Source organism: Cryobacterium sp. Y82 (assembly GCF_002929495.1).
Classification (GTDB): domain Bacteria; phylum Actinomycetota; class Actinomycetes; order Actinomycetales; family Microbacteriaceae; genus Cryobacterium; species Cryobacterium serini.
Genome location: NZ_PJJJ01000029.1, coordinates 1 through 174,740 on the forward strand (window position 1 = coordinate 1; position 174,740 = coordinate 174,740).

Here is a 174,740-nt window from a genome sequence, read left to right on the forward strand (position 1 = left end):
TGATGATTCCTGATTCTCGCCCTACGTCAAACGGCGGACTTGCTGTTAGCTACTGGCCTCACCCAACCCTGGCACGTAGGGTCCTCGCAAGTACAGACTGACAATCGAGGATGCTCGAGTCGCCGCTCGCATCGCGAGGCTGCATCTTGCGGTGTCGCTTGATCCTCGCCCTTCCGTGATTGAAGAAAAGGATCAGCAACGGTTTTTAGAATAAATGGCGGTAGTGGTGCACTGCGCCTCTCGGACACTTGGCTGTTGCTGTGTCGGGGCGGCGTGCCAGGCGATCCGCCCCGAATGCTGCGACGCGAGATCTAGGCTGTTTTCGACGTAGCCGAGGTGTTGGGCCGCGTCGTGAATGGCATTGGCCGCCCGGTCTGCGTGAGCAGATCCGGCGACACTATCGCCCGAGTCAGTGAAGGCCCGATCTTGATGCTCCAGATGAGCTGAGGCGACCTGGTCGAGCACCTGCTGTAGAGAACGGACAGCAGCGAGCAGGTTGCCGATCACGTCATACGTTTGCGCTGGGTCGTTGAACCTACGTGTCGCATGTGCCAAGGTGCGCAGAGCCTCGCAGGCTTCGTCGGCATCGGTGATGGGATCCTGGAATGTGGACACGCTTCCTCCTTGACGGATAGCTCTTCAAGGAGGTGCGCTGCGTCGATCCGTTTGGCTCCGGTTACCGCACCTAGTCGGGAGTGCCGCAACCGGTGTCTGGAACTTGGTCGGGGTCGGCCTGTCAGCCGTGGAATAGTTGCAGGAAGTCCAGAGGGGAAACTGCGTGAACCAACAACGGTGGATCTACGAGCGGGCAGCTGATGGTTCAGCACGATATGCGTTGGGAACGGTCGGGCGAAATCCACTGGTGTGCTTCGGGATCAATCCGAGCACCGCAGTGCCGAACGCGCTGGACCGAACGGTGTCGCGGGTGAACAATTTCGCTCTCGACAACGGGTTCGACAGCTGGATAATGCTGAACGTCTATCCTCAGATCGCGACGGACCCGAGGGACCTCGACCGTGTGTACCGCCCAGACCTAAAAGATGAGAACGAGCGCCAGATCGCCAAGATAATGGACGGCCGCCCGCTGACCATTCTGGCAGCCTGGGGAGGTCTCATCACGTCCAGGCCTTATTTGCCAGCGCTGCTTGAGGACATCCTTCAGCTGACGTCGGCCTCGGGTTGCAGCTGGATATCTCTGGGTGACCCAATCAAGTCCGGCCATCCACGCCACCCCCTGTACGCGCGGGGAGACGTGCCGCTCCAGGCATTCAGCATGGACAACTACCTGAGAGAGGCCTGTTGAGAAGACCACGATGAGGGCGTCGCCGACACGCGCGCCACTTGCGGCTCGACATCGGTCTGTTTCTGGAATCATGATGGATGTTCTCGGAATGCTTCAGTCTGGATCTCACTTTCGACATGGGCTGACAAAACGCTTCGAGTCAGGTTGGGTGTGGGGCCAGATTATGGTCAAGAACCTCCTCAAATATTGACGTGACCAGAAACTCGCCATAAACCCCATAATCTGACCAGAATCAGGCCGTATCTCGCCGTACTACGCGTACTCTAAACCCCATGAGAACCGCGGAATTCCGCGGAAGTCTGCCCCATTTGCAGGTGCGCACCACCACCCCGACGCCTATCATTTGTTCTTGGTTCGAGTCCAGGTACCCCAGCACTAACAGGCGCAGGATTCTGCGGCGAAATCACTTATCGCCCACCCTGACCGACAGGCCTGAAACAGGCTCTGTGACCAGAAACAGACCAAAAACCCCCTTCTGTAGTGGGTTATGCGCTCGGGTGCCCGGGCGAATACGCGCTCGTCGCGGCATAGGCGGGCTGTTCACGGCATTAGCCGCGCACCTGTTGCGTATGGACGCGACGACGCAAATCACTCAGACGTTTCTCACCCAGCGCGAGCTTTCCGAGCTGCTGCGAATGCCGGAGCGCACGCTCGAGGACTGGCGCCTGATGCAGACTGGGCCGCCCTATATCAAGCTCGGTCGGCTCGTGCGGTACGACGTGCAGGACGTGCTCACGTGGGTGCGTGAGCACCGACATGGTTAGACCCCAGATCCTCGCCGGCGAGCTCGTCAGCATCGTCATCGACGTGCTGCCGAGCGGGAGATACCGAGCTCGCGCATCCACTCGCGACGACAGCGGTCGCCTTCATCGCATCGGGGTCACAGCCAAAACCGAAGACCAGGCTCGCACCGAAGTCCACCGACAGGCTCGAGCGATGGCAACTGGTGGCGCCGGAGCGCTCTCGCCGTCGAGCACGATCGCCGATGCGGTGAAGCTTTGGCTATCGCAGGTGCTCGCCCGCGCCAAGGCCGGCAGCCTGTCGTACTCGACCTACGAATCGTATGAGACGACAGCTCGTGTGATCATCGTGCCGCGGTGCGGGGGAGTGCGGCTTGAGCACCTGACCGTCGGGCGCTGCGATCGCATCCTGCAGCGGATTTTGGAGGAGGAGACCATCTCGAAAGCGCGGCGAGCTCGCGCGGTGTTGAGCCTGCTCTGCGGCTACGCTGTGCGGGACGACGCGATGCCGCAGAATCCCGTGCGCGACGTTCAACGCCTGCCGATGTCACCGCGAAAGGAATCCGCTCTCACGCCCGCGCAGTTCACGAACATTCGCGGGCGCATGCAAGTATGGCGGCTCACCCGCGACGACGGGCCACGGCCCAACTATCGTGCCTTGATCGACGGCATGGACATCATGATCGGAACCTCGCTGCGGGTCGGTGAGTGCCTCGGCCTGCGCCGCTGCGACGTGGACATGACGACGTTGCCACCGACCCTCATCGTGAGCGGCACGATTGTGAGCACCAAGGCGCAGGGGACGCACCGCAAGAACTCTCCCAAGCGCTCTCGGCAACGGCGGAGCATTGCGCTGCCGTCGATGGCCGCGGCGGCGGTGCGCCGCCGGCTGGCGCTTACCGAGCAGGATCCGGAGGCATTCCTGTTCCCCACGAAGACCGGTCGCTCGCTGAGCGTCAGCAACTACGAGCGACTGCTGCGCGCATTCGTGAAGGATGAACGCGCTGAGCTAGTCAAGTCGGGGGTCGACGTCGACGAGTACACGACGCATATCTATCGGCGCACGGCCGCCACGCTGATCGAGCGGGCGGGCGGTATCACGCTGGCCTCGCGACTTCTCGGTCACGCAAACGAGCAGACCACCAGCAACAGCTACGTGGTCACGGCCGACATGGTCGACCCAGTGACGGCGGAGATCCTCGATGAGGTGCTCGGCGGTTGACTGCGGTCGAGTGCCTCGTCGAGAGGCGCATACGCGGGTTGCTGCATGGTGCCGGCCAGCCTTAGCCAGGACCTCAAACGGTTGACCGCCCACGCTCTACGAGATTCACCGGCCCGCTCGCATGACGCGGTCCCGGAACGCACTGACCCAGGGAGCCTTTGATTTGGCTGGCGAGATTGGAACCGTGTCAGTCGGGTAGCGGCACGTTGTAACCGTGCAACGCGGGCGCGGCTCCGAGCGTGATTGTGGTTAGCGCCACATTCAGCACACTCGGAAACGCGGAGCGGTAGCGGTCGAGGTTCATATCAAGCACGCGGCACAGGACGAGTCGCATCAGGGTGGAATGCATCACGACCAGCACGGGGCCGTCGTGCCCGTCGGCGATTTGCTCAAGTGCCGGCCACGCTCGGTCGACGGCGGCAACGCCCGATTCGCCCCCGGGCAGCGGACAATGGCCGGGACGTCGTTGAAAATTCTTGGCGGCCTCGGGAAACGCTTCGCGCATTTCGGCGCTCGTGAGGCCCTCGCCCTGGCCGAAATCCACCTCCCGTATGCGGGGGTCGATTCGAACGGTGAGTCCGAGCGCGTCTGCCGACGGAGTTGCTGTGATCACCGCTCGTGACAAGTCGGAGGAATAGACTGCCGAGAGCGGCTGCCCCGCCGCCCAGCGCCCGAGGGCAAACGACTGGGCGCGGCCCTGGTAGGTGAGGCCGACATCCGTTGACCCGGCATAGCGGTTTTCCGCGTGCCAGAGCGTCTCGCCGTGGCGGGCCAAGATGACTGTGCTCACGCGGTCAGCCAACCTTTCGCAACCAGGTTGGCACGGAATACTCCGTAGCAGTCGTCGAGTTGTGAGCGTCGAACCGAGTCTGGCTCGAAAACGCTGCCGACGAGCGACATACGCGCAGCGACGGCAGGGAGAGGGATTTCGGAGTCATGCCCCGCCGCCCAAGCGGCCAGGATCGCCATGCCGATCGAGCCCTCGGCTGAGACAGGCACGGTGATAGAGCGCCCGAGTAGGTCGGCGCGCAGCTGGGTCCACCAAGCATTCTTCGTTCCGCCCCCCGAGGAGCTAAAGGTCCCCGTCACGGGAACCCCGGCGCCTTCCATCGTGTCTACGGCGAGGCGCTCCACGCAGGCCACGCCCAGCAGAACTGACGCGAAGAGCGTGTCGGGGTCGACGCCGCCGGCGATCGCCTCGGCTAGCGGATGATCGACCTTTGCGCTGCGCACAAATCCGAGGGCGTCCGGGCGAATCACCGGAAACCGTTCGCCCGTCGTGACGAGCGGGTAGCTCGTCGGGATGGCATCGAGGCGATTGGCATACGTGTCAGCGATGCGGGCGGTTCTCGCTGCCAGATCCTCGCCGGCAAACAGGGCGCTCACGGCACCGGCGCCGACGCTGGAGGCGCCGCCGGGAAACCACAGGCCGTCGTGCGGTGCGCGGTGGGAGTACACGGCCCCGGTATCGTCGACGACGATGCGGTCGCTGACTCCCTTCACCACGAGGGTCGTGCCGATCACAGTGTGCCAGTCGCCGAGGGCGAGCGTTCCGGCGCCGAGCTGCGCGGCGCATCCGTCGGTCATTCCGGCGAAAATGGGGGTTCCGGCGGGGAGCCCGGTGGCCGTTTCCCAAGCCGCCGATGATTCCCCGAGCACGCTACCCGGCGCCACGACCGGCGGCAGGCGTTCCGGGTCGATGCCGAGCGTGTCGAGAACTGTGGTCGGCCATCGGAGCTCGAGCAGGTCGTAGCCAGATTTGAGGGAGTGGCTCCAATCGGATGCCACCGCCCGGCCGACCAGAGCCGCCGCGACGATGTCTGCCTGGGTCGCCACGTGGGTGCCCGAGGGAAGGAGGTCGTTGCGGGCGAGCCAGACGATCTTCGGCAGCGCCCACGTGGGCTGGATGCGATAACCCAGTCGGTTCCAGAGCGCGGGATCGGTGGCAGCGACCTCCTCGCTCAGAGAGCCGGCGCGCGCATCGTCGTACATGAGTCCGGGAGAGAGCGGGTGGCCCGCGGCATCCACCGTGGTGATGGTGCCGGAAGTTGCGCATACGGCGACCCCGCTGATGCGTGCCCTAGCGGCCTCCGACAGGGCGCCAATGGCCTCGGCCATGGCGGCTCGGGTTTGCTGAATCCACTGCGCGGGGATTTGTTCGTGGCGACCGTTCGCGCGGTCACTCGTGAGCGGTGCGTAGGCCGCGGCGTGCACGAGCCCGGGCCCGTCGGCGAGCGAGACCTTGACGCCCTGCGTGCCGACGTCAACGCCGAGCCAAAGCACTGATGCACTCATCGCGCCCCTTGGATGCGGGCGCTCACGGGAATGAGGCGACACTCGGCATAGGACCGCTCATAAAACGCGGAGCGTTGGACGTCGGGGTCGATGTGGCGATGCTTGAAGCGGCAAATGACCTCGTCGACCGGGGCGCCGAGACCAGCCCAGGCCACCATGGTGGCACTGCGGGAGCCGGCCGCGGAGTCGAGCGGAAGGTAGAGCGAACGGCCGAGGACGTTGGCAAAAATAGATGCGCAGGTATCGCACTTGAGCCTTATGAACGGGCCGCGCACCGTTGGGTCGACAAAGGGAGGGCGCTCGCCGGAAAGTGAAAGGAACGAGAGTGCACCGACGCCAGTACCAGCGGGCGGGCTCTGTTTGTACAGAGCGCAGCGGTGGATCAGCACCAGGCCGAACACGGAGAGCAGCCAACTAATGCTCAAGGTTACGACCATTAACGGCATCACGCGGAGAAAGAGGTTTGGCTCTTGCGTGCAGAGCCACATGCCGGCCCGGCGACGATGTAGCGTCACGTGCGGGGTGTGTAACGCTGCAGCGTCACAGACCGTGTGATGACGGCTCGCATAGCCTCGAGGCTGCCTGAGATGATTCGCCCGGTGCGCGCCTGCACGAGCACGTTGCCGAAGGCAGTTGCGCCGTCGCAGGACCAGGACGCTGCTCGCCGAGGGCGTTGAGCCTCTCGGTGAGCGGATGCTCGCAGGCTGACAACCGGGCTCGACTTGCCCTAGAATATGATTCAGCAGTCATATTGGAAAGTGAGGCTCTCATGGCAGTTTCATCCACTCTCGTGCGGGCCGCTCGTCGGAGTAAACATCTCACACAGGCGAGGCTGGCAGAGCTCACTGGCATCGATCAGGCCAGCGTCTCCCATCACGAGCGCGGACGAGACGCGGCATACAGCACGGTTGATCGGCTGCTCTCCGGCGCCGGGCACCGCCTCTATGCCGCTCCCACACGTCGAGACGACGCGGCCAGCGCGGCAGAAGCCATTCGTGAATACCTTCGGGTCGGCGACGCCGACCGAGCGCTCCGGGCTCTCCTCCAGCTCAACGATAACCTCACCGCCGAACACGGACTCGTTCGAGGAGTTCTTGGGCTGACGGAGCCCGAACCGACCGGTGATCGTGTGTGGGATGCCGCCATCGCGGCTCTCGTGGCGTGGCGGCTCAATGAGGAGCATGTTCCTCTCCCTGGATGGGTGCACAACCCCGATCGCACACTGGCCAAACCCGTCGTCTTCCGCGTCGACCCGGCCGACCCCGCGCCCGAGCGTGACCAAGTACCAAACGAATTCGCCGAACGCGGGGTCTTGGCGTGGGCGGACACCTTCGCGAGCGTCTGATGACAGCCTCTGCGCTGAATCGCAGCGATATCATCATCGGTCTTGGTGATCTTGTCGCCGAACTTCGTGCTGCGGGCGAGGTGGCTGGGATTCGGCTCGTGGGTGGGGCAGCACTCGCCCTGCGATACTTCGACCGGGGCACCACGCAGGACTTAGATGTCCTTCATGTTCATCCCGGCTCGGACGAGTCCGTCGCAGCCGCGGCTGGGCGGGTCGCCCGTCGAAACGGGTGGGATGCGCACTGGCTGAACTTCGAGGTCACGAACGCCGACGCCATCCCGACTCTCGGCCCGCCGTCGAATGGGAGACGATTTACGATCAGGATGGCATCGTCATCGAGGTGGCATCGAAAGAGGCGATGCTGGCCATGAAACTCCGAGCAAACCGGCCCGGGCGCGATACCCGAGACATCCGCCTCCTGCTCGCTCTGTGTAATATTCCCACGCTCGAGCGCGCGGAGCAGTTCTACGAAGAGTTCTATCCGGGCGACCTTCTCGTGCCCCGGGCAGAAATGATCGTGACGGCTATCCTCAGCGGCGAACCAACACCGGTTCCCCCGTCTCCTGGTCCGGTCGAAATCTGACCCAGGAGTCAATACTTATTGGCCACCGCTCGTGAAGGTTCTTGCATTCTCGTCTGGCCCCACCGCCCGACCTGACATGAACCGCATTTCTCGTCAGCGATGGCAAGAGTGGGCGCGTTGGAAAATGTCGTGGAGCCAGGAGCCAGGAGCCAGGAGCCAGGAGCCAGGAGCCAGGAGCCAGGAGCCAGGAGCCAGGAGCCAGGAGCCAGGAGCCCGAGAACGGACGAGCGCCGTCGCACGACGCGAGCGCGACTCGCTGACGGCGGGGGAGCCTTGACTGGCCGGTGCTCGCGACAAGTCGACACTGACAGCCCGTCACGGTCCGCGCACCTCCTGTTAGCGGCATGATTGGCTCACCCACGACCGCCCACAGGAGGCTTCACCATGACGATCCCGCAGGAGCAGTTCGACTACCTGCTCAGCCGCACCGCGCTGGCCGCGCTGTTCTACTATCCGGAGACCGCCGTCGACGATGACGGCCCGAACCTGCAGAACGACATTGCGTATTGCTTGGAGCCCGTGGCCGGGATCGCAAACGAGGATGCCGAACGGCTGCGTCTCGTGATCGGGCGTGTGATCACAAACCCGACGGCCCATCGCTCTGAACTGCTGTCCTTGGTCATTGAGCTGGCTCCGCCGCCTGCCGAGTAGCCGCGATCATGAACGACCCATCTGAGGAACGTGCCGCGGCGCGGAAGTCGCTGGCGGAGCATCCGTCTGCTGGTGATGCGGCGGAGCGGCGGCGTCAGTATGTGGCGGCGAATCGCGATCGGATCCGCGAGCTGAATCGGCTCTGGCGGTCGGAACACCTGGACCGTGCCCGGGAGCTCAATCGTGATTCGATGCGTCGGGCTGCGGCCCGTCGGCATCGTGAGGCGGAGGTGCGGGCGCGGGGGAGGGAGCGGGCGAAGCGCTGGCGGCTGGAGCATCCGGAGCGGCGGCGTGAGTATCAGCAGCGATGGGTGGCGGAGAATCGTGAGAAAGTGCGAGAGTACTACAACCGATATTACGAGGCCCACCGCAGCGAGGTGAATGCGCGGGCTGCGGCCAGGCGGGATGCGGACCCGGAGCGCACGAAGCAGATCACCCGGCAGTGGGCCGAGCGCAACAAGGAGCGCCGGGCTGAGTCGCAGCGTAACCGGCGCAGCGACCCGGAGATCTACCAGTCCGAGCTGGAGGCCAACGCTGCCGCGCGACGTCTCAAGCGCAGCCTCAGTCGGGCTGGCCTCCCGCCGAAGCGTATTCACGCTGCGACTGCGGCTGAGCGTCGGGCCAACGAGCGCGACGCCGACGACTATTTCAATGATCCGTCGCGCCCCGAGCATCTGCGGCAGTTCACGGTGTTCGCTGAGTCGCTGACCGAGCACATGCTCAAGAACGGCGCCCGCATGCGCGAGTTCGCCGAGGCATACGTATCGTCACGGACGCGTGTCGGGCTTCCGTCGGTATCGGTGGAGGACATCGCCTACGCCCGGGCCGTCGAGATAGTCTCAGATCGGATGCGCCGCGTCGACCTGCTGACCGGCCGCGACGTCGCTGCGGCCGTGCGTTCCACCAAAGCCGAGGTCGGCCGCGAAGAGCGTCAGCGGCAGTTCGACGGACTCGTGAACGCCGTCCTGATTTAGATGCACCGCAATAGTGCGAGGTACCGTGTCGACGCAGATAAGAGCCCCTCGGCTAATTGGTCAACGAGGCGCAGCCGAGGCACGGCTCAGGTCCGGAGGAGCGGGATGAAAAGCTTGGTGGCTGGACCGACATCGCCATGACCTCATCCCAGGGATGTGAAGCCGAACTGTCGGCCTAACCGCTGGATTGGACACCGCAGTCACGTGATGCCTGTGTCGTCGCGATAGTGGAGCGGCCGCAAGCCAGACTCTGACAAACAGCTTCGGGCGAGGACTCTAGTCGACAAGGGCCGAAATAGAGCAGCTCTTGCAGAGGCTTTGCGCAAACTGGAGGACCGTGAAATGGTGGACCGCACAGTGTTCACCGTCGTGTCCGTGCCTGCTTAGGGAAAAACGCGAACAAAGCGCTCGTTTATGTCTGTGGTTGGCCAAGGCAAGACCGGTCGGTTCACAGCAGCTGGTACATTGACCAATCTTGAGGAGTCCACCATGAACGCAGCCATGCCGGTGATAGTTTTTGATGTCAATGAAACCCTCTCGGACATGTCTCCGATGGAGAATCGTTTCGTAGAGGTCGGTGCCCCGGGCTACCTGGCTCGCATCTGGTTCGCAGCCTTGCTGCGGGATGGGTTCGCCCTCGCGGCGTCTGGGGGCAGCGAGAGATTCTCCGTGGTGGGCGCGGAAATCCTGCGTGCTTTGTTCCGCGACGTTACCTTGACCAGCACTGTCGACGAGGCGATAAGCCACGTCTTGGACGGCCTCGGGGCATTGAAGCTGCACCCGGACGTTGCAGACGGGGTGCGGGCGCTCAAGGATGCGGGATGTCGCCTCGCCACCCTCTCCAACGGGTCCGCGCAGCTGGCCCAGAACATGCTGACCGCGGCGGCGATCCGGACTGACTTTGACGCCCTCCTCACTGTCGAGGATGCGCCGCAATGGAAACCAGTCGGTTCCGCCTACCGCTTCGCGGCGGAAGCTCTCGGAGTTCGACCAGCCGACATGCTCCTGGTCGCCGTGCACCCGTGGGACATCCACGGGGCAGCTCAGGCGGGCCTGCGGACTGCCTGGCTGAACCGAAACGATGCACTCTACCCGAGCTATTTTGCGACACCGGATTACACCGTTCCGAAGCTCAGCGAGCTCGCCGAGCGCCTTTTGGCTTAGGAAGTCGTCGTCGTACGCGCCCTCGACGCAGTCATCGCACTCGTCTGAGGATAGTGAATCGGGTAATACACAGCACGGAATGCAGGCACAATGAACTATGGACTCAAAGCAGGAAAAGAATGCTGTCGACGATATGGTTCGACGGCTTGAGATCAGATACGCCGATTTGCCTGCGGATCGGGTGAAAGCGGTCGTGACGGCGTGTCACGCTTCCCTCTCTGACAAACCCATCCGGGACTTCATACCGGTACTGGTTGAACACGCAGCGCGGTCCCAGTTGCGCGCGGAGCGGAACGCACCTCCCCGCGCGGCCTAGCGTCGATTCGCTTCAGCGAAACGTCCTACTCGGGCTGTGAGCCGGGCTTGACCTTGGCCAAGGAGCGAACGTGTTTCCAGAGCTCGGCAAATACCCGCGCCGGCTCAGTGCTCGGTGCGTACGTTCCTACAGGGGCGCGTTCGGCCCCCATCCGTTCGATCACGACGGTCGCGGGAACGACGAGGTCGATCACTTCGGGGTGCTCGCGCGGCAGCGCCTCTGCGGCAGCTCGGTGCACAAGCTTGCGGCGATCCACCATCGAAAGGAATGCGAACACTTTGGGCGGCCGGTTTGATGTCGCGATGATCTCGTTGACCTGAGCCAGTGAACGGAGCGAAAGCGGCGACGGTACCAGGGGGACGAGGGCAAGGTCGGCTGCGTGGAGTGCGTTTTCAGCCACGAGGGACGCCCCGGGAGGGCAATCGAGGATCGCGACATCGTATTGGTTCGAGACCGACTCCAGTACCCTGGCGATTCGCTGCGTCGACTTCTTGGCTGAGTCAAGGAGCAGGTCGAGATTTCGGTAAGTGTCATCCGCCGGCAGCACATCGAGGTTTTTGTACGCGGTCGGCCGGATGACAGCATCCGCGTGGCTTTTGCCCCGAATGAGGGAATCCACGCCGCCCTTGACTTTCGCTTTGACGTTGAGGAGATACGTCGCGGCGCCCTGCGGATCCAAGTCCCACAGCAGCACCCGGCACTCGTGAGATGCCTCCCAGGCGAGATTGACCGCCGTCGTTGTTTTGCCGACCCCACCCTTGGTGCTGTACACCGCGACCGTCTTCATGAAAACATCATAGGAGTCAACCTTGTGGCGCCGGAGACAGTGTCAACTCAAGACCGTGTCGTGCTGGAGGCGCCCTCAGTGGCCACGTGCGGTGGGTTCCAGCAGGGTACGCGTCCAGGACTCTCCGCATTCTCCGTCTGGAGCTTTGAAGGAGCCGGTGAGAGGCGACTTCGGTGTGCAATAGGCTGCTAATTGCCATTAATTTCTCATCGAATACACAGGTGATGTTCACCCTGTGTTGGCACAAACCAATCTTGGGGAGATCACGACATTTATGTCGCTTGAAAACACGCCGTCGACCACGCCGCCAAATCCATTTCAGGCCGGATCGATACCGCCGACTCCGACTACGCCGAACCAACCCGTAGTGAATTCAGCGCCTGCTCAGCCCGTGCTTACGCAGGCCAACCCGTATTCTGGTGCGGCCGGGCAGCCGCTCGCTCAGGGGCCGAGCGGGCCGAACGCGTTTTCCGTGATCGCGCCGCGCGCGTGGCGGGGAGCCCTCGCATCCGCTGGAATCGGGTACGGGGCAGCGTTTGTTGTCGCGCTCCTGACCGTTGCCCTGACCGGGCTTCTTACCGGCTGGGAGATGTTCTCGGCTGGCTGGCTTGTCTCCGGTCCTGTGCAGTTGGTCGCAATGGCAACATTTGGCCAGCTTGGCGCCTCGGCAGAAGTCGAGTACATCATCTCCTTCGCCGGAAGTGTCACTGTGGGAGTGCTTCCGCTGCTGGTACTAGCCGCTCTGCTGGCTGGCAGCTATCTTTCCAGTCGTTTCGTGGGACGCGGCGTCTGGCAGGGCTCATCGGCCCTCATCCTGTCGGCCGTGTCCGGGCTCACACTCGCAGTCGGGGCGACAGTGCTGGCCGCGGTGCTCCCTGTGCAGTTCCCCGATCTGCAGTTGGGCATTCCTGTCGGCTCAACCTCCGCGGCATCAGTCGGTTCGTTCCTTGGCGCGCTCGTCATCGGATTCGTGGTCTCCTACGTGGCCCGGCTGCAAGCCACGGACGGATGGTCGCGTCTTCTCGTCCGCGCAACCTGGCTACCGTGGGGCACCGTGCGTATTGCTGGCCTGCACCTCGGCGCATTTATCGCCGTGCTGGCGGTCGTGCTCGCTATTATGACCCCGCTGTCTGCGGCCGACGAATATGTCGGAGTGCTTCCCGTGTTCTTGCTTACCTTCGCCATCAACGCCGTCGTGATCGGCATGTTGGGCGCGTTTTCCGCCGATCTGAGTGATTTGGACCGCGTGCTGGCCACTCTGGGCGGGGCGTCCAACGAGCAGACGCAGCAAAACCTCTCCGTTTTCAGTGACGGAGTCTCCGGCTATATCTGGCTTATCGTGCTGCTCGCCTTGATTCTGGCAGTCGTCGCCTCGCTGCTGCTCGCCGTTCGTCGCAATCGAGTGCGCCCGGCACTCCAGTCGTGGCTGGCCACCATCGCCACGTACATGGTCTTCGGTTTGGTGTTGCAGCTTCTTGGCAGCGCTCTAGTCACGGCATCGATGACCGCACCCGAGAATGCCTCGGCGTCGGGAACAATGGGGCCCGCTGCGTGGACCTTTCTGATCTTCGCCATCTGGGGTGCTGGTATCGAGGCCCTGACGCGCTTCGTCGCACCGGTTATCTTGGCCTATGCGACGCCAAGAGCAATCGGTGCCCTTGTCAAGTTATCTGGCCAGGAACGCTTGTTGCCCGTTGCGCCGACGGCACCGCTCGTGCCGGTTGGAACCGTTGCAGCTGGCGCGGCCTTGCCTGCGGCAGGGGCGGGGTACGGCATCGATCCCGCCACTGGCTATCCCGTCACTGTGGTCACCGCGGCCGGCCAGCCGGGTGCGGTACCGCTCGCGTTCGCGACCAGCACCATGTCTCCGGCAACGGCCAAACGAGTGAAGATCGGCGCCATCATCGTCGGTGCTGCTGCACTGCTCATCATCGCGGCAAGTGTGGCTGGTGGAATTGTGCGTTCGTCGGTCTTTGGCCCGCAGAATGTTGCGACCGCTTACCTCGACGCGTTAGAAAAGGGCAACGCATCGACGGCTCTGAAACTGCTCGAGTCTTCAGCGGATGCCGGCGACGGTATGCTCTCCAACGACATTTTCGGGCTGGCGACAGATCGCATCGAAGACGCCGCCATTTCGGAGGTCACCATCACCGAAGATGTAGCCCAGATCGAAGTGCATTTTAAACAGGGCGGAGTTTCTGACTCTGCCGTGCTGAAGCTCACCCGCACGAGCACCGACTGGCTGATTGCCGATAACTGGTCCGTTCTGAACGCCGAGCCTGGTCGGATCGACGTTTACATACCGACCAGACGGGGCGACGTGGAGCTCGAGGTGAACGGTATGTCGGTCGGTACAACGAAGGACGACGGGCTGACCCTGCCGGCTTTTCCCGGCACCTATGAAGTGGCCATTCCAGCCACGGACTACTTCGAAGAATCATCGGTGACCTATGTCGTGAGCGGGCTGCTCGGGGGGTACGGGGAGTTCGAATCGAGCGACGACGGGTTCACGGCCACCCCAACGGCCGAGTATGAAGCCGCCGCCTTGGACGCCGTTAACGCGCTGATCACGACCTGCCTCGCTGCGGGAGATGCCGCATCTGACGACTGCCCGAACATGGGGTACATCTCGTCCTACTACTCCAACGTCGCGTACACCCTCGTTACAGCGCCCGACCTTACCGTGGATCTGTCGTACGAGGACGGCGGCTTGACGGTCTCCACCGACACCTACGGTGTCGTGAGTATGGAGTACGACGTCAACTATGGTTTCTCTTCCGAGATCCGTCATGAGACCACTGAGAACTACCTCACGATTAGGGCTGAGGTCAACGTCGTCGACGGCGAGGTCGTGGTGACCTCAATCTACTAACCGAGCGGCAGGGCATTTGAGGTTCGGGTTCGGCTTGCGCCGAACCCGAACTTCTTGAACCCATGTGGGTATTCCTACCACCCCCAATCAGGGGGCATCCGAGGATGTTTCATGATATAGATTAAGGCGAGGGAAATTCTCCGGTCGACTCGCGGCAATCAAGCCCGTCGAACCTGCCAACCGCGTGTCTCTCGACCTAACTGCAAAACGTTCCACATCATTAATCGCCGTTAGCGTAGTGATAGGTCACGGAGGGCGTGATGGACATGACACAACCCCGACGTGAGGACGACGCCCGGTTGTCAAGCCAGGACGGAATGAGTGCTGAAGAGCCGACTCTGAGCAACGACAGTTATTCGAATGCGCAGAAGTATGTCGCTGACAAGAACATGTTGGAACAGACGGTGAGCCTGCAGCATGCCATCTTCAATAGTGCCAACTTTGCGTGCGTCGCTACCGATGCCAAGGGTGTCATACAAATCTTCAACGTCGGCGCGCAGCGCATGCTCGGCTACAAGTCCGAGGATGTCGTGAATACGGGCGTGCCAGGGGATATGCACGACCCGGACGAAATCATCGCCCGAGCGGCGCGGTTGAGCGCCGAGTTTGGTAGCACAATTCAACCCGGCTTTGAAGCCCTGGCTTACAAGGCGAGCCGGGGAATCGAGGATATCTACGAACTGACGACGATTCGAAAGGACGGGAGTCGCTTTCCGACAACGGTGTCGGTCACGGCCCTACGTGACGTCGATACGGAGATAATCGGTTATCTGTTGATCAGCACCGACGACACGGCGCGCAATCAAGCATCGATCGCCCAATCTCTACTCGATCAGCGGCTGCGCGACCAGCAGTTTTACACCCGGTCGCTGATTGAATCGAATATTGATGCGCTGATGATGACCGACACCAGGGGGGTTATCTCCGACGTGAACCAGCAGATGATTAAACTCACTGGGCGCACCAGGGACGAGCTCATCGGCGCCCCGTGCCGCAATTTCTTCACCGATCCGGCAAGGGCGGACACGGCCATCAAGCGTGCTCTGACCGAGAGTAAGGTAAGCGACTACGAACTGACGGTGTGCTCCATAGATGGCGTCGAGACCGATGTGTCGTACAACGCTGCGACCTTCTACGATCGAGATCGGGTTGTGCAGGGTGTATTTGCATCGGCCCGTGATGTGACAGAACGCAAGCGGTTCGAACAAGCACTCCAGAAGACGAACATCGAGTTGGAACACGCCAGCCGCATGAAGACGGAGTTTCTGGCAACAATGTCCCACGAACTACGCACTCCCTTGAACGCCATCATCGGCTTTTCAGAGGCTCTCAAGGATGGACTCATCGGGGAACTTACGGCGACGCAGCGCGAGTATATCGGGGACATTTATTCCAGTGGCCACCACCTTTTATCGCTGATCAATGACATTCTCGATTTGTCCAAAGTCGAGGCGGGGATGATGGACATTGAGCTGGAATCGGTCGATGTGCGGCGGTTGTTGGATCAAAGTTTGTTGATCGTGCGAGAAGACGCTCTGATCCGTGGGCTGCACCTCGTATTCGACGGAGCGGACGATCTGGGGACGCCGATGCTTGACCGACGCAAAACCAAACAAATCGTTTACAACCTCCTGTCAAATGCCGTCAAGTTCACACCAGACCTCGGTGCGGTCACACTCACGGCCAGAAGGGTTCCCCGCAGCGCGGTGGGCAAGATCGCCGGCTCCCGTCCGGTGCATGATTTTCCGTTGTCCAAGAGCGACGTCGATCATTTTCTGGAAATTCGCGTCGATGACACGGGAATGGGCATCTCGCGTGAAAATATGTCGAAGCTTTTTCTCGCTTTCAGCCAGATCGACAGCACCTTGGCGCGCAAGTTCGAAGGCACCGGACTCGGTCTCGCCACGGTCAAGCAGATGGTGGAGTTGCAGGGAGGCACCGTTGCTGTTGCCAGCGAGACCGGCGAAGGATCCAGCTTTGCCATCTGGCTTCCACTGGGTGCAACCGACGACCAGGCGCCAGCTTGGCCGGTTGAAACAAAAGCGTCGAGCTCCGACGGACTGCCAGAAGCATCGAAAACGTTGGAACCGGCTTCCGGCCCGGTCGGCCAGCCCAAAGCTTCGGCGCACCGCGACCCCGTTGGCGCGGCCAGTGTAGTGGGAACCGGAAGACTGCCCACTGTCGGCAACTTGGCGGAAGCGGCGGCGGAAGTGGCGAAGGAACGGGCCCTCACTGGCGGAGACGAAAGCAACGCGGTTGCTTCCGCGAATCAGATCAAAACTGACTCTGGGATCGAATCATTGGACACGGCGACAGAGACTCTTTCCGATGTAACCGAGAGTATTCAGCAAGCGCCCGCAGGTGAGGGGGAAACCGACAAGCACGTTGTTCTTGTAATTGAGGACGACGCCAAAGGGGCCGAGGTTCTTCGGCTTTTGCTGGAGGCTGAAGAGTTTCAGGTCATCATCGCGCGCAGCGGTGAGGAGGGTTTGGACCTTGCCCCGAAACAGCGTCTCAGCCTCATAACTCTCGACATCCGTCTGCCGGGATTGGACGGTTGGGGTTTTCTGATTCGCCTGCACGAGTTTTCAGATCTTGCAGCCGTTCCGATTGTGATCATTGCAGGGGAGACCGATGTGAGCCTGGCCTTGACGCACGGTGCGGCCGCCGTACTGGAGAAGCCGATCAGTCGACAGGCGCTGCAGCAGTCCTTGAAAGCGCTCGGCCTCAGCCCTGACGCCCGGCGCACCCGACGCGTTCTGGTCGCCGACGATGACCCCGAAACTGTTGACGTGATCGCACGCTTTCTGACTCGTCCGGAGTATGCGGTCGAGCGCGCTTTCACAAAAGACGAGGCCATCGAGATGGCGCAACGTTTGCATCCGGATCTGGTGTTGCTCAATCTCATGATGGAAGGGTTCAGCGGCTACGAGGTTGTGTTGGCGTTGCAGAGCGATGAAACCACCGAACATATCCCAGTGTTGATCGTATCTGGCAAGCCACTCACGAAGCAAGAATCAGCGGCGGTTGACAGTGACCCAACCCAGCCGGTGCGCGTACTCGGTACAGAAAAGTTTAACCGAGCGTCCTTTATCGCCGAGGTCAAGCGCGCTTTGAAGTCTGGCGAACTTCGCGACGACCTGAAAGGTGGGTAGCGATGTGGCCAGAATTCTTATCATTGAAGACAATCCCATCAATATGAAGCTCGCCACGCTGCTCGTGAACCGGGCGGGCCACACCACGTCGGAGGCCGTCGATGCTGAGAGCGGTCTATTGCTCGCTCGAGTTGAACTGCCAGATTTGATTCTGATGGATATCCAACTGCCGGGAATGGACGGGTACGCCGCCACGGCCTTGCTGAAGAGCGACCCCGCCACCGCCGAGATTCCGGTGATCGCCCTGACAGCGATGGCCATGTCTCGGGATCAGGACCGGGCGCGCCAGGCTGCTTGTGACGCGTACATCACTAAGCCGCTGCATTATCAGGAGCTTCAAGACGCAATCAACTGGCTTCTGCCGCGGGCTGACGATGAGGAAGCGTCGGAAGAAACGTCTTCAGTAATAAGCAACGGTTCGAGCCCGATGGAGTCGTCTTCTGGTTTCTCGGTGCGAGACCGGTTAACGGTCGAGGATTTCCCCGCAGGAAAAAGGCCGACGACACTTCGCGCCCCGGATGCCACTCGTATTCTCGTAGCCGGCGGTAATCCGACCAAACAAAAACTCATTTTATGGCAGCTGAACCTGCTCGGCTACGAGGCCGACCTGGCAGACAACGGTGCTCTAGCCCTCGAGTTGTGGACAACGGGCGACTACCATCTGTTGATCACTGACCTCCAAATGCCTCAGATGAACGCCTTCGAATTGGCTACGGCCATTCGAGCGGCGGAGGGGCCAGGTGTACATATGCCGATCCTGGCCATGACGGTTAGCGCGGTGCACGGCGATGCCGACTATGCCCGCAGGGTCGGTATGAACGATTACCTCATACGTCCCCTGCATCTGGCCAAGCTGCGCGCAGCTTTACTAAAGTGGTTGCCTCTGGAATCCGACCACCCGCATTGACGCCGTGCATCGATCACGTCTATGGGCCTGGGAAGATCAGGGTGCGGCGAAGCAGCTCGATCGTTCGGTTTAGCGACTCGGCCAAGGTGGCATCCGATTGTTGGTCAGTCGCATTCGGGCCGGCGTCGGCGTCGGCGTCGGACTCAGCCTCCGCGCCGGCGACAGACTTGGTCGGGCAGGCACGAGCGGGCATCCATTGCATGGCCATAAAACGTGCGACGCCCATCATGGCGTGGGTGAGCAATTCGGCCTGCCCGTGTCGAAAAGCCCGGGCAGCATCATTCTCGGTGTCGATGGCGGCACCGCGACCGAGGCGCAGGTAAACCAGCTCGGTGACCTCGGAGGTGACCCGGGCCATCCGCTCCATCTGCTCCTGCATGAGCTCTGGGTGTAGCCCGAAGATTCGCAGCCGGTCGGTGAAAAGACCGTCGTCGATGCCATCACGCGGGCCGATCGCGCTCATCAGGATCAGCACATCGGGCAGCAGATCATCTCCGGGGGCTGCGATAAATTCCCGGGCCCGACTTTCATCGACGGTGGGCGGTGCGGCGCCGATGATGGCTGCGTTCTTGGTTTTGAAATAGTTGAAGAAGGTGCGCTGGGAAATGCCGCTCCGGCTGCAGATCATACCCACGGTGACGTTGTCGAAACCGTATTCCAGAACGAGGCTGACGGCACTTCTTTCCACGCGCAGCCTCGTCTCATGATGCTTGTCTTCACGACTTTGCGGGCGTACGGGTATCTGGGTGCGTGGCGTCGGGGTGTCGGTCATGCCTCGTCCTATCAATCGGTACAGAGCTACTCGTACCGCAGCGACTCGATCGGGTTCTGCTTGGCCGCGCGCTGAGCCGGCAGGGTGCCGGAAAGGAACGCGATCAGCATGACCAGCAGAATGACGAAGGCCACAGATGCCGGCTCAAACAAGAGGATGTTTAATCCCGGTAGCCCAGAGAGCAACCCCTGCGACAGGACGGCGCTCAACGCGGAGCCGAGCCCGATCGCCACACCAGCACCGATGGCGCTGCCGAGGAATCCGATGACGATGGCTTCGAGGCTGAACAGGGTGTACACCTTGCCGCCGCTCATGCCCATGGCCTTCATCAGGCCGATCTCGCGGGTGCGTTCCTGCACGCTCATCAGCAGGGTGTTGATAATGCCGAATGCAGCCGCGATCAGGGCAATGACGGCGAAGGCGTTGAGTACCCCCACGATGCCGTTGATCACCGTCTGCACGGCGCCCAGCTGGTCTTCGATGGTGCTCGCGGTGTAGTTCTGCGTGGCGAGGTCAGCCTTGAGCGCGGTCACGGCATCCGCTGACAGCGTTGGGTCGAAGTGAGCCACGGCCACACCGTAACTTGTGACGGCGGTGTCGATGCCGCCCGACTGCGCGTCGGCCAGCTCGGCTATCAGCGCGTCGTTGGCCCCGGCGCCCGCAGCAAGCAGGCTCTCGAGCGAGACGCCGACGACGGTGGCGTTCACGGTGTGCTTCGCGCCGAGAATGTCGGTGATGCCGATCGACACGGATGCCCCCACCGCGTCGTCCGCCGACGCGAACCCAAGCGGGGTCACGAAGGTGTCGGGCAGCACGAGTTGCGCTTCACTGGCGCTGCCGTCGAGTTGCGCACCCGCGGTGAGGTTGGCCGTGGTGACGGCGGAGGTGGCGTTGATGCTGAACTCGTACTGCGAACCGGCGTACTCGATGTAGTCGGGCTGAACAGCGCGAATCGGATCGACCGACGTGATACCTGCAATCTCGCCAATCGTGGTGAGGTCGGAATCTGTCAGTGCTTTGGTTGTGGTGCCGGGCGGACCCTGTTGGCTGGAGACAGACGCTGAACTATTCGGGTCGTACCTGACCGGGCCGTCGCCGGCTGTCGTGGCGTCACTCGCCTGCGTGACGATAAACACGTCGGGGGAGCCGAGGGCGCCTACCTGAGCGTCGACGTACTGGCTGACGCCGGCGCCGACGGCGTTGGTGAGTGTGAGAGTGAAGGCGCCGACGAAGATGGCCAGAACGGTCAGCGTGGTGCGAAGCTTGCTGCGAAAAGTGTTGGAGATAGCGGTGGCGACGAGGTCTTTGGCTTTCATGCTGCGCCTCCGGCGGTGGTCGGTGCTGCTGCAGTCACCAGCGCGTGCGCCCCGGTATGCGTCGAACCGGCGTGCGCCACGATTAGTCCGTCGCGAATGTAGATCTGGCGGTCACAGCGGGCGGCGAGTTCCTCGTCGTGGGTGACGATGACGAGCGTGATGCCTTGGTTGTGATTGAGCTCGAACAGGATGTCTTCCACCACGGCACCGGTGGCGGTGTCGAGGTTTCCGGTCGGTTCGTCGGCGAAGATTACCCGCGGCGCATTCACCAGGGCGCGACCGATCACGACGCGCTGCTTCTGCCCGCCCGAGAGGGTCGTGGCCTTGTTGCCGGCTTTGTCGGCCAGTTCGAGCTGTTCGAGAACTTCCATGCCGCGGCGGCGACGCTCCTTGGAGCCCATTCCGGCGATCTTCAGCGGCAGGATGACGTTGTCGAGCACGCTCACGTTGGGGGTGAGAAAGAACTGCTGAAAGACGAAGCCGAACTCCTTATTGCGCAGTTCGTTGACCGCGCGCTTGGACAGCGACTTGGCCTCCCTGCCGGCAACCTGAAGACTGCCTTGGTCGGGCTCGTCGAGCAACGCAAGCAGGTGCATGAGGGTCGATTTGCCCGACCCACTCTTTCCGACGATCGCCACGGTCTCTCCGAACGCGACCTGAACGGATACTCCCTTTAGGGCGTCGAACCGGCTCGCACCCGACCCATAGGATTTCTCCAGGTCCTGTGCATCAATTACCCACTCGGAGTCCATCGCGCTTCCCTCGCTTCTGGTGACCTCACAGGCCACATTTGCAGTAACTGCACTCTAAGTTGCAGTGGCTGCACGTTGACTGAGGGTGGGTCGTTTCCGCATGGATACCTCGGCCTGAGTCGGTCTACAGGTCGAGGCTGTCACCCGGTTCGAGGGGAAAGAACTCACCACCATTGAGCCGGGTGACATTCTGGAATCTCGCGTTGGACAGGTCTTTCCCGGCGCGAGACAGGAGCATCTCATGGGTCGGAAAGCTGCGCTTGGGCTTGATCGCCAGGATGTAGTCCATCGCCTCGCTGATTTTCATCCAGGGTGCTGCGGCCGGGACGGCGAGCGTGCCGACCTCGACCCCTTCGGGGATGGTGAAGGCATCGCCAGCGTAGTAGAGCTCGTCATTCACGAAAACTCCGACGTTGTCGATCACTGGGATCGATTCATGGATGACCGCGTGGGTAGCGCCAAAGAAGCGCAGGGTGAACGGGGCGACTTCCATTACGTCACCGGCCTGCACCGTCGTCACGTCGAGATCAGCGTCGACGGCGGCAATGGCCCGTGCAACGCCGGCCGGCGCGAAGATGCGTAGGTCGGAGTTCATTTCGACGATGCGTCCCAGCTGTTCCGGAGTCCAATGATCGGCGTGTTCGTGGGTGATGACTACGGCCACGGTGCCCGCCGTGCCCGTGAGCACCGTGGTGAACGAACCCGGGTCGATATAGAGCTTCTTGCCGGAGAGTTCGACGATCAGGGCAGCATGCTCCAGCTTGGTCAGTTTCATGCCCTGAGCTAACCCCGATTCGAGTCGTGGCGCAACAGCATCCACTTTCTTGAATGATGTCAACAGCCGCTCCGGCGCGCCGCAGGCGCTCAGTTTGGAAGAGCGCTCCGGTGTGTGGCATACTCGGTAAGTTGCAAAAACGGCCCCATCGTTTAGCGGCCTAGGACATCGCCCTCTCACGGCGGTAACGCGGGTTCGAATCCCGCTGGGGTCACAATTGCCCGGCCGCCTACTCTCTTGAAGGCGCCGGGCCTTCTTGGTTCACGGTGTCGGTGCGCCTGTATAGGCTCGTAGGCATGGCCACAGTCATTCTTGTGCGGCACGGTCGCACCACAGCCAACGCCACCGGCGTGTTAGCCGGGCGAACCCCCGGCGTCGGGCTCGACCAAGTGGGTCGTGACCAAGCTGCACGCACCGGGGAGCGGCTTGCTGGGGTTCCACTGGTTGGTCTGGTCTCGAGCCCGCTGGAGCGGTGTCAGCAGACCTCGGCCCTGATTCTGCAGCACCAGGCCGGTTCCCCGGTGACCTCCGAGAATGTGGACATCACGGAGTGTGATTACGGAGATTGGCAGGGCCGATCGCTCAGTGAGCTGGCCCTGGAGAAACTGTGGCCGGTCGTGCAAACGCAGCCGTCATTCGTTGTCTTTCCCGGCGGAGAGTCGATGGCGACCATGCAGGCCCGGTCGGTTGCCGCCATCCGGGGCCAGGACGCGCTCTTTGAGGCGCAATTTGGGCCGGACGCCGTGTGGGTGGCAGTCAGTCACGGTGACATCATCAAGTCGATCCTGGCCGACGCGCTCGGTATGCACCTTGACCTGTTCCAGCGCATCTCCGTCGGTCCAGCCTCGGTGTCGATCGTGCGTTATGGGCCCAGCCGTCCGAACGTCATTGCCATCAACACCGATGCGGGGGACTTGTCTTGGCTGCGCTCGAGTGCCGGCGGGGCCGACGCGCCGGTCGGCGGCGGGGCCGGTCACGCTGCGCCGCAGACTGTGCGCTCATAAAATATATCCATGCCCACAATCGCCGGGGCCGGTCGACCCGCTTTGCAGGTGGTAGTGCAGAGCGCACTGCAATCGCAGTCCAGAGTGTTGAGCGCGGGAGTCAGCTGGCGCAGAGGCGCCAAAGCGAGGTGACCTCGCTCTGGCGCACCGCGTGCAGTGGGTCATTCGTGTCGGTCGCGCGAGTGTGCACGGCGGGCGCCTCGAGAACACCGATCACCCGCAGGCCGGCCGCATCGATGACCTTCAGAAGGTCGTTGCGGGAGCGCAGCCCCACCAATTCGGCGAAATCGGAGAGCACGAGCCACACCTCACCCCCGGGCATCAGATGGCCCAGCACACCGGCCAGAAATCCCTTGAGCATCCGAGAGCCAGGGTCATAGACGGCCGCGTCGAGCAGTGAGTGCGCGGTCGCCGGAATCCACGGCGGGTTGCAGACAATGAGATCGGCGCGCCCCTCGGGAAACAGGTCGCCCAGCTGCACCTCTATGCGCCCGGAGAGCCCGAGTTGCGACACCGTTTCTCGAGCGGATGCGACAGCTCGCGGCTCGATGTCCGTTGCGATGACTCGCGGCACGCCCCGGGTCGCCAGCACTGCCGCGAGCACCCCGGTGCCGGTGCCAATGTCGAAGGCTACCTCTGGTGCGGCCAGCGGCGCGTTCGCCACGAGGTCGACGTATTCACTGCGCACCGGAAAGAACGTGCCGTAATGGGGATAGATCGACGCAGTCAGCGCGGCGACGGGAATGCCCTTGGTGCGCCACTGGTGCGCTCCGATCGTGCCGAGTACCTCGTGCAGTGACACGACGGATGCCTCCGCGATGCTCCCATAGGCGTCGACGGTGGCCGCGACAACGTCGGGAGCCCGGCGCAATCCGATGATGTTGCCGGCCTGCAGGGGAACGAGCAGCAGACCAAGGATCCGGGCCCGATGCGAACGATTCTGCCGATACCGATAGAACAACTCGCCGGTCGTACGATCGGTTTTGTCGGGACGTGGCCGCGTGCGGTGTTCCAGGGCCGTCAGAATCTGGCGGGCGTTTTGAAAGTCCCCGTTCCAGAGCATAGCGACGCCCTGCGAGGCCAGCCTGTAGGCGGCATCCGCTGTGATGGTGTCATCAACGGGCACGACGTTCCGGGGGGCCGGCGCGCCATTGGCTGAACGCCAGAGTGCTGAGGCCGTACTGCCTTCCTGGGCCCAGCGAACGTATGCGCGGTCGTTGGCTGCGGAAGTCATCGAACCCGGTGCATAGTCATAGCCTTCAACTATAGATCGCCGCCGAGGGGTGCCCGCTGAATTCCGTACTACCGGGCGCCGCCGGCGGGGACGCACCCAGGGCTGACTTGTATATGTGATGAGTCACCCATCTGCGGAGTAGACGGACGTTTTTTCCTCTTAGTGGGTGATTTCGATTTTGGAGTAATGCCCATTGCATGCGCCAGTCTGGGAGTTCGGTAGTTCGACGACTCGAGGCTCTCCGTGAAACTCCATTGGGGGAATGGCGTACCTTGACGAAAGCACGCTCCATGCCATTTCGCACTTCACCGACCGGCAGGCCACCAGTTCGTCGTGCCAGACACTCCGCCCCAACGCGACGGACGACGATTGCGTTCCGATGGACCGGCGCTGTCGGGGTGGCCGTCCTGATCGGTTCAATGCTGGTCGGCGGCGTTGCTGCCGCCACTACCGCGCTGGGGACGTGGCCTGGGCCGTGACGGCGGGACAATTACCGCCTGGGATCACGCTGGATCCCGTTACCGGAACGGTGGCGGGCACGCGAACCGACTCGGCCAGCTACTCCTGGTCGATCACTGCCACGATCGTTGGCAATATGCGTATTACAAAGTTGTTTTCGACCGAGGACGTGAGCGTCCCGACCGTGATGATCGCCGGCGGGGCCACGCTCCTCACTAACGACCGGACACCGACGATCTCCGGTACGACCGACGCGGTGCTCGTGGCCGACCTTGGTGCCGATGGTGTCTACCCGGTCGTTGTCACCATTGCTGTCGGCGGCGTTGATGGACCAGGGAGTCAGAGTCTGACGTTGGATACGACGGATGCGGGCGATGGCACGATGGTCACTGTGCTCGTTGCTGACCAGCGTGTGGCCACGGTTGTTGCGGGTGGTACCTGGTCGGTGACGGCCGCGGCACTGGGCGAGGGCGAGCACACCGTCACCGTCTCGATTACGGACGTGGCGGGCAATATCGGAATGGCCACCCAGTCGTACCGCGTGGCCGTGGCTCCTCGGGTCACGATCACCGGGGGCGCCATGCGCCTGACCAACGACGCGGCACCGACGATCTCCGGCACGACCGACGCGGCTAATGGCAGCGTCGTTTCCGTGCTGATCGACGGCCGTACCGTCGCATCGATCGTCACGGACGGCGCATTCTCGGTGCCCGTGGCTGACCTTGGTTCCGATGGTGTCTACCCGGTCGTCGTCACCATCACCGCCGGCGGCGTTGCCGGAACGGGGAGCCAGACCATCACCCTGGACACCACCAGACCCTCGCTGGCCATAAACGCGGGTTCCACGCTGCAGTCACTCGCTGTGACCGGCGCCGATTTCGATCCAGGGGAGTCCGTTCAGGTTTGGATTCACTCCACACCCGTGCTGCTGTCAACCGTCACAGCTAATGCAAACGGCGCCATTGTAACCAGCGTTATCGTCCCCGCGGCGACAGCGGCTGGCGGCCCTGCAATCCTTCTGTTTCTGGCAGGTGTCCTCATGCTGATCCTGCGGCTCCGAAACCGGAACCGGACTATTCCCCGTCACATCAGTCACTGAGCAGACTGCGCACGCGTGCTTTTCCGACCGGTGCGCGTGGGGCGGCCACACTGATAGGATTTTTCAAGCGAAGGGGAGTATCCCTCTGGGCCCGATCGGGTTCTATGTCGCGATCGTCAATACGGGCCGCGCTGGCGGGGCCCCGGTCGCGGTGGTATCGATTGGTTCCGTTTGGACGCTATCGGTGCGGGAGAGACTTTCGGGTTCTGCTATACCCGACCCCCTCATCCTTTTGAAAGGCCCCTGTGGAACTCGCCCTGCCTCTCTGGTTCGAAGCTGGATCATTGGTCGTTTTGACCCTTATTCTGGTCGCCGACCTGCTCATCGTCTACAAGCGCCCGCACGTTCCAAGTATGCGCGAGGCCGGGCTCTGGGTGGCGTTCTACGTCGGTCTTGCGCTCATTTTTGCGCTCTTGATGCTGGTTCTCGGTGACGCCGAACATGCTGGTCAATTTCTCGCCGGCTGGCTAACCGAGTACAGCCTGTCGATCGATAACCTGTTTGTCTTTGTCATCATCATGGCCCGGTTCTCCGTACCGCGAAAATACCAGCAGGAAGTCCTGATGGTGGGTATCATCATTGCTCTCGTGCTGCGCGGGATCTTCATTCTGCTCGGCGCCCAGCTGATCGAAAGCTATGCCTGGATCTTCTATATCTTTGGCGCGTTCCTGTTTTACACGGCAGTGAAGCAAGCGTTCTCCTCTGAGGCAGAGACAGAAGAAAAAGAGAACGGCGTCATCCGCCTGCTTCGCCGCCGCATTCGCATCTCGTCAGAATTTGACGGCTCTAAGGTTCGCACGCTGGTCGATGGCAAGAAGATCTTTACGCCGATGCTCATCGTGTTCATCGCGATCGGCACCACCGACCTCATCTTCGCCCTCGATTCCATTCCCGCGATCTTTGGCATCACGACGAGCCCGTTCATCGTGTTCACCGCCAATATCTTCGCTCTCATGGGCCTGCGCCAGCTGTACTTCCTCCTCGGCGGACTGCTTGAACGTCTTGAATACCTCAAGTACGGCATCGCGGTTATTCTCGGCTTTATCGGCGTCAAGCTCGTGCTGCACGCGATGCACACCAACGAAGTCCCCTTCATCAACGGTGGTGATCCCATGTTGTGGGCGCCCGAGATCGGCACCTGGACCTCGCTCGGCGTGATTATCGGCAGCATGGCCGTTGCCACCGTGGCGAGCCTGATCAAGGCTGGTCACGATGCCAAAGAGCGTGGCCACACGCTGGCCGAAGAGATTTCGGTAAACGCCAACGAATGACAGGTCGAGGCCGGGCGTCGGCGAACGGGGGGCTCTCATGACTCTGCAGCAGCAGAGCAGGATTGAACTTTCCACCGCTGTCGCCCGTCTCTCTTACAGCGTGCGCACCGATGTCGGCAGCGTGCGCAAGGTCAATGAGGACAGCGTTCTCGCGCAGTCCCCAGTGTTCCTCGTGGCCGATGGCATGGGCGGGCACGCCCAGGGTGAGGTCGCCAGCCAGACGGTACTTCGGGTGTTTGACGAGCACATCGCGCGCGACCTGCCCTCGACGCCGGAGCGTATCCTCGACGCCATCCACTCTTCAAACGACGCCGTACGCGATTTGAGCGCAGCCGATGACTACGGCACCGCAGTGTCGGGCACCACCCTCGCCGGCATCGCCTTCGTCGATGCCGGCGATTCCGGCGGCTACCACTGGATGGCCTTCAACGTCGGCGATTCACGCGTATACACCTGGACCGACGGTGTTTTGGCCCAGTTGTCCGTTGACCATTCCGCAGTGCAGGAGATGGTCGACGCTGGCCTGATTTCAGTCGACGACGCCGAGAAACACCCCGAGCGCAACGTCATTACCCGGGCGATCGGCGCCGATGAGTTTGTCGATGCCGACGTCTGGCTGCTGCCAGCCCTGGCGCACCAGTCCTTTTTGATCTGCTCCGACGGACTGACCAAAGAACTCGACGACGCGGCGATCGCGCGAGTCTTGGCCATGGACATCCGTCTGGATGCCGCAGGGCGCAGCGTCGCTGACATTCTCGTTGATGAAGCCCTCGAGCAGGGCGGACGCGACAATGTGAGCGTCGTTTACGTGGAGTCTGCGTTCGACTGACCGTTCCAGCCCGCGTTTGCGAGCCGAGTGGCTGGGCGAGGTGTTACCCTGAAGCCGTGGTGCTGAGCCGACTTCTTCTGTGCCGCGACGAGTCCCTGTACTGAGGCCTCCCTCGTCGCGGAGTTCGGTGTGGCTGCCATCGATTCGTGAGGAAGACGCTCAAAATGACTAACGTAATATCCACTTCGCAAAGAGACTCCGGCACTGGCCTTCGTACCCTGGCCGAAAAGGTCTGGGACAAGCACCTCGTCACCAAGGGTGAGGACGGTACGCCTGACCTGATCTTTATCGATCTGCACCTGCTGCACGAGGTCACCAGCCCGCAAGCCTTCGACGGCCTGAGACTGGCTAATCGCATGCTGCGTCGGCCCGACCTGACCATCGCGACCGAGGACCACAACACTCCAACGCTCGCCATCGACAAGCCCATCGCCGACCTCACCAGCCGTACCCAGATCGAGACCCTGCGCCGTAACTGCGCCGAATACGGGGTGCGCCTGCACTCGCTCGGTGACATCGAACAGGGCATCGTGCACGTCGTCGGCCCGCAGCTTGGCCTGACCCAGCCCGGAATTACCGTGGTGTGTGGAGACTCGCACACGTCCACCCACGGTGCGTTCGGCGCAATGGCGCTCGGTGTCGGCACGAGCGAGGTCGAGCACGTCATGGCCACGCAGACTCTGCCGCTAAACCCGTTCAAAACCATGGCCATCACGGTCAACGGTACGTTGCGCGCCGGGGTAACCGCGAAAGACATCATTCTCGCCGTGATTGCCAAAATCGGAACCGGTGGGGGGGCCGGTTACGTGCTCGAATACCGTGGTGAGGCCATCAGGGCACTCTCCATGGAGGGGCGCATGACCATCTGCAACATGTCGATCGAAGCCGGCGCCCGTGCCGGCATGGTCGCCCCCGACCAGGTCACCTATGACTACCTTGAAGGCCGGGCCCACGCGCCCCGCGGCGTTGACTGGGACGCTGCCGTCTCTTACTGGGAGACGCTGGCCACCGACGAAGGCGCGACCTACGACGCCGAGATCATCATCGACGCCAACGAGCTCGAACCGTTTGTGACCTGGGGTACCAACCCCGGACAGGGCGTATCCCTGAGCGGATCTGTTCCGAACCCCGCCGAGATCGTCGACGCCAACGAGCGCTCGGCGGCCGAGCGGGCCCTGGAATATATGGACCTCGCGGCCGGCACCCCGATGAAGGACATTCGGGTCGATACCGTTTTTCTCGGCTCCTGCACCAACAGCCGGGTCGAAGATCTGCGCGCCGCCGCCGAAATCATCAAGGGCAAAACCAAAGCCGCGGGCTTGCGCATGATGGTTGTTCCCGGCTCTGCCCGGGTGCGCATCGAGGCCGAAGCCGAGGGGCTCGACCAGATCTTCCTCGACTTCGGAGCCGAATGGCGCTTCGCCGGCTGTTCGATGTGCCTCGGCATGAACCCCGACCAGCTGGAACCCGGCGAACGCTGCGCGTCGACCAGTAACCGCAACTTTGAAGGACGTCAGGGAAAGGGCGGGCGCACCCACCTGGTGTCGCCGCTCGTCGCTGCCGCCACGGCCATTCGCGGCACGCTCAGTAGTCCGTGGGATCTCGATCAGGCTGGAGACCAGTAACCATGCAGAAATTCACCACCGTCACCGGCATCGCGGTACCGCTGCGCCGTTCCAATGTCGATACCGACCAGATCATTCCCGCCGTGCATCTCAAGCGCGTTACGCGCACCGGCTTTGAGGACGCGTTGTTCGCGGCCTGGCGCCTCGACCCCGACTTCGTCATCAATAAGAAGGAGTATCAGGGCGGTCGCGTGCTCATCGCCGGGACCGACTTCGGAATTGGATCATCGCGCGAACACGCCGTCTGGGCGCTGCGCGATTACGGCTTCGACGTGGTGCTCAGCCCCCGGTTCGGCGATATCTTTCGCGGAAACTCCGGCAAACAGGGCTTGCTCGCCGGCCAAATCAGCGAAGCGGATGCCGAAACCCTGTGGAACCTCATCGAGTGCGCCCCCGGGGTGGAGTTGACCGTGGATCTGGTGAGTAAAACAGTGCGTGTCGGGGATCTGACCGTGAGATTCGAAATCGACGATTACACTAGATGGCGGCTGCTCGAAGGTCTCGATGACATCGGGTTGACTCTGCGTGACGAAGCGCGGATAAAGGAATTCGAAGGGACGCGCGAGTCGTGGTTGCCCCGCACCCTTCCGGCGCTCTCCGCAGATCCGGCCCGCGTCAATTTGCAGTAATTTGTATTGCACCAATTTGCACCAGGACAGGTATTTTGTGAGCACTCTCAGCGAAGCCCGGCGTGATCAAGAAGCGAAGAATTTGAACGGTGCCAGTCAGCACGACGACGCGAACGAGCGGGGCAGTGCTCAGAACCACGGGGCATCCGTCGGTCTCACCGCCGACAAAATCACCATCCGCGGCGGTATTCCGCTGGTGGGTCGCATCGAGGTGAAGGGGGCGAAGAACCTCGTCACCAAGGCCATGGTCGCAGCCCTGCTCGGTGAAACCCCGAGCGTCCTCAAGGACGTTCCGAACATCAGCGATGTTCGGATCGTTCGCGGTCTGCTCGAGGTGCACGGCGTCAAGGTAACCGAGGGTGACGAGCCCGGAACCCTCGTGCTTGACCCGGTCGACGTGGAAAGCGCGCACTTCGCCGCGATCGACGCCCACGCGGGTTCCTCGCGCATCCCCATTTTGTTCTGTGGTCCGCTGCTGCACCGGCTTGGCGAAGCCTTCATTCCCGACCTCGGTGGCTGCCGCATCGGCGACCGGCCGATCGACTTTCACCTTGAGGTGCTGCGCAAGTTTGGCGCCGTCGTCGAAAAGCAGCCCAACGGCATCCGTATGTCGGCACCGAACGGTCTGAAGGGCGCCAAACTCGAGCTGCCGTACCCGAGCGTGGGCGCCACCGAGCAGGTGCTGCTCACCGCAGTGAGGGCCGAGGGTCTCACCGAGCTCAAGGGCGCGGCGATCGAGCCAGAGATCATGGATCTCATTAATATTCTGCAGAAGATGGGTGCCATCATCACGGTCGATACTGACCGGGTGATCCGCATCGAGGGCGTCGAGCGCTTGGTCGGATACAATCATCGTGCCCTGTTTGACCGCAACGAGGCCGCGAGCTGGGCCGCCGCAGCACTCGCTACCGACGGCGACATCTTCGTCGGTGGCGCCCGGCAGGCTGAGATGATCACGTTCCTCAATGTCTTCCGCAAGGTCGGTGGCGCCTTTGACATTTGCGACGATGGTATCCGCTTCTACCACCCCGGCGGTGACCTCAAGCCCGTCATTATCGAAACAGGCGTTCACCCCGGCTTCATGACGGACTGGCAGCAACCGCTTGTCATCGCATTGACCAAGGCACACGGAACGTCGATCGTGCACGAAACGGTGTACGAGCAGCGGTTCGGCTTCGTCGACGCGCTCGTTGAGATGGGCGCGACCATTCAAATTCATAGGGAATGCCTCGGTGGGCACACGTGCCGGTTTGGCCAGCGCAATTTCAATCACTCGGCCGTCATTACCGGTCCGACGAAGCTGCGCGGCGCCGACATCATCGTGCCCGACCTGCGCGGTGGCTTCAGCCACTTGATCGCGGCACTTTCGGCCGAGGGCACCTCGACGGTCAGTAACGTGGGAATCATTAGCCGCGGGTACGAGAACTTCATCGGTAAACTGCGGCTTTTGGGGGCGGACTTCGATCTCGAAGGATAATAGGCGCGTGCCTGAAAATAACGACGTGCCCGTAACTGCCCAGTCATCCGCACCGCCGACTCGTATTCGTTCGGAGAAGAGCAGGCCAAGCGCGTTCTGGATTCTCGCCGGCCTGATCCTGCCGATCATGAATCTGGCCGCACGGTACGACATCATCGACGCGCACAAGTTTCCGCGCAGCGGCGCGTTCGTGTTCTCACCCAACCACTACAGCGAGATTGACCCCGTGGTCATGGGAGTCGTTGCCTGGAAGCTGGGGCGGTTGCCACGATTTCTGGCGAAAGCATCCGTTTTCGAGATTCCCGTCATCGGCGCTGTCCTGCGCAAATCGGGCCAGATCCCGGTGCAGCGCGGCGGATCGGTGCGCGGGAGCGAGCCGGTCAAAGCCGCCCAGCGTTTGGCCGAAAAGGGTCAGATCGTCGTGGTGTATCCGGAAGGTTCCCTCACCCGTGATCCTGACCTGTGGCCGATGCGCGGCAAGACCGGGGCCGTTCGCATCGCGCTTGAGCAGGGGATTCCCATCGTGCCGGCCGCCCACTGGGGCAGCCAGCACCTGATGGAACGGTATTCCAAGAAGGTCAGCCTGTTTCCGCGCAAAACCATCACCGTGAAGATCGGCGACCCGATCGACCTCTCCCAGTTTCGCGGGCGTAGCCTCGACACGGCAACGCTCAACGAGGCGACCGCCGTCGTGATGCTGGCCATCACCGCGCTGCTTGAAGACCTGCGCGGCGAGAAAGCCCCGGCCAAACGGTGGAATCCGTCGGAGCACAATCAGAGAGAGACCGGTCGTTTTGAAGCCTAGAACCCCCCAGCTGCCGAAGGTTCAACCAGGCACTCGGGTGGCCGTTCTTGGTGCGGGCAGTTGGGGAACGACCTTCGCCAAAATTCTGACGGATGGCGGAGCGGACGTCGTTCTGTGGGCTCGCCGACCCGAGTTGGCCCGCGAAATCTCCGAAGCGCGCCGCAACAGCGATTACCTGCCCGGCGTGAACCTACCCGTTGGCCTGCGCGCCACGAGCCGCCTCGACCTGGCTCTGGCCGGCGCCGAAATGGTCTTCGTCTCGGTTCCGAGCCAGTCCCTGCGCGAAAACCTGAATCAGGTCGAGCCGTACCTGGCTGAGAATGCGATCATCGTCTCGCTCATGAAGGGCGTCGAACGGTCGACCGGCATGCGCATGAGCACGGTGATCGAAGAGGTGCTGCGCATCGACCCCGCTCGCATCGCGGCGATCAGCGGGCCCAACCTTGCGCTCGAAATAGCCAAGGAACAGCCCACCGGGGCCGTCGTCTCGTCCTCGAGCCTCGAAACCGCGCAGGCCGTGGCCAAACTGGCCACCAACCGCTACTTTCGCTCCTACGTGAACACGGATGTCATCGGTACCGAGTTCGGCGGCGTGCTGAAAAACCTCATCGCGGTTGCCATCGGCATCGTTGACGGCGTCGGTTACGGCGAGAACACCAAGGCCTCGATCATCACCCGGGGCCTCGTCGAAATGACCGACTTCGCCGTCGCCTACGGCGCTCAGCCCGAGACTCTGGCCGGCCTGGCCGGCCTCGGCGACCTCATCGCCACCTGCCAGTCGCCGCTGTCGCGGAACAACACGGCCGGGCGGTTGCTCGGCCAGGGCTACAGCATCAACGACGTCGTCAAACAGATGCAGCAGACCACCGAAGGCCTCGCCTCTGTCAAACCCGTTCTCGAACTGGCCCGCGCCAAGGGCGTCGAGATGCCGATCGTGGAACAGGTCCGCCAGGTGCTCGAGGGCACACTCAACCCCCGCGACATTGCGCCGCACCTCACAACTGACTCCGGCGAACCGCAGGGCGAAAGGACACTTGACGATGGACAAGCTCACGGTGGTGCTTCTCTTTGGAGGGCGTTCCAGCGAACACTCGATCAGCTGCGCCACGGCGGGCGGAGTGCTGGCAGCCCTCGACCCTGAGTGTTATACCGTCATCCCGGTTGGAATCACCCGCGACGGCGCGTACGTCCTCGAAGACAACGACCCGGCCAAGTTTGCCCTCAACGCGCAGGCGTTGCCCGTTGTCGCCGACAATGGCACCCGGGTGCGCTGGCCGCAGAGCGCATCGAGCCGGGAACTGACCGTTGTCGACGCGTTTGGCGAGCGTTCGCTCGGTTCCGTCGATCTCATCTTCCCGATTTTGCATGGACCGTTTGGCGAGGACGGTACCATTCAGGGCATGCTCGACCTGCTCGGTCTGCCGTATATCGGATCGGGAGTTCTCGCATCCGCTCTGGGGATGGACAAGCACTTTGCCAAGACCGTCTTTCAGCAGGCCGCCCTGCCAGTGGCGCCGTGGCGCACCCTGACAGCGGATGACTGGGCGCGGGACCCTGGCATGGGTTACGCCGCCCTCGAGCAGCTCGGCCTGCCCGCCTTCGTGAAGCCGGCGCGCGCCGGGTCGAGCGTCGGCGTCAGCCGGGTGGCGACACCGGACCAGCTGGCCGAGGCCATGGCTGTCAGTCTCGCCGAAGACAACAAGGTACTCATTGAATCCGGCCTCGTCGGACGGGAACTCGAGATTGCGGTGCTGCAGGGACGCCCGGGGGAACCGACCCGTGCCTCCCTAGCCGGCGAGGTCGTCGTGACCGGCCGTGACTTCTACGACTTCGCCGCAAAGTACCTGGATGCTCCGGGAGTGGAGCTGGTCTGCCCCGCACCGCTATCAGCGGCAGAATTGGCTGAGGTGCAACGTTTGGCCATAGCCGCTTTCGAGGCGATCGGCGGGGCTGGCCTGGCCCGGGTCGACTTCTTCCTGACGGCAACCGGCTGGGTGATCAACGAAATCAACACCATGCCAGGGTTCACCAGCATCTCGATGTTTCCGACCTGCTGGCTGGCCAGCGGCTATACCTACCCGGAGCTGATCGACGAACTTATCTCTGTGGCCATCGCCCATGCCCGTCACGGCTCCTGACCCTTCGGGGACGCCGCCTGCGAGTTTTCGCTCGAGCTGCGCTGGACATGCGCCAGTGCACGGAAGTTGGCGTCTGGCCAGAACTCCAGCGCCACGCGCGACGCTGGACCTGCGCCAGTCCGTGGGAGTTTCGCCTCCCGCGTAGCGGCGCAACTCCCGCGTGGCCGCACCGGTCGCCACAGAGCGCGCGGGGGGCCGAGGTTCTACGGGGCGGTCGTGGCCCCGTCAGTGGGCAGCTGCACGTCCTCGGCGCCGACGCAGAAACCGGTGGCCGGCACATACGCGACCGCGTTGGCGACGTCGATGAGCGCCGTCGAGCCGCTCACCGCTTCGGAGTCGATCACGATTTCGATGGCCGGGTCGCGCCCATAGGTCGTGTAGCGGTAGGTCGGGGCGTCGGCGTCGTCTTCGATCCAGTCGATGCCGTTAATATTCAGGCATGGCAGCGTCGTGGGAGCCGGAACCGGAACACCACAGTGCAGCAACACGGCGGCCGGGTCACCCCAGGCGCCTGTCGCCTGAGCGTTCGTTTCCCGGGACGCCTGATCGGCGACGGTGGACGGCAGATGCACGATCACGTCGGCGCAGGCCACATTGTTCGCGTCGGCGGCCGGGGTCAGAGGTACGGCCGTGGCGCAGCCGGCCAGCAACAGCGAGGTCGCCAGCACAGAGGCGACGGCGACGGAACGAAACGGAACAGTGGAAAGGAGCAGGAATGGGTGAGACATCGTATTCAGGCTACCGTTTCTAACATGACCACTGCTGCGGATGCCCCGCTTTCACTTCCGCACTCCGGCACCACCGAAACTCTCGCCGACCTCAGCGAGGGGGCGGTGCTGGCACGGATCTTTCCTCGTCTACCGACAGCGTCGGCCCAACTTCTCGGCCCGGGCGACGATGCGGCGGTCATCTCGGCGCCGGACGGCCGGTTCGTCGTGACGACCGACATGATGATTCAGGGACCCGATTTTCGCCTCGCGTGGTCGTCGCCGCACGATCTCGGCTGGAAGGCCGCCGCCACCAATCTGTCCGACGTGGCCGCGATGGGCGCTCGCCCGACAGCTTTGGTCGTGGCGATCGCTGCACCGCCGTCGACGCCCATTTCGGTGCTCGAGGGCCTCGTCGACGGGCTGCGCGACTGCTGTGAGGCGCTCGCCCCCGGCTGCGGGGTGGTCGGCGGCGATCTGTCGGCTTCAGATGCCCTCACCTTGGCTGTGACGGCCTTCGGCGACCTCGAGGGGCGCGCTCCCGTGCTGCGATCGGGGGCGCGCGCGGGGGACATAGTGGCGCTTTCCGGCCGGCTTGGCGACGCTGGAATCGGCCTCGAACTGCTGTTTCGTCTGGGCGTCGATCGCCACGGAGTACCCGACCGTGCCAGAGCCAACGCACTCAAACTCACGCATCCCACCGAGGTGGCCGCCCAGCTCACGCCCGTGCCGCCAATTGCAAGCGGCCCGATTGCAGCGCTCGCCGGAGCCACGGCCATGCTTGACGTCTCCGACGGACTGGCCATCGATGCCGGACGCATTGCGCGGGCCAGCGGTGTGGGTATCGACTTCGACTCTCGCTGTCTGGGGGAGCGGATCGAGGTCGCCCTCGGTGGCGGGGAAGACCACGGGCTTCTCGCCACCTTCGCGCCCGACATTGTTTTGCCGCCCGACTTTCGCCGCCTCGGCACGGTCGTCGCGGTATCCGCTTCGAGTTGGGGCGCCATCACCGTCGATGGTGCCCCACACGACCAGGGTGGCTGGGATCCGTACCGCGGCTGGGACGGTGCAGCCGGCTAGATGAGCCGGATGCGGCACGAGCAGTGTGCCGCCGACAGTGCTACGGCGCCGGCTGTTCGGTAGGGGCAGCATACCAAACGGTCGTGTCGCCGTAGTCCTTGCGACGTTCGAGTTCGAGCCCCTGGCCCCACTCCGGCTCGGGCGAGCGGGAGCTGCGCTCAAGCACCACGAGCGCATCAATGGCCAGCAGGGGAGCCAGTGCGCTCAAATTGTGCCCGAGTTCAATCTCGCTGAGGTCGTACGGTGGGTCGATGAACACCACGTCGAAGCCCTCTTTGGTAGCGGCCAAGAACGACTGAACCGCCTGCGAGGACACGGCAATCTTCAGGTCAGTGCCCTTCGGCGCTGACCGTTGCACGGCCTCGGCGTTCCGGCGACACATGGCCGCTGCACCGAAATTGTTCTCGACGAGCGTTACTATCCGTGCACCGCGACTGGCGGCCTCAAGCCCCAAAGCTCCTGATCCCGCATATAGATCCAACACCCGCATACCGTGCAGAGCATCCCGTGAGTCGAGCGCCGAAAAGATGGCCTCGCGCACCCGATCACTGGTTGGCCGTGTACCCGACTTTGGAACAGCCAGGGAGAGGGAGCCGGCAAACCCGGTAATAATTCGCGTCATAACCCTTTCGAGCCTAGCCGCCCCACGAAGAACGCTCCGCGCAGAAAAAGCGGCGCCGGCGTTGGGTGTGGTGGCTCGGTCACAACACCATGTCAGTGGCCCGGTTTACGATGGAAACATGACCGGTTCGAGCGCTGCCAGTAGCCCCGGATTCGATGGCGTTGTCCTTCCGGCACTCCAACATGAGCCGCTGACGCTCGACACCCCTTTGAAAAAAGCACTGAGCGCATCCCAGGCGACGGCGCTCGGGAAAGCCTTTGGGTTTCAGACCGTCAACGATCTGCTCAGCCATTACCCGCGCGACTACGCCGACCGCGAAGTACTCCGGCCCCTGAACCAACTCACGCCCGGCGCCAACATCACGGTCATCGCCGACATCATCTCTGCGCACGAAAAGCGCATGTCATCCCGGCATGGAACGATCGTGGAGGTCGTCATCTCCGACGGGGGAGGTCAGTTCACCCTCACGTTTTTCGGCAAAAACAGCCAGCAGTGGCGTCTTGACCAGCTGCGACCCGGCCTGCGCGGCAGTTTCTCCGGCAAGGTGCGCATGTACCAGGGTCAGAGTCAACTGGCGAACCCGTCCTACAAGACTTTTGAAAGCGAAGAAGAAGAAGCGCGCGACGACCCGGCTCTGCGGTTGAAGCACAAGCCGCTCATCCCAATTTATGCCGCTACGGCCGCCGAAACCAGCTGGAACCTGCAGACCATGATCGACCAGGTACTCCGGCGCCTCGGCACCCTGCCCGACCCTGTTCCCGAGGATCTGCGGGTCGAACACAGCCTGCTCGACCACACCCAGGCCATCCGCTGGATTCACAGCCCCGACGATCCAGAACAGTGGATGGCCGCCCAAGACACACTGCGGTTCACCGAGGCCTGGGTGCTGCAGTGCGCCCTTATGCAGCGGCACAGTCTCGCGCGGGAACGCCGTACCCAGCCCCGCGTGCCAACGCCCGGCGGCTACCTCGAACGCTTTGACGCAGCGCTGCCCTTCGTACTGACGGTCGATCAAGAAATTTGCGCGGTCGAAATCGCCGCCGACATGGCCCGGTCCGGCCCGATGAATCGGCTGTTGCAGGGCGAGGTTGGCTCGGGCAAGACCGTGGTTGCCCTGCGGGCCATGCTCGCCGTGGCCGACACCGGCGGCCAGACCGCGTTGCTGGCACCGACCGAGGTGCTCGCCGGGCAACACCTGCGGTCGATCACGACCCTGCTCGGCCCGGATCTCGCGGCCGAACTGATGCCGACCTTGTTGACCGGAAAACTGCCGGTGGCGCAGAAACGCAAGGCCCTGCTGCGCACGGTCTCTGGCCAGTCGCGTATTGTGATCGGCACGCACGCCCTGCTCAGCGATACCGTGACCTTTTTCGACCTCGGTCTGATCGTGATCGATGAGCAGCACCGGTTCGGCGTCGACCAGCGCGAAACACTGCGGCTCAAGGGGGCCGAGCCTCCACACGTTCTCGTCATGACGGCAACGCCGATTCCACGCACCATCGCCATGACCGTGTTCGGCGACCTTGATGTGAGCACCATTCGCGTACTGCCGGCCGGGCGCCAGGGAATTCGCAGTGTCGTTGTTCCCATGGGTGAGAACGGGGCCTTATTCGGGCGAGTTTGGGCGAGTTTGGCGCAGGAACTCGCCTTGGGGCGTCAAGGCTTTGTCGTGTGTCCGGCGATTTCTCCGGCAGAAATCGAAGACGAAGCCGACATTGCGCCGCCGCCGGGAGACGATCCGCGTCCGCTGTTCAACGTGGAAGAAGTCCTTGAGGGAATGCGCGGAGTCGCGTCCCTGGGGCCGTATCGTCTCGAGGCACTACACGGGCGCATGACGAGCGACGAGAAAGACCGCATCATGCGCTCCTTTGCCGCCGGTGAGATCGATGTTCTCGTCGCCACCACCGTCATTGAGGTCGGTGTCGACGTTCCTAACGCCTCAGCCATGGTCGTTCTCGACGCAGACCGATTCGGTGTCTCGCAGCTGCACCAGTTGCGCGGTCGGGTCGGGCGCGGTGGAGTGCCAGGGCTGTGCCTGCTGGTTACTAATTCCCGCGCCGGGTCCCCGGCCCGTCAGCGCATCGGTGATGTCGCCGCGACGCTCGATGGCTTCGTGCTCGCTGAACTCGACCTCGCCCTGCGCCGGGAGGGCAACGTGCTCGGTGACGTGCAATCCGGTGATGGCTCGAAACTGCGCTTTCTGCGGGTGGCGGTCGACGGCGACATGATCGCCGAAGCTCGACAAGCGGCCTACCGTCTGGTCACGGGGGATCCGGGCATCCGCACCAACCCGGCGCTGCGCAATGCGATCGCGCGCCGCCTGAATGATTCCGAACGCACCTGGCTCAACAAAGGCTGACAATGTCGACGCAAAGCGGATGCATCGGGCAGCGTTCCGTCAGCGTGTGGCAGTAGGGTGTGATCATGCGCAGGATCGCCGTTGTCCCTGGATCATTTGACCCCGTTACCCTGGGCCACCTGGACGTGATCGATCGCGCGGCCGGCCTGTTTGACGAGCTTCATGTTCTCGTGGTGCACAACCCCGACAAATCGGCCCTCTTACCCATCAGTCAGCGCGTCTCGCTGCTGGAACAGGCCATTACAGAGGCCGGGCTGCCGACCAATATCGTGGTCGCCAGCTGGAGCATGGGATTGCTCGTGGACTACTGTATGGACGTCGGTGCGAGCGTGCTGGTCAAGGGCATCCGCTCGCAGGTCGATGTCGCCTATGAGACGCCGATGGCGATCGTTAATCGCAATCTGGCCGCGGTCGAGACAGTCTTTTTGCTGCCCGATCCGGCCAACGCCCATGTCTCCAGCTCTCTGGTGCGCCAGGTCGCCGGCCTGGGCGGCGACGTCTCGCCGTACGTGCCGCGAGCCGTTGCGCAGTATCTGGAGCGGTCGCGGGTATGAACCTCGAACCGACTCGCTCCTCCCCGCCGGCACAGGAAGTTTCGGCCGGCAACCTGCGCGAGTTGCAAGATGCGGGGCGCGCGATCATGCAAAACGTCGAGACGGTCATTGATGGCAAGCACGAGGCCGTGCAGATCGCGCTGACTGTTCTGCTGGCCGAGGGTCACCTGCTCATCGAGGACGTTCCCGGTGTCGGCAAGACCATGCTGGCCAAGGCGCTCGCCCGCTCCGTAAACTGCACGGTCGGGCGAATTCAATTCACCCCCGACCTGCTGCCATCCGACGTGACCGGGGTGTCCGTGTTCAATCAGGCCGAACGCCGCTTCGAGTTTAAACCGGGCCCGGTCTTCGCCAACATCGTCATCGGTGATGAGATCAACCGGGCGAGCCCGAAAACCCAGTCGGCGCTTCTGGAATCGATGGAGGAGCGCCAGGTCACCGTTGACGGCACCACCTACCCACTGGCCCTGCCATTCACGGTTATCGCTACTCAAAACCCGATCGAGATGGAGGGAACCTACGCCCTCCCTGAGGCGCAACGGGACCGGTTTATGGCGCGCATCTCCATGGGCTACCCCGACTCCGACTCGGAGCTTGCGATGCTCGATTCGCGCGACACCAACAGCCCTCTCGCACTGATCTCGGCCGTGGTATCGGAGGAGACCCTGCGTGACATGATGCACACAGCACGAGCAGTTTTCGCCTCCGGGGCGGTCAAGGAGTACGCAGTCAACTTGGTGCGCGCCACCCGAGACGATCGTGACCTGCGTCTCGGTGCCAGCCCGAGAGCGACGCTGCAACTCATCCGTGCTGCGAAAGCCCAGGCGGCATTGAACGGTCGGGACTACGTGCTGCCCGACGATATCGACTCGCTCGCCGTGGCCGTTCTCGGCCATCGGCTGGTCCCCACCAGCAGGGCGTTGGGTCACCACCACCAGGACAGCGGCCCGGTGATTGACGACATCGTGCGTCGAATTCTCGCTGAAACGCCAGTACCGGTCGGCGTCGCGGCATCCGATCGGTTTCCATCGAAGCCGTTCGAATCGGCGGCGTCCCCACCGGCGCCGTCCGTGCACGCCGTTTCGACGCGGCCCGTTGGTTCTACCGGGGCGTCGTAGTCATGGCCTCTGGGGTGAGAGAACCTGGGCCGGTGAATGCCGACTGGTTTACGCGGCTGGCGGCCCGATTCGCCACGCGTCTCACCCTGCGCGGCTGGGTTATTCTGGCGGCCGGAGTTGTGCTGTTCGCCAACGCTGTGCTGGTCAACAGCCGTGACCTGATGTTCGTGGCCAGCCTCTTGATCATGGCGCCGCTCATAGCGGCCGGTTACGTTTTGCTCCGCCCCGCCCGAGTCGAAGTGAGCAGGGTCTTTCGGCCGCCGATCGTGTCGGTCGGCGGTGAGAGTGTGATCTCCCTGCAATTGCGCAACCTCGCGGCGACACCGCTCAGCGGTGCCTGGTGGGCCGACACCCCGTCACCGGGCGTTGAGACGCCGGCCGCGGCCACCCTTCCCCTGGTTAGCCGGAACGGCGCGACCGGCGACACAGTGCGCCTGGAATACTCCGTGGTGCCGCGAAACCGTGGCGTCTACGATGTCGGCCCGCTCCGTGTGTCACGTCAAGACCCGTTCGGCCTCGCGCACAGCGACCGACATGCTGGTTCGCCCCACGACTTGATAGTGACACCGCGCGTGACGCCGCTGCCGGGCAGCGGCGTCGCCCGGTCCAGCAACGACGGCTCGATTCGAGAGCTGTTGCGCCAGGCCACTCCTACCTCCGACGAACTTATCGCCCGCGAATACCGCCCGGGCGACGCCCTGCGCCGAGTGAACTGGCCGGCGACCGCCCGGCAAGGGGAAATCATGGTGCGGCAGGAAGAGCAGCGCAGCAATCCGGAGGCCCGCATCGTACTCGACACGACCTTGACCGGCGCGGCGGGGCTCGGCGCCGGGCATGTTCCACCGCATCTTGTGGCCGGTTTTGAACTCGCGATCGAGCTGGCGGCATCCGTTGGTGTGCATCTGCTCGACGCTGGGTACCGCCTCGAGGTGATCGAGTTGGGCGCCAGCCAACTGCTGCCGGGCGACCAACAGACCCTGGGTGGGATGCACGGCGACGTGCCCGCCACTTTTCGTGCCCCCGGCGGTGATCGCGCCCTGCTGGAGGCCCTCGCCAGTGTGGTTCCGGTGCCGTGGCCTGCCCGCGGCGCGCGACTGTCCGCCAAGCGCCGAGCCCCGGTGCGTGCCGCCTTGCGAAACGCGCAGCTATCACTTCCGACATTCGCGATGCTCGTGACCGTGTCCGATGCAGATGTCGACGACCTCGTCGCCCTCGTGCGTCACTGTGAGCCCGCCATAGCGTTCGTGCAACGCACCGTCAGCGGTGTGGCCCGCGAACGTCTGCGGGACGCCGGCTGGCGCTGTCTGGAGCTTGCCGCGGCCGATGACCTGGAAGACGTGTGGAACGACGTGAGCGGTGAGCGAGGAGCCGACCATGACTAGTTTGGTCACCAAACCGACTCCGACTACAGTTTTGCTCGCGAAGGCGCGCGCGGTGCGCCCGCCTCGGAGGCCCCGCGGTCGCCGCGGCGGGCTCAAGGTCGCGGCCTGGCCGCTCGCACTCAGCCTGCTGTTTCTGCTGCTCGTTTGCTGTGCGGCGCTCGGACCTCTGCTGCGCGGCAACGCCTGGTGGTGGGTCTGTGCGGCGGTCGGGTGCGCGGTATTGCTGGGCGCGGCTGCGTTTCGCCGTCTCGGCTTTCCGCGCCCGATTGTTCCGGTGGCGAACATTGCGGTGCTCGTCGGCATGATGACATTGCTGTTCGGCGGCGGGACCGGCCTGTTCTGGCTCATTCCGACCCCGCAAACCGTCGGCATTTTCACCGGGCTGATCGAGGCCGGAGGGGCCTCGATCGTGCAGCAGAGCACGCCGGCCGAGGTGACGTTAGGCATCCTCTTTCTGCTGGCCGGCGGCACTGGACTGATCGCGATTCTCATGGATTTGCTGGCAGTGACTCTGCGCTGGCCCGCCATCGGTGCAGCGGGCGCACTCGTGCCGCTCCTCGTACCGGGATTCATCATCGACGACGGGGCTAATATTGCCGCGCTCTTGGCGGCGGCAGTTGCCTTTCTGTTGCTGTTACGCGTCGATGTTTCTGGTCGTCGCGCCCAGGCGACAACGCATCTTGCGACCGGGTCGCGCGTGCCTCGGACGTACCGATCGGAGCGGCCGCGCGACCGTGGGCCGATCGGCGGCGCACTCCTGGTGGGATCCGTGACTATCGTGGGCGCCCTGATTCTGAGTACGGTTGCCCCGGCCTTTTCTGCCGGGGGGCTCGTGACGGCCCGGCCCGATGGACTGTTGTTCGGCAGTGGGGTGAGCCCCATGATCGATCTCGGACAAGACCTGCGTCGGCCCAAGGCCGGGCCGGCGTTCCACTACACCTCGACCGCCACAGAGCAGCCCTATTTCACTCTGCTCACCCTGGACGAGGTCATCGAGTTGACCTGGACGGCACGTGTCGTTGGGGCAGACGTGCGCAATACCGTCGACGCTATTCCGAAGCCATTCGGACTTGGGGCCAATGTGGAAACAGTGGAAGCGTCGACGTCGGTCGTCATCGACGGCGTCAACAGCCAATGGTTACCCGCGCCGGCGCGGGCAAGCAGCATCGAGGGTCTGACCGGTCGCTGGTATTGGGATAGCCGTACCCGGGCGATCACGAGTGTCTCGGACAACACCCTCGGCCAGGAATACACGGTGTCGTCATTGGAACTGAAGCCCACCGCCGAGCAACTGCGACAGTCGAGCACCGACTATTCCGCGAGCGTCAGGGGCAATCTGCAACTCCCGGAGGGGCTGCCGCAGATCATCGGGGAGACAGCCCGAGAGGTGACGGCGGACACGACGTCGAACTATGACGCTGCGGTAGCAATCCAGAACTATTTACGAAGCAGCGCCTTCACCTACGACACTGAGGCGCCCGTTGAAGACGGTTACGACGGTGGCGGAGTGGGGGTTATCGGGATGTTCCTCCAAGAAAAACGCGGTTATTGCGTGCATTTCGCCTCCACCATGGCCGCGATGGCACGCACCCTCGGTATCCCTTCACGGGTGTCCCTCGGCTACCTGCCCGGGGTTAAATCGCAGGATCGCGAGCAGGGATTGGGGCAGTACATCGTGGACTCCCATGACCTGCACGCCTGGCCGGAGTTGTACTTCGTCGGCATCGGCTGGGTGAAATTCGAGCCGACGCCCGGCCGTGGCACTGTACCCAACTACGAGCGGGCAGTTGTGGCCGACACGCCGACCACAACTCCAGGGGAGGCCGGCGCCACGAGTGCTCCCGCCCTCAGCGCGGACCGGTTAGCGGACGATTCCGCCCTGGAACGCGGGGCCGCAACGCAAAGCGTTGAGTCTAGCAACCTGCTCGGAATTCTCGGACTCAGCACACTGGGACTGCTCGTATTACTCCTGCCGGCGGCCCTCAGACGGATGTTGCGTGGTTCGCGGGTGCGTCGCATCCGCTCCGGAAGAGCCGGGGCAGGGCTAGCCTGGACCGAGCTGCAATACACCAGCCTCGATCACGGCATACCGGTGCCTGTCACAGAAACTCCCCGGGCCTTCGCGGGCCGCCTCGAACGCCTCCGAGCCGTCGACCCCGCGGTGACGGAAGCACTCGAACGGGTGCTTCTGGCTCTCGAACGCTCGCGGTTCGATCGGTCGCAGGCGTCGTCAGGAACCCTCGCCGACGACCTGACCTTGGCCCTCCGCGGGGTGTACGGCGGTGCGAGTGCCGGCATCCGGTTGCGGGCAATTTTCGCTCCTGCCTCACTGTTCGCCACTCTGGCTGCGGTGCTGCGCGGAGAGCGACGGGCCCGTACGATCGCCCCCTGAACGGAGCACTCACCCAGAACGCGTACAATTTATGACCGTGACTAAGTTCAAGAAGACTCCGTATACGGTCGACGTGCGTGACCTCATCAACCGCCCGGGTACCATGCACGAACGCCACCTCGACATTGTGGTTCCCGACGATCTCGGTGCTGGCCTCGTAGCGGTGAAAGCCGGTTCGATTCTGTCGACCGAGCTGCGGCTCGAGGCAATGCACGAAGGAATCCTGGTCAGCATCGAGGTGTATGGGCGTGCACTCGGCGAGTGCGGCCGGTGCCTGAAAGACATCGACCTGCCGGTTCGAGTTCAGTTTGCCGAGCTTTTCGGTTATCCTCAGGAGGAAGCCTTCGAGTTTGAGATTCTAGACGACAATGTCGATTTGGAATCTTTGATCCGGGACGCGGTAGTGTTAGCACTTCCGTTCCAGCCGGTATGTCGGCGGGATTGCCCAGGTCTTGACAGTGAGACCGGACAACCGCTTGCCGAACTGCCCGAACTCGTTTCCGACGAGAGCTACGATCCCCGGTGGTCAGCGCTTGCGGGGTTTACGGCTTCCACAGACAAAGACATGGGTGCGGACATCCATGTTTCAGACAGCAGAGAAGAGAAGTAGTCATGGCAGTTCCGAAGCGCAAGATGTCGCGTTCCAACACCCACTCGCGTCGCGCGCAGTGGAAGGCCACGCCTCCCACCCTCGTGAAGACCATGGAGGGCGGCAAGGTTGTTTACAGCCTGCCGCACCGCGCCAAGGTCGTCACCGACTCCGCCGGCACCCCGTTGTTCATGGAATACAAGGGCCGTAAAGTCGCCGACATCTAAGTCACCCCTTCTGAAGAGACCGGAACGCGGTCGATGAAGACAGACAGATGAAGAGTGTGAGTGCCGAGCGGTCGCCCCTGTTGGCGACCCTCGGAGTGCAGATTGAACCGGTGATTCTGGAGCTCGCTCTGACCCACCGGTCTTTTGCGTACGAAAACGGTGGTATTCCTACGAATGAGCGTCTCGAATTTCTGGGCGACTCGATTCTGGGCCAGGCCGTCACGGTGATGCTCTACCGCACCTACCCCGACCTCGACGAAGGTCATCTGGCCAAACGCCGGGCCAGCCTGGTCTCCACGGCCGCCCTCGCGCAGATCGCCCGCGGTCTCGGGCTGGGCGATTACATTCGCCTTGGTCGCGGTGAGATTCTCACCGGCGGGCGCGATAAGGCGTCGATTCTGGCAGATACCGTTGAGGCGCTCATCGGGGCAACTTTTCTGGATGCCGGTGGCGAAGTCGCCACCGCGTTCGTGCTACGCCTGATCGAGCCCCTGTTGGCTGAACCCGGCCACTTTGGTGTGTCGATGGACCCGAAAACGAGCCTGCAAGAGCTCGCTGCGAACATTGGCGTGGAGGTTCCCGTTTACACGCTTGAATCGAGCGGCCCTGATCACTCGAAGATTTTCGTCGCGACCGTAGCGATCGGTTCCGCCGTGACTGCCCAGGGCGTCGGACCGAGCAAGAAGTTCGCTGAAATGGCCGCGGCACGCGAGGCCATCGACCAGCTCAGCGCGCTCTAAAGTCGCACGAAATGCCCGAACTGCCCGAGGTTGAAGTCGTGCGTTCCGGTCTCCAACCGGCCGTCACCGATGCTGTAGTCACCGGGGTCGAGGTCTTCGACGAACGTTCCCTGCGCCGACACGCTCCTGCGGGCGGGGCGTTCGCTGAGCAGCTCGTTGGGCGGCGAATTCTTGCAGCGGTGCGCCGCGGCAAGTTTCTATGGCTGCCGCTTGACAGCGGCCAGGCACTCGTCATTCACCTCGGTATGAGCGGCCAGGTGCTGCTGCGGGCTCCGGGGGCGGCCGACGATCGCATGTTGCGCATCCGCTTGACGCTGGAACAGCCGACCCACGGCGAACTGTGGGTCAATTTCGTCGACCAGCGCATTTTTGGAAGCATGGCCGTGGACACCATGATCGCCACCAGCGACGGGCTGCCGGGCGGCTATTCCGGCATGGCCACAGCGGATGCCGTCTGGCAGGACCGCATTCCCGGACAGGTTGCGCACATTGCCCGCGACCCGATCGACCCGTCGTTCTCGCCCCGCGCCTTCTTCACCGCACTCGCACGGAAGAACACCGGCATTAAGCGGGCGCTGCTCGATCAAAACCTGATTAGCGGCATCGGCAATATCTACGCGGACGAAGCGCTGTTCGCCGCGCGGATCCACTATGAGCAGCCCGCCGCGTCGCTGTCGCGCGCCAAGACGACAACGCTGCTCGCGGCCATGCGCACCATTTTGCACCGCGCTCTGGCCGAGGGCGGCACCAGCTTCGACGCGCAGTATGTGAACGTGAACGGGCAGTCCGGCTACTTTGCCCACAGCCTCGAAGCCTACGGACGGCAGGGAAACCCGTGCTCCCGCTGCGGCACCCTGATCGTTCGCGAACAGTTCATGAACCGCGGCTCGCACTTCTGCCCACGCTGCCAGCGCCTGCGTTAGCGGCTGGACGGTGTGGCGGGGGCATCAGGCCAGGGCCGCCTGCATACGCCGCCGCAGTGCCCAGCGCACGACCAGGCCAAGAACCATCACGACGACTGCGGGGATCAGGAGCGAGGCCGATCCGCCCTTCACACCCAGCGCGCTGACGAATACCTGCGCACCATAGTCGAGCATCTCGGCCGGGTAGGCGGCAAGGACACGAGTTCCCGCGGCTGCGCTCACGGCTGTGAACAGCGTCGGTCCGATCCAGAGGGCAAGAAAACTGACGATCGCCCCGGTCACCCGACCAATCGTTGCCAAGCCACACCAGGCCACGGCGAGCCCCACTATCACGGCCGAAACCCACCGGGCTGCGCCCAGCAGAGTCCTGGTCGTTTCGGTTGTCTCAAAGCTGAGCGGATGCGCGATGAGTCCGTTGACCCAGGCGCTCAAGGCCACGGCGGCCAGGCTCACGGCCACCACCGCGCCAGCGGCAGGCGCTCGGGCGATGAGCACAAGAATGAGTAGTCCGATCAGGCTGGCCGCCAGTGTTCCGGCGGTCAGAACGAACAGGTACACCTTCGCGGCCGGACTCTCCACGAGTCCGGTGGCGACGGTGACGGCGGTCTGCGTGATGGCAATGACCTGCACGAGCAGCACTCCGACAATGATCGCGGCGAGAGCGAATCGGGGGTGCTGCGCGCGCGTCACCCGGGCGAGGCCGCCGGCGAGCGCTGACCCGGTCACGACCACAGCGACGATGAGGATGATCGTGTACTGGCTGAATGGCAGCAGGACGATCGGCATGTCTTCTGCCCGGGAGGTCACCGCCCACAGATTCTGCAGCGGAAGGCGCATCCCGGTGACCAGCCAAGGCAATAGCCCGACGATCGCCGCGAGCATCCCCGCGACCAGATACAACAATGGACCAATCACTTTCATCTGGGTAAGTGCAACCACCAGAACCCCCTCAGTCTGAAACCGCAAGGCTAGCAGTACCTCGAAGAGGGGCCTCGATGATTTCGACCCGCTAATCAGAACAGAGCGAGAATTCATGACTCATGATTAGACAGCAGGTGGCACGAAGCGTTTCCAGGCACCCTCGGAGCCCATCGGCACGAAGCCGAGCGCCTCGTTGACCTCGAGCATGTGGCGGTTCTCCTCGGCGTTGAGGGTCGTGACCGGCGGATGCCCCGGGCTGTCCTGCGCGAGGAACTCCAGATTTGCGGTCTTCAGCAACATGCCCAGGCGGTGCCCACGGTGCTCCCGCAGCACGAGCGTATCTTCCTGACCAACTGACCTCTCGCGTTCTGCCAGCACCGACAGCTGGGTAAAGGCCACGAGATGAGCGCTCGGCTCGTGCAGTGCGGTCGCAGTGAGCATGCGCCGCGGACTGGCAGCTCCGGAGGCCTCTTCAGCCGCTCGGCGGTCCAGACGTCTTCCGGCTCCTCGAGGCCGACCGTTGGGGCATCGGTGCTCATGCGGGTAAAGAAGAGTGCGACGTCGGCGGGCAGCGAAAGTCAGCTACCGCGCTCCAGCTGCTCGAGGCGGTAGCCGTGGGCGAGCAGAAACCGCACCTCGGGCTTGTCGCGCGGAACCGAACCAAAACCGGTCGGGGCGGCCAAACGATTGCCAGCGGCTTCCGCCGACACCGTGTAGACAATGAGTTCCTGCCGGTTTTCGGTCGTCCCAGGAGGGCCAGCCGGGCGCACGTGCGGTCGCGGGAATGACGAGTTCGTCGATCGAGAAGTCGCTCATGCTTCGGAGAATACTCCGTGGGGCTGGTCCCGTGCATGTTGGCGGACACTTTCACTCACGCCTGTGCGGCAGCCAGTAATCGACCCGGCGGCGGTTACGTTCAGGAGGAGACGGTGACGGGGATTCACTACGGGAGGCGTCGCGTAGCGCCACGACCTATTCCGTGGGATCGATTTGCTCACCGGTAGGGGGAGGCGCGTCGAATCGTGCCCCGCCGACGAGCACAATTGTGGCACCCACTGCCACTCCCGTTTCGGCGAGCACGGCACCAACACCCAGCCCGGCCACCGCCACGCCCAGCGCTGCCACAGCGAGCATCACTGTAAAGGAAAGCGGCAAGGCAAGAACGCAGCAGATGTCCGGCGCCCGCGAGTGCATCGGCCAGGAGGATGCCCCAGATGGACGTGGAGAAGAGCAGAAAACAGGTGGCCGAGAACATGATGGTGAGCGAGCCCAAGGTCATCAATCGTTTCTCGCCCAGCCGGACTAAATAGGTGAAGATGTGAACAGTCAGCGAGTGAACGAGAACACCGATCGTAGAACGTCGGCCGATCCCGCTTGTCACCCCTGAAGGGTTCGGCCGGAGATTACCTTTAACGCGGCGTCGCGTGCCATGATCACGTGGGCGAACGCCAAGTCCCGTGACTGTTGAATATTTCCGGAGGCCACCATTTCACAGATGGCCCGGTGGTCTGCCAAGGCAGCCTCGCGGCGTTCTTGGGTCTGGTTGGTGAAACGTCGGTAACGTTCCATGTGACTGGCGATCTGGTTATGCAGCTTAAAGGCCCAAGAATTGTCGGCAATGTCCATGATGGCGTGATGCAGGCTGCTTCCCAAAATGATCGCTTCGTCTTCGAAATTCACCATCGCCGCATTTCGTGCAACGATTCCGCGCATCTTTTGGATGTCGACTTCCGTGACCTTGGAAGCGGCCTCCTGAGCCGTGAGCCCTTCCAGGGCAGCTCTCACGTCATACAGTTCGGCGATGGTCTTCGCATCCATCATCGGTACGACAACTCCGCCGGTCGGTTGCTGTTCCAGCAAACTTTCACTGATTAGCCGCTTAATGGCTTCTCGGAGCGGGGTTCGACTCACTTCGAATTTATTGCTGAGCGTGGGTTCGTAGAGGCGTTCGCCCGGAGCTAACTCCAGATTGAGGATTTGACGCTTTAGCTCGGTATAGACGTAAGGGCTGCCTGACGGGCGCACCCCTGGTTCGCTCATGTGATCTTCCGGAAAATATTCTCTTGTAAAAATACTTGTATACAAGTCGACAAATTTATCTGGTTTTCGATCACAGCCCACTATCAAGCGAATGACCGTCAATAATGCGGCATGCGACGTGGAAGCAAACAAGTGGAGATCGATGACGATGTCACCCCAATTTGGAATTCGACGGGGCTCCCGTTGGGATCGGACTCACGCTCGGTCCGATCGGTCTGGAGTCGCAGAGCAGAGCCTCGCGTTTCGACTTTGGAATTCCGCGACTTCTCCACGGAATCGATACGGTCATCATCATCGTTGCCCTTTTCGCTTTGGGCGAGGTCATCTATCTTGCCGCCAAGATGCGCCAGGGCAAGCCGGCAGTTATCCCGGTGAGCCTCTGCGTCAAGCTGGACCTGAGCCAGTGCCGCCGTGAGCGACAGGCCCAACGTTAGAAAACTAGGTGCGGTCCGGCACCGTGCCGCCGAAGTCGTCGCCGATCAGTCTCGCAGCCTGCTGCAGCAGCGGAACGACCGTCGTCTCCACCATGTGCGGCGAGGCCCGGTAGGTCTGTAGCGACACGTTGACCGCGGCCACCACCCGGCCAGCGCTCCAGACCGGCACCGCGACCCCGCGTAGGCCGGCTTCGAGCTCTTCCGACACAATAGCCCACCCGTTCTGCGCCACTCGGGCGATCTCCGCGCGCAGCTCGTCCATCGTCGCGATCGATCGCTCGGTGAAGTGCTGCAGCGTTATCGAGTCGAAGTACGCCTCCTGCTCCATCGGTGCCAGCCCGGCGATGAGCACGCGTCCCATCGACGTGATCCACGCCGGAAACCGCGTACCCACATTGATCGACACGGCCAGCAGCCTCGGCGACGACACCCGCGCCACATACACAATGTCCGTCCCGTCGAGAATGCACAGCGATGTCGTCTCGCTCAGCTGCGTCGAGAGTGACTTCAGGTGCGGCTCGGCGATCTGCGGAAGGCTCAGCGCCGACAAAAAGGATGCGCCCAGATCAAGGCAGCGCGGGGTCAGTTCAAACTGCCCGCCGTCGGCCCGCAGATAGCCCAAGTCGGTCAGCGTCAGCAGGAAGCGGCGAGCGGATGCCCGACTCACGTCAACTTTGGTCGCCACCTGCGTCATCGTCAGCCGGGGCTGCTCGGTCGAAAAGGCCAGCAGCACGGCGAACGCCTTTTCGACCGACTTTACAAAATAGTCGGGATGATCGGTCATCATGGCCTCTCAGTGCCGGGTGCCGCGCAGATGCTGCGCTGCCAACCGCACCGGGGCATTCGGCGCTCCGTAACCGTCGTAGTCGCCGAGTCGCTGCACGACCTCGAAGAACAGGCTGCCGACCGTTTCGGTGTAGAAGTGCAGAAAGTGTCCGCGGTCGTCGCGATCAAACAACAGATCGAGTTCCTGCAGGGTGGCGAGAAACTCGGGATCGAGTTCGAACCGGGCATCGATGTCTTCGTAGTAGTTCGGCGGAACCGGCATGGAGTTTAGGCCGCGCTGCCGCGCCTGGCGCGCCACGGCCACCAGGTCGGTGCAGGCAAAGGCGATGTGCTGCGGGTAGGCCGCGGCCTGTTCTTCGGCCAGTGGTGCAATGTTCAGCGCCAGCCTCACCCGGCCATCCTCGGTGCGCACCACCTGGCTGCGCACAAGCCCGCTCGGTCCGGGAACGTCCATCGACGCCTGCGCGGCGAGCGACAGAGTGCTCTCATAGAACAAGACCGCTTCGTCAAAATGCTGCCAGGCCTGGGCGAGGTTCACGTGGTCGATGTGGGTGATGGTCTGAACCGTCGGTGCGGTTGGCTTTTCCCGGGCCACTGTGAATTCCTGCGTCCACGCGGCCGAGCCGTCCACGAGAAAGACCTCGGTGCCGTCGGGCGCGTAGAAGCCCTGGAGTACTTCTTCGCCGGCCTGATTGGGGCGCGGCACGGCGGTCGCCTTGAGAGCGAGCGCGCGCGCGGCGGCGGCGACGGCATCCGTCACGGTGAAACCGAGCGCAGCGATGCCGGGCTGCAGGTGCCGGGCCTGCTGCTCGCTGATGATGATGCGGGCCTCGCCCTGGCTCCACAGCTGCACCGGCTTGGTGCGGTGATGGCCGTCGAAGCTAAACCCGAGCTGAAACGCGAGGTTCTCGACGGCGCGGGTGTTCTCGGCTTTCACCTCGGCGAAGTCGAACCCGGTCGGGTCGTCGACGCGCGGAATGGTGGTGAGCTGCATGGGATAGCTCTCGACGCCCTGCTCGGCGAGCAGCAGGGAGGTGCGTTCCTCCAGCCAGATCAGCGAGCGCATCGCGTCGACGGCGGTGCGACGCTCGTCGCCCTGCCGAAACACGTCGTTGAACACTTCGAGTGATACCGGCCCGCGATACCCCGAACGCACGACGTGCGCGAGAAATGCTGGCAGGTCGAAGTCGCCCTCGCCCGGGAACACTCGGTGGTGTCTGCTCCAGCTGAGCACGTCCAAGCTCAGCAGCGGAGCATCCGCCAGCTGCACGAAGAAGATCTTCTCGGCGGCGATCGTCTCGATTGCGGCCGGGCTCCAGGCGCGCGACAGAATGTGAAAGCTGTCGAGGCAGGTGCCGATGGCTGCGTGGTCGGCGAGGTCCACGATGCGTTGCGCGCGCTCGAAATCGTTGACGTATTTGCCCCAGGCCAGTGCCTCGTAGGCCACCCTCACGCCGTGGTCGGCGGCGACGGCGCCGAGAAGCTGCAGCTGCGAAGCGGAGACCTCGTCGTTGTCGATGGTGGCGGTGCCCACGTTGCTGCACAGCAGCATGGTGTCGATGCCGAGCCGGTTCATGATCGTGAACTTCGACGCGGCCCGGCGCAGGTTGGCCGCGAGCAACGGTTCGCTCACCCCGTCAAAGTCGCGAAACGGCTGATATAGGTCGAGCGTGAGTCCCAAATCTGCGGCCAGCGAGCGGATGTCCTCCGGGCTCGACGGCGAGACCACCAGATCGGGCTCGAAGATCTCGACCCCGTCGAAACCGGCGAACGCACAGGCGCGCAGCTTGTCTTCGAGGGTGCCGCTCAGGCATACCGTGGCAATGGATGTCTTCATGTTTGTTCTCCTAAGAGGCAGCGAGCCGAACGGTGTCACCGGTGCGCGACGATTCGTAGATAGCCAGAATGATTTCGAGGGACTTGCGGGCTTCCCGCCCGGTGACGAGCGGTTCGCGGTCATCCAGCACCGCGCGTACAAAGTCCTCGATCTGCAGGCGGTGAAACGGCACCAGATTGGTGTGAATTTCGGCCAGCTCGGGGTCGGAGTTGATCTCAGGCGAGTACACCTGCCGATACTTATCCTCACCGGAAAGCGTCCAGATATCGTTCTGACCAGCAGTTCCCTCGGGAAATTCGGCCACACTCGCGGTGTGACCGGCGCGGTCGCTCACCAGAATCTGGGCACCGAGACCCGGAGCGAACGTGGTGCTCACCTGCAGGCTGGCCAGTGCGCCCGACGCGAATTCGATCGTTGCCACCGCGGTGTCTTCCACCTCGATGAACTCGCCGAGCTTGAGCGTGGCGATGCGGCCGTGCACCGCCACCGCCGGCCCCATATAGGAAGAGAGCAGGTCCACGTGGTGAATGGCCTGCGTCATCAAAGCCCCGCCCGCCTCGGTGTCCCAACGGCCCCGCCACGGTTCGGCGTAGTAGTCGGCGTCGCGGCCGAGCCGAACGATAACACTGCCGACGATCGGCTGGCCGAGCCGGCCGTCGGCCAGCGCCTGCGTGATGCGCTGGGCGGCGGGCCAGAATCGGCGCTGAAACAGCACCCCAAACTTCACTCCGGCCGCGTCGGTCGCGGCGATCATGCGGTCGGCCTCGTCGAGCGTCACGGCGATCGGCTTCTCGCACAGCACGTGCAGGCCCTGCCGAGCGGCAGCGAGCACGACGGATTCGTGTGCTGGGTGCGGAGTGCAGACCGTGACGGCGTCGAGACCGCTGCCGAGGAGCTCGTCGAGATCGGTGTAGCTGTGCGGCACACCAAATTTGCGGGCGAACTCGGCGGCACGCTCCGCGTCGCAATCGCACGCCCCGACGACCTCTACCTCGGGCAGATCGTTCAGGGCGGTGACGTGGTTGATGGCAATCTTTCCGCAGCCCACAATGCCGACGCGCAGCTTCATGGCAGTGCCCTGTCAGCGGATGCCGCGGCATCCGCTCGCCGCTGCGCCAGAATTTCGATACCGAACCCGTACCCGACGATTCCGGCGCCGGCTATGACAGCAACCGCAACGCCGGATATATAGGAGTGATTACGAAACTCGTCGCGGGCGTGCACGTTGCTCACGTGCACCTCGACCGTGGGCAGCTCCGATGCGGTGATGGCATCGCGCAGCGCGACCGAGGTGTGGGTGAGCCCGCCCGGGTTGATGACCAGGCCCACATTGTAGCCGCGGGCCGCGTGCAGCCGGTCGATCAGCACCCCCTCATGGTTGGACTGCAGGGTGTCGACCGCATAGCCCAGGCGCGCGGCGGTGGCTTCCACGAGCACGTTGGCGTCGGCGAGGGTCGCATAGCCGTAGTGGGCCGGCTCGCGGGTGCCGAGCATGTTGAGGTTCGGCCCGTTCAGAACCAGAATGCGGGGGAGAGTCATGAGTCACTTCCTTGTCGACGTTTAAGCGGATGCGGCTACTCGCCGGCAGCGTCGCGGATGCTCGTGTAGATTTCGAGCTGCTCGCCTTCGAGGTTGGCGGTGAAGTAGGCCTCGGCCTTCTCGATGAAGGCGTCGCGGTCAACGTCCTCGATGACCTCGGGGGTGCCGGCTTCCTTCCACTCGGCCACGATGGCTTCTTCCAAGTCGAGGGCGCAGGTGAGGTCGGTCGCGCGGGCATCAGCCACGGCAGTTTCGAGCGCGGTCTGCTGGTCGGCGCTCAGGCTGTCCCAGGCGTTGCCGCTCATCACGACAAGCTGGGATCCCACGGAGTGCTCGCTCAGGCTCACGTATTCCTGCACCTCGTTGAAGCTCATCTGGTCGATGCTCGCGATCGGGTTCTCCTGGCCGTCGACGATGCCCTGCTGCAGCGCGAGGTAGATCTCTTCGAAGGCCACGGCTACCGGGTCGGCGCCCATCGCGGCGGCGTTGGCTAGGTGCACGGGGCTGTCGGGAAAGCGCATGCGCAGGCCTTCGAGGTCGTCGGGAGTGCGGATGGGCACGTTGGCCGAGAAGGTGCGGTTGCCGAAGTACCAGACGTCGAGCAGGTGGGCGCCGGTGGCTTCGGTGAAGCCGGTCTTCACCGCGTCAGCCGCCGGGCTGTCGAACCAGTTGAACAGGTGATCGACGTCGTTGAAGACGTAGGCCATGTCCATCACGCCGATGGCGGGGTAGGTGGCGGCGATGCCTGATGATCCCTGCAGGTCGATGTCGATGTCGCCGCTGAGCACCGAGGTGAATCGGGCTGCGTCAGCACCGAGCTGGCTGGAGGGGAACAATTCAATGGTGATGCCGGCATCCGCTACCGATTCGGCGACGATATCGGCGCCGCACAGGTTGTGCGGGTGGTCAAGACCGTAGCTGTTTGCGAACGAGAGGGTGACCTTGTCGCCCGAGGCGCCAGCGCCAGCGTCGGTGCCGCTGCAGGCCGCGAGCAGGCCGATGGCGAGTGGGCCGGCGACGATGCCGGTGAGCAGGCGACGGGTGGTCGTTTTGCGAGTGGATGTCTTACGCATGCGTTTCTCCGATGGTAGATGCTGGTTAGAGCCCGAGCAGGGTGGGAACGATCGTGACGATCTGGGGAAAAAAAGTAAGCAGGCCAAGCACGGCGAGCAGCGGAACGAGAAAGGGGAGCACGCCGCGAAAGACCTCGTCGACGGGTCGGTTGGTGACCGAACTCATCACGTAGAGCACGCTGCCGACCGGGGGCGTCAGCAGGCCGATCATGAGGTTGACGATCATGACCACGCCGAAGTGAATCGGGTCGATGCCGTATTGCACGGCCACCGGCAGCAGCACCGGAACGGTGATGAGCAGCACGGCGGTGGCGTCGATGGCCATGCCGAGAATGATCAGAATCAAATTCACGAGCAGCAGAAACACGATGGGATTGTCGGTGAGCGAGGTGAGGCCATCGGCGACGGCCTGCGGGGCACGTTCGCGGGCGAGGATCCAGCCGAGCAGGGCGGCCGCGGCGAGAATCAGGGCGATGGCGCCGGTGACGGCGGCGGTCTCCTTGAGCGCGTCGATGATGGCTTTAAGGTTGAGCGTGCGATAGACCAGCCCGAGCACGATCATGTACGCTACACCGACCGCGGCGGCTTCGGTGGGGGTGAAGAACCCACCGAGAATACCGCCCAGAATGATGATGGGGGCGCCGATCGGGCCTATCACGCGCACGCTGGCCCGGCCGAGAACCGACCAGCTGAACCGGATGGTGGTGAGGTTGGGGTTTTTGCGCACCAAGATGAAGACCGTGACGACCAGCCCGAGGGCGATCAGCATGGCGGGCAGTACCGAACCCGCGAAGAGTGCTCCGGTTGAGACGGTGGCAACAGAGGCGTAGATGACGGCCGGAATGCTCGGCGGCATCACCGGTGCAATCAGCGAGGAGGCACTGGTGAGGCCGGCCGCGAATCGAAAGCTGTAGCCGCTGCGCACCATACCGGGCACCTGGAGTTTTCCGAGGGCGGCGGCGTCGGCGAGGGCCGATCCGCTCATCCAGGCGAATCCGACGCTCGTGCCGATGTTGACGTAGGCGAGGTTGCCCTTGATTCGGCCGAGTACGGCGAGGGCGAAGTCGAAGATGCGGTCGGCGATGCCGGCCCGGTTGGCGATACTGCCGAGCAGAATGAACAGGGGCACGGCGAGTAGCGGAAAGCTTGAGACGCCGTCGGCGGCGACGCGCAGGGCGAGGCCGGTGGAGTTTCCCTCGATGATCATGTAGGCGAGTGACGGGCCGAGAAAGGCGAACCCCACGGGTACCCGCAGCGCCAGCAGTATGGCGATGAGGGCAATTAGAATCCACAGGCTCATGCGAGTTCTCCTTCGAGGTCGGCTTCGGTGCTGTCGGCTTCGGATTCGGGCACGATGATGGCCCAGGCAGCGCGCAGCCCGGCCAGCGCGAATCCGACCAGGGGAAAGGCATAGAGGTAGGTCATCGGCATTTGCATGGCGGCCGATACCTGGCCGCTGGTTTCAGTGACGAGAGCCCAGCCTTCACGGATGAAGGCGAGGCAGATCAGCAGGACGACCACATTCGCGAAGCGCTTGACCCAGCGGCGGGCGCGCCGGTAAACGAAGCGGTCGATCACCTCGATGGTGATGTGTTGGCCCTGGCCCATGAGGTAGCCGCACATGATGAAAGTCACGGCGACCATGGAGTAGCGGGCGAGTTCACCCGACCACACCCATCCGCTCACTGGCAGGTAGCGCTGAAGGGCCTGCGCAAAGACGAGCAGCGCAATGACGGAGATGAGTATGGCGCCGATGGAGTGTTCGACGGCGGAGATCCACCGCAGCACGCGGGGTTGCCGCACGGCTTCTTGAGGGGTGTCTTCAGACATGTCGTTCCTTCTAAAGTTAGAAACCGGCGGCGATCATCGTGAGAAAGTGCGCGCGCATGCGTGGGGCATCCGCTGTCTGGCCGGTGATGAGTTCGAAGGCGTCGACGGCTTGGCCGACCGCCATGTGACCGCCGTCAAGAACGCGGCAGCCGACCGCCCGGGCGGCGATGATGAGGGCGGTGTCGATCGGGCGGTAGATGACGTCGGCGACCCAGAGTCGGGCGTCGAGCAGGTTCGCGTCGAGCGGCAGGCCGGGGTGCATGTGCATGCCGATCGGAGTCGCGTTCACGAGGCCGTCGGCGTTGTTAAGGGCTGAGGGCAGGTCGTTGGCAGTGATGGCCTCGATGGTGCGATCGGGGAACAGGGCGCGCAGGGCTCTAACGCGCTCACCGGCTCGTTCGTGGTCGACGTCGCTGATGCGCAGGGTACTGACGCCGCGGTGCAGCAGTGCGTACGCCACGGCGGAACCGGCACCGCCGGCGCCGAGCTGCACGACCGAGTCGAGGGTTGCGTCGGGCAGCCCTTCGGCCAGGCCGGAACTGAACCCCGAAAAGTCGGTGTTGAAGCCGAAGAAGCGGCCGTCGCGAATGAGTACGGTGTTGACCGCTCCGAGTTGGCGGGCATCGTCACTGATCTCGTCGAGGTGTTCGAGCACGAGCTGCTTGCACGGATGCGTGATGTTGAAGGCGTTGAAGCCGAGTTCGCGGGCATTGCGCAGCAGCTCGCCCACAGCTTCTGCCGGGCGATCGATGACGTCGAGATCGATCGGACGGTAGATGTAGCGCAGGCCCTGGTGATCGGCTTCAGTTTCGTGCATTCCCGCGGAGAGCGTGGGCGTGACGCCGGAGCCGATCAGCCCGACCATAAATGATTCTGCGGTGGAGCTCACAGAAATTTCCTCCCATCGACGTTGACAGATGTGTTTGGCGTACCCGGGGTGGTGGGCTTGCTGGTGGGCGGGGATGCCGCGCTGCTGTCGACCCTAGCCCATTGTGCTTATTACGCACAAGTGTGCGCAATGCGTACAGACTTATGGCGGATCGGGTGCGCAAGCCGGGCCTACGCTACGAACTGTGGGGCCGACGCGGCCGCGCAGATAGGACCGATGATGTCTCCAGCTCCCACCCTGACCCTCAACAACGGCGTGCAGATTCCCGCAATCGGCCTCGGCACCTGGCCCATGAACAATTCAGACACAGCGGATGCCGTCACTTCGGCCGCCGACGCCGGCTACCGGTTGTTCGACACCGCTGAGAACTACGAGAACGAGGTCGGAGTGGGGGAGGGCCTCCGTCGTACCGGATTGCCGCGCGAAGAAATCTTCGTGACCTCGAAGTTCAACAAGAAGTGGCACAGCTATGACGGCGTGCACCGGGCGTTTGAGGCGAGCACTGGGCGGCTCGGCCTGGAGGTCATCGACCTCTACTTAATTCACTGGCCGAACCCGGAGCAGAACGGCTATCTGGATGCGTTTCGAGGCCTTCGCGCGCTGCAGGAGTCGGGGCAGGTGCGGGCGATTGGTGTGTCGAACTTCTTGCCCGAGCATCTGCAGGAGCTCTTTGATGAGGGGCTCACGCCACAGGTCAACCAGACCCAGCTTGACCCAACGCACAACCGGGCTGACCTGCGTTCGTTGCACCGTTCGCGGGGCATCCTCACCGAGGCGTGGAGTCCGCTCGGTCGTGACGGCGGGCTGCTCGCCGAACCGGTGATCACGGCGATTGCTCTGGCGCACGCACGCAGGGCGTCGCAGGTCGTGCTGCGCTGGCACACCCAGAATGGGATCGTGCCCACGCCCAAGTCGGGCAATCCCCGGCGCCAGCTCGAGAACATCAGCATCTTCGACTTCGACCTGTCTTCGGCCGAGCTCGTGGCACTATCCGCCCTCGACGTCGGGGCCTCCCTGCGCTATGACGCCGTTGCCTTCGGGCACTAGGTCACGCCTGCTCGAGGCGATAACCGCGGGCGAGCGGAAATCGCACCTCGGGGTTGTCGCTCGGAACCGAACCGGGAATGACGAGTTCGTCGATCGAGAAGTCGCTCATGCTGCGCCAGAGTAGTCCGAGCGACCGAAGTGTGCACGCCACACTTCGCGATCAGCGGATGTCCCGGCCAGTGTCGGTGGGTCACGGTACCGTTGAATTAGCGTGGAGACGAGTACTGGTGGCCGACAACCGAAAGGGTTTCTGTTGTATTTGAAGAGCCTCACCCTCAAGGGCTTCAAATCGTTCGCGCAGCCGACGACGTTCGCTTTTGAGCCCGGCGTCACCTGCGTTGTGGGCCCGAACGGCTCGGGCAAGTCCAACGTCGTCGACGCCCTGGCCTGGGTAATGGGCGAGCAGGGCGTGAAAACCCTGCGCGGCGGCAAAATGGAAGACGTCATCTTCGCCGGCACGTCCACCCGTGGTCCGCTCGGCCGGGCCGAGGTTATTCTCACCATTGACAACACCGACGGCGCCCTGCCGATCGAGTACTCCGAAGTCACCATTTCGCGCACCCTGTTTCGCAATGGCGCGAGCGAGTACGCCATCAACGGGCGCACGTGCCGGCTGCTCGACGTGCAGGAACTGCTCAGCGACTCCGGCCTTGGCCGGGAGATGCACGTCATCGTTGGGCAGGGACAGCTCGACGCTGTGCTGCGCGCGAGCCCCGAGGAACGTCGAGGCTTCATCGAAGAGGCCGCCGGCATTCTCAAACACCGGCGCCGCAAAGAGAAGACTCTGCGCAAACTTGATGCGATGCAGACCAACCTCACGCGGCTGAGCGACCTTGCCGGGGAGATTCGGCGCCAACTCAAGCCGCTCGGACACCAGGCCGAAATCGCCCGGGAAGCGCAGACCATCGCTGCCGTCGTCCGCGACGCGCGCGCCCGCCTCCTCGCCGACGACGTCGTGGCGCTGCGTACCGCCCTCGACGCCTGTGACCGCACCGAGAGTGAACGGCACACCGAGCGGGTCGTGCTCCAGGAACAGCTCTCGCAGAAGCAGGGGCGAGTGCAGCGGCTTGAGCTCACCCAGGTCGGCGATGCCGTCGACCTGGCTCGCCGCACCAGCCACGAACTGGAGTCGGTGCAAGAACGCCTGCGTGGACTGTTCACCCTCGCCAATCAGCGACTTGCCCTGCTGGGTTCGCAGGCGGAGTCGACCGGACTCGTGTCGAGTGTCACCCCGACCGTGCTGGCCGAGGCCGCCGCCGAGGTTGAGCAGTTGCGTGCAGGCCTCGGGACGGCCCAAATCGCCTCAGACATCGGCCGGGAGCAGAGTGCGGCGGCCCGATCGCGGCTTGACGCGGTCGACGAAGACATTGCGGCTCAGGCAGCACTCGTCTCTCGGCACGACCTCGAAATATCGCACCTGACCGGGCAATCCGAGACAGCGACGTCGCGGCTTACTGCCGTGCACGGTGAGCAGTTGCGGCAGCAGAATGCTCGGGGTGACGCCGTGGACCGCAGTCGAAAAGCGCAGGAACAGCTCAACGAACTGCCAGCCGACGTGCCCGCTGGCGAACCCGACTCGGGCGAGCTCTCCGAGGCATTCGAACTCGCCCAGACCGCGGTGCAGCGCGTTGAGGCCGAGGTGGAGCACCTTCGTGATGACCTGCACCGGCTCGAGCGGGAACGCGACGCCCAGGCAGCCCGACAGGGCGCGTTTTCCCTCGCGCTCGATCAGAAGGACGGCTCGTCGGCGGTGCTCGCGGCGCAGCTAGCCGGCATTCGCGGCCTCGTGGCCGACCATGTGCGGGTGCAGCCGGGGTTCGAGACGGCGATCGCTGCCGCACTCGGTTCCCTCGCTGACGCCGTGCTTGCCGACAACCGCGAAGCCGCACTAGCCGCGATCACGCAGGCCGAACGCGACGATTATGGAAGGGTTGAACTGATCGTGGCTGATGCTGATGCTGATGCCGATAACCCTGCAGCGCCAGTTGATGAACTGGGCGCGCAGCCGGGCATCCGCTGGGCGAACTCGGTCATCGACGGCCCGGCCGGAGTACGTGGTCTGCTCGCCCAGACCGTCGTGGCCGACGATCTTGCCGTGGCCAGCACCATACAGCTGCCGAACGGCCTCACCGTTATTACCCTCGCCGGAGAGGTGCTGAGCCCGTGGGTCGTCCGCGGAGGGTCCGGCGCCAGGCAGAGCAGGCTCGAACTCGTCGCCGAACGCGATACCGCCGCCGAGAAACTGGCGGCCGTGACCGCGCAGATCGAACGTGTGCGGTTTGACTTCACCGAGCAGCGCACACTGTTGCAGGCGCACAAAGAGCAGTCCGTCCGTGCGCGGGCGGCCTTGCGCGCCTGTGAAACGCGGCTCGGCACCCTGACCGAACGGCGTGGGCGACTCTCGGTGCAGGCAGACGCGGCTACCGCCGACGTCGACCGAGTCTCCGCCGCGCTGCAGCTCGCAAGCAGCGCCGTCACCGAAGCGGAAGCCGTCGACGCACGGGCCGCAGCCACCCTCGCCACCGCCCGGTCACGGCCACGCCCCATGCTTGACGCGACCCTGCGCGACGCGCTCTACACCGAACTCGAGGCCGCCCGCGAGACCGAGGTCGAGACTCGGCTGCAGGTGGAAACCGCCCGCGAGCGGGTGCGCGCTGGCGAAGTGCACGTCACGAGCCTCACCCATCAGCTCGAGGCCGACCGCACGGCCGCCACCGCCGCAGCCCGTCGCGCCGTCGTTCGTCGTCGCCAAGTGGATGCCGCTTCCCGGGTCGCCACGGCACTGCCGGCCGTGCTCGCCGCGGCGGATCGCTCCGTCGCCGACGCGAGGCTTCAGCTGGCGAGCGCCGAAACCGAACGGGCCAGCCAGAACACCGAACTACAGCAGCTGCGTCGTGACGAGAACGCCCTGCGCGAGCGGCTCGCCTCGATCACTGAGAACGTACACGGCCTCGAACTCGAGATCTACGAGAAGAAACTGCACCTCTCGGCCCTGCTCGAACGCGCCGCAAGCGAACTAGGGCTGACAGAAGACGTGCTCGTTACCGAATATGGGCCCGATCAGGTCATTCCACCCGACGGCACAGGTATCGTCTCAAGCGCCCTGGACAGTGTTATGGGCGACAAAGGCGACGGTATCCGCTTCGATCGGGCCGAACAGCAGAAACGGTTCGCGGCGGCTGAACGCAAGCTCGGTCAGCTCGGCCGGGTGAACCCGCTCGCGCTCGAAGAATTCGCGGCACTCGAGCAACGGCACCGGTTTCTCACGGAGCAACTCACCGACCTCACGGAGACGCGCAGCGACCTGCTCACCATCATCGCCAACATCGACGAAAAGATGCAGACCATCTTCTCGTCTGCATTCGATGACACCCAGGCGGCCTTCGCCGAGGTATTTCCGGTGCTGTTTCCTGGCGGCAGCGGCAGCATCTGGCTCACCCACCCCGATGACTTGCTCACGACCGGCATCGAGGTGTCGGTGAAGCCGGCCGGTAAAAAGATCGAACGGCTGTCGTTGCTCTCCGGCGGCGAACGCTCGCTCGCCGCCGTGGCGCTCCTGATCGCCATTTTCAAGGCCCGCCCGAGCCCGTTCTACATCATGGACGAGGTTGAAGCTGCCCTTGATGATGCCAACCTCGGCCGACTACTGACCATCTTCGAAGACCTGCGCGAAACCAGCCAGCTCATTGTGATCACGCATCAAAAACGCACCATGGAAATAGCGGATGCCCTCTACGGTGTCAGCATGCGGCAAGACGGGGTGTCTGCGGTTATCGGCCAGCGCCTGGGGGACCGCTTGCGTGATCAAGCCGGTGAGCAGTCGGCAGGCCGGGTCGAAGTCAGGGTCCAGCAGACGGGCTGACATTTTGATCGGCGTCATGTTCAAGAATGCTGTAAGCCGGCAGAAAACAAGAGCGCCGTGACCCACTGTGCCACGGTACTCCGCAGTCGTCGAACGCCGCGGCGGCTATTTGGTGGCGCCCTCGGTGAGGCCGCCACGCCAGAATCGCTGCATGATCACCATGGCGATCATGAGCGGGATGATCGACAACAGCGACCCCGTTACCGTGAGAGCGAACAACCCGGCATCGCGATCCTGGCCCGCCTGCCATGTGGTCATGCCGAGTGTGAGCGGGTACAGCCGCTCATCCGCGAGCATCACGAGCGGCAGGAGATAGTTGTTCCAGACGCCAACCACCTGAAACAGGAACACCGTGACGAGGGCCGGTGTCATCAGGCGCAGGCCGATGGTGAAGAAGATCTTGATCTCCCCGGCACCGTCGAGCCGTGCCGCTTCTAGCAGCGAATCCGGAACAGCCGTTTCGGCATAGATACGCGACAAGTAGAACCCGAACGGCGACACCAGCGTCGGCACCAGCACCGACCAGTAGGTATTGCCGAGTCCGGCCCAGCTAAACAGTAAGTAGAGGGGGATCGCCGTCGCAGTCGCTGGGATCAGCACCCCCGCGAGAACGGTTCCGAAGACCAGTTCTTTGCCCTTGAATTTGTACTTTGCCACGGCGTATCCGCCCATGGCCGCAAATAGTGTCGCGCCTACCGCACCAACGCCGGAGTACAGCAGGCTGTTGCCGAGCCAGCGCACGAAAATACCGTTGTTGTAGGCAAGGGTGTCTGCGATGTTGGTCCACAGCTGCGGGTTGGCGAAGAGAAAGCCGTTGCTGCCGAACAGGTCGGGGGTGGACTTGGTCGACGCGATGATCACCCAGTAGATCGGAAGTAGAAAATATACCGCCGCGACCAGCAGAATCGCGGTGATCAGGATTTTTTTGGCTCGCGCAGCGGGGGTCGGCTGGCGCTTGCTCGAATCCCGCGGCGGGGCAGCGGCTGTCGGCGCTACCGTGACGAGTGTCGTCTGCTGTTCATCGGTAGTCGTCATCGATCCGACTCCTTTCCGTTGGTCAGGCGCAGGAACGTGAACGACAGCACGGCCGCGGTGAGCGCGATCAAGACCGCCTGGGCTGCCGCCACGTTGAAGTCGTTATTGGTGAACGCCGACGTGTACGACGCCATGTTGGGCGTGTACTGCGTGTCGATGGAACTGGACACCTTGCGCAGCACCTGCGGTTCAGCGAAGAGTTGCAGAGTTCCAATGATGGAGAACACGACGGTGAGCGTGATCGCGGGGCGAATCAGGGGGAGCTGAATGTTGAAGAAGGTGCGGAATGCCCCCGCTCCGTCGATTCGGGAGGCCTCGTAGATCTCGGTCGGGATTGCCTTCAGTTGGGCGATGATGATGAGCATGTTATATCCGGTGTATGACCAGGTCACGATGTTGGCGATTGACCAGAGCACGGTCGTCTCGCCCAGGAAGTCGGGTGCGAATCCGAGCGCGGTGAGCAGATCCACAATGGGGGAGAGGCCGGGCACGTAGAGGAAACTCCACAGAATCGACGCGATCACGCCGGGTACGCCGTAGGGCAGAAAGAACATGGTGCGAAACAAGCCCGGCCAGCGTACCGAGGCCGATTCGAGGATCACGGCCAGCACCACGGCCAGCGCAATCATCAGGGGCACCTGCACGACACCAAAGAGCAGCATCCGCCAAATCGACGCGATGAAAGCGCTATTGCCAAGGGCCTGCACGTAGTTGTCCAGGCCGGCAAATTGCACCGTTCGGCCGTTCTCGCCAAACAAACCGAGGCGCTGAACCCGCGTGAAGCTTTGCACGATGGCGTAGACGATGGGGCCGATGAAGGTGATCAGGAAGATCACCAGGAATGGTGTCAGGAGCAGCCACGGTGCGCGTTTCTCCGCCTTGTTGTGTGTTATCCGGCGTGGGCTTAGTTCCTGGACGGGCGGGGTGTCGGACTTGATGGTCATGTCGCACTCCGCACGTTGAGACCCTTGTTTCTCAGGTCGGCGACCGTGCGCAGTTGCACTTCGCGCAGTGCAGCGACGAAACCGTCGCCGGTTTTCGGGGCAGCGGCGAGGGTATCCGCGAAATGGTTGCGGCTCGTGAGCACGGTGGGCCACCAAGTCCAATCGTTGGGTACCAGGGCGCTCGACGCGGCATACTCGGCTACGACGTGCTCGTTCGAGAAGTAGGCGGACCGTTCGGTGAGCTGGGTGTCGTAGTGTCCCTGTGCGCTCGACCAGCCGATTCCGCAGAACTTGGTCATGGCGTCGATTGCCTCCGGATCGGTGGCGAGCCAGGTGGCGAAGGCGAGGGACTCGACGGGGTGCTGTGAACCACGCAGTACGACCGACGATGACCCGCCCTGCGTCGCGGTGCGTGCCGACGCGCTATTCAAGGCTGGCCACTGCGGCATGGGCGCGACGGCCCAGGCATCCGCTTTGTCTGGATCGTTGCCCTGGATGATCGGGCCGGCCCAAGAGGCCGCCGTCCAGCCGAGCACGGTTCCGTCTTGCAGCCCGGAAAACCAGCTCGTCGCCCACGGCGGCCGCCGGGTGTCCAGCAGACCCTCGCCGACGAGGCCTCCCCAGAAGCGCGCGACCTCAGTGGATGCCTCGCTGGCGATGTCGACGACCCAGGTGTCGTCCTCGACGGATACCCACTTGCCGCCCGCCTGCGACATGAGCGACAGCAGGATTTCGGGGTCGTTAAGTGGGAATGCTTCGATGTACGACTTGGGGTCGGCGGCTCGCACCGCCCGGGCGGTTTCGGCGTATTCGGCCCAGGTTGTGGGCACTGTGAGGCCGAGTTCTTCGTACCGGTCGCGGCGATAGTAGCTGACCAGGGGGCCGCCATCTACGGGCACACCGTAGATGCCGCCGGCAAATTGCACGGCATCCGCTTGCCAAGGAACGAGCTTATCGACGATGGCCGTGCCGCCATGCGGCGACAGATCGACGAGCCCGTCTTCGATGAGGAATGCCGGAATCTGGTAGTTCTCGAGCTGCGCGAGATCGGGTGCCGCCCCCGCGTTAAGCGCGGAGAATACCTTCTGGTAGCCGCCGGATGTGCCGCCGGGGATAGTGGTTGCGGTGACCTGCACACCGGGATTGTGGGCATTCCAGATGTCGACGACGTTCGAGAACCCGCCCCACCAGGACCAGTAGTCCAGGTGCACGACCCCGCCGGGCAGCGTGGCAGCCGGGCTCGTGCAGGCAGCCATCGTTCCGCCGACCGCGATCATGCCGGAGGCGGCTGCCGCGAAGCGCAGTAGCGTGCGCCGGTCGATCGGCGGCATCACGGGGCAATCTCGACAGCCACGGAAACCGGAAGGTCGCGGCTGTGCGTGCCGGCGTGCAGTCGGTATCGGCCGGAAGGCGTCATCCACTCGTGGCGCGAAACGTCCCAAACCTGAAATGCGCGATCGCGAATCGGCACGGCAATCTTCACCGTCTCGCCGGGTTCAGCGTGCGCGGTCGCAAACCCGGCCAGGCTGCGTACCGGGCGAACGAGAGCGCCTAGCGGTGGCTCCAGATAGACCTGGGCCACGGCCGTTCCGGCCCGCGCGCCACTGTTGCGCACCGTGACCATAACGGTGCGGTCAACGGATGTCCCAGCGTCGTCGGACACCTGCACATCGGTCACCTGCCAGTCGGTCCAGCCGAGCCCGAAGCCGAAGGGGCGGGCAGGTTCCCGCTTGAGGGTATCCCAGGCGCGGTGGCCAACGATCACGCCCTCGGAGTAGTACAGGTGACCATCCGTCGGCTTGCTGGCCCGCTCGGGGATATCGATCTCGCGCGCCGGGAGCGTCCATGGCAACCGGCCAGCCGGTTCGACGAGCCCGGTCAGTACGTCGGCCAGGGCATGGCCACATTCCTGGCCGGGAAAGAAGGTCCAGAGCACGGTAGCGACGTCGTCAACCCAGGGCAGCAAGACGGGCGCTCCCGCATTGACGACGACGATGGTCGGGGTGCCGGTCGCAGCGACGGCGCGCACAAGATCGTCCTGGCCGCCGGTCAGGGCGAGACTGACGCGGTCGAAGCCCTCGCTTTCGACCTCGTCGTTGGTTCCCACGACGACGATCGCGACGTCCGAGCGTTGCGCATTGGCCACGGCCTGCTGCAGCCGTTCGGCGTCGCTCGGTCCGGGAGCTCCGTGTCGGATCACGACGACCGACCAACGCCCGAAATCATCGAGGTTGGGTATTTCAAGGTCGATGCACACGGCGACGGCGCGCGGGATCGTCACGTCAAGGTTCGTCGTGGCTCCGGGCGGGTTGTTGTTTGAGCTGGTCAGCACATCTTCGCCGGTCGCCGTCTCGGTCTCCATGTGCAGGGTTGCCCCATCGAGGGTGCTGGTGTGACGCCCGAGGGCGAAGACGCCGAGATCGTGGATGCCGGCCTCCGGCAACTGCACGATCCCGCGAATCACGACTCGGGTCACCGCAGCGCTGGCCGGTGTGATGCGGAGCTGGCCACCGGCGGGTTGCGTGGTCGTGGCGATCAGGCCGTTGTGAGCGTCAAAGTGCTCGAGGGTCCATTCCTCCGTGCGCGCGGCGTCGACGACGGGCTGGGTAAGCCGGGAGGAACATCCACTGTCGACGGTCAGGGTGACATCCGAGCCGAACGCGGCCCGCAGACCCTGCTCGGGGCTCACGACGTAGGCCGGGTTGACGTGTGCACTGCCGCCGCCCTGGGTGAAGGCTTCGACCGCATTCGGGCCGATCAAGGCGACCCGGCGCGGTGCGACGAGCGGGAAAATATCGTCCGAGCGGCGTAGTACGACGGTCGACCGGGCCGCGAGGCGCCGCAACACTGCCGGCACGTCGACGGATGGAGCCGGTCGGGTGACCGCGCCGTCGAGCGCCCCGACACGATGGGCCAGGCGCAGGATGCGCAGCACCTTGTCATCAAGCACCGATTCGGCCACGGTGCCCGTGCGGATGGCGGAGAGCAGGGCGGCGCCCCACGGCCCGAGCGGGCCCGGCATGGCAAGGTCGAGGCCGCCCAGCGCCGTTTCGACCGTGCGGCGGGCGGCCATCCAGTCGCTCATCATCACTCCGTCAAAGCCGAACTCACCCTTGAGTACATCGTTGACGAGGTGACCGTGTTCGCTCATCGGTGCCGCTTCGACGCCGTCATCTACTCCGTTATAGGCCGACATCATCGCCCAGGCCCCGGCGTCGACCGCGTCATTGAAGGGGGCCAGATAGACCTCCCGCAGGGTGCGCTCGTCAATGTGCGCCAGGTAGGTCGTGCGCTCGGTTTCGGTTTCGTTGCCGATAAAGTGTTTCGGTGTAGCCGCAATACCGTGCGACTGGATGGCCCTGACGACGGCCGCCCCGATGGCGCCGACCAGCAGCGGGTCTTCAGAGAAGTTTTCGAAATGGCGCCCACCAAAGGGCGTGCGTTGCAGGTTGATGACGGGAGCGAGCACGACGTCGACGCCCTGACCGTGCGCTTCGGCTGCGAAAGCGTCGCCGATCTCGCTGGCCGCAGCGAGGTCCCACGTCGCTGCGAGGGCGGTGGGGCTCGGAAAGCTGGCCGACGGTGTCGGGTCGATGTCGGAGACACCGCGCACTCCGGCTGGCCCGTCCGAGAGGGCGACGGCGCGCAGTCCGATCTGCGGTACAGCGGTGAGGAGCCATGACGTAGCCCCGGTAACCATTGACACCTTGGTCTGCAGATCGAGGCGCAGCAGCCGGTCGCGGAGGTCCTTCTCGACAATCGAAGTTGTTTCCTGGGGAGAACTCACGGTGCTAGTCATCATTGTCCTGTCCGTACGCGTCATCGTCATAGCTGACTGACCATATAGTAAGTTACGCGTTGGACGGAGCGCAAGTTCGCGCAGAACCGGCTAAGAACCGAGTCAGGGCCGAGTAAGCGAGCCGGGCGCCAAGCGCAGAAGCGCCTCGATGCCGTCGGCGGCATCCGTTGCCATGCTGATCGACCCGGGGGCGTGCAGCCACTGCACCTGCAGTCCGTCGAGCAGGGCGATGATGCAGGCAGCGGCGATGTCGGGTGTGACCGCGGGCTCGACGAGACCCGAGGCGGTCATTGCCACGATTTCGGCGCTCACCTGCTCTCGCAGGGTGGCGTAACGCTGGCGGAAGTAGTCCGATCCAGGGTGCCCGGGGATGACACTTTCCGCCGCGAGCACGGTGAAACCCTGCACGATCCCTGGGCGAGACTGGTTGGTCACGACCGTGTCGACGAGGTGCTGCATGAGGGCCAGCCCGTGAGCCGGTAGGGCAGTATCACGCTGGCTCAGCACCTCGATGAAGAGGTTGTCTTTCGACTGGAAATGGTGCAGCACACCGGCCTGGGTCACGCCGGCACGTGCCGCGATCGCGGCGAGCGGCACCTGCAGATAGCCCTGATCACGGAACAATTCCTCGGCTGCGCTGAGGATGTGATCGCGGCGGTTGGTGCGCCGCACCGGCGAAGAATTTGAAGGCAACACTGTGTCAGCTTAGCGCTGGGCCGCTTCACCAGAATATGGCCGCGCACCGGCGGCGCCCCGCCGCCGCCGGTGCGAGTCAGGCTGGCTCGGTGACCTGCGGGGGCAGTGCGGAGATGACGGGGTGGTCCTTGGCGAGCACGCCAATCTTGGCGGCGCCTCCCGGGGAGCCGATGTCATCGAAGAATTCAACGTTGGCTTTGTAGTAGTCGGCCCACTGTTCGGGCAGGTCATCTTCGTAGTAGATGGCCTCGACCGGGCAGACCGGTTCGCAGGCCCCGCAGTCGACGCACTCGTCAGGATGGATATAGAGCGAGCGTTCGCCCTCATAAATGCAGTCCACCGGGCATTCATCGATGCAAGCACGATCTTTCACATCGACGCACGGCAGAGCGATCACATACGTCACAGGGTCAACAACGCTTCCGTGCGCGAGATCCCAACCTGTTCCGCGCGGGAGATGACCTTCACCCGTTCGCGACCCGGAGTGACCTCGTCGAGGCTGCCGAGCATCAGTTCGTGGGCATCGAGGGCCTGCCAGCCGGCCCAGGTAGTGAACTCCACCCCGCGTTCGTCCAACAGGGCCAGAATTGCATCCACCTTGCCCACGACAGTGCCCCCGGCGACCAGCACCGGCAGGTCGGCCACGAGCCGCGTCACGGTTTCCAGCGCGTCTCCCTTGGTGTGGCCAATCAGCCCGATCGGGCCGCGCTTGATCCATCCGGTGGCGTACAATCCGGCGATCGGCTCGCCGGCCGCATCGAGCACCCGCCCGCCATCGTTTGGAATGACACCGCGCACGGCGTCGAACGGCACCTCCGTGAGGGCGCTGCCGCGGTAGCCGACCGCTCGATAGATGGCCTGCACCGGGTAGTCGATAATCTGACCGGTCGATCGCACTCCGCCGTCTCCGGTGTGTTCGGTGCGTTCAAAACGGATGCCTTCCACCCGTCCGTCTCCGTACACCTCGACCGGGGCGTGCAAAAAGTGTAGGTGCAAACGACGCGAGGCGCCGCTCGGAGCCTTGGTGAGCCATCCGTTCAGTGTGCGGGTCATGATCTTGACCTGGTTATTGCTGGCGACGAGCTGTTCACTGTACGAATCGGGGGTGAAGTCCTCGGCATAGACCACGAGGTCGACGTCGGGAATGTCGGCGAGTTCGCGCAGTTCGATCGGGGTGAATTTCACCTGGGAGGGCCCGCGACGACCGAATATGTGTACGTCGGTGACCGGAGAACCGGCGAGGCCGGCATAGACCGAGGCGGGAATGTCGGTGGTGAGCAGGTCGTCGGCGTGCTTGGCGAGAATGCGGGCCACGTCGAGGGCGACGTTGCCGTTGCCGATCACGGCCACGTCGGTTGCGTCGAGCGGCCATTCCAGGGGGACGTCGGGGTGCCCGTCATACCAGGACACGAAGTCGGCGGCGCCGAATGAGCCGGGCAGGTCGATGCCGTCAATGACGAGCGGGGCGTCGAGAATGGCGCCGGTCGCGAAGATAACCGCGTGGTACTGCTCGCGCAGGTCGGCGAGGGTCAGGTCGGTGCCGTACGTGACGTTGCCGATGAAGCGAATCGTACCTGCGTCGAGCATCTCCTGCAAGGACTTGACGATGCCCTTGATTCGCGGATGGTCGGGGGCGACGCCGTAGCGAATGAGTCCGTATGGTGCTGGCAGCGAATCGAACAGGTCGATGGCTACCTGGTGACCAGCCTCCTGCACGAGCCGGCCCAGAATATTGCCGGCGTAGATGCCGGCCGGGCCGGCGCCGATAATGGCAACGCGCAGGGCAGAAGAAACGGGAATCATGAAAAACCTTTCAACAGCAACGGACAAAAAAATGGATGCGCCGGTCAGCGCAGGCCAGCGGCCATCAGTCCGCGGCGGCGCAGCAGGCGACGCTCGATCGGAGCGAAGATGACGAGCTCGACCAGAATCCCGACGAACAGAATCACCAGGATGGTCGCGAGCACGCCCGCCAGATCGGCCAGTTCTCGGCTCTGGTTCAGCATGGTACCGAGGCCGAACCCGATCGTGCCGCCGGTCGTGATGATTTCCGCGGCCATCAACGAACGCCACGCGAAAGCCCAGCCCTGCTTGAGGCCGGAGAAATAGCCGGGCAGCGCGGCCGGCAGCACCACGAGGGTCGCCATTTCGAAGCGCGAGGCGCCCAGTACCGTGCCGACGCGGCGAAGCTGCGGCGGAATCTGGTCGACTCCGGAGACGAGTCCGTTGGCGATCGAGGGGACGGCGCCCATCAGGATGACGAAGTACACCGTTGCGTCGGTGAGGCCGAACCAGATGATCGCGGCTGGCACCCAAGCGACCGATGGCAGCACCTGCAGACCAGACAGCAGTGGGCCGACGGCCCGTCGTACCGGGCGGCATTCAGCGAGCAACAGCCCGATCGGGGTGCCGATGGCGACGGCGATCAGAAAGCCGAGGCCGCCGCGCTCGAGGCTCGTCGCAACCGCGAGCTGGAGGCGCTCGCTCGACCACGCGCTGGCCAGGGCGCCGAATACGTCGAACGGCCCGGGAATCAGGTCGGGGCGGGGTTTGGCGATCACAATGTAGATCTGCCAGGCTGCGACGAGAGCGATGAGCAGCAGAATCGGTGGCAGGACACCGTCGACGGTGCGGCGAAAGGCTCCGCGGGCCGTTTCGGGGACGGCCTGCAGGGAGTCCAGGCCAGCTTCGAGGCGGCGCAACTCGTCGTGGTCGGGGTCGTGCACCCTCGCGGTGGCAGTCTGTGATTCAAGCGGCATTGCGGCGAATCTCCTTTCGCAACTGGTCGGTGATCTCGTCGCCCAGACGAGCTACTTCGGGGGATTCGATTCGGCGGGAGCCGGTATCGGTGATGGTCCACTCGTTGACGATGCGGCCGGGGCGCGACGACATCAGGAGGATGCGCTGCCCGAGCCGGGCCGCTTCCCGCACGTTGTGCGTGACGAAGACAATGGTACGGCCCGTCTGGCGCCACACCCGTTCGAGCTCTTCGTGCAGCAGGTCGCGGGTGATGGCGTCAAGCGCCGCGAACGGTTCGTCCATGAGCAGTACTTTGCGGTCCTGCGCCAATGATCGGGCCAGGGCTACCCGCTGTCGCATACCGCCAGACAGCTCGTGCGGGCGTTTCTCGGCCGCATCGGCCAGATTGACCAGATCGAGCAGTTCGAGGGCTTCCCTCCGGCGTTCCTTGCGCGGCACACCGCGCAGCTTCAGGGCGAGCTCCACATTGCGGCCGGCGGTCAGCCACGGAAACAGGGCAGCGTCCTGGAACATGACCGCTGCCTTGCCGCTCGCCACGGTCACGGCGCCCTCGGTCGGCTTCTCCAGGCCGGCGATGATGTTGAGCAGTGTGGACTTGCCGCATCCGCTCGCTCCGAGCAGACAAACGAACTGGCCGGCTTCGATCGAGAGGTTGATGTCCTCGAGCACGAGCGGACCGGTGCCGTAGCGCTTGCCGAGACCGTCAATGGTGATCGCGACCGGCCCGGAGTCCGTCGCAGCGGCTTCCTCACCGGCCACGGGCGTTTCAGAAGTCTGCACCGGCGCGGTCACCACTGACGTGCGTGCGGGCGAGGTCACGGCGACACGTCCGATCCGGCGCCCGAGCCGTCGCCAGCCCGGGTGGGCTCGCCCGGCGCAGTGACGATGCCGGCGGCGAGGGTTGCGCCGTCCTGCGGGTGAATCACCAGGAAGGCGCCCGAGCGGCGGTTCTCTACGTAACGTTCCACGGGCAGATCGCGCGATAAGCGGATGCTCGCCTGCCCGATGTCGTTCACGGCGAGCGAAGTGGCCGGTTCAACGCCGAGGGTCGTCAGGTCGAGCCGGCCGGTAACCTCGCTGACCAGAGCCTGCACCACGGTCGTGCCGAACTTCACGAGAATTCGGGCGCCCGGAGCGAGCGGCCGCGGGTCGAGCCAGAACAGGTCGGCTTGGAGGGTGCGGGTGACCGGCGGCAGGGTGCCCCGCGCTGCAATGACGGCACCGCGGGCAATGTCGAGGTCGTCGGCCAGCCGCAGGGCGACCGACTGCGGCGCGAAGGCCTCGTCGAGGGCGACTCCGGCAAAGTCAATGCCGGTGACGGTGCTGGTGCCGCCGCCGGGTTCAACGCTGACGGTGTCACCCACCTTGATGCTGCCGCTCGCGACCTGGCCGGCGTAGGCCCGGTAGTCGCGAAAGGTTTCGGCTAAGTCCGGCGTAACGACGACCGCACCCTGCGGACGAAGCACAAGTTGGACCGGCAGGCGAAACGCCTCGGTGGCCTGGCCTCGTTCGTCGAGGTCGTCGATCACGGTGAGGGTTTCGAGCAGTTCGAGCAGGCTCGGCCCGGCATACCAGGGGGTGCGCTCAGAGCGGTCTACGACGTTGTCGCCGACCAATGCCGACACCGGAATCACGAGAACTTCAGCGATGCCCAGTTCGGCGGTGATGAGACGAACGGATGCCTCCACCTCCCGGTAGGCGGCCTCGTTGTAGTCCAGCAGGTCGATCTTGTTGACCGCGACGATGACGTGGGGTACTCGCAGCAGTGCGACGACGCTGAGGTGCCGGCGCGTCTGTTCGAGCACCCCTTTGCGGGCGTCGATGAGCATGATGACGGCATCCGCTGTGGTGGCACCGGTGACCATGTTGCGGGTGTACTGCACGTGGCCGGGGCAGTCCGCCAGAATGAACGAGCGGGCGGGTGTTGCGAAGTAGCGGTAAGCCACGTCGATGGTAATGCCCTGTTCACGTTCGGCGCGCAGGCCGTCGGTCAGCAGGGCGAAGTCGATGCCGCCGCTCTCGCCGCCGAAGCCGCGCTCGGTCGACGTGCGGGTGACCGCTTCGAGCTGGTCGGCCAAGATGGCCTTCGAGTCGTGCAGCAGGCGGCCCACCAGGGTGGACTTGCCGTCGTCGACCGAGCCTGCCGTCGCGAAGCGAAAAAGGGTGCCCTCGGGAGCGGCGACGGCGGCTTCGGTGGCGAGGTCCTGGGTATCAATGATGAGGGTCATGCGATTACTCCGTTCCGAGTCCGGCGGCCGAAATGGGCGCGCCTGATGCTGCGGCGAGAATGCCATTGAGCTGGGTCAGGTCAAACAAGCCAGTGAGGTCGCCGTCTTTCGCGGTGCCGGAAGCGACCGCCTTCTGCAGCGAGATCGAAAAAGTGTCGGCCAGGGGGTCATTGGTGAAGTGCAGGCCGCCCAGGGCACGTTCGATGACCGCGTCAGCGAGGGGCTTACCGGTGTCGGCGGCAAGTTTCTTGTTGATCACGGCGGCCGCTTCGGTGGGATGTTCGTTCAGCCAGGCAATGGATGCCGTATGGCCTGCCAAGAGGGCCCGCACCGTTTCAGGGTGGTCGCGGTTGAAATCGGCGCCGACGAGCAGCACGGTCGTGGGAAACTCGCCGTTCGGCCACAGGTTGGCCTCCTCGACGAGCACGTGGGCATCCGCTTCGAGCACCAGGCGAGACACCCAGGGTTCCGGCAGCCAGGCGCCGTCGATCTGCCCGCTCTGAAGCAGGGTGAGCGCGCGGGCGTTGTCGGTCGGCGCGACCGTCACATCGCCGCCACCGGTCGTACTGGTTTCATAGCCCTCGCTTTTGAGCCAGGAACGCAGGGCGACGTCCTGCGTATTACCGAGCTGCGGTGAGGCGAGAGTCGTGCCCGCAAGATCGGCGGGCGAGTCGATACCGTCGCGCACGACGAGGGCGGCGCCGCCGATAGTTGCGCCCGCCACGATGACCGCGCTCTGCCCGGCGCTCTGCACGAAGGTGTTGACGGCCGGGCTCGGGCCCACATAGGCGGCGTCGATCGCGCCGGCGCTGAGTGCCTCGATTGCGGCCGGACCCGCTCCGAAAGCCTGGGCGTTCAGGGTCGTCTCGCCGAGGGCATCGGCGAAGAATCCCTGCTCGAGGCCGACCAGGGCCGGGGCGTGGGTGAGATTGTCGAAATAGCCGAGGCGCAGTTCCTCGGCGGGTCCGGTGGCGCTTCCGGCGGAGGCCGCGCCGGAGCATCCGCTCAGCAGCAGCAGCAGCGTCGCCGCTAGGGCTGCGCCGATGGCGGCGATCGGCGTGCGCATCAGAAGTAGCCTTCCTTTTTGCGGTCTTCCATGGCGGCCTCTGAGATGCGGTCGTCGGCGCGGGTCGCGCCGCGTTCGGTGATGGTGGATACCCCCACCTCGCGTACGACGTCGGAAACGGATACCGCCGCCGAGTCGACTGCGCCGGTGCAGCTCATATCACCCACCGTGCGATACCGCACGGTGCGAAGTTCGATGGTCTCGTCGGCCCGTGCTGGGCTGACCGGGCCAACGGCACGCCACATATTGTCGCGGCGGTACACCTCACGCTTGTGGGCGTAGTAGAGCGAGGGCAGTTCGATGTTCTCGCGTTCGATGTAACGCCAGACGTTGAGTTCAGTCCAGTTGCTGATCGGGAAGGCGCGAACGTGCTGGCCGACGGTGTGGCGGCCGTTGTAGAGGTTCCACAGCTCCGGGCGTTGGTTGCGCGGGTCCCACTGCCCGAATTCATCGCGCAGCGAGAGGATGCGCTCCTTGGCACGCGCTTTATCTTCGTCCCGACGGGCACCGCCGAAGACCGCGTCGTGCCGACCGGCTGCGATGGCGTCGAGCAGCGGGAGGGTCTGCAGGGGGTTGCGGGTGCCGTCGGCGCGTTCCGCCAGGCGGCCGTCCGCGATGTACTCCTCGACCTTGGCCACGGTCAGGCGTACGCCGTGCGCGGCGACGGTCTTGTCGCGAAACTCGAGCACTTCGGGAAAGTTGTGGCCGGTGTCCACGTGCAGCAGCGAGAAGGGAATCCTGCCCGGCCAGAAGGCTTTCGCGGCAAGGTGCAGCACGACGACGGAGTCCTTGCCACCGGAAAACATCAGCACGGGGCGTTCGAACTCGGCGACGACCTCACGAATGATGTGGATCGCTTCACTTTCGAGCACGTCGAGTTCGGAAAGGCGGTGAGCTATTGCCGGTGTAGTGGTCATAGGTGGAGCCCGCATTCTGTCTTCTCGAGGGTGGCCCAGCGGCCGGAACGGGGATCGGCATCCGCCGCGACGGGCTGGGTGCAGGGGGCGCAGCCAATGGAGGGGTAGCCCTGGGAGAGCAGTACGTTCACGGGAACGTGGTGTTCGGTGGCGTAGTCCATGAGTTCGTCGTAGCTCCAGGCGGCAACCGGGTTAACTTTCACCAGGCCGTTGCGTTCATCCCAGGTGATGAGCGGGGTGTTGGCGCGGGTGGGTGCTTCGTCGCGGCGCACGCCGGTGAACCACAGCTCGTAGCCGCCGAGCGACCGCTGTAGTGGTTCGACCTTGCGCATCGCGCAGCAGGCGTTCGCGTCGCGGGCAAAGAGTTCGGCGCCGTGCAGGGCATTCTGCTCCGGCACCGTCGTCAGCGGCAACACGTCGACAACCGTCACCGGCAGGGCGGCAGCCACCGCGTCGCGGGTCGCATAGGTCTCATCGAAGTGGTACCCGGTGTCGAGAAAGAGTACGTCGACGCCGGGCAGCTGCTGCGAGACGATCTCGGGCAGCACCGCGTCGGCCATGGAGCAGGCGACGGCGACAGAGTCAGCGCCGAAATTGCGGGCGACCCAGGCAACGACCTCGGCGGCGGTGGCCTCACGATTGTTGGCGGCAGCGGCCGCGGCGAGCTCGGCCGAGCCAGCTTCGGCGAGGGCCTGCAGCTCGGCGCTCGGTCGACGCGGCGGCAGGTCGCGGGCAGTGGATGCCGCAGCGCGGGCGTTCAGGTTGACAGCGCTCATTTGAGGTCCTCCTCATCGGCGCGGTGTGCCCACTGCGCAAAAGTCTCGTCGCTGCTGCGGGCGGCCAGAAAGCGGAGCACGAGGCGTTCGACGTAGTCGGTGAGGTTCTCAGCGGTCACCTTGAGGCCGCGCACGGTGCGGCCGAGGCCGGCTTCTTCGCGATCGACCGAGGCGAGACCGCCGCCCAGGTGTACCTGGAAACCGGGGGTGGAACCGCCGTTGCCGTCTGGCAGCAGTTGGCCCTTCAGCCCGATATCCGCCGCCTGAATACGGGCGCAGGAGTTGGGGCATCCGTTCACGTGCAGGGTGATGGGGTGCGGGGCATCGATGGTGGCGAGGCGTTTTTCAAGCTCGAGGATTGCATCCGTTGCCGTCTGCTTGGTTTCGACGATGGCGAGCTTGCAGAATTCGATGCCGGTGCAGGCGACGGTGGAACGGCGGAACAGGCTCGGTCGGGCCGAAAGCCCGATCTCGTCGAGCGCCGCGATGAGGGGCTCCACGTGCTCCTCCGCCACGTCGAGCACCACGATTTTCTGATGTGGGGTCGTGCGCAGCCGCGTCGAGCCGTAGGCCTCGAGCAGGTCGGCAAGGCGGATGAGGGTCTGGCCGGAGACTCGGCCGACGAAGGGGGCCACGCCGATGTAGAAGCGGCCGTCCTTCTGCTTGTGCACACCAATGTGGTCGCCCTGCGTCTTCGGGCGCGGCGCGGCGGGGCCGTCTGGCAGGGGGTAGCCGAGGTACTCATCTTCGAGAATGCGACGGAATTTCTCGGTACCCCATTCGGCGAGTAGAAACTTCAGGCGTGCTTTGCCGCGGAGGCGACGGTAGCCATAGTCCCGAAAGATCGAGGTGACGCCGCGCCAGACCTCGGACACTCGGTCTTCGGCCACGAAGGCACCAAGCCGTTCGGCGAAGCGCGGGGTGGTGCTGAGGGCGCCGCCCACCCACAGGTCATAGCCGATGCCGAGTTCGGGGTGGTCGACGGCGACGAGGCCGATGTCATTGATTTCGTGCACAACGTCCTGGCTGGGGTGGCCCGTGATAGCGGTCTTGAATTTGCGCGGAAGGTTGGCGAATTCGTCGGTGCCGAGATACTTGCGCGCGATCTCCTGGATGACCTTGGTCGGGTCGATCAGTTCGTCTGCGGCAATGCCGGCCACGGGGGAGCCGAGGAAGACGCGGGGTACGTCACCGCAGGCCTGGGTGGTTTCAAGGCCGACGGCTTCGAGGCGGCGCCAGATTTCGGGCATGTCCTCGATCTGGATCCAGTGCAGCTGCACGTTCTGGCGGTCGGTAATGTCGGCGGTGTCGCGGCCGAAGTCGCGGGAGACCTCACCGATCACACGCGTCTGTTCGGTGGTGAGCTGGCCGCCGTCGATGCGTACCCGCAGCATGAAATAGCGGTCTTCGAGTTCTTCCGGCTCGAGGGTCGCGGTCCTGCCGCCGTCGATGCCGGGCTTGCGCTGCGTGTAGAGGCCCCACCAGCGAAAACGGCCGTGCAGGTCGGTTCCGTCAATGGAATCAAACCCCTGCTTGGAATAGATTTCTTCGATGCGGCCACGGACTGCGATGCCGTTGTCGACCTGCTTCCAGACCTCGTTGCCGTTGAGCGGTTCGGTGCCGTCTATCTTCCACTGGCCGTTCGGGCGGGTGGACGGCCGCGGCGGGCGGGCTGCGGGCAGTTTGGTCGCGACCGGTGCGTTTGCAGTCACGGCCGTTTCGCTGTGCACCGTCTCGGTTTCGTTAGGCACGTCTGCTCCCTCGGTTTGCGGCGCCGCCCCGGGGTTCACAAACCGAAGCAACGACACTCACGCTACTGCGGCGCACGAACAGAGGGCGGCGAGGGGGGTCACGTGCTGTCACACACTGTCACGCGACGTCACACAGATTGCGCGGAACCGGTCGAGTGTTTGGTCGGCCGTTGGCGTGCTGCGACCGGCCCGTGGTGCTCGCCGCGCCGAAGGCGGCGGCGTCCCCGTAGGCTAGGCACATGGCTGAACGAACCCCCTGGTCCCTCTCCGGCGCACTGCGCGGAATGTTCGCGAAGAAGACCATCGACGCTGACACCTGGGACGACCTCGAGGACGCCCTGCTGCAGGCCGACTTTGGTCCGAGTGTCACCGATGCGGTCATCACCGATCTGCGTACCAAGGTCGCCAAATACAACACGACCGACCCGACCGACCTGCAGCGGATGCTGCGCGAAGGCATCGAAGAGCGGCTCTCGGTTCTCGACTCCACCCTCACACTGTCCGAGCGCCCCGCCGTCGTGCTGGTCGTCGGCGTCAACGGCGTCGGCAAGACGACGACAATCGGCAAGTTCGCGAAGTTCTTGAACACCTACGGCCGCAGCGTCGTGATCGGCGCGGCCGACACCTTCCGGGCCGGGGCTGTCGAACAACTGTCGACCTGGGCCGAACGCGCCGGCGCGCAGATCGTGAAGCCACAGATGACCGGCCAGGATCCGGCATCCGTCGCTTTCCAGACCGTCGAGAAGGCGAAGAGCGAGGGCATCGAAATCGTGCTCATCGACACCGCCGGGCGGCTACAGACCAAGGGCGGCCTGATGGACGAGCTCACCAAGATTCGGCGGGTGGTTGAGAAGCAGGGTCCGATCGCCGAGGTGCTGCTCGTGCTCGACGCGACGACCGGTCAGAACGGGCTCGCCCAGGCCGAAGCGTTCATCGAACACGCCGGGGTCACCGGCCTCGTATTGACCAAGCTCGACGGCTCAGCGCGGGGCGGCTTCGTGCTGGCCGTGCAGGAGAAGACGGGCATTCCAATCAAACTGGTCGGGCAGGGTGAAGGCATCAACGACCTCACCGGTTTCACCCCGCACGTGTTCGCCCAGAAACTCGTCGGCTGATGAAGAACTTTAGAGGAGCACTATGAGCATTGAACACGATTTCTTCGGAATTCTCGGCGACGAAGACGAAGGAGAGGTGTACTGGTCGGACTCCGCCGAGCTCGGCGACCAGAGCGTCGAAATCGATCTCAATTCGCCCGATGAAGACTCGGTGACCGCCGAAGCGCTCGACATCGCTGCAGCGATGATCGGCTCGATGGAGGACCTCGACTCCCAGGTGCGCGAGTCCCTCGTGGCCGACCTGTCGGCTGAGGTGTCGGTGACGAGCCAGTACATCGCTGAGCAGCTCGACGAGATGGACCAGGAGGCGATCGAAAACGCCATCATCTGGGATTCCGGCGACCAGCAGATCGACTTTCTGCGCTCGCTGCGCCTACAGCGCATCGGTTTTCACCCGCATCACGCCAGCAACGAGGCGCACTTCGCGGTGCTCGAGTACGCCATCAGTCCCGACGACACCGACGGCCTGCTCGTCGTGACGATCGACGTGCACGGCGACACGGTCCTGGTGGCCCTCGACAGCTAACTCGACCGGGCCCGGGCCCGGAAAGCGGGCCCATGATCTATCATGGGCCCGCTTCCATAAGGTGAGCCGGGAGCGTGCGCGGGCTACGTGCCCGGCTACCCGAGGTGCACCGCGGCTCCCGCGCCGAGCAGCTCTTCCTCACGCGGGCGTACCAGAAAGAATGCAATGGGCGCCGCCGCGAAGATGATGATGGCCGCCCACAGAAAGACGGACTGGTAGCCGCTCACGAGCGCACCGAACTGTGCGGCCTGAGAGGGGACCTGGCCAACCGGATACGAACTCACGGCGGCCGTATAGAGCGCGGTGAACAGCGCGGTTCCAAGCGATCCGCCGACCTGCTGCATGGCCGTCACGGCTGCGCTCGCCGCGCCGGCGTCGTGTTCGGCAATTCCCGACAGGGCCACGTTTTGAAGCGGCACGAAGATCAGGGCGAGGCCCGCTCCGAGCAGAATGAGCCCCGGCAATACTTCCAATGCATAGTTGCCGTCCACAGTGATCTTAGTCAGCCAAAGTAGGCCAGCTGCGCCGACGACCGGTCCGACGGTCATCGGAATGCGCACGCCGGTGCGAGGCAGAAACTTTGACAGTAAACCTGCACCGATCATGATCGTCGCGGTCATCGGCAGGGAAGCGAGGCCAGACTGAATTGGCGAGTAGCCCAACACAATCTGAAAATAGAGCGTGAGAAAGAGCAGCCCGCCGAGCAGCGCAGCGCCGGAGAGCAAAGCGGTCAGAAAGGCCCCGCCGCGCACCCTGTTGACGATAATGCGCAACGGCAACAGCGGATGATTGGACCTACTCTCCACAAACACGAACAGCGCCAGCAGCACCAGTCCGAGCGGGAGGCAGACGAGCACCGGCCAGCTGCCCCAGCCATTTTCAGCCTGTGCGAAGCCGAAGACCAGGGATCCGAGACCGAACGCCACGAGAATAGCCCCCGGCACGTCGTAGCGCGTGTTGCCGTGTGCCTTACTCTCGCGGATCACTGGAAGGGCGGCCGCAATCGCGACGACGGCGATCGGCACGTTCACGTAGAGGCACCAGCGCCAGCTCGCGTATTCGGTCAGCACCCCGCCGAGAATGAGGCCGACGGCCGCGCCGCCACCGGCGATTGCTCCGTACACAGCGAAAGCCTTGATCCGGTCCTTGCCGCCGGGAAAGTTCACGGTGAGCAGGGCGAGCGAGGCCGGAGCGAGCAATGCCGCGAACAGCCCCTGCAGACCACGGGCAGCGAGAAGTTCCCACGTGCTCTGCGCGGCGCCACCAAGGGCCGACGCGATGGCGAACCCGGCCATCCCCACGATGAAGGAGCGCTTACGCCCCCAGAAGTCAGCGATGCGCCCGCCGAGCAGCAGGAGCGCGCCGAACACGAGTGAGTAGAGAGTAACGACCCAGGTGCGGTCGCCGTCGCTCATGCCGAGCGCGATCTGCGCCTGCGGAAGCGCGATATTCACAATGGTCCCGTCGAGCACGACGGTGAGCTGGGCGAGCGCGACAATGGCGAGCAGCCACCAGCGGCGCGGGTTGGCCTCGGCCCTCAGCGAGGCGTATGCGGCGCCCGCCGACGAGGGCGGCGTGGCCGGGGATTTAATCGTGTTGGCTGATTCGGGCGGAACGGTACTGCGTGGTGGGGTCGACATAGCTGCAACCTTATCGGCAAAACCGAACGAACTAGTTCGTTTTATGTGAATTGTTGGCTATAGTTGGGGGTATGGCACGCAATGGAGCAGACCCCCAGACCCGCATTCTTGAGGCTGCGCGCGCAGAATTCGCCGCTTACGGCCTCGCCGGGGCGCGCATCGACCGCATCGCCAAGAATGCGTCGGCCAGCAAGGAACGCCTCTACGCCTACTACTCCGATAAGAAACACCTCTTTCTCGAGGTTTTGGAGCTCAATCTGCGCGAGTTTACGAGCGACGCCGTACTGACCGACCACGACGTACCGGCCTTCGCCGGGGCCTTGTTCGACCACACCGTGCAGCACGGCGACCATCTGCGCATGATCGACTGGGCGCGTCTCGAAACCGACGGTACCTGGCTGCCGGCCCTTGAAGTCATGCTGGGCTATCGAGACGAACAGGTGCGCCGCATCCGGTTGGCCCAGGCCGCCGGCCGGGTCGACGCATCGTGGGAGCCGGCCGAGCTCATGACCCTCGTCTTTGGCATCGCCTCCGCCTGGGTGCACGAGCCCGGCGTGGCACTGACAAACGCCGGCGGTTCCGACTCGGTGGCGATAGCAGCCCGACGTGCCAACGTCATCCGTGCGGTCGAACGGCTGGTCGCCCCGAGTGCAACTCCTGCGATCAGCTGACGCCCGCCCGAATCGACACAACGTGCGCCGCAGCATCCGTTTAGAAGTAGCGGCGGCCACCGGTTAAACTAAACGCATCATGGCAACTTTTGGAAACCTCTCAGATCGTCTTGCCGAGACGTTCAAAAACCTCCGCACCAAGGGCAAGCTCAGCGCAGCGGATGTCGACGGCACCGTTCGTGAGATTCGCCGCGCGCTGCTCGACGCCGACGTCGCCCTCGAGGTCGTCAAGGATTTCACCGGCAAGGTGCGGGAGCGCGCCCTCGGCGACGAGGTCAGCAAGGCTCTGAACCCCGCCCAGCAGGTCGTGCAGATTGTCAATGACGAGCTCATCACCATTCTCGGCGGCCAGCAGCGCCGGCTGGAGTTCGCCAAGAAGCCGCCGACCATCATCATGCTCGCCGGACTGCAGGGAGCCGGTAAGACCACCCTCGCCGGCAAGCTCGCCAAGTGGCTTGCCAAAGACGGCCACACCCCGCTGCTCGTCGCCGCTGACCTGCAGCGCCCCAACGCGGTCACCCAGCTCGAGGTCGTGGCCAGGCAGGCCGGCGTCGCCGTCTATGCACCTGAGCCCGGTAACGGCGTCGGCGACCCGGTCAAGGTCGCCCGCGATGGTGTGAAGTATGCCCTGCAGAAGGTGCACGACGTCGTCATCGTCGACACCGCGGGCCGGCTCGGCGTCGACGCCGAGCTCATGAAGCAGGCCGCCAACATTCGCAAGGCGATCGATCCCGACGAGGTGCTCTTCGTCATCGACGCCATGATCGGCCAGGACGCTGTCGCCACGGCCAAGGCCTTCCAGGACGGCGTCGACTTCACCGGCGTCGTGCTCACCAAGCTCGACGGCGACGCCCGCGGTGGCGCGGCTCTCTCGGTCGCTTCGCTCACCGGGCGGCCGATCATGTTCGCCTCCACCGGTGAAGGGCTCGACGACTTCGAGCCGTTCCACCCCGACCGCATGGCCGGCCGCATCCTCGACCTCGGTGACATCCTCACCCTGATCGAGCAGGCGCAGGGCGCGTTCGATGAGGACGAGGCCCGCAAGGTCGCCGAGAAGTTTGCGACCGACACCTTCACCCTCGACGACTTCCTCGGCCAGATGCAGCAACTGCGCAACATGGGTTCGATCAAGAAGATGATGAGCATGTTGCCCGGGGCCGGCGCTATGAAGGCGCAGCTCGAGAACTTCGACGAGCGCGAGATCGTGCGCACCGAGGCCATCATCCAGTCGATGACCAAGCTCGAGCGCACCACTCCTAAACTGCTCAACGGCTCGCGCCGCCTGCGCATCGCCAAGGGCTCAGGCTCGAGTGTCACCGAGGTCAACCAGCTCGTGCAGCGCTTCGAGCAGGCCGCCAAGATGATGAAGACGGTCGCCAAGGGCGGAATGCCCAACATTCCCGGCATGGGACCGATCCCCGGCGCCGGCTACGGCGGCAAGCCCAAGGTGGCACAGAAGAAGAAGGGCTCCAAGTCGGGAAACCCCGCCAAGCGCGCCGCCGAGAACGCCGCGATCGCCTCGGGAGTCAAACCCGCCGGTGAGACCGCTTCAGCGGATGCGCCAGGCTCGGGTTTCGGTCTCGGCTCCGGCGCCCAGCCCGGCAAGGGCAAGGCCGGCGGCCCCACCGAAGAAGAAATGGCCGCGCTGCAAAAAATGCTCGGCCGGTAGCATCCGATCCCCGACCCCCGCACTTATTCCTGGACCGGGCCCTGGCCCGGAACGTGTATCCAATCTGCTAACTGAGCGCGCGCACCGCGCATAACTCCTGCAAATCGTGACCGTTAGAATGCCGGGCCCAGCAAATTACTGGGACCCGCGATGATCGGCGAAGAAATTGCAGGAGTTATGGGCGTGCAGCGGTCTTCGTTCGGCGCGGGCGGTCGCGGCACGAATCGGTGGCGGTCCTAGGCTGGGTACATGAGTTCAACGAGGAATCGGAAGGTGCGCATCGGCGTGCAGATCGCCCCGCAGCACGCCGAGTATGTCAAGATTCGGGACACGCTCACCGATGTCGAGGCGCGAGGCTTCGACGTCGCTTTCAACTGGGACCACTTCTTTCCGCTCACTGGCGCGCCCGACGGCCTGCACTTCGAATCGTGGACCATCCTCGCGGCCTGGGCCGAGCAGACGACGACAATCGAATTCGGCGCCCTGGTCAACTGCAACAGCTACCGCAACGCCGATCTGCAGGCCGACATGGCCCGCACGATCGACCACATCAGCGGCGCACGCTTCATCTTCGGAACCGGCGCCGGCTGGTTCGAGCGCGACTACCAGGAGTACGGCTACGAGTTCGGCACGCCTGGCACCCGCTTGAACGCCCTCGACGACAGTCTGAAGCGCATCGAGGCCCGCTGGGCCAAGATCAACCCGCCGCCGACCCGCGACATCCCGGTACTCATCGGCGGCGGCGGCGAGAAGAAAACGCTGCGCATCGTCGCCCAGCACGCCGACATCTGGCACTCGTTCTCCAACCCCGAGGTACTCGAACATAAGCTTGGTGTGCTGGGAGCGTGGTGCGACGAGGTCGGCCGGGATATCGCCGAGATCGAAATCTCTACCGAGCTGCGCGGGCGTACCATCACTGACGCGGACGCACTCTACGACCTCGGTACCCGCTTGTTCACCGTCGGAATCACCGGGCCGGACTACGACCTGGCCAAAGCCATCGACTGGCTGGCGTGGCGCGACAGCAAAAATGCCTGATTAATATTCGGCCCCGAAGCCAGATGCCGAGGATGACGAAGACCGCTCGTTACCGTAGCCGATTGCGTAGTAGGTTCGCCAGAGTTAGACCGCTCAGGGCGTGAGAGTCGAACGTTACCCGTGTAGGTCATCCATTGAAAGGAACATACCCATGAGCAAAACCTGGTTCATTACTGGCGCGTCCAAGGGCTTTGGCCGCGAGTGGACGGAAGCTGCGCTTGAGCGTGGCGACAGTGTCGCAGGCACCGCGCGAAAGCTGGAAACTCTCGCTGCTCTGGTTCAGAAGTACCCGGATACTTTTTTTCCGATTCGGCTCGACGTTACGGACCGGGATGCGGATTTCGCGGCCGTGCAGAAGGCGGCCGAGCACTTCGGCCAGCTCGATATCGTCATCAATAACGCTGGGTACGGTCATTTCGGCATGGTCGAGGAGTTGACCGAAGACGAGGCTCGAGCGCAAATCGAGACGAACCTGTTCGGCGCGCTCTGGATCACACAGGCGGCGGTGCCCGTCATGCGAAAGCAGGGTTCGGGTCACATTATCCAGGTATCGAGTATCGGCGGTATCAGCGCCTTTCCCACCGTCGGTATCTACCATGCGTCGAAGTGGGCACTCGAGGGCTTTTCACAGTCACTCTCCCAGGAGGTTGCGGGCTTTGGTATCAACGTGACGCTGGTGGAACCCGGCGGATTCTCGACCGATTGGTCGGGTCCCTCCGCTTCGCGGAGCGAGGAGATGGCGGAGTACGCCGATGTGCGACAGGCGGCGGCGAGCCGTCCCTCTGCAAACGATCCCGGTGACCCCAAGGCCACCCGGGGCGCGATCCTCAAGGTCGTCGATGCAGAGAAGCCGCCACTGCGCATCTTTTTCGGCAAGGCACCCCTGGGCATTGCGACGAAGGACTACGAGTCGCGACTGGCGACGTGGAACGAATGGCAGCCGGTTTCGATCGAGGCACACGGCAACTGAGTCTTTCGACGAGGTAGCCGACCGGAAGCGGGATTGTCAGGTGGAAGCCAGGTCGGCTGAGGTCTGTGCGGGATTCCAAACCGCTCGCTCGCGGTGGGCGAATTCGGCAAAGCGAATGGGTTTGCGGCCGAGCACCGCGCGCACCGTGTCGGTGAGCTCGGCCGCCATACCGAGGCGGGCCGTGGTGTAGGTCGCGGAAATGACTAAAACCATTCCCCATGGCATGCCGAAGGTGCGACGTGCGTGGCGGAGATAGCGCACGATGCCGGGCCGGGCATACCGAATGGAGCGGCCGAGTTCGGCCGTCAAGATCTGGGCGACCTGCTGGTAGATGAGTGCCTCACTCCCCGTTACGGTGTAGGCGGTGTCGGCGTGGGACGTTGGGTCGAGCAGGGCGACCGCGGCGATCGCACCGATGTCTTCCGCGTCGACAAATGCTGTCGCGCCCCGCCCGGCCGGAACGACGATCTCGTCACGATCACGAATGTCGGTCAGGTGAGTGGTGGAGAGGTTCTGGTGGAAAAACGAGGCGCGAACGAACGTCCAGGTGACCCCCGAGGCGCGAAGCGAGGCACGACGCGACCGACGTTGCCGTTCGCGCCGGTCACCAGGATGTGATCGTTCGACATTCGAAAACCTCTCGTGCTGCTTCCCTGCCCAAATGTTATCTGGCCTGGTCGCTCGCGCCGCCCGACTGAACAGCCCCTTAGCGCGCCCGCCGCAGGCGAATCGGACCCTTCGCGGTCGATGGATCGACCACGGCGCCGCCCTGGGTGATCTGCAGTTCACCGCGGGCGACCATGCGGCGGGCGGCTCGTCTGGCCGGTTCCATAAGATCGCGCCATTCCTCGTCGCCGACTGCCCTCGCCGCATCGGACGGACAGATCGTGGCGGTCTGCGCCCGGGCAGCGAGCAGCGTGGTGATCGATTCTTCCAACCGGAGATCGGTTGCGGTGACCCCACGGTTACGGCACGAGTCCGAGCAGTACTTCACCGAATCCCAGTCGCGCGCCCACTTCGCGCGCCACTCGATCCGGCGCCCACACGACGCGCAAGTCTTCTCCGGACCGCCATCCACAGGGGCCGAGTCGGCCCGTTGCCGGTGCGCCATGCTAGCTCCCGAGCCCCTGCGCGAGTTCGTGGCTGAGCGCCGCAACGACCGCGGGCAGGCTGCCGCCCGAGGCAGCGGCCACGGCGAGCTGTCGCTGGTAGCTGCCGCCGTCGTCGATTATGCGGTGGAGACCCTGCAGCTCCGGCAGGCAGCCGAGCCGCTCGGCCACGGGGGAGAGGATCTCGATGAGGCGACGCACGTCATCCGTTACGAGGCACTCGTTGCCGGCCGCATCGAGGATGATCTCGGCGCCCAGCCCGTAGCGGGCCGCCCGCCATTTGTTCTCGCGCACGAACCACGGTTGCATGCGCGGTACGTCGTCTCCCGCATCGAGGCGGGTGGACATCCACTCGACCAGGCACTGGATGAACGCGGCGATTGCGCCGAGCTCCACGGTGGTCGAGACGCCGTCGCAGACCCGAATTTCGATTGTGCCCCAGCGCGGTGACGGGCGAATGTCCCAACGCACCTCTGTCACGTCGTCGATGATGCCGGTCACCGCCATGTCGTCGACGTAACGCTCCCAGGCGTCCCAGTCGGGCAGGTCCCAGGGCAGGCCGGCCGTCGGCAGTTGCTGGAACATGAGCGAGCGGTTGCTGGCGTAGCCGGTATCGACACCGGCCCAGAACGGGCTCGAGGCACTCAGTGCCTGCAGGTGAGGAACATAGGTCAGCAGGCCGTTCATAATGGGAATGACCTTGGCCTTGTCCTCGATGCCCACATGCACGTGGATGCCCCAGATCATCATGTTGCGACCCCACCACTGCGTTCGGTCAATGAGCCTGTGATAGCGCGCCTTGTCGGTGACGGTCTGGTCGAACCACTGCGCAAACGGATGCGAGCCGCTGCAGATCACGTCAACGCCGCGTCCTTCCAGGGCGCGGCGTACCTCGCTGAGCTGGCCGGCAACATCCGCTACGGCATGCCCGACGGTGTCGTGTACGCCGGAGACGAGCTCCACCGTATTGAGCAGCAGCTCACCGGTGATGGTGGGATGGGCCGCGCCGTCGGGGCAGCGCAGGGCGTCGAGCACCTCGTCGGCGATATTGACCAGGTCGCCGCTCGCGCGGTCGACGAGGGCGACCTCCCACTCGATGCCCACGGTGGAGCGGGCGGATCGGGCGAATTCGAGTGACACGGGGTACTCCTTGGGTGGGCCGATGAAAGCGTAGACGGTCGATTATCACAATGCGGGCAATCTCTGACAGAATGATTAGTCGCGATCCGTTGTGCCCGACCCTCTATCTCGGTGCAACGTGATCCTATAGAGCTTATGCCGAGTGTGCCCCCACGCTCACGGCCCAAGGTTCGCCAAACACCGAATCAACACTGGAGAATTGTGGCTGTCAAAATCCGTCTGAAGCGCATGGGCAAGATCCGTGCACCGTACTACCGCATCGTCGTTGCCGACGCGCGCACCAAGCGCGACGGTCGAGTCATCGAAGAAATCGGCATCTACCACCCCACGGAGGAGCCCTCGGTCATCGAGGTCAAGTCTGAGCGTGCACAGTACTGGCTCAGCGTCGGCGCTCAGCCGACCGAGCAGGTAGCTGCACTCCTCAAGCTCACCGGCGACTGGGGAATCTTCAAGGGCGACAAGAACGCCAAGAGCACCGTCAAGGTGAAGGAACCGAAGGCTGCTTTCGTCGCTGACGAGAAGAAGAAGCCGGTTCTCAAGCCCAAGGCCGAGAAGCCGGCCGCCAAGGCCCCCGAGGTTGCTGCCGAAGCAACCGAAGAGGCGTAACTGTTGCTTGCTCCCGCGCTCGAACACCTCGTCAAGGGGATCGTTGATCACCCGGACGATGTGCACGTTGCAGAAAAGAACTCTGCAAGAGGCGAGGTGCTCGAGGTTCGTGTGAACCCCGAGGATCTCGGCCGGGTCATTGGTCGTGCTGGTCGCACCGCCAAGGCCCTGCGCACCCTCGTTGCAGCTCTGGCCGATGGTCGACGCGTTCGCGTCGACGTCGTCGACACCGATTTCTAGTTTAATGAACTACAAACAGTGAACGACAGCGAGAAGGACCGCACCCAGCAGTTACGGGTGGGGCGCCTGACCAAGGCTCACGGTCTCAAGGGAGCAATCAAGCTCGAACTGTTCACGGATGACCCGGGACGACGTTTCGTCCCGGGCGCCGTGTTCACCCTGCAAGTTCCGACCGGTTCGGCCTGGCACGGCAAGACGATCGAACTCGTCGAACTGCGCTGGTACAACCAGCACGCGGTCGGTTTTTTCAAGGATGTTCCCGACCGTTCCACGGCAGAAACGCTCGCCAAGGCGATCCTCTGGATCGACGCAGACGTCGCCGAGCAGTCGGATGAAGAAGACGCCTGGTACGACCACCAGCTCATCGGCCTCGCCGTTATGCGTGACGGCGTGCGTATCGGCACCATCGGTCGCCTCGAGCACATGCCCGCGCAAGATTTGTTGATCGTGAAGACGCCCACGGGCGACGTCATGATCCCGTTCGTGAAGGCCATCGTGCCGAGCGTCGACGTGAAAAACGGCCTGGTCACGATTACGCCGCCGCCCGGACTGCTCGAAGAGCTGCCAGAGGATGCGGCCGACGCCGCGGAAGCTGAAGCTGAAGCTGACGCTAAAACGGATGCTGCGCCCGCCTCCGAAACGGATGCCGCGGCATCCGCTCCCTCGACCGACCGCCCCTAACCACGGGATTCACGGCGCGCGGGAGTTGCGCCGCTGCGCGGGAGGCGAAACTCCCGCGTACTGGCGCAGCTCCCGCGCCGCTGGCTTCGCGGGACTTGTGGCCACGCCGGAACTCCCGCGTACTGGCGTACCTCCCGCGCAACGCGAGCAGCGGGGAAGCGTCGACACCCAAAGGGGCTACACGTTGAGCCGGTAGCCGCGCTTGACCACGGTCGCGACCAGCCCGGGAACTCCCAGCGTCTGCCGCAGCCGGCTGAGCGAAACCTCCATGGCGTGATCGTCGGAGTCGGCGGCCAGTGACAGGGTGAGGTCGTCGCGGGAAACGACCGCGCCGCGGGCCCTAACCAGCGCCCGCATAATCGCGAGCGCTGTCGGCGGCAGCTGCACGCGCTCCTCGCCAACCTGCACGATCGAACCGCGCAGCTGCACGAGCCCGTTCTGCGTTTCGACCCGTTCGATCATGTTCTGTTCCAGGTATTCGCAGACCAGCCGAATCAGCGCGCCCATGCGAAACCGGGTCGGCTGAATCGGGGCGATCCCGGCCGCAATGAGCGGGGCGCTGGTCACCGGGCCGACGGCGGCGGCGCACACCTGGGTCTGCAGCGCCGCGATGAGTTCCGGATAGACCTCCATGCCTTCCGCCGCAGTGAACAGGGCGTGCACGGCCGGGGCGCTCGTGAAGGTCACGCAGTCGAGCTGGCGGGAGCAGATAGCCTCGACGAGCTTGTACACGCGTTCGTCGCTGTCATCGACAGCGATCCAGCGATACGGCGCAACGACCAGCACGCGCTCGTGCACCGCGCGCAGCCGGTCGAGTTGCACCTCGTCGGTGGCGCCATGAACCTGAATGCCGACGATAAGTCCCGGCGGATACTCGGCCAATACCTTATCGACCAGCGAGGCGGTGGTCTCTGAATGACTCATGCCAGAGTCGTTCAGTCCGGTGGCGCGAATGCCGCCGCGTGCTTTCGGCCCGCGGACCAGAATCGTGGTGTCGGCGAGTGCGTCGGTCAGCTCTGAGCCAAGGCCGTCGGCCTCGGCTACTTCGAACCAGCGTCGCACGCCGTAGCCGGTCGTCGCGAGCAGAATATCGGGTCGCGCGGCGATGAGGGTTCTGGTGTCATCGAGCAGCGGACCGTCCTGCTGAGAGTGGTCGATGCGCAGCGTTGGCGCGTGGACAACCCGGGCACCGCGCCGTTCAAAGGCGTCGATCAAATCGCTCGAGCGGCGGTCGCTGGTCACGCCGATTCGAAACCCGTCCAGCTGGTTCGGCTGTAGAAAGGGAGCTGCCACCTCGATCGGCTCGGTCGCCGGCTTTGGCACGCGGTGCGTGGGCAGCTTCGCAGCGCATGCTCCCGGCTTCCTGTCCGAAACCGGTTCGGCCCCGCTGGCCATCAGGCGGTCACCGCGAAATCAGCGGCCCGGGCCACGAGGTCGTTCGCGGCAGTGTCGCCGCTGAAAGCGAGGCGCACGACCTCACCGATGACCAGCACAGCCGGGCTGCGCACGCCGGCCGCTGCGGCATCCGCCAGCACGGTAGCCAGCGTGCTCACGGTGGTGCGCTGGGTGGCACTGAACCCGCGTTCGATAATGGCTACGGGCATCCGCGCGGGCATGCCGTGGCGCAGCAGGCCCTGGCTCAGGGTGGGCAGCGTACCAACGCCCATCAACACGACGATGGTACTTCCGAGCAGCGTGAGGCCCTCGAGTTCGTTGTCGGTGAGTGGCGCGTGGCCGCTGATCACGGTGAACGCGTGGCTGATACCGCGGTGCGTCAGCGGAATTCCCGCCGCCGCCGGCACCGCGATCGCACTCGTGACACCGGAAATGACCGTGACGGCAATACCGTTGCGGTGGCAGGCAAGCACTTCTTCGCTTCCGCGCCCAAACACATAGGGGTCGCCGCCCTTGAGTCGCACCACGCGCTTGCCCGCGAGGGCATGCTCGAGCATCAGCTCTTCGATCCCGGCCTGCGAGACCGGATGGCTGCCGGCGCGCTTGCCGACGTCGACGAGGGTTGCGCCGGGGGCGAGCGAGCCGAGGTCGTCGCTGGGCGAGAGACGGTCGAACAGCACGACATCCGCTCGTTGCAAAGCGGTGACGGCGGCGACGGTCAGCAGCTCAGCAGCGCCGGGGCCACCGCCGACCAGAGTGACCGACCCGGCGCTGACTGACCCAGTCGCACGAGAATTCTGGGTTGTCATTTTCTTACTCTTTTCGAACGGGAATGCGGCTTCCACTTAGTAGAACAGTACTCGACGAGGCCCGTTCGGCCGGGGTCGCGGGCCGGATTTGGTCACGCTCCGTAACGAGTGCGATGCTCGGGTCGGGTTCGGTCGGCGCGTTCACGAAAGACCGGAAGCGGCGCAGACGCTCCGGGTCGGCGAGCGTGGCCGCCCACTCGTCTTGATAGTTGTCGACGTGGGCGAGCATGGCCTGCTCGAGCTCCTCGGCCAATTCGAGCGAGTCGTTGATGACGACCTCGCGCACATGCTCGAGGCCGCCCTCCAGATCTTCCATCCAGCGCGCCGTGCGCTGCATCCGATCGGCCGTACGAATGTAATACATCATGTAGCGGTCGATGTACTTGATCAGGGTTTCCTCGTCGAGGTCGGTCGCCAGCAGCTGCCCGTGCGCGGGCTGAAAACCACCGTTGCCGCCAACGTACATGTTCCAACCATTGTCGCTGGCGATGATGCCCACGTCTTTGGCGCGTGCTTCGGCGCACTCCCTGGCGCAGCCCGACACCCCGAACTTGAACTTGTGCGGCGCGCGCAGGCCGCGATAGCGAAGTTCCAGCCGAATGGCGAGGCCCACGGCATCCTGCACCCCGAAGCGGCACCAGGTCGAGCCGACGCAGGACTTCACGTTGCGCAGCGCCTTGCCGTAGGCCTGGCCGGATTCAAAGCCGGCGTCGACCAGGATGCGCCAGATGTCGGGCAGCTGCTCCAGCCGGGCGCCGAACAGGTCGATCCGCTGCCCACCGGTGATCTTGGTATAGAGGTCAAAGTCGAGCGCGACCTGCGCGATGACGGCGAGTTTAATCGGCGTGATCTCACCGCCCGGAATGCGCGGAACCACCGAGTAGGTGCCGTCCTTCTGCATATTGGCCATGGCACGGTCGTTGGTGTCCTGCAGGGTACCGCGGCCGGCATCCAAAATATAAGAGGAGTTCTGGCTGGCCAGGATCGAGCCGACGGCGGGCTTGCAGATATCGCAGCCGCGGCCGGTGCCGAAGCGGGAGAAGATCTCATCGCTCGACACGAGCCCGAGCACTCGTACAGAGTCGAACAGCTCCTGGCGACTCAGCTCGAAGTGCTCGCACAGCGCGCGCGAGATTGTTTGACCGGATGCCGTCAGCTCGGCCTCAAGAATCTTCTTGACCAACGGCACACACGAACCGCACTGGGTGCCGGCCCGCGTGCAGGCCTTGAGCGCCCCGAGTTCGGTGCAGGCATCGGTGTGCTGGTCGCCGAGCACGGCGCTTCGCACGGCGCCGGCCGATACCATGTTGCAGGAGCAGACCAGGGCGTCGTCGGGCAGCTCGTCTCCGCCCGGGGCTTCGGCACCGGCCGCGGAGAGGTAGGCGGCCGGCTCACTGCTGAGTTCGCGGCCGACCATCGGCCGCAGAGCCGAGTAGGGGGTGGCGTCGCCGACAAAGATGCCGCCGAGCAGGGTTTTGGCGTCGTCGGTCATGACAAGTTTCTGATAGAGCCCGCGCGCCGGGTCGGCGTAGACGATTTCAAGTGAGCCCGGCGTGCGGGCGAGGGCGTCACCGAAGCTGGCGACGTCGACACCGGAGAGTTTGAGCTTGGTGGCATCGTCCACGGTCGTGAACTCGGCGCTGCCGCCGAGGAGACGGTCGGCGACGACCTCGGCCATGGCGTTGGCCGGTGCGACGAGACCGACACAGCGGTCGTTCCAGCTGGCGACCTCGCCGATCGCCCAGATGCGGGGGTCGCTCGTTCGGCAGTCGTTGCCGATCGTGACGCCGCCGCGCGCGCCAACGGTCAGTCCGGCGGCGCGCGCCAGCTCGTCGCGCGGCGAGATGCCGATCGCGTAGACGACCATGTCGGCGGCAATGTCGCGGCCGTTGCCAAGCTGCAGGCCGGTGACCGCGTTGTCGTCGTCGCAGAGGATGGTTCGGGCCCTGGTGCCGAGGTGTAGTTCGATGCCCTGGGCGACGATGAGCCGACCGAGGGCCTGCCCGCCGCCCTCGTCGAGCTGGGCCGACATGAGCCAGCCGCCGGAATGCACGATGGCGGATTCCGCGCCGAGCTTGTGCAGTCCGCCGGCCGCTTCGAGGCCGAGCAGACCGCCGCCGGCTACGACGACTCGGGGGGTGCGGCCGAGGGAGACGGTGAGGGCGGCGAGCTCGTCGACGAGGGCGTCGACGTCGTCCACGGTGCGGTAGACCCGAATGTGTTCGCGACCCGGCATCTCGGGTACAGGAGCACTGGATCCGGTGGCGAGCACGAGGTCGTCGTAGTCGAGCACGGCCCCGGTTGACGTCGTGACGGTGTGTGCGAACCGATCAATGCTGGTGGCTCGCTCGTTCATGCGCAGTGCGACGCGCTCACTGTCCCACGGCGCCGTGGGCTCGAGGGTGAGGTCGATCATTCCCTCCAGACGCTGGCTCAGCGCCACCCGATCGTAGGGCCGTTGGTTCTCCTCGGCTAGCACGACGATCGAGAGGGCGTGCTCGGTATCGCGGGAGTGCAGGGCATCGGTGAGGCGGTGCGCGGCGGGGCCGCCACCGATCACGATGACGCGGCGCGGTGTGTCTGGATCGGTCATGGCGGCATCCCCTGGACTCACTGTTGTGACGGCGTGCGTCGCGTCCATAGCGGATGCTGTGGCGACTGGGGCAGAATACGCGGAGGCGGTTTCACGAGAAGCTGGCATCAGCATCCTTTCAAAGCGGGGCGATTGTGAGCGTAGTTCGGGGTAGTTTCCCCCTCGTGTCGCCCGTGTGTCCCGCACTGGTCGAAAGCCCCACAGCGGAGCGCACCCGCTGTGAGGCGGGTTTCACTCGGGGGAAACATGGTAGGCGCCTGGCCGAAATGTGGCCCGCCTACCGTGGGACCAGCGCACAAACGCGTCAACGCTTAAACCGAACCCCCTGGGAGCGCACGATGACGATGACACTGGCCGACACCCGCTTGACCGCTGCAGCGACCCGCCCCGCCCTGATCTGGGAGCGCGCCTGTGCCGTGGCCGATCTGGAACCCAGCTGGGGTGAAGCCGCCCTCATTCGCATGAAGCAGATCGCGTTGTTCCTGCTGTCGCCGACCGAAATCTACGCCGTCGATCACCGCGACCCACACACCGAGGCCAACGTCATGGCCCGAGGCATTGTCGGCTCCAAGGGCGACCGACCCACCATCGCCTCGCCGTTGCACAAAGAGGTCTACGACCTCGGCACCGGGGAATGCTTCACCAACCCGACGCTCGTGCTCAACACCTACGAAACCCGCGTTGTCGGCGGGTACATCGAGGTCGCGGTCGAGTCTGGACTGCTCGAGGCAGCATGACCCTCATTGGCGAACGGCCTCGCGCAACAGAGCACAGCATCGATTGGCACCGCACCTCCGGGCGCAGTGCCGAGCGGCGCAGTGCCGAGCGGAGCGGTGCTGAGCGTAGAACGCCGGCACCCGCCGCGCTCGTCGCCATCTCGCACGGCACCAACTCGGCTGACGGCCAGGCCGCCATCGCTGCCCTCGTCGAAGCCGTAGCCCTCGCTCATCCCGAACTGGCCGTGATCAGCGGTTTCGTCGATGTGCAACAGCCGAATGTCGCCGCGAGCCTCGGCGCGGTACCGCCGGAATCCGCCGCGGTCGTGGTTCCCCTGTTGCTCTCCGCCGGCTACCACGTGCACGTCGACCTCCAACGGGAAACCAGCGAGCACGACCGCGTGACAGCCGTGTCGCGGGCGCTCGGCCCGGACGAGCGACTCATCGACGTACTCGAACATCGTCTGCGTGCCGACGGCTTCGACAAACGGGTCCGCGGGCAGGAGATCGTGCTCGCCGCCGCCGGATCGAGCGACGCGCGCGCGGTGCACGACTGCCGCACGGTCGGCGCCCTGCTGGAACAGCGCCTCGGTGTTCGCGTCACCGTCGGCTTTCTCTCAGCGGCCACGCCCCGGCTGGCCTGTGCCGTCACCGGCGCCAGGCTGCGCAGCGAACACGTGACCGTGAGTACCTATCTCATGGCGCCCGGATTCTTCTTCGACTTGACGCGCGCCCAGAGCGTGGGCGCTGAGCTGGTCTCCGCTCCGCTGCTGCTGCCGGGTGAAACGGCCCCCGCTCCTCTGGTTGACGTGGTCATCGACCGGTACCTCGAGGCGAAAGAGCAAGCCCAGATCTTCTAGAATTTGACCATGCGCATCGATATCGTCACCATATTTCCCGAATTCTTCGATGTGCTCGATCTGTCGCTGCTCGGTAAGGCCCGCCAGGGCGGCTTGATCGAGTTGGGCGTGCACAACCTGCGCGACCACACCCACGACCGGCACCATTCGGTCGACGACACCCCGTATGGTGGCGGCGCTGGCATGGTCATGAAGCCGGAGCCCTGGGGTGACGCCCTGGATGCCATACTCGGCGCTGACCCTGAATCGGTCGACGACGGACCCATCGTCATCTTTCCTTCACCGGCGGGGGACCAGTTCACCCAGCGAATGGCCCGCGAGCTATCGCTCGAGCAGCACCTCGTCTTCGGGTGCGGTCGCTATGAGGGCATCGACCAGCGTGTCGTCGATCACTACGCGCAGCGCGGCCGGGTACGGCTCGTGAGCCTCGGCGACTATGTGCTCAACGGGGGAGAGGTCGCCGTCATGGCCATGATCGAAGCGATCGGCCGGCTTATTCCCGGCGTCGTCGGCAACCCGGAAAGCCTCGTCGAAGAATCTCACGAAGACGGCCTGCTCGAATACCCCAGCTATACCAAGCCCGCCAGCTGGCGCGGCCTTGATGTTCCGTCGGTGTTGCGAAGCGGCAACCATGGCGCCATCAGTACCTGGCGCCACCAGCAGCAAATTGAACGCACCGAACGGGTGCGGCCCGACCTTCTGCCGCCCGCGATTTCGTGACTTCAGCCTCCAGCGAACGCCAAGGTTAGTGTCAGCCCGCGTCGATAAACTGAGCCGATGATCATCCGCCGCGCCTTCTACCACTGGCAATTCATTGCAGCCGGAACCCTGCCGCTCTGGTTACTCGTCGGGTCCGCGATCTTCGGATCGGGCGCATGGGCGGTCCTGGGTATCTTCTTTGGAGCCGTTCTGATCGGCCTCGGGCTGTTGCTCGTTGCCCTCGTCGTTTACGCACGCAAAGAAGTGCGCGAAACCCGGGCGCTCTCCTACGCCGACGTCGGCGTGCTCGCTCTCTGGCACGCGCTCATCATCGCCATTCCATTTTCAACGGATGCCGCAGGCTGGCTCAGCGTACTCGTCATCATCGCAGGCTTCGCCGTATTCTGGTTCGCTGTCTGGGAGCTGTTTGACGCCGCCCGGCGCCGAGTTTTGGCGATGGTCGACTTAGTGGAGCAGCAGGCGCACGGACAGTCTGCCCCGGCCGGGGCCCAGCATCCACTGCCGAACCAGCCACGCCCCCACCAGGCCAGGCCGGCAGCGACCTTTGGCCGAAGTGCCAAGCCAGAGGTCATCGTCATCGAAGAAAAGCGCGATCGGCTCTGACCGACCGGCACCCGCTTTGCAACGGGTGCGAGTTCATGGCAGAATAGGCGCTTGTGCCGCTGCAGGATTCTGCCACAGGGGAACCTGCTCGTTGCGGCGCACATCCTCATACTGATTGCTTCGGATGAAGCACCTAGCGTAGTCGACCTGTGGCGGGTACAGAGAGCGAAACAACATGCATATTCTCGACGCGGTAGACGCCCCATCGCTGAAGAAGGATCTTCCTGACTTCCGTGCCGGCGACACCGTCAAGGTTCACGTCAACATCATTGAGGGAACCCGCTCTCGTATCCAGGTCTTCCAGGGAGTCGTCATCGGCCGCTCCGGCGAAGGCGTGCGCGAAACGTTTTGCGTTCGCAAGGTCAGCTTTCAGATCGGCGTCGAGCGTACCTTCCCGGTGCACTCCCCGGTCATCGACCACATCGAGATCGTGACCCGCGGCGATGTTCGTCGCGCAAAACTGTACTACCTGCGCGACCTGCGTGGCAAGAAGGCCAAGATCAAGGAAAAGCGCTAACTTTCGCGCTTCCCAAAGATCCAATCGGATTCTTCCCAGAGCTCCCCATCACCTAAACTGATGGGGAGCTCAGGCGGTTAAATGACAGATGAAGTGCTCGCCTCCAGGTCCGATCGTCGGGTATCAGAGTCGAAGAGGTTGCCCAGAAAGATGGCCCGAAGCAAGAAAGCGCCCAGCAAGCAGCGCAGCGTCTTGCTGTTCATCCGCGACCTCCTCATTATTTTCGTGGTAGCACTGCTCATCTCGTTTTTGATCAAGACCTTCCTGATCAGGTCGTTCTACATCCCCTCCGGGTCGATGGAAAACACGCTGCAGATCGACGACCGCATCATCGTGAATCAGCTCGAACCCGAGTTCATCCCGATCTCCCGTGGAGACGTCATCGTCTTCAAAGACCCGGGTGGATGGCTGCTGCCGCAGGCTGAGATCGTGCAAAATCCGATCGTAGCGGGGGCGGACTGGCTGCTCTCGGTCGTTGGCCTGTCCGCGCCCGACAGCAACGACCACCTGATCAAACGAGTGATCGGACTGCCCGGCGACCATGTCGTGTGCTGCAACGCCCTCGGCCAGATGAGCGTCAACGAAGTTCCACTTGACGAATCCGCTTACGTGCTGCTGCCGGCCGGCGATACCAAGGTCTCCAAGGACGACTTCGACGTCACAATCCCGGCGGGCTCACTCTGGATGATGGGCGACAACCGTTACAACTCCAAGGACTCCCGCTACAACGGCGACACAGCTGGCAAAGGATACGTCCCGATCGACAACGTCGTCGGTCGCGCGCTCGTGGTGAGCTGGCCGCTGGCGCACTGGGCGTGGCTCGATGACTACCCCGACGTATTCCGTGAAGTTGAGCAGGCCGACAAGGGCTCCGAGTAGTGGCGGTGTCCGACCCCACCCTTGAGGTGGAGTTCGATCTCCTGCGCACCGGCGCACGGTTTGTGATCGGCTGTGACGAAGTGGGTCGCGGTGCCCTTGCCGGGCCGCTGGCTGTCGGGTTTGCCGCGGTAGATGCATCCGTTCTGAGCATGCCCGCGGGACTTCGTGACTCGAAGATGCTCAGCGAACCGCGCCGGAAACTGCTCGCACCGCTCGCCGTTGCCTGGGCGACGTACTCGGCCGTGGGGCTCGCCTCGGCGGCCGAGGTCGATGAACTCGGCATCATCGCCTGCCTCGGGCTGGCCGGCAAGCGGGCGTTGGCCGAGCTCTACAGGCAGGGTGTCGATGTGGCCGGCAGCATCGTCTTGCTCGACGGCAGCGACGACTGGCTGAACAAGGCGCTGGCCACCCCGCTCAACGTCGTGACGCGCATCAAAGCCGACCGGGATTGCGGGTCGGTGGCGGCGGCATCCGTTATCGCCAAGGTGCACCGCGACCGCCTCATGATCGCTGCGCACGACGACGCGCCAGGGTACGGCTGGGCGTCGAACAAGGGCTACGGCAGCGCCGCCCATCTGAGCGCGATCAACGTGCTCGGGCCGACCCCCTTACACCGCAAATCGTGGCTCAAAATCTCAGCGTAAGATGAGATCACCATGGAAGAAGACGAATTCGAGGACTACGACCGCGAGGTCGAGTTGGCCCTGTACCGGGAATATCGAGACGTGGTTGGCCAGTTCCAGTATGTCGTCGAAACCGAACGCCGCTTCTATCTCGCCAACGAGGTCGACCTGGTGCGCCGGGACACGGAACACGATTTCTACTTCGAACTGACCATGAAGGACGTCTGGGTCTGGGACGTCTACCGCTCGGACCGCTTCGTGAAATCGGTGCGCGTGCTGACCTTCAAAGACGTCAACGTGGAAGAACTCGCTTCAAAAGACTTCGAACTTCCCAAGGAACTTGCGCTCGACGAATAAGCAATGACTCCGGGGCCTTGGGTGGCCGGACCAACCAACCAACCAACGAAGGTTAAGGAAGGCAACCCTGTGATCCAGGACGCTGATCGTGCCCGTGCAACGTGGAGTAATCGTGAGGCTCTCGCTGAGGCGATGATTCCCCTGATCGGGCGCCTGTACCGGGACAGCAACGTCGTGACAAGCGTCTACGGCCGCGGCCTGGTCAACAAGTCGGTCGTCGGCCTGCTCAAGGCACACCGCTTCGCACGCCATATAGCGGATGTCGAGCTTCCGCTCGAAGAGACCCTCCCGATTCTGCAGACCATCGATGGCCTCAATCTTGGAGCAGCCTCGATCGACCTCGCTCGCCTGGCCCTCGGCTTTCGCGAGCAGAACGACCGCGTCACCCTCGAGGAGTACTTGCGCGCCGAACTCGCCGACGTCGTTGGGCAGCACGGACTCGACGAGCGCACCAGCACCGACGTCGTGCTCTACGGTTTCGGTCGCATTGGCCGGCTGCTCGCCCGCATCCTGATCGAACACGCCGGCGGCGGCCAGGGCTTGCGACTGCGCGCGATCGTCGTGCGCCGCGGTTCCGCCAACGACCTGATGAAACGGGCCAGCCTGCTGCGTCGCGACTCGGTGCATGGCCCGTTCGAAGGCACGATCACCATCGACGAGGAGAACGACACCATCCTCGCCAACGGCACACTCATCCAGGTGATCTACTCCGGTGACCCGGCCAGCGTCGATTACACGCGGTACGGCATCCACGACGCCATCGTCGTCGACAACACCGGCAAGTGGCGCGACGAAGAAGGCCTGTCGCAGCACCTCAAGTGCCCCGGTATCGCCCGCGTTCTATTGACCGCGCCGGGCAAGGGCGCGCTGAAGAACATCGTGCACGGCATCAACCACACGGACATTCTGGCGAGCGACCGCATTATCACCGCGGCGTCCTGCACCACGAACGCGATCACTCCGGTGCTCAAAGCCATCAACGACCGCTATGGCATCGTCGACGGTCACGTCGAAACGGTGCACTCGTTCACCAACGACCAGAACCTCATCGATAACTTCCATTCCGGCGACCGCCGCGGCCGCTCCGCCGCGCTCAACATGGTCATCACCGAGACCGGAGCGGCCAAGGCCGTTGCCAAGGCTCTGCCCGAACTCGCCGGCAAACTCACCGGCAACGCTATCCGCGTTCCCACCCCCGACGTGTCGATGGCCATTCTCAACCTCAACCTTGCCCTCGCGACCGATAAGGACGAGCTCAACACCTATCTCCGCACCATGTCGCTGCACTCCTCGCTGCACCGGCAGATTGACTACATCGACTCGCCCGAAGTGGTGTCGAGTGATTTCCTCGGCTCGCGACGGGCCGGGATCGTCGACGGGCTGGCGACCATCGTCACCGACCAGAAGGCCGTGCTGTACGTCTGGTACGACAACGAATATGGCTACAGCTGCCAGGTCATCCGGGTGCTCGAAGAGATGTCCGGCGTGCACGCGCCCATCTTCCCGGCCATCCTCGCCGCCGAGCCCCTCGAGCCGGTCGCCTGACTCGTGGGACCGGACGGGGCCTCGGCCCCGTCCACGATTAGACGCGCGGCTCGCAGATGACCACAGGGATGTCGCGCTCGGTCTTGCCCTGGTAGGCGCCATAGCCGGGGTAGGCGGCGACGATGCGCGGCCACAGCTCGGCTTTCTCAGCGGATGACGCGGTGCGCGCCCGAAACGGCAGTGTCACGTTTCGTATAGTCAGGTCCACATCCGGCTGCGCGACGAGGTTGAGGTACCAGAACGGATGCCGGTCGTCGCCGCCCTTGGACGCCACGAGCACATACCTTCCGCCCTCGTGCACGGGCGCCGTCAACATCGTCGACCGGCGTTTCCCGCTACTGCGGCCCGTCGTGTGCAGTTCGACCGTCTGCATGGTGCCGATGGTCCAGCCGAGGCGTCCGCGCGAAAGAGCCAGCAGCATCCGGTGCATGCCGTTCATGGCGTGCATGCCGAAGTCAGTCACCCGGTTGCGCAGCGTCTTCATACGCCAAGCGTACGTGGCCCTGACGATAGGTTGGAGGAATGATTCCAGCAACGATGCTCAGCATGATTCTTCGCGGCGCCGGCTCGGCGCGTCCCTACGCCGACAGCCGCCCGCTGACGCTCGAGCAGATTCCGGTACCGAGCCCACGTACCGGCGAGGTGCTCGTACGCATCGAACGCGCCAGTCTGTGTCACTCGGATCTGTCGGTGATCGATGGCTCCCGCATTCGCCCCCTGCCGATGGCGCTCGGTCACGAGGCCTCCGGCACCGTTGCCGCCATCGGTGAGGGCATCGATGATGTTGCCGTCGGTGACCGGGTCGTGCTGGTGTTCGTGCCAAGCTGCGGCGAGTGCCGGGCTTGCCTCGCCGGGCGCCCCGCGCTCTGCCACCGCGGCGCCGCGGCGAACGGAACCGGCGACCTGCTGCACGGACCGGCGGTGCTGGAAAGCGACGTTGGGGAGCGTATCAACCACCACTTGGGCGTCTCGGCGTTCTCGCAGTACGCGGTCGTCGCCCGCGAATCGGTCGTCGTGATCGACCGGGACGTTCCCTTCGATGTTGCCGCCATGTTTGGCTGCGCGGCCCTTACCGGCATCGGCGCCGTGTTCAACACCGGCGCCCTCGCGCCCGGCCAGTCGGTAATCGTGTTCGGACTCGGCGCGGTCGGACTGATGGCCGTCATGGCCGCGGCACAAATAGTCGGCACGACCGTGATCGCGATCGATCCGTTGCCGCAGAAGCAGGCGTTGGCCCTTCGATTAGGTGCCCAGTATGCCGGACCGCCCGACCAGGCGGCCGAGCTCGTGCAAACGCACACCGGAGGGGGCGTCGACCTCGCCATCGAAGCCGTCGGCAGTGCCCGCGTGATGGAGGCAAGCCTCGCCCTGCTCACCCGGGGTGGTGCCCTGGTCTCGGTCGGCCTGCCGCATCCAGAGCAGACCATCACCACGCCGGCGCTGCAGTTTGCCGGGCTCGGCCATCGGCTGCTCGGATCGTACATGGGAGATTCGGTGCCGAGCCGGGACATCCCTCGTTACCTACAGCTGTGGCGAGACGGCCTCTTGCCGGTCGAACTGCTGCACACCGATACCCGCCCACTCGCCGACCTCAACGAGAGCCTGGATGCGCTCGTCGCCGGCGAGGTCGTGCGCCGCCTGTTCGTGATGCACGACGAGTAGCACCTCCTCCACAGGCACCCAGGTTGCGCCCTCCTCCACCAATTTTGCGACGGCCGGTGCCACACGGGCCCGGAGACGTCACTCTGGTCTTCGGAGGCACTCGTGGCGCGCAAAGACGAACTCGGCAAACTCGGCGAAGATCAGGCCGCGCGCTTTCTTCAGGGAGCCGGCTACACGATCCTGACCCGCAATTGGCGCTGCTCAGAGGGGGAGATCGACCTCGTCGTGCAACAGGGCGCTGCCGTTGTGTTTGTCGAGGTGAAGACGCGCAGCAGCGTGAGTTTCGGGCATCCGTTTGAAGCCATCACGGTGAAAAAGCTGGCCCGGATGCGCCGCCTGGCCGCCGCCTGGTGTGTCGAGGCTGAGCGCTGGCCACGCCAAATCCGGCTCGACGTCATCGCGGTGATCGGCCCGGTCGGCCGCGAACCGGTCATCGAACACCTTGAGGGCGTGTTCTGATGGGCATCGCCCGCACTCACGCCGTAGCAATGCTCGGACTGACCGGAGCGCTCGTCGAGGTCGAGGCCGATATCTCGGCGCAACTGCCCGGCATGATTTTGATCGGGCTGCCCGATGCGGCACTCGCGCAGGCCACCCAGCGCGTGCGTGCTGCGGCAGCCAACAGCGGATGCCCGCTCACCGTTCACCGCCTCACCATCAATCTGTCCCCGGCCGCGCTGCCCAAGCACGGTGCCGGATTTGACCTCGCGATTGCGCTGGCTTGCCTCGCCGCCGACAGTACCGTTTCGGGAAAATCGGTCGGTCAGGTCGTGCACTTTGGCGAACTCGCCCTCGACGGCAGACTACGGCCGACGCCGGGCATTCTTCCGGGTGTGATGGCCGCGGCTCGCCTCGGGAATCCAACGGTGATGGTGCCGATCGGCAACGAGGCTGAAGCACGACTCGTGCCTAATATTCGCGTCATCGGTGTCGCATCGTTGCGTGATGCGGCGATCTTCCACGGCGCCACACTCCCGCCGAGACCGGTCGAGCCCATTCTGGCGGCGACCGGGCCGGCCAGCCTGGCCGCCGAACCCGACCTGGCAGACGTGATCGGCAATGACGACGCCATTCTGGCCCTGCAGATCGCTGCCGCGGGCGGGCACCACGTGTTTTTGCTCGGCCCGCCAGGCGCCGGAAAGACTATGCTCGCGGCCCGTCTGCCCGGCCTGCTGCCAGACCTCGACCCGGCGAGCTCTCTGGAGGTCAGTTCCCTCCGATCGCTCAGCGGGCTCGGATTGGGCGGAGCCCTGATCACCCGGCCGCCCTGGGAAGCGCCACACCATACGGCGACCGCTGCGGCCATGGTCGGCGGTGGTAACGGACAAATTCGGCCGGGGGCGGCGTCGCAGGCCTCGCACGGAGTTCTCTTTCTCGACGAGGCCCCCGAATTCGCTACTCCGGTGCTTGACGCCCTGCGCCAGCCCCTGGAATCTGGCTGGATCAGCATTCACCGCGCCAACGCCGTCGCGCATTTTCCGGCTCGGTTTCAACTGGTGATGGCAGCTAATCCCTGCCCGTGCGGGCAGTACGGTGCGGGCGACCTCAGTTGCACGTGCCCGCCCAACGCACGCCGCCGTTACCTGGCTCGTATCTCGGGGCCGCTGCTCGACCGCATCGACATCCAGCTCAACGTCAAGCGCATCACCGCCGCCCAGCTGCGCCTTGCCACCGATACGCAGCGGATGACGAGCGTCACCGCCCGAAAGCGGGTGGTAGCTGCCCGCGCGGCGGCGGCCGAGCGGCTCAGCAGCACCCCCTGGACCCTGAACTCCCAGGTTCCGGGCCCGTGGCTGCGCGGCGCATCGACCCGATTGGCACCCAGCACCACCGCGGGCCTTGACCGGGCGCTCGAACGCGGCGGAATCACTATGCGCGGCTACGACCGGGTTCTGCGCATCGCCTGGACCCTGGCCGACTACGACGGTCTCAGCAGTCCCGGCCCCGACCAAATCGGTCACGCCCTCTACCTACGCAAAGGAATGACTTCATGACGCTGTTCGGCCTCGACGAGACCCGGGTAAGCGAGCTCAGCGCAGGCGTGCGCGGTGGAATGCGGGGCGAGCCCCCCGAGGGGGCCGGCGAGGTATTCGCCCGCGCGGCCTGGTCGGGCATCGCCGAACCCGGCGACGGTACGGCCGGCCTGCTTGTGGCGAGCCTCGGCGCGAGTGTGGCGCTGACGGCCATCCTCGAAGCATGGAGCCCGGTGCGCATCGGGGCCCTCGTGCGGGACGTTCTCGCTGATGAGCCGGGAGCCCCGGACGTCGTCTTTGCCACCAATCCCAGCTCCGATCACACCGAAGCGGATGCCGACACCAGCGCCGAGCTGGAACAGGCCCTCGACGCGGGACTCCAACGCTGGCGGCCGCGGCTCAATTCGGGTGACGTCATCCGCGCGCTGCAACAAGCAGCTCGCGTCGACGCCCGGTTACTGCTGGCCACGGACCCCCTCTGGCCCGCGACGATCGATGACCTTGAGCAGCATGCGCCACTGGCGCTGTGGTGGCGGGGTGTGCCCGGCGCCCTGGCCGCGCTGCCCAACTCGATTGCTTTGGTCGGGGCCAGGGCTGCCACCGGCTACGGCGAGCACATCGCTATGGAGGCGTCGGCCGGGCTGGTCGACCGTGGTTTTGCCGTGGTGTCCGGTGCCGCCTATGGCATCGACGGGATGGCCCATCGTGCAGCCCTGGCCAGTGACGGCATGACCGTGGCCTTTCTCGCCGGGGGAGTCGACCGGTTCTATCCGAGTGGCCACGACTCCCTGCTCACCCGCATCGTGGCCGCTGGCGCCGTTATCTCCGAGCTGCCCTGCGGTGCTGCCCCCACGAAATGGCGCTTTTTGCAAAGAAACAGATTAATCGCCGCAGCGAGCGCGGCAACGATCGTGTTGGAAGCGGGCTGGCGGTCGGGCTCGCTCAACACCGCCGGGCACGCGTCGGCGCTGGGCCGCCCGCTCGGCGCCGTGCCCGGGCCGATCACGAGCCCCACCTCGGCCGGCTGTCATCGCCTCATTCGCGAATTCGCCGCGGTCTGTGTGACCAACCCGACCGAAATGGCCGAACTGGTTGGCGAGCGGTCGATCCAGGTGCCCCTGGACTTTTCCGACACGGATACCGGCCCGGGCCCGATACCCCGCACGAGCGACCAGGTGCGCGTGTTCGACGCCCTGAGCGCTCGCTCGCCGCGCACGATCGCCGATCTGTCACGCCGCGCCGGGCTCTCAACTTCGGCCGTGCGCGGCGCCCTCGGCGGTCTCGATCTCGATGGGGCCGCCCAGGAGCGGGAGGCCGGCTGGGTGCGCCGGCTATAAATCACGGAGGTTAGGTCAGTCTCGATCGTGGGTCGCGCGTTCAAGGAGTCGGGGTGTGGGCGCACGGCGACGGGGGTAACGGGCCGGCCGAGAGTGCGGCGAGGGTGTCGGCGTCGACACGGGGGCCGATCGGGCGAGACGGTAGTGACGCAAGCCAGGCATGGGTGTGCAGCAGTGCACGGTCAAGGGCCTCGGTATAGGCGTCCGGCTGGGCAGACATGGCGCCATGATAGCCCGCCGGTCTGCCCTTGTCGCCGGTGAGCGATGGGGCTACTGTGACCCGCAGTATCGGCGACTGCCCTACCCCTTCGATTAATCTAATTTCCGGAGAAGTGGATGCCATGAGCGCACCAGTATCAGGCCAACGCAGAAGCCTCGGCTTCGCACTCTCCGTTCTCACCGGCGGAGCGTTTGTCCTGACCGCAGCGCCAGCGGCGCTCGCGGCCCCCGAGACGAGTGCGCTGGGCGCTGCGAACGTGAGTCAGCCTGCAGCGATTGAACGAAATGCGGTTCAGTCCACCGCGCGCACATTCACCGCAACCCCGGTTCCGACTATTACAGGCGTGCCACAGGCGGGCCGGCGACTGACGGCAGTGCCGGGTACCTGGAAACCGGTGCCGGTGGTGCTGTCCTACCGCTGGGCGGTGAATGGTGTGTCGGTATACGGTATCCGGTGCCACGTTCGCCACTTTCACACCCTCGAACACCCAAGTGGGAAAGCGCGTGACCGTGACAGTGACCGGCACGAAAGCCGGGTATAAAACGGTTTCGAAGACGAGCGCGCCGACCGGGCTGGTAAAGCCCGCCACCATTGCTGTCGGTACCAATCCCCGTGACCTGGTCGTGACCGCCGATGGTCGCTGGGCGTACGTCGCCAATTCCGGTTCGCGAACTGTGTCCGTGATCGCCGTCACGACCGGAAAAGTCGTCGCGACCATTCCGCTGGGCGGCACCCCACTCGCGCTGGCGGTGTCGGCCAACCAGAAACAGGTGTTCGTGAGCACCTGCAGCGATAAAAAGATCTATGCGCTGAACATCGCCTCCAACACGGTCGCCTACTCCTTCAGTGCTGGCGCTTGCGGTGATCTCGTAGCCACTCCTGACGGCAAGTCCCTTTACATCGGTGGTTCACCCACCCTGTTCGACATCACAGTGGCCACGATTGTGACGCGTTCCCTCGCCGAACCGATCTTCACCGGTGCCCCGGTGGGTGCACTCACTCCCAGCACCGACCGCAAGAAGGTCTATCTGAGCAATGGCGACGACTATGGTGTGCTCATTATCGACACTGCGGCTCCTCAGGGGCCAATTAATCGGTTCAACACCTCGCACCCGCCGATTGCATCGGTACCGTCGCCCGATGGCACTACGGTCTCCGCCAGCCTCGGACGAGACCTGATCACCGGGCCGTCCAACGCCGTCGAGGTCATCGACACTGCAACGAACCGGGTACGGGCCAGTATCGCCATCAATGCACCTGGTGCCCTGGCGGTCAACCCTGACGGGTCGAAGCTCTACGTAGTGTCCACGGAGAATAACACCGTCGTGACGGTCAGTACGGTTACCAACCGGGTACTCAGTCGAATAACGGTCGGGTTGCCCCGTCGAGTCTCGCCGTCACGCCGGACGGCAGCAAAGTGGGTATTACCAATTCCAACGACGGCACGGTGTCGGTGCTCTCGGTGTTCTGAGCCGGTTTGCGATGGCCTTAGCCCGGCCGTTCCCCTCGTCGAGTCAATCGTCGGGGGGAACGGCCCAATCACGGGTGGGGTCAGAGCGGTCCGTCTTCTGGCGCCTACACGAAACGGGTGTCAGCGGGTGCCCGTAGTCTGGAAACCCGACGAGAGGTGATCCATGGCAGCCGTGCAGCTGGGCCAGTACGCGCCCGCCGAGCAGATTTTGGTGCACCTGAGTGACACCCATTTTCTAGCGGATGGCGCGGCGCTCTACGGTTCCATCGACACCGACTACACCGTGCATCGCGCCTTCGAGCAGCTGCACCGCTCGGGTATCCGTCCCGACGCCCTCATTCTCACCGGCGATGTGGCCGATCGGGGCGAAGCGGATGCCTATCGCCGCATTCGCGGCATCGTCGAAACCGCCGCCGCCCGCTGGGAGGCCAAGATCATCTGGGTAATGGGCAACCACGACCAGCGCGAACCGTTCCGGACCGAGCTGCTCCGCGAAGCCGCTGCTCACGACCCCGCGCACCAGCACCCCGTCGACCATGTGTATGACCTCGACGGACTGCGCATCATCGCCCTCGACTCGAGCGTTCCCGGCTATCACCACGGTGAAGTCACCGACGAGCAACTGAGCTGGCTGGCCGAGCTGCTCACTCACCCGGGCCGCCGCGGGTCCATTCTGGCACTGCACCACCCACCGATTCCCACACCGTTGCCGCTGATGAGTGTGCTCGAGCTGCAGAACCAGCCGCGACTGGCGGCCGTTCTGGCCGGCAGTGATGTGCGGGCAATTCTCGCCGGGCACCTGCACTATTCCACTCAGGGCGTATTTGCCGGTATCCCCGTGTCGGTGGCAGCGGCTACCTGTTACTCAATGGATTTAAGCGCCCCCGACCGTGAGCTGACCGGGGTGAAGGGCGGTCAGACGCTGAACCTTGTGCACGTCTACGCCGATCAGATCACGCATTCGCAACTGCCGATCGGCGATTACGCCGCGGTGACGCAGTTTTCCGCCGACTACGTCGATGAGCTGGCCGCCCTCTCGCCCGAAGACCGCCAGCAGTCCTTTTCGCGGCAGTCATGACGGCGGCAGCGCGAACTCATGAGATCGAGCAACTAAACCCATGCGCGTGATCGACGACATCGACGAGTTTCTGCGCTACCTCAGCGCCGAGCGTGGCTACTCAGCGCATACGGTACGTGCCTATCGCACCGACCTGAACCAACTGGCTGCGTTTGCTGGCGACCGGGGCGTGACGGCATCCGCTGAATTGAGCCTTGAGCTCCTGCGGGAATGGCTCTGGGTCGCAACTCAGGCTGGCCTGGCCCGGGCCACGCTGGCCCGCCGGTCGGCGTCGGCTCGCAGCTTCACTGCCTGGCTCGCGCGCAGTCACGACGACAGCACAGACCCGGCGGCCCGCCTGCGCTCGCCGAAACCCGGTCGAACGTTGCCACGCGTGATCGCCCAGACCCAGATGAGCGAACTGCTCGAACTGCTGGCGGCCCGCGCCGCCGGAGGAGAGGCACTCGCCCTGCGTGATCTCAGCATCGTCGAGCTGCTCTACGCTTCGGCGCTGCGAGTCTCGGAGCTCGTCGGCCTCGATCTCGCCGACGTGGACCTGGAACGGTTGACCGTGCGGGTCACCGGCAAGGGGGCGAAGGAACGCGTGGTTCCGTTCGGCGTTCCGGCGAAGCGCGCCCTCGTCGGCTACCTGCGTCAGGGGCGGAACGTACTCGCCGCGGTGTCGGCAGACGTCGTGCAGACCGGGCCAACGACAAAAGCTCGATCAAACGCCGGGGCGCCCGCCGCCGCACCCATCAGCAACGCGTTAAATGCCACAGCGCTGTTCCTCGGCCGCCGAGGCCAGCGCCTCGGCGTGCGCGGCGTCTATCGCCTCGTAGCCGCGCTGCTGGCCGCGGTCCCCGGCACCGGTCCGGCCGGACCGCACGCCCTGCGCCACACTGCTGCCACCCATTTGCTCGACGGGGGAGCCGACCTGCGCGCCGTGCAGGAACTTCTTGGGCATGTCAGTCTCGGTACTACCCAGATCTATACCCATGTATCGGCGGAACGCCTCAAAGCCAGCTATGGACTCGCCCACCCTCGCGCCTAACCCGGCCGAGGAAGAAATCGTTTCGTGCAGACGTCACGGCCCCATCACGGCACGGACGGCAACAAAATCGCGCGCGGCACGGTTCCGAGAAAGAGGAGGGGCGACACGTACAGTCCGTGCAGTCGCACACCGAAGTGCAGACAGCCGGGAGGGCAATGACCGCCGCTCGCCACTGTCCCGATCACCTGTCCGGCGCGCACGCGGTCTCCCGCCGCGACAGTGGCGATCACGGGCTCGACCGTCGAAATTAGATCTCCCGGCTGGGTGATCGACAGCACAGGCCGGTCAACGACACGACCTGCAAACGATACGACGCCGTCGTGCGGCGCAAACACCGCGTCATTCGCCAGCGCGGCCAGGTCGATGCCGCGATGACCGCCCGTATATTGCGACTCCGGCGCTTCGAACGCCCGGGTCACCCGGTGCGGCGATGCGACCGGCCATACCCAGGCAGCTGCCCCGGTACGGGCTGAAACCGCCCTCCGTTCCAACGCGGCACCCGACGACTGTCCAGCGCCCACACCCACGATCACAATGATGAGAGCGGATGCAGCGAGTGCGCGTAGGGTCTGCATGCCCCTACCCTGCCGCTCGGCACCGACCTTGCCCGGGCATAGGGCGCATCCGTGCAGGTATCCATCGATACCGGACCTGTGCAGGAGGCGGTCGCAGTAGTGCGCCCGCGGTGATACGCTATCCCCAGCAGCGCTTTGTGCGCTGACTACGCGTGCCCATTTGGCCGCCATGTCCAATCGGTCCCGTCTCCCGCGAAACTTGCGTGAACAGGTCGGACGTGTGCCGGGCACCAGGAGTAGCGATCGACCGATCGTTACACAAACCGATTGGTGTGGCTTTCGAGCCCGCATCAGAACAGGAGTACGGCACATGGCCGTCGTAACCATCCGCCAGCTGCTCGACAGCGGCGTGCACTTCGGGCACCAGACCCGCCGTTGGAACCCGAAGATGAAGCGCTTCATCTTCACCGAGCGTTCCGGCATCTACATCATCGACCTGCAGCAGTCGCTCGGGTTTGTTGACAAGGCTTATGACTTCGTCAAGGAGACGGTCGCCCACGGCGGCACCATCCTCTTCGTCGGCACCAAGAAGCAGGCCCAGGAATCCATCTCAGAGCAGGCGCAGCGCGTCGGCCAGCCCTACGTCAACCAGCGCTGGCTCGGTGGACTTCTCACCAACTTCCAGACCGTCTCCAAGCGCCTGGCCCGCATGAAAGAGCTCGAAGAGCTCGACTTCGACGACACCGCCAAGAGCGGTTTCACGAAGAAGGAAATGCTCATCAAGAAGCGCGAGCTCGTCAAGCTGCACAAGAGCCTTGGCGGAATCCGCAACCTCACGAAGACCCCGTCTGCGCTGTGGGTCGTTGACACCAACAAGGAGCACCTCGCCATTGACGAGGCGCGCAAGCTCGGAATCCCCGTCATCGCCATCCTCGATACCAACTGCGACCCCGACGACGTGCAGTACCCGATCCCGGGCAACGACGACGCCATCCGCTCCGTTGGCCTGTTGACCCGCATCATCGCGGACGCCGCAGCCGAGGGCCTCATCCAGCGCCACGCCAAGCCGGAGGCTGAAGTTGAGCCCCTCGCCGCGTGGGAAGCTGAATTGCTCCAGGCCTCCGACGCCGAGACCACCCCAGCGCAGTCTTCCGCCGAAACCGAGAAGGTTGCCGACGCTACCGTCGCAGCTGACGAGGCCGTCGTTGCAGAGCCCACCATCGCCGACGCTGTCGCCGACAGCGACGTAGCAGCCGTACTGGCTGCCGTCGCTGACGAGCCCACCATTGTCGCCGAAGAGACCAAGTAAGGAACCCGGTATGGCAAACTTCACACTCGAAAACGTCAAGGCTCTTCGCGAGAACCTCGGCACGGGAATGGTCGACACCAAGAATGCCCTCGTTGAAGCCGACGGCGACATGGACAAGGCCATCGAGATCCTGCGTCTCAAGGGTGCCAAGGGCAACGCCAAGCGCGCTGACCGTTCCACCTCTGAGGGACTCGTCGCTGCCAAGGAAATCGGCACGACCGCGTACATGATCGAACTGGCCTGCGAGACCGACTTCGTTGCCAAGGGCGACAAGTTCGTCGTTCTAGCCGATAAGGTTCTCGACGCAATCGCCGCCGCTGGCGCGACCACGGTTGAGGCCGGTCTGGCCGCCACGGCTGGTAGCCAGACCGTCGCCGAGCTCATTGATGGCGAAGCGGCAATCATCGGCGAGAAGTTCGAACTTCGCCGTGTTGCCGCCGTCACCGGCGAGTTGTTCTCGATCTACCTGCACAAGACCAGCAAAGACCTACCCCCGCAGGTCGGCGTTGTTCTCGGCTTCTCCGGTTCCGACGTTGAAACCGCGCGCAGCGTGGCCCAGCACATTTCGTTCGCTAACCCCGAGTACCTCGCGGCGAGCGATGTTCCGGCTGACCTCGTGGAGACCGAGCGCAAGATCGTCACGGAGATCTCCAAGAACGAGGGCAAGCCGGAAGCGGCACTGCCCAAGATCGTTGAGGGACGCGTCAAGGCGTACCTCAAGCAGGTCGCCCTGCTCGAACAGGACTACGCCAAGGACAACAAGTTGTCCGTCGCCAAGGTTTTGGATGATGCAAAACTGACCGTGTCGGGCTTCGCCCGGTTCAAGGTCGGCGCCTAACACAAAATGACGGAGGCCGGATTGCGAAAGCGATCCGGCCTCCGTTTTGTGTGCTCCGTGTGGGTACACGCCCGCACTTGGTAGTTTGGTTTCACCCCCTCTCGGAAGGCCCCGCACGACATGACTGACACGGCCAGCACGCCCACGCCCCACACCAGCCCACTAAATCCCAGCGCGGTCGTCAAGAAGCGACGGGTGCTCCTTAAACTGTCCGGTGAAGCCTTCGGTGGCGGCGCCGTAGGTGTGAATCCCGATGTCGTCAGCTCGCTGGCCCGGGAGATCGCCGAGGGCGCCAAGCAGGTCGAAGTGGCCATCGTCGTCGGCGGTGGCAACTTCTTTCGAGGCGCCGAGCTTTCCCAGCGCGGCATGGACCGCGGACGCGCCGACTACATGGGCATGCTCGGCACAGTCATGAACGCCCTCGCCCTGCAGGACTTTCTGGAACAGGCTGGGGCAGAAACCCGCGTGCAGTCTGCCATCTCAATGACCCAGGTTGCCGAGCTGTACATTCCGCGGCGTGCCGAACGTCACTTGGAGAAGGGTCGCGTCGTCATTTTCGGCGCCGGCGCCGGACTGCCCTACTTTTCCACCGACACCGTTGCCGCGCAGCGCGCCCTCGAAATCGACGCCGACGTTGTGCTCGTGGCCAAGAACGGCGTGGACGGCGTCTATTCCGACGACCCCCGAACGAATCCCGACGCCCAGAAAATCCACCACATCACTTATCTGGAGGCCCTGCAGCGCGGCCTCAAAGTGGTCGACTCCACCGCGTTCAGCCTGTGCATGGACAACCACATGCCCATGCAGGTCTTCGGTATGGCACCAGAAGGCAACGTCACCGCAGCTATCCTGGGCACCGATCTGGGCACTCGCGTCTCCAACTAGAATTGTTCCACCACCAATAAAGGAGTCACCGTGATCGCGGATGTTCTTTCCGACGCCACTGCGCGCATGAACCGGGCCCTCGAGGCCGCCAAAGACGATTTTGGCACCGTGCGGACCGGGCGCGCCAACCCGCAAATGTTCGCGAAAATTCTGGTGAGCTACTACGGCACACTGACCCCGCTGGAACAACTCGCATCCCTGCAAAACCAGGAAGCGCGCACAATGTTGATCGGTCCCTACGATAAGCAAGCGCTGCGCGACATTGAGATCGCCATCCGCGACACTCCGAATCTGGGCGCCAACGTCGGCAACGACGGCACCACTATCCGGGCCACGCTGCCCGAACTCACCACGGAACGCCGCAAGGAATTTGTGAAGATCGTCAAGGCCAAGGCGGAGGATGCCCGCATTTCAGTGCGCAACATTCGCCGCAAGGCCAAGGACGAGCTCGATGCGCTCAAGAGCGAGGTCGGCGACGACGAGGTCGGTCGCGCCGAGAAAGAGCTCGAGCTGATCACCAAAAACCACGTGGACGGCATCGACGACGCGTTCAAGCGCAAGGAAGCCGAACTCCTCGAGATCTAGGAAGCGTTTAGATGACCGAGAAACCGGAAAACGGCCAGCCGCACAAACGCGGTCGCGGTGTCAGTCGCGCCGAGTTTCGGGCGCAGGTGAAAACGACACGCGCAGATTTCGAGCGTCAGGTGCAGACCACTAAGGCCGATTTTGAACGCCAGGTGCAGGCCACCCGGGCTCAACTCGATGCAACGAACGAACGCATCGCAGCGCGCACCGGGCGCAACCTCATTCTGGCCATCCTGATCGGACTTGTGCTCGGCGGCTCAATGCTGCTCAGCCTCATCATCATCAAACAGCTCTTCATGATCTTCGCGGTCGTGATCGTCGGATTCTGTGCGTTCGAACTGGCACAGGCCCTGCGACGCGCCGGACGCAACGTGCCGCGCATCCCCGTGATCATTTCGGCGGTCGCCATCGTTCCGGCTGCGTTCTACGGCGGGGCAACCGGCCAATGGCTCGTCATGCTCGGCGGCATCGCACTAATCGCACTGTGGCGTTTGGCCCTGACCGTGATTCCGTCGCACCGCGCCAGTGCCCGTTCCCTCGTCGGCGACGTCGGCGGTGGCATTCTAATTCAGGTCTACGTCGTCTTTCTCGCGAGTTTCGCCGTGTTGCTTGTCGCCCAGGACCACGGGCAGTGGTGGACGCTCGCCTTCTTGATCCTGGTCATTTCTGCCGACACCGGTGCGTACGTCAGCGGTCTGAACTTCGGTAAGCATCCGCTGGCGCCCTCGATCAGCCCGAAGAAGACGTGGGAGGGTTTTGTTGGCGCCGGACTGATCTGCATGATCGCCGGCGTGCTCCTCTCAATTTTTATGCTCGACCAGCCCTGGTGGTTTGGTCTGGTCTTCGGGGCGGTCATTCTGCTCACCGCGACCTTTGGCGACCTGGCCGAATCGCTTATTAAACGCGACCTAGGTATCAAGGACATGAGTTCGTGGTTGCCCGGGCACGGCGGTTTTCTGGACCGGCTCGACTCGATTCTGCCATCGGCCGCTGCCGCCTACGCCCTCTATCTGGTCTTTGCGTGAGCGCAACCGATTCTTCCCCCGCGAACCTGGTACGAGACAATGAGGGTATGAGCACCATATTTTCGCGAGTGGGCAAGAAGTCCCTCGGCTACAACGTCACCCAGGTCGATGCGTTTTTGGCTGCGGCCCGGCGCGCCTACGACCAGCCTGACCTCCACGACGACGAACTCGATGCTGATACCGATGCTGTGGAATCCGTAAACGAGATCGCCGCCGGTACCGAGACTGAAACCACGCTGCCGCCGACCACGGGCGACGAGTCGGGCGCCGCAAACGGAGCCGAGGCCATCCACACGCTGGTCGCAAAGCAGGCCGAGGCGGAAGACACCGGCACCGATGCGAGCTTGACGGCCGAGGGGATCCGTCACACCGCTTTCTCAATGCACAAGGGCGGATACTCACCCGACCAGGTTGATGCGGCACTGGAACGGCTTGAAGACGCATTTGCCGCTCGAGAACGCGATCAAGCGACCCGAGCTGGGGGAGAGCAGGCGTGGATGGTTGACGCTGAGGGCACCGCCGAGGTGATCGTCGCTCGGCTGAGCCGCCCCCCAGGTTACCGCTTCACGCGCACGAGCGTTCTGGCCGTCGGCTATAAACGAGTGGACGTCGACCGTCTCGCCAATAAATTGGTGAAGTATTTCCACGACGGTCGTGATTTCACGGTCGATGAGGTACGGACGGCCGTTTTTCGGCCTGAACGGGGAGGATACCGGGAAGCGCAGGTGGACCTCGTGCTGGACAGCGTTGTGGACGTCATGCTCGCGGTCCGCTGATTTTGGTTGTCGCTACTTGGCTGTCATCAAATATGTCGGCTAAGGTCGAGTAGTAATGGGTAGGCATCTGAAGCTAATCGACACTGTCCCGGCCGCGGTACGGCCGACTGTTCGTCGAACTCGTTCCCGGGTCAAGCCGGCTCACTTTCTTTTTGGGTTCACCGCCGCCTGCGCGTTCGTTCTCGTCACCGTCGTTGACCCCTACTCGGGCGCTACGGCGTCTCCATACTTTCAAATAGCTGGCAGCTCGACCGACGACGGGCCCGCTCAGGCCGTTCTCGTTGCCGGCGGCTACACGAATACCATCAGTCGTGACGGCTATGCCGTCACCGAAAAGCCCAAACCGGTGCCCATCGTGGTTGCGGTTGAAAAGAAGACCCAGAGCTTCAGCGCTCCATCGGCTGCCGTGCCGGATCCCGGCTCGGCCCAGGCGTACGCCTACGACGCTGTTGCCGGTCGTGGCTGGGGCGAAGACCAATACAACTGCCTGGTTTCGCTCTGGCAGAAAGAGTCACGCTGGAATGTGAGCGCTCAGAACGGTTCGAGTGGTGCCTATGGTATTCCGCAGGCCCTGCCCGGCTCCAAGATGGCTAGCGCCGGCGACGACTGGGCCACGAACGCTGGTACCCAAATTGAGTGGGGTCTTGGGTATATCACGGGCCGTTACGGCACGCCGTGTGGCGCTTGGGAGAAGTCCCAGGCTTCGGGCTGGTACTAGGCGCGCTCCGGCGTACCGAGCCTTTGGTGTTCGGCATCAGGCCCGCACTTTAGACTGGAAGCATGGCGCGCAGCAATCGACCCCGAGGCCGCAAGGCCCAGCCATCGGGCGACGACGAGGCAGACATTGGCCTGAATCATCTGCTCGCGGGGTGGCGTCGCAGCGAAGTTCGGCGTGACGGTCTCTGGCATGTTCAACCGGTTCCCGCCAAACAGGCAATCAAGTCCTACCTGTGTCCCGGATGCACCCAAGGCATTGTCCCTGGAATCGCGCACATCGTCACCTGGCGCGGCGATGGGGTGCTCGGTGACGATGCCGACCTCGCCAATCGGCGGCACTGGCACACCCACTGTTGGAAGATTAAGTGACCAACGATTCCGAGAGGTCAGGAGAACCAGCGACCGTGTCGGTTGACATTCGTGGCGGCATCGAACTGCCAGCCACCGTCGAACGCGTCGAGTTGCACACGAGCGACGGCCTCACCCTGGTGGGCGAACTGGCCACCCCGGTCGGTAGGGCACCGGTCGCGACGCTCGTTACGCTGCATCCGCTGCCCACCGCGGGCGGTTTCATGGACTCGCACATTCTTCGGAAGGCGGCGAACCGGCTGCCCGCCATGGCCGATTTGGCCGTGCTGCGGTTCAACACCCGGGGTACGGCATCGCCGCGCGGTACGAGCGACGGAATCTTCGGTCACGGACTGACCGAACGAGCCGATGTCGCCGCGGCGATGGCGCTCGTCGCAGCGCGTCACCTGCCCAACCCGTGGCTGGTCGGCTGGTCATTCGGCACCGAACTGGCCCTGAAATACGGCCTGGAGCATCCCATTCGTGGCGCCATCCTGTTGTCACCCCCACTGCACCGCACGACCAACGAAGAGCTGGCGGCGTGGGCGGAGAACGAACGTGAATTGGTAGCTGTGATCCCCGAATTCGACGATTACCTCAGGCCGGATGCCGCCCGCTTGCGGTTTGCCAGCGTGCCCGATCTTCGCTTTGTCGCCGTTGAGGGCGGTAAACACTTGTGGGTTGGCGAGACCTTGACCCGCCGAGTCCTCAGCGAGATTGTTGCTACCGTCAACCCGGGCGCGCTGCCCCTGCCGACGGAGTGGACCACCGGTCTGCGCAACGCTTCTTGAACGTGTCGAGGTACGGCTTCAGAGTTCGTTCTGGCGGGGGATGACGACCTGTTTGACGATCAGGATGATTGAAGCTGCGACCGGGATGGCGATCAGCGCGCCGAGGATGCCGAGCAGGTTACCCCCGGCCAAAGCAGCGATCACGACAACAACGCCCGGGATCGACACGGCCCGGTTCATGATCTTCGGACTGAGCACATACGCCTCTACCTGCATATAAATAAGGTAATAGATCGCTGCGGCCAGCGCTGTCTGCGGCGAGCTGCCGATTTCGGGAATCAGGCAGGTCAGCACGATGATGACCGAACCCGAAATCGTACCAATGAGCGGAATCAGCGACAGCAGGAAGGCGATGAAGGCGAGCAGCGCCGGAAACGGAGCTCCGATGATCGAGAGAAAAATGAAGCTCAGCACGCCATTGACCGAGGCCAGCGCGGCCTGCCCCACGATGTAGCGACCGACGGCCGTGGTGATCTGCTCACTGATATCGGTAAAGCGCTCCCGCTTGGATGCGGGAACCAGCTGATAGGTGGCGCGTTTCATGCCGTTCAGCGAGGCCGTGAAGTACAGCGTGAGAATGAGGATGATGAGGCCGCCGAAAAGACCGTTGACAATGGCGAGGCCAGACTGAACGACCGTCGTCGTAATGTTGGTGAGGTTGCCGCCGAGAAAATCGGTGATGGTCTTCGTGATTTCGTCGACGTTGAGACCGGGGAACTGTTTTTTCAGATCGTCCAGAAAGGTCGAGGTGTTCACCCCCCGCACCAGTTCCGGAACGAGCTTGGACAGCTTGGATACCTGGCCAACGATGATCGGCACGATCGCGAATATAACGCCGGTCAGAACACTGAGCACCGCTGCGACCACGGTCAGAATCGCCGCCCAACGCGGAAACTTCTTCTTCTCCAGCCAGGACACGGCCGGGTCGAGGCCGAGCGCGATGAAGAGCGCGGCCCCGACGTAGATGATGATCGTCTGCAGGGTGATTACCGAGGTGATGATCAGTAAGCCCAGCCCAACACCCAATGTTCCGACGAGTCCAAACCGGAAGGCATTTAGTATTTTCACGTGACGGCTCCAGGAGGGGGAATTACTCGGCTGCGACCCGTTCTGCCTGGGTCAAAACGCTGCGCAAACTTTCAAAGTACCCGGCCACGGCGTCGCGCTCAATTCTAATCTGGGACAGCCGGTCTTCGGCATCTGCCACGAGGCTGCGTGAGCGTGTTGTGGCGTCGGTCACCAGAGCAGTAGCGGTGGTGTGCGCGTCCCTGAGAATGCCTGCGGCGTTCTCTTCGGCAAGTTCCTTGTTTGCCTTGGCCTCCTCGCGGGCGCCGGCATCGAGTTGCTCGTTGAGGGTGCGCAGCTCGGTCGTGCGCTCGCTCGTCTCCGTAAGCTGCCTGGCGGCATCCAGTTGAAACTTCTGAGTCTGCGCCACGGCCTCCTGGTGCCGGGTGAGGTGCCCCTGCTCGGCCTCATCACGACGGGCTTTTAGCTCGACGTCGAAGTCGGCTCGCGCCTGATCGATCTCCCTGGCCAGGCGGCTCGCCTCGTGCTCACCCTTCTTGCGCGTGGCGGTGAGGTGGTTCTCCAGATCGATGCGAGCCTGCTCGGCCTCGGCTTCGGCGTCGATGCGGCCCTGCTGGTTCTCCCGAGCCAGGTCAGCGGCGGCCTGCTCAACTTCGGCGGCGAGGGCAGCGCGGCCTTGCTCGATCTCGCGGGCCAGAGCAGCGCGTTTGCGATCGAGCTCGCGAGCAAGATCGGTCTGGGCCTGCTCTCGTTCCACCTCTGTCACCGCGTGTGCCTGTTCGATCTCGCGGGCCAGATCGATTCGCCCTTGCTCGACCTCGGCGGCGAGCAAGGTGCGCGCCTGGTCTGCCTCGTGAGCGCCGGCCAGCCGCCCCTGCTCGGATTCCCGGGAAAGATCGACCCTGGCCTGCTCCGTCTCGGCGGCCAGATCGACGCGGGCCTGTTCCGTTTCGCGCTGCAGGTCAGCGCGCTGCTGATCGAGTTCCAAGGCCACTTCGGCGCGGGTGAGTTCGGTTTCGTGGGTGAGCCCCGCCGCGATCTCACGAGCCTCGGTAGCTTCCCGTTGGGCCACCACACGCACTTCTGCTGCCTCACGATCGGCTTCAGAGCGGATGGCCGACACCTCACGCTTGACCGTTGCCCGCGCTTCGGCAGCCTCGGTGGCGACAGCGCCCCGAATCAGCGAGGCATCGCGCACTGCATCCTGGACGACCTGTGCCTGGTCGTCCTGGGCGCGGGCGCGCACGTCATCAGCTTCTACTCGTACGTCATCGAGTACCCGACGTGCTTTGACGGCGGCATCGGACAGGGTGCGTTCGGCCTGCTCGAGGGCATTGTGGCGAAGCAGCTGCACCTCGTCGGTTGTTGCAGCGCGCAGCTTTTCGGCGTCGATATCGGCCTGGGCGATGACTCGGGTGGACTGCTCTTCTGCGACGCGAAGGGTATTCTCCAGTTTGGTCCCGAGGCCGGAGAAGGTGGGGCTGCCAACTTCTTCGATCTCAGCGTTGAGATCGTCAATGCGCACCGTCAGCCGTTTGACCTCGCGGCCGGCCTCGGCGTTTTGAGTGTTGGCCTGAATCAGTTCGCGACGCAGGGACTGGATGGCCTTGGCGACTTCATCCTTGTCGTAGCCGCGAAATACCTGGGTGAAATCAGCTTCGTCGTCAGACACGTATTACTCCTCACAAATGGGGCCCCGGCCCTCGATGGATCATGCATGACGGGGAACACCCCCAATTTTAGTGTGCTGGCACCACCGCGAGTCCCCTCCCATTCGACGGTGTGGTCTCTGGCGCTATTAGGCACCTCTCAGGAGAAGGCAGTAACGTAAAAGGTCTGTGTCTGAGCGCTTTCAGGCATAGGAGTCAGCCAAAGTGACTGAACAGTACCAAACCAGCCGCAAGCTGAAGGGTGATACGTGCGTTTTGTTCTTGCCATTGTGGCCTTCGTGCTTGCTGCGGTGATGATCGTTCTCGGCATTGCACAGCGAACCGTTCTCCTTGATCCTGCATTTACGTCCCTGACCTCTTCCGCCACCGGCGACACGAAATACACCGTGATAGATCCGAGCGCGCTGGCAGCGTCGACGGGCAGCCAGACAATCAACGTGCGCGGAGATGGCCCGATCTTCCTCGCCTACGGGCGTTCGGAAGACGTCGCGGCCTGGATAGCGGACGACGCGTATGCCACTGTCGGCCTCAGCGAGAAAACGGGCGAGCTCACCTCCACCGTCACCGACGCCGTAGCCGCCGATGATGGCAAGGGAACCGCGGGTGATGCCCCCACAGCGGATACCACCGCCGCGATCGTGAATCCGGCCGGCTCAGACCTGTGGCTCGAGGAGTACATCGGCACGAAGTCTGTGACGACCACGCTGACCCTGCCAGAGGGTATTTCGGTGCTCGTCGCGTCGGACGGGATCGAACCGGCACCGGCCAGCATCCGTTTGTCGTGGGCGTCCGACAATTCCACTCCGTGGGCGGGCCCGTTGCTTGCTGGTGGTGCCTTGCTTTTGTTGGCCGGCCTGGTGTTGTACGTACTGGCCCTGCTGCATCTGCGTCGCTCTCGCAGGCCGCGTCGCAATGTCCCCCGCGGTCCTCGCATGCCGCGTTTGCCGCGCGCACCACGTCCAAAGGCCATTAAGGCCAGTCAGATCACGACTTCGCGGCGGGGGATCGCCCGCCGGGTGGCCATTCTTCCCATGATCGTGGTGTCCGGCCTCGCGCTGAGCGGCTGTTCGGCCGACCTGTGGCCCGATTTCAGCACGGTTAGCACGACCACCGCGACGTCAACACCGACGCCTCAGCCCACCGATTCCGTCGAGGCTGCCGCCGAGCTGCCGCCGCCAGCCGTCACAGTCTCCCAGCTGGAAACGATCATGACCGAGATCTCGTTGCTCAGCGCGGACGCCGATACGAGCCTGAACGCTGAGACTATTGCGACAAGGTTCACCGGCCCGGCCCTGGAACAACGACTGGCCAACTACAAGATTCGTGCCGTCGATCCGGCAGTAGCCCCGCTGATTGCTCTGGCTGGTGCACCACTCACGTTTACACTGCCGCAGCAGACGAATTCCTGGCCTCGTGTTGTCATGACGGTCATTCAAGACGAAAACGATCCCAGCATCCCGACCATGGCGGTCATCCTCAAGCAGGAATCGCCCCGCACAAATTATCAAGTGGAGTATCTGTTCGCGCTAGAGCAGTCGGCGCATGTTCCCAAGGTGGCGCCGGCCATCGTCGGTGCCCCCGCCATCGCTCCCGACAACAAGTTGTTGTTGCTGCCGCCGGACGAATTGGCCGCAGCGTATGCCGACATCCTGTTGCAGGGCGAGGCGAGCCCCTCATTTGGACTGTTCGAGAGCGAGGGGGATAATTTTCGCGTTCAGGTTGCTGACCTGAACGCGGCGAAGATCGCCGCTTTGCCGTCGACCGCTTCGATCGAATTCGCGGCGGCTGCCGGCACCGACGAGGCCGTAGCTTTGGCGACCAACGACTCTGGCAGCATCGTAGCGGTGAGTATGACAGAGACGGAAACGGTCAAACCGGTCGATGCCGGGGCCACGGTGGGCCCGGCCGCCGATGCCCTTGCCACGAAGGCGCTCTCCGGCATCACCACCACGGCCAAGGGCTTTCAAAACACCTACCGCGACCAACTGCTGTTCTACGTACCCACGGCCGGTTCTAGCGACAAAATCGTGCTTCTGGGCTTTGCCCAGGGCCTCATCACATCAGCGGAGCTCCCATGACGAATATGCCCCCTCTCGGATCGAACCTGCGCGGAGCGGTCGACCTTTCCTCGCTCGTGAACCGTGCCCCGGCGGGTACGACCCCGGCGGCCAGCAGTGGCGCGCCCGTGGCCGGCGCGGCTGCTGCACCCTCCGGCGCAGTCACCCTTCCGAGCCTTGTTCTCGACGGTACCGACGCCAACTTTGGTGAACTGCTCGAGTTGTCTTCCCGCGTTCCCGTGATCGTGGGGCTATGGGCATCCTGGAGTGAACCCTCCACGCAGCTCATGGTCGTATTGGAAAAAATCGTTCTGGGTTTCGCCGGCAAGTTCGTGTTGGCCCGCGTCGACATCGAGGCGAATCCGCAGCTCACCCAGGCATTCCAGGCCCAGTCCGTGCCGACGGTCGCCGCCGTCATCACCGGTCAGCCAGTGCAGCTTTTCAACGGTCCGCTCGGTGAAGAGCAGATCAGCGAGGTGCTCGGTCGTGTTCTGGAGCTCGCAGCGCAGCAGGGTGTGACGGGTGTGGCCGAGGCCGCAGACGCGGACGTCGAACCCGTCGCCGCGGTCCCCGAGCCCCTGCCGCCGCACCACCTGGAGGCCTACACGGCGATCGAAGCCGGCGACTATGCCACCGCTCAGAGTGAGTACCGCACCGCACTGGCGCAAAACCCGAACGACACGATGGCCGTTGCCGGCCTGGCTCAGGTCAGTCTGCTGGCCAGGCTGCAGGGCAAGACCATCGACCAGATTCGCAACGGCGCGGCATCCGCCCCCGACGATCTCGACGCACAATTGCTGGTCGCCGACCTCGACTTATCCGGGGGTCACATCGAGGATGCCTTTGATCGCCTGCTGGGACTCTTCCCGGCCCAGCCCGCCGCAGGCCGCAACACGATCCGCGAGCGCCTTCTTGAGCTGTTTGAGGTCGTCGGTCAGGACGACCCACGGGTTCCCCCCACCCGTTCGCGGCTCACTGCTCTTCTGTACTGATTTCCACCGTGTGCGCCCGAGCGGGATGCGCCTAGCGGCGAAGGCGCAACCAGAGGCCGGCGAGGGGGGGCAGGGTCAGGGTGGCCGATGCCGGGCGACCGGCCCACGGCTCGTTGTAGGCCTCGACTGCGCCCTGGTTTCCCACGCCCGACCCACCGAAGTCGCCGGCATCCGTGTTGAGAATCTCCTCCCACTCCCCGGCGAACGGCAGGCCGACTCGGTAGTCGGTGTGTGGTTGTCCGGCGAAGTTGAAGAAGCAGGCGACGGGAACGCCGTGGTTGTCCCAGCGCAGAAATGACACGACATTTTGGCCTGCAGCACCGCCGTCGAGGAGCTCGAAGCCGCCCGGGTCATTGTCGCGGCTCCACAGGCTCGCATTGTCGCGGTAGACCCGGTTGAGCTGGGCCACCAGGTTGAACAGGCCGCGGTGCGCCGGCTGGTCGAGCATCCACCAGTCCAGTCCGCGCTCTTCGCTCCACTCCGAGCGCTGACCGAACTCGCTTCCCATGAACAAGAGTTGCTTGCCCGGGTGCGCCCACATGAAGGAGAGGTACGCGCGCACGTTGGCGAGCTGCTGCCAGGAATCACCGGGCATCTTCGATACCAGGGCACCCTTCCCGTGCACGACCTCGTCGTGACTGATTGGCAGCAGAAAGTTCTCGCTGAAGGCGTAGATGAACGAGAAGGTGATGTCGTTGTGGTGGTAAGACCGGTACATCGGGTCGACCTGCATGTACTCCAGGGAGTCGTGCATCCAGCCCATGTTCCACTTGAAGCCGAAGCCGAGCCCGCCGCCACTGGTCGGCGCCGTCACCCCGCCCCAGTTCGTGGATTCCTCGGCGATCATGATGGTGCCCGGATTGCGTTTGTAGGCGGTCGCGGTGATCTCCTGCAGCAGGCTGATCGCCTCAAGGTTCTCGTTGCCGCCGTATTTATTCGGCTCCCACTGGCCGGCCTCACGCGAATAGTCGAGATAGAGCATCGAGGCGACGGCGTCGACGCGCAGTGCGTCGATGTGAAATTCTTCGAGCCAGTACAGCGCGTTGGCGACCAGGAAATTGCGCACCTGCATCTGGCCGAAATCGAAGATGTAGGTGCCCCAGTCCAGCTGCTCTCCGCGGCGCGGGTCCGCGTGTTCGTAGAGGGCCTGGCCATCGAAGCGGGCCAGGGCAAAATCGTCTTTGGGAAAGTGGCCGGGTACCCAGTCCATGATCACGCCGATGCCGGCCTGGTGTAGCCGGTCAATCAGGTAGCGCAGGTCGTCGGGAGAACCGAACCGGCTGGTCGGAGCGTAGTAGCCGCTCACCTGGTAACCCCAGGAACCGCCAAACGGATGCTCGGCCAGGGGCATGAATTCCACGTGTGTGAAACTCAGTTCCAGCAGATACCCGACCAGCTCATCGGCCAGGGCACGGTAGCCAAGGCCGGGGCGCCAGGAACCGACGTGCATCTCGTAGACGCTCATAGCCTGGTTGTGAGGATCGTTGGCCTTGCGATTAGCGAGCCAGGCGGCATCCGACCACGCATAGTGCGATTCGGTGACAATCGACGCGGTCTGCGGCGGTACCTCGGCAAGCCGGGCCATCGGGTCGGCTTTTTCAACCCAGTCGCCGGACTGCGCGAGCAGCTGGAACTTGTAGTTGGCGCCGAGTTCGAGGCCCGGAATGAACAGCTCCCATACTCCGGTGCTTCCCATATTGCGCATTGCATGAGTGACGCCGTTCCAGCCGTTGAAGTCGCCGATCACCCGCGCGGCGCGGGCGTGCGGCGCCCACACAGCGAAGGAGGTGCCGGTGGATGACGCCGTGACACCCTGATGCTGACGGTGGTGGGCTCCGAGCACGTCCCAGAGCCGTTCGTGGCGACCCTCACCGATCAGGTGCAGGTCCAGCTCGCCGAGCGTCGGGATGAACCGGTACGGGTCATCACAGGTCCAGGCCGGGGCCTTCTCATAGCGGGCCTCGATCGTGTAATCGCTGAGTCCAACGATGTCCTCACCCTGCCAGATGCCGTGCGCGAGGTGGGTCAGCTCGACTCGCGATCCATTGGCGAGAATGGCGAACACCTCGGTGGCAAGTGGACGTAGTGCCCGGATGATGACGACCGGGTCTGACACACCGTCGTGGTTCGCGAGGTGCTGGCCCAGAACTTCGTGCGGGTTGTAATACCGGCCGGCGGCGACGGCCTCGAGCACGTGATCGGGCACCGGTGCGATCGGGGCGGCGTGCTTCTGGATCTTCTTGGGCCCGGATTTCGGGGACTGTGCCTTCTTGCCGTCGATGTTCTTTCCCTGACCCTTCGCTCTCGTAAGTTCGTGTTTCTTGTGTTTTTTGTCTTTGTTCTTGCCGCCGCTCATGGGCGGACCCGGGCCGGATCGTGTGGCGTGACGTGCAGAATATGCACCGGTTCGGTGAAAGCGTCCAGGCGCACGAAGTTATCGGACGACCAGGTCCAGGTAATGCCTGAGACGAGATCGTGCACGTCGAAGTTGTCGCCGCGGGCAATGCCGAACCGGGTCACGTCGAGGTGCACCACCGTTTGGCGCACCGAATGCGGGTCGACGTTGGCGACGATGATGAGGGCATCCGCTTGACCTGTGCCGGTGAAGTCAGCGGCGAGAAATTTACTGTAGACGAGGATCGCGTCATCGTCGCTCGAGTGGATGTCGAGGTTGCGCAGCTGGCCCAGCGCGGGGTGCTCGGAGCGGATGCGGTTGAGCAGCGTGAGATACGGCGCGAGAGACTTTCCGAGCTCCTCGGCCCTGTTCCAGTCACGCGGCCGGTACTCGTACTTTTCGCTGTCGATGCTCTCTTCAGCACCGGGCCTGGCGACGTTCTCGAACAGGTCGAAACCGGCGTATACCCCCCAGCTCGGCGCGGCCGTGGCAGCGAGCGCCGCCCGAATCTTGAACGCCGCCGGGCCGCCGAATTGCAGGTACTCGGTAAGAATATCGGGAGTGTTCACGAACAGGTTTGGGCGCAGAAAATCGGGAGTGTCGGTGGCGAGACCGTCGAAAAACTCCTCGAGCTCGCTCTTTGTGTTGCGCCAGGTGAAGTAGGTGTACGACTGCTGAAAGCCAACCTTGCCGAGGGCCTGCATGAGGGCCGGACGGGTGAATGCCTCGGCCAGAAACACCACGTCGGGGTCCGTTGCATTGACCTCCGCGATAAGCCACTCCCAGAAGTCGAGCGGCTTGGTGTGCGGGTTGTCCACGCGAAAGATGCGCACGCCGAGGTTAATCCAGTAGCGCAGCAGTCGCAGCGCCTCGGCGCGGATACCGGCGGGATCATTGTCGAAATTGATCGGGTAGATGTCCTGGTATTTTTTCGGCGGGTTTTCCGCGAAGGCGATCGTGCCGTCGGGCAGGGTCGTGAACCACTCCGGGTGCTCCGCCACCCAGGGATGATCGGGGGAGGCCTGCAAGGCGAAGTCGAGAGCAAGTTCGATGCCGAGGGAGGCGGCTTTTTTCAGAAAAAAGCTGAAATCGGCGACGGTTCCGAGGTCTGGGTGGATGGCGTCGTGGCCGCCGTCAGGCGAGCCGATCGCCCAGGGCGATCCTGGGTCGCCGGGGGCGACGGTGAGCGAATTGTTCGGGCCCTTGCGGAAGGCTTGCCCGATGGGGTGGATCGGTGGCAGATAGAGCACGTCGAATCCCATGGCGGCCACGGCGGGCAGGCGTTTGGCTGCAGTGCGAAAGGTTCCGCTCTTCCAGCTGCCGTCGGCGCGGCGAGCTGCGCCCTCAGAGCGCGGGAAGAACTCATACCAGGCACCGACACCGGCCTTTGCACGTTCGACGATGATCGTGCGTTCGGCCGAGAGTGAATCCAGGCCAGCGAGCGGGCGGGCAGCGATGACCTGCCGCAGCGCGGCATCCGCTACCGTGAGAAAACGCTCGGTAGTCGATTTTTCGGTGTCGGCGAGCGACTTGGCAGCGGCCTGGAACAAGCGACGAGCGGCGATTGGGCGGCCCGTATCGAGGCCGGCCTGTGTCAGGAGGGCCCCGCCGATGGTGAACATGAGCTCGACGTCGATGCCCGCCGGTATCTTGATCGCCGCGTTGTGTTCCCAGGTCGCGAAGTCGTCGGCGTAGGCGCGCACCCGATATTGCCAGTGGCCCGGGACATCGAGCTGCGCCTCGATACCGTAGCGGTCGGTGCCGTCGGCCTGCAGCACCATCGGGTGCCGCGTCGTGCTCCCATCCGGCGCCGTGAGTTGCAGGTCGACACCGATGAGGTCGTGCCCCTCGCGAAAAGCGGTCGCGCCAAACGGTACGACTTCGCCGACGAAGGCGCGGACCGGCCAGCGATTGTCGCCCAGCTGCGGAGACAGGTCCAGAACCGGGATGCGACCAATGGCGGCAGGGAAACGGCGCCCCGCCGCGGCATCCGTGGACACGGTCGTGCGAGCACTGCTCGATGCTGCCGGCGGGATCGTCTTTTTCGCTGCTGTCTTGGCCACACCATGACCGTAGCGTGAACGGCGGCCATGGCGCTCCCCTTCGGTCGGGCGTGCCCGCACGCGTCGATCGAGGTGTTACGTATTGGCCACCCAGCACCCCTAAGGTTGACCTCGTGAAGGCCATCCGAAAATTTACCGTCCGCGCCGTTCTCCCCGAGCCCCTCGCGGCTCTCGAGGAGCTTGCCGGCAATCTCCGTTGGTCGTGGCATGAACCGACTCGGCAGTTGTTCGAGCGCATCGCCCCTGAGCTGTGGCGCGAGATCGGTGCCGACCCGGTCGCTCTGCTCGGCGCCGTCGACCCGCGTCGCCTCGACGAGCTGGCGCAGGACCACGACTACGTGGCCCAGGTTGATTCCACCAGAGACGGCTTGCGCGATTATCTCGAACAGTCACGCTGGTACCAGGAGCTCGAGGGAGAAAAGCCCGCTGCGATAGCGTATTTCTCACCGGAGTTCGGCATTGCTGCCGCCCTGCCTCAGTATTCAGGGGGCCTGGGCATTCTGGCCGGCGACCATCTCAAGAGCGCGTCCGACCTCGGCCTGCCGCTGGTGGGCGTGGGGCTGTTCTATCGCGCCGGTTACTTTAGCCAGGCCATCTCGCCTGACGGCTGGCAGATGGAGAGCTACCCGCTGCTCGACCCCGACGGGCTCCCGCTGGCCGTACTGCGTCGGGCCGACGGTTCGGCCGTGCAGATTACCCTCGCTCTGCCCGATGACCGCACGCTGCATGCCCGCGTCTGGCAGGCCAAGGTGGGTCGGGTTCGACTACTGCTGCTCGACGCCGACATTCCCGAGAACGCTGACGACCTGCGGCTGGTCACCGATCGACTGTATGGCGGCGGCGGCGAACACCGATTGCTTCAAGAACTCCTGCTGGGTATCGGCGGTGCCCGCGCCGTGAAGTTGTGGAGCTCGCTGCACGGCCTGCCAGAGCCGGAAGTATTTCACACCAATGAGGGCCACGCCGGGTTTCTCGGCCTCGAGCGCATCTCCAGCCTGATCGGCGAAGGACTGAGCTTTCAGGAAGCCCTGCAGGTGGCCCGCGCCGGAACCGTCTTCACCACCCACACCCCGGTCGCCGCTGGCATCGACCGCTTCGACCGATCCCTCGTGCGGCGGTACTTCGGTACCGATCTGCTGCCCGGTGTTGACGTGGAGGACCTGCTCGCGCTGGGAGCGGAGAGTTACTCCGGCGGCTCCTCCGAGGTGTTTAACATGGCCATCATGGGATTACGCCTCGGCCAGCACGCCAACGGCGTTTCGACCCTGCACGGCGAGGTCAGTCGAAGAATGTTCAACGGGCTGTGGCCTGGTTTTGATTCCGCCGATGTGCCGATCACGTCGATCACGAACGGTGTCCACGCGCAGAGCTGGACCGACCCGGCGCTGAAGAGCCTCGCCAGCACGAAGCTCGGCACGAGCGACACCTCGACGGCAAATTGGGCCTCCCCTGATGTGTCCGATCAAGACCTGTGGTCGGTGCGGGGGCGGATGCGCCTGCAATTCGTCGAGGATGCCCGCCGCCGTCTGCTGGGTGCCTGGCGCGACCAGAATCCGGGTGGTATCCCTCCGGCCTGGATTGGGCGGGTGTTCGACCCGAACGTGCTGACCATCGGATTTGCCCGCCGCGTTCCCACGTACAAGCGCTTGACCCTGATGCTGCATGACCCTGAACGCCTGCGCGCCCTGCTGCTGCACCCGGAGCATCCGATTCAGATCGTCATCGCCGGCAAGTCACACCCCGCCGATGAAGAGGGCAAACGACTGATCCAGAAGATCGTGCAGTTCGCGGCGGATCCTGCCCTGCGCACGCGTATCGCTTTTCTACCCGACTACAACATCGCCATGGCCCAGCTCATGTATCCGGGAACGGATGTCTGGCTCAACAATCCATTACGCCCGCTGGAGGCCTGTGGCACGAGCGGCATGAAAGCGGCCTTGAACGGCGCCCTCAACCTCTCGATCCTTGACGGCTGGTGGCCTGAATATTACGACGGCAAGAACGGCTGGGCAATTCCGTCGGCCGATTCGGCCGGCGACTCCGCCGAACGCGACCGGCTTGAAGCCGAGGCGCTGTACGACCTGATCGAACACCAGGTCGCGCCGATGTTCTATGAACGCAACGGTGAGGATGTACCCGAACGATGGGTCTCAAATATCCGGCACACTCTCAGTACCCTGTCGCCGGCACTTTCCGCTGACCGCATGGTCAGCGAGTATGTGCAGCGTCTGTATCGCCCGGCCGGGCACTACGAAGGGCTCATGTCGGCGAACAACTACCGCGCGGCCCGCGAACTGGCGGCGTGGAAAGGCAGGATCATCTCGGCCTGGCCGCAGGTTGCGGTGACCCACGTCGAATCGGGCGGCGTTTCGTCGGTGCCCGAAGTGGGTGATGACCTGCACCTGCGCGCGCACGTGCAGCTCGGCGGACTCGTCGCTGAGGACGTGACCGTCGAGGTTGTCTACGGCAAGAGCCTCGGTACCGACGAACTGCGCGATGTGGCGACTCAGGCGCTCGAACCGGCACTCGTGAAGGAAACGCCGGCCGGCGGTGCCACGCTGTTCACGGGAACGGTCGAACTCGACCGGGCCGGAGCCTTCGGTTACACCGTGCGTGTCGTTCCGAGGAATGATCTGCTCATCAGCCCAGCCGAAATGGGCCTGGTCGCCATCGCAAGTTAGCGTGGTCAGGGCCTTCGATTCCGAAGGCCCTGAACGGCTTAGGCCAGGGGCGTGGGGCGCGGCACGCGCGGGCCATGAGCGCGCATGAGCTGCATCGAGGCACCCGGAACGAACAGGGGAGTGCCCGGTGAGTGCTCGAGACACAAGTCGCGCAGGTCGTCGTGGCTGGAATCCCAGAGCAACGTATATGCATCCACTTCCTCATGCGCGGGCAGTGTGACGATCTCGTCCTGCTCCCGCGCGTTGATCACAAGCAGGATGCGGTTAGAGTCTTCATGCTCGGGGGTCGACGCCGCCATGTACTGCAGGGTGCGCTCGGTCGGTGAGTTCCAGGCGTCGCCGGTGAGCGTCTCGCCGGCGATGTTGTACCAGTCGAGCTGGCTGGCATTCGGCGTGGTCTCGCCGAACCGCCCGAAGTGCACCGGACGCAACGCCGGGTTCTCCCGGCGCAACTGCAGCAGACGGCGGGTGACCTGGTGCAGGTCCTGTTGCCAGTCGTCAAAATTCCAGTTCAGCCAGGTCAGCTCGCTGTCCTGGCAGTAGGCGTTGTTATTGCCCCGCTGGCTGCGCCCGAACTCGTCGCCGGCGGTGAGCATGGGGATGCCGGCCGACAGGAGCAGGGTGCCGAGCAGGTTGCGCATGGCCTTGCGGCGAGTGGCCAGTATGGTCACGTCGCGAGTAGGCCCCTCCACGCCGTGGTTGTACGAGCTGTTGTTGTCGGTGCCGTCACGGTTCGACTCACCGTTGCCGAGGTTGTGTTTCACGTCGTACGCGGTCAGGTCTGCGAGGGTGAACCCGTCGTGCGCGGTGATGAAGTTGAGCGAGGCGAGTGGGCCGCGCTGCTTCGAAAAAGTGTTCGAGGAACCGGCGACCCGGGTCGCGAACCGCCCGATCCCACTGCCGGCCGAGCCGCTCAAACGCAGGCTCTTCATGTCGGTGAGCCAGAAGTCCCGCATGCGGTCGCGGTAGCGGTCGTTCCACTCAGTCCAGCCGGGCGGAAAATTGCCGGTCTGCCAGCCGCCCTGGCCGACATCCCACGGCTCCGCGATGAGCTTCACGCCGGCCAGCTCCGGGTCGTCGCGAATCTCGGTGAGCAGCGGATGCTCCCGGTCGTAGACGACGCCGCCGTCACGGCCGAGTGTCGCGGCCAGATCGAAACGGAACCCGTCGATCTGCAGGTCGTTGGCAAAGTAGCGAAGCGAATCGAGCACGAGCCGTTTGGGCACGTCGTGGCTGAAGTTGACCGTGTTGCCGCACCCTGTCACGTCGATGTAGGCGCCGGACTCGTCCTGCCGGTAGTAGGCCGCGTTGTCGATGCCGCGCAGGCTCGTGACCGGGCCGTTGCGACCCTCCTCAGCGGTGTGGTTGTACACCACGTCGAGGATGACCTCGAGCCCCGCCTCGTGCAGCAGTTTGACCATGCCCTTGAACTCGCGCAGCACCGCAGCCGGCCCCGCAGACTGGGCCGCCTGGGTGGCGTAGTCCGCGTGCGGGGAAAAGAAGTTGAGGGTGTTGTAGCCCCAGTAGTTGATCAGGCCCTGTTTGATCAGACGCTGTTCCGACACGAAGGCCTGCACCGGCAACAGTTCGACCGCAGTCACGCCGAGGTCCTTCAGATAGCCGATGGTGGATTCATGGGCGAGGCCGGCGTAGGTACCGCGCAGCGCGGCCGGAACCAGCGGATTGAGCCGGCTGAGGCCGCGCACGTGTGCCTCGTAGACCACGGTGTGGTCGAGGGCGGTGGCTGGTTTTGCTGTGCCGTTCCAGTCGAAATAATCATCGACCACCGAGGACTGCCACAGTCCGGCGCCCACCCGCACCAGACCGCGGGAATACGGCTCGATCAGGATTTTTTCTGGGTGAAACGAATTCTGTGGGCTGGCCGGACCCGACACCCGGATGCCGTATCGGCGCCCCGGTGACAGCGTGCGCGATTTGCCGGACCACACGCCGTGCACGTCCTGTGCCATCGGCACGCTCTTGATGATCCAGTTCGGATCGGTGTCGTCGAACAGGCACAACTCCATGGCATCGGCGTGTTCGGCCCAGACGCGGAGTTCACCGCCCGCGCTGGTCAATCGCACACCGAGGTTGCGCAGGGGGTCGGTGGAACTCATGGATTCAAGAGTAATCAGTGTGGGGGAAGCGTGACGACCACCGGCATCCGCTCGACTGTAAAATGAGAGGCATGGTTGTCTATCTGGATCACGCGGCGACCACGCCCATGCTTCCCGCCGCTATTGCCGCCTACGCCGAAGCGATGAGCGTCGTCGGCAACCCCGCCTCGGTGCACAGCCAGGGCCAGAATGCGAAGCGGATGCTCGAAGAGTCGCGGGAAATCGTGGCCACGAGTCTCGCCTGCGACCCGATCGAGGTGGTCTTCACCGGCAGCGGCACCGAGGCGATCAACCTGGGCATCAAGGGCCTGTACTGGGCCCGCGCGCCGCGCCGACGCATTCTGGTGCCCGGCGGCGAACACCACGCGACCCTCGATACGGTGGAGTGGCTGGCCCAGCACGACGGGGCCGTCATCGAGTGGATTCCGCTTGACCATGACGGACGCATCGACCTCGACGCGCTGGCGGATGCCATTGCGCGTGACCCCCTGGACGTTGCGCTGGTGAGTGTGATCATGGCCAACAATGAAGTCGGCACCATCGAGCCCGTTGCCGAGGCGGCAGCGCTCGCCGCGGTCCACGGCATTCCGGTGCACGTCGATGCCGTCGCCGCGTACGGCTACCTTCCGGTCGACTTTCGCACCCTCGCCGCCACCGGTGTGTCAGCGCTGAGCGTATCGGCGCACAAGGTCGGCGGCCCGGTCGGTATCGGCGCGCTCGTGCTCGGCCGGGCGACGACCGTCGAGCCGCTCATCCACGGCGGCGGGCAGCAGCGCAAGGTGCGCAGTGGTACCCAGGATGTCGCGGCAGCGGTCTCGTTCGCGGTGGCGGCATCGGCCATCACCGTTGAACAGCGGGCGGACTCGTTGTCGCCGGCTGCGCGCGGCGTCGAAGCTGCGCGCCTGGCCGCGCTGCGCGACCGGGTGATCGTCGGTGTGGCGCGGGTCGCTCCCGATGCTGTACTCAACGGCGACCCGATCACCCGGCTGCCCGGCAACGCCCACTTCAGCTTTCCCGGCTGCGAGGGCGACTCGTTGTTGTTCCTGCTTGACGCCGCCGGAGTGTCGGTGTCGACCGGGTCAGCCTGTCAGGCCGGGGTGCCGGAACCCTCGCACGTGCTGCGGGCGATGGGACGCAGCGAGAGCGAATCCCGCGGGGCCTTGCGCATCACCCTCGGCCACTCGTCGACCGACGCCGACGTCGACGCACTGCTCGCCGCTCTGCCGGCCGCGCACGCCCAGGCGCTCGCCGCCGGCATGGCCGATCGGGTGCCCGGGCGATGACGTTGGCTCAAACAGGCACTCCGCGTACACTCGTTGGGTGAAGGTTTTAGCAGCAATGAGTGGCGGTGTTGATTCCGCCGTCGCAGCCGCGCGTGCGGTCGAAGCTGGACACGAGGTGGTCGGCGTACATCTGGCGCTGAGCCGAATGCCGGGCACACTGCGCACCGGCAGTCGCGGCTGCTGCACCGTGGAAGATTCGATGGATGCCCAGCGCGCCGCCAACATCATGGGCATTCCCTACTATGTCTGGGACTTCTCGGAACGCTTTAAACTCGACGTCGTCGACGACTTCATCGCCGAGTACGCCGCCGGCCGCACACCGAACCCGTGCATGCGCTGCAACGAGAAGATCAAGTTTGCCGCCCTGCTCGAAAAGGCCATGGCCCTCGGCTTCGACGCCGTCTGCACCGGCCACTACGCGAGCATTCTGACGGATGCCGATGGCAACAAGCAACTGCACCGCGCAGCCGCCTGGGCGAAAGACCAGTCCTACGTGCTCGGTGTGCTCACCGCCGATCAGATCAATCACTCCATGTTTCCGCTTGGCGCCACGCCGACCAAGGCCGAGGTGCGAGCGGAAGCGGCCGAGCGCGGCTTCTCGGTGGCAAACAAGCCCGATTCCTACGACATCTGCTTCATCCCTGACGGTGACACCAAGGGCTGGCTCGGCGAACGCGTCGCCCCAGTGACCGGCGACATCCTCGACCGGGAAGGCAACACGCTCGGCCAGCACGACGGTGCCGTCGCGTTCACCGTCGGCCAGCGGAAGGGGCTGTCGATCGGCACTCCGGCCGCCGACGGCAAGCCGCGCTTCGTGCTCGAGGTGCGTCCGGTCACCAACACGGTCGTCGTCGGTCCGAAGGAGGCGCTCGCCATCAAGGAGATCGCCGGCAACAGATACACCTGGGCGGGGCTTGCCCCCGAACATCCAGAAGTCGCGTTCCCCTGCCACGTGCAGATTCGCGCCCACGCCGACCCGGTACCCGCGGTGGCCCAGGTCGTCTCGACCACCGCAGTGACCGGAGTCCGCGGCTCGGTTGAGCTGCGCATCATTCCTAACGAGCCACTCGCCGGTGTCGCCCCCGGGCAGACCGCCGTCGTCTACGTCGGCACCCGGGTGCTCGGCCAGTGCACCATCGACCGCACCGTCAGTGCCGTCCCCGTTTCTGTCACGTCTGCAAGCACCGCTTCGGCCAGCCCCGTCCCGGTCAATGCCTGAGTCCGTCGCCGACACCACCAACGACGCGCTGAGCGTCGCAGCCGCCGAGGCTGCCGAGATCACCACCCGCGTGCTCGCCGCCCGGGACGCCTACTTCGGGCAGGACACCGTCGTCATCTCCGACGCCGACTACGACCGGCTGGTGCAGCGCCTCGGCGAGCTCGAGCGCCTGCATCCCGAGCTGCAAAGTCAGGACAGCCCCACCCAAACTGTGGGCGGCCGGGCCGAAGTCACCCTGTTCGATCCGGTCACGCACGCCGAACGCATGCTCAGCCTCGACAACGTTTTCTCCCTCGAAGAATTTGAAGGCTGGGCGGGCAAAGCTGCGGAGAACTCCGGCCGCGCGGTGCACTACCTGTGCGAACTCAAGATCGACGGCCTCGCCATCAACCTGCGGTACGCCAATGGCGTGCTCGTCTCCGCCGCCACCCGCGGCGACGGGGTCGTCGGCGAAGACGTGACCGAGAACATCGATCTCGTACCCGGCATCCCGAGTCGCCTGGCCGGCACCGGGCATCCGTCACTCATGGAGGTGCGCGGGGAGGTGTTCTTTCCCACAGAGGCATTCGACGAACTGAACGCGGCGCAGTCCGCGGCCGGCGAGCGGGTGTTCGCCAACGCCCGCAACGCTGCGGCCGGGTCGCTGCGGCAGAAAGCCGCCGGTAAGAACGCCGACCAGCTGCGCCTGATGAAGGCGCGTCTGGGGCGGCTGCGCATGCTTGTTCACGGCATCGGCGCCTGGGAGAACCCGCCCGTGCAGACCCAGTCCGAGGTCTACGGCCTGCTCGAGGGTTGGGGCCTGCCGACCAGCAGCTACTTTCGCGTAGTCCCGTCGGTCGCGGAGGCGGCCGAGTTCATAGAGTATTACGGGGCACACCGCGGCAGCGTCGTGCACGAACTCGACGGCATCGTCATCAAGATCGACGAGCTCGCCCTGCACGCCGAGCTTGGCGCCACCAACCGGGCTCCGCGTTGGGCCATCGCCTACAAGTACCCGCCCGAGCAGGTCAACACGAAACTGCTCGACATCGTCGTGAGTGTCGGCCGCACGGGACGGGCGACTCCGTTTGCGGTGATGCAAAAAGTGCTCGTGGCCGGTTCCGAGGTGCGCCAGGCGACCCTGCACAACCAAGACGTCGTCAAGGCCAAGGGCGTGCTGATTGGTGACATCATCGTGCTGCGCAAAGCCGGGGATGTCATTCCCGAGGTGCTCGGCCCGGTCGTGGAGCTGCGCGACGGCACCGAACGCGAATTCGTCATGCCGCTGAACTGCCCGGAGTGTGGCACCCCGCTCGCCCCGGCCAAGGAGGGTGACAAAGACCTGCGCTGTCCGAACGCGCGCAGCTGCCCCGCGCAGGTGCGCGGCCGGGTGGAGCACATCGGCAGCCGGGGCGGCCTCGACATCGAGGTGCTCGGCGAGGTCGCGGCTTCCGCGCTCACCCAGCCGACCGTGCCGGCCGACCCGCCGCTGTCGACCGAGGCCGGCTTGTTCGACCTCGAACTTGCCGACCTGTTGCCGATCCAGGTGATCGTGCGCGACGCCGAAACGGGCTTGCCCAAGGAAGACGACGGGGCCCTGAAAATTCGGATGCCGTTCTCTCGCAATCCGAATCCTGCCGAGAAGAAGCAGGGTCTGACCGACCTGCAGCCATCGTCGAGCGCGCTCAAGCTCCTGGCCGAGATTGAGAAAGCCAAGACGAAGCCGTTATGGCGCATTCTGGTGAGCCTGAACATCCGTCATGTCGGCCCGGTCGCCGCACGCGCACTGGCCAACCACTTCGGCTCCCTCGATGCCATTCGTGCCGCGACCCGTGAGGAACTGGCCGAGGTCGACGGGGTCGGCAGCATCATCGCTGACGCCGTGCTCGACTGGTTCCAGGTGGACTGGCACGTCGATATTGTGACTCGGTGGGCCGCGGCCGGTGTGCAGTTCGCCACCCCGGACCACCCCGGGCCGGGCGCGGCCGGGGCCGCCGGGGGAGTGCTCGCCGGGCTGACCGTGGTCGCCACCGGTTCGCTTGAGGGTTTCACCCGGGAGGGGGCGCAGGAAGCGATCATCGCCGCCGGCGGCAAGAGTGCATCGAGCGTGTCGAAGAACACCGATTTCGTCGCCGCCGGGCCGGGCGCAGGATCCAAGCTCGGCAAGGCCGAAACCCTCGGCATCCGCATACTTGATGCCGACGAGTTTCGAACCCTGCTCGAGGGTGGACCGGCCGGGTTGGCGCCCGCGTCCTCGTGAGGACACTCCCTCAACGGTCGAGTCCGCGCACCGATCGCGCCGCGGTCGCCTACTCGGGCTTGAGGATGACTTTGGTCCACCCGTTGTTGCGGTCGCCGAAGTTCTTGTAGGCATCCGCGGCTTGGCTGAGCGGGATCTCGTGCGAAACGATCCAGGATGGCTTGGCCTTGCCCACGGCAATGAGATCACGCAATTGCCGATTGTATTTCTTCACCGGACATTGGCCGCTGCCGATATTTTGACCTTTGAGCCACTGCAGGCCGTAGTCAATGGCAATTTTGCCCTGCTTGGCGTTCTCGTCGAAGCCGCCGGGATCTGCCGGCAGGAAGACGCCGACAACGCCGATGCCCCCGGTGATGCGCACGGACTGAATCAGCCGGTTCAGCGTCATGGCGGGATCTTCGGTGCCTTGAGGATCGTGGGATTGATAGCCCACGCATTCACAACCTCGGTCCGCGCCGACACCCTTGGTCTGGTCCAAAACGAATTGGACCGGGTCCGTCTTCGAGTCATCAACGGCGATTGCGCCGATCTGTTCGGCGAGGGCCAGCCGGTCTGGGCGTCGGTCCACAACCCAGACTTTACTGGCTCCCTTGATCGTCGCAGACAGGGCAGCCATCAGCCCGACCGGACCCGCACCGTAAATCACGACTGTGTCCCCGGGGATAACGCCGGCCATCTCTGTAGCGTGGTAGCCGGTAGGGAAGATGTCCGAGAGCATCACGTAATCGTTCTGCTTTTCTCTGGCGTCTTCACCCAGGCGCAAGCAGTTGTTGTCACCGTAGGGCACACGCAGCATTTGGGCCTGCCCGCCGGGGTACGGACCCATGCCGGCGAAGCCGTAGGCGGCGCCGGCACCGACCGGGTCGGGTTGAGTCGTCATGCAGTAGTTGGTAAAACCGCGTTCGCAATTCTTGCAAAACCCGCAGGAAATATTGAACGGCAGCACGACGAGTTCGCCCACTTTGACCTTGTCGACTCCGTTACCGACCTCGATGACCTCGCCCATGTTCTCGTGGCCAAACGTACGTCCAACCGCGAAATCGGTGCGTCCCTCGTACATGTGCAAATCTGAACCGCAGATATTCGTGGCCGTGATGCGCACGAGAACATCAGTGGGGCGTTCGATCTTGGCATCTGGAACTTCTTCCACGTTGACCTCATTGGGGCCCTTATAAACGACTGCTTTCATTTTTTTCACTCCCTGAATTTATAACGGTGTAAGACGGAAGGTCCGTCTTCACTTTCGGAGGTATTGAATGGATGAATATGCGACAGCGTTAGGCTGTGCAGAAAATGAGCATGTTTCATTAGTATCACGATCGCGCAGAGCGCGCTTCAACAATGAACGGACGGCGTCACAGAATATCGAGCGGTTGCTTGCTGCGGGGCGCCGGAAATGCGTTATCCAGCGACAGGCAATCCTCGGCGTCCAGGACCACCGCGCCCGCGCCGACATTCTGCTGCACGTGCTCGAGAGATGAGGCCTTGGGGATCGCGATGACGCCCGGTTGCCGGATGACCCAGGCGAGTGCGATCTGGGCACCAGTCACTCCGTGCTTGTCTCCGATTTCGGCCAGGAGCGGATGCTCGAGCAGAGTCGGTCCCTGGCCGAGTGGTGAATAGGCCATGAGCGGCATGCCTGCGCGTTGTTGCCAGGGCAGGAGATCAAACTCGATGCCCCGACTGCCGAGGTTGTAGAGGACCTGATTGGTGGCGCATCCGTCTGGTGCTCGCTGTAGATCATCCCGGTCGAAATTGGATAATCCCCAGCTCCGGATCTTGCCAGCTGCACGCAGGTGATCGAACCCGTCGACGGTCTCGGACAGCGGGAAACTGCCGGACCAATGCAGTAAAAAGACATCGAGCCGATCGGTTCCGAGTCGGCGCAGGCTACGCTCGCACGCAGCGACGACACCGCTGCGGCTGGCGTTATGCGGGTAGACCTTACTGACCAGCACGACGTCATCGCGGTGACCCCGGATGGCCTCGCCGACCAGTTCTTCCGAGGCGCCATCGCCATACATTTCGGCGGTGTCGATCACGGTCAGGCCAGCGTCGATCCCCGCGCGCAGGGCCGACACCTCGGTCTTTCGCTTCGCGGCATCCTCACCGAGATGCCAGGTTCCCTGGCCAATGACGGGCACTTGGACGCCGTTGAAGAAGTCAGTTTCGCGCATGCGGTTCCTTACCTAGTGTGCATTTCCAGACGCTCTGGCTTACGTATTCAGAAGACTGAGTACGATCTTGCCCAGGTGCGAGTTCGCGGCCATGAGATCCTGGGCTTGTTGGACTTCGGTCCAGGGCAGGATCCGATCAATCAATGGGCGCAGTGCTTCGGCAGCCGGGTCGACCTCGGAGCGCAGCGCGGCGACGATGGCGGCTTTTTCGGCAGCGTCACGGGTGCGAAAGGTGACCCCGATGATGCTCAGTCGTTTAAAGGCCAGTGCTTCCAGATCAAGATCACCGTGGGCACCACCGAGGCGCCCCACACCGACCAGGCGTCCGAGGAGGGCTGCGCAACGAATATTGTCCGCAAGATAGGGGCCACCAACGTGGTCGACGATGACGTCGACCCCGCGGCCATCCGTCAGTTCCAAAACCCGATCTGCGAAACCGGCCTCGCCAATCTCGATCACGTGATCGGCACCCTGAGCAAGAAGAAGGTCTGTTGCCCGGTCGGTGCGAACGGTAGTAATGATCAGTCCGGCGCCGAGGTACTTTGCCAGCTGTACGCACTGAAGCCCCACTGTTGAGGCCGCAGCATGAACGAGCACCGTTTCGCCCGGCTTGAGGCCACCCGCAGTGCGGAGCGCGTTGTGCTCGGTCATCAGCCCGAGGATGACAGCAGCACCCTCCGCGTAGGTCCACGCCGCCGGAATCGGTACAACCAGCGCAGCGTCGACAACGACATCCTCGCTCAAACCTCCACTGACGGTGGCCATGACGCGGTCACCGACGTGAACGCCCCTCACCTCGCTTCCCACCGTGACAACGTCGCCCGCGGCATCCAGCCCCACGACGACCGGCGCGCCGCCCGGGCTGACCGGTTGATGGGTTCCCGCGCGCTGAGCAAGGTCGGCACGGTTCACCGACGCAGTCCGCACACGGATCTTCACCTGACGCGGGCCCGGTTCAGGGCTCGGGAGATCCCGCATCGACAGCACGGATCCGCCCGGGTTCTGCTCAACGACAATTGCTCTCATATCTGCCAGTGTGCTACGAAACGGTTACTTCCCGCTGAACTTCTGGCTTCGTAGAGGGTTCTTTCTCGTCGTCGGCGATGCCGAACTTGACTCAATTAACGCGAATGGTCGACCGGTGCGGTCGGCGGATCGGGCTCACGGCGGCTGGCGAATAGGATTGGGTAACCACCTCAATGCGTATCGGAGCACCATGTCTGAAATCACGGCCGAGCAGGTTGCCCATTTGGCATACCTTGCCCGGATCGACCTCAGCCCCCTCGAGATCACCAGCCTCACCCATGACCTCGGCCAGATCGTCGACTCGATCGCCAAAGTGTCTGAGGTTGCTACAGCCGATACTCCGGCCACGAGCCACCCGATGCCGTTGACCAACGTGTTCCGCGATGACGTCGTCGTACCCTCGCTGACGGTCGAGCAGGCCCTGTCCGGTGCGCCGGACCGCGCCGGTGACAAATTCCGCGTGCCCGCCATCCTGGACGAGGAGTAACTATGACCTATCTCACCAAGCTTTCCGCCGCTGCGCTGAGTGAACTGTTGGTCAGCAGGCAGGTCAGCGCCGTCGAAGCTACCCGCGCCCACCTCGACCACGTCACGGCGGTCGACACCGACCTGCATGCTTTCCTGCACGTCGCCGGCGACGCCGCCCTCAACACCGCAGCGAAGATCGATGCCCGCCGCGCTGCAGGAGACGTGCTGAACCCGCTCGCCGGTGTTCCGATCGCGATCAAAGACGTACTCGCCACCCAGGACATGCCCACCACCGCCGGGTCGAAAATTCTCGAGGGCTGGGTGCCGCCCTACGATGCGACCGTCGTGGCCCGCCTGCGTGCGGCCGGGCTGATCCCGCTCGGCAAGACCAACATGGACGAATTCGCCATGGGGTCCTCCACCGAACACTCCGCCTATGGCGTCACCCGCAACCCCTGGGACCGAGACCGCATCCCCGGTGGTTCCGGCGGCGGCTCGGCCGCGGCCGTCGCCTCCTTCCAGGCGCCGCTCGCCCTCGGCAGTGACACCGGGGGATCGATTCGCCAGCCAGCCGCCGTGACCGGTTCGGTCGGAGTCAAGCCGACCTACGGCGGGGTCTCCCGCTACGGTGCGATCGCCCTCGCATCGAGCCTCGACCAGGTCGGCCCGGTTTCCCGTTCGGTCTACGACGCCGCCCTGCTGCACGACGTCATCGGCGGGCACGACCCGCTGGATTCCACCTCGCTGACCGACAGCTGGCCCTCGATGGCCGCTGCCGCCCAAGCCGGCCTCAAGGATGGTGCCCTCAAGGGCGTGCGCGTCGGCGTCATCAAGGAACTTTCCGGCGACGGATTCCAGGCCGGCGTCACCCAGCGTTTCACCGAGACCCTCGCCCTGCTCGTCGCCGCCGGCGCCGAGATCACCGAGGTATCCGCTCCGAACTTCGAGTATGCCGTCGCGGCCTACTACCTGATTCTACCGGCCGAGGCCTCGAGCAACCTGGCGCGCTTCGACTCGGTGCGCTTTGGCATCCGGGTCAACCCGGACAGTGGTTCGCTCACGAGCGAGCACGTCATGAGCGCCACGCGTGAGGCGGGTTTTGGCGCCGAGGTCAAGCGCCGCATCATCCTCGGCACCTATGCCCTGAGCGCCGGCTATTACGACGCGTACTACGGCAGTGCCCAGAAGGTGCGCACGCTCATTCAGCGTGATTTCGCCGCCGCGTTCAGCCAGGCCGACGTGCTGATGTCACCGAGCGCCCCGACTACCGCGTTTAAATTCGGTGAAAAGCTCGCCGACCCGATGGCCATGTACCTCAACGACGTGACCACCATTCCGGCCAACCTCGCCGGGGTGCCCGGCATGAGCATCCCAATGGGCCTCGCACCCGAAGACGGCCTGCCGGTCGGCCTGCAGATCATGGCCCCGGCCAAAGCGGATGCCCGCCTCTACACCGTCGGCGCCGCCATTGAGCAGCTCCTCGAAGCGCGATGGGGACACACCATGCTCAGCCAGGCACCAGCCCTGACCCCGACCGAAATGTTTGCCAGCGAAGAGGGAGCCGTCTGATGCCCAAGGCTGAATTGATGGACTTTGACCGCGCACTCGAACTGTTCGAGCCGGTGCTCGGCTTCGAGGTGCACGTCGAGCTCAACACCAAAACCAAAATGTTCTGCGGTTGCGCCAACGAGTTCGGCTCCGGCGCTAACACGAACACCTGCCCAACCTGCCTCGGATTGCCCGGCGGGCTGCCGCAGGTGAATAAGAAGGCGATCGAATCCAGCATCCGCTTGGGGCTGGCTTTGGGGTGTGAGATCGCGGAACACTCGCGGTTCGCCCGCAAGAACTACTTCTACCCCGACACGGCGAAGAACTTTCAGACCAGCCAGTACGACGACCCGATTGCGCATGACGGTTCGATCACGATCGAACTCGAAAGTGGCCGTTTGGTCACCGTCGAGATCGAACGCGCCCACATGGAAGACGATGCCGGCAAGCTCACCCACATGGGTGGCGCGACCGGACGCATCCAGGGCGCCGACTACTCCCTCGTCGACTACAACCGTGGCGGAGTGCCGTTGGTGGAGATCGTCACCCAGATGATCGAGGGCGCTGAACACGACGCCCCCGAGATCGGCAAGACCTACGTCGCGGCGATTCGGGAGATCGCCAAGGCCCTCGGCGTCTCCAACGCCCGCATGGAGGAGGGCAACGTGCGCTGCGACGCCAACGTCTCGCTGCGCCCGCGCGGGTCGAACGTGCTCGGTACCCGCACCGAAACCAAGAACGTCAACTCGCTGAGAAGCGTCGAACGCGCCGTGCGCTACGAAATCCAGCGCCAGGCTGCCGTACTGGCCGGCGGCGGCACCATCACGCAGGAGACCCGGCACTGGCACGAAGACACCGGAATCACGAGTGCCGGTCGGCCCAAGAGCGACGCCGACGACTACCGCTACTTTCCCGAGCCTGACCTGCTGCCGATGGCGCCGTCCCGCGACTGGGTCGAAGAGCTGCGCCTGACCCTGCCCGAGCCACCCGCGGCACGCCGCAAGCGCCTGCAGGCAGCGTGGGGTTTTGCGAACCTCGAGTTTCAGGACGTCGTGAACTCCGACCTGCTCGACGCGGTCGAAGCGACCGTCGCGGCCGGGGCATCCGCTCAGGCCGCACGCAAGTGGTGGACCGGCGAAATCGCCCGGCTCGCCAACGCGGCCGGGGTCGCCGCCGACTCGCTCGTGACACCGGCGCAGCTCGCCGCGCTGATCGAACTCGTCGATGCCGGAACCCTCACCGACCGTCTCGCCCGCCAGGTACTCGAAGGCGTCATTGCCGGGGAGGGTACCCCGGCCGAGGTCGTCGACAGCCGTGGGCTCGCCGTGGTCTCTGACGACGGCGCGCTGATCGCCGCCATCGACGCGGCGCTCCTTGGCCAGCCCGATGTGCTCGCCAAGATTCGGGACGGCAAGGTGCAGGCCGCCGGAGCCGTGATCGGCGCGGTCATGAAGGCCATGCGTGGGCAAGCGGATGCCGCGCGCGTGCGCGAACTCGTGCTGGAACGCGCCGCCACAATCGAGTAACAGGTGACAACTCAGCCTTTCGGAGTAGGCGTGCAGGTTATCGTGCGCCTCGACCGCACCCGGTTTCCCGACTCCTTGATCGACGACCCGATCGGCGTGATCGTGGCGGCAGGGGAGTCGGAAGGCGCTGGACTGTACGCGCCCACCGTGGTGCGGGAAAGATTCTGGGTCGTCCAGTTCGAGGAGCCGTTCTTCGGTCTCGACGGCTCCGGCCCGCACGACTCCGCGCGCATCCCGCAGAGCTTTCTGGAAGCGGCGCCGGAGGCGTGAACGCGATCAATCCTGAGCCGGGCGAACGCACCCCGTCGACCCGCGACATCCGTCGGTGGAGGCAGTACCTTGCCGACGAACAGGCCGAGGCTGCGGTGTACCGCGACCTCGCTAACCGGCGGGCCGGCGAAGAACGCCAGATTTTGCTTGCCCTCGCCGACGCTGAAGGAAGGCACGAAGAACACTGGCGGCAACTGCTGGGCAGTGAAGTGGGCTCACCCAAACGTGGCGCGCTGCGCACCCGATTTCTGGCGCTGCTCGCTCGCCGGTTCGGCTCGGTGTTCGTGCTTGCCCTCGCCCAGCGGGCCGAGGGGCGGTCGCCATATCAAGCGGATGCCGACGCGACCAACGCCATGGCCGCCGACGAGACCGTGCACGAAGAGGTTGTGCGCGGCCTCGCCGCTCGGGGCCGCAAACGCTTGTCGGGAACCTTTCGGGCCGCCGTGTTCGGCGTCAACGACGGGCTGGTGAGCAACCTCGCCCTCGTGCTCGGTATCGGCGCGACCGGCGTACCCGCCGCGACGATTCTGTTCACCGGTATCGCCGGGCTGCTGGCCGGGGCACTCTCCATGGGCGCCGGCGAGTACGTCTCGGTGCGCTCCCAGCGAGAACTGCTCGAAGCGTCGACCCCCGCGGCGCCGGCCAAGAGCGTGCTCTCCCATTTGGACCTCGCCGCCAACGAGCTGACCCTGGTCTACCGGGCCAGGGGCATGTCTGAAGACGAGGCGGAGGCCTACGCCCGTGGAGTACTCGCCACCGCCTACGCGGCGACCGGACCGATCTCCTCGGTCCGCCCGCAGGCTCCCCAGCACGATGAACACGAGGCCATCGGCACCGGCACCGGAGCGGCACTGTCGAGCTTTTGTTTCTTTGCCTCGGGGGCGCTGCTGCCGGTGCTGCCCTACCTGTTCGGCATGAGCGGCTACGCGGCCATCATCGTGGCCACCATTCTCGTGGGAGTCGCCCTGTTGGCCACCGGCGCAGTCGTCGGCTTGCTCTCTGGTGGTCCGCCGCTGAAGCGTGCGCTGCGACAACTGGTGATCGGCCTTGGGGCGGCCGCGGTCACCTACCTGCTCGGGCTGATCTTCGGCACCGCGATTGGTTAGCGGCCGACCAGAATTGGTCGCGCTTGTCGGTGGCCACCTATCGGCCACCAGCTCACCCGGGCTCACCTCATAACTCCTGCAATATGAGAGCACGGCAGAAGAGATCGGCGGAATTGCGCACTTCCGCTTGAGGTCGGGCACAGATTGCAGGAGTTGTGGCCGAAAATGGATGTGCCGATAGGCCGGATCGGGTTAGGGTTCTTCGGTGGGCAGACAGGACGGCAGCGGGCGGCAGATTTCGGCGGACGACGTCGACGACCGTTCGGCGACGATGCTGCACGTGGATCTGGACGCGTTCTTTGTCTCGGTCGAGTTGCTCTCCCACCCCGAATTTGCACACCTGCCGGTGATCGTCGGCCACCGCGGTGGCCGTTCGGTCGTCACGGCGGCCAACTACATTGCCCGAAAATACGGCGTGAACTCGGCCATGCCGATGGCGGTAGCGCTACGCCAGTGCCCGAACGCGATCGTACTCGAGCCACACATGGGGCTGTATCGGGACTTTTCCAACCGGGTGATGAGGATCTTCGACGACGTCACCCCGCTAGTGGAACGGCTCGGCATCGACGAAGCTTTTCTTGACGTTGCCGGCGCGACTAATTTGTTTGGTTCTCCGGCTGTGATCGGCGAACTCATTCGCGCGCGCGTGTTTGCCGAAACCGGCCTCGTCTGCTCCGTGGGCGCGGCGTCGACCAAGTTCGTCGCCAAACTTGCCTCCGGCCTGGCCAAACCCAACGGTCTGCTCGTCGTGCCGGGCGATGAGACGGTCGAGTTTCTGCATCCGCTGCCCGTAACCGCCCTGTGGGGCGTGGGGTCCGCTACCGAGCAGATGCTCACGCGTCTCGGCCTGAAACTCATTGGCGATATTGCGCACACGCCGTTAGACGTGCTGAAAAAGACGCTGGGGGAGGCCTCCGGTCTGAAGCTGTTCGAGTTGTCCTGGGGGCGTGACCCACGCCCGGTGACGATTGAGCGGGAAGAGAAAAGCGTTGGCCACGAGGTGACTTTTGAGCACGACGAGACCGACATCGACCGACTACACAGTGAGTTGCTGCGGCAGTGCGACCTTGTGGCCGCTCGGCTGCGGCGCAGCGATCTCGTGGCACGGCGCGTGGCACTCAAGCTGCGCTACACCGACTTCAGCACCGTTACCCGGTCGCGTACCCTCGCTGAACCGACCAATGTTGGCCGGCGCATTTATGAGGAAGCAGTCGCTGCGTTCGACCTGCTGGCCGCGTCGGGTATTCGGGTGCGACTGATCGGCGTGCGGGCCGAGCAACTCGGTACGGCGTCGGGATCAGTGGGGTTGTGGGATCCCGACGAGGACTGGCGGGGCGCCGAGCTGGCGGTCGACTCCGTGACCGAGCGATTCGGGGCGGGAAGCGTGCGTCCGGCTTCGTTTTTCAAGCCTCGCCCATAGGGCACGAGTCGGCTACCCTGTTGGAATGACCAGCCTCCCGGAAAAACTCGCAGACACCTTCCGTTCCGCCGGTGTGAAATCGGCTTACGGTGATCCCGTGCAAATTGATGGCGTCACCCTCGTACCAGTGGCGCTCAGCTACTACGGTTTCGGTGGCGGTGATGCCGGTGAAGGCGGTGCTGCCGGATCCGGTGGTGGTGGTGGTGGGGTGTCGCTGCCGATCGGCGCCTATGTCAAGGCGGGCAGCACCGCTCGGTTCGAGCCGAACGTCATCGCCCTGCTCGCAGTCGGTGTGCCGTTCCTTTTGGTCGCCGGCCGAGCCCTGGCCCGAGTGATCCGAGCCCTGAAGAAGTAGCCCCGCTCTCCGGACGGGGCCCGGGGCCCGTCCGGAGGCCCAGTCTATAAACTGCTCCCGTGGTCCGAAGGTGGGCCCGGGCGAGCGCGGCGGGGGCGACGAGCAGAACGGATGCGGCGGGGCCGGCGCGGCCGCCGCGCGAAACGACGGCGGGCCCACCGTGGCATCCGAAGGCGCAGCCAGGTCGGAAAATGCCACGGGCCGTTCACCGGTAGCCCCTGGGTGATGCGCCGACGCCGCATCACAAACCGACGCATCAGCAGGAGATATAGCGCGGCCAACACGAGCAGGATGCCGATGCTCATGTCGTGATTCCCATGCCGCAAGTCTAGGCGGGGCGCTAGAATTGAAAACGATCACGGGAGTCCGGTACACCGGGCTGAGAGGAAGCTGACCAAGCTTCGACCGTCGAACCTGATCTGGATCATGCCAGCGCAGGGAGGCTTCTCGATCCCGTGCCCTGTATTCACCTACGGAAAGGGCACGAACAGTGCACGCTACAACCACAACCACACGACCGGTCACGACGAAGAAGCCACGCAACTTTCGCTGGCGCGTGGTCGACATCGTCGTCGCGAGCGTCATCGGCGTCGCGAGCGGCGTCATCTTCTGGGCCTGGGGCCTCGCCTGGTCCCCGCTCAGCGCCATCCTTGCGTTCACGCCCGGCCTCGAAGGTCTCCTGGCCGGTGGCTGGCTGTTCGCCGGAGTGCTCGGCGGCCTCATCATCCGCAAGCCCGGCGCGGCCGTGTACACCGAGGTCGTCGCCGCTGTCGTATCAATGCTGATCGGCACCCAGTGGGGATTCTCCACACTCATCTGGGGCGTCGTGGAAGGCCTGGGCGCCGAAATCATTCTCGCGCTGTTCCTGTATACCAACTGGCGGCTGGGCGTGGCCCTGCTCGCCGGCGCGGGCGCCGGTGTGGCCGTAGGGTTTCTCGACACGACCTTCACGAGCTATGCAGCACTGGATTTTGGCTACAAAGCCGTTTATTTCGTATCCGCTGTCGTGTCGGGCACGGTGCTCGCCGGCCTGCTGTCCTGGCTGGCCGTGCGCGGCCTGGCCCGTACGGGTGCGCTGAGCCGCTTTGCTGCCGGTCGGGAAGGATCGCGAGCACACTCCGCCGCGATCAGCTGACGGATGTTAGACACCCCGCCGTTTCCCGCCGGTCACGATGCGCAGATTCGGGCCGTGCAGATTCAAGCCAGTGACTGGGGCTGGCGCCACGCCGGGCGCCACAATCAGGCGGTGTCCGGGCTTGACCTGCAGGTCGAGCCCGGCGAGCGGGTTTTGCTGCTCGGTGCCAGCGGTGCCGGCAAGAGTACGCTGGTGCACGCGCTGGCCGGGGTGCTCGGCGATGCTGAAGATGGTGACGAGACCGGCAGCCTGCTGATCGACGGCCGCCGCGCGGCCGAGGCGCGCGGCCGCGTCGGACTCGTGCTGCAGGATCCGGACTCTCAGGTCGTGCTGGCCAGGGTCGGAGATGATATTGCGTTCGGGTGCGAGAACCTCGCCGTTCCGCGCGCCGAGATCTGGCCGCGGGTGCGGCAGGCTCTCACTGAAGTCGGCCTGAACCTGCCCCTCGACCACCCCACCTCGAGTCTGAGCGGCGGGCAGAAGCAGCGGCTGGCTCTGGCCGGCGTGCTCGCCATGCGGCCGGGGCTGTTGCTGCTCGACGAACCGACCGCGAACCTCGACCCCGATGGTGTCATCGAGGTGCGCGACGCCGTTGTGCGTTCGCTCGATCGATCCGGGGCCACCCTGGTGGTCATCGAGCACCGGGTCGAAGTCTGGCAGGACGTCGTCGATCGCGTCATCGTGCTCGACCCGGCCGGCGGTGTTCTGGCCGACGGTCCCACCCGCGAAATCTTGTCGAGGCACGGGCAACGGTTGGCGCAGGCCGGCGTCTGGGTGCCGGCGCTGCCCCCCCGATTTCCGACGCGCTCTCCGATCGCCGCGGCAGAGACCCTGCTTCGGGCGGAGGGACTCGCGGTCGGTCGCGTTCCGTTTGGCCGGCGCGCGGCCTCCATTGTCGCCGCTGGCATCACCCTCAACCTGCGGGCAGGCACCGCCACCGTTGTGACCGGCCCCAACGGCGCGGGAAAATCCACTCTCGCCCTTACGCTGGCCGGATTGCTGAAGCCGGCCGGGGGAACCCTGCACGCGAGTGACACGTTTGCGGCCGGTATCGTGCCCGAGCCGCACCGCTGGCGTTCCCAGCAGCTGCTGACCCGCATTGGAACCGTTTTTCAAGACCCGGAACATCAATTCCTGGCCGCGACGGTGCGGGACGATCTGCTGATCGGCCCGCACGCCCTTGGCCTCGGCCAGGCCGAACAGACCAGCCGCGTCGACGAGCTGATGCACCGGCTACGACTCGATCATCTTGCCGACGCCAACCCGTTCACCCTGTCGGGCGGCGAGAAGAGGCGGATGTCCGTCGCCACCGTTCTTGCGACCCGTCCCCGCCTGCTCGTGCTCGACGAGCCGACCTTCGGGCAGGATTCCCGTACCTGGCAGGAACTCGTGGCCCTGCTGGCCGACCTGCTCGATGAGGGCATCGCGCTCGTCGCGGTCACCCACGACGCTCAGTTTGTCAGCGCCCTGGCCGACGAGGAATACCGGTTCGGTATGCCAGACCCGATCCGCCTCGGGGCAGGGGCGCCATGAGCTTGCTGACCCCGACGATCCGCCCGAGCGTTGTCGCCCGACTCAACCCGGTCGCCAAGCTCGCCGTGGCCCTGATCGTGAGCTGTGCGCTGCTGCTCTCGATCGACTGGGTCTCGGCTGGAGTCGCCCTGCTGCTCGAGGCCGGACTTCTGCTCTGGTGCGGCCTGAGCGCCCGACAATTTTGGCTGCGAACCGCACCGGTCTGGATTGCGGCCCCGATGGCTGCGATCACGACAGTGCTCTATGGCGAAGACTCCGGCGCGCTGCTGCGGCAGTTCGGATTCATCTCGGTGACCGAAGGCTCAGCCCAGCTCGGCCTGGCCATCGGGCTGCGGGTGCTCGCCATCGGTCTGCCCGGTATCGTGCTGCTCGCCACGACGGATCCGACGGACCTCGCCGATGGCCTCGCCCAGGTGCTGCGGCTGCCCGCGAGGTTTGTACTTGGTGGTCTGGCTGGTCTGCGACTCGTGGGCATGTTCATCGAAGACTGGCACTCGCTCACGCTTGCCCGTCGGGCCCGCGGGGTCGGCGATGGCGGCGGACCGCGCGGCGCCGCTCGCCGGTTCTTCGGCCCGGCCTTTTCTCTGCTCGTCATTTCGGTGCGTCGGGGCAGCAAACTCGCTACGGCCATGGAGGCGCGCGGATTCGGCAGCGACGAGCCCCGCACCTGGGCCAGGCCGTCGCGGGTCCGAGCGGCTGACGCGGTCCTGGTCGGCATTGGATTCGCCATTGCCGGTATCGCTATCGGCGTCGCGGTGTGGGCCGAGACCTGGAGTTTCATTCTTGCGTGACACCGACGGAGGGCTGGTTCCTCACGACGACATGGTCTTGCTGGCACCGATACTGCAGGCCGTGGCCGCTGCCGGTCCGAACCCCGTGGTGCTCATCGACGGTCCTAGCGGTGCGGGCAAGAGCACCCTCGCCGACGCGCTCAGAAAACATTGGACTGGCCCGCATCGCCCGCAATTGGTGCGCATGGACGACATTTATCCCGGCTGGGATGGTCTCGATGCGGCCGTCTGCCATCTGCGCCGCCATGTTCTGCAGCCACGGCACTGGGGCCTGCCGGCGGCATGGCAGCGCTACGACTGGAATACGAATCAGGCGGCGGAGTGGAATCCGCTTGACTCGGCCCGCCCCCTGATCGTGGAGGGTTGCGGAACGCTCGCGGCCGCGCATGAACCGCTCAGCCACGTGCGGGTCTGGCTCGCGGCCGACGACGCTCTACGCAAACAGCGTGCGCTCGATCGCGACGGAGAAGCGTTTCGCACCCACTGGGACCAGTGGCAGCAGGAGTGGGCCACCTATCTCGAAGAAGAGACGCCGGAACCTCGCGCGACCGTTCGGTTACGGGCGGGCAGCTCGAACCGTAGGGGACTAGATTGGCTGCCATGAGTGATACTGACAGCGCAAGCCCAACCCTGTATGTCGCCGAGTTCATTGATGGCCCGCTCGAGGGGCAGATCGATTCCCGAGCCCTCGTGCGCGGCAAGCACGCGGCACGCATCAGTATGGTGGCCGCCGTCGCCGGACTGGAATCGGTGTTCTGGTACGACGAGGTCGACCAACGCGACGTGAGCGGGCAACTCCGCGTGCGCTACGCCTTCGACGAGGGCGAAAGCGATCCGGTCGACGCCGAGGTCGATCCGATTTAGTTACTGGTCGAGGAATGCCGAGATCATCGCGACCGGATGGAGCAGCCGCCAGCCCGGTCCAGGGTCGTTGATGGCCTGGTCGAGTTTCAAGGCGGCCGAGAGCTTCTCCCCGGCGACGGTGAGCCGCACCTGGCCGATGTTCGCGCCGGTGCGGGCAGTGGCGAAGTCCTCGAGCGTGACCGTCGCGGCCTCCGGGCTCGCGGCCTGCCAGGCATAGCGCGTGCGAGAGACGCCGACCACTGCCGAGGCGTCATCTCCCCACGCGGATTCAAACGTCGCGTATGCGTCACCGGCGGCCAGGACAGGTAACGGGCCAACTCCAGCCCGCGCGCTCGCCATGAGCGCGGTCAGATCCGCGGTGAGGGCATCGTAGGACGGTTCGCCAATGTAGGCACCCGAGAACGTGAAGCTCGAGGCGCCGTCACTGATCTCGGCGGTGAACAGAAAACAGACCCCGCCCGCATCCGTGTAGCTGCGTGAAATGCCCGTAATTCCTTCCTCGGGCAGATATGACGTGGTATTCTGCACACCGCGGCGGTTCGCTAAAGCGGATGCGGGACTCTCCAGCATTGCCGACACGATCGGGTCGCTTGCGGCGAGGCCGGCCAGGCGGGCCAGATCGGTAGCGGTGCCGGCGCTGGCATCGTGCAGCCCGGTCGCGTCGACGACGGCGGTACCGGTGAGCCCGTTGCGCCCCAGCCAGGCGTTGGCGGCGACCACGTAGGCGTCGACCGACCCGAACGCCCAGCGGGCCACACTATCGGCGTGGTTGTTGCTCGATCCGAGCAGCAATCCCTGCAGCATCTCGAGCTCGGTCCACTGTTCGTCAGCGAACACAGTGACCGAGCGGGCACCGGCCTTGTCGTAGTCGAGATAGCTCTGAAAGTCGGCCGCCGTGAGCGTCACTACCGGGCCGCTCTCGCCCGCCACAATCGGTTTCTCGTCAAGAACGACCAGGGCGGTCACGACTTTGGCAATGGATGCCATTGGAAGCGCCTCGGCCGTTCCAGCAACCGCGATGGGCTCGGGGACCGCCGTGCTGGTGGAATCCGTGCTGGTGGAGGTCGTGCCGGACGCGGCACTGGTCGTCGCCGCGAGCACGGCGATGGCGCTTGCGCCGTTGGCGGACAGAACTGGGGGAGTGGGCGCTGTGGCTGTCGAGGCAGGGATGACGGTGGTCGCAGTAACGCTCGGAAGAGGGCCCAGCAAAGTGGCGGGGCCGTAAACGCCGAGGCCGAGGATGACCACCGTTCCGACCAATATGCCCACGAAACGGCCGGGACGGAAGGAACGCATGACCCAAGGGTAGACCGCTGGAGGCTAGCCCCAGCCGAGTTCGTGCAGCCTGTCGTCATCTAGCCCAAAGAAATGCGCGATTTCATGAACCAGGGTGATGTGAATTTCATCGTGCAGGTCGTCAAGGGTTTCGCAAATAGCCAGCAACGGTTCCCGGTACAGCACAATGCGATCTGGCATCTCGCCAAAGCCGTACTGACCGCGCTCAGTGAGCGCGACTCCGTCATACAGGCCCAGAATGTCCAGGGTGCCATCTTCGGGACGATCTTCGACCACGAAGATTACGTTGTCCAGTCCGTCGACCATATCGTCGGGCAGCAGATCAAGCTCATCGACCACAAGACGCTCGAATTCGGACGCGTCGAGTTCTAACATGCGGCTTCAAACATCGCGGCCTGCTTTCACCAACACTGCGATAGTCGGAGGCCAAACTCGCGGTGTTTCATTGGGGTGAGTAACGGGGATTGAACCCGCGACCTCCTGGACCACAACCAGGCGCTCTGCCAACTGAGCTATACCCACCATGCGTTCCCACATTTACAATGCGGGGCAACTCGGCAATCCTATTACACCTCGGAGGCGAATAAGTGCACAACATCGGCCGCGTGCGACTTGGCCTCGTCGCTGGTTGGACCGGGGTCGGCCACGAATACCGTCTGGCGGTAGTAGGCGAGCTCGCGAATCGATTCGAGGATGTCGGCCAGGGCGCGGTGTCCGCCGTCCTTGGCGGGGGCGTTGAAGTACACCCGCGGGTACCAGCGTCGGGCCAGTTCTTTGATCGATGACACGTCGACGTTGCGGTAGTGCAGCTGGTTGTCGAGGCGCGGCATGTATCGGGTGAGGAAGGAGCGGTCGGTGCCGATGGAGTTGCCGGCAAGCGGGGCTTTCTGCTCGGCCGGGATGAATTTCAGCACGTATTCGAGAACCATGAACTCGGCTTCGGCGGCGCTGACGCCGTTCGGGATCTCGGTAATGAGGCCGGAGGAGGTGTGCATGTTTCGCACGAAGTCGCCCATGTTTTCGAGGGCGGAGTCGTTGGGTTTGATGATGATATCGAGGCCTGGGTCGAGCACATTGAGGTCGTAGTCGGTGATCACGACGGCGATCTCGACGAGCTCGTCGCGGTCCAGGTCGAGCCCGGTCATTTCGCAGTCGATCCAGACCAATCGGTCGGGACTCTTCGACGTCGGGGAGTTTGCGGGGGCGGTCGTGGGTGCTTCACCAGTCGTGCTGTTCGTCATGCCCCGAGTCTACCGGTGGCCTCTGACACGGCCTGTAAACTGGAACGCCACCGAACTCAACGCACGACCTGCGAGGCCCTGATGGAATTCACACTGTATTCGTCGTCATTCTGCGAACCGTGCATGCAGACTCGGGCGGTGCTCGCCGAAGCAGAACGACTGGTGCCCGGTGCGACCATGCGTGAAATCGATGTCGCCGGCGCTCCCGAGCAAGCCGAGGCGCTGCTCATTCGTAACACTCCCACGGTCATCATCACCAACAGCGCCGGCATCGAGGTCTTTCGCGCGGCCGGAGTCCCCACTCTCGCGCAGGTTCTCGTCGCCGCAGCCAAAGCGCTCTGAGTGGGCTCTACACCGGGGCTTCGTGCGTGACGTTGCCGAGCGCTGCCCGACTCTCCGGCGAAATGATGTTGCCGTAGTATTCGATGACGAATGACCTGGCCAGTCGACCGGCGGTCGCTCCGTCTCCCGACGAGATCGCAGCCAGAATCTCACGATCGTGGGCCAGCGAGAGTTCCATCCTGGCCTGGGAGTCGGGTGAGCGATCGAGTTCGTCGGTGACCATGTCGATGAGGGCACCGCGGGTGGCCTCCCCGCAGATCTGCAGGAGCAGATTCTGGCTGGCCGCCCACACGCTCACGTGGAAGGCGACATCCGCTCGGCTGAACGCGACCGGTCCGTTGGCCACTTCCGCCTGCATCGCGTCGATGGCCGAACATATCTCGTTCAGCTGCACCTCGGTGCGGCGCTGGGCGGCCAGGGTGCAGGCAGTGCCCTCTAGCATGATGCGAAACTCCACGAGCTCCGAGAGTGCGATGGTTTCCAGGCGCACCAGGCGATTGACGGTTTTCGTCAGGATAGTGGGCGAGGCCTGCAGCACTTCGGGCCCGCGCGGGTCGCCAGGGCGCGAGCGCACGAGCCCGGTGCTCTCGAGCACACGCAGGGCCTCACGAATGGTCGATCGGCTCACCTCGAAAGTCAGCATCAGCTCACGCTCGCTCGGCAGACGATCGCCGGGGCGGAGTTCCCGTTTGCTGATCGCGGTCTCGATCTGCTCGACGACGCGCTCGTAGGCCTTGACAGTCTTGACGGCGGTAAATGCGGCTTTGTGGGTCATCTGCACTCCCTTGAGGTTGCGACCCAGATCAAAAAGAAGCGGCGCCGATAGCAGCGCGTCAATGTCGGGGTCGATCTTGACGATCTAAGCTCTGCATGTAAAGCTGACTTTAATACAGAGTGTACTGGTCTGACCATGTGGTTTACCGGTAAGCACAGCACGTTTCCACGGTATTTCTCCCAGTATTTCTGGCCGACCTTCGCGGGGCCAGCCCAAGCAGAGGGGCACGTTCGTATGACGGCACACACCCGGCGAAGCAGGTTCGCCAGCATTGCTACGGTTATGGTTGCTTCCCTGGCGCTGGTCGGTTGTTCCAGCGGGTCGACGACCGCCGAGGGGGAGCCGGACACGTCGTTGACCGTTGGCCTCCTGGCCACTCCGGGCAACCTCGACTACACCACGACCGCCGGCGCGGCCATTCCGCAGGCCCTCCTCTACAACGTTTACGAGGGGTTGGTGAAACTTAACAACGACGGAACCATCATTCCCCTGCTCGCCAAGTCGTGGACAACCAGCGACGACGGGCTGGTCTATGATTTTTTGCTGCACGACGGCGTGACCTTCTCCGACGGTTCGCCGTTCACCGCGGAGAGCGTCAAGTTCAGCCTCGAACGTGTCAAGGACAACTGGACCGCCAACGGACCCGCGTACCTCGACCCGATCGCCAGCATCGAGGCCGTCAGTGATACCGAGGCGCGCATCACCCTGTCGAAGCCGAGCAACAGTTGGCTGTTCAACATGAGCGGTCCGGTCGGCACCATGTTCACCGAATCCGCCCTGGCCGACCTCGCCACCGCTCCGGTCGGTACCGGGCCATACACGGTCAGCTCGTTCAAAACCGGTGACAGCCTCGTGCTCGCCGCCAACGCTGAATATTGGGGCGAGGTCCCGTACATGACCGACGTGACACTGCGTTATTTCACCGACGCGACCGCGCAGACCAACGCGCTGCTCAGCGGCGATATCAACCTCATTTCGGGCATTTCCCAGTTCCAGTTGGTCGACCAGTTCAAGTCCAACACCGACTTCCAGGTGCTCGAAGGCGCCAGTACCGGTGAGGTCACGCTGTCGATGAACAATGCCAGCGATGCTTTCAGCGACGTTCGAGTGCGGCAGGCCGTCATGTACGCCGTCGACCGACAGGCGGTCATGGACACCGCGAACAGCGGCTATGGTCTGCTCATCGGTTCCATGGTGCCGCCGACCGACCCCTGGTATGACGAGAGCCTGGCCGATCTCTACCCGTACGACCCCGACCGGGCCACCGAGCTCCTGGCCGAGGCCGGAGTCAGTGATCTGACCGTCGCTTTCAAGATTCCCAACCTTCCCTACGCCGTGGCCGGCGCCCAGGTGGTCAAGGATCAGCTCGCCAAGGTGGGCATCACCGCCGACGTGACGGCGCTCGAATTCCCGGCAGTCTGGCTCGACGACGTTTTCTCCAGCCACGACTACGACATGTCGCTCATCATGCACAGCGAGCCGCGCGACGTGAACGCCTTCGCCGCCCCAACCTATTACGCGGGTTACGACTCGCCCTCGGTGATGGCCAAATTCGCCGAAGCGGATGCCGCCGACGCGACCACCTACATCGAACTAATGAAGGAGGCCACGACGACCATGGCCGAGGAAGCCGCCGCCGACTGGCTTTACCTGCAGCCGGCGATCTCCCTCGCCGATGCGGACCTGCTCGGGGTGCCGAAGAATACCCCGAGTCTCGCACTGGACCTGTCGACGATCGCGCGATAGGCAGGTCAGGTCGGTACGCGTACGGTTGTTGTTCGAGCGGTAGGCGCGGCGCTGTCTGAGCGTCGCCCCACCGTGAATCAGTCAGAGGATAGTCGCGTTATGGTCTTTGTGGTTCTGCGTCGCCTCGGCGTCTTCGCCACCACGGTGGTCGTGGCCTCGGTCGTAACGTTCCTAATGCTGTCCATTCTGCCCGGTAACGCCGCCCGCATCGCCCTGGGCGTGCAGGCCACCGAAGCGGATGTCGCGGCGCAGGCCACGGCTATGGGGCTCGACCGCCCCGCGATCGTGCGCTACCTGGACTGGTTCGGGCATGTGCTCATCGGTGATTTCGGTACCTCCACCGTGAGCCGCCAGGCGATCGGCCCCGAAATAACGGATTCTCTCGGCATCACGGTGATCCTCGTGCTCACCAGCGTCGTGCTGGCGCTGCTGTTCGCGATTCCGTTCGGAATCCTGACCGCGGTCAGGCAGCGAAAGCTCGACGGCGCCATCCTGTCTGGCATCAGCCAGATCGGCGTGGCCGTGCCCGGATTTCTGGCCGGGATGCTGCTCGTCACGGTCTTCGCCGTGACGCTCCGCTGGCTTCCGGCGGGCGGCTGGGTCGACCCGGGCGAAAACTTCGGAGAATTCACCCTGCACCTCATCCTGCCCGCGATCGCGCTTGGCAGCGTGCAGGGCGCCGTGCTCAGCCGGTATGTGCGCTCCTCGGTGTTGGAAGTGATGCGGGAAGACTTCATCCGCACCGCGCGGGCCAAGGGCCTCGGCGCCGGGCGGGCTCTGTTCCGGCATGGACTGCGCAACGCCGCCGTGCCGGTGATGACCGTGCTGGGCCTGCAGATCGCCACCCTGTTGGTCGGCGCCGTCGTGATCGAGCGGGTCTTCAGCATTCCCGGCCTCGGCAGCCTGCTGCTGGACAAGGTGGCCCTGCGTGACCTTCCGGCCGTGCAGGGCATCGTGCTCGTGCTCGTCGTATTCGTGCTGGCCCTGAACTTTCTGGTCGACGTCGCCTTCACACTGATCGACCCCCGACTCCGGAGCGCCGCATGACCGCGATCAAATACGAGACCCGGGCCCGCCGCCCGGCCGGTCACGGCGGCGGTACCACGCTCTGGGCCGGCCTCGTGCTCATCGGCCTCGTGCTGTTGGCGGCCGTCGTGTCCGTGTTCTGGACACCGTTCGACCCCGAAGGTGTGTTCTCGGATTCCATCCTTCTGCCGCCCGGCGCAAAACATCTGCTCGGCACCGATAGTTTTGGGCGTGATGTGTTCAGTTCCATCCTGCGCGGTGCCCAGATCTCACTGCTCGTTGGCACCGTCGCGGTCGGGATCGCCGCGGTTCTCGGCGTGCCGTTCGGCATCGTGGCCGGCATGAATCCGGGCCGGCTGGACCAGTTCATGATGCGCGGCAATGACATCTCCCTCGCCTTTCCCGCCCTGCTGCTCGCGATCATCTTCGGTGCCATCTTCGGCGCGGGCACGGTTACGGCCATGGTCGCGCTCGGTATCGGCACGGCGCCCGCGTTCGCCCTCATCGCCCGCAGTGGCACCATGCAGATCATGAGCCGCGAATACGTGCAGGCGGCTCGCGCGTCGGGCAAGAGCGGTCTCTTTATCGGCCTGCGGCACGTGCTTCCCAATATCAGCGGCATGCTCATCGTGCAGGCGTCAGTCTCGTTCGGCATCGCGGTTCTCGCCGAGGCCGCCCTCTCCTACCTGGGGCTTGGCACACCGCCACCCACGCCATCCTGGGGGCGCATGCTGCAGGACGCGCAGGGGTACCTGTTCATCGAGCCGCTGCTCATCGTCTGGCCGGGAATCGCCATCGCCGTGGCTGTGCTCGGCTTCAACCTGCTCGGTGACGGCCTCCGTGATCGCTTCGACCCCAAGATGCAGGTGAAACGATGACCGACAGCACACCCACGCTCAGCGTGACCGACCTGCGGGTCGGTTCGCCCTTCACCGAACTGCTGCACGGCATCAGCTTCGACATCGCCGCCGGCGAACGCGTCGGCCTGATCGGAGAGTCCGGGTCGGGGAAGTCGCTCACCGCGACATCCGTTATGGGGTTGCTGCCGGAAACCCTGACGGCCACCGGCACGATCCGCCTCAACGGCGTCGACGCCGACCTGCTGAGCGCCGGCGAACGCCGCCTGAACTCGTTGCGCGGCAACACCATGGCGATGGTGTTCCAGGAGCCAATGACCGCCCTGAACCCGCTCATGCGGGTCGGAGCGCAGGTGGCCGAAATCATGACCGTGCACCACACCGAGCGCGGTCGGCGGCAGGCTCGGCAACGTGCCGTCGAACTGCTGGCCCAGGTGAAACTGCCGAACCCCGCTGAGGCGGCCCTGGCATTTCCGCACCAGCTCTCCGGCGGGCAACGCCAGCGCGTCATGCTTGCGATGGCCATGGCCAATGACCCGCAGCTGCTGCTCTGCGACGAACCGACCACGGCTCTCGACGTCACGGTGCAGGCTGAGGTGCTCAAACTCATCGGCAACCTGGTCACCGACCGCGGCACCGCACTGCTGCTGATCACGCACGACATCGCGGTGGTGGCCGAGGTGTGCCAGCGGGTGCTCGTCATGTACCAGGGCGACATCGTCGAAGACGGACCGGTTGGTCGCGTGTTGACCGCGCCGCAGCATCCGTATACCCAGAAACTCATCGCGGCCTCCGATCTCTCCTCGGTCGACGACCGTGGCCGCTTGCACACCATGTCGATGCCCGTCGTCAGCACCCCGGGCGCGGCACCGTCCTCGCCGCGCCCGATTCAAGCGGATGCCACAGCAGCGCTGACGGCGCCGCCGCACCGCGCCGCCCACCAGTGCCTCGAACCCGACGGCCCACCGATCATCTTCAACGAGGCCACCGGGGCCCCCGCCATTTCGGTGCGCGGCCTCAGCCGTCAGTATCGGCGGCGCGGCGGCGGACTGTTCACCCCGGCCCCGGTCGTGCACGGACTGCGGGAGGTGTCGTTCGACGTGGCTGAGGGTCAGCGGTTTGGCATCGTGGGCGAGTCCGGCTCCGGTAAATCCACTCTCATGCGCATCCTCTGCGCCCTCGACCAGCCGACGTCCGGCACGGTCGACGTGCTCGGGCAGTCCGTCGATGGTGCCTCGGAACGGCAACTGCGTGAGTTTCGCAGCGAGGTGCAGATCGTCTTCCAAGACCCGATGGGGTCGCTGGATCCGCGCATGAGAGTGCGCGACATCGTCGCCGAACCCCTGCGCCAGGTCAGCCGTGCCGAGGCCCTGGTCCGAGTCGAAGCCCAGCTCGCCGCGGTCGGGCTCGACGCCGACGTGATGCACCGGCATCCGCACCAGTTCTCCGGTGGCCAACGCCAGCGCATCTCCATTGCACGAGCGCTCATCACGCGGCCGCGCGTGCTCGTGGCAGACGAAGCGGTCAGCGCCCTCGACGTGTCGGTGCGGGCCCAGGTGCTCAACCTGCTCGCCGATCTGGTCGACGAATACCGGCTCACCCTCGTGTTCGTCTCCCACGACCTCGGCGTTATCCGTCACCTCTGCGACACCGTCGCCGTTATCTCCGACGGACGCATCGTTGAGTGCGGGCCCACCGCCAGCGTTTACGACCGCCCCCTGCACCCGTACACGCAGCAACTGGTCACTGCGACGCCGTCGATGGACGAGCTCGCCCGACGCATCACCTCCTAAAATCCGCATCACCTGACCCAGTGGAAGAGGCACCATGACCGAGACCGCCCCCATCGAAAGCCTGCCGGCGACCGAACTCGTCGCACGCTACCGCAGCGGCGACCTCTCACCGGTCGAGGTGACGGCCGCGGTGCTCGAGCGGGCCGAGCGTCTGCAGCCCGAGCTGAACTGCTTCTGGGGTCTCGATCAGGTCGGGGCGCTCGCCGAGGCCGCCGCGAGTGAACGCCGCTGGGCGGCCGGAACTCCGCTTGGAACGATCGACGGCGTGCCGACGAGCATCAAGGAGAACGTCGCCGTGCGCGGCTTCAGTCAGCCGTCTGGCACCGCCGCCAAGTTCGATGCACCGGTGGCGACCATCGACGGGCCGAGCGCCGCGCGCATCCGGGAGGCCGGCGGTGTCATCTTCGGTGTCACGGTGATGCCCGACTACGGCATGTTGTCCTCCGGGGTGTCGAGTCTGCACGGAATCACCCGCAGCCCGTGGAACCCGGCCTGGACGGTGGGCGGGTCGAGCGCCGGCGCGGGCGCGGCTGCCGCCGCCGGAATCGGGCCGCTGCACGTGGGCTCCGACATCGGCGGCTCCCTGCGCCTGCCGGCCACCTGGCTGGGTCTCGTTACGTTGAAGCCGAGCTTCGGGCGCGTCGCCGTCGACCCGCCCTACATGGGCCGGGTCGCCGGACCACTCACTAGAACAGTGGATGACGCGGCCCTGTTCCTGGGAGTGCTCACCCGGCCAGACTCGCGCGACTACACCAGTCTCGGCGAGCAGAACCTGGATTGGACCGACGTGCACTGCGGCGAATCGGGCGTGGCTGGATTGAAAGTAGGCTTTCACCTCGCGGGCGGGGCGGGCCTCGCGACTGACCCGGAGGTGGCGGCATCCGTTCTGCGGGCGGTGGAACTCTTTGCTGCGGCCGGTGCGATCGTCGAGGAGATCGCCCCGCCGATGACCGAGAAGTACCTCGCCGACCTGGACCTGTTCCTGCGGGTGCGGTCCCTCGCCGACTATGAGGTGCTCGAACCGGCGCGGCAGGCGATGGTGCTGGATTTCATCCGGGACTGGGTGCTGGCCGGGTCAGGGGTATCGGGTACCGAGGTGCTGCGCTGCTATCAGAGTATCCAGGACCTGCGTGCGACGACCGTCGCGGCGACCGCCCCGTACGATGTGGTGCTGTCGCCGGTGTCGCCGGTCGCCGCGTTTCCGGCGGAATGGCCGATGCCGACCAACGACGCGGCCACTTCGCTCGATCACATCGCGTTCACCGCGCCGTACAACTTCTCGGAGCAGCCGGCCAGCTCGGTGAACTGCGGGTTCACCGCCGACGGACGTCCAATCGGGCTGCACATCGCCGGTCGCCGGTTCGAGGACCTCGTGGTACTGCGGTCCACCCACTGGTATGAGCGGGCGCGGCCCGCAGCGGCCGAGCCGGTCTGGCCCTTGCACACCGTGCACAAGCCGGTCCACTGACCGACGCATACGCCGGCCGGTTGACCCGCGCGCTGGCGTCCGTTTCGACGAAAATCTCTCGCTGGTCAGAAGTCAGGCGTCTGTCTCGTGTTCAAGGAGGTAAATGAACTCGCGCCGGCCGATAACAGACCCGTCGTAGAAGCTGATCACGATGTTGTATCTGAGCGGGAGGTGGTTAGGCGTTCGGCGGGTCGAACCGGCCGTCGATGGCCGTCCAGCCGCCGTCCACGGTGAGCACCGACCCGGTAACGAACCGGGACGCGTCCGAGGCGAGGTAGACCACGGCACCGGCGAGCTCGCTCGGTGCCGACCAACGGCCGAGCGCGCTCTTGGCGGCATAGGCGTTGTACCATTCGGGATCGTTCTTGATCTGGGCCGTCAACGGGGTTTCGACAACACCGGGGGAGATCGCGTTCACCCGCACCGCAGCCGGCCCGTATTCGGCGGCGGCCGTGCGCAACAGCTGCACCAGCCCGGCCTTGGTCGCGGCGTAGACCCCTTGGCCGGGCTCGACCGTGACCGCCCGAATCGACGCGAAGCCGATGATGCTGCCGCCGCCGTTGGCCGCCATGTTCGGCGCGAAGGCCTGGATGAGTACGAAGGCGGCGCGAAGATTAAGATTCACGACGCGATCAAACTCGTCGAGCGTGTAGTCCGCGATGCGCTTGCGCACATTGGTGGCGGCCGTGAAGACAAGCGCGGCCAGGTCGGTCAGGTCCCGGGCAACGGCACGCACGGCGTCCTGGTCGAGAACGTCGAGCTGCAGCGAGCTGGCCCCGGCACCGAGCTGCGCCGCGGTGGCCACAGCGCTGGGGGCATCCCGGTCGGCGCAGATGACCGTGGCGCCGTGGGCGTGCAGGGCCAGGGCGCTTTCCCGGCCGATGCCGCTGCCGGCCCCGATCACAAGGACGCGGCGACCGGAGAACTGGAACAGTTGGGTGTAGTCCACGGTATTTCCTTCTGGATGAGTCACGGGCGGATCATGGCCATGCGGGTCACGGTGAACTCGTCGATGGCGAACCGCGGCCCTTCCCGGCCGGTGCCGGAGTCCTTGACGCCGCCGTAAGGCATGATGTCGGAGCGAAAGCCGGGAATCTCGTTGACCACGACGCCGCCGACGTCCAGCTCGTTGATGGCGCGAAAGGCGCGTTGAAGCGAACTGGTGAAGATGGCGGCCTGCAGACCGTAGCGCGAGCGGTTGACCAGCTCGATGGCTGAATCCAGGTCGGAGATGCGCTGCAGCACGACGACCGGTCCGAAGATCTCCTCGCACCAGGCCAGGGCGTCGTAGGGAACATCCGTCAGCACGGTCGGGGCGATGCTGCAGTCGATCCGGTGGCCGCCGGCCAGCACCCGGGCCCCGCTAGCAAGGGCTGCGGCGATCCAGGCCAGGATGCGCGCGGTTGAAGCCTCGTTGATGACCGGCGCCACGCGGGTGCAGGCGTCCCGGGGGTCACCGACGAGCACCTCGGGGAGGCGAGCGAGCAGCATCCGTTCAAATTCGTCGGCGATCGAATCGTGCACCAGAACGCGCTGCACCGAGATGCAGGCCTGGCCGTTGGCATAGAAGCCGCCGCGAATCACGGCGTCGACGGCCTTCTCCACGTCGGCGTCGCACGCCACGATCAGCGCGGTGTTGGCGCCGAGCTCGAGCACGACCTTGCGCGGGGCGGCATCGCGGGCAATCTGATGTCCGACGGCGGCAGACCCGGTGAATGAGACGACAGCCACCCGCGGATCGCGCACCAGCGCTTCGCCGACGGCGATTCCGCCCGTGACGAGTTGGACGGCAGAGGTCGACACCCCATGGTCGCACAGCACCCCGCGAATGAGGTCGACCACCCACAGTGTGGTCAGAGGGGTGTTCGGGGCCGGTTTGATGATGATCGGACAACCCGCAGCGAGAGCGGGAGCGAGCTTGTGGCTGGCCAGTAGAAAGGGGTAGTTGAAGCCGGTGATGCCCACGATGATTCCGGCCGGCCGCCGCGTCCAGTAGCCGATCATTCCCACGCCGCTGGGCTGCAGGTCGAGCGGAACGGTTTCACCGTGCAGGTGGGCGACCTCTTCGGCGCTCGCCGACCAGGTGGTGAGGGCGCGGGCGACCTCGGTGCGGCAGTCCACGAGCGGCTTGCCGGTCTCCAGTACGAGCAGTTGTTCGAAATCGCCGCTTCGCTCGGCGAGAGCGTCGTGAATGCCGATGAGCAGGGAACGACGGATGCCCGCACTCAGCCCGCCCAGTTCCGCGCGTACCGAAGCTGCCGCGTCCACCGCGAGCACGGCCTGCGCCGCAGTGCCGACCGGGGCCGACGCGACAGGGGAGCCGTCGAAGGGAAACACGATCTCCTGCTGTTCGGAGCAGTCCAGCCAGCTCTCGCCGATGGGGAGCCCGGCCGGGTAGGGGATCGGGAACGAAATCACGGGACTGCTTTCTGTTTAGAGGTACTCCTGTTGAGAAGCGCTACCGAGAGATGCTGGCATTTCTACTGGTCTGACCAGTAACCTAACTAGAGTATCGAGTGGCGATGATCAGGTCAATCACCTGTCGCGGCACTCATCCATTCATGAGGGAGAGCCAATGACGAGCACAGCGAGAGTCCACCGGCTGGCCGTGATCCGCGGTGACGGAATCGGCCCCGAGGTCATCGATGCCTCACTCGAGGTGCTCGGCGCAGCGCAATCGGCATTTGGTTTTCGGGCCGAACTCACCCAGATTTCGGCCGGGGCCCGGCACTACCTGGCCACCGGCGAACTCTGGACGCCCGCCCTTCAGGCGCAGCTTCGTGACCACGACGCCATTCTGTTCGGTGCGATGGGTGACCCGGCCGTCGCGCCGGGCATTCTGGAACGAGGCTTCATTCTCGAGATGCGACGCAGCTTTCAGCAGGCGGTAAACCTGCGACCGGTCAAGTTGTATCCGGGCGTGACCACGCCCATCGCTGGTCTCACGCCGGAACGTTGCGACATCGTCATCGTTCGGGAGAACACCGAGGGATCCTATGTCGGTCGGGGATCGACGGTGCATGCCGGTACGCCGCACGCGGTCGCCGTGCAAGAATCGGTTAATACCCGCATGGGCGTGGAGCGGGTCGTCGAATTCGCGTTTCGTCTCGCCGACCGACGCGGCGGAACCCTGACCCTGTGCCACAAGAAGAACATCCTGGTCGAAGCCGGCACCCTCTGGCAGTCGACGGTCGACGACGTGAGTGCGCGCTTCCCGACCGTTCCACTAAATTACGTGCACGTCGACGCCCTGTGCTTCTACCTGCCGACGACTCCGGAACGCTTCAACGTGGTCGTGACCGACAACCTGTTCGGCGACATCATCACCGACCTGGGCGCGGCTATTCAGGGCGGCCTGGGTGTCGCCGCGAGCGCGAACCTGAACCTAGACGGCTCCGGCCCGAGCATGTTCGAGGCCATCCACGGTTCAGCTCCCGACATCGCTGGCCGGGGCTGGGCCAACCCGATCGGGGCGGTGCTCTCGACCGCCATGTGCCTCGCCCACCTTGGCGAGATCGACGCGGCCCGAGCCATTGAGGCGGCCGCCGTGCACATTCTGGCCCAGTTGCCGGCGACCGCCGGACCCGCGATGGGGCTCTCGACCGAGAAATTAGGCCGCGAGATCGCGAGGCTTGTACAGAGCGGTGCGCCCGTGCCCGTCGTCCCCGGTCACTCCGTCATGGACGACCTTGCTGCGCTGCGCTGACCAGATGAACTTGCCGCACGTGCTGACGGCACCCAATCACGGCCGGCGGCCTGTAACCTTGAATAGTCCCGCCCCCGTAGCTCAGTGGATAGAGCACCGGCCTTCTAATCCGATTGTCGTAGGTTCGATTCCTACCGGGGGCACCAAAAAAATCGTCTGACCAGGGTTTCTTGTCCTTACTGAAGGGGCAAGACTTGATTCACTCAACGTACGGCGAGCGGCCGAACTCCGATACGCGTCGTCTTGATTTTCACGAATTGAAAGTTGGCTTGCCGGTAGCGTCAGGCCTGCACGTCTCCGCGCCATCCACCGTCGTCGGTTCCCTTGGCTTCGATGAACTCTTTGAAGTTTGCGAGGTCTTTTTTGATCGCGTGATTGTCAGCGCCGAGAGCGGCTCCGGCCTTCTCGAGCAGCCCTGTCGCCTCCCAATCTAGTTGAACTGTCACCCGCGTCTCGTTCTCGGCTAACTTGTGGAACGTGACAACTCCCGCATGGTCGACTTCGCCGCCGGTACTGTTCCAGGCAACACGCTCGTCGGGGTGCTGCTCAGTTATCTGCGCCTCGAACGTGCGCTCCACGCCGCCCACTTTTACCTTCCACTCGGTGAGAGTGTCGGTTACCTGAGTGATGGATTCAACAAACTTTAGGAACTTCGGAAACTCCGCGAATTTCGTCCACTGGTTGTAAGCGACGGTAACGGGAACGTTGACGTCGACAGTCTCGATGACGTTGGGCATGATGACCTCCTAGTGCGAAGCAAAGGAATAGAGAGTATTTGTAACCGCTTTGACAGTACTGAAGGCTGGTGCAAGGTCAACCCGGTTAAGAAAAAAACTTAGGGAACGTAGAGGTGCTTGCGCGGCCGCGGCGCCACCATGTCACCGTGTGCTGTTTCGAGACCGGCATCGGCACGGCCTCGTTTAACCGAGCGGCGCCAACCTGAAGGCTGGGTACAGCTAGCCGGTTCGTCGTGCCGCGGTACGAGACATGGGATGATCACGGATGTGAGTATTGCGCCGGTAGATACATCAGCGTTGATCGATCGACACTGCGCCAGCTGCCGATCTGGCAGGAGACCGCTGATTCGCCAGAGCGCCGCGAAGTCGCCAACGTCGGACCCGAGTACTTCCCGGCGCCCGTCGGCGGCTACGCCGATCGCGACGACGATGGCTTGGGACACGATGCGGTGCCCGACGCGGGCTTTGTAGTAGGTCGCGTCGCGGAACACGACGCGGTCGGTGACGTTGGTGAGTTTGAGCTCCCCCAGCAGGGTGAGCAGGCAGACTGGTTTAGAGCCATCGTGTGGTGTCCTTTGTGAGTTGCTTTGGTCGCTTCACTTGCTGCCCCAGGTCGGCCATGCCCACTGCGATGATTTCGGCCAAGAGGGTGGCGTGGCGTCCGTCGGGATCAAGATCGGGATCGAAAACTGTGACTTGGCCTCCGATCGCTCCGGGGGCGAGCGCCTTGAGGAGGTCTACGAGTTGTTTCGGGTTGAGCCCGCCAGAATCAGGGCTGTCAACGGCCGGCATGAAGATGGGGTCGAGCACGTCGACATCGAGGTGCAGCCAGTAGCCGGCGCTCCCAATGGTGGTTCGAGCGGCTCTGGCCGTCTCGGTCATTCCGATCTTGATCGATCGGTGGGCGGGTAGAACGAGGCCGAGGAAGCGTCGGACCTCGTCGGCATGTTGGTCGTCCTCGCGGCATCCAATGTGAACGGTGTTGGCGGGCGAGAAGTACGGTCCGCGTCCGTCGATGTTGGCGACTGCCGGCCAGTGCAGACCAACGGCCGCGGCCAGATCCTCTCCGGCGACGCTGGCGCACTGATCCGAGTTCCCGGGATGACGGAAGTCTGTGTGCCCATCGATGTGAACGAGGCCCGCGTTATTCTGGAGCGCGAGCCCAGCCGCCACGAGAAGGCTGCAGTCACCTCCAATCACCAGCGGCGCCCGGCCGTCGGCGATGGCTCCAGCGATCCGGCGCGCGAGGCGACGCGCGTGGTCGATTAACTGAGCTTCGTTTCGCACGTGGCCGGCGGCGCGAGTGATGTCGTCATCGACATAGCGACCGGGGAGGACAGTTCCTCCGTCGACAGCGCCGTCTACTATCAAACGACGGAACAGACCCGCTTCTCGAAGTGCCTCAGGCGCTTTAGATGTGCCCGGCACGCTTCCAGGTTCGGGAGGTCGAAGCCCTAGGTTGGACGGTGCCGACAGTAGCGTGATCACGCATCCAGACTGTCAGGTCCGCAGAATGGCGTCGACCATTCCCGACCGCTTTACCACTACGAAAGTCTGCCGAAGCAGAAGTGCCCGTAAACCGAACCCACTACGGGACGAGTGATTTGTCGCGAGAGGTCCGCAAGCGCCCAGGCGACGTGCGCGCCAGCGACCACGTCCCGTGGCATACGGCTCTCCGCGACTCAAAACGAAATCCAATAGACACCGAGTGAGCCCACTGCGAAGCGGGCGACTAGGAGCAAGACGATGACTGCTATTGCGATGGTCAGCCAGAGCCACCATCGTCGGCCGGTATTCGCGATGGCCAACGCGATGAGGATGGGAACGTAGAGATACATCACGGACACGACCAGTAGGGGAGCGGCGAATCCAAGGGAAGATACGCCACTTACTGAGGCGATGACGGCCACCGCAGGGATCAAGGAAATGGCTGTGGTGATGGTTCCAATTTATCGGCGAGCTCGTATGCGCCAGTCAGTCCCGGGCGCGTACGGGTGGGCGCAGGGGGGCACCTCAGTGCATTTCGGCCCGTTGCCGCAACCAGTCCATGGCCAAAGTGCTTGCGTTCAGAATTGAGATATGGCCGTCTCGTGGCCGGGTCCAGAGTTCGGCGTTGGGGAGGTGCTCGAGGAGCCACTGGGAGTGGGAGGGGGGGACGATGCGGTCGTCGCCACCGTGTGCGAGGAGTACGGGTATCCGGACGCCTGACAGATTAACGCCCCATGGTTTCACGAAGGCAAGGTCGTCAGCGATCAGCCCCTCGGGGCCAGCTGCTGTCGCAGCCCCTGCGTCTGCGTTGAGTGATGTCCACTCCGATTTCAGCGCGGCGTAGTCTCGCGAATTGAAACTGTCTTCATCGAAGTTGGAAGTTCGTTCGAAGATTACGCGGGCATCCTTTCCGTGTTGCGCCGCAAGCAGGGACAGCCCGCCGCCTGCCATTCCGGCGAACCAGTTGAAGTCTGTCGTGAAGGGCGCGAGACTCGCGAACGTTGCTACAGCCCACACCCTGTCACCCAGAATCGCTGCGCAGGCGAGGGCGTGTGGCCCGCCCCCGGAAGCGCCCATGACCGCGATCTGGTCGACGCCCATCGCATTGATGAGCTGCTCGACGTCGGCTGCGGCGTTTGTGACGGTGCGACCGGGTTGAGCTGACGAGTCTCCGTAGCTAGGTCGTGCGTATGAGATCCAGCGGATGCCGCGCAGCGCCGCGGCTCGCAGGTGCGGTTCGAGGGCTGCTCCGGTTTGTGGCGAGCCGTGGTGCCAGACAACGGTTAGGGGAGCGTGAACTCCGTTGGTGCTGTCGTGAACGTGCAGTGTTCGCCCGTCGGTCAGGGTGATGTGCATCAGCATCTCATTTCTGCCAGGCGTTTGCCCAGGTAGCGTTTCTCGGCCTCTGATGGGGCCAGTTGAAGTGCTTTCTCGTATTCGGTTGCGGCTTCGGTCCCTCGACCCATCCTGCGCAGCAGGTCGGCGCGTGTCGCCGGGAGTAGGTAGTAGTCCTCCATGCCCCGAGAGGCTACGAGCGCATCGATAAGGCGTAGGCCGGCTTCTGGTCCTTGGGACATGGCTACTGCGACCGCGCGATTGAGTTCCACGACTGGTGAGGGATCGATGAAGGCGAGAGCATCGTACAGTTCAGCGATGCGCGCGAAGTTAGTGCTTGCAGCATCCGAAGCCTCGAGGTGGCAGGCGGCAATGCGGGCCTGCAGTTCATACCTACCTGCTCGCGGTACCAACGATTGGAGGATGGTGAGGGCCTCGGTGATGGCATCCCGGTCCCACAGCGATCTGTCCTGCTCTTCGAGGGTGACGACATCTCCGACAGCGTCGGTGCGAGCTGCGCTACGCGCGTGATGCAGCAACATCAGGGCAAGGAGCGCGCGAACTTCACCGTCGTCGGGCATCAGCTCAACGAGCAGCCGGGTGAGCCGGATTGCTTCACGAAGAAGAGAAACTCGGATGAGATCCCCCCCGCCAGTAGCGGAGTACCCCTCGGTGAACAACAAGTACAGCACCGCCAGCACACCGTCTCGCCGTTCCGGCATGAGGTCGGGCGGTGGCACACGGTAAGGGATACCGGCGTGCCTGATCTTTGCCCTGGCACGCACGAGTCTTTTATCCATCGCCGGTTCGGTCACGAGAAAGGCACGCGCGATCTGCGCGGGAGTGAGGCCCGCTACCGTTCGCAGCGTCAGGGCAACGCGGGCATCGATCGGAAGTGCGGGGTGGCAGCAGGTGAAAATGAGGCGGAGACGATCGTCGATATCTGCATTACTGTCCGGATCGGGCTCGACCGGGTCGTCTGCTCCGACGGCAACCCGCCGAAGCGCGCGGTCTTCGGCGCCAGCATGCCGAATCAGGTCGATCGCCCGCCTCTTGGCCACCGTGGTCAGCCACGCGCCAGGATTGTCCGGAATGCCACCTTTGCGCCAGTCAGAAAGCGCCCTCACAAACGCATCCTGTGCACAATCCTCGGCAAGAGCGAAGTCGCCGGTCATCCGAATCAGAGTGGAGATGATGCGCGCAGTTTCCTCGGCAGAGGCACGAGCGATAGCATCCGCTACTCGATCGGCCACATCGGCCTAATCTCGATCTGACCGAACTGGGCCATTGGATGCTTCGCCGCGATCTCAATCGCCGCGTCGAGGTCGCCGCACTCGATCACGTCGTATCCAGCGATCCACTCCGTCGTTTCAGCGAACGGCCCAGCAGTGACGCTGAGCCGTCCGCCACGCAGTTTCACCGTGGTCGCATCGTTCGCCGGGCGCAGACGGTCGCCGTGGCGTCTGGTGCCCCCATCAGTGGTTTCGGCGACCCATTCTTCGATGGTGTGGACAGGTGGTTCGGTCGTCCGCGCCGTCGAGTCTGTGCAGATGAAGAGCATGTATTCCATAAGTTGGTCCTTTGCATGTCGTTGTGTGAATTCGACGTACGGGATGAGCATCTCAGGACACCGCGTCAAAACGCGGTGTCCTCATAGTCTTTCGCTATACGTCGCAGTAAGAAATACATCACTGAAGGAGTTTCTCTTGAAGTACATGATTTTGATCCACACGAGTGCAGCCAGCGACCTTGCGATCCGAAGTGAAGCCCTCGCTGAGTTCGAAGCCGCCCACGGCGCCGTTATCGGCGAGCTCTCCACCACCGGCGAGTTGATCGACACCCACGAGCTGGCAGTCCTAGGCGCGAAAGTGGTTCGCACTAACGGCGGTCTTTCTGTAACCAATGGACCATTCGCGGAAACCACCGAATGGGTGGGCGGGTACTACATCGTCGACGTCGCAAGCGAAGATCGCGCGATCGAGATTGCTGCACGTTTCGTTGAAGCCCGCTACGCGGCGGTCGAAGTGCGCGCCTTCGTTTTGCCGCCGCTGTAGCGACTTGAAATCGTTCAGTAGAAAGTCATCGTCGACGTCGCGTCCGCCGACGCGAAAGTCGAACGCCCACTCACCGGGCTCACTGGTGTCGCCGGCGCCGTACCAGCCCCGCTTCTGGTCCTCGTCGGCGAACGCGTTCCAGACGCGCTCGAGAGGAACGGGTAGCCGCGGGTCAGGGTGAACCCGACGCGGGCGAGTCGGCGTTCGATCGTCATGAGTACGTCCTATCGTGCGAAGTTCACGTGGATCGTGCCACTCTCGGCGACTTCCGTTGTTACCTTGTGGGTGAGGTCGAGGCTGGGCAGGTCGTCCCACAGTCGAGTGCCCCGGCCGAGGAGGATCGGGGCGACCATGAGATGCAAGTGGTCGACCACGCCGGCGCGCAGGAAGTCGCGCGCGGTGCCGACTCCACCGCCGACGCGCACGTCCAGGCCGCCGGCAGCCTCGGTTGCCTCCGCGAGCACGTCCTCGATTGCTGCGTTGCGGAAGTGGAACGTTGTTCCGCCCTCCATGGGGATCGACGGACGCGGTGCAGTGTGGGTGAGGACGTAGACCGGGGTGCCAAACGGCGGCTGGTCACCCCACCAGCCCTTCCAGTCCGGATCGTCGGGAAACGAGTGCAGGCCGAACATGGTCGCGCCAATGATCTCGGCGCCGACGCCCTCGAAGAACGCGGCGGCGTAGGAGTCGTCGATGCCGGTCGTGCCCTTGCCGCTGGTGTCGTCGAAGACGCGCTCGTGGAAAGTACGGGTCGCGGCGTAGGCCGCAGTGAGGCGCCCCCAGTCCTCACCCATCGGATTTTCGGGGGCGTGGTCGGTCGTCGAAGTGTAGCCGTCTAGCGAGAGGAACAGGTCGATGCGAACGCGGGTCACGTCAGGTTTCCTTCGGGGTGGTATGGGTCATGTGGATGCCGAGCTGGTCGGCTTGGTGTTCGGCGGGGGTTCGTTGCTCGCCGAGCCACAGGTGTAGGAGGTCGAGGGCGCCCGGTCGCAGGCTCACGGTGCGGACGCGCCCATGCTTCTGTGACGTGACCAGTCCCGCGTTGTCGAGGACGCACAGGTGCTGCATGAGCGACGGCAACGCCATCGAGAACGGTGCCGCGAGTTCGGACACGACTGCTGGGGACTTCGCCAACCGTTCCACGACGGCCCGGCGCGTCGGATCCGCGAGAGCGCGGAGCACGGCATCGAGCTCGTCATCATACTTAGGCACATGCCTGATTATTCTTGAACGGCAGGGATTCGTCAACGGGCTCACGCCAGAAACGTGTCTCGCGTGTGAAGCTTCTCGGGAATTGATCGTTTAGCATCAGTGTCATTTTTCGTACTCGCCTGCACAAATCATCCACACCGACGTCGACCCTTGCTGCCGTCCTGTATAGGGAACGCTGAATGGGATACTGCTTAGGTGGTAACAGAACATGCCCTTTTATCCGTGATTCCCGGTCGTGAAGTTGAGTTCGAGCTCGCCTTTACCGATGCGCGGGCCATCATCTCGTCAATGCCCGGGTGCAGTAGCCTGACGCTGTCGGGTTCGATCGAGTCTCCGAGCACATACCTCTTGCTCGTTGAGTGGGAGCGACTCGACGACCACACGATCGGCTTCAGGCAATCCGTGCACTACCAGAAATGGCGCGCCCTACTGCACCATTTCTATGAACCGTTCCCCTTGGTCGAGCACTTCCAGACCGTCCCGTAGATCGAACCCCTATCGCGACTTACCTATGCAGCCGACCGGAGGAGATATGAAATAGCGAGCCCTCCGCTCTATTTCATAGCCGCTTCTGCGGCGCTGTCAGTCTCGTCGTTGACCGTCAACGAGAGTATGTAGCCATAAAGATCGGTGGTGTCGTCGGCGTGGGCATTTTCGTATGATCCATGGTGACTCCTCGCGTCAGCGCCGTGACTA

168 protein-coding genes, 3 tRNA genes, 2 pseudogenes and 1 riboswitch are annotated in these 174,740 nt (G+C 64.3%); of the genes and pseudogenes, 98 read left to right on the plus strand and 75 right to left on the minus strand.

Going from position 1 to position 174,740, the window contains the following annotated elements:
- Nucleotides 1-192 precede the first annotated feature (192 nt).
- Entirely contained in the window at nucleotides 193-615 is a 423-nt protein-coding gene (locus CXY70_RS06175) for a hypothetical protein (protein WP_104191519.1), read from the minus strand.
- Between the two features lie 163 nt (nucleotides 616-778).
- Between CXY70_RS06175 and CXY70_RS06180 the strand changes: the two genes are divergently transcribed.
- The 3 genes from CXY70_RS06180 (at nucleotide 779) to CXY70_RS06190 (ending at nucleotide 3,265) form a co-directional block, all read left to right on the plus strand.
- Nucleotides 779-1,303: a DUF1643 domain-containing protein gene (locus CXY70_RS06180; RefSeq protein WP_158250925.1), complete on the plus strand. Its 525-nt coding sequence runs from the start codon at nucleotides 779-781 to the stop codon at nucleotides 1,301-1,303.
- A gap of 497 nt (nucleotides 1,304-1,800) precedes the next feature.
- Nucleotides 1,801-2,067 carry an AlpA family transcriptional regulator gene (locus tag CXY70_RS06185; protein WP_233205775.1) on the plus strand — a complete coding sequence of 89 codons (267 nt, stop codon included), beginning with the start codon at nucleotides 1,801-1,803 and terminating at the stop codon, nucleotides 2,065-2,067.
- On the plus strand, nucleotides 2,060-3,265 hold the full coding sequence (locus tag CXY70_RS06190; protein ID WP_104191660.1) for a site-specific integrase: 1,206 nt from the start codon (nucleotides 2,060-2,062) through the stop codon (nucleotides 3,263-3,265). The genes CXY70_RS06185 and CXY70_RS06190 overlap by 8 nt, the downstream gene beginning before the upstream one ends.
- Nucleotides 3,266-3,452: 187 nt before the next feature.
- Here the strand turns inward: CXY70_RS06190 and CXY70_RS06195 are convergent, their stop codons facing one another.
- Genes CXY70_RS06195 through CXY70_RS06205 form a run of 3 tightly spaced genes read right to left on the minus strand, consistent with a single transcriptional unit; the run spans nucleotide 3,453 to nucleotide 5,997 of the window.
- Complete coding sequence (locus CXY70_RS06195) at nucleotides 3,453-4,055, minus strand: histidine phosphatase family protein (protein WP_104191661.1); 603 nt, start codon at nucleotides 4,053-4,055, stop codon at nucleotides 3,453-3,455.
- On the minus strand, nucleotides 4,052-5,560 hold the full coding sequence (locus tag CXY70_RS06200) for an FGGY-family carbohydrate kinase (RefSeq protein WP_104191522.1): 1,509 nt from the start codon (nucleotides 5,558-5,560) through the stop codon (nucleotides 4,052-4,054). The genes CXY70_RS06195 and CXY70_RS06200 overlap by 4 nt, the downstream gene beginning before the upstream one ends.
- Nucleotides 5,557-5,997 carry a hypothetical protein gene (locus CXY70_RS06205; protein ID WP_233205776.1) on the minus strand — a complete coding sequence of 147 codons (441 nt, stop codon included), beginning with the start codon at nucleotides 5,995-5,997 and terminating at the stop codon, nucleotides 5,557-5,559. The genes CXY70_RS06200 and CXY70_RS06205 overlap by 4 nt, the downstream gene beginning before the upstream one ends.
- Before the next feature lie 332 nt (nucleotides 5,998-6,329).
- Here CXY70_RS06205 and CXY70_RS06210 point away from each other — a divergent pair, with 332 nt between their 5' ends.
- The 6 genes from CXY70_RS06210 (at nucleotide 6,330) to CXY70_RS18650 (ending at nucleotide 10,593) form a co-directional block, all read left to right on the plus strand.
- Complete coding sequence (locus CXY70_RS06210; RefSeq protein WP_104191524.1) at nucleotides 6,330-6,905, plus strand: helix-turn-helix domain-containing protein; 576 nt, start codon at nucleotides 6,330-6,332, stop codon at nucleotides 6,903-6,905.
- 340 nt (nucleotides 6,906-7,245) lie between these two features.
- On the plus strand, nucleotides 7,246-7,488 hold the full coding sequence (locus CXY70_RS06215) for a hypothetical protein (RefSeq protein ID WP_146066077.1): 243 nt from the start codon (nucleotides 7,246-7,248) through the stop codon (nucleotides 7,486-7,488).
- 384 nt (nucleotides 7,489-7,872) lie between these two features.
- Complete coding sequence (locus tag CXY70_RS06220) at nucleotides 7,873-8,139, plus strand: hypothetical protein (RefSeq protein WP_104191526.1); 267 nt, start codon at nucleotides 7,873-7,875, stop codon at nucleotides 8,137-8,139.
- A gap of 8 nt (nucleotides 8,140-8,147) precedes the next feature.
- On the plus strand, nucleotides 8,148-9,113 hold the full coding sequence (locus tag CXY70_RS06225) for a hypothetical protein (protein ID WP_146066079.1): 966 nt from the start codon (nucleotides 8,148-8,150) through the stop codon (nucleotides 9,111-9,113).
- Nucleotides 9,114-9,602: 489 nt separating this feature from the next.
- Nucleotides 9,603-10,277, plus strand: coding sequence for a haloacid dehalogenase type II (locus CXY70_RS06230; protein ID WP_233205777.1), 675 nt, complete (start codon nucleotides 9,603-9,605; stop codon nucleotides 10,275-10,277).
- Between the two features lie 97 nt (nucleotides 10,278-10,374).
- Complete coding sequence (locus tag CXY70_RS18650) at nucleotides 10,375-10,593, plus strand: three-helix bundle dimerization domain-containing protein (RefSeq protein WP_104191528.1); 219 nt, start codon at nucleotides 10,375-10,377, stop codon at nucleotides 10,591-10,593.
- Nucleotides 10,594-10,618: 25 nt separating this feature from the next.
- On the opposite strand, the gene CXY70_RS06240 is transcribed toward CXY70_RS18650, so the two are convergent.
- Nucleotides 10,619-11,380: a ParA family protein gene (locus CXY70_RS06240; RefSeq protein WP_104191529.1), complete on the minus strand. Its 762-nt coding sequence runs from the start codon at nucleotides 11,378-11,380 to the stop codon at nucleotides 10,619-10,621.
- Between the two features lie 367 nt (nucleotides 11,381-11,747).
- On the opposite strand from CXY70_RS06240, the gene CXY70_RS06245 reads away from it, so the two are divergent.
- The 3 genes from CXY70_RS06245 to CXY70_RS17760 all read left to right on the plus strand — a co-directional run bounded on the left by CXY70_RS06245 (nucleotide 11,748) and on the right by CXY70_RS17760 (nucleotide 18,314).
- On the plus strand, nucleotides 11,748-14,252 hold the full coding sequence (locus CXY70_RS06245; RefSeq protein ID WP_146066080.1) for a hypothetical protein: 2,505 nt from the start codon (nucleotides 11,748-11,750) through the stop codon (nucleotides 14,250-14,252).
- 317 nt (nucleotides 14,253-14,569) lie between these two features.
- Nucleotides 14,570-17,407: a hybrid sensor histidine kinase/response regulator gene (locus tag CXY70_RS06250; RefSeq protein ID WP_104191531.1), complete on the plus strand. Its 2,838-nt coding sequence runs from the start codon at nucleotides 14,570-14,572 to the stop codon at nucleotides 17,405-17,407.
- Between the two features lie 4 nt (nucleotides 17,408-17,411).
- The gene (locus tag CXY70_RS17760) at nucleotides 17,412-18,314 is read left to right on the plus strand and encodes a response regulator (RefSeq protein WP_158250926.1); all 903 of its coding nucleotides are present in this window, start codon (nucleotides 17,412-17,414) and stop codon (nucleotides 18,312-18,314) included.
- A 19-nt stretch (nucleotides 18,315-18,333) separates the two neighbouring features.
- Here CXY70_RS17760 and CXY70_RS06260 read toward each other — a convergent pair whose 3' ends face one another.
- The 4 genes from CXY70_RS06260 to CXY70_RS06275 form a co-directional block, all read right to left on the minus strand.
- Nucleotides 18,334-19,086: a TetR/AcrR family transcriptional regulator gene (locus CXY70_RS06260; protein ID WP_104191533.1), complete on the minus strand. Its 753-nt coding sequence runs from the start codon at nucleotides 19,084-19,086 to the stop codon at nucleotides 18,334-18,336.
- A 26-nt stretch (nucleotides 19,087-19,112) separates the two neighbouring features.
- Nucleotides 19,113-20,402 (minus strand): ABC transporter permease, encoded by a 1,290-nt coding sequence (locus CXY70_RS06265; protein WP_104191534.1) that lies wholly within the window; start codon nucleotides 20,400-20,402, stop codon nucleotides 19,113-19,115.
- Nucleotides 20,399-21,154: an ABC transporter ATP-binding protein gene (locus CXY70_RS06270; RefSeq protein ID WP_104191535.1), complete on the minus strand. Its 756-nt coding sequence runs from the start codon at nucleotides 21,152-21,154 to the stop codon at nucleotides 20,399-20,401. The genes CXY70_RS06265 and CXY70_RS06270 overlap by 4 nt, the downstream gene beginning before the upstream one ends.
- Before the next feature lie 124 nt (nucleotides 21,155-21,278).
- On the minus strand, nucleotides 21,279-21,929 hold the full coding sequence (locus tag CXY70_RS06275; RefSeq protein ID WP_104191536.1) for an MBL fold metallo-hydrolase: 651 nt from the start codon (nucleotides 21,927-21,929) through the stop codon (nucleotides 21,279-21,281).
- Nucleotides 21,930-22,070: 141 nt separating this feature from the next.
- On the opposite strand from CXY70_RS06275, the gene CXY70_RS06280 reads away from it, so the two are divergent.
- Together CXY70_RS06280 and CXY70_RS06285 are read left to right on the plus strand one after the other, a co-directional pair.
- Nucleotides 22,071-22,143: transfer RNA gene (locus CXY70_RS06280), tRNA-Glu, on the plus strand.
- 82 nt (nucleotides 22,144-22,225) lie between these two features.
- On the plus strand, nucleotides 22,226-22,933 hold the full coding sequence (locus tag CXY70_RS06285) for a histidine phosphatase family protein (RefSeq protein ID WP_104191537.1): 708 nt from the start codon (nucleotides 22,226-22,228) through the stop codon (nucleotides 22,931-22,933).
- A 100-nt stretch (nucleotides 22,934-23,033) separates the two neighbouring features.
- On the opposite strand, the gene CXY70_RS06290 is transcribed toward CXY70_RS06285, so the two are convergent.
- Complete coding sequence (locus CXY70_RS06290; protein ID WP_104191538.1) at nucleotides 23,034-24,167, minus strand: class I SAM-dependent methyltransferase; 1,134 nt, start codon at nucleotides 24,165-24,167, stop codon at nucleotides 23,034-23,036.
- Nucleotides 24,168-24,546: 379 nt separating this feature from the next.
- Between CXY70_RS06290 and CXY70_RS06295 the strand changes: the two genes are divergently transcribed.
- The 9 genes from CXY70_RS06295 to CXY70_RS06335 all read left to right on the plus strand — a co-directional run bounded on the left by CXY70_RS06295 (nucleotide 24,547) and on the right by CXY70_RS06335 (nucleotide 34,499).
- Nucleotides 24,547-25,725: an Ig-like domain-containing protein gene (locus CXY70_RS06295; protein WP_233205796.1), complete on the plus strand. Its 1,179-nt coding sequence runs from the start codon at nucleotides 24,547-24,549 to the stop codon at nucleotides 25,723-25,725.
- A gap of 245 nt (nucleotides 25,726-25,970) precedes the next feature.
- On the plus strand, nucleotides 25,971-26,996 hold the full coding sequence (locus tag CXY70_RS06300) for a TerC family protein (RefSeq protein ID WP_104191540.1): 1,026 nt from the start codon (nucleotides 25,971-25,973) through the stop codon (nucleotides 26,994-26,996).
- A gap of 37 nt (nucleotides 26,997-27,033) precedes the next feature.
- The gene (locus CXY70_RS06305) at nucleotides 27,034-27,825 is read left to right on the plus strand and encodes a PP2C family serine/threonine-protein phosphatase (RefSeq protein WP_104191541.1); all 792 of its coding nucleotides are present in this window, start codon (nucleotides 27,034-27,036) and stop codon (nucleotides 27,823-27,825) included.
- A gap of 164 nt (nucleotides 27,826-27,989) precedes the next feature.
- Nucleotides 27,990-29,450: a 3-isopropylmalate dehydratase large subunit gene (gene leuC / locus CXY70_RS06310; RefSeq protein WP_104191542.1), complete on the plus strand. Its 1,461-nt coding sequence runs from the start codon at nucleotides 27,990-27,992 to the stop codon at nucleotides 29,448-29,450.
- Nucleotides 29,451-29,452: 2 nt separating this feature from the next.
- Entirely contained in the window at nucleotides 29,453-30,079 is a 627-nt protein-coding gene (gene leuD / locus CXY70_RS06315; protein ID WP_104191543.1) for a 3-isopropylmalate dehydratase small subunit, read from the plus strand.
- Nucleotides 30,080-30,248: 169 nt separating this feature from the next.
- Complete coding sequence (gene murA / locus CXY70_RS06320) at nucleotides 30,249-31,556, plus strand: UDP-N-acetylglucosamine 1-carboxyvinyltransferase (RefSeq protein ID WP_233205797.1); 1,308 nt, start codon at nucleotides 30,249-30,251, stop codon at nucleotides 31,554-31,556.
- A 7-nt stretch (nucleotides 31,557-31,563) separates the two neighbouring features.
- Nucleotides 31,564-32,361, plus strand: a complete 798-nt coding sequence (locus CXY70_RS06325) for a 1-acyl-sn-glycerol-3-phosphate acyltransferase (protein WP_233205778.1) — start codon at nucleotides 31,564-31,566, stop codon at nucleotides 32,359-32,361.
- 37 nt (nucleotides 32,362-32,398) lie between these two features.
- Nucleotides 32,399-33,502, plus strand: a complete 1,104-nt coding sequence (locus CXY70_RS06330) for an NAD(P)H-dependent glycerol-3-phosphate dehydrogenase (protein WP_104191544.1) — start codon at nucleotides 32,399-32,401, stop codon at nucleotides 33,500-33,502.
- Nucleotides 33,402-34,499, plus strand: coding sequence for a D-alanine--D-alanine ligase family protein (locus CXY70_RS06335; RefSeq protein ID WP_104191545.1), 1,098 nt, complete (start codon nucleotides 33,402-33,404; stop codon nucleotides 34,497-34,499). Before CXY70_RS06330 ends, CXY70_RS06335 begins: the two co-directional genes overlap by 101 nt.
- Nucleotides 34,500-34,702: 203 nt before the next feature.
- On the opposite strand, the gene CXY70_RS06340 is transcribed toward CXY70_RS06335, so the two are convergent.
- Nucleotides 34,703-35,227 (minus strand): DUF3515 family protein, encoded by a 525-nt coding sequence (locus CXY70_RS06340; protein WP_104191546.1) that lies wholly within the window; start codon nucleotides 35,225-35,227, stop codon nucleotides 34,703-34,705.
- Nucleotides 35,228-35,251: 24 nt separating this feature from the next.
- On the opposite strand from CXY70_RS06340, the gene thiL reads away from it, so the two are divergent.
- The gene (gene thiL / locus CXY70_RS06345) at nucleotides 35,252-36,286 is read left to right on the plus strand and encodes a thiamine-phosphate kinase (RefSeq protein ID WP_104191547.1); all 1,035 of its coding nucleotides are present in this window, start codon (nucleotides 35,252-35,254) and stop codon (nucleotides 36,284-36,286) included.
- Nucleotides 36,287-36,326: 40 nt separating this feature from the next.
- Here thiL and rsmD read toward each other — a convergent pair whose 3' ends face one another.
- Nucleotides 36,327-36,908 (minus strand): 16S rRNA (guanine(966)-N(2))-methyltransferase RsmD, encoded by a 582-nt coding sequence (gene rsmD, locus CXY70_RS06350; RefSeq protein WP_104191548.1) that lies wholly within the window; start codon nucleotides 36,906-36,908, stop codon nucleotides 36,327-36,329.
- 118 nt (nucleotides 36,909-37,026) lie between these two features.
- Between rsmD and CXY70_RS06355 the strand changes: the two genes are divergently transcribed.
- The 9 genes from CXY70_RS06355 (at nucleotide 37,027) to mutM (ending at nucleotide 47,192) form a co-directional block, all read left to right on the plus strand.
- Nucleotides 37,027-39,267, plus strand: a complete 2,241-nt coding sequence (locus tag CXY70_RS06355; protein ID WP_104191549.1) for an ATP-dependent DNA helicase RecG — start codon at nucleotides 37,027-37,029, stop codon at nucleotides 39,265-39,267.
- Between the two features lie 65 nt (nucleotides 39,268-39,332).
- Nucleotides 39,333-39,821: a pantetheine-phosphate adenylyltransferase gene (coaD, locus tag CXY70_RS06360; RefSeq protein WP_174844566.1), complete on the plus strand. Its 489-nt coding sequence runs from the start codon at nucleotides 39,333-39,335 to the stop codon at nucleotides 39,819-39,821.
- Nucleotides 39,818-40,939, plus strand: a complete 1,122-nt coding sequence (locus tag CXY70_RS06365) for a MoxR family ATPase (RefSeq protein ID WP_104191550.1) — start codon at nucleotides 39,818-39,820, stop codon at nucleotides 40,937-40,939. Before coaD ends, CXY70_RS06365 begins: the two co-directional genes overlap by 4 nt.
- 32 nt (nucleotides 40,940-40,971) lie before the next feature.
- Nucleotides 40,972-42,321 carry a DUF58 domain-containing protein gene (locus tag CXY70_RS06370; RefSeq protein WP_158250927.1) on the plus strand — a complete coding sequence of 450 codons (1,350 nt, stop codon included), beginning with the start codon at nucleotides 40,972-40,974 and terminating at the stop codon, nucleotides 42,319-42,321.
- Entirely contained in the window at nucleotides 42,314-44,713 is a 2,400-nt protein-coding gene (locus CXY70_RS06375; RefSeq protein WP_146066081.1) for a DUF3488 and transglutaminase-like domain-containing protein, read from the plus strand. Before CXY70_RS06370 ends, CXY70_RS06375 begins: the two co-directional genes overlap by 8 nt.
- A gap of 73 nt (nucleotides 44,714-44,786) precedes the next feature.
- On the plus strand, nucleotides 44,787-45,323 hold the full coding sequence (locus CXY70_RS06380; RefSeq protein WP_233205779.1) for a DUF177 domain-containing protein: 537 nt from the start codon (nucleotides 44,787-44,789) through the stop codon (nucleotides 45,321-45,323).
- Nucleotides 45,324-45,325: 2 nt separating this feature from the next.
- Complete coding sequence (gene rpmF / locus CXY70_RS06385; protein ID WP_104191554.1) at nucleotides 45,326-45,529, plus strand: 50S ribosomal protein L32; 204 nt, start codon at nucleotides 45,326-45,328, stop codon at nucleotides 45,527-45,529.
- A 47-nt stretch (nucleotides 45,530-45,576) separates the two neighbouring features.
- On the plus strand, nucleotides 45,577-46,269 hold the full coding sequence (gene rnc / locus CXY70_RS06390) for a ribonuclease III (protein WP_104191555.1): 693 nt from the start codon (nucleotides 45,577-45,579) through the stop codon (nucleotides 46,267-46,269).
- Nucleotides 46,270-46,280: 11 nt separating this feature from the next.
- Nucleotides 46,281-47,192: a bifunctional DNA-formamidopyrimidine glycosylase/DNA-(apurinic or apyrimidinic site) lyase gene (gene mutM / locus CXY70_RS06395; protein ID WP_104191556.1), complete on the plus strand. Its 912-nt coding sequence runs from the start codon at nucleotides 46,281-46,283 to the stop codon at nucleotides 47,190-47,192.
- A gap of 24 nt (nucleotides 47,193-47,216) precedes the next feature.
- On the opposite strand, the gene CXY70_RS06400 is transcribed toward mutM, so the two are convergent.
- The 5 genes from CXY70_RS06400 to CXY70_RS06415 all read right to left on the minus strand — a co-directional run bounded on the left by CXY70_RS06400 (nucleotide 47,217) and on the right by CXY70_RS06415 (nucleotide 50,285).
- The gene (locus tag CXY70_RS06400; protein ID WP_146066082.1) at nucleotides 47,217-48,113 is read right to left on the minus strand and encodes a hypothetical protein; all 897 of its coding nucleotides are present in this window, start codon (nucleotides 48,111-48,113) and stop codon (nucleotides 47,217-47,219) included.
- 123 nt (nucleotides 48,114-48,236) lie between these two features.
- Nucleotides 48,237-48,554, minus strand: coding sequence for a hypothetical protein (locus tag CXY70_RS06405; RefSeq protein ID WP_104191558.1), 318 nt, complete (start codon nucleotides 48,552-48,554; stop codon nucleotides 48,237-48,239).
- A gap of 137 nt (nucleotides 48,555-48,691) precedes the next feature.
- Nucleotides 48,692-48,883 (minus strand): hypothetical protein, encoded by a 192-nt coding sequence (locus CXY70_RS06410; protein WP_104191559.1) that lies wholly within the window; start codon nucleotides 48,881-48,883, stop codon nucleotides 48,692-48,694.
- A gap of 202 nt (nucleotides 48,884-49,085) precedes the next feature.
- The gene (locus CXY70_RS17765; RefSeq protein WP_158250928.1) at nucleotides 49,086-49,247 is read right to left on the minus strand and encodes a hypothetical protein; all 162 of its coding nucleotides are present in this window, start codon (nucleotides 49,245-49,247) and stop codon (nucleotides 49,086-49,088) included.
- A gap of 243 nt (nucleotides 49,248-49,490) precedes the next feature.
- Nucleotides 49,491-50,285: a GntR family transcriptional regulator gene (locus tag CXY70_RS06415; RefSeq protein WP_369852048.1), complete on the minus strand. Its 795-nt coding sequence runs from the start codon at nucleotides 50,283-50,285 to the stop codon at nucleotides 49,491-49,493.
- Nucleotides 50,286-50,314: 29 nt separating this feature from the next.
- On the opposite strand from CXY70_RS06415, the gene CXY70_RS06420 reads away from it, so the two are divergent.
- Entirely contained in the window at nucleotides 50,315-50,587 is a 273-nt protein-coding gene (locus CXY70_RS06420) for a tripartite tricarboxylate transporter permease (RefSeq protein WP_104191561.1), read from the plus strand.
- A 4-nt stretch (nucleotides 50,588-50,591) separates the two neighbouring features.
- Here the strand turns inward: CXY70_RS06420 and CXY70_RS06425 are convergent, their stop codons facing one another.
- Genes CXY70_RS06425 through CXY70_RS06460 form a run of 8 tightly spaced genes read right to left on the minus strand, consistent with a single transcriptional unit; the run spans nucleotide 50,592 to nucleotide 58,541 of the window.
- Nucleotides 50,592-51,374 carry an IclR family transcriptional regulator C-terminal domain-containing protein gene (locus CXY70_RS06425; RefSeq protein ID WP_369852052.1) on the minus strand — a complete coding sequence of 261 codons (783 nt, stop codon included), beginning with the start codon at nucleotides 51,372-51,374 and terminating at the stop codon, nucleotides 50,592-50,594.
- A 6-nt stretch (nucleotides 51,375-51,380) separates the two neighbouring features.
- Entirely contained in the window at nucleotides 51,381-53,210 is a 1,830-nt protein-coding gene (locus tag CXY70_RS06430; RefSeq protein ID WP_104191563.1) for a bifunctional sugar phosphate isomerase/epimerase/4-hydroxyphenylpyruvate dioxygenase family protein, read from the minus strand.
- A 10-nt stretch (nucleotides 53,211-53,220) separates the two neighbouring features.
- A complete protein-coding gene (locus CXY70_RS06435; RefSeq protein WP_104191564.1) occupies nucleotides 53,221-54,279 on the minus strand; it encodes a Gfo/Idh/MocA family protein in 1,059 nt (352 codons plus the stop codon).
- Nucleotides 54,276-54,749, minus strand: a complete 474-nt coding sequence (gene aroQ, locus CXY70_RS06440) for a type II 3-dehydroquinate dehydratase (RefSeq protein WP_104191565.1) — start codon at nucleotides 54,747-54,749, stop codon at nucleotides 54,276-54,278. The genes CXY70_RS06435 and aroQ overlap by 4 nt, the downstream gene beginning before the upstream one ends.
- A gap of 35 nt (nucleotides 54,750-54,784) precedes the next feature.
- Nucleotides 54,785-55,822 (minus strand): DctP family TRAP transporter solute-binding subunit, encoded by a 1,038-nt coding sequence (locus CXY70_RS06445; RefSeq protein ID WP_199183385.1) that lies wholly within the window; start codon nucleotides 55,820-55,822, stop codon nucleotides 54,785-54,787.
- Between the two features lie 25 nt (nucleotides 55,823-55,847).
- Nucleotides 55,848-57,122 (minus strand): TRAP transporter large permease, encoded by a 1,275-nt coding sequence (locus CXY70_RS06450; protein ID WP_104191566.1) that lies wholly within the window; start codon nucleotides 57,120-57,122, stop codon nucleotides 55,848-55,850.
- Nucleotides 57,119-57,652 (minus strand): TRAP transporter small permease, encoded by a 534-nt coding sequence (locus CXY70_RS06455; RefSeq protein ID WP_104191567.1) that lies wholly within the window; start codon nucleotides 57,650-57,652, stop codon nucleotides 57,119-57,121. Before CXY70_RS06455 ends, CXY70_RS06450 begins: the two co-directional genes overlap by 4 nt.
- Before the next feature lie 16 nt (nucleotides 57,653-57,668).
- On the minus strand, nucleotides 57,669-58,541 hold the full coding sequence (locus CXY70_RS06460) for a shikimate dehydrogenase (RefSeq protein ID WP_104191568.1): 873 nt from the start codon (nucleotides 58,539-58,541) through the stop codon (nucleotides 57,669-57,671).
- 216 nt (nucleotides 58,542-58,757) lie between these two features.
- Between CXY70_RS06460 and CXY70_RS06465 the strand changes: the two genes are divergently transcribed.
- Nucleotides 58,758-59,588: an aldo/keto reductase gene (locus tag CXY70_RS06465; RefSeq protein ID WP_199183386.1), complete on the plus strand. Its 831-nt coding sequence runs from the start codon at nucleotides 58,758-58,760 to the stop codon at nucleotides 59,586-59,588.
- A 253-nt stretch (nucleotides 59,589-59,841) separates the two neighbouring features.
- The gene (gene smc, locus CXY70_RS06470) at nucleotides 59,842-63,450 is read left to right on the plus strand and encodes a chromosome segregation protein SMC (RefSeq protein WP_104191569.1); all 3,609 of its coding nucleotides are present in this window, start codon (nucleotides 59,842-59,844) and stop codon (nucleotides 63,448-63,450) included.
- A 105-nt stretch (nucleotides 63,451-63,555) separates the two neighbouring features.
- Here smc and CXY70_RS06475 read toward each other — a convergent pair whose 3' ends face one another.
- From CXY70_RS06475 to CXY70_RS06540, 14 genes are all read right to left on the minus strand, one after another.
- Nucleotides 63,556-64,485: a carbohydrate ABC transporter permease gene (locus CXY70_RS06475; protein ID WP_104191570.1), complete on the minus strand. Its 930-nt coding sequence runs from the start codon at nucleotides 64,483-64,485 to the stop codon at nucleotides 63,556-63,558.
- On the minus strand, nucleotides 64,482-65,429 hold the full coding sequence (locus tag CXY70_RS06480; protein WP_104191571.1) for a carbohydrate ABC transporter permease: 948 nt from the start codon (nucleotides 65,427-65,429) through the stop codon (nucleotides 64,482-64,484). Before CXY70_RS06480 ends, CXY70_RS06475 begins: the two co-directional genes overlap by 4 nt.
- Nucleotides 65,426-66,763, minus strand: a complete 1,338-nt coding sequence (locus CXY70_RS06485) for an extracellular solute-binding protein (RefSeq protein ID WP_146066083.1) — start codon at nucleotides 66,761-66,763, stop codon at nucleotides 65,426-65,428. The genes CXY70_RS06480 and CXY70_RS06485 overlap by 4 nt, the downstream gene beginning before the upstream one ends.
- Entirely contained in the window at nucleotides 66,760-69,216 is a 2,457-nt protein-coding gene (locus CXY70_RS06490; protein ID WP_233205780.1) for a beta-glucosidase, read from the minus strand. The genes CXY70_RS06485 and CXY70_RS06490 overlap by 4 nt, the downstream gene beginning before the upstream one ends.
- Nucleotides 69,217-69,330: 114 nt before the next feature.
- Entirely contained in the window at nucleotides 69,331-69,924 is a 594-nt protein-coding gene (locus tag CXY70_RS06495; protein ID WP_199183387.1) for a TetR/AcrR family transcriptional regulator, read from the minus strand.
- A gap of 76 nt (nucleotides 69,925-70,000) precedes the next feature.
- Nucleotides 70,001-70,330 (minus strand): ferredoxin, encoded by a 330-nt coding sequence (fdxA, locus tag CXY70_RS06500; protein ID WP_104191573.1) that lies wholly within the window; start codon nucleotides 70,328-70,330, stop codon nucleotides 70,001-70,003.
- Complete coding sequence (locus CXY70_RS06505) at nucleotides 70,327-71,727, minus strand: FAD-dependent oxidoreductase (protein ID WP_104191574.1); 1,401 nt, start codon at nucleotides 71,725-71,727, stop codon at nucleotides 70,327-70,329. Before CXY70_RS06505 ends, fdxA begins: the two co-directional genes overlap by 4 nt.
- Before the next feature lie 44 nt (nucleotides 71,728-71,771).
- Nucleotides 71,772-72,683, minus strand: a complete 912-nt coding sequence (locus CXY70_RS06510) for an ABC transporter permease (RefSeq protein WP_104191575.1) — start codon at nucleotides 72,681-72,683, stop codon at nucleotides 71,772-71,774.
- A complete protein-coding gene (locus tag CXY70_RS06515; protein ID WP_199183390.1) occupies nucleotides 72,673-73,398 on the minus strand; it encodes an ABC transporter ATP-binding protein in 726 nt (241 codons plus the stop codon). The genes CXY70_RS06510 and CXY70_RS06515 overlap by 11 nt, the downstream gene beginning before the upstream one ends.
- Before the next feature lie 101 nt (nucleotides 73,399-73,499).
- Nucleotides 73,500-74,912: a sulfate adenylyltransferase subunit 1 gene (locus CXY70_RS06520; RefSeq protein WP_104191576.1), complete on the minus strand. Its 1,413-nt coding sequence runs from the start codon at nucleotides 74,910-74,912 to the stop codon at nucleotides 73,500-73,502.
- A 4-nt stretch (nucleotides 74,913-74,916) separates the two neighbouring features.
- Complete coding sequence (locus CXY70_RS06525) at nucleotides 74,917-75,978, minus strand: ABC transporter substrate-binding protein (protein ID WP_104191577.1); 1,062 nt, start codon at nucleotides 75,976-75,978, stop codon at nucleotides 74,917-74,919.
- Nucleotides 75,978-76,895, minus strand: coding sequence for a sulfate adenylyltransferase subunit CysD (cysD, locus tag CXY70_RS06530; protein ID WP_199183388.1), 918 nt, complete (start codon nucleotides 76,893-76,895; stop codon nucleotides 75,978-75,980). Before cysD ends, CXY70_RS06525 begins: the two co-directional genes overlap by 1 nt.
- On the minus strand, nucleotides 76,892-77,671 hold the full coding sequence (locus tag CXY70_RS06535) for a phosphoadenylyl-sulfate reductase (RefSeq protein ID WP_104191579.1): 780 nt from the start codon (nucleotides 77,669-77,671) through the stop codon (nucleotides 76,892-76,894). The genes cysD and CXY70_RS06535 overlap by 4 nt, the downstream gene beginning before the upstream one ends.
- The gene (locus CXY70_RS06540; RefSeq protein WP_304481720.1) at nucleotides 77,668-79,383 is read right to left on the minus strand and encodes a nitrite/sulfite reductase; all 1,716 of its coding nucleotides are present in this window, start codon (nucleotides 79,381-79,383) and stop codon (nucleotides 77,668-77,670) included. The genes CXY70_RS06535 and CXY70_RS06540 overlap by 4 nt, the downstream gene beginning before the upstream one ends.
- A 278-nt stretch (nucleotides 79,384-79,661) precedes the next feature.
- Here CXY70_RS06540 and ftsY point away from each other — a divergent pair, with 278 nt between their 5' ends.
- Together ftsY and CXY70_RS06550 are read left to right on the plus strand one after the other, a co-directional pair.
- A complete protein-coding gene (ftsY, locus tag CXY70_RS06545; protein ID WP_104191580.1) occupies nucleotides 79,662-80,537 on the plus strand; it encodes a signal recognition particle-docking protein FtsY in 876 nt (291 codons plus the stop codon).
- A gap of 22 nt (nucleotides 80,538-80,559) precedes the next feature.
- Nucleotides 80,560-81,063: a DUF2004 domain-containing protein gene (locus CXY70_RS06550; RefSeq protein ID WP_104191581.1), complete on the plus strand. Its 504-nt coding sequence runs from the start codon at nucleotides 80,560-80,562 to the stop codon at nucleotides 81,061-81,063.
- Nucleotides 81,064-81,158: 95 nt separating this feature from the next.
- On the opposite strand, the gene CXY70_RS06555 is transcribed toward CXY70_RS06550, so the two are convergent.
- Nucleotides 81,159-82,703: an MFS transporter gene (locus CXY70_RS06555; RefSeq protein ID WP_104191582.1), complete on the minus strand. Its 1,545-nt coding sequence runs from the start codon at nucleotides 82,701-82,703 to the stop codon at nucleotides 81,159-81,161.
- Between the two features lie 71 nt (nucleotides 82,704-82,774).
- Here CXY70_RS06555 and CXY70_RS06560 point away from each other — a divergent pair, with 71 nt between their 5' ends.
- The 4 genes from CXY70_RS06560 (at nucleotide 82,775) to CXY70_RS06575 (ending at nucleotide 87,051) form a co-directional block, all read left to right on the plus strand.
- Entirely contained in the window at nucleotides 82,775-83,374 is a 600-nt protein-coding gene (locus CXY70_RS06560; RefSeq protein WP_104191583.1) for a TetR family transcriptional regulator, read from the plus strand.
- Between the two features lie 79 nt (nucleotides 83,375-83,453).
- Complete coding sequence (gene ffh / locus CXY70_RS06565; RefSeq protein ID WP_104191584.1) at nucleotides 83,454-85,043, plus strand: signal recognition particle protein; 1,590 nt, start codon at nucleotides 83,454-83,456, stop codon at nucleotides 85,041-85,043.
- A 249-nt stretch (nucleotides 85,044-85,292) separates the two neighbouring features.
- Nucleotides 85,293-86,081: an LLM class F420-dependent oxidoreductase gene (locus CXY70_RS06570; RefSeq protein ID WP_104191585.1), complete on the plus strand. Its 789-nt coding sequence runs from the start codon at nucleotides 85,293-85,295 to the stop codon at nucleotides 86,079-86,081.
- A 151-nt stretch (nucleotides 86,082-86,232) separates the two neighbouring features.
- The gene (locus CXY70_RS06575) at nucleotides 86,233-87,051 is read left to right on the plus strand and encodes an SDR family oxidoreductase (RefSeq protein WP_104191586.1); all 819 of its coding nucleotides are present in this window, start codon (nucleotides 86,233-86,235) and stop codon (nucleotides 87,049-87,051) included.
- Nucleotides 87,052-87,087: 36 nt separating this feature from the next.
- On the opposite strand, the gene CXY70_RS06580 is transcribed toward CXY70_RS06575, so the two are convergent.
- From CXY70_RS06580 to CXY70_RS06590, 4 genes and pseudogenes are all read right to left on the minus strand, one after another.
- Nucleotides 87,088-87,840, minus strand: coding sequence for an NmrA family NAD(P)-binding protein (locus CXY70_RS06580; RefSeq protein WP_104191587.1), 753 nt, complete (start codon nucleotides 87,838-87,840; stop codon nucleotides 87,088-87,090).
- Nucleotides 87,758-87,988, minus strand: coding sequence for a DUF3253 domain-containing protein (locus CXY70_RS18315; protein WP_233205801.1), 231 nt, complete (start codon nucleotides 87,986-87,988; stop codon nucleotides 87,758-87,760). The genes CXY70_RS06580 and CXY70_RS18315 overlap by 83 nt, the downstream gene beginning before the upstream one ends.
- A gap of 39 nt (nucleotides 87,989-88,027) precedes the next feature.
- Nucleotides 88,028-88,162 (minus strand): annotated as a pseudogene (locus tag CXY70_RS18320) (DUF2256 domain-containing protein); the annotation flags it as partial.
- 1 nt (nucleotide 88,163) lies between these two features.
- Nucleotides 88,164-89,300, minus strand: a complete 1,137-nt coding sequence (locus CXY70_RS06590; protein WP_104191589.1) for a glutamate--cysteine ligase — start codon at nucleotides 89,298-89,300, stop codon at nucleotides 88,164-88,166.
- A gap of 201 nt (nucleotides 89,301-89,501) precedes the next feature.
- On the opposite strand from CXY70_RS06590, the gene rpsP reads away from it, so the two are divergent.
- The 3 genes from rpsP to rimM are packed head-to-tail and all read left to right on the plus strand — an operon-like array spanning nucleotide 89,502 to nucleotide 90,827.
- On the plus strand, nucleotides 89,502-89,906 hold the full coding sequence (gene rpsP / locus CXY70_RS06595) for a 30S ribosomal protein S16 (protein WP_104191590.1): 405 nt from the start codon (nucleotides 89,502-89,504) through the stop codon (nucleotides 89,904-89,906).
- Nucleotides 89,907-89,909: 3 nt separating this feature from the next.
- Nucleotides 89,910-90,146 carry an RNA-binding protein gene (locus CXY70_RS06600; RefSeq protein WP_092108900.1) on the plus strand — a complete coding sequence of 79 codons (237 nt, stop codon included), beginning with the start codon at nucleotides 89,910-89,912 and terminating at the stop codon, nucleotides 90,144-90,146.
- 18 nt (nucleotides 90,147-90,164) lie between these two features.
- On the plus strand, nucleotides 90,165-90,827 hold the full coding sequence (gene rimM, locus CXY70_RS06605) for a ribosome maturation factor RimM (protein ID WP_233205781.1): 663 nt from the start codon (nucleotides 90,165-90,167) through the stop codon (nucleotides 90,825-90,827).
- A 177-nt stretch (nucleotides 90,828-91,004) separates the two neighbouring features.
- Here the strand turns inward: rimM and CXY70_RS06610 are convergent, their stop codons facing one another.
- From CXY70_RS06610 to nirB, 3 genes are all read right to left on the minus strand, one after another.
- A complete protein-coding gene (locus tag CXY70_RS06610) occupies nucleotides 91,005-92,150 on the minus strand; it encodes a uroporphyrinogen-III synthase (protein ID WP_233205782.1) in 1,146 nt (381 codons plus the stop codon).
- 71 nt (nucleotides 92,151-92,221) lie between these two features.
- Nucleotides 92,222-93,031, minus strand: a complete 810-nt coding sequence (cobA, locus tag CXY70_RS06615) for a uroporphyrinogen-III C-methyltransferase (protein WP_104191592.1) — start codon at nucleotides 93,029-93,031, stop codon at nucleotides 92,222-92,224.
- A 4-nt stretch (nucleotides 93,032-93,035) separates the two neighbouring features.
- Nucleotides 93,036-95,624 carry a nitrite reductase large subunit NirB gene (nirB, locus tag CXY70_RS06620; protein ID WP_104191673.1) on the minus strand — a complete coding sequence of 863 codons (2,589 nt, stop codon included), beginning with the start codon at nucleotides 95,622-95,624 and terminating at the stop codon, nucleotides 93,036-93,038.
- Nucleotides 95,625-95,962: 338 nt separating this feature from the next.
- Here nirB and nirD point away from each other — a divergent pair, with 338 nt between their 5' ends.
- From nirD to CXY70_RS06665, 9 genes are all read left to right on the plus strand, one after another.
- Nucleotides 95,963-96,361: a nitrite reductase small subunit NirD gene (gene nirD, locus CXY70_RS06625; protein ID WP_104191593.1), complete on the plus strand. Its 399-nt coding sequence runs from the start codon at nucleotides 95,963-95,965 to the stop codon at nucleotides 96,359-96,361.
- Nucleotides 96,358-97,200, plus strand: a complete 843-nt coding sequence (locus CXY70_RS06630) for a sirohydrochlorin chelatase (RefSeq protein WP_104191594.1) — start codon at nucleotides 96,358-96,360, stop codon at nucleotides 97,198-97,200. Before nirD ends, CXY70_RS06630 begins: the two co-directional genes overlap by 4 nt.
- 9 nt (nucleotides 97,201-97,209) lie before the next feature.
- A complete protein-coding gene (trmD, locus tag CXY70_RS06635; RefSeq protein ID WP_104191595.1) occupies nucleotides 97,210-97,920 on the plus strand; it encodes a tRNA (guanosine(37)-N1)-methyltransferase TrmD in 711 nt (236 codons plus the stop codon).
- Between the two features lie 57 nt (nucleotides 97,921-97,977).
- Nucleotides 97,978-98,523: an MFS transporter gene (locus CXY70_RS06640; protein ID WP_104191596.1), complete on the plus strand. Its 546-nt coding sequence runs from the start codon at nucleotides 97,978-97,980 to the stop codon at nucleotides 98,521-98,523.
- 175 nt (nucleotides 98,524-98,698) lie between these two features.
- Nucleotides 98,699-99,040, plus strand: coding sequence for a 50S ribosomal protein L19 (rplS, locus tag CXY70_RS06645; protein WP_092108884.1), 342 nt, complete (start codon nucleotides 98,699-98,701; stop codon nucleotides 99,038-99,040).
- 150 nt (nucleotides 99,041-99,190) lie between these two features.
- Complete coding sequence (gene lepB, locus CXY70_RS06650; protein ID WP_104191597.1) at nucleotides 99,191-99,919, plus strand: signal peptidase I; 729 nt, start codon at nucleotides 99,191-99,193, stop codon at nucleotides 99,917-99,919.
- The gene (locus CXY70_RS06655; protein WP_104191598.1) at nucleotides 99,919-100,563 is read left to right on the plus strand and encodes a ribonuclease HII; all 645 of its coding nucleotides are present in this window, start codon (nucleotides 99,919-99,921) and stop codon (nucleotides 100,561-100,563) included. Before lepB ends, CXY70_RS06655 begins: the two co-directional genes overlap by 1 nt.
- A 12-nt stretch (nucleotides 100,564-100,575) precedes the next feature.
- Complete coding sequence (locus CXY70_RS06660) at nucleotides 100,576-100,899, plus strand: DUF2469 domain-containing protein (protein ID WP_104191599.1); 324 nt, start codon at nucleotides 100,576-100,578, stop codon at nucleotides 100,897-100,899.
- A 69-nt stretch (nucleotides 100,900-100,968) separates the two neighbouring features.
- A complete protein-coding gene (locus CXY70_RS06665) occupies nucleotides 100,969-102,444 on the plus strand; it encodes a glyceraldehyde-3-phosphate dehydrogenase (protein WP_304481719.1) in 1,476 nt (491 codons plus the stop codon).
- Between the two features lie 37 nt (nucleotides 102,445-102,481).
- Here the strand turns inward: CXY70_RS06665 and CXY70_RS06670 are convergent, their stop codons facing one another.
- Nucleotides 102,482-102,928 (minus strand): nitroreductase family deazaflavin-dependent oxidoreductase, encoded by a 447-nt coding sequence (locus CXY70_RS06670; protein WP_199183389.1) that lies wholly within the window; start codon nucleotides 102,926-102,928, stop codon nucleotides 102,482-102,484.
- A 38-nt stretch (nucleotides 102,929-102,966) separates the two neighbouring features.
- On the opposite strand from CXY70_RS06670, the gene CXY70_RS06675 reads away from it, so the two are divergent.
- The 4 genes from CXY70_RS06675 (at nucleotide 102,967) to dprA (ending at nucleotide 107,416) form a co-directional block, all read left to right on the plus strand.
- Entirely contained in the window at nucleotides 102,967-104,106 is a 1,140-nt protein-coding gene (locus CXY70_RS06675; RefSeq protein WP_233205783.1) for an alcohol dehydrogenase catalytic domain-containing protein, read from the plus strand.
- A 102-nt stretch (nucleotides 104,107-104,208) separates the two neighbouring features.
- Nucleotides 104,209-104,565 (plus strand): YraN family protein, encoded by a 357-nt coding sequence (locus CXY70_RS06680; RefSeq protein ID WP_104191601.1) that lies wholly within the window; start codon nucleotides 104,209-104,211, stop codon nucleotides 104,563-104,565.
- Nucleotides 104,565-106,100, plus strand: a complete 1,536-nt coding sequence (locus tag CXY70_RS06685) for a YifB family Mg chelatase-like AAA ATPase (protein ID WP_104191602.1) — start codon at nucleotides 104,565-104,567, stop codon at nucleotides 106,098-106,100. The genes CXY70_RS06680 and CXY70_RS06685 overlap by 1 nt, the downstream gene beginning before the upstream one ends.
- Nucleotides 106,097-107,416 carry a DNA-processing protein DprA gene (dprA, locus tag CXY70_RS06690; RefSeq protein ID WP_104191603.1) on the plus strand — a complete coding sequence of 440 codons (1,320 nt, stop codon included), beginning with the start codon at nucleotides 106,097-106,099 and terminating at the stop codon, nucleotides 107,414-107,416. Before CXY70_RS06685 ends, dprA begins: the two co-directional genes overlap by 4 nt.
- Before the next feature lie 40 nt (nucleotides 107,417-107,456).
- On the opposite strand, the gene CXY70_RS17545 is transcribed toward dprA, so the two are convergent.
- Entirely contained in the window at nucleotides 107,457-107,636 is a 180-nt protein-coding gene (locus CXY70_RS17545; RefSeq protein ID WP_146066084.1) for a hypothetical protein, read from the minus strand.
- Between the two features lie 503 nt (nucleotides 107,637-108,139).
- On the opposite strand from CXY70_RS17545, the gene CXY70_RS06695 reads away from it, so the two are divergent.
- The 3 genes from CXY70_RS06695 to CXY70_RS06705 are packed head-to-tail and all read left to right on the plus strand — an operon-like array spanning nucleotide 108,140 to nucleotide 111,215.
- A complete protein-coding gene (locus CXY70_RS06695) occupies nucleotides 108,140-109,267 on the plus strand; it encodes a YncE family protein (protein ID WP_158250929.1) in 1,128 nt (375 codons plus the stop codon).
- A 3-nt stretch (nucleotides 109,268-109,270) separates the two neighbouring features.
- The gene (locus tag CXY70_RS06700) at nucleotides 109,271-110,185 is read left to right on the plus strand and encodes a phosphodiesterase (protein ID WP_104191605.1); all 915 of its coding nucleotides are present in this window, start codon (nucleotides 109,271-109,273) and stop codon (nucleotides 110,183-110,185) included.
- Nucleotides 110,186-110,225: 40 nt separating this feature from the next.
- Nucleotides 110,226-111,215 (plus strand): tyrosine recombinase XerC, encoded by a 990-nt coding sequence (locus tag CXY70_RS06705; protein ID WP_104191606.1) that lies wholly within the window; start codon nucleotides 110,226-110,228, stop codon nucleotides 111,213-111,215.
- Between the two features lie 44 nt (nucleotides 111,216-111,259).
- Here CXY70_RS06705 and CXY70_RS06710 read toward each other — a convergent pair whose 3' ends face one another.
- A complete protein-coding gene (locus CXY70_RS06710; protein ID WP_104191607.1) occupies nucleotides 111,260-111,790 on the minus strand; it encodes a murein hydrolase activator EnvC in 531 nt (176 codons plus the stop codon).
- Nucleotides 111,791-112,100: 310 nt separating this feature from the next.
- Between CXY70_RS06710 and rpsB the strand changes: the two genes are divergently transcribed.
- The 9 genes from rpsB (at nucleotide 112,101) to CXY70_RS06755 (ending at nucleotide 119,004) form a co-directional block, all read left to right on the plus strand.
- Entirely contained in the window at nucleotides 112,101-113,039 is a 939-nt protein-coding gene (gene rpsB / locus CXY70_RS06715) for a 30S ribosomal protein S2 (RefSeq protein WP_104191608.1), read from the plus strand.
- Between the two features lie 10 nt (nucleotides 113,040-113,049).
- Nucleotides 113,050-113,877 carry a translation elongation factor Ts gene (gene tsf, locus CXY70_RS06720; RefSeq protein ID WP_104191609.1) on the plus strand — a complete coding sequence of 276 codons (828 nt, stop codon included), beginning with the start codon at nucleotides 113,050-113,052 and terminating at the stop codon, nucleotides 113,875-113,877.
- A gap of 120 nt (nucleotides 113,878-113,997) precedes the next feature.
- Nucleotides 113,998-114,762 (plus strand): UMP kinase, encoded by a 765-nt coding sequence (gene pyrH / locus CXY70_RS06725; RefSeq protein WP_104191610.1) that lies wholly within the window; start codon nucleotides 113,998-114,000, stop codon nucleotides 114,760-114,762.
- Nucleotides 114,763-114,792: 30 nt separating this feature from the next.
- Nucleotides 114,793-115,347, plus strand: a complete 555-nt coding sequence (gene frr, locus CXY70_RS06730) for a ribosome recycling factor (protein ID WP_104191611.1) — start codon at nucleotides 114,793-114,795, stop codon at nucleotides 115,345-115,347.
- Between the two features lie 11 nt (nucleotides 115,348-115,358).
- A complete protein-coding gene (locus CXY70_RS06735) occupies nucleotides 115,359-116,372 on the plus strand; it encodes a phosphatidate cytidylyltransferase (protein WP_104191612.1) in 1,014 nt (337 codons plus the stop codon).
- Nucleotides 116,373-116,419: 47 nt separating this feature from the next.
- A complete protein-coding gene (locus CXY70_RS06740; RefSeq protein WP_104191613.1) occupies nucleotides 116,420-117,148 on the plus strand; it encodes a DivIVA domain-containing protein in 729 nt (242 codons plus the stop codon).
- Nucleotides 117,149-117,203: 55 nt separating this feature from the next.
- Nucleotides 117,204-117,866, plus strand: coding sequence for a lytic transglycosylase domain-containing protein (locus CXY70_RS18325; protein WP_233205784.1), 663 nt, complete (start codon nucleotides 117,204-117,206; stop codon nucleotides 117,864-117,866).
- Between the two features lie 62 nt (nucleotides 117,867-117,928).
- The gene (locus tag CXY70_RS06750; RefSeq protein ID WP_104191614.1) at nucleotides 117,929-118,234 is read left to right on the plus strand and encodes a hypothetical protein; all 306 of its coding nucleotides are present in this window, start codon (nucleotides 117,929-117,931) and stop codon (nucleotides 118,232-118,234) included.
- Nucleotides 118,231-119,004 (plus strand): alpha/beta fold hydrolase, encoded by a 774-nt coding sequence (locus CXY70_RS06755; RefSeq protein WP_104191615.1) that lies wholly within the window; start codon nucleotides 118,231-118,233, stop codon nucleotides 119,002-119,004. The genes CXY70_RS06750 and CXY70_RS06755 overlap by 4 nt, the downstream gene beginning before the upstream one ends.
- 18 nt (nucleotides 119,005-119,022) lie before the next feature.
- On the opposite strand, the gene CXY70_RS06760 is transcribed toward CXY70_RS06755, so the two are convergent.
- Nucleotides 119,023-120,072 carry an AI-2E family transporter gene (locus CXY70_RS06760; RefSeq protein ID WP_104191616.1) on the minus strand — a complete coding sequence of 350 codons (1,050 nt, stop codon included), beginning with the start codon at nucleotides 120,070-120,072 and terminating at the stop codon, nucleotides 119,023-119,025.
- 22 nt (nucleotides 120,073-120,094) lie between these two features.
- The gene (locus CXY70_RS06765) at nucleotides 120,095-121,702 is read right to left on the minus strand and encodes a hypothetical protein (protein ID WP_104191617.1); all 1,608 of its coding nucleotides are present in this window, start codon (nucleotides 121,700-121,702) and stop codon (nucleotides 120,095-120,097) included.
- 246 nt (nucleotides 121,703-121,948) lie between these two features.
- Between CXY70_RS06765 and CXY70_RS06770 the strand changes: the two genes are divergently transcribed.
- Nucleotides 121,949-123,778: a hypothetical protein gene (locus CXY70_RS06770; protein WP_104191618.1), complete on the plus strand. Its 1,830-nt coding sequence runs from the start codon at nucleotides 121,949-121,951 to the stop codon at nucleotides 123,776-123,778.
- Nucleotides 123,775-124,749, plus strand: coding sequence for a tetratricopeptide repeat protein (locus CXY70_RS06775; protein WP_104191619.1), 975 nt, complete (start codon nucleotides 123,775-123,777; stop codon nucleotides 124,747-124,749). Before CXY70_RS06770 ends, CXY70_RS06775 begins: the two co-directional genes overlap by 4 nt.
- 31 nt (nucleotides 124,750-124,780) lie before the next feature.
- Here CXY70_RS06775 and glgB read toward each other — a convergent pair whose 3' ends face one another.
- A complete protein-coding gene (gene glgB / locus CXY70_RS06780; protein WP_104191620.1) occupies nucleotides 124,781-127,105 on the minus strand; it encodes a 1,4-alpha-glucan branching protein GlgB in 2,325 nt (774 codons plus the stop codon).
- Nucleotides 127,102-129,207: an alpha-1,4-glucan--maltose-1-phosphate maltosyltransferase gene (locus CXY70_RS06785; RefSeq protein WP_369852094.1), complete on the minus strand. Its 2,106-nt coding sequence runs from the start codon at nucleotides 129,205-129,207 to the stop codon at nucleotides 127,102-127,104. The genes glgB and CXY70_RS06785 overlap by 4 nt, the downstream gene beginning before the upstream one ends.
- A gap of 113 nt (nucleotides 129,208-129,320) precedes the next feature.
- Here CXY70_RS06785 and glgP point away from each other — a divergent pair, with 113 nt between their 5' ends.
- On the plus strand, nucleotides 129,321-131,888 hold the full coding sequence (glgP, locus tag CXY70_RS06790) for an alpha-glucan family phosphorylase (RefSeq protein ID WP_104191621.1): 2,568 nt from the start codon (nucleotides 129,321-129,323) through the stop codon (nucleotides 131,886-131,888).
- A gap of 38 nt (nucleotides 131,889-131,926) precedes the next feature.
- Here the strand turns inward: glgP and glgX are convergent, their stop codons facing one another.
- The gene (gene glgX, locus CXY70_RS06795; RefSeq protein ID WP_104191622.1) at nucleotides 131,927-134,005 is read right to left on the minus strand and encodes a glycogen debranching protein GlgX; all 2,079 of its coding nucleotides are present in this window, start codon (nucleotides 134,003-134,005) and stop codon (nucleotides 131,927-131,929) included.
- A gap of 71 nt (nucleotides 134,006-134,076) precedes the next feature.
- On the opposite strand from glgX, the gene CXY70_RS06800 reads away from it, so the two are divergent.
- From CXY70_RS06800 to ligA, 3 genes are read left to right on the plus strand one after another with little or no spacing between them, the layout of a single operon-like run.
- Nucleotides 134,077-135,288 (plus strand): cysteine desulfurase family protein, encoded by a 1,212-nt coding sequence (locus tag CXY70_RS06800; protein ID WP_104191623.1) that lies wholly within the window; start codon nucleotides 134,077-134,079, stop codon nucleotides 135,286-135,288.
- Nucleotides 135,289-135,343: 55 nt separating this feature from the next.
- Nucleotides 135,344-136,507, plus strand: coding sequence for a tRNA 2-thiouridine(34) synthase MnmA (gene mnmA, locus CXY70_RS06805; protein ID WP_104191624.1), 1,164 nt, complete (start codon nucleotides 135,344-135,346; stop codon nucleotides 136,505-136,507).
- Nucleotides 136,500-138,746, plus strand: a complete 2,247-nt coding sequence (gene ligA / locus CXY70_RS06810) for an NAD-dependent DNA ligase LigA (RefSeq protein WP_104191625.1) — start codon at nucleotides 136,500-136,502, stop codon at nucleotides 138,744-138,746. Before mnmA ends, ligA begins: the two co-directional genes overlap by 8 nt.
- Nucleotides 138,747-138,795: 49 nt before the next feature.
- Here the strand turns inward: ligA and CXY70_RS06815 are convergent, their stop codons facing one another.
- From CXY70_RS06815 to CXY70_RS06825, 3 genes are all read right to left on the minus strand, one after another.
- Nucleotides 138,796-139,938, minus strand: a complete 1,143-nt coding sequence (locus CXY70_RS06815) for a glutathione-independent formaldehyde dehydrogenase (protein ID WP_104191626.1) — start codon at nucleotides 139,936-139,938, stop codon at nucleotides 138,796-138,798.
- 166 nt (nucleotides 139,939-140,104) lie between these two features.
- Nucleotides 140,105-140,926, minus strand: coding sequence for an aldo/keto reductase (locus CXY70_RS06820; protein WP_104191627.1), 822 nt, complete (start codon nucleotides 140,924-140,926; stop codon nucleotides 140,105-140,107).
- A 39-nt stretch (nucleotides 140,927-140,965) separates the two neighbouring features.
- The gene (locus CXY70_RS06825; RefSeq protein ID WP_104191628.1) at nucleotides 140,966-141,952 is read right to left on the minus strand and encodes a zinc-binding dehydrogenase; all 987 of its coding nucleotides are present in this window, start codon (nucleotides 141,950-141,952) and stop codon (nucleotides 140,966-140,968) included.
- A gap of 190 nt (nucleotides 141,953-142,142) precedes the next feature.
- On the opposite strand from CXY70_RS06825, the gene gatC reads away from it, so the two are divergent.
- The 12 genes from gatC (at nucleotide 142,143) to CXY70_RS06885 (ending at nucleotide 152,968) form a co-directional block, all read left to right on the plus strand.
- Nucleotides 142,143-142,439 (plus strand): Asp-tRNA(Asn)/Glu-tRNA(Gln) amidotransferase subunit GatC, encoded by a 297-nt coding sequence (gatC, locus tag CXY70_RS06830; protein ID WP_104191629.1) that lies wholly within the window; start codon nucleotides 142,143-142,145, stop codon nucleotides 142,437-142,439.
- 2 nt (nucleotides 142,440-142,441) lie between these two features.
- Nucleotides 142,442-143,989 (plus strand): Asp-tRNA(Asn)/Glu-tRNA(Gln) amidotransferase subunit GatA, encoded by a 1,548-nt coding sequence (gatA, locus tag CXY70_RS06835; RefSeq protein ID WP_104191630.1) that lies wholly within the window; start codon nucleotides 142,442-142,444, stop codon nucleotides 143,987-143,989.
- The gene (gene gatB / locus CXY70_RS06840; RefSeq protein ID WP_104191631.1) at nucleotides 143,989-145,494 is read left to right on the plus strand and encodes an Asp-tRNA(Asn)/Glu-tRNA(Gln) amidotransferase subunit GatB; all 1,506 of its coding nucleotides are present in this window, start codon (nucleotides 143,989-143,991) and stop codon (nucleotides 145,492-145,494) included. The genes gatA and gatB overlap by 1 nt, the downstream gene beginning before the upstream one ends.
- A gap of 3 nt (nucleotides 145,495-145,497) precedes the next feature.
- On the plus strand, nucleotides 145,498-145,764 hold the full coding sequence (locus CXY70_RS06845; protein WP_134528788.1) for a hypothetical protein: 267 nt from the start codon (nucleotides 145,498-145,500) through the stop codon (nucleotides 145,762-145,764).
- 5 nt (nucleotides 145,765-145,769) lie between these two features.
- The gene (locus CXY70_RS06850; protein ID WP_104191677.1) at nucleotides 145,770-146,870 is read left to right on the plus strand and encodes a VIT1/CCC1 transporter family protein; all 1,101 of its coding nucleotides are present in this window, start codon (nucleotides 145,770-145,772) and stop codon (nucleotides 146,868-146,870) included.
- 205 nt (nucleotides 146,871-147,075) lie between these two features.
- Nucleotides 147,076-148,290 (plus strand): DNA polymerase IV, encoded by a 1,215-nt coding sequence (gene dinB / locus CXY70_RS06855; protein ID WP_104191633.1) that lies wholly within the window; start codon nucleotides 147,076-147,078, stop codon nucleotides 148,288-148,290.
- 25 nt (nucleotides 148,291-148,315) lie between these two features.
- A complete protein-coding gene (locus CXY70_RS06860; protein WP_104191634.1) occupies nucleotides 148,316-148,645 on the plus strand; it encodes a hypothetical protein in 330 nt (109 codons plus the stop codon).
- Nucleotides 148,646-148,993: 348 nt separating this feature from the next.
- Nucleotides 148,994-149,103, plus strand: a riboswitch (TPP riboswitch).
- A gap of 32 nt (nucleotides 149,104-149,135) precedes the next feature.
- Nucleotides 149,136-149,780 carry an ECF transporter S component gene (locus CXY70_RS06865; protein ID WP_104191635.1) on the plus strand — a complete coding sequence of 215 codons (645 nt, stop codon included), beginning with the start codon at nucleotides 149,136-149,138 and terminating at the stop codon, nucleotides 149,778-149,780.
- Between the two features lie 3 nt (nucleotides 149,781-149,783).
- Nucleotides 149,784-151,313 (plus strand): ABC transporter ATP-binding protein, encoded by a 1,530-nt coding sequence (locus CXY70_RS06870; protein ID WP_104191636.1) that lies wholly within the window; start codon nucleotides 149,784-149,786, stop codon nucleotides 151,311-151,313.
- Complete coding sequence (locus CXY70_RS06875; RefSeq protein WP_104191637.1) at nucleotides 151,310-152,104, plus strand: energy-coupling factor transporter transmembrane protein EcfT; 795 nt, start codon at nucleotides 151,310-151,312, stop codon at nucleotides 152,102-152,104. Before CXY70_RS06870 ends, CXY70_RS06875 begins: the two co-directional genes overlap by 4 nt.
- On the plus strand, nucleotides 152,097-152,708 hold the full coding sequence (locus tag CXY70_RS06880; protein WP_233205787.1) for an AAA family ATPase: 612 nt from the start codon (nucleotides 152,097-152,099) through the stop codon (nucleotides 152,706-152,708). Before CXY70_RS06875 ends, CXY70_RS06880 begins: the two co-directional genes overlap by 8 nt.
- Nucleotides 152,705-152,968, plus strand: coding sequence for a hypothetical protein (locus CXY70_RS06885; RefSeq protein ID WP_104191638.1), 264 nt, complete (start codon nucleotides 152,705-152,707; stop codon nucleotides 152,966-152,968). The genes CXY70_RS06880 and CXY70_RS06885 overlap by 4 nt, the downstream gene beginning before the upstream one ends.
- Here the strand turns inward: CXY70_RS06885 and CXY70_RS06890 are convergent, their stop codons facing one another.
- From CXY70_RS06890 to orn, 4 genes are all read right to left on the minus strand, one after another.
- Nucleotides 152,969-154,264, minus strand: a complete 1,296-nt coding sequence (locus CXY70_RS06890) for a D-alanyl-D-alanine carboxypeptidase family protein (RefSeq protein WP_104191639.1) — start codon at nucleotides 154,262-154,264, stop codon at nucleotides 152,969-152,971.
- A gap of 24 nt (nucleotides 154,265-154,288) precedes the next feature.
- Nucleotides 154,289-154,639, minus strand: coding sequence for a metallopeptidase family protein (locus CXY70_RS06895; protein WP_104191640.1), 351 nt, complete (start codon nucleotides 154,637-154,639; stop codon nucleotides 154,289-154,291).
- A gap of 71 nt (nucleotides 154,640-154,710) precedes the next feature.
- Nucleotides 154,711-154,786: transfer RNA gene (locus tag CXY70_RS06900), tRNA-His, on the minus strand.
- A 44-nt stretch (nucleotides 154,787-154,830) separates the two neighbouring features.
- Nucleotides 154,831-155,505, minus strand: coding sequence for an oligoribonuclease (orn, locus tag CXY70_RS06905; protein WP_104191641.1), 675 nt, complete (start codon nucleotides 155,503-155,505; stop codon nucleotides 154,831-154,833).
- A gap of 81 nt (nucleotides 155,506-155,586) precedes the next feature.
- Here orn and CXY70_RS06910 point away from each other — a divergent pair, with 81 nt between their 5' ends.
- Nucleotides 155,587-155,847, plus strand: a complete 261-nt coding sequence (locus CXY70_RS06910) for a thioredoxin (RefSeq protein ID WP_104191642.1) — start codon at nucleotides 155,587-155,589, stop codon at nucleotides 155,845-155,847.
- Between the two features lie 7 nt (nucleotides 155,848-155,854).
- On the opposite strand, the gene CXY70_RS06915 is transcribed toward CXY70_RS06910, so the two are convergent.
- Nucleotides 155,855-156,622, minus strand: a complete 768-nt coding sequence (locus CXY70_RS06915) for a FadR/GntR family transcriptional regulator (RefSeq protein ID WP_104191643.1) — start codon at nucleotides 156,620-156,622, stop codon at nucleotides 155,855-155,857.
- Nucleotides 156,623-156,904: 282 nt separating this feature from the next.
- On the opposite strand from CXY70_RS06915, the gene CXY70_RS06920 reads away from it, so the two are divergent.
- The 5 genes from CXY70_RS06920 to CXY70_RS06940 all read left to right on the plus strand — a co-directional run bounded on the left by CXY70_RS06920 (nucleotide 156,905) and on the right by CXY70_RS06940 (nucleotide 163,512).
- Entirely contained in the window at nucleotides 156,905-158,368 is a 1,464-nt protein-coding gene (locus CXY70_RS06920) for an ABC transporter substrate-binding protein (RefSeq protein WP_233205788.1), read from the plus strand.
- A 99-nt stretch (nucleotides 158,369-158,467) separates the two neighbouring features.
- Entirely contained in the window at nucleotides 158,468-159,415 is a 948-nt protein-coding gene (locus CXY70_RS06925; RefSeq protein ID WP_104191645.1) for an ABC transporter permease, read from the plus strand.
- Nucleotides 159,412-160,272: an ABC transporter permease gene (locus tag CXY70_RS06930; protein ID WP_104191646.1), complete on the plus strand. Its 861-nt coding sequence runs from the start codon at nucleotides 159,412-159,414 to the stop codon at nucleotides 160,270-160,272. The genes CXY70_RS06925 and CXY70_RS06930 overlap by 4 nt, the downstream gene beginning before the upstream one ends.
- Entirely contained in the window at nucleotides 160,269-162,044 is a 1,776-nt protein-coding gene (locus tag CXY70_RS06935) for an ABC transporter ATP-binding protein (protein ID WP_104191647.1), read from the plus strand. Before CXY70_RS06930 ends, CXY70_RS06935 begins: the two co-directional genes overlap by 4 nt.
- 34 nt (nucleotides 162,045-162,078) lie before the next feature.
- Complete coding sequence (locus tag CXY70_RS06940; RefSeq protein WP_104191648.1) at nucleotides 162,079-163,512, plus strand: amidase; 1,434 nt, start codon at nucleotides 162,079-162,081, stop codon at nucleotides 163,510-163,512.
- Between the two features lie 175 nt (nucleotides 163,513-163,687).
- Here the strand turns inward: CXY70_RS06940 and CXY70_RS06945 are convergent, their stop codons facing one another.
- Complete coding sequence (locus CXY70_RS06945) at nucleotides 163,688-164,461, minus strand: SDR family NAD(P)-dependent oxidoreductase (protein ID WP_104191649.1); 774 nt, start codon at nucleotides 164,459-164,461, stop codon at nucleotides 163,688-163,690.
- A 20-nt stretch (nucleotides 164,462-164,481) separates the two neighbouring features.
- Nucleotides 164,482-165,930, minus strand: a complete 1,449-nt coding sequence (locus CXY70_RS06950; RefSeq protein ID WP_233205789.1) for an aldehyde dehydrogenase family protein — start codon at nucleotides 165,928-165,930, stop codon at nucleotides 164,482-164,484.
- A 157-nt stretch (nucleotides 165,931-166,087) separates the two neighbouring features.
- On the opposite strand from CXY70_RS06950, the gene CXY70_RS06955 reads away from it, so the two are divergent.
- Together CXY70_RS06955 and CXY70_RS06960 are read left to right on the plus strand one after the other, a co-directional pair.
- Nucleotides 166,088-167,218: a 3-isopropylmalate dehydrogenase gene (locus CXY70_RS06955; RefSeq protein ID WP_104191650.1), complete on the plus strand. Its 1,131-nt coding sequence runs from the start codon at nucleotides 166,088-166,090 to the stop codon at nucleotides 167,216-167,218.
- A gap of 70 nt (nucleotides 167,219-167,288) precedes the next feature.
- A tRNA-Arg gene (locus CXY70_RS06960) sits at nucleotides 167,289-167,364 on the plus strand.
- 135 nt (nucleotides 167,365-167,499) lie between these two features.
- On the opposite strand, the gene CXY70_RS06965 is transcribed toward CXY70_RS06960, so the two are convergent.
- The 7 genes and pseudogenes from CXY70_RS06965 to CXY70_RS06995 form a co-directional block, all read right to left on the minus strand.
- The gene (locus CXY70_RS06965; protein ID WP_104191651.1) at nucleotides 167,500-167,955 is read right to left on the minus strand and encodes an SRPBCC family protein; all 456 of its coding nucleotides are present in this window, start codon (nucleotides 167,953-167,955) and stop codon (nucleotides 167,500-167,502) included.
- Between the two features lie 362 nt (nucleotides 167,956-168,317).
- Nucleotides 168,318-168,446: pseudogene (locus CXY70_RS06970) on the minus strand (transposase); the annotation flags it as partial.
- A 61-nt stretch (nucleotides 168,447-168,507) separates the two neighbouring features.
- Nucleotides 168,508-169,443: an arginase family protein gene (locus CXY70_RS06975; protein ID WP_104191652.1), complete on the minus strand. Its 936-nt coding sequence runs from the start codon at nucleotides 169,441-169,443 to the stop codon at nucleotides 168,508-168,510.
- 194 nt (nucleotides 169,444-169,637) lie between these two features.
- A complete protein-coding gene (locus tag CXY70_RS06980) occupies nucleotides 169,638-169,802 on the minus strand; it encodes a hypothetical protein (RefSeq protein WP_233205791.1) in 165 nt (54 codons plus the stop codon).
- A gap of 166 nt (nucleotides 169,803-169,968) precedes the next feature.
- Nucleotides 169,969-170,799: an alpha/beta fold hydrolase gene (locus CXY70_RS06985; protein WP_233205792.1), complete on the minus strand. Its 831-nt coding sequence runs from the start codon at nucleotides 170,797-170,799 to the stop codon at nucleotides 169,969-169,971.
- Nucleotides 170,799-172,031 (minus strand): RNA polymerase sigma factor, encoded by a 1,233-nt coding sequence (locus CXY70_RS06990; RefSeq protein ID WP_233205793.1) that lies wholly within the window; start codon nucleotides 172,029-172,031, stop codon nucleotides 170,799-170,801. Before CXY70_RS06990 ends, CXY70_RS06985 begins: the two co-directional genes overlap by 1 nt.
- Nucleotides 172,016-172,348 (minus strand): YciI family protein, encoded by a 333-nt coding sequence (locus CXY70_RS06995; protein ID WP_104191655.1) that lies wholly within the window; start codon nucleotides 172,346-172,348, stop codon nucleotides 172,016-172,018. Before CXY70_RS06995 ends, CXY70_RS06990 begins: the two co-directional genes overlap by 16 nt.
- Before the next feature lie 145 nt (nucleotides 172,349-172,493).
- Between CXY70_RS06995 and CXY70_RS17770 the strand changes: the two genes are divergently transcribed.
- The gene (locus CXY70_RS17770) at nucleotides 172,494-172,832 is read left to right on the plus strand and encodes a YciI family protein (RefSeq protein WP_233205804.1); all 339 of its coding nucleotides are present in this window, start codon (nucleotides 172,494-172,496) and stop codon (nucleotides 172,830-172,832) included.
- Nucleotides 172,833-172,846: 14 nt separating this feature from the next.
- Here CXY70_RS17770 and CXY70_RS07005 read toward each other — a convergent pair whose 3' ends face one another.
- Genes CXY70_RS07005 through CXY70_RS07015 form a run of 3 tightly spaced genes read right to left on the minus strand, consistent with a single transcriptional unit; the run spans nucleotide 172,847 to nucleotide 174,044 of the window.
- Nucleotides 172,847-173,047, minus strand: a complete 201-nt coding sequence (locus CXY70_RS07005) for a hypothetical protein (RefSeq protein ID WP_233205794.1) — start codon at nucleotides 173,045-173,047, stop codon at nucleotides 172,847-172,849.
- A 9-nt stretch (nucleotides 173,048-173,056) separates the two neighbouring features.
- A complete protein-coding gene (locus tag CXY70_RS07010; protein ID WP_104191657.1) occupies nucleotides 173,057-173,704 on the minus strand; it encodes a dihydrofolate reductase family protein in 648 nt (215 codons plus the stop codon).
- A 1-nt stretch (nucleotide 173,705) separates the two neighbouring features.
- Nucleotides 173,706-174,044 carry a helix-turn-helix transcriptional regulator gene (locus CXY70_RS07015; protein ID WP_104191658.1) on the minus strand — a complete coding sequence of 113 codons (339 nt, stop codon included), beginning with the start codon at nucleotides 174,042-174,044 and terminating at the stop codon, nucleotides 173,706-173,708.
- A 195-nt stretch (nucleotides 174,045-174,239) separates the two neighbouring features.
- Between CXY70_RS07015 and CXY70_RS07020 the strand changes: the two genes are divergently transcribed.
- On the plus strand, nucleotides 174,240-174,530 hold the full coding sequence (locus CXY70_RS07020) for an antibiotic biosynthesis monooxygenase (RefSeq protein ID WP_104191659.1): 291 nt from the start codon (nucleotides 174,240-174,242) through the stop codon (nucleotides 174,528-174,530).
- The last annotated feature ends 210 nt before the right edge of the window (nucleotides 174,531-174,740 follow it).

Coding starts and splice junctions, on each gene's coding strand:
- CXY70_RS06365 (WP_104191550.1), top strand. CDS start 39,818: ATGAACCTCGAACCGACTCGCTCCTCCCCGCCGGCACAGGAAGTTTCG.
- CXY70_RS06290 (WP_104191538.1), bottom strand. CDS start 24,167: ATGACTTCCGCAGCCAACGACCGCGCATACGTTCGCTGGGCCCAGGAA.
- CXY70_RS06630 (WP_104191594.1), top strand. CDS start 96,358: ATGACCCTCATTGGCGAACGGCCTCGCGCAACAGAGCACAGCATCGAT.
- CXY70_RS06820 (WP_104191627.1), bottom strand. CDS start 140,926: ATGCGCGAAACTGACTTCTTCAACGGCGTCCAAGTGCCCGTCATTGGC.
- rpmF (WP_104191554.1), top strand. CDS start 45,326: ATGGCAGTTCCGAAGCGCAAGATGTCGCGTTCCAACACCCACTCGCGT.
- orn (WP_104191641.1), bottom strand. CDS start 155,505: ATGACGAACAGCACGACTGGTGAAGCACCCACGACCGCCCCCGCAAAC.
- CXY70_RS06475 (WP_104191570.1), bottom strand. CDS start 64,485: ATGACGACTACCGATGAACAGCAGACGACACTCGTCACGGTAGCGCCG.
- CXY70_RS06250 (WP_104191531.1), top strand. CDS start 14,570: ATGAGTGCTGAAGAGCCGACTCTGAGCAACGACAGTTATTCGAATGCG.
- glgX (WP_104191622.1), bottom strand. CDS start 134,005: ATGAGTTCCACCGACCCCCTGCGCAACCTCGGTGTGCGATTGACCAGC.
- CXY70_RS06225 (WP_146066079.1), top strand. CDS start 8,148: ATGAACGACCCATCTGAGGAACGTGCCGCGGCGCGGAAGTCGCTGGCG.
- trmD (WP_104191595.1), top strand. CDS start 97,210: ATGCGCATCGATATCGTCACCATATTTCCCGAATTCTTCGATGTGCTC.
- cobA (WP_104191592.1), bottom strand. CDS start 93,031: ATGACAACCCAGAATTCTCGTGCGACTGGGTCAGTCAGCGCCGGGTCG.
- CXY70_RS06205 (WP_233205776.1), bottom strand. CDS start 5,997: ATGGTCGTAACCTTGAGCATTAGTTGGCTGCTCTCCGTGTTCGGCCTG.
- gatA (WP_104191630.1), top strand. CDS start 142,442: ATGACCTATCTCACCAAGCTTTCCGCCGCTGCGCTGAGTGAACTGTTG.
- ftsY (WP_104191580.1), top strand. CDS start 79,662: ATGGCTGAACGAACCCCCTGGTCCCTCTCCGGCGCACTGCGCGGAATG.
- CXY70_RS06860 (WP_104191634.1), top strand. CDS start 148,316: ATGACCAGCCTCCCGGAAAAACTCGCAGACACCTTCCGTTCCGCCGGT.
- CXY70_RS06930 (WP_104191646.1), top strand. CDS start 159,412: ATGACCGCGATCAAATACGAGACCCGGGCCCGCCGCCCGGCCGGTCAC.
- CXY70_RS06870 (WP_104191636.1), top strand. CDS start 149,784: ATGTTAGACACCCCGCCGTTTCCCGCCGGTCACGATGCGCAGATTCGG.
- CXY70_RS06775 (WP_104191619.1), top strand. CDS start 123,775: ATGACGAATATGCCCCCTCTCGGATCGAACCTGCGCGGAGCGGTCGAC.
- CXY70_RS06675 (WP_233205783.1), top strand. CDS start 102,967: ATGATTCCAGCAACGATGCTCAGCATGATTCTTCGCGGCGCCGGCTCG.
- nirB (WP_104191673.1), bottom strand. CDS start 95,624: ATGACCGATCCAGACACACCGCGCCGCGTCATCGTGATCGGTGGCGGC.
- CXY70_RS06985 (WP_233205792.1), bottom strand. CDS start 170,799: ATGCACATCACCCTGACCGACGGGCGAACACTGCACGTTCACGACAGC.
- CXY70_RS06430 (WP_104191563.1), bottom strand. CDS start 53,210: ATGAAGACATCCATTGCCACGGTATGCCTGAGCGGCACCCTCGAAGAC.
- CXY70_RS06535 (WP_104191579.1), bottom strand. CDS start 77,671: ATGAGCGCTGTCAACCTGAACGCCCGCGCTGCGGCATCCACTGCCCGC.
- CXY70_RS06220 (WP_104191526.1), top strand. CDS start 7,873: ATGACGATCCCGCAGGAGCAGTTCGACTACCTGCTCAGCCGCACCGCG.
- CXY70_RS06270 (WP_104191535.1), bottom strand. CDS start 21,154: ATGGACTCCGAGTGGGTAATTGATGCACAGGACCTGGAGAAATCCTAT.
- CXY70_RS17545 (WP_146066084.1), bottom strand. CDS start 107,636: ATGTCTGCCCAGCCGGACGCCTATACCGAGGCCCTTGACCGTGCACTG.
- CXY70_RS17770 (WP_233205804.1), top strand. CDS start 172,494: ATGATTTTGATCCACACGAGTGCAGCCAGCGACCTTGCGATCCGAAGT.
- CXY70_RS06995 (WP_104191655.1), bottom strand. CDS start 172,348: ATGGAATACATGCTCTTCATCTGCACAGACTCGACGGCGCGGACGACC.
- gatC (WP_104191629.1), top strand. CDS start 142,143: ATGTCTGAAATCACGGCCGAGCAGGTTGCCCATTTGGCATACCTTGCC.
- rplS (WP_092108884.1), top strand. CDS start 98,699: ATGCATATTCTCGACGCGGTAGACGCCCCATCGCTGAAGAAGGATCTT.
- CXY70_RS06445 (WP_199183385.1), bottom strand. CDS start 55,822: ATGCGTAAGACATCCACTCGCAAAACGACCACCCGTCGCCTGCTCACC.
- CXY70_RS06230 (WP_233205777.1), top strand. CDS start 9,603: ATGAACGCAGCCATGCCGGTGATAGTTTTTGATGTCAATGAAACCCTC.
- CXY70_RS07005 (WP_233205794.1), bottom strand. CDS start 173,047: ATGACGATCGAACGCCGACTCGCCCGCGTCGGGTTCACCCTGACCCGC.
- rsmD (WP_104191548.1), bottom strand. CDS start 36,908: ATGACGCGAATTATTACCGGGTTTGCCGGCTCCCTCTCCCTGGCTGTT.
- CXY70_RS06555 (WP_104191582.1), bottom strand. CDS start 82,703: ATGTCGACCCCACCACGCAGTACCGTTCCGCCCGAATCAGCCAACACG.
- CXY70_RS06435 (WP_104191564.1), bottom strand. CDS start 54,279: ATGAAGCTGCGCGTCGGCATTGTGGGCTGCGGAAAGATTGCCATCAAC.
- CXY70_RS06575 (WP_104191586.1), top strand. CDS start 86,233: ATGAGCAAAACCTGGTTCATTACTGGCGCGTCCAAGGGCTTTGGCCGC.
- glgB (WP_104191620.1), bottom strand. CDS start 127,105: ATGAGCGGCGGCAAGAACAAAGACAAAAAACACAAGAAACACGAACTT.
- CXY70_RS06965 (WP_104191651.1), bottom strand. CDS start 167,955: ATGCCCAACGTCATCGAGACTGTCGACGTCAACGTTCCCGTTACCGTC.
- gatB (WP_104191631.1), top strand. CDS start 143,989: ATGCCCAAGGCTGAATTGATGGACTTTGACCGCGCACTCGAACTGTTC.
- ffh (WP_104191584.1), top strand. CDS start 83,454: ATGGCAACTTTTGGAAACCTCTCAGATCGTCTTGCCGAGACGTTCAAA.
- CXY70_RS06525 (WP_104191577.1), bottom strand. CDS start 75,978: ATGCGCACGCCGATCGCCGCCATCGGCGCAGCCCTAGCGGCGACGCTG.
- CXY70_RS18325 (WP_233205784.1), top strand. CDS start 117,204: ATGGGTAGGCATCTGAAGCTAATCGACACTGTCCCGGCCGCGGTACGG.
- CXY70_RS06400 (WP_146066082.1), bottom strand. CDS start 48,113: ATGAAAGTGATTGGTCCATTGTTGTATCTGGTCGCGGGGATGCTCGCG.
- CXY70_RS06550 (WP_104191581.1), top strand. CDS start 80,560: ATGAGCATTGAACACGATTTCTTCGGAATTCTCGGCGACGAAGACGAA.
- CXY70_RS06450 (WP_104191566.1), bottom strand. CDS start 57,122: ATGAGCCTGTGGATTCTAATTGCCCTCATCGCCATACTGCTGGCGCTG.
- CXY70_RS06825 (WP_104191628.1), bottom strand. CDS start 141,952: ATGAGAGCAATTGTCGTTGAGCAGAACCCGGGCGGATCCGTGCTGTCG.
- CXY70_RS06940 (WP_104191648.1), top strand. CDS start 162,079: ATGACCGAGACCGCCCCCATCGAAAGCCTGCCGGCGACCGAACTCGTC.
- leuD (WP_104191543.1), top strand. CDS start 29,453: ATGCAGAAATTCACCACCGTCACCGGCATCGCGGTACCGCTGCGCCGT.
- CXY70_RS06240 (WP_104191529.1), bottom strand. CDS start 11,380: ATGAAGACGGTCGCGGTGTACAGCACCAAGGGTGGGGTCGGCAAAACA.
- CXY70_RS06200 (WP_104191522.1), bottom strand. CDS start 5,560: ATGAGTGCATCAGTGCTTTGGCTCGGCGTTGACGTCGGCACGCAGGGC.
- CXY70_RS06875 (WP_104191637.1), top strand. CDS start 151,310: ATGAGCTTGCTGACCCCGACGATCCGCCCGAGCGTTGTCGCCCGACTC.
- CXY70_RS06465 (WP_199183386.1), top strand. CDS start 58,758: ATGATGTCTCCAGCTCCCACCCTGACCCTCAACAACGGCGTGCAGATT.
- CXY70_RS06340 (WP_104191546.1), bottom strand. CDS start 35,227: ATGTCTCACCCATTCCTGCTCCTTTCCACTGTTCCGTTTCGTTCCGTC.
- CXY70_RS06910 (WP_104191642.1), top strand. CDS start 155,587: ATGGAATTCACACTGTATTCGTCGTCATTCTGCGAACCGTGCATGCAG.
- CXY70_RS06375 (WP_146066081.1), top strand. CDS start 42,314: ATGACTAGTTTGGTCACCAAACCGACTCCGACTACAGTTTTGCTCGCG.
- CXY70_RS06570 (WP_104191585.1), top strand. CDS start 85,293: ATGAGTTCAACGAGGAATCGGAAGGTGCGCATCGGCGTGCAGATCGCC.
- mnmA (WP_104191624.1), top strand. CDS start 135,344: ATGAGTGGCGGTGTTGATTCCGCCGTCGCAGCCGCGCGTGCGGTCGAA.
- rpsB (WP_104191608.1), top strand. CDS start 112,101: ATGGCCGTCGTAACCATCCGCCAGCTGCTCGACAGCGGCGTGCACTTC.
- CXY70_RS17765 (WP_158250928.1), bottom strand. CDS start 49,247: ATGCTCGCTGTGGCAGCGCTGGGCGTGGCGGTGGCCGGGCTGGGTGTT.
- CXY70_RS06640 (WP_104191596.1), top strand. CDS start 97,978: ATGATCATCCGCCGCGCCTTCTACCACTGGCAATTCATTGCAGCCGGA.
- aroQ (WP_104191565.1), bottom strand. CDS start 54,749: ATGACTCTCCCCCGCATTCTGGTTCTGAACGGGCCGAACCTCAACATG.
- CXY70_RS06955 (WP_104191650.1), top strand. CDS start 166,088: ATGACGAGCACAGCGAGAGTCCACCGGCTGGCCGTGATCCGCGGTGAC.
- CXY70_RS06685 (WP_104191602.1), top strand. CDS start 104,565: ATGGGCATCGCCCGCACTCACGCCGTAGCAATGCTCGGACTGACCGGA.
- CXY70_RS06705 (WP_104191606.1), top strand. CDS start 110,226: ATGCGCGTGATCGACGACATCGACGAGTTTCTGCGCTACCTCAGCGCC.
- CXY70_RS06735 (WP_104191612.1), top strand. CDS start 115,359: ATGACCGAGAAACCGGAAAACGGCCAGCCGCACAAACGCGGTCGCGGT.
- CXY70_RS06935 (WP_104191647.1), top strand. CDS start 160,269: ATGACCGACAGCACACCCACGCTCAGCGTGACCGACCTGCGGGTCGGT.
- mutM (WP_104191556.1), top strand. CDS start 46,281: ATGCCCGAACTGCCCGAGGTTGAAGTCGTGCGTTCCGGTCTCCAACCG.
- CXY70_RS06750 (WP_104191614.1), top strand. CDS start 117,929: ATGGCGCGCAGCAATCGACCCCGAGGCCGCAAGGCCCAGCCATCGGGC.
- CXY70_RS06305 (WP_104191541.1), top strand. CDS start 27,034: ATGACTCTGCAGCAGCAGAGCAGGATTGAACTTTCCACCGCTGTCGCC.
- nirD (WP_104191593.1), top strand. CDS start 95,963: ATGACGATGACACTGGCCGACACCCGCTTGACCGCTGCAGCGACCCGC.
- lepB (WP_104191597.1), top strand. CDS start 99,191: ATGGCCCGAAGCAAGAAAGCGCCCAGCAAGCAGCGCAGCGTCTTGCTG.
- CXY70_RS06710 (WP_104191607.1), bottom strand. CDS start 111,790: ATGCAGACCCTACGCGCACTCGCTGCATCCGCTCTCATCATTGTGATC.
- CXY70_RS18650 (WP_104191528.1), top strand. CDS start 10,375: ATGGACTCAAAGCAGGAAAAGAATGCTGTCGACGATATGGTTCGACGG.
- CXY70_RS06895 (WP_104191640.1), bottom strand. CDS start 154,639: ATGTTAGAACTCGACGCGTCCGAATTCGAGCGTCTTGTGGTCGATGAG.
- CXY70_RS06560 (WP_104191583.1), top strand. CDS start 82,775: ATGGCACGCAATGGAGCAGACCCCCAGACCCGCATTCTTGAGGCTGCG.
- CXY70_RS06285 (WP_104191537.1), top strand. CDS start 22,226: ATGGCCACAGTCATTCTTGTGCGGCACGGTCGCACCACAGCCAACGCC.
- CXY70_RS06295 (WP_233205796.1), top strand. CDS start 24,547: ATGGACCGGCGCTGTCGGGGTGGCCGTCCTGATCGGTTCAATGCTGGT.
- leuC (WP_104191542.1), top strand. CDS start 27,990: ATGACTAACGTAATATCCACTTCGCAAAGAGACTCCGGCACTGGCCTT.
- CXY70_RS06660 (WP_104191599.1), top strand. CDS start 100,576: ATGGAAGAAGACGAATTCGAGGACTACGACCGCGAGGTCGAGTTGGCC.
- CXY70_RS06480 (WP_104191571.1), bottom strand. CDS start 65,429: ATGACCATCAAGTCCGACACCCCGCCCGTCCAGGAACTAAGCCCACGC.
- tsf (WP_104191609.1), top strand. CDS start 113,050: ATGGCAAACTTCACACTCGAAAACGTCAAGGCTCTTCGCGAGAACCTC.
- CXY70_RS06520 (WP_104191576.1), bottom strand. CDS start 74,912: ATGACCCTCATCATTGATACCCAGGACCTCGCCACCGAAGCCGCCGTC.
- CXY70_RS06815 (WP_104191626.1), bottom strand. CDS start 139,938: ATGAAAGCAGTCGTTTATAAGGGCCCCAATGAGGTCAACGTGGAAGAA.
- coaD (WP_174844566.1), top strand. CDS start 39,333: ATGCGCAGGATCGCCGTTGTCCCTGGATCATTTGACCCCGTTACCCTG.
- thiL (WP_104191547.1), top strand. CDS start 35,252: ATGACCACTGCTGCGGATGCCCCGCTTTCACTTCCGCACTCCGGCACC.
- CXY70_RS06700 (WP_104191605.1), top strand. CDS start 109,271: ATGGCAGCCGTGCAGCTGGGCCAGTACGCGCCCGCCGAGCAGATTTTG.
- CXY70_RS06335 (WP_104191545.1), top strand. CDS start 33,402: ATGGACAAGCTCACGGTGGTGCTTCTCTTTGGAGGGCGTTCCAGCGAA.
- CXY70_RS06210 (WP_104191524.1), top strand. CDS start 6,330: ATGGCAGTTTCATCCACTCTCGTGCGGGCCGCTCGTCGGAGTAAACAT.
- cysD (WP_199183388.1), bottom strand. CDS start 76,895: ATGACCACTACACCGGCAATAGCTCACCGCCTTTCCGAACTCGACGTG.
- CXY70_RS06275 (WP_104191536.1), bottom strand. CDS start 21,929: ATGAAACTGACCAAGCTGGAGCATGCTGCCCTGATCGTCGAACTCTCC.
- CXY70_RS06885 (WP_104191638.1), top strand. CDS start 152,705: ATGAGTGATACTGACAGCGCAAGCCCAACCCTGTATGTCGCCGAGTTC.
- CXY70_RS06800 (WP_104191623.1), top strand. CDS start 134,077: ATGGTTGTCTATCTGGATCACGCGGCGACCACGCCCATGCTTCCCGCC.
- rnc (WP_104191555.1), top strand. CDS start 45,577: ATGAAGAGTGTGAGTGCCGAGCGGTCGCCCCTGTTGGCGACCCTCGGA.
- CXY70_RS06510 (WP_104191575.1), bottom strand. CDS start 72,683: ATGCCGCTTGAATCACAGACTGCCACCGCGAGGGTGCACGACCCCGAC.
- ligA (WP_104191625.1), top strand. CDS start 136,500: ATGCCTGAGTCCGTCGCCGACACCACCAACGACGCGCTGAGCGTCGCA.
- pyrH (WP_104191610.1), top strand. CDS start 113,998: ATGACTGACACGGCCAGCACGCCCACGCCCCACACCAGCCCACTAAAT.
- CXY70_RS06505 (WP_104191574.1), bottom strand. CDS start 71,727: ATGATTCCCGTTTCTTCTGCCCTGCGCGTTGCCATTATCGGCGCCGGC.
- CXY70_RS06190 (WP_104191660.1), top strand. CDS start 2,060: ATGGTTAGACCCCAGATCCTCGCCGGCGAGCTCGTCAGCATCGTCATC.
- CXY70_RS06920 (WP_233205788.1), top strand. CDS start 156,905: ATGGTTGCTTCCCTGGCGCTGGTCGGTTGTTCCAGCGGGTCGACGACC.
- CXY70_RS06265 (WP_104191534.1), bottom strand. CDS start 20,402: ATGAAAGCCAAAGACCTCGTCGCCACCGCTATCTCCAACACTTTTCGC.
- CXY70_RS06670 (WP_199183389.1), bottom strand. CDS start 102,928: ATGAAGACGCTGCGCAACCGGGTGACTGACTTCGGCATGCACGCCATG.
- CXY70_RS06425 (WP_369852052.1), bottom strand. CDS start 51,374: ATGATGACCGATCATCCCGACTATTTTGTAAAGTCGGTCGAAAAGGCG.
- CXY70_RS06915 (WP_104191643.1), bottom strand. CDS start 156,622: ATGACCCACAAAGCCGCATTTACCGCCGTCAAGACTGTCAAGGCCTAC.
- CXY70_RS06355 (WP_104191549.1), top strand. CDS start 37,027: ATGACCGGTTCGAGCGCTGCCAGTAGCCCCGGATTCGATGGCGTTGTC.
- CXY70_RS06740 (WP_104191613.1), top strand. CDS start 116,420: ATGAGCACCATATTTTCGCGAGTGGGCAAGAAGTCCCTCGGCTACAAC.
- CXY70_RS06925 (WP_104191645.1), top strand. CDS start 158,468: ATGGTCTTTGTGGTTCTGCGTCGCCTCGGCGTCTTCGCCACCACGGTG.
- CXY70_RS06455 (WP_104191567.1), bottom strand. CDS start 57,652: ATGTCTGAAGACACCCCTCAAGAAGCCGTGCGGCAACCCCGCGTGCTG.
- CXY70_RS06260 (WP_104191533.1), bottom strand. CDS start 19,086: ATGACCGACACCCCGACGCCACGCACCCAGATACCCGTACGCCCGCAA.
- CXY70_RS06405 (WP_104191558.1), bottom strand. CDS start 48,554: ATGCTCACTGCGACCGCACTGCACGAGCCGAGCGCTCATCTCGTGGCC.
- CXY70_RS06890 (WP_104191639.1), bottom strand. CDS start 154,264: ATGCGTTCCTTCCGTCCCGGCCGTTTCGTGGGCATATTGGTCGGAACG.
- dprA (WP_104191603.1), top strand. CDS start 106,097: ATGACGCTGTTCGGCCTCGACGAGACCCGGGTAAGCGAGCTCAGCGCA.